This window comes from Shinella sp. 20P9.1.1 (assembly GCF_057798995.1).
On record NZ_JBYOLC010000005.1, the window covers coordinates 1 to 226,201 of the forward strand.

The window sequence follows — 226,201 nt, forward strand, 5'->3', positions numbered from 1 at the left end:
GACCACTAACGCAGGAGGCCTCTGCCAATAGGCTCCGAGAATTGCAGTCGCAAGTCCGACAACCACGAGAAGCAGTCCGAACCATAAGGGGGCATCGCTTGGAGGTATGCTCCAGCCTAGATAATTATGGGCAGCGGAGTAGATCAGCCATGGCACCAGACCGGACGCTGACGATGCCCCGAGGAGTGCAACTGCTCCACCCGCTTTACCGAGGCCCGTTCCAAAAATAATCCGGGCTAACTTGAGCAGGAAATCTTTGTCGATAGAGAATCGCATCATCGCCCCCGGGAGAACACACCGATCGTCTGCATCTTGCAGCCATGTTTGTCCAGCAAGCCATCCACCTGGAACACGCGTCGAGCGGGAGAACATACTCTGGCACGCTAATCATGGAGTTGAGTGTCAGCCATCTCAAACCAGATACGCAGCCTGAGGTTTCTCGGTGATCGATCTGATTGCCCCCGCAACCAATCGCATCACTGTGGGAAGGGACCGGTCTCGGGGAAGATCGGGATCTCCAGAAACCTTCGGCCTCACCACTTCGTCGGCGATTTCGGAATTCGGTCGGGCCACCTATGTCTATGACTGCCCCGATGGCATAGTATTTGTCGGAATGGCGTACCTAGTGTCGCGCACACGTTTTCCAACCATTCGATTCGTTCTCTTATTAGGGTCATTCAATGTAAAACCCAATGTCTTGCTACACCCTTTTGATTTCGAGATACCCCGGCCATAAGCCGGGGTATTTTTTTGCCTTTAACCAAAGATTTTCTCAAAGAGAGCACAATGGATCACAACCATAAGGGTTATATTCAATAAGAAAACACAGGGAAAACACTGAAAACAAAAAGAAAACCATATCTCATGCCCTTTGCGATCCGCCCAAAAAAACACCCTTTAATTGAATTCATGTATAGGCAGCAACAAAACCTAGTGCTACCATCGCGCGAATGATCAAGGGGACGGATCATGGGCGACAGGTACGGAAAGTCCAACAGAGACGAATGGAAAATCCAGGAAACGGCGTCAGGGTGGCTATGGTGGCTTCTGGATTCCGATGGAAACGTAATTGGCAGGTCGATCGACTTTTTTGCCACCCGGCAGTTATGTGTTGAAAATGCAAGGCGTCATCGGATGTCACGATATCCGGATCGGGATGAGAACCCGGACGCATTGGGAATGCCACCATTAGACGAGGAGGCACTACGGTCAGACATCAACTTGATCAAGTTTTCACGCGCCGGGAACGAACACGCTTTTTCCGCAGGGTTTCAAGAAGGCTACAATTCGGCTTATCGCCCGGAAATGGGAAACACTGATTCACACCGAAGAGGCTTCGTCTACATTGTCACATCAGCGCGCAACGGCATCCTGTTCGTCAAGGTAACAAGCGACCTTCCCCGGCGACTTTTCGAACACCGAATGACCCGAATGCCCGGCGTAACGGTCTATAAAGGGGTGGAAATACTCGTTTGGTATGAAGTGTACGAGCAATTGATCGAAGCTGTTGAACGGCACAAAGCCATTCAAAAAATGCCACGGCAAAAAAAGATCGATCTCGTGGAGGCGTTGAACCCCGGTTGGGACGATCTTTCACACCACCTCCTGTCTTCGTAGACCCACTCCAAAAGACAGGCCCGGAACATAACTTTTCTCAATTGCGGCGCGGCGGACCAGCACGTCATTGCAGCGCATGGATGCACAGGCTACATGCTAGCCTCCCGTTACGGGAATCGCGCTGAACCGAATTCCGTGATGCAGAGGGAACAGTCGATGCTGACAGCGCCGCGCCGGGGGCCGATTGCCATGGCTTACCGCGTCCTCGTCCTGCCTGGCGTCCTCGCCTATCTCTTCGCCGTCAGCATCGTCGTGCTTGCCGCCGATCGGTTCTGGCTGGTCGATCTGCTCACCTTCGCCTGGCCCTATGCGGTGGCATCTGGTGGGCTGCTGGTCGTTGCGGCGCTCGTCACGCGACGGGTGAAGGCGATCGTGATCGCGCTTGCCGGCCTTGCCGTCGCCCTCATTCCCGCCTTCGACGTGCCCACCGCCCGCCCCTCCGCGGCCGGCAACGGCTTGAAGGTGCTGACCGCCAATCTCTTCGTGCAGAACCCGGAAGATCCCGCCGTCTTCATCGATCTGTTGCGGCTGGAAAAGCCCGACATCGTCGTCCTGCAGGAAACCACGGGGCGCTGGGCGGCCGCCCTTTCCGCGGCCGGGCTCTTTCCCTACGAAAGCGGGGCGGAAGCCCTGGCGCGCGACAGTATCAAGGTTTACTCCACCCTGCCGATCCGCGCGGAAACCGAGCTGAAGCGCGCCTTCACCGAGCCAAAGGCCTACAAGCAGCCGTTGCGGCTCGAGCTCGACATGCGCGGCAAGCCGCTCTTCCTCTATGCCTTCCATCCCGAGACGCCGCGCCGGCTCTGGCAGTGGCGCGATCGCAACGCCTATCTTTCGGCGGCCGCCGATGCGGCGAAAGGCGATCTGCAACGCGCGCCCGTCATCGTTGCGGGTGATTGGCACACACCGACCTGGTCGCCCTTCTATCGCAGCTTCCTGCGCCAGGCCGGCCTCGCCTCCACCGAGGGCGGCTGGCTGCAGCCGGTGACGCGCTTCAGCCTGAAACTCGATTGGCTCGCCTATATCGGCGCCACAATCGACCATGTCGCCGTTTCGCCGGACATTTCCGTGCGTGGCCATCGCATCGGCCCGGCTTTCGGCTCGAACCACCTGCCCGTCATCGCCGAACTTGCCATGCCGGAGACCTGACCCCCTCGCCCTTCCAGAAAAACACCCTATCTTTCAAGTGAAGCAACGAGGGAGAAGACGATGCCCACGGAAAAAGACAGCCCGAAAGCCCCGCTCGAAAAGGAGCGCGCCCAGCAGCAGGACAAGGCCGCAAAGGCGGAACAGGACGATTATCTTGAAGAGGCGCTGGAAGAGACGTTTCCCGCAAGCGATCCGATCGCGCCCGGCGAGGTGAAGGACCATGCCAAGTGAAGCGATCGCCGGCCCGATGGATATGACGACGGAATGAACTCGCCTTTCCTGTTCGATGGCCCTGAGGATGCGCCCGTCACCCTGCTGCTCGCCCATGGTAGCGGCGCGCCGATGGATTCGGCGGCGATGAATGCCGCGGCCACCGCGCTCGCTGCCGAAGGCCTGCGGATCGCCCGCTTCGAGTTCTCCTATATGGCCGCACGCCGGATCGATGGCAGCCGCAAGCCACCGCCAAAGGCGGAGACGCTAAACCCGGAGTTCCATGCCGCCGTCGCAGCGCTCGGCGCCAGGGGACCGCTGGTGATCGGTGGCAAGTCGATGGGCGGGCGTGTCGCCAGCATGGTGGCGGATACGCTTCATGCCGACGGCAAGGTCGCCGGCCTCGTCTGCCTCGGCTATCCTTTCCACCCGCCGGAAAAGCCGGCGCAGCTGCGCACCGCGCATCTCATAGACCTGAAGACGCCAACGCTGATCTGCCAAGGCACACGCGATCCCTTCGGCACGAAAGATGAAGTGCCGGGTTACGGCCTGCCGGAGCGCATCCGCATCCTCTGGCTGGAAGACGGCGATCACGACCTGAAGCCGCGCAAAAGCCTTTCCGGATTCTCCGCCGCCGACCACCTCGCCACCATGGCAAGGACGGTGAAGGAGTGGGCGGAAACGCTACGCTAAAACCGCTGTTCCGTGCGGAACAGCACACGTCGCCCCTTCATGCGAAGGTCCGGTCACTGGATGCAACGAACCATCCGCAACCGAACCCTAGGGGAACAGATCATGCGCAACATCCTCCTCATCGCCGCCGTTGCCCTCGCATCGGTCTCTTCCTTCTCGTCTCCCTCGCAGGCCGGCTCCTACAGCTACGGCTACCGCCGCATTGCTTCGTCAAGAAGGTGAAGTCCTACGATTATTACGGCAACCTGATCATCAAACACGTCCGCGTCTGCCGCTGAGCGGAGCCCCTCGACAGGGGTTGTTCGACGCGCGGCTCCCGCCGGCACGACGGCCTCACGGACGGGCCGAAGCCCGGATGCGTTTCCCGCATCCGGGCTTCGGTGTTTTCAGTTGCCATCGACCTGGCCGGCCCAGCTCTGCGCGCCGATCTGGCCATCGAGGAACGGCAGGGCGGCGCTGACGAGCGCGGGGGCGGCGAAGGCTTCATAATGTGTCAGGCCGGGCAGGATGGCGAGGCGGTTCTTCGACATGTTTTCCCGCATCCAGCCGGCATCCCGCAAGCCGCCGCCGAGCTTCTGGTAGAACTCGACCATATGCTCGGGCCGGATCATATCGCTGTCGCCGTAGATCAGCATGACGGGCATGGAGAGCTTTGCGACGGCGTCGGATGCGTCATAGTCCTCCCGCATGGCGGCCCCCATAGCATCGAGCAGCTTGGGGAATTGCGAGACATCGGGCGCGACGGCCGCGTAGGATTTATACATCGGCGTCTCCTTCATCATGTCAGCCATGGCGCCGGACACGGACGCCTGCTGCGGCAGCATTTCCGGGAAGAAGCCGTTCCTGGCGAACGGTGCGGACGCGATGACGAGGCGGCGCACCTTGTCCGGTGCTTGCGCGGCCATCTGCAGCGCAACACCGCCGCCGAAGGAGTAACCGAGCACATCGACCTGATCATAGCCGAGCTGGCTGACGAGCTCGGCCATATCAGCGCCGATCGCGGGAATATCGATCGGCCGGTTGCCGAGCGGCGTGCGGCCATGGCCCTGGAGATCGACACCGATGACCTGGCGCTTTTCCTGCAAGGTCTTGAGGTTTTCGCCGTACATCTCGATCAGGCCGAGACCGCCATGCAGCAGGAGCAGCGGCTCGCCCTTGCCGCGGATTTCATAGTAATAGTCGATGCCGTTGACCGACAGGTGCCCGGCCTTGTCCGGTTTACCGACGATGCTCTGCAACGGATTTTCCTTGATCTCCTCAGCCTGCGCCGAAGCCGGTGCGAAGGCGGCGAGGGCTGCTGTCAAAAGGGTGATGACGGTCATTTTCGGCATGTCTGTCTCCTCGATTTTCACCGGCACCCGCCGGCTTCATGCACCAAGGACGCCCATGATTGCCGCAAGCCGACAGGGGGAGGAAATTTTTCGGGCGCGCACCTGGCAAACTGAATCAAGACGCTGCGGAATCGATTCCGATTTTCCATCTATACCTTTGAAATATAAGAGATACAGCTTTGGGAATCGGGAGATGGAGGGGAAGAAAACTTTAACGGATACGGATGCATATTAGCGCTACACCAGATGCATCCGGGTCGGCCATGACACACAGTTTCTCCTACACCCATTACGATCTCGACCTGCAACGCAGCGGGACCGTGGTCGAAATCACGCTGTCGGCCGTCGCCAATGTCCGCCTGATGAGCCATGCGAATTTCGACCTGTTCAAGAATGCGCGCCAGCACAAATTTCTCGGCGGTGTCGCCAAGCAGTCGCCGATCCGGCTGAAAATCCCGGAGAACGGTCACTGGCATGTGGTGGTCGATATGGAAGGGCATCCGGGCAAGGCGCAGTCGTCGATCAAGATCGTGCCGCTTGCCCCGCAAAAGTCGGCGCAGCGCTTCAGCGCCGCTTAATTCTCGCCGCGCTCCTTGCGCAGCTTCGCCCACCAGTCGAGCCGCTTGCGCAGTTCGCGCTCGAAGCCGCGCTCCGGTGGATCGTAGAAGGTCCGGCGCCCCATCTTTTCCGGGAAATAATCCTGGCCTGAAAAAGCGTCCGGCTGGTCGTGGTCGTAGCGATAGCCGTCGCCATAGCCCTCGCCCTTCATCAGCTTGGTGGGCGCGTTGAGAATGTGTTTCGGCGGCAGCAGTGAGCCGTTTTCCTTCGCCGCGCGCATGGCCGATTTGTAGGCGGTGTAGATGGCGTTCGATTTCGGCGCGGTGGCGAGATAGACGCAGGCCTGCGCCAAGGCCAGATCGCCCTCCGGCGAGCCGAGGAAATCATAGGCATCCTTCACAGCATTGCAGACGACGAGCGCCTGCGGATCGGCAAGGCCGATGTCCTCGACAGCCATGCGCACCATGCGGCGGCAGAGGAACAGCGGGTCCTCGCCGGCATCGAGCATGCGTGTGAGATAATAGAGCGAGGCATCGGGATCCGACCCGCGCACGGCCTTGTGCAGGGCGGAGATGAGATTGTAGTGGCCGTCCTGCGACTTGTCATAGACGGGCGCACGGCGCTGCACGATGCGGAAGAGATCGTCCTGCCCGAAGGTCTCGCCGGCCCGCGCAGCGCGCCACACTTCTTCCGCCAGCGTCAGCACGGCACGGCCGTCGCCATCGGCCATGCGCAGCAGCGAGGCGCGCGCCTCCTCATCGAGCGGCAGCGCTTTGTTCTCAACGGCCTCGGCGCGCTTCAAAAGCTCTTCCAGGCTCGTCTCGTCATGCGGTTTGAAGGTGAGCACGCGAGCGCGCGACAAAAGAGCGGCGTTGAGCTCGAAGGACGGATTTTCCGTCGTCGCGCCGACAAGCACGATCGTACCGTCTTCCATGACGGGCAGGAAGCTATCCTGCTGCGCGCGGTTGAAACGATGGATCTCATCGACGAAAAGCAGCGTCTGGCGACCACCCATTCGGCGCGCGCGGGCAGCCTCGAAAACCTTCTTGAGATCGGCGACGCCGGAGAAGATCGCCGAAATCTGCTCGAAGGCAAGGCCTGTTTCGCCTGAAAGCAGCCGCGCCACCGTCGTCTTGCCCGTGCCCGGCGGCCCCCAGAAGATCATAGACCCGAGCGATCCGGCCTCGATCATGCGCGAGAGCACACCATCCGGGCCGGTCAGGTGTTCCTGGCCGGAGACTTCGCCCAGCGTCCGGGGACGCAGGCGATCGGCCAGCGGCCGCTTCGCCTTCATGTCCTCCGGCTCATGCGGGGCGAAGAGATCGCTCATCGGAAGAACTGGCGGATGCGCTGGCCGTCGCGCTCGATCTCGACCCGCCAGATCGACGGGTCTTCGCCGGTGAGCTTGGCGAGCGTTTCGGTGGTCGTGACGGCGGTGCCGTTTAGCTCGATGATGATGTCGCGCGGCTGAAGGCCAATGCGAGCGGCCGGCGAGCCACGGTTGACCTCGGTGACGACGACGCCGTTCATCGTGCCCTGCCCGGCCGGCATGCGCAGTTCTTCGGAAACGCGCGGCGAGAGATTGGCAACGACCGCGCCGGAGAAGGGATTGCGGCCTTCGATCAGGCGTTCGTCGCGCGGCGTCGTTTCCGGCGCACGATCAAGCGAGAGCGTCAGATCCTGCGGCTTGCCATTGCTGACGACCGTGATGCGCGCCGTGCCGCCGATGCCGACGGTGGTGAGGCGATAGCCGAGCGCATCGGGATGTTCGACGGGAATGCCGTTGACCGCCGTCACGATCTGGCCCGGCTTCATGCCGGCCTTTTCCGCCGGGCTTTCAGGTTGAACCTTTGAAATCAGGGCACCACGGGCACGGTCGAGGCCGAGCGCTTCGGCGACTTCTGACGTCACCGCCTCGAAGGTGGCGCCGACGAAGGGACGATCGAAGCTGGCACTACCGTTTTCGGCGCTGGCGATGAAGGTCTTCACGAGGTTGGCCGGGATGGCGAAGCCGACGCCGTTCGATCCGCCGCCGCGCGAAAAGATCGCGGTGTTGATGCCGATCAGCTCGCCGTTCATGTTGATGAGCGCACCGCCGGAATTGCCGGGATTGATGGCGGCATCCGTCTGGATGAAGAAGCCGAAATCGCCTGAGCGGACCTGATTGCGGGCCAGCGCCGAAACGATGCCGCTCGTGACCGTCTGGCCGACACCGAACGGGTTGCCGATGGCGAGCACGAGATCGCCGACTTCGACCGCATCGCTGTCGCCGAGCGGCAGCGTGGTGAAATCCCCCTCCGTCTTGATCTTCAGCACGGCGAGATCGACGCGCTCGTCCTTCAGGACGACGGTGCTTTCATATTCGCGGCCATCCGCCAGCGCCACCTTGATGTCGCTTGCGCCCTCGATGACGTGGTTGTTCGTCACCACGATGCCCTTAGAGCCGACGATGACGCCCGAGCCGAGCGAGGATTGCTTCTGGCTGCGGTTCGGCATCTGCTGGCCGAAGAACTCCTCGAAGAAAGGATCGCCGTCGAAGAGCGAGCGGCGCTCGACGACGCGCTCGGCATAGACGTTGACGACGGCGTTCTCGACCTGCTTGACCAGCGGTGCGAAGGAGAGCTGCATCTCCGTGCGCGATTGCGGCACGGTGCGCTCCTCGGCCATGGCGGGCGTCATCAGCGCCAGTGCCACGGCAAGCGGCGCGGCAAGCAGAATGCGGATATGCGTCATCAAGTGAGTCTCCTTCGTTTCCGCCACACGATCAGATAGGATTTCGCAGGAAAAAAGGCAAACCGCGCGATCTTCACCGCTCGCGCGGCCTCACGCCGCACGCACGAAAAAGTGGTCGCAAGAAATCTTCACGGCCGTTGAAACAACATGCTCCGCCGTTACGTAGAAGCCAGGGAAACAACCAAACCAATCGAGCCCCGCCATGTCTCTCTACCGCCCCCCGCGCATCATCCCATCCGAAATCACCCCCGAGCGCTGGTTCTTCAACCGGCGCGGCTTTCTGGCGGCTGCCGCCGGCGGCGCGCTTGCCGCAGCAGGAACACCAGCCTTTGCAGAGGCCCTGAAGGCCTCCAAGAGCCAATACGCCGTCGATGAGAAGCTGACGCCCGAGAAGGACGTGACGGGCTACAACAATTTCTACGAATTCGGCCTCGGCAAGGAAGACCCGGCGGCGAACTCGGAAAAGTTCAAGCCGACGCCCTGGACCGTGAAGGTGGACGGGCTGGTCGGCAAACCCAGGGAATTCGGCCTCGAAGAGCTGCTGGCCATGCCGCTGGAGGACCGGGTTTATCGTATGCGCTGCGTCGAGGCGTGGTCGATGGTCATTCCTTGGGTGGGCTTTCCACTCTCAGCCCTGCTCGACAAGGTGGAGCCACTTGGGGATGCCAAATACGTCGCCTTCGAGACGGTGGTGCGGCCGGAGGAAATGCCGGGGCAATCGGGCTACTTCCAGTCCCTGCCCTGGCCCTATGTCGAAGGCCTGCGGCTCGACGAGGCCCGCCATCCGCTCGCCATCCTCGCCGTCGGCGTCTATGGCAGGACGCTGCCCAACCAAAATGGCGCGCCGATCCGCCTCGTCGTTCCCTGGAAATACGGTTTCAAGGGCATCAAGTCGATCGTCAAGATCACGCTGACCGACAAGCAGCCGCCCTCAACCTGGAACATCTCCGCGCCGAACGAATACGGCTTCTATGCCAACGTCAATCCGGAGGTGGATCACCCGCGCTGGAGTCAGGCCAGCGAGAACCGTATCGGCGAAGGCGGCTTCTTCGGTGCGAACCGCCGGCCGACCCTGCCGTTCAACGGCTATGCCGACGAGGTCGCCAGCCTCTATAGCGGCATGGATCTGAGGGCGAACTACTGATGCTGCCCGCCCTGCCCCGTAAATACCATGCCGCCTCGATCTGGCTGCTCTATGCCGCCGGCTTGGTACCCGCGGCCTATGGCTTCTGGCTCGGCGCAACGGGCCGCCTGCCCGGCAATCCGGTGAAGGAATTCGAACACCTGCTGGGGCTCTGGGCACTGCGCTTCCTTGTCGCGACGCTGGCAATCACGCCGCTGCGTGATCTCTTCGGCATCAACTGGATCCGCTATCGCCGCGCACTGGGGCTTCTCGCCTTCTGGTACGTGCTGATGCACTTCCTGACCTACATGGTGCTGGACCAGTACCTGAATTTTTCGGCAATCCTCGTCGATATCGCCAAAAGGCCTTTCATCACCATCGGCATGGCGGCCTTCGTGATGCTTATTCCGCTGGCGATGACCTCCAACAATTGGTCGATCCGCCGGCTCGGGCCGCGTTGGGTGAAACTGCACAAGCTGGTCTACATCATCGCCGCGGCCGGGGCGCTGCACTTCGCCATGTCGGTGAAGGTCGTCGGCCTGGAGCCGTGGACCTATATCGTGCTGGTGGCAGTCCTTCTCGCCTATAGGCCGATGCGGCCGATGCTGCGCGGAAAAAAGCGCGGACGGCCGGATTCGGCCTTTCGAGGCAGCGAGCGCTCAGCCTAACGTCGGTTCTGCACCTCTGCGTCGTCTTTGACGACGAAGAATTTCGGGGCGGATGCCGCAGAAGCATCCGCTGCATTGCTGACAACGCGGTTCCGGCCACTACTCTTGGCAAGATAGAGCAGGCGGTCGGCGCGGCTGATGGCGTCGTGGATCGTATGATCCCCCGCGGCCGTGACCGCGACACCGAAACTCGCCGTGATCGCGCGGTCGACACCGATGCTTTCGAGATTACGCTCGGATAGGGCGAGACGAACCGTGTTTGCCAGCGTATGCGCATCCTGCAGGCGGCAGTTCGGCAGGTAGGCGATGAATTCTTCCCCGCCGAAACGCGCGACCGCGACCTCGGGCCAGGATAGCGTGCGCAGCAGATTTGCTACTTCGCGAATAACGTCATCACCCGCGGCATGGCCATAGCGATCGTTTACCGATTTGAACCAGTCGATATCCGCAACGATGATCGCTGCCTCTTTCTTCGCGGCACGGCCATGTTCGCCGATGAACTGCTCGAAGCCACGACGGTTGAGCAGACCAGTTAATGGGTCCTCCTCCGCCGCCTTGCGGTGCCGCTCGACGATGCGCAGCGCGACGGAAGACAGCGCCGTCAGAGCCAGGACAAGCGCGCCGATGGTCGAGGTTACCTGCATGATATAGGCGTAGGTCGAGCCGATGAATTCGCCCATCGCCAGTGTGCCGGCCATGACGAAGAAGGCGATCGTCCTCAAGGTCGTCTCGAGCATCACAAAGATCACCGCACCCAACAGCGCGCGATCGACCCAGTTCTGCGGCCGGCGCCAGGAGGAGGCCATCGCAACCAGCATCAGCAGGCCGCATGCGATGTCGTTGATGAAGAGTTCATAGCGCAGGCTCCCGGCAATCAGAACCGCATACGCCGTGCCGGCATAGGCGACAGCGGCGATCGCCAGCCGCAGGCCAATAAGCCGCGGCGCCTCGAAATGCGTGACGAGCCCCTGGCTATAGAGCAGGAAGGCCGAGAGGAAAGCCGCATCCGCCACCATCGCGACGACGGGGACCGGTACGATAACCTCCAGAAGCGGCGCGAGAAAGCCGAGCGCCGCGCAGAGATAACCGGCGCCCCAGAAAAGAGCGGCGCGATTGCCGAAGCGGCCGACGACGAGAAACGCAACGCCGAACAGGGTGAGGACCACCGGCAGCAGGAATGCGAAGTTCTCGCTCATGACTCAGACTCGATTAAACGCCCGTGAATTTTAGGGGCAAGGCCTGAAAACTATGCCTAGGGACATGGTTTCCAAAGTCTTTCGCGCCCCCGGCTTACGCGCAAAGAAAAAGCCGGACGCTGAGAGCGTCCGGCTTCAAACCGTTCGGATCGAACGATCGTTCTTTATGCGGCTTCGGCAGCAGCTGCTTCAGCGGCGACGCGGACCTTGTCGGCTGCGCCCTTGGCGTCAACATCGCGTTCAACGAACTCGATGACGGCGAGCGGGGCGTTGTCGCCGTAGCGGTAGCCGGCCTTCATGATACGCAGGTAGCCACCGTTGCGGCTGGCGTAGCGGGTTGCGATCGCATCGAACAGCTTCGAAACGACGGCAACGTCGCGGATCTGCGAGATCGCCTGACGGCGAGCGTGCAGGTCGCCGCGCTTGCCGAGCGTGACGAGCTTTTCGACGATCGGGCGAATTTCCTTCGCCTTCGGCAGCGTCGTTACGATCTGCTCATGCAGGATGAGCGAGGCAGCCATGTTGGCGAACATCGCCTTGCGGTGGCTGGCAGTACGGTTGAGTTTGCGACCGGAATTCTGGTGGCGCATCTCGGGTCTCCTTCACATGCAGGCAGGTGGCCTGCCGTTTGATGGTTAGTATTGGTCTTCGTAGCGCTTGGCGAGATCTTCGATGTTCTCGGGCGGCCATGCCGGCACTTCCATGCCGAGGTGCAGGCCCATGGAAGCGAGAACTTCCTTGATTTCGTTGAGCGACTTGCGACCAAAATTCGGAGTGCGAAGCATTTCGGCTTCGGTCTTCTGAATGAGATCGCCGATGTAGACGATGTTGTCGTTCTTCAGGCAGTTCGCCGAACGCACGGAAAGTTCCAGTTCGTCGACCTTCTTGAGGAGCGCCGGGTTGAACGCCAGTTCGGTGACCGATTCTTCCTCGGCTTCCTTCTGCGGTTCGTCGAAGTTGACGAAGACCGAGAGCTGGTCCTGAAGAATGCGGGCTGCAAACGCGATCGCGTCTTCGCCGGTGACAGAGCCGTCAGTCTCGATGGACATGGTCAGCTTGTCATAGTCGAGAACCTGGCCTTCACGGGTGTTTTCCACCTTGTAGGACACTTTCTTGACCGGCGAGTAGAGGCTGTCGACCGGGATGAGGCCGATCGGAGCATCTTCGGAACGGTTACGATCGGCCGGGACGTAGCCCTTGCCGTTGTTGACCGTGAACTCCATGCGGATTTCCGCGCCTTCGTCGAGGGTGCAGATGACATGGTTCGGGTTCAGGATCTCGATGTCGCCGACCGTCTGGATGTCACCAGCCGTTACGACGCCCGGGCCCTGCTTGCGGACAACCATGCGCTTGGAATCGTCGCCATCCATCTTGATGGCGATTTCCTTGATGTTGAGCACGATATCGGTCACGTCTTCACGGACACCCGGGATCGACGAGAACTCGTGCAGGACGCCGTCGATCTGCACGGCGGTAACAGCCGCACCGCGCAACGACGACAGGAGAACGCGACGCAGCGCGTTGCCGAGCGTCAGGCCGAAGCCACGCTCCAGCGGCTCTGCAACAAGGCTTGCCTTGGTGCGGCCGGAGGAGGTGAATTCCACCTTGTTCGGCTTGATCAGTTCCTGCCAGTTTTTCTGGATCATATGTTTTGCCTTCCGTTCGCCGCCACCATCCAATCGTGGCGGCCGAGCCCTGAAGATCCAGGAAAGCCGACCGGCTTTCCTGGTTGATTGAATGCGATGATCAGACGCGGCGCTTCTTGCGCGGACGGCAACCGTTGTGCGGGATCGGGGTCACGTCGCGGATGGACGTGATCATGAAGCCGGCAGCCTGGAGGGCGCGCAGAGCCGATTCACGACCCGAACCCGGACCGCATACTTCGACTTCCAGCGACTTCATGCCGTGTTCCTGGGCCTTCTTGGCGCAGTCTTCAGCAGCGATCTGGGCAGCGAACGGGGTCGACTTGCGCGAACCCTTGAAGCCCTTTGCGCCGGCCGACGACCAGGCAATGGCGTTGCCCTGTGCGTCGGTGATGGTGATCATCGTGTTGTTGAACGAAGAATTGACGTGAGCAACACCCGAGGTGATGTTCTTGCGTTCGCGACGGCGGACGCGTGCGGCTTCCTTGGCCATGGATAGTCCTTTCGTTGATCTCTACACCGCCGTAATGCCAGCGGCTCCACCGGGCCGGGACGAAACCCCTGCCCTGAATAAAATTTGCACACGTCCCGAAGGGAGCGTCTGCGGCGATATCGTCACTGCCGTAATGCCAGCAGCTCCACCGACCGGGACCTCTTGATGAAAGCAAGGCCCCGCTCGAAACTCAAAAGAGGCCGGCGCGAAGCGCCAGCCTCCCATTCCCCGTTTCCGGGAAATTACTTCTTCTTGCCTGCGATGGCCTTCGCCGGGCCCTTGCGGGTACGGGCGTTGGTGTGCGTGCGCTGACCGCGGACCGGAAGGCCGCGACGGTGACGCAGGCCACGGTAGCAACCGAGGTCCATGAGACGCTTGATGTTCATCGAGGTCTCGCGACGCAGGTCGCCTTCGACCTGGTAGTCGCGGTCGATGGCTTCACGGATCTGCAGAACTTCTGCGTCCGTGAGCTGGTGCACGCGGCGATCAGCCGGGATACCGACCTTCTCGATGATTTCCTGTGCGAATTTCGGGCCGATCCCGTGAATATAGGTCAGCGCGATGACTACGCGCTTCGCGGTCGGGATGTTGACGCCAGCGATACGTGCCACGCCTGTTCTCCTTGCTTCCAGTTGCCATCCGGCAAGTGGTTTTCTTCATTCGATACGGCCACGAGAGACCGCTGCTCAATTGATGTTCGGGGCATGTCGAAAACGACCGAACCCGGACTTCGTTGTTGGAAATCCGCGCCGATCGCAATGGCATGTCGCGAGTTGGCGCTGTCTTAAGGGGGAATCGGCCAAAAAGTCAACTCCCCGGCCGGGCCTTTTTGCCCGATATCAGGCGTTCTCCAGGATTCCACCGATCTCGGCGGTCACCTTGTCGACATTGGCCATGCCATCGACCGTCTGAAGCTTGCCCGTCGACGCATAGTAGTTCGACAGCGGCGCGGTCTTCTCGCGGTATTCCGTGAGGCGACGCTTGAAGGCTTCCGGATTGTCGTCGGAGCGAACCGTACCGCCGGCGGCGATCGTTTCGGCAACGCGATTCTCCATGCGCTTGACCAGTGCATCCTCATCGACCTTCAGCTCGATGACGGCGTCGAGCGCGATGCCCTTGCCGGCGAGGATCTGGTCGAGGGCTTCCGCCTGCGGAACCGTGCGCGGATAGCCATCCAGGATGAAGCCCTTGGCACAGTCCGGCGAATCAACACGATCGGAAACGATTTCGTTGACGATCGCGTCGGAGACGAGCTGGCCGGCATCCATGACGGCCTTGGCGCGCTTGCCGACATCCGTGCCGGCGGCAACGGCCGCCCGCAGCATATCACCCGTGGAAAGCTGCGGAATACCGTACTTTTCCGTCAGGAGCTTGGCTTGGGTTCCCTTGCCGGCCCCCGGCGGTCCCAGAAAAATCAGTCTCATCGTCCCCTCTTTCCTCCACGCAGCTTCGACTTCTTGATCAGCCCCTCATACTGCTGAGCAATCAGGTGACCCTGTATCTGTGCTACAGTATCGAGGGTCACGCTGACAACAATCAAAAGCGACGTACCACCAAGGTAGAACGGCACCCCGGTCTGCGAGATCAGGATTTCGGGAAGAATGCAGACGAACATCAGGTAGGCGGCGCCGATGACCGTGATACGGGTCAGCACGTAGTCGATATATTCGGCGGTGCGCTCGCCCGGGCGGATGCCGGGGATGAAGCCGCCATGCTTCTTCAGGTTATCGGCCGTATCCTTCGGATTGAAGACGATGGCCGTGTAGAAGAAGGCGAAGAAGGCGATCATGGCGGCATAGAGCACCATGTAGAGCGGCTTGCCGTGGCCGAGCGACGCGATGACCGCGGTTGCCCAGGAGGGCAGCTCGGACGTGTTGGAGAAGCCCGCCAGCGTTGCCGGCAAGAGCAGCAGCGACGACGCGAAAATCGCCGGGATGACGCCCGAAGTGTTGAGCTTCAGCGGCAGGTGCGAGGTATCGCCCTGGAACATACGGTTGCCGACCTGGCGCTTCGGATACTGGATCAGAAGGCGGCGCTGGGCGCGCTCCACGAAGACGATGAGCGCGATGACGACGACGGCCATGAGGACGACGGCGAGAATCACGCCGAAGGACAGGGCGCCCGTGCGGCCGAGTTCCAGCGTGCCCGCCAGGGCGTGCGGCAGGGCAGCAACGATACCGGCGAAGATGATCAGCGAAATGCCGTTGCCGATGCCGCGCGAGGTGATCTGCTCACCGAGCCACATCAGGAACATCGTGCCGCCGAGCAGCGAAATGACGGTGGAGATACGGAAGAACCAGCCCGGATCGTTGACGAGCCCTGCCCCGCTCTCCAGACCGACGGAAATGCCATAGGCCTGCAGCGTGCCGAGCAGCACCGTGCCGTAGCGGGTGTACTGGTTGATGATCTTGCGGCCCTGTTCGCCTTCCTTCTTCAGCTGTTCCAGCGAAGGCACGACGGAGGTCATCAGCTGCACGATGATCGACGCGGAGATATACGGCATGATGCCGAGCGCGAAGATCGCCATGCGCTCGACGGCGCCGCCGGAGAACATGTTGAACAGGCCGAGAATGCCGCCCGACTGGCCGCGGAAGGCCTGGGCAAAGGCTTCGGGATTGAGGCCCGGCAACGGGATGTAGGTGCCGAGACGATAGACGAGCAGCGCGCCCAGCGTGAACCAGAGGCGCTTCTTCAGGTCTTCCGCCTTGGCGAAAGTCGAGAAGTTCAGATTAGAGGCAAGTTGTTCCGCTGCCGAAGCCATGCATTTCTCCGCGTAGCCGATCCGGCGGCGGTGAAGCCCGGCCAGGTCCGGAATGGCTGATCCGTTTGGCACCCGCGCCCTGCCCTTCCCGGGCCGGTCACGCCGATGCTGAAATTGGTCGTGCCCGCCTGCCGTTGCAGCAAATCGGGCGGATGGAGCCTAAACCGGTTGAAACGCGGATTGTCAAGCAATCCCGGCCTCACCCTGGTTTTAATTCCGGATAACGATGCGGATTTGAGAATCCATCTGTCGTCGTGAGGCTCACATATGGGAGCAAAATCGCCCGGTGTGAAGCACACCGGGCGATTAAATGTCGAATTATTCGGCGGCTTCTGCGACTGCCAGCAGCAGCTTGATCGTGCCGCCAGCCTTTTCGATCTTTTCGATCGCGGGCTTGGAGGCGCCGGCGACTTCGAAGGCAACCTTGGCCTTCAGTTCGCCGTCGGCCAGAACGCGTACGCCGTCCTTCTCGCGACGGATAACGCCGGCTGCCTTGAGAGCAGCGGCATCAACGGTCGCCTTGGCGTCGAGCTTGCCGGCGTCGATGGCCTGCTGAACGCGGCCGAGCGAGACGATGGCGAAGTCGGACGAGAAGATGTTGTTGAAGCCACGCTTCGGCAGACGACGGTAGATGGGCATCTGACCGCCTTCGAAGCCGTTGATCGCAACGCCCGAACGAGCCTTCTGACCCTTGACACCGCGACCACCGGTCTTGCCCGAGCCCGAACCGATACCGCGGCCGAGGCGCTTGCGGTTCTTCGAGGAGCCTTCGTTGTCCTTGATTTCATTCAGTTTCATAATCTATCCCCTCACTTCTCTTCGACGACGCGAACGAGGTGCTGGACGGCACGGATCATGCCGCGGACAGACGGGGTGTCTTCCAGCGTGCGAACCCGGTGCATCTTGTTGAGGCCCAGGCCGACGAGCGTTGCGCGCTGGATGGCCGGACGGCGGATGGGGCTGCCGATCTGCTCGACAGTCACCGTCTTCGAGGCGGTTTCTTTCTTAGCCATGATCAGTGCTCCTTATTCTTCGGCAGAGACGCCGGCAGACGTGCGGCGAGCCTGCAGCGTGGCGTACTTCATGCCGCGCTGAGCTGCGATGTCCTTCGGGTGCATCTGGCTCTTGAGGGCGTCGAACGTCGCACGGATCATGTTGTACGGGTTCGAGGAACCGGTCGACTTGGCGACGACGTCATGAACACCGAGCGTTTCGAAGACGGCGCGCATCGGGCCACCTGCGATGATACCGGTACCGGCCTTGGCCGAACGCAGCAGCACCTTGCCGGCGCCGTGACGGCCGTGCACATCGTGGTGCAGCGTGCGGCCGGAGCGCAGCGGTACGAAGATCAGGTCGCGCTTGGCGGCTTCGGTGGCCTTCCGGATAGCTTCCGGAACTTCACGAGCCTTGCCGTGGCCGAAGCCGACGCGGCCCTTCTGGTCGCCGACGACGACGAGAGCTGCAAAACCGAAACGACGGCCGCCCTTGACGACCTTCGCGACGCGGTTGATCGCGACGAGCTTGTCGACAAACTCGCTGTCGCGCTCTTCGCGGTTCTGGCGGTCGTCACGACCGCGCTTTTCCTGTGCCATTGTCCTTTTCCTTTTTCTTTTCCGGGTGCAATCGGCAGATTGTCGAAAGCCGCCCCCATTCAGGAAATGGAAGCGACCAGTACCCTACTGAGTGATCGGCGGGGCACCGAAGTGCCCGGCCGAGTGATCAGAAGTTCAGACCACCTTCACGGGCGGCTTCGGCGAGAGCCTTGACGCGACCGTGATAGAGGAAGGCGCCACGGTCGAAGACGACGTCCTTGACGCCGGCCTTGACTGCGCGCTCGGCAATGAGCTTGCCGACGGCAGCAGCAGCTGCCGTGTCAGCGCCCGTCTTCAAAGACGAGCGCAGATCGGTGTCGAGCGTGGAGGCAGCCGCAAGGGTCTTGCCGTCAACGTCGTCGATGACCTGTACGTAGATGTTCTTCGACGAGCGATGAACCGACAGGCGCGGACGGCCGTTGGCCACCGCCTTGAGAGTACGGCGCACGCGGTTGGCGCGGCGCACGAGAGCTTCTTTGGTGCTAGCCATTTCGCGTGATCCTTACTTCTTCTTGCCTTCCTTGCGGACGATGCGTTCTTCCGCGTACTTGACGCCCTTGCCCTTGTAGGGCTCGGGGCCACGGTACTCGCGGATTTCCGCAGCGACCTGGCCGACCTGCTGCTTGTTGATGCCGGAGATGATGATCTCAGTCGGCTTCGGAACAGCGATCGTGATGCCTTCCGGCGTCTGGTAGACGACGTCATGGCTGAAGCCGAGGGCCAGCTGCAGGTTCTTGCCCTGCAGCGACGCGCGGTAACCGACGCCGTTGATTTCGAGCTTGCGCTCGTAGCCGTCCTTAACACCCTTGAAGATGTTCTCGACCATCGTGCGGGACATGCCCCACTTGGAACGAGCGTCCTTCGACTGGCTGGTCGGCTGGACGACGACGGCGTTGTCTTCGAGCTTTACCGAAACTTCGTCGTTTGCGACGAAGAACAGTTCGCCCTTCGGGCCCTTCGCGGTGACCTTCTGACCATCAACGGTCGCGGTGACACCAGCGGGAACCTGAACGGGCTTCTTACCGATACGAGACATTGTTTTATCCTGTCTGTTCGTTATGGAGATCCATGCTCGATCTTAGAAGATCGAGCAAAGAACCTCGCCACCAACGTTCTGTTCGCGTGCCTGGTGATCGGCCATCACGCCCTTCGGGGTCGAAAGGATGGTGATGCCGAGGCCGTTCGCGACCTGCGGGATGGACTTGACCGAGACATAGACCCGGCGGCCCGGCTTGGAGACGCGGTCGATCTTGCGGATCACGGACGCGCCTTCGTAGTACTTGAGTTCGATGTTCAGCTCGGACTTGCCGTTGCCGAATTCGACTTCCGAATATCCGCGGATGTAGCCTTCAGCCTGAAGGACATCCAGAACGCGGGCACGCAGGTTGGAAGCCGGCGTGGAAACGCTCGACTTGCGGCGTGCGGCGCCGTTGCGGATACGGGTGAGCATATCGCCCAGGGGATCAGTCATTGCCATGTACCCGTCTCCTTACCAGCTCGACTTGACAATGCCCGGCACCTTGCCGGAATTGCCCAGTTCACGAAGCGCAATACGCGACATACCGAGTTTGCGGTAATAGGCGCGCGGACGGCCCGTTACCTGGCAACGGTTGCGGATGCGGGTCTTCGAACCATTGCGCGGCAGCTCAGCAAGCTTGAGGGTTGCCTTGAAGCGCTCTTCGATCGGAAGAGACTGGTTCTGGATGATCGCCTTGAGGGCTGCACGCTTTGCAGCCTGGCTGGCGACCAGTTTGCGACGGCGGTTATTCTTCTCGACTGCGCTGGTTTTAGCCATAACAGTAATCCTTCTTTACGCTTGTCGTTACGGTCAGGCGCGGAACGGGAAGCTGAACTCTTTCAGAAGAGCGCGTGCTTCGTCGTCCGTCGGTGCCGTCGTGCAAACGATGATGTCCATGCCCCACATCTGATCAACCTTGTCGTAGTTGATCTCAGGGAACACAATGTGCTCCTTGATACCCATGGCGAAGTTGCCACGGCCATCGAAGGACTTCGGGTTCAGACCACGGAAGTCGCGTACGCGGGGCAGCGCGATGTTCACGAGGCGATCCAGAAATTCATACATGCGGGCGCCGCGCAGGGTGACCTTTGCGCCGATCGGCATGCCTTCACGGACCTTGAAGCCCGCGATGGAGTTGCGAGCGCGCGTGATGACCGGCTTCTGGCCGGCGATCGCTGCGAGGTCGGCTGCCGCTACGGTGGGCTTCTTGGAGTCCGCCGTGGCTTCGCCCACGCCCATGTTGATCACGATCTTGTCGAGCTTCGGGATTTGCATCTCGTTGGCGTAGGAGAACTGCTCCCGCAGCGCCGCACGAATACGCTCGACATATTCCTTCTTGAGCCGGGGCTCATACTTGGTGTCAGCCATCGATCGACACTCCCGAACGCTTTGCTACACGAACCTTCTTGTCGCCTTCGACCTTGAAACCGACGCGGGTCGGCTTGCCGTCCTTGGGGTCGGCGATCGCGATGTTCGACAGGTGGATCGAAGCTTCCTTGGTGATGATGCCGGCTTCCTGGGTCTGGGTCTGGCGCTGGTGACGCTTCACCAGGTTGATACCCTTGACGACCGCACGGTCTTCCTTCGGCATTACCTGTACGACCTCACCGGTGCGGCCCTTGTCCTTGCCGGTGAGTACGACGACCTTGTCGCCTTTACGGATCTTCTGCATAGCCATCGCTCCTTAGAGTACTTCGGGAGCCAGCGAGATGATCTTCATGTGGTTCTTGGCGCGGAGTTCGCGCGGAACCGGTCCGAAGATACGGGTGCCGATGGGCTCTTTCTTGTTGTCGATCAGGACAGCGGCGTTGCTGTCAAAACGGATGACGCTGCCATCGGGACGACGGATGTCCTTGGCGGTGCGAACAACAACCGCCTTCATCACGTCACCCTTCTTAACGCGGCCGCGCGGAATAGCTTCCTTGATCGAGACGACGATAACGTCGCCGACCGAAGCGTATTTGCGCTTGGAGCCGCCCAGCACCTTGATGCACATGACACGACGTGCGCCGGAATTATCCGCCACGTCGAGGTTAGTCTGCATCTGAATCATGTCAGGTCGCCTTCTTGTTTCACCAGACCGGTTGGGCCAATCCCGATCAAGGAAAGGCCCCCTGTTCCAGCATATGGAAATTCATGTCTTCGCGCGGGAAGGTGTGTTGCCAGGGTGGTTTCCCTTCGGCGAACCGACGGACCTTCCGTGCGCTCAAAGCAAAAGAACGCTCGTGATTCCGAGCGTCCTTGCGCTGCTTCATACAGTGTTTCGCGCCAGACGCAAGGGCCGGACGCGAAAACTGCTGAATTTAAGCCTGGGCCGTCAGAACGGTCCAGCGCTTGTCCTTGGAAATCGGGGCGCATTCCTGAATGGAAACGACGTCGCCGACCTTGAACTGGTTGGTTTCGTCATGCGCCTTGTACTTCTTGGACCGGCGAACGGTCTTCTGAAGCAGGGGATGGGCAAAACGGCGTTCGACGCGCACGACGATGGTCTTGTCGTTCTTGTCGCTGACAACAGTGCCCTGCAGAATGCGTTTCGGCATATTTTTTGGTCCTTAGGCCTTGGCTTCTGCCGCCTTCTGGCGGGCAATGGTCTTGACGCGCGCGATGTCCTTGCGGACTTCGTTGATGCGCGAGGTCTTTTCGAGCTGGCCGGTCGCCTTCTGGAAGCGCAGGTTGAACTGCTCTTTCTTCAGCTTGGCCAGTTCGTCGTTCAGCTGGTCGGCGCTCAGCGCCTTGACGTCTGCGGCTTTCATGACGCTCGCTCCTTACTCTGCAATGCGCTGTACGAAGCGCGTCTTGACCGAGAGCTTGGCCGAGCCGAGACGAAGCGCCTCACGGGCGATCTCCTCGGAGACACCGTCGATCTCGAACATCATACGACCAGGCTTGACCTTGGCTGCCCAGTATTCGACCGAACCCTTACCCTTACCCATGCGGACTTCCGTGGGCTTCGCGGTGACCGGGACGTCGGGGAACACGCGGATCCACACACGGCCGGCACGCTTCATGTAACGGGTGATCGCGCGGCGGGCCGCTTCGATCTCGCGAGCGTTCACGCGATTCGGTTCCTGAGCCTTCAAGCCGAACTCGCCGAAAGCGAGGTCGGAGCCGCCCTTGGCGACACCCTTGATGCGGCCCTTGAACTGCTTGCGGTACTTGGTACGCTTTGGCTGCAACATTTTTTTACTTCTCCGATATTGGCTGCCAAACGCGACTGTTACGCGTTTTCACGACGACGGTCGCCGCGATCACCGCGTTCACGGCTTGCGGGACCCTGGCTGTCACTTTCGCTTGCGCGACGCTCAGAGGCCATCGGGTCATGCTCAAGGATTTCGCCCTTGAAGATCCAGACCTTGATGCCGCAGATGCCGAATGCGGTTTCGGCTTCAGCCGTACCGTAGTCGATGTCTGCACGCAGCGTGTGAAGCGGAACGCGACCTTCGCGGTACCATTCCGTACGCGCGATTTCCGCGCCGCCGAGACGGCCGGCGCAGGTGATCTTGATGCCTTCGGCGCCAAGACGCATGGCCGACTGAACAGCGCGCTTCATCGCACGGCGGAAAGCCACGCGGCGTTCGAGCTGCTGGGCGATCGACTGAGCGACGAGCGTCGCGTCGACTTCCGGCTTGCGCACTTCAACGATGTTGAGGTGCGTTTCGGAGTTCGTCATCTCGGCAAGCTTCTTGCGAAGCTTTTCGATGTCTGCACCCTTCTTGCCGATGATCAGACCCGGACGAGCCGAGTGGATCGTGACGCGGCACTTCTTGTGCGGACGCTCGATGACGACCTTGGCGATACCGGCCTGCTTCAGCTCTTCCATGACGAAAGCGCGGATCTTCAGGTCTTCGTGGAGCAGCTGGCCGTATTCGGCATTGTCGGCGAACCAACGGCTGTCCCAGGTACGGTTGATGCCGAGGCGGAAACCGATTGGATTAATCTTCTGACCCATTATGCGGCCTCCCCTTTGGCTTCGACTTCACGGACGACGATCGTGAGATGCGAGAAAGGCTTCTCGATCCGCGATGCGCGGCCGCGGCCACGAGCGTGGAAACGCTTCATGACGATCGACTTGCCGACATAGGCTTCGGCGACGATAAGGCTATCGACGTCGAGGTCGTGGTTGTTTTCCGCATTTGCAATCGCGGACTCGAGCGTCTTCTTGACGGTCTCGGCGCTACGCTTGCGCGAGAACTCGAGCTCGGCGAGAGCTTTGTCCACCTTCTTGCCGCGGATGAGCGCAGCAAGCAGGTTGAGCTTCTGGGGGCTGACGCGGATCGTGCGCGCGATGGCCTGCGCCTCGTTATCCTTCAGCCGACGTTCGGCTTTAGCCTTACCCATCGTTACTTCCTCTTCGCCTTCTTGTCCGCACCGTGACCGTAGTAGGTCCGGGTCGGAGCGAATTCACCAAACTTGTGGCCGACCATGTCTTCGTTGACAGCAACCGGGATGTGCTTGCTGCCATTGTAGACGCCGAAGGTCAGTCCAACGAACTGCGGCAGGATCGTGGAGCGACGGCTCCAGATCTTGATTACTTCGCTGCGACCGCCTTCACGAACCTTCTCAGCCTTCTTGAGAAGATAGCCGTCAACAAACGGGCCTTTCCATACTGAACGAGCCATTTCTGACTAACCTCTCTTACTTCTTCTTCAAGTGGCGCGAGCGCATGATGAACTTGTCGGTCGACTTGTTCGAGCGGGTACGCTTGCCCTTGGTGGGCTTGCCCCACGGGGATACCGGGTGACGACCACCGGAGGTGCGGCCTTCACCACCGCCGTGCGGGTGGTCGACCGGGTTCATGACAACACCGCGGTTATGCGGGGTCTTGCCGCGCCAACGCGTACGACCAGCCTTGCCGTCGTTGATGTTGCCGTGGTCCGGGTTGGAGACGGCGCCGACGGTTGCGAGGCAGGACGCATGAACCAGGCGCTGTTCGCCCGAGTTCAGGCGAAGGATCGCCATGCCCTGGTCGCGACCGACCAGCTGTACGAAGGTGCCGGCCGAACGAGCGATCTGACCGCCCTTGCCCGGCTTCATTTCGACGTTGTGAACGATCGAACCAACCGGGATGTACTGCAGCGGCATGGTGTTGCCGGGCTTGACGTCAACAGCCTTGGTGGAGGCGATGACCTTGTCGCCGGCCGTCAGGCGCTGCGGAGCCAGGATGTAGGCCTGCTCGCCGTCGGCATAGTTCACCAAAGCGATGAATGCCGTACGGTTCGGGTCGTATTCCAGACGCTCGACCGTGCCTTCGACGTCGAACTTGCGACGCTTGAAGTCGACGAGACGGTAGGTGCGCTTGTGACCGCCGCCGATGAAGCGGGCCGTGATGCGACCGAGGTTGTTACGACCACCGCTCTTGGAAAGACCTTCGGTCAGAGCCTTGACGGGCTTGCCCTTGTAAAGGCCGGACCGGTCGACGATGACCAGCTGGCGCTGGCTCGGAGTGGTCGGGTTGTAGCTTTTCAATGCCATTTTCTTGTTTCCTCTTTAGCCGACTGCTCGATTAGAGCCCGGTGGAGACGTCGATGGACTGACCGTCAGCAAGCGTGACGATAGCCTTCTTGACATCTCCCTGCCGGCCGGCGAAGCCGCGGAAACGCTTAACCTTGCCCTTGCGGACGAGCGTGTTCACAGCCGTGACCTTGACGCCGAAGAGAGCTTCCACGGCAGCCTTGATTTCAGGCTTGGAAGCGCGCTTGGCGACGTTGAAGACGATCTGGTTGTTTTCGGATACCAGCGTCGACTTTTCGGTGATCGAAGGAGATACGATCACATCGTAGTGGCGAAGATCCGTCATTTGAACCGCTCCTCGAGGGCTTCTACAGCAGCCTTGGAGAGCACGAGCTTGCCGCGGCGCAGGATGTCGTAAACATTGATGCCCTGGATCGGCAAAACATCCACGTTCGGGATGTTGCGTGCTGCGAGCTTGAAGTTGCCGTCAAGTTCAGCGCCGCCGATGAAGAGGGCATTGGTGAGGCCGAGCGAAGCGAACACGCCGGCCAGAGCCTTCGTCTTGGCTTCCGAGGCGACGAGGTCGTCGATGATGATGACGTCGTCGGACTTCAGCTTGGCCGAGAGGGCGTGACGCAGGCCGAGCGCGCGAACCTGCTTGGGCAGGTCGTGAGCATGGCTGCGGGAGACCGGGCCGTGAGCCTTGCCACCGCCGCGGAACTGCGGAGCGCGAGCCGAATGGTGACGAGCGCGGCCCGTACCCTTCTGCTTGAACATCTTGGCGCCGGTGCGGGAGACTTCAGCGCGCGTCAGCGACTGGTGCGTGCCCTGCTGCTTCTTGGCAAGCTGCCAACGGACGACGCGAGCGATGATGTCTTCGCGCGGCTCGAGGCCGAAGATCGCGTCGGAAACGGAAACCTTGCCGGCGTCCTTCCCTGCGAGGGTCGTGACTTTGAGATCCATGATCAGGCTCCCTTACTTAGCTGCGGCGCGCACGGCGGCCGGACGCGGAGCGTCGGACGGGGTGCCGGACTTGACGGCGTCGCGAACCACAATCCAGGCGCCCTTGGAGCCCGGGACTGCGCCCTTGACGAGAATGAGACCGCGCTCTTCGTCCGTGGAGACGACTTCGAGGTTCTGGGTGGTGACGCGCGTCTGGCCCATGTGACCAGCCATGCGCTTGCCCTTCCAGACCTTGCCCGGGTCCTGGTTGTTACCCGTCGAACCGTGCGAACGGTGCGAAACGGAAACGCCGTGCGTTGCACGAAGACCGCCGAAGTTGTGGCGCTTCATGGCACCGGCAAAACCCTTACCGATCGTGGTGCCGGTCACGTCGACCAGCTGGCCGGCGACGAAATGGCTGGCGGTCAGTTCCGCGCCGATTTCGATGAGGTTGTCTTCCGAAACGCGGAATTCAACGAGCTTGGCCTTGGGCTCGACGCTTGCGGCAGCAAACTGGCCGCGCAGAGCCTTTGCCGTGTTCTTCACCTTGGAAGAGCCGGCGCCGAGCTGAACAGCCGTGTAGCCGTTCTTGTCCTGCGTACGCTGAGCGACGACCTGGACGTTGTCCAGTCGCAGTACTGTTACAGGGATGTGCTCACCTGCGTCATTATAGACGCGAGTCATCCCTACTTTCTGTGCAATCACACCTGAACGCATGGTTCAATCCTCTTAGAAGTCCTGGCGAGATCGTGACGTCCCGTCATGCCTCTTGGTTTAAGGATTCCACTCGGGCTCTGAGCCGTCGGGTTTCCCGTTTTTAGAAGACGTCGGCTTTCGCCACGTACCTTCCTTGTTATTCGGCTTTACGCCGGACTTAGAGTTTGATCTCTACGTCTACACCGGCCGCAAGGTCGAGCTTCATAAGAGCATCGACCGTCTGCGGCGTCGGATCTACGATGTCGAGCAGGCGCTTGTGGGTGCGCATCTCGAACTGTTCACGGCTCTTCTTGTCCACGTGGGGCGAACGGTTGACAGTGAACTTTTCAATACGGGTCGGGAGAGGAACGGGACCGCGGACGCTAGCGCCGGTGCGCTTTGCCGTCGACACGATTTCACGCGTGGAGGCATCAAGGATCCGGTGGTCAAACGCCTTGAGGCGGATGCGGATGTTCTGGCCGTTCATACGACTTTTCCTTAGTTCGTTATTCGCGATTCGCTTGGGGAATACGCGTTTTTTTGATTCTGCGGTTCCCATAAAGGAACGCACACGAAAACACAATGCCGAAAGGCCAGTCCGCTAAATTATCAAAGACCGGAGGGGCAGGATGCGATCCTGCCCTTCCTATTTCAGCGGCCTAGGGCCTTAAGACTTACTCGACGATCGAGGCAACGATGCCGGCGCCGACGGTACGGCCGCCTTCGCGGATAGCGAAGCGCAGCTTTTCTTCCATCGCGATCGGAACGATCAGTTCGACGGCAACCGTGACGTTGTCGCCCGGCATGACCATTTCCGTGCCTTCCGGCAGCGAAACAATACCGGTAACGTCCGTCGTGCGGAAGTAGAACTGCGGACGGTAGTTCGTGAAGAACGGCGTATGACGGCCGCCTTCTTCCTTCGTCAGGATGTAGGCTTCAGCCATGAACTTCTTGTGCGGCTTGACCGAACCCGGCTTGCACAGGATCTGACCACGCTCGACGCCATCACGGTTCACACCGCGGACGAGTGCACCGATGTTGTCGCCGGCCTGGCCCTGGTCGAGCAGCTTGCGGAACATTTCAACGCCGGTAACCGTCGTCTTCGACGTCGGGCGGATGCCGACGATTTCGACTTCTTCACCAACCTTGACGATACCGCGCTCGACGCGGCCCGTCACAACCGTACCACGGCCCGAGATCGAGAACACGTCTTCGATCGGCATCAGGAACGGCTGGTCGATCGGACGCTCAGGCGTCGGGATGTAGGCGTCGACAGCGGCCATCAGCTCGCGGATCGCGTCTTCACCGATCTTCTTGTCGGAGTCTTCGAGAGCGGCCAGAGCCGAACCCTTGACGATCGGAATGTCGTCGCCCGGGAAGTCGTAGGACGACAGAAGTTCGCGAACTTCCAGTTCGACGAGCTCGAGAAGCTCGGCGTCGTCGACCTGGTCGACCTTGTTGAGGAACACGACGATCGCGGGAACGCCGACCTGGCGGGCGAGCAGGATGTGCTCGCGCGTCTGCGGCATCGGGCCGTCAGCAGCCGAGCAAACCAGGATCGCGCCGTCCATCTGGGCAGCACCGGTGATCATGTTCTTGACGTAGTCGGCGTGGCCGGGGCAGTCGACGTGCGCGTAGTGACGGTTCGGCGTCTCGTATTCGACGTGTGCCGTCGAGATGGTGATGCCGCGCGCCTTTTCTTCCGGAGCGGCGTCGATCTGGTCGTACGCCTTGAACTCGCCGAAGTACTTCGTGATCGCTGCCGTCAGCGACGTCTTGCCGTGGTCGACGTGGCCGATCGTGCCAATGTTTACGTGAGGCTTGTTGCGCTCAAACTTGCTCTTTGCCATTTCCGGCTCTCCATTCGTGATCCCGCGAGGGGAAATTCATACAAATTTTTAGGGGGTTACCCCGGTCACTTCTGACCGGAGTACTTTGCCTGGATTTCCTGCGCGACGTTCGACGGAACCGGCGCATAGTGGTCGAAGACCATCGAGTACTGGGCGCGACCCTGCGACATGGAGCGCAGGTTGTCCACGTACTTGAACATGTTGGCCAGCGGCACGTTGGCGGAGATCACGACGGCGACGCCGCGCGATTCCTGGCCCTGGATCTGGCCACGACGGGAGTTCAGGTCGCCGATAACGTCGCCGACATAGTCTTCCGGCGTTACGACTTCGACCTTCATCATCGGCTCGAGCAGCTGGGCGCCGGCTTCACGCGAAGCTTCACGGAAGCAGGCACGCGATGCGATTTCGAAGGCGAGAACCGAGGAGTCGACGTCGTGGAAGGCGCCGTCGATGAGCGTCGCCTTGACGCCGAGCATCGGGAAGCCTGCGAGCGGACCCGAGGACAGAACGCTTTCGATACCCTTCTGAACGCCCGGGATGTATTCCTTGGGAACAGCACCGCCGACGATCTTGGATTCGAAGAGGAAATCTTCGCCATCCGGGTTCGGTTCGAACACGAGCTTCACGCGGGCGAACTGGCCGGTACCACCGGTCTGCTTCTTGTGCGTGTAGTCCTTTTCGGTCTTACGCGTGATCGTCTCACGGTAAGCAACCTGCGGAGCGCCGACGTTGGCTTCGACCTTGAACTCGCGACGCATGCGGTCGACGATGATGTCGAGGTGAAGTTCGCCCATGCCTGCAATGATCGTCTGGCCGGACTCTTCGTCGGTCTTGACGCGGAAGGACGGATCTTCGGCGGCCAGGCGGTTGAGCGCGAGGCCCATCTTTTCCTGGTCGTTCTTCGTCTTCGGCTCGATCGCGATCTGGATAACCGGTTCCGGGAACTCCATGCGCTCGAGAACGACTGGCTTCAGGGGATCGCAGAGCGTGTCGCCCGTCGTCGTGTCCTTAAGGCCGGCGAGAGCAACGATGTCGCCTGCATAGGCTTCTTCGATGTCTTCACGCGAGTTGGAGTGCATCTGCAGCATGCGGCCGACGCGCTCGCGCTTTTCCTTGACCGTGTTCATGACCGACGTGCCCTTTTCGAGCTTGCCGGAATAGATACGGGCGAAGGTGAGCGAACCGACGAAGGGGTCGTTCATGATCTTGAACGCAAGCATGGAGAGCGGCTCAGCATCATCGGCGTGACGCTCGATTTCAGCTTCCGTCTTCACGTCGATACCCTTGATCGCCGGGATATCTGCCGGGGACGGCAGGTAATCGACGACGGCGTCGAGCAGCGGCTGAACGCCCTTGTTCTTGAACGCGGTACCGCAGAACATCGGGTGGAACTTCACGTCGATGGTGCCGCGGCGAACGAGTTCACGGATCTTGTCGTTGTCCGGGTAGTTACCTTCGAGATAGGCTTCCATCGCGGCTTCGTCGATTTCGACGACGGTCTCGATAAGCTTCTCGCGGTATTCTTCGGCCTGGGCCTTCATGTCTTCCGGGATTTCGACGACGTCCCACTGGGCGCCGAGCGATTCGTCGCGCCACACGAGAGCATTCATCTCGATCAGGTCGATGACGCCCTTGAAGTCGCTTTCAGCGCCGATCGGCAGCTGCATGACGACCGGGATCGCACCGAGACGCGACTTGATCATGGACACCGAGCGGTAGAAGTCCGCGCCGGTCTTGTCCATCTTGTTGCAGAAGATCATGCGCGGAACGTTGTACTTCTCAGCCTGGCGCCAGACGGTTTCCGTCTGCGGCTCAACACCGGCATTGGCGTCGAGAAGAGCGATGGCACCGTCGAGAACGCGCAGCGAGCGTTCGACTTCGATGGTGAAGTCGACGTGGCCGGGGGTGTCGATGATGTTGAAGCGGCGGGTCTTGCCGTCACGGCCCTTCCAGAAGGTCGTGGTGGCAGCCGACGTGATCGTGATGCCGCGTTCCTGCTCCTGCTCCATCCAGTCCATCGTGGCGGCGCCGTCATGGACTTCGCCGATCTTGTGGGACTTGCCGGTGTAGTAGAGGATACGTTCGGTCGTCGTCGTCTTGCCGGCGTCGATATGCGCCATGATACCGAAATTACGGTAGTCTTCGATTTTGTATTCGCGAGCCATTTCGGACTCCTTTCGAGACGTTAGTTTCGGTTACCAGCGGTAGTGCGAGAATGCACGGTTGGCGTCAGCCATCTTGTGCGTGTCTTCGCGCTTCTTCACTGCGCTGCCGCGATTGTTCGCTGCGTCCATGAGTTCGCCGGAAAGGCGCTCGACCATGGTCGTTTCGTTACGCTTGCGGGCAGCTGCGATCAGCCAACGGATTGCGAGAGCCTGACGGCGCTCCGGACGAACGTCGACCGGAACCTGGTAGGTCGCACCACCGACGCGACGCGAACGCACTTCGACGTGCGGCGCGACGTTGTCGAGAGCCGAATGGAAAACCGTCACCGGATCCTGCTTGGCCTTGCCCTGCACGACATCGAAGGCGCCGTAAACGATCGTTTCGGCGACGGACTTCTTGCCGTCCAGCATGATGGCGTTCATGAACTTGGTGACTACGAGATCGCCGAACTTCGGGTCCGGGTTGATCTCGCGCTTTTCTGCTCTATGGCGACGGGACATACTTTTTGTCTCTCAATCTTGAATGATCTGGCCAGCGAAATGGCGCTGGTTACTGTATTACTTCGGACGCTTCGCGCCGTACTTCGAACGACGCTGCTTGCGGTTCTTGACGCCCTGGGTGTCGAGAACGCCGCGGATGATGTGGTAACGAACGCCCGGCAAGTCCTTTACGCGACCGCCACGGATCATGACGACGGAGTGTTCCTGCAGGTTGTGACCTTCGCCCGGGATGTAACCGATGACTTCGAAGCCATTGGTCAGGCGGATCTTGGCAACCTTACGCAGAGCCGAGTTCGGCTTCTTCGGGGTCGTCGTGTAGACGCGGGTGCAAACGCCGCGCTTCTGGGGGTTTTCCTGCAGGGCAGGAACCTTGTTGCGCTTAACCGACGCCTGGCGCGGCTTGCGGATCAACTGGTTTACGGTAGGCATAGACCCATCCCTTATCGTGTCTCATTACCCTTGCGGGCGGATTTGGGGCGGCGGGCCGCCCCTGCATAGTCGGTTACGCATTTATGCGACGCCAAGCGTACCGCTTGCCTGCAAAATGCTCATGGCCACACGCGTGTTCATGCGCAATAAAAGGCCGATCCGCTTGAGCGGATGACCTTTGATAGGCAGAGGACGCGATATAACCGCGTCATGCGTGCAGCATTCATGTTCTCAACGTGCGTCGAGCCCTGTTTGAGGCGAACTTCAGAACGAGTCATTCCGAACCAGCCAGCCTCACATAGGCTCTGATGGCGTGCGGTCTACTGAGTTAAGGGCAAAAGGTCAAGGGGCGAGGCGAAAGAATCCGGCCCTGGAATGGCTGGCCTGCCTGAGAAGCAGGGCTTCCGGCGGCAGGCCCTGTCCTGCCGGCGGCACTTTCGGCGCCTCCAGCCGTCGCGGGAGACTATTAAGAAAGCCTGAAGATGGAATCAACCGGGGAGAGTCGCACGACGGCGAATGCATCCACCGATTCTCGCGCCATGAGTCGCCCGGGCGTGCATTTTGTCATTGGGTCTTGCCGCCCTACCCTTTATACAACCTGAAACATTGACCCGAAAGGAGCCCGCCATGGCGTCCAGCGCCGACAACGACAACAACACGCTCGGCGACGAGCCGATGGTCTTCATTATTATCGGAAAGGCCTATGAGCGCGAGGGCGACGAGGGCATCGACATCCACGTCATGCTGCGCGCTCCCGACGACGACAGCGCCGTGCGCGAAGCGTTGAACGCGCTTTCGGAAGAAGGTTTCCTGGAAGCCGACCTCGACCAGATCGGCACGCTGAACGGCCAGCCCGAAGACGAGCCGCACGCCTCGGCCTACAAGGGCGCGCTGGAAGGCGAAGTGGCGATCATCCGCTTCGCATAAGTGAAATGGCGCAGGCATTGAGAGAGCAATGCCTGCGCCGACGCATTGGTGAACGAAATACCGCCCAGCCGGATCAGCCCCGTGACCGGCCGCAAGGGCGGTTCGCTTCCCTTGCGCATTCTCATGCGACGAAATGCGTGACCATATCGACACTCAATGTCGGCATGTGGTCAGCAATACCGCAATCTCATCGAAGCACTCCCGGAATCGATTATCATCGCGGCGAGCGAGAATTGCCCCCCAATTGGGTGAGCATTCGTCAAAAAACGCCGGCCACACCCTTTGCGAGAATGAGTTCCGAACCGAAGTCACCCTAGGGACGGTTTTACAGCCGATATTCGTTTGTTTTTCCCGCAAATTGCCCCCACCATGTCGAACCGCGGATGGAGCCCCCACACCCGACGTCGGAATATTCATGGAAACGATCGAATCCGAACTCATCAGCAGAATCTACGAGGCGGCGGTTTTCAAGGAGCGGTGGCCGGACGTCGTTTCCAAGATCGCGCGGGACTGCGGATTCTGGGGCGGCGCCCTTACCTGGAAGGCAACTGACGAGCGCCGGTGGATCGGAACCGCCGGTTTCATGGAAACCATCGAGGAATTCGCGGCCGAGGGCTGGGCCACGAAGAACATCAGGCTTGAAAAGGCCAACCGGGAGGGGCAGTTTTCCTTCGTCCGCGATGCCGATCTCTTTACCGCCGAGGAGAGGCGCGAGCTGCCGATCTATCGCGATTTTCTGGTTCCGCGCGGCCTTGGATGCGCCACGGCGACGCTGATCAGCGGCCCTGAGGATATCGAGATCAGCGTGTGCTTCGAGCAGCACCTCACAAGCGGCCCGATCAGCGACGAGACGGTCCGCCTTCTGAACACGCTGCGGCCGCATATCGCGCGCAGCCTTCTGCTCGCCACCGAGCTGGATCAACAGAAGGCCGACCTTCTGGCGACCGGGCTGAATGCGATCGGCGCACCCGCAGCCATCGTGCAGGGCAATGGGCGTGTGCTGTCGACGAACCCATTGTTCATGGCCGCGCGCGGCCGCGTCTCCGTCCGCGCCCAGAACCGCATCCACCTCAGGGACGAAGGCGCCAATCGGCTGCTTTATCAAGCGCTCTCGGAGATCACGGGGCACGACCGGATCAAATCGGTTCCTCTGCCGGCGACGGAGGAAGAGCAGGCCTGCATCGTGCATGTCATTCCGCTTTGCGGACACGCACTCGATTTTTCACCGCAAGGCACCGCCATCGTTCTGATCGCCCAGCCCTCGGCATCCGCCGTGGACGATCTGCGCATTCTGAAGGGGCTCTACGACCTGACCCGCGGCGAAGCGCGCATCGCCATCGAAATCCAGAAGGGACTGCCCCTCCCCGAAATCGCCAAACGGCTGCAGATTTCCTACGAAACGGTGCGCAGCACCGCCAAGGTCGTTTATGCCAAAACCGGCAGCTCCGGGCAAAGCGACCTTGTCCGGCGCCTTTCGGTCGTCGATCGATACGCCCTGCCCCCTTCGGACTCTCCCCGGAACGGGTGAGCAAATCTGCCGATAGAGCACTCTTAACGGGAGGCTCCAAAACAAAACGCCGGACACAAGGCCCGGCGTTTTCATTTTCATAAGATCCAGCCTTATTCGGCTGCGGCACCCTCGCCGCCGGCGAGATCCGCCAGCATCGGGGTTGCAACGCTGGCGCCCGTCGACTTGCGGCGCTCGTCGAGGATCATCTCGTCGCGGGCCGTCGCGATGCGGCGGATCTGGGTCATCGTGCCACCGGTACCGGCCGGGATGAGGCGGCCGACGATGACGTTTTCCTTGAGGCCCTGCAGGCCGTCGGTCTTGCCGGCGATCGCAGCTTCCGTGAGAACCTTGGTGGTTTCCTGGAACGATGCGGCCGAGATGAACGACGGGGTCTGCAGCGAAGCCTTGGTGATGCCGAGGAGGACCGGATCGCCATATGCCGGCTTCTTGCCCTCTTCGATCAGCTGATCGTTGACGTCTTCCAGCTCGATACGGTCGATGTTGTCACCGACAATGTACGTCGAGTCACCGGCATCCGTGATCTCGACCTTCTGCAGCATCTGGCGAACGATCACCTCGATGTGCTTGTCGTTGATCACAACGCCCTGCAGACGGTAGACTTCCTGGATTTCGTTCACGAGGTAGGAAGCGAGTGCTTCCACGCCCTTGATCGCCAGGATGTCGTGCGGTGCCGGGTTACCGTCGAGGATGTAGTCACCCTTTTCGATATAGTCGCCGTCCTGAAGGTGGAAGGGCTTGCCCTTCGGGATCAGGTACTCGACCGGCTCAACACCGTCTTCCGACGGCTCGATCAGCACGCGACGCTTGTTCTTGTAGTCGCGGCCGAAGCGGACGGTACCATCGATCTCAGCGATGACGGCGTGGTCCTTCGGACGACGGGCTTCGAACAGTTCGGCAACGCGCGGCAGACCACCAGTGATGTCCTTGGTCTTGGCGCTTTCCAGCGGCGAGCGGGCAAGAACGTCACCCTGGGAGACCTTCTGACCCGGCTCGACCGACAGGATCGCATCGACCGAGAGCAGGAAGCGGGCTTCGCCACCGCGGGACAGCTTGGCGACAGCGCCGTTCTTGTCCTTGATGACGATGGCCGGCTTCAGGTCTGTACCGCGCGGCGTCGAGCGCCAGTCGATGACCGAACGCTTGGTGATGCCGGTGGACTCGTCGGTCATTTCCAGAACCGAGATGCCGTCGACGACGTCTTCGAAGTGAACGGTACCTTCCACTTCCGTCATCATCGGACGGGTGTAGGGGTCCCATTCGGCGAGACGCTGGCCGCGCTTCACCTTGTCACCGTCATCGACGAAGATCTTCGAGCCGTAGGCGACGCGCTGCGAGGACCGTTCCACGCCGCGCTCATCGAGGATCGTGACCGCCATGTTACGACCCATCGCGACGAGAACGCCTTCCGAGTTGCGCAGCATGTTGCGGTTCTTCATCTGCACCGTGCCTTCATACGATGCTTCCAGGAACGACTGGTCGACCACGGTCGCCGTGCCGCCAAGGTGGAAGGTACGCATGGTGAGCTGGGTGCCCGGTTCACCGATCGACTGTGCCGCGATGACGCCGACGGCTTCGCCCATGTTGACGGGCGTGCCGCGTGCAAGGTCGCGACCGTAGCAGACGCCGCAAACGCCGGTCTGGATTTCGCAAGTCAGCGCCGAGCGGATACGGATCGACTGGATACCAGCCTTTTCGATCGCCAGGACATCCGGCTCGAGGATCATCTTGCCGGCATCGACGATGCGCTCACCCGTGACCGGATGATCGATATCATCAAGTGCGGTACGGCCCAGAACGCGGGTGCCGATGGAGGCCACGACCTGGCCGGCATCGACGATCGCCGTCATGGTCAGGCCGCTTTCGGTGCCGCAATCGACATGCGTGACGATGCAATCCTGCGCGACGTCGACGAGACGGCGGGTCAGGTAACCGGAGTTCGCGGTCTTCAAGGCGGTGTCTGCCAGACCCTTACGGGCGCCGTGCGTCGAGTTGAAGTACTCGTTCACGGTCAGGCCTTCCTTGAAGTTCGAGATGATCGGCGTTTCGATGATCTCGCCCGACGGCTTTGCCATGAGGCCGCGCATGCCGCCCAGCTGACGCATCTGGTTCGGAGAACCGCGGGCGCCCGAGTGGGACATCATGTAGATGGCGTTCATCGGCTTCTGACGACCGGTTTCCGGGTCGAACTCGACGGCCTTAATGCGGGCCATCATGTCCTCGGCAACCTTTTCGGTCGCCTTGCCCCAGGCGTCGACGACCTTGTTGTACTTCTCGCCCTGGGTGATCAGGCCGTCGTTGTACTGCTGCTCGTATTCCTTGACCAGGCTTTCGGTATCGCCGACGATCTTCGCCTTGGTTTCCGGAATGATCATGTCGTCCTTGCCGAACGAAATGCCGGCGCGGCAGGCATGGGCAAAGCCGAGCTGCATGATGCGGTCGCAGAAGATGACCGTGTCTTTCTGACCGCAGTGACGGTAGACCGTGTCGATCATCTTGGAGATGTTCTTCTTGGTCATTTCCTGGTTGCAGGTCTCGAACGGCACGTTGACGTTCTTCGGCAGAAGTTCGCCGATGATCATGCGGCCAGGCGTCGTTTCATAGATCTTCGACACCAGATTGCCGTCGGCATCCATGGTCTTGAAGCGACCGCGGATCTTGGCGTGCAGGGTCACGACCTTGTTTTCGAGCGCATGGTGCAGTTCGCCCATATCGGAGAAGGCCATGCCTTCGCCCGGCTCGTTCTGGTTCATGATCGCCAGATAGTAGAGACCGAGAACCATGTCCTGCGACGGAACGATGATCGGCGCGCCGTTTGCCGGGTGCAGAATGTTGTTCGTCGACATCATGAGCACGCGCGCTTCCAGCTGGGCTTCCAGCGAGAGCGGAACGTGAACAGCCATCTGGTCACCGTCGAAGTCGGCGTTAAAGGCCGTGCAGACGAGCGGGTGCAGCTGGATGGCCTTACCTTCGACCAGAATCGGTTCGAAGGCCTGGATGCCCAGACGGTGCAGCGTCGGTGCGCGGTTCAGCAGAACCGGATGTTCGCGGATGACCTCGTCGAGGATATCCCAGACTTCAGGCTTCTCTTTTTCAACTAGCTTCTTGGCCTGCTTGACGGTCGAGGAGAAACCCTTGGCGTCGAGGCGGGCGTAGATGAACGGCTTGAACAGTTCGAGCGCCATCTTCTTCGGCAGGCCGCACTGGTGCAGCTTGAGTTCCGGACCGGTCACGATGACCGAACGGCCGGAATAGTCGACGCGCTTGCCGAGCAGGTTCTGGCGGAAGCGGCCCTGCTTGCCCTTGAGCATGTCGGACAGCGACTTCAGCGGACGCTTGTTGGCGCCGGTGATGACGCGACCGCGGCGGCCGTTGTCGAACAGGGCGTCAACCGATTCCTGAAGCATGCGCTTCTCGTTACGGATGATGATGCCCGGTGCGCGCAGCTCGATGAGGCGCTTCAGACGGTTGTTACGGTTGATGACGCGACGATAGAGGTCGTTCAGGTCCGACGTCGCGAAACGGCCGCCGTCCAGCGGAACGAGCGGACGCAGGTCCGGCGGGATCACCGGAACGACCTTCATGATCATCCATTCCGGACGGTTGCCGGATTCCATGAAGTTCTCGACGATCTTCAGGCGCTTCATCAGCTTCTTCTGCTTCAGATCCGACGTGGTGTCGGCCAGATCCTGACGCAGGTCGCCGGCGATGCGCTCGAGGTTCATCGAGGCGAGCATCTCGTAGATGGCTTCGGCGCCGATCATCGCCGTGAACTGGTCTTCACCATATTCATCGACGGCGATCATGTATTCTTCTTCGGAAAGAAGCTGGTTTTCCTTGAGCGCGGTCAGGCCCGGCTCGGTCACGATGTAGTTCTCGAAATAGAGAACGCGCTCGACATCCTTCAGCGTCATGTCGAGCAGCGTCGAGATGCGCGAGGGAAGCGACTTCAGGAACCAGATATGGGCAACGGGAGCAGCGAGCTCGATATGGCCCATGCGCTCACGGCGAACGCGCGACAGCGTGACTTCGACGCCGCACTTTTCGCAGATGATGCCCTTGTACTTCATACGCTTGTACTTGCCGCACAGGCACTCGTAGTCCTTGATCGGCCCGAAGATGCGCGCGCAGAAGAGACCGTCGCGTTCCGGCTTGAACGTACGGTAGTTGATGGTTTCCGGCTTCTTGATCTCGCCATACGACCAGGACAGGATCTTTTCCGGCGACGCGATCGAGATGCGGATGGAGTCGAACGTCTGCGCAGGCACCTGCGGGTTGAAAAGGTTCATGACCTCTTGGTTCATGCCTATCTCCTTCGTGGGCCAATGGCCCTCTGCTTAGCAACCAATTGCGGCGATACCCGGGTGCCGCAAGGCTGCTTGAAACGGATGAGCCGCCCCCTGCCGTACAGGCGGGAGGCGGAAACGGTGCGCGCCTCTGCGGCGCGCACCCGATCAGATCACTCTGCCGCGTCGGGAAGCTGGCCGGCTTCCGCGTTCGGATCGATCTTGGAGTTCTCGAGTTCGACCGACAGACCGAGCGAGCGCATTTCCTTGACAAGAACGTTGAAGCTCTCCGGAATGCCCGCTTCGAAAGTGTCGTCGCCACGAACGATCGCCTCGTACACCTTGGTGCGGCCCGCGACGTCGTCCGACTTCACGGTCAGCATTTCCTGCAGCGTGTAGGCGGCGCCGTAGGCTTCGAGCGCCCAGACCTCCATTTCCCCGAAGCGCTGGCCGCCGAACTGCGCCTTGCCGCCCAGCGGCTGCTGGGTAACGAGCGAGTAAGGACCAATCGAACGGGCGTGGATCTTGTCGTCCACGAGGTGGTTCAGCTTGATCATGTACATGTAGCCGACGGTGACCTTGCGGTCGAACGCTTCACCCGTACGGCCGTCGTAAAGAACCGACTGCCCGGAAGAGTTGAGGCCCGCACGCTCGAGCATGCTGGCAACGTCGGGTTCATGCGCACCGTCGAAGACCGGCGTTGCGATCGAAACACCCTTGCGGGACTGCTCGGCAAGCTTGACCAGGGCGTCGTCGTCGAAGTGGGCGACTTCGTCCTTGGCTTCACTCTCGTAGACTTCCGTCAGCTCGCGCTTCAGGTCGGTGATGTCCATGGTCTTGCGATACGCGTCGAGCAGGTCGCCGATCTTCTTGCCCATGCCGGCGCAAGCCCAGGCAAGGTGGGTTTCGAGGATCTGGCCGACGTTCATGCGCGAAGGCACGCCCAGCGGGTTCAAGCAGATGTCGACATGCGTGCCGTCTTCGAGGAACGGCATGTCCTCGATCGGCAGGATGCGCGAGACGACACCCTTGTTGCCGTGACGGCCCGCCATCTTGTCGCCCGGCTGGATCTTGCGCTTCACAGCGACGAAGACCTTGACCATCTTCATGACGCCCGGGGGCATTTCGTCGCCGCGCTGGACCTTTTCGACCTTGTCCATGAAGCGCTGTTCAAGGCGCGACTTGGATTCGTCGTACTGGCCGCGGAGCGCTTCGATTTCGCCCTGAACCTTCTCGTCCTCGACAGCGAACATCCACCACTGCGAGCGGGGATATTCGGAGATGACGGCGTTCGACAGCTCGGAGCCCTTCTTGAAAGCTTTCGGGCCGGCGACGGCGACGTGGCCGCGCAGCATGTCGATCAGACGGCCGTAAACGTTACGGTCGAGGATCGCCTGCTCGTCGTCACGGTCCTTTGCCAGACGCTCGATCTCTTCACGCTCGATCGCCATCGCACGTTCGTCCTTCTCCACGCCATGGCGGTTGAAGACGCGAACTTCGACGACGGTGCCGAAGGTGCCCGGAGGCATGCGCATGGAGGTGTCGCGAACGTCGGAGGCCTTTTCACCGAAGATGGCGCGCAGGAGCTTTTCTTCCGGCGTCATCGGGCTTTCGCCCTTCGGGGTGATCTTGCCGACCAGGATATCGCCCGGCTGAACCTCTGCACCGATGTAAACGATACCGGCTTCGTCGAGGTTCTTCAGCGCTTCTTCCGAAACGTTCGGAATATCGCGCGTGATTTCTTCCGGGCCGAGCTTGGTGTCGCGGGCCATGACTTCGAATTCTTCGATATGGATGGACGTGAACACGTCGTCGGAGACGATGCGTTCAGACATCAGGATCGAGTCTTCGTAGTTGTAGCCGTTCCACGGCATGAACGCGACGAGCGCGTTGCGGCCGAGTGCCAGGTCGCCGAGGTCGGTCGACGGACCGTCCGCGATGATGTCGCCCTTGTTCAGAACGTCGCCGACGGTGACCAGCGGGCGCTGGTTGACGCAGGTGTTCTGGTTGGAGCGCTGGAACTTCTGCAGGCGGTAGATATCGACGCCCGACTTCGACGGATCGAGGTCTTCGGTGGCGCGGATAACGATACGGGTCGCGTCGACCTGGTCGACGACGCCGCCGCGGCGAGCCGCGATGGCTGCACCCGAGTCACGCGCAACGACCGGTTCCATGCCGGTGCCGACGAACGGTGCTTCCGCACGCAGCAACGGCACAGCCTGACGCTGCATGTTCGAACCCATGAGCGCGCGGTTGGCGTCGTCGTTCTCGAGGAACGGGATGAGCGCCGCTGCGACCGAAACAAGCTGCTTCGGCGAAACGTCCATCAGGTTGATCTGGTCGCGGGGCGCGAGCATGACTTCGCCGGCGTGACGGCAGACGACGAACTCTTCAGCGAACGAGTTGTCGCTTTCGAGCACCGAGTTTGCCTGCGCCACGTGGTACTTGGCCTCTTCCATGGCGGAGAGGTAGACCACATCCGTCGTCACCTTGCCGTCGACGATCTTACGGTACGGGCTTTCGATGAAGCCGTACTTGTTGACGCGGGCAAAGGTTGCGAGCGAGTTGATCAGACCGATGTTCGGTCCCTCGGGCGTCTCGATCGGGCAGATACGGCCGTAGTGGGTCGGGTGAACGTCGCGCACTTCGAAGCCGGCGCGCTCGCGCGTCAGACCACCCGGGCCAAGAGCCGAAAGACGGCGCTTGTGGGTGATTTCCGACAGCGGGTTCACCTGGTCCATGAACTGCGACAGCTGCGAGGAACCGAAGAATTCACGAACCGCGGCGGCAGCCGGCTTCGCGTTGATCAGGTCCTGCGGCATGACCGTGTCGATCTCGATCGAGGACATGCGTTCCTTGATCGCGCGCTCCATGCGGAGCAGGCCGAGACGGTACTGGTTCTCCATCAGCTCGCCGACCGAACGAACACGGCGGTTGCCGAGGTTGTCGATGTCGTCGATCTCGCCCTTGCCGTCGCGCAGCTCGACCAGCATCTTCACGACGGCAAGGATATCGTCCTTGCGCAGCGTGCGGACCGTGTCGGCGACGTCGAGGTCGAGGCGCATGTTCATCTTCACGCGGCCGACGGCGGAGAGGTCGTAACGCTCCGCATCGAAGAACAGCGTGTTGAACATGGCTTCGGCCGAATCCATGGTCGGCGGTTCACCCGGACGCATGACGCGGTAGATGTCGAACAGAGCGTCCTGACGGTTCTCGTTCTTGTCTGCCGACAGCGTGTTGCGGATGTAGGCGCCGACATTGATATGGTCGATGTCGAGAACCGGGATTTCGTCGAAACCGGCCGACAGGATGACCGGAAGGGTCTTCTCGTCGATTTCGTCGCCGGCTTCCAGGTAGATTTCACCCGTCGTGTAGTTGACGACGTCTTCGGCGAGGTAATTGCCGTAGAGGTCCTCGTCGGTCGCCTTGAGAGCCTTGAGGCCCTTTTCGGAGAGCGAGCGCAGCAGGCGCGGGGTGAGCTTCTTGCCGATTTCGACAACAACTTCACCGCTGTCGGCGTCGATCATATCCGCGACGGCCTTCTGGCCCTTCAGCGCGTCGGGATTGAACGGAACGCGCCAGCCCTTGCCGTCACGCTGGTAGAGCGACTTCGTGTAGAAGGTCGACAGGATCTCTTCGCCGTCCATGCCCAGCGCCATGAGGAGCGAGGTGACGGGGATCTTGCGGCGGCGGTCGATACGCGCATGCACGATGTCCTTGGCGTCGAACTCGATGTCGAGCCAGGAACCGCGGTACGGGATGACGCGGGCAGCAAAAAGCAGCTTGCCGGAAGAGTGGCTCTTGCCCTTGTCGTGGTCGAAGAACACGCCCGGCGAACGGTGCATCTGGGAAACGATGACGCGCTCGGTGCCGTTGACGATGAACGTACCGTTGTCGGTCATGAGCGGCATATCGCCCATGTAAACGTTCTGTTCCTTGATGTCCTTGATCGACTTCGCGCCGGTATCCTCGTCGATATCGAACACGATGAGGCGCAGCGTCACCTTGAGGGGCGCCGCATAGGTCAGGTCGCGCTGACGGCATTCCTCAACGTCGAACTTCGGCTGTTCGAATTCGTAAGAAACGAATTCGAGCATGGAAGCGCCGGAGAAGTCCGTGATCGGGAAGACCGACTTGAAAACCGACTGAAGACCCTCATCCGGACGACCGCCGGCGGGCTCTTCAACCATCAGGAACTGGTCGTAGGATGCCTTCTGAACCTCGATGAGATTAGGCATTTCTGCGACTTCGGGAATTTTACCAAAAAACTTGCGTACGCGCCTACGACCGTTAAACGAAAGGGTCTGAGCCATCGTCGCTCCTTCAAAATTTGCATCCGGGCCTGCAACAGACGGGGTTCGCTGGCCAGTCGATCCCGTCGACCAATGGGTTCAATCAATCTCGTCTCGCTGTCAGGCCACGGGCCGGATTGCCCTGTCGCCTGGAGAAAGACCATCCTCTTGAAGAACCCATTACCCAAAAGCCGGTTTTCGCGGCTTTTGGGTAATCAGTTCGGAGGAATCATCAATGGGAGAGGGTCGAAACCCTCTCCCACCGCATTCCAGTATTACTTGACGTCGACCTTGGCGCCGGCTTCCTCAAGCTTCTTCTTGAGGTCGGCAGCTTCGCCCTTGGAGACGGCTTCCTTGACAGCCTTCGGAGCGCCTTCGACGAGGTCCTTGGCTTCCTTGAGGCCCAGGCCGGTGATGGCGCGGACTTCCTTGATGACGTTGATCTTGTTGGCGCCAGCGTCAACGAGGATAACGTCGAATTCGGTCTTTTCTTCTTCGACCGGACCAGCAGCAGCAGCGCCGCCAGCAGCAGCAACGGCTACGGGAGCAGCAGCCGAAACGCCCCACTTCTCTTCGAGAAGCTTCGAAAGCTCAGCGGCTTCGAGAACGGTGAGGGCGGACAGGTCTTCTACAATCTTTGCGAGATCAGCCATTTTCGTATTTCCTTTTGTTCGGTTCGAACTGGTAAGTTTGATTTACAGCGAAAAACCGCCTCAAGCGGCTTCGTCCTTCTTGGCATAGGCTGCGAACACGCGGGCAAGCTGGCTTGCCGGTGCTGCAACGACCGTGGCGACGCGCGTAGCCGGGGCTGCAAGCAGGCCCAGGAGCTTTGCACGAAGCTCGTCGAGCGAAGGCAGGGTCGCGAGCGACTTGACTGCTTCTGCGTCGAGTGTGGTCGCACCCATGGCGCCACCGAGAACAACGAGCTTGTCGTTGGTCTTGGCGAAATCCATGGCTACCTTGGGAGCAATCATCGGATCATTTGCGTAAGCAATGAGCGTCTGACCCTGGAAGAGATCCGTGATCCCTTCCGACTCCGTACCCTGAAGGGCAATTTTGGCCAGGCGGTTCTTCGCGACCTTGACGGTACCACCAGCTGCACGCATCTTCGTACGAAGATCGTTCATCTGTGCAACGGTGATGCCGGCGTAGCGGGCCACGACAACCGAACCGGAAGCCTTGAAGACTTCGTTCAGCTCCGTGACGAATTCGCGTTTTTCCGCTCTTTCCACTGTGCCTATCTCCAGTTGACAGGACCGTGACTTCTCACGGGACCTGCCGGGTTTACCTTTGCCGCCAGGGATCCGCTTTAAAAAGAGATCCCGAGCGACGCTCGAGGATCCTGTCCCCCCCGCGCTCGACCAGATGGCCGCGACACAAGGTAAGGTAGGTTCGAACCGAATTCCGCGTCATCCGACGCTGAAGAAATCCAGGTCTCACCCCGTCTCATGCAGGCTAAAGTGATTAAGGAATAACCACCTGCAATCTCGGACAGGAGTTCCGGGTTTGAGCCCGGAAATTCCCGGCCAGACAAGGCCGGGAATTCTGTTGCGGACCGGCCGAAGCCGAGCCGGAATTAGGAAACGGTCGCGGGGTCGATCTTGACGCCCGGGCCCATCGTCGACGAAATGGCAACGCGCTTGACGTAGTTGCCCTTTGCGCCCGTCGGCTTCGCCTTGACGACGGCGTCAGCGAAAGCCTTGATGTTTTCTTCCAGAGCCTTGGCGTCGAAGGAAGCCTTGCCGATGCCGGCGTGGATGATACCAGCCTTCTCGACGCGGAACTCGACAGCACCGCCCTTGGATGCCTTGACGGCGCCGGTGACGTCCATGGTCACGGTGCCGACCTTCGGGTTTGGCATCATGCCGCGCGGGCCGAGAACCTTGCCGAGACGGCCGACGAGCGGCATCATGTCCGGGGTCGCGATGCAGCGATCGAAGTCGATCTTGCCGCCCTGGACGATTTCGAGCAAGTCTTCCGCGCCGACGATGTCTGCGCCGGCAGCCTTGGCTTCGTCAGCCTTGGCGCCACGTGCGAAGACGGCAACGCGAACGTCACGGCCCGTGCCGTTCGGCAGGTTGACGACGCCGCGGACCATCTGGTCAGCGTGACGCGGGTCAACGCCGAGGTTCATCGCGATTTCGACGGTTTCGTCGAACTTGGCGACAGCGCGCTCCTTGACGAGAGCGATTGCGTCCGAAAGGGCGACCAGCTTGGTCGGGTCGATGCCTTCACGGATCTTCTGAATGCGCTTTGCGATCTTGGCCATGGAATTAACCTACCACTTCCAGGCCCATGGCGCGGGCGGAGCCCTCGACCATTGCCATTGCGCCTTCGATATCGGCGGCGTTGAGATCCTTCATCTTGGCTTCGGCGATCGACTTGATCTGAGCCTTGGTGAGCTTGCCGACCGTCGCGCCCTTACCCGGGGTCTTCGAGCCGGACGTGATCTTGGCTTCCTTCTTGAGGAAGTAGGTCACCGGCGGCTGCTTCATCACAAACGTGAAGGACTTGTCCTGGTAATAGGTGATGACGACCGGGATCGGCATACCCTTTTCCATTTCCTGCGTCGCTGCGTTGAACGACTTGCAGAATTCCATGATGTTAATACCACGCTGACCAAGCGCCGGGCCGATCGGCGGGGACGGGTTTGCCGATCCTGCCTTGACCTGAAGCTTGAGCTGGCCTGCAACTTTCTTAGCCATTTTCTCTGCCTTTCAGAATGCGACCGGTTTCCCGATCCATGATGCCGATCCAAAGACCGGCGGCTGCGGTTGCGTGGTGCGGTCTTTTGACGCCCGGCTTAGGCGCCCTTCCCTTCCACGCGATTGGCGGAAACTTCCGCCACCAACCCTCGGAGAGGATTGGATTTCAGATGAGCGAGACCCGAAGGTCGCCGCCAAAATCAGATTTTCTCGACCTGGGCGTATTCCAGCTCGACAGGGGTAGCGCGACCGAAGATCGACACTTCCACCTTGAGGCGCGAACGCTCCTCGTCGACGTCCTGAACCGTGCCGTTGAACGACGCGAACGGACCATCGGAAACACGAACCTGCTCGCCGATCTCGAAAGAGACCGAGGGCTTCGGACGATCGACACCGTCCTGAACCTGCGACAGGATGCGCTCGGCCTCACTGTCCGGGATCGGTACCGGCTTGTTGTCGGAACCGAGGAAGCCCGTGACCTTCGGCGTGTTCTTGATGAGGTGATACGCTTCGTCCGTCAGGTTCGCCCGCACCAGCACGTAGCCGGGGAAGAACTTGCGCTCGGAATCGACCTTGCGGCCACGACGCACCTCGACAACCTTTTCAGTCGGCACGAGGATCTTTTCGAACAGATGATCAAGACCCTTCTGACGAGCCTTGTTCTCGATGTCCTCGGCGACTTTCTTTTCGAAATTCGAATAGGCGTGGACGATGTACCAACGGGAAGCCATGTTCATCTCCAACCGATCAAGCGGCAGCGCCGAGGACGAGGCCAACCAGCCAGCCCATCAGCTGATCCGCAGCAAAGAAGAACACCGCAGCCAGGAAGACCATGACGAAGACCATGATCGTCGAGATCATCGTCTCGCGTCGCGAGGGCCAAGTCACTTTTGCCGTTTCGGAGCGTACCTGCTGCAGAAACGCAATCGGATTCGTTTTCGATGCCATTGAATGTCCACGCCATTACGGCGCGTAAAGCTGAACTATCAGCCCCACGCACCGCGTGTCTGTTTTGCCCTACATAAAGCCCGATTCCCTTTTTCACAAGGGGCAACCGAACTTTTAACGAATTATGACGGCCGATACCGTCACGCCATTCCAACCGTCGCTGCAAGTGGTCCGCGCTGTCCGGTGAAGAATGGCAGGGGCAGAGGGGCTCGAACCCCCGACCTGCGGTTTTGGAGACCGCCGCTCTACCAACTGAGCTATACCCCTACATGCCTGCCGCGCTCGAAGCGAACCGCCCGTCACCGGCAAGGCATGGCGTCTTTACGGCGCGGGGACGGACTTGGCAAGCCCGAAAAACGCATTTCTTAAAACAAATCAGTGCTTATTCCGATAGGTGCCCTGCCCGCTCGCAAAAGCGTTCGAAACGCAAAAGCCCCGCGGTTTCCCGCGGGGCTTTCTTCAGATCAAAGACCTGAAATTACTCGACGATCACCGATCGTTATTCAACGATCGAAGCGACGATGCCGGCGCCGACGGTACGGCCGCCTTCGCGGATCGCGAAGCGCAGCTTTTCTTCCATCGCGATCGGAACGATCAGCTCGACGGCAACCGTCACGTTGTCGCCCGGCATGACCATTTCCGTGCCTTCCGGAAGCGAAACGATACCCGTCACGTCCGTCGTGCGGAAGTAGAACTGCGGACGGTAGTTCGTGAAGAACGGCGTATGACGGCCGCCTTCTTCCTTCGTCAGGATGTAGGCTTCAGCCATGAACTTCTTGTGCGGCTTGACCGAACCCGGCTTGCACAGGATCTGACCACGCTCGACGCCGTCACGGTTCACACCGCGAACCAGTGCACCGATGTTGTCGCCGGCCTGGCCCTGGTCGAGCAGCTTGCGGAACATTTCAACGCCGGTAACCGTCGTCTTCGACGTCGGGCGGATGCCGACGATTTCGACTTCTTCACCAACCTTGACGATACCACGCTCGACGCGGCCCGTCACAACCGTACCACGGCCCGAGATCGAGAACACGTCTTCGATCGGCATCAGGAACGGCTGGTCGATCGGACGCTCAGGCGTCGGGATGTAGGCGTCGACAGCGGCCATCAGCTCGCGGATCGCGTCTTCACCGATCTTCTTGTCCGAATCTTCCAGAGCGGCCAGAGCCGAACCCTTGACGATCGGAATGTCGTCGCCCGGGAAGTCGTAGGACGACAGAAGTTCGCGCACTTCCAGCTCGACGAGCTCGAGAAGCTCGGCGTCGTCGACCTGGTCGACCTTGTTGAGGAACACGACGATCGCGGGAACGCCGACCTGGCGGGCGAGCAGGATGTGCTCGCGCGTCTGCGGCATCGGGCCGTCAGCAGCCGAGCAAACCAGGATCGCGCCGTCCATCTGGGCAGCACCGGTGATCATGTTCTTGACGTAGTCGGCGTGGCCGGGGCAGTCGACGTGCGCGTAGTGACGGTTCGGCGTCTCGTATTCGACGTGTGCCGTCGAGATGGTGATGCCGCGCGCCTTTTCTTCCGGAGCGGCGTCGATCTGGTCGTACGCCTTGAACTCGCCGAAGTACTTCGTGATCGCTGCCGTCAGCGACGTCTTGCCGTGGTCGACGTGGCCGATCGTGCCGATGTTTACGTGAGGCTTGTTGCGCTCAAACTTGCTCTTTGCCATCTCTTTATTTCCTACTGAACGAAAGTTGGGCTAACCGGCCCGTCCGGTTTGGCAGGCGTTTAAGGCTTTCGCAACGAATGCGCAAGCTTTAAATGCACGATGAAAACCGCCGGAAACGAGCTGAGGCAAGCCAGATAGACCATAGATCGGCATGCAGAATCGCTTTTTCAAGGCAAAGCCTTAGTGCCAAGCGCTGATTCTTTTTATGAAGAAATCGGATGGAGCGGGTAGCGGGAATCGAACCCGCGTATTCAGCTTGGAAGGCTGCTGCTCTACCATTGAGCTATACCCGCGGGGAGGTCTTGATCCGTGCAACAGAATGGTGGAGGGAGTTGGATTTGAACCAACGTAGGCTGAGCCAACGGATTTACAGTCCGTCCCCTTTAACCACTCGGGCATCCCTCCATTATTCTGTCGGGATCAAGCGACCAGTTCGACCTGCAGGCGGTGCCTTGTCGGCGGCGCCTTCGATCTGGCGGCGTATATGACGGGCACAATTCGTCCTGTCAACACGACGTCACGGAAAAAATTGAGAAAAATGTCGTCGCCGGCGCCCGCCTGTGGATGGCGTCCTTTGCGCGTCCCGCGCTCCGCTTGAATTTTTCGTATGGCGCCGATGCAAAACCGCTGCACACTTTTGCGCGACATGTTCTATAAGGCGCCATGAGCAAAGACGATACCGGCGGCAAGTCCGCAAAAGACACCCATTACGCAAAACTGCGCCGGGCGCATCGCGACCAGAAACGCGAACGCGGCGATATCCCGACACCACGGGACGACCGCCGCCGCAAGCCGGCCGAAGGCTGGAAAGCGCCCGCCCTTACGCCCGACCAGGTCTATCTCTATGGCCTGCATACGGTGCGCGCTGCCCTCGACAATCCCGAGCGCAAGATCATCAAGCTTTCGGTCAGCCTGAACGCCGCCCAGCGGCTGGAACTACCCGATCTTGCGACCCTGCCCTACCCGGTCGAAACCGTGCTGCCGTCGGACCTCGACAAGGTGCTCGGCCCGGAGGCGATCCACCAGGGCGTGATGCTGGAGACGCGGCCCCTGCCCGTCCGCCGGCTGGAGGCGCTGAAGGACAGCCCGCTGCTGCTCGTGCTCGACCAGGTGACGGATCCACACAATGTCGGCGCCATCATGCGCTCGGCCGTCGCCTTCAATGCCGGTGCCGTCATCACCACGCAGCGCCATTCGCCGACGGAATCGGGCGTGCTCGCCAAGACTGCTTCCGGGGCGCTGGAGCTGATCCCCTATATCCAGATCACCAATCTTTCGGATGCGCTGGAGGAGTTGCACAAGCTGGGCTTCCTGACCATCGGCCTCGATTCGGAAGGTCCCGCGCCGCTCGAAGGCACGCTATCGGGTCAGCGCATCGCGCTCGTTATGGGCTCCGAGGGCAAGGGCCTGCGCCAGAAGACGCGCGCCACCTGCAAGGCGCTCGCCCGTCTCGACATGCCCGGCGCCATCAAGTCGCTGAACGTATCGAACGCTGCGGCAATCGCGCTCTACGCCACGCAGCGTCATCTCCTCGGCTGAACAAGCTTCAAACGAAAACACGAAGGCCCGCCGGTGAATGCCGGCGGGCCTTCGTGTTTGAACAGTCTGATCCCGCTTAGGAGGCGAGCTTCAGAACATTACGATCGCCGATCGTGCGCTCGGCTTCGGAAATCGCCTGGACCTTCGAATCGGCCGAGAGATTGAGTCCTTCGGCGCGGACGATCTCGATATCGGTGACGCCGAGGAAGCCCAGCACGGCGCGCAGGTAGCTTTCCTGATGATCCATCACGGCTGCCGGGCCGGCGCTGTAGTGACCGCCGCGGGTGGAAACGATGATGATTTTCTTGCCCTTGGCGAGGCCCTCCGGGCCTTCGGCCGTGTAGCGGAACGTCTTGCCGGCGACGGCGACGCGATCGATCCAGGCCTTGAGTTGGCTCGGCAGCGAGAAATTGTACATGGGCACGCCGAGGATGATCGTATCGGCGGCGAGGAATTCTTCCAGCACGACCTTGCTTTCGGCAACCTCGGCGGCGATCTGCGTGTCGATCTGGTCCGGCGCGGCATTGGCGGCACTCAGATGCGCGCCGGAGAGATGCGGCAGCGGGTTGGAGACGAGGTCGCGATAGGTGACGGTCGCGCCGGATTGTTCGGCCTTGATCTGGGCGGCGACGGCAGCGGTCAGGCGACGGGATACGGAATGATCTCCGAGAATGCCGGAGTCGATGTGAAGAACGTTCATGGGTCAGCACCTCTGTTCGGTTTGGGTGCAAAACATATGATCTGAAAACAATCCCGCGATTAGACTGCAAAAATCCAATTGACTGTTTCATCAGGGAAACAATAATCCGGTCATGATCGGAGACATCGGATGCAGGACCTGAACGACCTCGCCCTCTATGCCGCTGTCGTGCGGCACAAAGGCTTTACTGCGGCAGCAAATGCGCTGTCGGTGCCCAAATCGAAGATCAGCAAGCGGGTCGCGGCCCTCGAGGAGCAGCTCGGCGTGCGCCTCATCGAGCGCTCCACCCGAAAACTCGCCATCACCGACATCGGCCAGTCCTTCTATGAGCGCTGTGAGGCGGTGCTGTCTGGCGTCGAGGCGGCGGAGGCGGTCGTCGCCGTCGCCAAGGCTGAGCCGGCGGGAACCGTGCGGCTCTCCATGCCGCCGGGTTTTGCCCCGATGATGGCCGATGTGCTGCCGGGTTTCCTGAAACGTTGTCCGCTGGTGCGCCTGTCAATCCTCACCACCGGGCGCCCCGTCGATCTCATCGAGGAGCGAATCGATGTCGCGCTGCGCGTGCGCGACAGCTACGACACGGACCAGTCGCTGATCGTGCGCCGTTTCGGCGCCACGCGCCGCTACCTCGCAGCAAGTCCGCGTTTTCTGGAGCGCTACGGCCCCGTCGATCTCGACACGATCGGCCGCATTCCCACGCTTTCCATGCAGGAAAACAATCCACGCGCCATCTGGACGCTGCTGCATTCAAGCGGCGAAATCCATGACGTCTCGCACTCACCGGTCCTTACCTGCTCGGATTTCAGCGTGCTGGAACGCGCGACGATCGAAGGCATCGGCCTCGGCCTGCTGCCCGACATCATCGTCGAGCGCGGCTTCCGCAACGGCGTGCTGACGCCGGTGCTGCCGGACTGGTCGTCGACAGAGGCAACGGTCCACGCCGTCTTCACCTCCCGTCACGGCATGCTGCCGGCGGTGCGCGCGCTGATCGACCACCTTGCCGAAAACCTGCCGCGCTCCATGCACCGCTGCCAGGAAATCGTGCCCAAACCGGCCGACGACAGCAACTGGTCGATCTGATCTGCCCTTTTCGCTTTACTCCGCCGGAAAATATGCTAACTCCCTCGCATTGCGTGCCCTTATAGCTCAGTTGGTAGAGCACCTGATTTGTAATCAGGGGGTCCCGGGTTCGAGTCCTGGTGGGGGCACCATCATTTCCGCTTCGCGACAGAATGGACGATCGGCCCGGCCGGTTTTAGCGCGGGCGTTTCCGGAGGATTTTACCGTGGCTGCAGAAAACGAACCGGTCTCCAAGGTCAAGATCGAGAAGCGCTCGGACGGGAAATTCTTCGTCGCCTTGACGTTTCGTGGCGTGACCAATCCTTTGATCGGACCGTTTCGCAGCCCCTTCGAGGCTGCGGCAGCGGGTGAAGCGGCCTTGAAAGCGCTCGAAGCGCGCGCCGGTGCGCGCAAGGCCTGATCGGCGCCGGCTGCATTCTCACAGCCGTAATCACACGTCATTGTCATATTTTTCAGATGCGCATGCCGTAAAGGCATGCGACAAAGACCGGCCCTGCGCACCGCGCGGGGTTTGGAGCTTTGCATTGAGGATGCGGATCGGCGGCATGGCGCGTGAGTTGAACACCCTTTCCTTCGTCGCCTCGCAGGCGCCCGAAGCGCAGGAAGCGCGCAACGAACTGATCGCCATTTACGGCAATGCCGATCCGGAACAGGCTGACGTGATCGTCGCGCTCGGCGGCGACGGTTTCATGTTGCAGACACTGCACACCACCATGAACACCGGCAAGCGGGTCTACGGCATGAACCGCGGCTCCATCGGCTTCCTGATGAACCGCTACGATTCGAGCAATCTGCTGGAGCGTATCGACGGCGCCGTCGAAAATGCCTTCCGCCCGCTGGAAATGGTGACGAGCGATGCGAGCGGCCAGGAACGCCGGGCGCTTGCCATCAACGAGGTCTATCTCTTCCGGCAGTCCTATCAGGCGGCGAAGCTGCGCGTCAGTGTCGATGGCCGTGTGCGGCTGGAAGAATTGATCTGCGACGGCCTGCTGCTGGCGACGCCTGCCGGCTCCACCGCCTACAATCTTTCCGCCCATGGCCCCATCCTGCCGCTGGAGGCACCACTGCTGGCCTTGACGCCGGTCAGCCCCTTCCGCCCCCGGCGCTGGCGCGGGGCATTGCTGCCGAACAAGGTGACCGTCAAGATCGACGTGCTGGAAGCGGAGAAGCGCCCGGTCAATGCGGTGGCCGACAATACCGAGGTCAAGTCGGTGACCTCGGTACAGATCGCCGAATCGGCGGGCGTGTCGGCGCATATTCTCTCGGATCCGGATCATTCCTGGTCCGACCGGATTCTTGCCGAACAGTTCGATTACTGACACCCTCTCCTTTTCAGGGACAGGAGCAAACCATGAAACGCGCCCTCACCGCCGCTCTCGCCATTCTCCTGCTTGCCGGCACACCGGCCTTCGCCGAGGGAGAATCGCCGCTCTCCGAAGCGATCACCTTCGTCGTGAGCACGGGATTCTGGGAAGAGCCTGCGGAGGGTGATGGCGATGCGGCTGCCGCGACGTCTGAAACTGCTGTCGCCGAAAAGCCTGCGCCTCGTCGCGGCTATTACAAGCTGATCGCCGTACGTCAGAAGGACGGCACGGCGCAGATCCATCTCCAGCAGATCGAGGCGACCGCCGACGGCCCCAAAATCGTGTCCTCGACGGTGCTGGAAGAGTTTTCGGCGCTAAAACCCTATGTCACGGATATCCGGCCGGAAAACTCATCCGGCGTCACCACCCAGCCCGGCCTTTTCGCCACGGTCCATCTGAAGACGGACCCGAAGGCGACCGAGCCGGAAAGCTGGACGGTGCTGATCGACGACATCGGCGAGATCAAGATCGAACGCGCGACGAATTAAGGTTCGCAGCAACGAAAACGGGCGCCGAAGCGCCCGTTCCCAAATGCGTTTTCGTCAACGTCAGTTGAGGTCGTCCACGACCGCATCCGCGCCGCCGTTCACACGGTGGGCAAGGGCTGCTTCCATGAACTCGTTGAGTTCGCCGTCGAGAACATCCGAGGGCGCCGTGCTTTCGACGCCGGTGCGCAGGTCCTTGACCAGCTGATAGGGCTGAAGGACGTAGGAGCGGATCTGGTGGCCCCAGCCGATATCGGACTTGGAGGCCGCTTCGGCATTGGCCGCTTCTTCGCGCTTCTTCAGCTCCGCTTCGTAGAGACGGGCACGCAGCATGTCCCACGCCTTGGCGCGGTTCTTGTGCTGCGAACGCTCCTGCTGGCAGGCAACGACGATGCCCGACGGCATGTGCGTGATGCGCACGGCCGAGTCGGTCGTGTTGACGTGCTGCCCGCCGGCGCCCGACGAACGGTAGGTGTCGATGCGGCAGTCGCTCTCGTTGATATCGATGGTGATCGAATCATCGATGACCGGATAGACCCAGATCGACGAGAACGAGGTGTGACGGCGCGCATTGCTGTCATAGGGCGAGATGCGCACGAGACGGTGCACGCCCGATTCGGTCTTCAGCCAGCCATAGGCATTGTGGCCCTTGACGAGCAGCGTCGCGGACTTGATGCCGGCTTCTTCGCCGTCATGGATTTCCAGGAGCTCCACCTTGTAGCCCGAGCGCTCCGCCCAACGGGTGTACATACGCAGAAGCATGTTCGCCCAGTCCTGGCTTTCCGTGCCGCCGGCGCCGGAATGCACTTCGAGATAGGTGTCGTTGGTATCCGCCTCGCCTGAAAGCATGGCCTCGACCTGCTTGCGCGACGCCTCGGTGCGAACCGCCTTCAGGGCGTCTTCGGCATCCTTGACGATGTCGGCATCGCCCTCTTCCTCACCGAGTTCGATGAGTTCGATATTGTCCTTGAGCTGCTGCTCGATGGCGCGCACGCCATGGATGCTCTCGTCCAGCTGCTGGCGCTCGCGCATCAGCTTCTGGGCTTCCTGGGCATCGTTCCAGAGGTTGGGGTCCTCTGCCTTGTTGTTCAACCAGTCCAGTCGTCTTACCGCCTGATCCCAGTCAAAGATGCCTCCTCAGCAGGCTTATGGCCTGCTTGATTTCGTCGACGACGTTCTCGATTTCCGCGCGCATATCCGTTTTCTTCGATGCTCTGTTTCGGTGGCCTCGAAATAGAGAGGGCCGGCGCGGATGTAAAGCCCCGCGCCCGCCCTCTTCTCCGAGATGATGATGGATCAGAACAGGCCGCCGCTGCCGCCCGTGACCGCCTGGTTGGCCTGCGGCGAGCTCTTCAGGATTTCCTCGGGGCTGGCATATTCCTCGCCGCCGATGACCGAGAAGACGTCGGCCGGGCCGGTGCCGGGCTTGAAGGCTTCCATGATCGTATCCGGATCGCCCTCGTTCGCCTGCATGCCGGTCTTGCGGTTGACGGGAATGAACTGCATGCCCTCGGGCACGATGAATTTCGTCGGCTTAGTGCCCTCGACAGCCGCCGTCATGAACTCGTTGAAAATCGGCGCCGACAGCGAACCGCCGGTCGCACCGCGGCCGAGCGGCGCCGGGTTGTCGAAACCGATATAGAGGCCGGCGACGAGATCGGGCGTATAGCCGACGAACCAGGCATCCTTTTCATCGTTGGTCGTTCCGGTCTTGCCCGCCGTCGGGCGGTCGAGCTTGATCTTGCCGGCCGCCGTGCCGCGCGTCACGACGCCTTCCATCATCGAGGTGATCTGGTAGGCGGTCATCGGGTCGAGGACCTGCTCGCGGTTGTCGGTGAGGACAGGCTCGTCCTGGTTTTCCCAATCGTTGGCGTTGCAGTTCTCGCAGGTGCGTTCTTCATGGCGGAAGATCGTCTTGCCGTAACGGTCCTGGATGCGGTCGATCAGCGACGGCTTGATCTGCTTGCCGCTATTCGCCAGCACCGCATAGGCCGAGACCATGCGCAGAACCGTGGTTTCGCCCGAGCCGAGCGACATGGCGAGAACCGGCAGCATCTTGTCATAGATGCCAAAACGTTCGGCATATTCGGCGACGAGGTTCATGCCCATGTCGTTGGCGAGGCGAACCGTCATGAGGTTACGCGATTTCTCGATACCGAGACGCAGCGTCGAGGGACCGGACGAGCCGCCGCCGTAGTTCTGCGGGCGCCAGACCTGGCCGCCGGCGACGATCTCGATCGGCGCATCCATGATGACAGAAGCGGGCGTATAACCGTTGTCGAGTGCCGCGGCGTAAACGAAGGGCTTGAAGGACGAGCCCGGCTGGCGCATCGCCTGCGTGGCACGGTTGAATTCCGACTGGCCATAGGAGAAGCCGCCGACCATGGCAAGCACGCGGCCGGTATGCGGATCCATGGCGACGAGGCCACCCTGCACCTTCGGCGGCTGGCGCAGGCGATAGACATTGCTGTCTTCCGTCGGCTCGACATAAACGACGTCGCCGACATTGAAGACGCCGGCCGGCGATTTCGCCGTGCTGCGGTCCCCCTTGGCCGAACGGTAGGCCCAGGTCATGGCTTTCGCTTCGATACGGCCCGTCACGCGTTGCGCAACGACCTTGCCGGAGGCTTCCTTGCTCGGCTGGAGGCCGATATCGGCACCACCGTCATCGACCGAAAGAACCACGGCGAGTTTCCATTCCGGCACGTCGGCGAGCGATTCGACCTTGGCAAGCTCCACGCCCCAGTCGCCGCCGATCTCGATCGTCTTGACGACGCCGTGGAAACCGCGGCGCTCATCATAGGTCAGGAGGCCGTGCTGAAGGGCCTTGCGCGCCGCGATCTGGATGCGCGGATCAAGCGAGGTGCGCACCGAAAGGCCGCCTTCATAAAGCGCGTTGTCGCCGTAGCGCTCGATGATCTGGCGGCGCACTTCCTCGGAGAAATAGTCCGAGGCGAAAAGATAGGTGCCGCGGTGGCGCGGCGTCACGCCGAGCGGCTGGGTCTTCGCCTCGTCGCCGTCGGCCTTGGTGACGTAGCCGTTCTCGACCATGCGGTCGATCACCCAGTTGCGGCGCTCGATCGCGGCTTCGGTGCGGCGGAAAGGATGGTAGTTCGACGGCCCCTTCGGCAGCGCGGCGAGGTAGGCCGTCTCGGCGACCGTCAGCTCGGTAACCGACTTGTCGAAATAGGTGAGTGCGGCGCCGGCAATGCCGTAGGAATTCAGACCGAAGAAAATCTCGTTCAAATAGAGTTCGAGAATACGGTCCTTGGAATAGGCCTGCTCGATGCGGAAGGAGAGGATCGCTTCCTTGACCTTGCGGTCGATGGTCTGGTCCGACGAGAGCAGGAAGTTCTTGGCGACCTGCTGCGTGATCGTCGATGCACCGACCGGACGGCGGCCCGAGCCGAAATTCTGCAGATTGACCACGATGGCGCGGAACAGGCCTGTCACATCGACGCCGGGATGCTGGTAGAAGTTCTTGTCTTCGGCGGAAAGGAAGGCGGCCTTCACGCGGTCCGGGATCGCCTGGATCGGCAGATAGAGGCGGCGTTCACGGGCATATTCGGCCATCAGCGCGCCGTCGCCGGCATGCACGCGCGTCGTTACCGGCGGCGCATAGCTGTTGAGGACTTCATAATCGGGAAGATCCTTGGTGACACTTCCGAGATAGAGCGCAACCGCTGCCGCCACGCCGAGGAACGCCACGGCGCCGATCCCGAAGAAATATCCAATCAGTCTGATCATGAGCCAGTTACCGATGCCTTATGTCTTTAATTTCATCGGGCAGACCTGCTGCCCGGACTTGCGCCGCAACAGCCCAATACAGCCATTGCACCACCCCTGCCGAAGACGAGTCGTCCCCACATTTCCCGCAACCGTCTAGCGATCGGAATGTGAGGAAAATAGGGCTTACAGCATGCATCCCGGCTTCACCACCGCACAATGGCAGCCGCTGTCACTTTTCCGGCACAGGCGGGATACTAGCATGGTCTGCCGGTGCCCGCCCGGCGAAATGCAGGAAAGGCTTAACCGCCGTTCGCGACGACCGTCGCGCGATACTCGCCGACCGCCTTCGCGACGAGGCCGGCGACCTTCTTCTGCCAGGCAGGATCGATCAAAAGCTGCTCGTCGTCCTTGTTCGACATGAAGCCGAGTTCGAGCAGGATCGACGGCACGTCCGGCGCCGTCAGCACGCGGAAGCCGGCATGGCGGTGCGGATTGTTGATCAGCAGCACCTCGTTCTTGAAGGTGCTGACAACGCTCTGCGCAAGATTGATCGAGAAGGCCTGCGTCTCGCGCCGTGTCAAATCTAGAAGGATGTCGGCGACCTCGGCCGGTTCGTCGACGAAGGCGATGCCGGCGATCTGGTCGGAGAGGTTTTCGCGCTCGGCAAGGCTAGCGGCGAGGCTGTCGGAGGCCTTGTCGGAGATCGTATAGACAGTCGCGCCGCGTGTATCCTTCTGCTTCAGCGTGTCGGCATGAATGGAGATGAGGAGGTTGGCGCCCTCGTTGCGGGCAAGCTGCACGCGCTGGGAAAGCGACAGAAACTCGTCCTTGTCGCGGGTGAGGATGGCCTTGGTATCGGGCAGCGTGTTGAGGGCATCGGCCAGCGCCTTGGCGAAAGCCAGCGTGACGTTTTTCTCCTCGGTCTGGGTGATGCCGCCGCGCGCACCGTTGTCGATGCCGCCGTGACCGGCGTCGACGGCGATGACGAAAGGCCCCCCGGCATTGCCGCCCGGCAGCATGACCGGCATCTGCTCCGTGGCGGGCGCGGTGGCCTCCTGCCAGCTCTGCTTTTCCATCTGCGCCTGGAACGCCTCCTTCGTGGCGATCGCAGCGTCGATGACGAGACGGTAGCTTGCAGCCCCCTGTTCTTCCTGCACCTCGGCAAGCGCCACGGTGATCGGCTTCTTCGCCGTCAGCACGATGCGCGAACGTCCCTCTGCCATGGTGCCGTAGCGGATCTCCGAAAAGATGCCACGCGCTTCGAGCTGTTCGGCCTTGATGCCGAAATCGGTCTCCGGCAGGTCGATCAGCACACGGTAGGGATTGGCGACGTAATGCACTTTAAAGTCGGGCTTGCGGTCGAAATCGATGATCAGTCGCGTGCGGGCGTCGTCACCGGCAATACGCGCGGAAAAGGCAAGCAGCGGCGCGGCCGTGGCTGAGGCGGCGAAGGCCGGCGCGGCAAGGCCCAGCAGAATAGCCAGCGCACCCGCCACGAAGCGGAGCGATTTTTCCGGGATAAGGCGTAGCATCACCACTGACAGTCCGTTCAAACGCGTGAAAACCGCGCGGTGCGGCTGAAGACAAGCCTCATTGATGCCCCTATAGGGTTAACCAAAGCTTGCCGAAGGGCCTGCGGCCGCAACGGCTGACACATCATCGCAAATCCATCAAGATTATGACGCTTTTGGCTTTTCCCTTGCCATTGTGACATATCCGCCATAAAAGCAAAATCAGGGAAAAAGACCAGACGGGATAGAATCGCCCTGGGCAGGCAGCCACTCCTTCGGGGCTTGGCGCCGAACAGGAGCCTCATCCGCCGTCACACACGCTTTTTCCCAGCCGAACAGATCGCGTAAACCGGCGGTGGCCGGAACAGACAAGGTGGGTTTCCACCAAACGCCCTTACCAAAGGGCAATTTCATCGGACCTTCAGGGTCTATGGCACGGGCATTCTCGTTGGACGTTGATGTTGACGCAGCGGACGCTTTCAGAGGGTAACAGGCACCGGGACGCTCGCGCTCCGGCCTTCCTCCGTCCGCTTACCCCTCACCGGGGCCTAACGGGAACTTACTTATCCGGCGCATCCCCCTCCTCCCCCGGCTCACCCTTTTCAGGGTACAGCTTGCCGCCAGGATTGCGGCTGCGCCGAGGAGTTCAATCTACATGGCAGAGAAAATGCTTATCGACGCGTCTCACTCCGAGGAGACGCGCGTCGTTGTCGTACGCGGAAACCGCATAGAAGAATTCGACTTCGAATCCGAACACAAGAAGCAGATCCGCGGCAATATCTACCTTGCCAAGGTCACACGCGTCGAACCGTCGCTCCAGGCGGCTTTCGTCGACTACGGCGGCAATCGCCACGGTTTCCTGGCGTTTGCCGAAATCCACCCCGATTATTACCAGATCCCGCTTGCAGACCGTCAGGCGCTCTTGAGGGCGGAAGCCGAAGAGCATCGCCGCGACGACGATATCGAGCATGTCGAAACCGCAAACGACCGTTCCGACAGCAGCGAATCATCTGCTGAAACGGACGTCGAAGCGGTTGTCGTCGCCGCCGTCGAGGAAGTAACGGTCGAAACCGCCGCCGAGCCGGAGGTCGTCGAGGCCTCGGCCGATCTTGCCGCGGAAGAAGTACCGGCTGAAAAGCCGAAGAAGCCGCGCCGCACGCGCAAGGCCAAGGCGAAGACCGAGGACGCCCCGGCCGCCGAGACCGAAGATGCAGCCGCCGCCTCTGAGAGCAACAACGACGAGACCCCCGGTGGTGCGATGGCGATGGCCGTCGACACCGACGAAATTTCCGAGCCCTCCGACCGCAAGCGCCGCCGTCGTCGCGATGACGACGACGATGACGACGATCATAACGGCGAAGAGAAGGAAGTCATCGAATCCGTCGGCGCCGAAGACGCGATGGAAGAGGTTCCGGATCGCGTGCAGCGCAAGCCGCGCAAGCAGTACCGCATCCAGGAAGTCATCAAGCGTCGCCAGATCCTGCTCGTGCAGGTCGCCAAGGAAGAGCGCGGCAACAAGGGTGCTGCTCTCACCACCTATCTGTCGCTGGCCGGCCGCTACTCCGTTCTGATGCCGAACACGGCGCGCGGCGGCGGCATTTCCCGCAAGATCACCAACCTGCAGGATCGCAAGCGCCTGAAGGAAATCGCCCGAGACCTCGAAGTGCCGCAGGGCATGGGCGTCATCCTGCGCACAGCCGGTGCCAACCGCACCCGCGTCGAGGTCAAGCGCGACTTCGAATACCTGATGCGCCTATGGGAAAACGTCCGCACGCTGACGCTGCAATCGACGGCGCCGACCCTCGTCTATGAGGAAGGATCGCTCATCAAGCGCTCGATCCGCGACCTCTACAACAAGGACATCAGCGAGATCGTCGTTGCCGGCGAGGAAGGCTACCGTGAAGCGAAAGCCTTCATGAAGATGCTGATGCCTAGCCATGCGAAGGTCGTCCAGCCCTATCGCGACGTGCATCCGATCTTCTCGCGCTCGGGCATCGAAGCCCAGCTCGACCGCATGCTGCAGCCGCAGGTGACGCTGAAGTCCGGCGGCTACATCATCATCAACCAGACCGAGGCGCTCGTCTCGATCGACGTCAATTCCGGCCGTTCGACGCGCGAGCATTCCATCGAGGATACCGCGCTCCAGACGAACCTGGAGGCTGCGGAAGAAGTGGCGCGCCAGCTTCGCCTGCGCGACCTTGCCGGACTCGTCGTCATCGACTTCATCGATATGGAGGAGAAGCGTAACAACCGCTCCGTCGAGAAGCGCCTGAAGGACCATCTTAAGAACGACCGCGCACGCATCCAGGTCGGCCGCATCTCGCATTTCGGCCTGCTCGAAATGTCGCGCCAGCGCATCCGTGCATCCGTTCTCGAATCGACCATGCAGGTTTGCCCGCACTGCAACGGTACGGGCCACATCCGCTCGCAGTCTTCGGTCGCACTGCACGTTCTGCGCGGCATCGAGGAATATCTCCTCAAGAACACCACGCACAATATCAGCGTCCGCACGACGCCTGACATCGCGCTCTACCTGCTCAACCATAAGCGCGGCACCATCATCGATTATGAAGGCCGCTTCGGCGTCCAGATCATCATCGAGGCCGATGCCCATGTCGGCGCGCAGCATTTTGCGATCGATCGCGGCGAAGCCGTCGAAAATCCGGTCAAGATCGAACAGATCCTGCATTTCGAGCCGGAACCGGAAGACGACGATGTCGTAATCGAGGACGAGATCGACGAAGAAGAGGAAGAAGCAGCAGCGGCACGTCCGGCCGCTGCCGCACCGGCTGCCCAGACCGCCGCCTCTTCGGATGAGAACGGTCGCAACAACAAGCGCAAGCGTCGCCGCCGCCGCCGTGGCCGTGGCCGCGATGGCGAGGGTGCAGACACCGCCTCCTTCGGCGGCGAACAGGCCGGCGACGAGGAAGAAATCGACGACGACGAGGCCGAGGGCGACGAGGCTTCGGAGGTCACGAAAGCCTCCGAGACCGCGGAAGAAGCCGATCAGCGCCGCAAGCGCCGTCGTCGCGGCAAGCGTGGTGGCCGCCGCAATCGTCCTGAAGACGGTGCAGTCGATGCCGCATCCGGTGAAGGCGACGAAGACGGCGACGAGGGCGAAACCGAAGAGGCCGCCACCATCGAGGTCGAGGCTGCCGAAGTTGCTGTCGTAACCGAGGAAGCGCCGGTCGAAGCCGTTGCCGAAGAGGCACCGGCCAAGCCGAAGCGTGCCCGCAAGAGCCGCGCCAAGGCCGCTGCCGAAGAGGTGACGACCGACGAAGCTGCCCGCGTGGAAATCGAAGCGCAGCCGGCTCCGGCCGTTGAAGAGGCTACTCCGGTGGAACCGGCAGTCGAGGAAGCCGCTGCCGATCTCGAAGATGCTGCCAAGCCCGTCCGTGGCAACCGCGACATCAACAAGATCGCGTCGGAACCGGTGGTGAAATCGTCCACGACGAAGGAAGCCGCTGCGGAAGAAGAGGCCGACAAGCCCAAGAAGGGCGGCTGGTGGCAGCGCCGCGGCTTCTTCTAAGCGACCGCCTATACTCCAGAATTCGAAAGGCCCGGTTTTCACCGGGCCTTTTTCGTTTGCGCGGGAATCGGGTGGTTGCCCGGTCGGCCTTCTGCGACATCGGCGGTCGTCAGAAACCAGCAAGGAGACACGCATGACCCGCCTCGATAACAAGGTCGCCATCATCACCGGCGCCAGCTCCGGCATCGGCCGCGCCGCCGCCCTGCTCTTTGCCCGCCAGGGTGCGAAGCTTGTCCTGTCCGCCCGCGGTCAAGAACGGCTTGACGACGTGGCAAATGAAATCTGTGCGGAAGGCGGTGCCGTGATCGCCCTGCCCGGCGATGTCGGCGAGGAGGCACATCACCAGGCATTGGTCGAAGCTGCGCAAGCGGAATTCGGCGGCGTCGATATCGCCTTCAACAATGCCGGCACGACCGGCCCGGTCGGCCCGCTGCCGGCGCTTTCCGGGCAAGAGTGGCAGGACGTGCTCACCGTCAATCTGACGAGCGGGTTCCTCGCCGCAAAGTACCAGCTGCCGGCGATGGAAGCGCGCGGCGGCGGCAGCCTCGTCTTCACCTCCACCTTCGTCGGCTATACCGCAGGCTTTCCGGGGCTTGCCGCCTATGCGGCCTCGAAATCGGGGCTCATCGGCCTCGTGCAGGTGCTTGCGTCGGAATACGGCCCGAAGGGCATTCGCGTGAATGCGCTGCTGCCGGGCGCGACGGACACGCCTATGGGTCGTGAGGTCGCCAACACGCCGGAAGCGCGGCAATTCGTGGCCGGGCTCAACGCCTTCAAGCGCATCGCAGCGCCCGAGGAAATCGCGCAAGCCGCGCTCTTCCTCTGCTCGGACGCATCGAGCTTCACCACCGGCACGGCCATGCTGGTCGATGGCGGCGTGTCGATCAACCGGGTCTGAGAAAGTGATTCAGCTGCCTGCCGGATCGATTCCGTTTCCCGGCGCAAGGCGCTGAAACGGAATCGCTTTCCGGATTCAGGCCAGCCATCGCGCGAGGCGGTCGACCGCCTCGTTCATCTCCGCGAAGGAGCCGGCATAGGAGAAGCGCATCGTGTGGTGGCCGTCCTTGGGATCGAAGTCGATCCCGGGTGTGGCCGCCACATCCGTCTCCGCCAGCATGCGGCGGGCGAAGGCCATGCTGTCATTGGTGAACCGGCTGACATCGACATAGGCGTAGAAGGCGCCATCCATCGGCGAGGCGATGGAGAAGCCGATTTCCGGCAGACGCTTCACCAGGACGTCGCGGTTCAGGCGGTAGGCGTCGCGATAGACGTTCAACTCCGCCTCGGCGCCGAGAGCCGCCTCTGCGGCGATCTGCGAGAGTTCCGGCGCGGAGATATAGAGGCTCTGGGCGATGCGCTCGACGGGACGCACCAGCTTTTCCGGCAGCACCATCCAGCCGATACGCCAGCCGGTCATGCAATAATATTTCGAGAACGAATTGATGATGACCGCCTCGTCGCCGAATTCCAGCGCCGTCGCCTCTTCGCCGACAAAGGTCAGGCCGTGGTAGATCTCGTCCGAGATAAATGCGATGCCATTGTCGCGGCAATAGGCCGAGAGGGCTGCAAGGTTCACGCGGCCGGTGACGGTCCCGGTCGGATTGGCGGGGCTGGCGAGCAGCACGCCATCGATCTTCCCGGCGGCCTCCAGCGCCTGCGGCGTCAGGGTAAAGCCGTTATCGGCATTCACCTCGATCTCCACCGTCTCGATGCCGAGCGCCGCGAGGATGTTGCGATAGGCGGGATAGCCGGGACGCGCGATGGCAACGCGGTCGCCGGCATCGAACAGCGCGAGGAAGGCCAGGTTGAAGCCCGCCGACGAGCCCGTGGTGATGGCGATGCGGCCGGGATTGACGTAAACGCCGTGATGGCCCTGGTAGAAATTCGAAATGGCTTGGCGGAGCGACAGCAGGCCGAGCGCATCCGTATAGCCGATGCGGCCGATCTCCAGCGCCTTGCGGGCGGCTTCTCGAGCGGCTTCGGGTGCGGGATGCACCGGCTGGCCGACGGCCATGGAAATCACCGGGCGGCCGGCGGCGCGCTGCTTGGTCGCCTCGGCGAGCACGTCCATGGCGTGAAAGGGTTCGACGGCGCCGCGGCGGGAGAGTTTCATGGGCTTGCCTTCCGGTTCATGGGTCGCCGTCTTCCTGCCGCAAGACACCCGCATTCACAATCCCGCGAGGGCCGAAAATCCGCCGCTTTTTCCCTATCGTTTGCGCGTTACCACTCATAAGGTCGTTGAAAGCGCCCCGCCCGCATTGACGGGGTGGCGCCGGCAATGGCACTTCTGCGGGCCGCATCACGACGAGGACCAGACTGACATGACATTCAAGACCAAGCTTGCGGCCACCGTGGCTCTTCTTTTTGCGGTCGCAGCGCCCCTTCCGGCCCTCGCCCTCGACGATGCGCAGAAGAAGGAGATCGGCGAGTTCATCAAGGAATACCTCGTCGAAAACCCGGAAGTCCTGCTCGACGTGCAGGAAGCCCTGCAAAAAAAGCAGGAAGCGCAGCAGCAGGCCAAGGCCAAGTCTGCGATCACCGATAATGAAAAGGCGATCTACAACTCGCCCTACGATATCGCGCTCGGCAATCCGAAGGGTGACGTCACCATCGTCGAGTTCTTCGATTATAACTGCGGCTACTGCAAGCGCGCCCTCTCCGACATGGACGACATCCTGAAGGAGGACAAGAACGTCCGCTTCGTCCTGAAGGAACTGCCAATCCTCGGCCCCGATTCGCTCGCCGCACACAAGGTGAGCGCCGCCTTCCGCGATCTCTCGCCGGAAAAATACGGCGAATTCCACCGTGCCCTGCTCGGCGGCGAAGGCCGTGCGACAGAAGAAAGCGCGATTGCGCTTGCGGCGGGCATGGGTATTTCCGAAGCCGATATCCGCAAGACCATGACCGAAAAGCCGCATGACGACGCCGTGCGCGAAGCCTATTCGCTGGCAAACGACCTCGGCATCACCGGCACCCCCTCCTACGTTCTCGGCAACGAGATGGTGTTCGGCGCCGTCGGCGCGGATGACCTTCGCGCGAAGATCGCCAATGTCCGCGCCTGCGGCAAGGCAAGCTGCTCGTAACCGCCATCTTCTTGCCATGCTGGCCTGTTCAGGCCTTGCTGCTTGTGGACACGTCCCCATGACCGGAAAACCCCAGTACCTTGGGGCTTTCCTCACGGAAACCACCGGTCTATAGGTAGTCCTTAATCCAGCATGCGGAATTGCGAATGGCTTTACCCCTTTTCGTGCTCAACGGCCCCAACCTGAACGCCCTCGGCAAGCGCGAGCCCGGTATCTATGGCGGTCAGACGCTCGCCGATATCGAAGTGCTGTGCAAGGCTGAAGGCGAGAAGCTGGGTTTTGCCGTCGATTTCCGTCAATCCAACCATGAAGGCGATCTAGTCGACTGGATCCACGAGGCCGGCGACGTCGCTGCCGGCATCGCCATCAACGCCGGTGCCTATACCCACACCTCGATCGCCCTGCATGACGCCATCCGCGCCATCAAAATCCCGGTGGTCGAACTGCACCTTTCCAACGTGCATGCCCGCGAGGAATTCCGCCACAAATCGATGATCGCGCCCGCCGTGAAGGGCGTCATCTGCGGTTTTGGCGCGCAGAGCTACGTCCTTGCGCTGCATGCGCTTTCATCCATCACGACATAAAAAGAACCAGAGGCTCAATCCCATGGCTGACAAGAAACACGGCATCGATCAGGTTCTGATCCGCGATCTCGCCAATATCCTCAACGAGACGGACCTGACCGAGATCGAAGTGGAACAGGACGACCTGCGCATCCGCGTCTCGCGCGCTGGCACCCCGCAATATGTCCAGGCCCCGATCGCTGCCCCGGCCTTCGCTGCACCGGCCGCTGTCGCCGCCACCGCTGCCGTCGCCGCAGCACCGGCCGACGCCCGCAACAACAAGAACGCCGTGACGGCGCCGATGGTGGGCACCGCCTATCTGTCGCCCGCTCCGGGTTCGCGCGCCTTCATCGAAGTCGGCGCGACCGTCAAGGAAGGCCAGACCATCCTCATCATCGAGGCCATGAAGACGATGAACCAGATCCCGGCGCCGCGCTCGGGCAAGGTCACCGAAATCCTCGTGCAGGACGCCAGCCCGGTCGAATACGGCGAACCGCTTGTCATCATCGAATAAGGCGGGTCCCATGATCTCCAAAGTCCTCATTGCCAACCGCGGCGAAATTGCCCTTCGCGTCCTTCGGGCGTGCAAGGAGCTCGGCATCGCCACGGTCGCCGTGCATTCGACGGCCGATGCCGACGCCATGCATGTGCGCCTTGCCGACGAGAGCGTCTGCATCGGCCCGCCGCCGTCGCGCGACAGCTACCTGAACATCCACCAGATCGTCGCCGCCTGTGAGATCACCGGCGCCGATGCCGTGCATCCGGGCTACGGCTTCCTGTCGGAGAATGCCAAGTTCGCGGAAATCCTCGACGCGCACGGCATCACCTTCATCGGCCCGACGGCGGAACATATCCGCATCATGGGCGACAAGATCACCGCCAAGAAGACGGCGCAGGAACTCGGCATCCCGGTCGTTCCGGGTTCGGACGGCGAAGTGAAGCCGGAGAACGCGCTCGAAATCGCCCGCCAGATCGGTTTCCCCGTGCTTATCAAGGCCACTGCCGGCGGCGGCGGCCGCGGCATGAAGGTCGCCAAGAGCGAGGATGATCTGGAAGAAGCCGTGTCCACGGCCCGTTCCGAGGCGCTTGCCGCCTTCGGCAACGACGCCGTCTATATGGAAAAATATCTCGGCAAGCCCCGCCACATCGAAATCCAGGTCGTCGGCGACGGCATGGGCAATGCAGTGCATCTGGGCGAACGCGACTGCTCGCTGCAGCGCCGCCACCAGAAGGTCTGGGAAGAAGCCAACTCGCCGGCGCTCAATGTCGACCAGCGCATGAAGATCGGCCAGATCTGCGCCGACGCCATGAAGAAGCTGAAATATCGCGGCGCCGGCACGGTCGAGTTCCTCTACGAGAACGGTGAGTTCTACTTCATCGAAATGAACACCCGCCTTCAGGTGGAGCACCCGATCACCGAAGCGATCACCGGCATCGATCTCGTACACGAGCAGATCCGCGTCGCCTCCGGTGCCGGTCTTTCGGTCGAGCAAGAAGACATCGTCTTCTCGGGACACGCCATCGAGTGCCGCATCAATGCCGAGGATCCGCGCACCTTCGTCCCCTCGCCGGGCACGATCACGCATTTCCACGCGCCGGGCGGTCTCGGCGTGCGCGTCGATTCTGGCGCCTATCAGGGCTACAAGATCCCGCCCTACTACGACAGCCTGATCGGCAAGCTCATCGTGCATGGCCGCACCCGCGTCGAGTGCATGATGCGCCTGCGCCGCGTGCTCGACGAGTTCGTCATCGACGGCATCAAGACGACGCTACCGCTGTTCCAGGACCTCATCGGCAACCAGGATATCGCCAACGGCGACTACGACATCCATTGGCTGGAGAATTATCTGGCCAATAAGACCGACGCCTGAGGCGGCGTCGGTCATGGCAGGGCGGCGCAGCGGGCACCCGGAGATCACACCGGAACTCTTGCTGCGCGCCTATTCCATCGGGCTCTTCCCGATGGCCGATTCGGCTGACGACCCGGAGCTCTTCTGGGTCGAGCCGGACATGCGGGGCGTTATTCCGCTCGACAAGTTCCACGTCTCGCGCAGCCTCGCCAAGACGATCCGTCAAAACCCCTTCGACATCCGTTTCGATACCGCCTTCGACGCGGTGCTGGCCGCCTGCGCGCAAACCGCACCCGACCGTCCCTCAACCTGGATCAACGCCAAGATCAAGTCGCTCTACGGCACGCTGCACCGCATGGGCCACGCCCATTCCGTCGAAGCCTGGGATGGCGAAACGCTCGTCGGCGGCCTCTACGGCGTCTCGCTGGGGGCCGCCTTCTTCGGCGAAAGCATGTTCTCGCGACGCACGGATGCATCGAAGATCTGCCTCGTGCATCTCGTAGAACGGCTGAAGGCGCACGGCTTCCGCCTGCTCGACACGCAGTTCACAACGGAGCACCTGAAGACCTTTGGCGCGATAGACGTGCCGAAGATCGAATACGAGGACATGCTGGCCAACGCGCTGGCCTCACCGCATCTGCCGTTCTGAGACGATGAGTTGTGCCGTGGGGCATGGATCCTCGGGTCAAGCCCGAGGATGACTGAAGAAGAGAAGCAGGACAAACATAGAAACGGTGCCGCATGCCGCACCGTTTGACGGAGGCCGGCAACACTCCCTCCCCTCCGTCATCCTCGGGCTTGACCAGAGGATCCACCGCCGCAAACGCAGCCTTTACTCAGATTTCGCTTCGGAATCTTCCGGCGGCGGTACGTCCGACTTCGCCTTGCACTCGACGAGCCACACGTCATAGACGGGGTGCTCGACGGCGTTGAGGCCGGGACTGTCGGCGAACATCCAGCCGGTGAAGATGCGGCGGATTTTGCGGTCGAGCGTGATTTCATCGACCTCGACGAAGGAGGTCACCTTCTGGGCCTCGGTATCGTCACGGCTGTAGCAGACCTTCGGCGTCACCTGCAGCGCACCGAACTGGACGGTCTCACCGATATAGACGTCGAAATTGGTGATGCGGCCGGTGATCTTGTCGATGCCGGAGAAGGCAGCGACCGGGTTTTCGATGCGGGCGGCTTCGGAGGCAACAGGCGCCATGGCGAGGCCGACAGCCGCAGCTGCAAGCGCACCCGTCAGGAACCGCCGTCCGGCGTTCACCTTTGAAAACCCTGATGTCATGAAGCCGTCTCCTGCGATCTCAACCGGCGTCGCCGATTGCTTGGAGCTACCGGCGAAATGTGGCCAAATCTGTATCAGTTGCCCGGCGTCCAGGCGTCATAGTCACCCGTCACGCGCGGACGCTCGCCGGCGACCGCGATAGAACCCGGCGGACGGTAGGCCTGCGCCGTGCCGGTGCCGTTCGGGCGGTGCGGCTTCTGCCACTCATGTGCCACATACTTCTCGTCGGCCGGGGAAACGTCGGTGCGGTGATGCATCCAGCCGTGCCAGCCGGGCGGGATGGCGGAGGCATCGGCATAGCCGTTGTAGATCACCCAGCGGCGCGTGCGGCCTTCGGAATCCTTGGCCCCGCCCTGATAATAGACATTGCCGAATTCGTCCTGGCCGACCTTGGTGCCGAAGCGCCAAGTATGAAAGCGGGTGCCGATCGTCTGACCGTTCCACCAGGTGAAAATCTGCTTGAGAAGGCTCATGGGCTGGCGTCCTTGGCAGGGCCACGCTTGGGGTGCGGCCCGAGACTGATATTTCTTCCGCTTATGGCGCGACAGCCCCCGAATGTCCAGCGATTCCCGCGCCTTCGCCCACGGCTTTTCGCCGCGGCTCAGCCGCCGAGCGGCTTCTCATAGACATCGAGCGGCACGCCGGAAACGTTGTCGGCCGTATGCCTGGCCTCGCCGACCTTGGCAAATCCGTGCGCATGGTAGAAGGCGACAGCGCCGTCATTGCGCGGATCGACCTCCAGAAGCATGGCGTTCGCATCGGGAAAGCAGGTTTCGAGCTCGGCAAACATGTCGCGGCCGATGCCCTGCCGCTGATGGCGCGGCAGCACATAGAGATTGTGCAGGAAGGCGGTCTTCGACCGGTCCTTCGCCATGGCGACATAGCCCATGCCGGCCAGTTCCCGCCCGTTGTCGGCCACGACGAATTCGCTGTCCTTGCGCTCCAGCTTGGCCTTCAGCGCCGGCACGGAATGCCAGCGCGCGGTGAGCTCGCTCACCTTGTCCACACCATAGAGCGTGTCGTAAGTGGCGTGCCACGTCTCGGAGAGCAGCGCGCTGACTTTCGCCAGATCGCGCTCGGAGGCCGTGCGAACGAAGAACACGGGATTATTCCTCGATGCCGAGCTTGGCCTTGACCAGCGCCTGAACGGCCTGCGGATTGGCCTTGCCGCCCGTCGCCTTCATGACCTGGCCGACGAACCAGCCGGCCAGCGTCGGCTTGGCGAGAACCTTGGCGACCTGATCGGGGTTGGCGGCGATGATCTCGTCGACGGCCTTCTCGATGGCGCCGGTATCCGTCACCTGCTTCATGCCGCGCGTCTCGACGATCTCGGCCGGGTTGCCGCCCTCGTTCCAGACGATTTCGAACAGATCCTTGGCGATCTTGCCGGAGATGGTGCCGTCCTTGATGAGATCGATGATGCCGCCGAGCTGGTCGGGCGAAACCGGAGTCTCTTCAATGGCTTTGCCGTCTTTGTTCAACGCGCCAAGCAAGTCGTTGATGACCCAGTTGGCGGCAATCTTGCCGTCGCGGCCGGCGGCCACGGCTTCGTAATAGTCGGCGATCGCCTTTTCCGATACGAGCACCGAGGCGTCATAGACCGACAGGCCGAGATCCCTAACGAAGCGGATCTTCTTATCATCAGGCAGTTCCGGCAGATCGGCGAGCAGCGATGCGACGAACGCGTTGTCGAATTCCAGCGGCAGCAGGTCCGGATCGGGGAAATAGCGATAGTCGTGTGCGTCTTCCTTGGAGCGCATAGAGCGCGTCTCGCCCTTGCCGGGATCGAAGAGACGGGTTTCCTGGTCGATGGACCCGCCATCCTCCAGAATGCCGATCTGGCGGCGGGCTTCGTATTCGATCGCCTGGCCGATGAAGCGGATGGAATTGACGTTCTTGATCTCGCAGCGCGTGCCGAAGCCTTCGCCCGGACGGCGCACGGAGACGTTGACGTCGGCGCGCATGGAGCCCTCGTCCATGTTGCCGTCGCAGGTACCGAGATAGCGCACGATGGAGCGCAGCTTCGTCATATAGGCCTTGGCCTCGTCCGACGAGCGCATGTCCGGCTTGGAGACGATCTCCATAAGCGCGACGCCCGAACGGTTGAGATCGACATAGGACATGATCGGATGCTGGTCGTGCATCGACTTGCCGGCGTCCTGCTCGAGATGCAGGCGCTCGATGCCAATCTCGATATCCTCGAAATTGCCCTGGCGGTCCGGACCGAGCGAGATGACGATCTGCCCCTCGCCGACGATCGGGTCCTTGAACTGCGAGATCTGATAGCCCTGCGGCAGGTCCGGATAGAAGTAGTTCTTGCGGTCGAAGATCGAGCGATGGTTGATCTGCGCCTTCAGGCCGAGGCCGGTGCGCACGGCCTGCTTGACGCATTCCTCGTTGATGACGGGCAGCATGCCCGGCATGGCGGCATCGACGAGCGAGACGTTGGCATTCGGCGCCTTGCCGAATTCCGTCGAGGCGCCGGAGAACAGCTTCGAATTCGAAAGGACCTGCGCGTGCACCTCCATGCCGATGATGACTTCCCAGTCGCCGGTGGCGCCGGGGATGAAGCGTTTCGGATCGGGGGTACGGACGTCGACGAGGGTCATTTTCGGCTCTTGCTGTGGTGTCTTCGGTGCTGTCTCGGTAGAACATATGGGCAGGCGGCGCAAGGTTTTCAGCGGTGCGTCGCGCCGTCGTTAGCCAAGTCGCAAGGATGGCCGACTAAAACCGTGCCATGGACACGGCGACAAAGCTTCTGATCATTTTCCTTCTCGTCAACGTCGTGACGTTCTGCCTCTTCTGGTGGGACAAGGAAGCGGCGCGGGATGGCACTTGGCGGGTTTCCGAAGCGCGCCTGCTGCAATTCGCCTTCCTCGGCGGCAGTCTCGGCGCCTTTGCCGCGCAACGCCTGCTGCGGCACAAGACGCGCAAGGAGCCGTTTCGCACGCAGCTGATGGTGATCCTGATTCTGCATGCGGTTCTGGCCCCTGCGGCGTTGATCTTCGGCCCGACGCTCTACCGTATGCTGCAAGCCGGCTGATACCACTATAGCCGCCCGGTCGCGCATGTTGCACCGACCTTCTTCCAAATAGGGCCGGGTTGCGACACGTCGCCCTGAGTCCGGCCTTGCGCATTGACCTCTGCGGGTACCCCGATTATTTCGGGACATCCGCAAATGGAGTTTTGATGTCCAACTCGTCTGAGACCTGCTGAGGGCCCTGCCCGCATCACGCTTGCGCGCAGGGTCGAAAAAACGCTGAGCCCTGCCACCCCTTGGGTGGCGGAACGTTTTTTCGCGTTCATTCGAACGCCCGACGGACACTCAAGACAATGGACATTTCGCGCGCCGAACAGCGCATTCTTCATCTGCTCGCCCAGGGCGGCAGGATCGACATCGAAAAAGACGACAACCGCAAGATCATCACCGTCGCCTGCATCACGCGGGACGGCTGGCGGGCCGGCGGCCTCGACCTCGACCTCTTTCGCAAGCTGAAACGCCGGCGCTGCATCGCCTCCTCCGGCGGCAGGCCCTACCGCATCACGCAGCGCGGTCTGGTTCTGGTGCGGTCGCAGCTCGACAATCAGTGAAAACGGGCAATGAAAGACGGGAGGCGTAGCGAAAGCCGCGCCTCCTCTAAAACCCGCCCGGCCCGTAGCCGATCGGCTCGTCGGCAACGAGCTGCCGGCGCAGGCCGACCGATTCCACGTCGCGGTCGAGGCGTTCTGAATAATCGACCGAAAGCCAGTTCACCGAATAGCCGTGCTTCTGGAAGAAGCCGACGGCGGCCGTGTTGCGCGCATGGGTCTGGAGCCGCGCCGCCTCGAAACCGGCGGCCAGGATTTCCGCTTCCATGGCGGCAAGGAGAGCGGCGCCAAGGCCCTTCTTCTGCTGGGGCGGATCGACCCAGAGATCGCTGATCTCGTCGTCCAATGCCTCGCGCGAGGCCCAGCCGGCCAGCACGCCCTCACTCTCGACGATGCTGACGCGCAGCCATTTTTCGGCAAGGAACTGCTGGAAGGCATTGCGGGCGTGCTCGCTGCGGACCTGGAGATCGACGACGCCGACGACGGCCTGAGCCCAGGCTCTCACGCCGATTTCAACGAGCTCCGGAACGTCGTCCCCACGGGCATTGCGAACGGTGATCATGCATCGGCCCCTTTCGACACCATGAAAGCACTGCACACACGGCTTGGCGAGGGAGACGAAAGGCTATCCACGGAGATGATGAGGCGGAAAACGAAACCGCCCGGCACATGGCCGGGCGGTCCCTTACTTGTCGCGCAGCTGCACGAGGTCGTTCATCAGACCTGCCGTCCCGTTGTGGATGGTCAGGCGCTCGACCTTGCCGGCAATGGCTTCCAGAGCTTCCAGCTCCTTCAGCCGCAGCATGACCGGGTTTTCAGCCATCACCTTGGCCGTGTTGAGGAGCGAACGGGTGGCGTTCGTTTCCTCGCGGCGGCGGATGACATTGGCCTCGGCCTGCTTTTCGGCGGCAACCACCTGGTTCAGGATATCGCGCATCTCGCCCGGCAGGATCACGTCCTTGAGCTCGATAGCCGACACCTCGACCCCGATGGCAGCCATGTCGGCCCGCACCTTCTCGGCAGCTTCCGCATTGACCGTCACCTTGCGCTCAAGGATCTGGTCGAGCGTCAGCGTGCCGAGCGTCTGGCGGAAGGCGAACTGCAATGCCCGGTACAGGGCATCGGCAAAGTCCTTGACCTCCGACACCGCCTTGAGCGGATCGACGACGCGGTATTCGGCGGAAATGTTCACCCGGATCGTGACCTTGTCACGGGTGAGCAGTTCCTGACCGGTCACGTCGAGCGACTGGCGCTTCAGGTCCACGACACGCACCTGGACCGTCTTGCCGACATTCCAGAAGGCATGAAGGCCCGGCTCCAGCATGCGCTGGTGCGTGCCGTCGACGAAGAGCAGACCGACCTGACCGTCATTGACGAGGAAGGCGGTGGTCAGCTCCGTGCGGCGGGCGCGCGTCAGCCGGCGCATCAGCTCCGGTTCGATGTCGAGCCGTTCCGTCAGGTCGACACGCGTCTCGGTCCACGGACCGGCGGCGTTCCAGACCACGAGCTTCTGGTTCGGCGCCAGCACGGTGTAGAGCTCGCCGTCGCGCTCGACGACCGAGATTTCCCGGGCGCTGGTGCGGATGACCGTCAGTTCACGCTTTGCGACCTCCGGCAGACCATCGAACAACGGCTTCTCGTAGGCCGACGCGAAAACCGGCCGGTTCATGTCGTGACGCTCAAGCTCGAGCAGCCCGCGGCGATTCGGCAGGCTGTGCTCACCCGCGCCGAAAATGCCGAGAACCGCGCCCTTGTAGAGGGCGAGCACCCGCTCGTTGGCCTTCACGAGGACGCGCTTGCGCCCAAAAATCAAATCGAGAAACATCGTCATTGGTCTTGCTCCTTCGGTCATACGCTACGTCATGAACCGATTGTCCTTTCGTTTACGGTTTCGTTGCATCAGCAGAGCACTTGCCTGCCGGTTTCCTTGGAACCCTCGATCGCCCGGGAAACCTGCGGGCGGGGTATGCGAATGCAATGATCCGGAGACCGGTTGACGGCCATCGGCAGCGGGTTTCCGGGAGCGGACCGTGCAGCCTTGCGGCGGGCTCAAGAGCGTTGCTCCGTCGCTGGCCATAAGGCGGCTTGATCGTCACCGGCAACCGGACCGCAAATGTCCGGCGTCGGGCTTTCCGAAGAGCGACCTTGCGGCCCCACCCCGGTCTGCCGTCCGCAATCCGGTCCCCGGACCGGATATGAGACAGCTTGGAAGGCTGTTGGAGAAGGATTTGAACCTTCGACTTCAGAACCAAAATCTGATGCTCTACCACTGAGCTATCCAATGGAGCAGACAACGGGAATCGAACCCGCGACCTCCGGACGTCTCGTCCGGCGCTCTACCACTGAGCTAGGTCCGCAAACGGTCTTTCTGGTGCGGGCATCCGTACACGACGACGGCAGGGCCGCCTTGCGCGGGAGGAGCGGAAAACTCCATCCGTTGACATCCGCACCGGCTGAACGACCGGGAGGGCGCGTTTATTCGCGTCGTGGAGAAGGTTCAAGCCGAAAACGGCGCGCATACGTTTCCGTAACGGCATGTGTTGCCGTTACGACACAATTTTGCGGTTAGGTGGTTTATGGGGCGAAGACGCCCCTTACCACCACTTGGCCGGCGTGAAACGACCGGCGGCCTGCTCGATGACATGGGCCGTCTTGAAGAGGCTTTCCTCGTCGAAGGGCTTGCCAATGAGCTGGAGGCTGAGCGGCAGGCCCTTGTGGTCGAGACCCGCTGGAACGGACAGGCCCGGCAGGCCGGCCATGTTCACGGTGACCGTGAAGATGTCCTGCAGGTACATCTTGACCGGGTCCGACGCCAGATCCTCGTCGGCGATGCCGAAGGCCGAGGACGGGGTGGCCGGGGTCAGGATGGCATCGACGCCGGCATTGAAGGCGAGTTCGAAGTCGCGCTTGATCAGCGTGCGGACCTTCTGGGCCTGCAGGTAATAGGCGTCGTAGTAGCCGGCCGACAGCACATAGGTGCCGATCATGATACGGCGCTTGACCTCGGTGCCGAAACCGGCGGCACGGGTCTTTTCGTACATGTCGACGATGTCCTTGCCGTCGACGCGCAGGCCGTAGCGCACGCCGTCGTAACGGGCGAGGTTCGACGATGCCTCAGCCGGGGCCACGATGTAGTAGGCCGGCAAGGCGTATTTCGTGTGCGGCAGCGAGATATCGACGATCTCGGCACCGGCGTCCTTCAGCCAGGCGATGCCCTGCTGCCAGAGCGCTTCAATCTCTTCCGGCATGCCATCGACGCGGTATTCGCGCGGAATGCCGATGCGCATGCCCTTCAGCGACTGGCCAAGGGAGGCTTCGTAATCCGGAACGGCCAAATCGACGGAGGTCGTGTCCTTGGCGTCGACGCTCGCCATCGACTTCAAGAGGATCGCGGCATCGCGCACATCGCGGGCGATCGGGCCGGCCTGGTCGAGCGAGGAGGCGAAGGCGACGATGCCCCAGCGCGAGCAGCGGCCATAGGTCGGCTTGATGCCGACGGTGCCGGTGAAGGCGGCGGGCTGACGGATCGAGCCGCCGGTATCGGTTGCGGTCGCACCCGCGCAGAGGAAGGCGGCGACGGCTGCGGCCGAACCACCCGAGGAGCCGCCGGGCACGAGATCGGCGTTGGAACCCTGCGCGCGCCACGGGTTCTTGACGGCGCCGTAATAGGAACTCTCGTTGGAGGAGCCCATGGCGAATTCGTCCATGTTCAGCTTGCCGAGCATGACCGCGCCGTCGTTCCAGAGGTTCTGGGTGACGGTCGATTCGTATTTCGGCTTGAAGCCGTCGAGGATGTGGCTGCAAGCCTGCGTGTGCACGCCTTCGGTGGCAAACAGGTCCTTGATGCCGAGCGGGATGCCCTCCAGCGCGCCGGCCTTGCCATCGGCGATGCGGGCGTCGGAGGCCTTGGCCATCTCGCGCGCCTTTTCCGGCGTCACGGTAACATAGGCATTGATTGCCGGATTGGCCGCTTCGATCGCAGAAAGATACGCGTCCGTCAGTTCGACGGCTTTGATCTCCTTGGCGGAGAGCTTTTCGCGGGCTTCGGCAATGGTGAGGCGAGTAAGGTCGGTCATGGAACTACTTTCGGAAGCGGACGGCGCGGGCGGCAAAGGCGGAGTTATTCGACGACCTTCGGCACCTGGAAGAAGTTGCGATCGGTGGCCGGCGCATTGGCGACGATGGCGTCGGCCTTGTTGCCGTCGTTGACGACGTCTTCGCGCTTGCGCATCGCCATGGGCGTGACCGAGGTCATCGGCTCGACGCCCTCGACGTTCACTTCGGAAAGCTGCTCGACGAAGCCGAGGATACCGTTCAGTTCGCCGGTCATGCGGTTTGCCTCTTCCTCGCTGACAGCGATGCGGGCAAGGCGCGCGACGCGCTTCACGGTGGCAAGATCTACGGACATGGATGGTCTCCGATAGGAAATTTCTTACCCGCTATACTGACCAAGCCAAAAGGGCGCAACGGGGGAATGGCCCGTTCCACGCCCCCTCGCCCGTTTTCCTGCCGCTTAACGCGTCACGAGATCGCCGACCTTCGGCACCTCGATCCTGGCTGCGGCACCCTCCATGGCCTGCACGAAGAGGTCAGCCGTCTGGTCGATAATGCCGAAGGAGCCGTAGTGGCAGGGAATGACCGTGTCGAACTTGAAGAAGCGCTGGCAAGCGAGCGCCGCGACGGCACCGCCCATGGTGAAACGGTCGCCGATCGGCACGAGGCCGATTTCCGGCTGGTGCAGTTCTTGGATCAGCGCCATGTCGGAGAAGATATCGGTGTCGCCCATATGGTAGAGCGCCGGTTCGTCCTCGAAATGCAGCACGAGGCCGTTGGCACTGCCGAGCGAATGGGAGGTGCCGTCCTCGGTGATCTGCGCGGAGGAATGCAGCGCATTGACGAAGGTCGTCGAAAAACCATCGAAATGCACGGTGCCGCCGGTATTGCCCATATCGACCTTCTCGACGCCCTTGGCGCCAAGCCAGGCAGCGAGGTCGGCATTGGCCAGCACCGTCGCGCCGGTCTCTTTCGCGATCTGGATCGTATCGCCGACATGGTCGCCATGGCCGTGGGTCAGCAGGATATGGGTGAGGCCGGCGACGGCGTCCTTGCGGGTCGCATCGTCAAAGGCCGGATTGCCGGTGAAGAACGGGTCGATGAGGATCTTCGCCTTCGCCGTTTCGATGCGGAAGGCGGAATGGCCGAGCCAGGTGATTTTCATGCTTGTTCTCCATTTGGGATTCGCCAGGCAATATAGTCCCGGTGAAGGCCGTTTCCATCCGTCGCGGGATCGTTATAAGCGTGGGCTTACGAAACTGAGGGGATTCCGCCATGAGCGACGACGACTATATCTATGACGAAGCGACAGGCGAGTGGCGCCCTGCCTCCGAGATCGCAGCGGAAAAGGCAGCGAAGGCCGTGGTGCTCGATGCCGGCGGCAATGTGCTCGTCGATGGCGATTCGGTCGTGCTCATCAAGGACCTGAAGGTGAAGGGTGCCGGACAGACTCTGAAGCAGGGCACGGTCATCAAGACGATCCGCCTCACCGACAATCCGGAAGAAATCGACTGCCGGCACGAGACGATCCGCGGGCTGGTCCTGCGCACCGAGTTCGTCCGCAAGCGCTGAGAGAGGTTCGCCATGGCGACGCTGACACTGGAAGACCTGGCGCAAAGCCTCCTGCCCGGACAGCCGATCGCCGGCCTCGACTTGGGCACCAAGACGATCGGCCTTTCGGTCTCCGATCTCGGCCGGCGGCTGGCAACGCCTAGGCCGGTGCTAAAGCGGGTAAAATTCACGCAGGATGCGGATTTGCTGCTGGCCTTCGCCGCAAAGGAGAAGGTCGTCGCCTTCGTCATCGGCTTGCCCGTCAACATGGATGGCAGTGCCGGCCCGCGCGTTCAGGCGACGCGCGCCTTCGTGCGCTCCATGGCGGATAAAACCGACATCCCCTTCGTCTTCTGGGACGAAAGGCTGTCGACGGTCGCGGCGGAGCGCACGCTGATCGAGATGGATGTATCGCGTAAGAAGCGCGCCGAGCGCATCGACTCGGCCGCCGCCTCGTTCATTCTTCAGGGCGCGCTGGACAGGCTTTCGTCTCTTGCAAGAGCCGCCGGCGCCGACTGATGGCGGGCCTGCCACCAGGCAGAGATTTGCTTGCGGCGGCGGAAGGCAAGGATGGCGAAGACAACAAGGCTATCGACAATAATGGCGCGCAGCACTAGGAGCGGCAGGTCTTCCGGCGGAATGCCGAGGATTTGGCCGTAGATCTGGAACACCAGATCATGCGTCTGGCGCGTCAGCATGAAGAAGCCGAAATTCATGTCGTAGTAGGAAAGCCCGTACCAGCTTCCCAGAAGCGCGATGGGGCCGGCCCACAGGATCAGGAACCACTTCATGCCGCCCTCCTCTTTTCTGCGAAGAGATCGGCGACGGCGAAGAGGACTTCACTCGCCGCGACACCCGCGACAAACACGAGCAGCGGGACGACGATATCCACCGTCACAAAGGAAAACAGGGTCGTCATGACCGAAATCCGGGCCGTACTGGCCATGGCTTGTACTCACTCGCATGGTTAACACCAGGTAAACGGCACCTTCGCCCGTTAACCCTGCTTTCGCAACGTAAACCATTCGGTAAGGTTAATTTCCACATGGGTGCCTTTCGGGGCGCCCGGCGGCCGGCCTCTTGCCACGGCGCACGGGGCATGGAATGAGCAGATATCTCCCCTCGCCCGATCCGGTTCCATGCTCCCTATCTTCGAAAGCATTCTGCCCGTCTTCCTGCTCGTCGTGTTGGGAGCCTTTCTCAAGCGCTGGCGGCTGATCGACCGGGACATGTGGAACGGGCTCGAACAGCTCGGCTTCTTCGTGCTGTTCCCCTCGCTGCTTTTCACCACGCTTGCCAATGCAGAATTTTCCGGCATGGCAGCCGGCAGGATAGCCGTCGGCTCCATCGGTTCAGTGACTTTGATCGCAGCGGTGCTCGCGCTGTGCTGGCCGCTCTTCCGCACCGCCGGCGTGTCGGCACCCACCTTCACCTCGGTCTTCCAGACCTCCACGCGCTGGAACGCCTTCATCGCCCTCGCCATCGCGGAAAAGCTTTACGGCGCGCAGAGCCTCACCCTCGTCGCGCTGGTGGCGACGCTGATCATCATCCCGATCAATCTCTACAATATCGGCATGCTCGTCTGGTTCGGCGGCGGAACGCGCAGTCTGAAAACCTTCGCGCAGAAGATCGTGACCAACCCGATGATTATCGGCTCGGTATTCGGCGTCGCCGTCAACCTGCTCGGCATCGAGATCTACAAGCCGTTGATGCAGACCGCCGAGCTGGTGGCGGATACCTCGCTCAGCCTCGGCCTCATCATGGTGGGCGCCGGGCTGAGGCTTGCCGATGCGCTGAAACCGCGCCCACTGGCGCTTCTGCCGGTCGTGCTGAAACTCGTCTTCATGCCGCTGGTCATGACGGGCGCCGCCTATGCGCTCGGCATGCGCGGCGAGCCGCTTTTGACGATCGCGATGGGCGCGAGCGTGCCGACAGCGATGAATGGTTATGTGCTGGCCAAGCAGATGGGCGGCGATGCCCCCTTCTACGCCGCCGTCGCGACGCTGCAGACCATCGCCTCGTTCTTCACCATTCCGATGGTGCTGGCGACGACGGCCTATCTGGCCGGCGGGTAGAGCAGATCGACGATATAGGCAGAGTCGAAACGCGAATCGAGCATGCCATAGGTCGAGCGCCAGCCGGAGGCGAGACGTGTTTCCAGGAAGGCATCGGCAACGCGGCCGGCACCGGCGCGGTAGAGCTCGGCGGCGGCAGCGGCGAGCGCCAGCTGCTCGACCAGCATGCGGGCAGCGCCCTCGTCACGCTCGCAGAGCGACAGGCAGGCGCGCAGCACATCCACCGTCTTCTTGCCGGCAGCGCCGAGATCGCGCGCAAGCCCGGCGAACAGCATTTCGAACAGGTCCCTGCCGCGGCCGATGACGCGCATCAGGTCGAGCGCCATGACATTGCCGGAACCCTCCCAGATCGCATTGACCGGCGCCTCGCGGTAATGCCGGGCGATCGGCCGCTCCTCGACATAGCCGCTGCCGCCGATGCACTCCATCGCTTCATAGATGAGTGCCGGCGCGATCTTGCAGCACCAGTATTTCACGACCGGCGTCATGATGCGGGCATAGGCGGCATCCTCCGCGCTGTCGCGCGCCTTGTCGAAGGCTTCGGCCAGCCGCAGCGAAAGCGCCGTGGCACCGGCGACGTCGAGCGCCATGTCGGCGAGCACGCGCGTCATGATCGGCTGGGCGACCAGCGGTTTGCCGAAGACATTGCGGCCCCGTGTGTGATGCACGGCTTCCGCAAGCGAGGCGCGCATGATGCCAGAGGAGGCGAGCGCGCAGTCGAGCCGCGTCAGCGTCACCATGTCGAGGATCGTGCGGATTCCGGCATCGGGGCTCCCCAGCAGGAAGCCGAACGTCTCGGAGAATTCCACCTCGGACGAGGCATTGGAGCGGTTGCCGATCTTGTCCTTGAGACGCTGGAAGCGCAGGCCGTTGCTGGCGCCGTCCTCCAGAAGACGCGGCACGAGGAAGCAGCCGGTGCCCTCGCGAGTCTGCGCCAGCATGACGAAACCATCGCTCATCGGCGCCGACAGGAACCATTTGTGGCCCGTCAGCCGGTAGATGCCCTCGCCGACGCGCTCGGCCTTGGACGTGTTGGCGCGCACATCCGTGCCGCCCTGCTTTTCCGTCATGCCCATGCCGATGGTGATGGCGCTCTTCTGCATGGCGGGCTTGTTGGCGCTGTCATATTTGCGCGACAGGATTTTCCGGCCCCATTCGCGCTGGACCTGCGGCGAAGCGGAGAGCGCGGCGACCGAAGCGCTGGTCATCGTCAGCGGGCAGAGATGGCCGCATTCGAGCTGCGCCGTCAGATAAAACCGGACGGCGCGCGCCTTGTGCGCCCGGCCCTGCTCGTCGGCGACGTTTTCCCAGAGCGAGGAATGCAGGCCGCTCGCCATGGAGCGGCGCATCAGCGCATGCCAGGCCGGGTGATAGTCCACGATGTCGAGGCGCTCGCCGCGCGGGCCGTGGGTGCGCAGCTGCGGCACGCCCACATTGGCCATGCGCGCCAGTTCCTGCGCTTCCGGCGAGGTCACGTAGCGGCCGATCGCATCGAACTCGTCGCGCAGGCCCTTCGGCATCGCATCGGTGGCATCCACCAGGAGCGGATCGGAGCGATAGGCATTGATGCCCGACCAGAGCGGCGGCTGGTTGAGATCGGCGAGTTTCTGTTCGGTGTCACGAGTCATGAGCGGGTTCTAGCCCAAGTCGCGGGCGGGCGAAACGGGGCGTTCGACCCCGTGACACTGTTGCGAACACAAAAGCGTGGGAATGCGCTCATGTCCGGTGTCTTCGCCTTGCCGCGGCCGAATCGACGCTCTATAGACCCCGCGTATCCAACGACAGTTGAGGCGGAGTTTCATGGACTTCTTTCCGCATCGCCACCTTCTCGGCATCAAGGGTTTGACCGAGCAGGAAATCACCCATCTGCTCGACCGCGCCGACGAGGCGGTGAAAATCTCCCGGCAGCGGGAGAAAAAGACGTCGACGCTGCGCGGCCTGACGCAGATCAATCTCTTCTTCGAAGCCTCTACCCGCACGCAGTCCTCCTTCGAGCTCGCCGGCAAACGCCTCGGCGCCGATGTGATGAACATGTCGGTCGGCAATTCCTCGGTGAAGAAGGGCGAAACGCTGATCGACACGGCGATGACGCTGAACGCCATGCATCCGGACGTACTGGTGGTGCGCCACTCTTCCGCCGGCGCGGCCGCGCTTCTGGCGCAGAAGGTCTCCTGCTCGGTGGTGAACGCAGGTGACGGCCAGCACGAGCATCCGACCCAGGCCCTGCTAGACGCGCTGACCATCCGCCGCGCCAAGGGCAAGCTCTCGCGCATCATCGTCGCCATCTGCGGCGACGTGCTGCATTCGCGCGTCGCCCGCTCGAACATCCTGCTGCTCAACGCCATGGGCGCCCGCGTGCGCGTCGTCGCTCCTGCGACGCTGTTGCCATCGGGCATCGCCGAGATGGGCGCCGAGGTCTATCACTCCATGGAGGAAGGCCTGAAGGACGCCGACGTCGTGATGATGCTGCGCCTCCAGCGCGAGCGCATGTCCGGCGCCTTCGTGCCTTCGGTGCGCGAATACTTCCACTATTACGGCCTCGACGCGGAAAAGCTGAAGGCGGCGAAGGAGGATGCGCTCGTCATGCATCCCGGCCCGATGAACCGCGGCGTGGAAATCGCCTCCGAGATCGCTGACGGCCCGCAGAGCGTCATCGAGCAGCAGGTCGAGATGGGCGTCGCCGTCCGCATGGCCGTGATGGAAACGCTTCTTGTTTCGCAGAACCAGGGTGTTCGCGCATGACCCGCACCACTATCCTGAAAAACCTCCGCATCCTCGACCCCTCGCGCAACCTCGATGAGAAGGGTTCCATCGTCATCGAGAACGGCAGGATCGCCGCCATCGGCGCCGGCGCGCAGAACCAGGGCGCGCCCGAGGGCGCGGAGGTCGTCGACGGTCGCGGCATGATCGCCACTCCCGGCCTCGTCGATGCCCGCGTCTTCGTCGGCGAGCCCGGCGCGGAACATCGCGAGACCATCGAATCCGCCTCGCGCGCGGCGGCGGCCGGCGGCGTCACCACCTTCATCATGATGCCGGATACCGATCCCGTCATCGACGATATCGCGCTGGTCGAGTTCGTGCTGAAGACGGCGCGCGACAAGGCCGTCGTCAACATCCACCCCGCCGCGGCGCTGACCAAGCACCTTGCCGGCGAGGAGATGACCGAGTTCGGCCTGCTCAAGGCCGCCGGCGCCGTCGCCTTCACCAACGGCCGCAACCCGATGCACAATGCGCAGGTCCTGCGCCGTGCCATGACCTACGCCCGCGAATTCGGCAGCGTCATCGCGCTGGAAACCCGCGACAAGCATCTTGGCGCAGGCGGCGTGATGAACGAGGGGCTGCTGGCAAGCTGGCTCGGCCTTTCGGGCAGCCCGCGCGAAGCCGAACTGATCCCGCTCGAACGGGACCTGCGCATCGCCGGCCTGACGCGCGGCAAATATCACGCCGCACAGATCTCGGTACCGGAATCGGCGGAAGCGGTGAAGATCGCCCGTGAGCGCGGTGCGAACGTAACCTGCGGCGCGTCGATCAACCATCTGACGCTGAACGAAAACGACATCGGCGAATACCGCACCTTCTTCAAGCTCTCTCCTCCGCTGCGCGGCGAGGACGACCGCAAGGCCATGGTCGATGCGCTGGCCCGCGGCGAGATCGACATCATCGTCTCCTCGCATGACCCGCAGGACGTCGACACCAAGCGCCTACCCTTCGCCGATGCCGCCGATGGTGCCATCGGCCTGGAGACCATGCTGGCGGCGGCGCTGCGGCTCTACCATAGCGGAGAAGTTCCGCTGATGCGGCTCATCGATGCGCTCTCCACGCGGCCCGCAAAAATCTTCGGCCTCGATGCAGGCACGCTGGCGCCGGGTGTGAAGGCCGATATCGTGCTGATCGATCCCGACGAGCCGTGGCTTGCCACGAAGGATACCTTCGTCTCGCGCTCGAAGAACACGCCGTTCGAAGATGCCCGCTTTACGGGACGCGCGGTTAGCACCTATGTTGCCGGCGAACGGGTGCATTCGCTGGGCTGATGCATCTGGGGCGGAAGGGACGCCGCCCCGCAGCGGCCTTGCCGGCATTCGCCGCAATGAAATCTCGGGGGAGAACCACGTGTCCGACATTTTCACCTGGCAGCTCGGCACGCTGCCGACACTCGCCGCCCTCGCCTTCGGCTATCTTCTCGGGTCCATTCCCTTCGGCCTGATCCTCACCCGCATGGCCGGGCTCGGCGACGTGCGTCAGATCGGCTCGGGCAATATCGGCGCGACGAACGTGCTGCGCACCGGCAACAAGAAGCTCGCCGCCGCAACGCTTCTCCTCGATGCCCTCAAGGGCACCGCCGCGGCTGCCATCGCCTTGCGCTGGGGGCTCGACGCGGGCATTGCCGCGGGCTTTGCAGCCTTCCTCGGCCATCTCTTTCCCGTCTGGCTCGGCTTCAAGGGCGGCAAGGGCGTTGCGACCTATGTCGGCCTGCTGCTGGGCCTCGTGCCCGTCATGCTCGCGGTCTTCGCGGCCATCTGGATCGGCCTGGCGTATCTGACGCGTTACTCTTCTCTTTCAGCGCTAGTTGCAACGGCCGCATCTCCGGTTGTATTGTGGTTTCTCGGTCACGAGAAGGTGGCACTGCTCTTTCTCGTGCTCACCGTCATCACCTGGTGGAAACACAGCGCCAATATCGGCCGCCTCCTGAGCGGAACGGAAAGCAAGATCGGCAGCAAGGGGTAGCCATGGACGACCGCAGCGCAAGGACAAGGGGAATTGCGCTGACGGAAAAACAGAGGATCGCCTGGCTGCGGCTCATCCGCAGCGATAATGTCGGTCCGGTCACCTTTCGAGAGTTGATCAACCATTTCGGCAGCGCCGAGACTGCACTTGAGATGCTGCCGGAACTATCCCGCCGCGGTGGCGCGTCCCGCAGCATCCGCGTCGCCTCCAGGGCGGAGGCGGAACGCGAACTGGAGATTGCCGAACGGCACGGCGCCACCCTCATCGGCATCGGCGAGCCCGACTATCCGCCGCTGCTGCGCCAGATCGACGGCGCCCCGCCCCTTCTTGCCGCCAAGGGCAACCGCAGGGTGACGTCGGCACCGGCCGTCGGCATCGTCGGCGCACGCAATGCCTCGATCTCGGGTATGAAATTCGCGGGGCTTTTGGCACGGGACATCGGTCGCGCGGGTTATTCCATCGTTTCGGGCCTGGCACGCGGCATCGATACCGCCGCCCATCGTGCCAGCCTCGAGACCGGCACGATCGCCGCCATGGCCGGCGGTCTCGACAAGCCCTACCCACCGGAAAACATCGGCCTGCTGAATGAACTCACCGACGGCGAAGGCCTCGCCGTCAGCGAAATGCCCTTCGGCTGGGAACCGCGCGCCCGCGATTTTCCCCGCCGCAACCGATTGATCGCCGGCATGGCGCTCGGCCTCGTCGTGGTGGAGGCGGCCGTGCGCTCCGGCTCGCTGATCACGGCGCGGAATGCCGCGGATTTCGGCCGGCTGGTCTTTGCCGTGCCCGGCTCGCCGCTCGACCAGCGTTGCGAAGGCACCAATGGCCTGCTGAAGGACGGTGCGACGATCACCACGACACCGGAGGATGTGCTGGAGGGGCTGCGGCCGCTTGCCGAACCCGACCTCTTCTCCCCCCGCCCCGATGCGCGGGAACCGGGAGAGGATACGCCGCCCGCCCTGCGGCTGCCGCCGAGCGACGGCGACCGGGAGAGGATCGCCGAGGCGATGAGCCAAGTGCCGGCCGAGATCGACGAGATCATTCGCTATACCGGCATCGATGCGGGAAACGTCTATCTCGTCCTGCTAGAACTTGACCTTGCCGGCCGCCTTCAGCGGCATGCCGGCGGCGGCGTCTCGATCATGCCGGATTGAGAACGGGCGCAGGCCGGACTGGATGTCGCCGGCCTCGACATAGGCCATCTCGATCAGATAGCGCAGCATATCGGCCCCCTCGTTGGCGGCGACGGTACGCAGCTCGCCGAGCATCTGCCTGATATAGGCGACGTTCTCTTCAGCGGTATGCGGCGGGAGCATGGGCTTGGCTGGTTTCGAATTCATGACTTATCCGTTGTGCCAGTAATCTGGAATCACTGATAGGTTGTAATTCCTACACCTAGGAAACGATACAACGATTATTTATAATTGCAACCACGGATTAAGCTCGTTTTGGTTGCATGGCGTTGTATCTCACTAAATTCACCCCTACCTCTTGACCCGAACGCTTTCCCTGTTCATGTCGAAACACGACTTTCCGGCGCGAGATGCGCCCTTCACCGCGTGAGATAAGCCGCGGCGCGTGGTATCAGAGAAAATGACGATGAATGTTGTAGTTGTGGAATCGCCCGCCAAGGCCAAGACGATCAACAAATATCTTGGCCCGGGCTACAAGGTGCTTGCCTCCTTCGGCCACGTGCGCGATCTGCCGGCCAAGGACGGTTCGGTGCTTCCGGACGAAGACTTCGAAATGCTGTGGGAAGTCGATAGCGCATCGGCCAAGCGCATGAAGGACATCGCCGATGCGGTGAAGGATTCCGACGGCCTCATTCTCGCGACCGACCCGGATCGCGAGGGTGAAGCGATCTCCTGGCACGTGCTCGACGTGCTGAAGAAAAAGCGGGTTCTGGGTGACAAGCCCGTCCAGCGCGTCGTCTTCAACGCCATCACCAAGGCGGCCGTACTGGAGGCGATGAAAAACCCGCGCGATATCGATACGCCGCTGGTCGATGCCTATCTCGCCCGCCGCGCGCTCGATTATCTCGTCGGCTTCAACCTGTCGCCGGTCCTATGGCGCAAGCTGCCGGGCGCCCGCTCGGCCGGCCGCGTGCAGTCGGTGGCGCTGCGCCTCGTCTGCGACCGCGAATCCGAGATCGAGCGTTTCGTCTCGGAAGAGTACTGGAACATTTCCGCCCTTCTGAAGACGCCGCGCGGCGACGAGTTCGAGGCCCGCCTCGTTTCGGCCGAGGGCAAACGCCTCGCACCTCGCGCCGTCGGAAATGGCGAAGAAGCAAACAATCTGCGCACGCTGCTCGACGGCGCGTCTTATCGCGTCGAGAGCGTCGAAGCCAAGCCTACCAAGCGCAACCCGTCACCGCCCTTCACCACCTCCACGCTGCAGCAGGCCGCATCGTCCAAACTCGGCTTCTCAGCCTCGCGCACCATGCAGGTCGCGCAGAGGCTCTATGAAGGCATCGATATCGGCGGCGAGACGGTCGGTCTCATCACCTATATGCGTACCGATGGCGTGCAGATGGCACCCGAGGCGATCGATGCCGCCCGCAAGGCCGTCGGCGAGCAGTTCGGTGCACGCTATGTGCCGGAGAAGGCCCGGATCTACTCCACCAAGGCCAAGAACGCCCAGGAAGCCCACGAGGCGATCCGCCCGACCTCCTTCGACCGCACACCCGACCAGGTGAAACGTTACCTCGATGCGGACCAGCTCAAGCTCTACGACCTCGTCTGGAAGCGCGGCATCGCGAGCCAGATGGCATCGGCCGAAATCGAGCGCACGACTGTCGAGATCGAGGCGAACAATGGCGGCCGCAAAGCCGGCTTGCGCGCCACCGGTTCCGTTATCCGCTTCGACGGCTTCATTGCCGCCTATACCGACCAGAAGGAAGACGGCGAACAGTCCGACGATGGTGACGACGACGGCCGCCTGCCCGAAATCAACGCCCAGGAAAAGCTCGCCAAGCAGAAGGTGAATGCGACCCAGCACTTCACAGAGCCGCCGCCGCGCTATTCCGAAGCCTCGCTCATCAAGAAGATGGAAGAACTCGGCATCGGCCGCCCGTCGACCTATGCCGCGACGCTCGCCACGCTGCGCGACCGCGAATATATCGTCATCGACAAGCGCAAGCTGATCCCGGAAGCCAAGGGCCGTCTAGTGACGGCCTTCCTCGAAAGCTTCTTCACGCGCTATGTCGAATACGACTTCACGGCGGACCTTGAAGAGAAGCTCGACAAGATTTCCGCCGGCGAGCTCGACTGGAAGCAGGTTCTCCGCGACTTCTGGAAGGATTTCTTCGCGCAGATCGAGGACACCAAAGAACTGCGCGTCACCAACGTGCTCGATGCGCTGAACGAAGAACTGGCGCCGCTCGTCTTCCCGAAGCGCGACGACGGCAGCGATCCGCGCATCTGCCAGGTGTGTGGTACCGGCAAACTGTCGCTGAAGCTGGGAAAATTCGGCGCCTTCGTCGGCTGCTCGAACTATCCGGAATGCAATTTCACCCGCCAGCTCTCTGCCGATAACGGCTCGGATGCGGAGGCTGCGGCCTCCAACGAGCCGCAGAACCTCGGCAAGGATCCGCATACCGGTGAAGAGATCACGCTGCGCTCGGGCCGTTTCGGACCTTATGTCCAGCGTGGAGACGGCAAGGAGGCGAAGCGCTCGAGCCTGCCGAAGAGCTGGACGCCGGCCAGTATCGACCATGAGAAGGCGCTCGCACTGCTCTCGCTGCCGCGCGATATCGGCCAGCATCCGGAATCCGGCAAGATGATCTCGGCGGGCCTCGGCCGCTATGGACCGTTCCTCCTGCACGACGGCGGCTATGCCAATCTTGAAACCGTCGAGGACGTGTTCTCCATCGGCCTCAACCGCGCCGTGACCGTGATTGCCGACAAGGCGTCGAAGGGTCCGGGCGGCCGTTCGCGCGGTACGCCGGCGGCGCTGAAGACGCTGGGCGACCATCCCGACGGTGGCCCGATCACCGTGCGCGACGGCAAGTACGGCCTCTATGTCAACTGGGGCAAGGTCAACGCCACCCTGCCGAAGGGCAAGGCCGCCGACAGCGTGACGATGGAAGAAGCACTCGTGCTCATCGCCGAAAAGGCCGGCAAGATGCCTGCCAAGGGCGGCAAGGCCAAGGCCCCCGCCAAGGCGAAGACCACGAAGGCGGCCAAGTCCAGCGAGACCAAGTCCGACGAGACGAAGGCCGCAAAGCCCAAGGCAAAGGCTGCGGCCAAGCCCAAGGCTGCAGCAAAGGCAAAGAAGGCCTAAGGACATGACGAAAGCACCACGCAGCCGGGCAGGACAAACGAAACGGCCCGGCCGCGCGGGCCGTGACGTAGCACCCGCGGACGAAACGCCGATCATCCACGGCGCCATCCCGCCGCGCGACGTGCTGTTGCGCTTCATCGCGGATCACCCGGAACAGGCGTCCAAGCGCGAGATATCCAAGGCTTTCGGCCTGAAGGGCGAGACACGCGTGGAGCTGAAGGCGCTGCTCAAATCCTTCGAGGAGGACGGCCTTCTCGAAAAGCGCCGCAAGTCGCTGGTGCGTCCCGGCGCCCTTCCCCCCGTCACCGTTCTCGACATCACCACTCGCGATGTCGACGGCGAGCTGATCGGCCGTCCGGCGGAATGGCTCGACGATGCCGGTGTGGCGCCGGCCGTGCTCATCCGCCAGTCGGGCGGTGCACACAAGGACAAGGCGCCCGTCGCCGGCCTCGGCGACCGGGTGCTCGCCAAGATCTTCCCGGCCAAGGAGCGAGGTGGCCCGGCCTATACGGCGCGGATCATCAAGGTTCTCGATAAGAAGAAGAACTCCGGCATGGGCGTGTTCCGCACCATGGCGGGCGGCGGCGGGCGCATCATGCCGATCGACCGCCGTGGCGACGAGATGGACGTCGATGCCGAATTCACGGCGGGCGCCAAGGACGGCGACCTTGTAGAGATCGATGTCGTGCGCATGGGCCGCTACGGCCTGCCGCGCGCGCAGGTCAAGAGCGTGGTCGGTTCCGTCGCGTCGGAAAAGGCGATCTCGATGATCGCCATCTACGCCCACGGCATTCCCCATATCTTCCCCGATGCGGTCATCCGCGAGGCGGAGGCCGCGGGTGCGGCCACCATGGCGCATCGCGAGGACTGGCGCAGCCTCCCCCTCATCACCATCGACCCGGCCGACGCCAAGGACCATGACGACGCCGTTTATGCCGAGCCGGACATGTCGCCGGACAATCCGGGCGGCGTGATCGTCACCGTCGCGATCGCCGATGTCAGCTACTATGTCCGCCCCAAGTCGGCGCTCGACCGCGAGGCGCAGAAGCGCGGCAACTCGGTCTATTTCCCCGACCGCGTCGTGCCCATGCTGCCGGAGCGCATTTCCAACGACCTCTGCTCACTGAAGGAAGGCGTCGACCGGCCGGCGCTCGCCGTGCGCATGGTCTTTTCGCATGAGGGCCGCAAGGCCAGCCACACCTTCCACCGCATCATGATGAAGAGTGCGGCCAAGCTCTCCTACCAGCAGGCGCAGGCGGCCATCGACGGCGCGCCCGACGACAAGACCGGCCCGATCCTCGAAACGATCCTGAAGCCGCTCTGGCAGGCTTACAAGATCATGACGGTCGGCCGTAACCGTCGCCAGCCGCTCGAACTCGATATGCCCGAGCGCAAGATCTTGCTGAAGCCCGATGGCACCGTCGACCGGGTCTTCGTGCCGCCGCGGCTCGATGCGCACAAGCTCATCGAGGAGATGATGATCCAGGCCAACGTCTCGGCCGCCGAGACGCTGGAGAAGAAGAAGCAGGCCCTGATCTACCGCGTGCACGACGCCCCCTCGCTTGCCAAGCAGGAGGTGCTGCGCGAATTCCTGCAGACGCTCGACATCTCCCTCGTCAAGGGCGGCAACATGCGATCGAACCATTTCAACGGCATTCTCGCCAAGGTGGTGGATCAGCCGTTCCAGGAGATGGTCAACCAGATGGTGCTGCGCTCGCAGAGCCAGGCGATCTACAGCCCTGAAAATATCGGCCATTTCGGCCTGAACCTCATGAAATACGCCCACTTCACCTCGCCGATCCGCCGCTATGCGGACCTGATCGTGCATCGGGCGCTGGTGGGTTCGCTCGGGCTTGGCGAAGGCGGCATCACGCCGGACGAGGAAGCCGCGCTCGACGATATCGCGGCCGAAATCTCGACCTTCGAGCGCCGCGCCATGGCGGCCGAGCGCGATACGGTCGATCGGCTGATCGCCCATCATCTCGCCGAGCGTGTCGGCGAGGAATTCGACGGGCGCGTCTCGGGTGTCACCAAGGCGGGACTTTTTGTCACTCTGCCCGAATATGGTGCCGACGGGTTCGTGCCTATATCTATGCTCGGACGCGACTATTATATCTACGACGAGGCGCATCAGGCTCTATCCGGTGAAAAGACCGGGCTCGGCTACCGCCTTGGCGATACGGTGCGCGTCAAACTCGCGGAAGCGGTGCCGCTTGCCGGTTCGCTCCGGTTCGACATGTTGAGCGAAGGACGCAAGATGCCGACGGCGGTGCGCTCCTTCCACAAGTCGGGCCGGCGCAAGGGCGGCGAGACACGCCGTCAGCCGGGCACGCGCCCGCCGCGCGGAAGACGCTGAACAGTTCCGGCAGGGAAGGACAAGACATGCAGGCGAACGAGACCGACGGCGGAACGTTGCATTTCGGCGATACCGCAAGCAACGGTACGACGGAGCGGCCGGTGGCCCGCGCCATCAAGCGCGGCATGCTGAACCGCTGCCCGGCCTGCGGCACCGGCCGTCTGTTCAAGTCCTTCCTCAAGCCGGTCGAAAACTGCGCGGCCTGCGGCGAAGACTATACGCATCAGCGTGCCGACGACCTGCCGCCCTATCTCGTCATCACCATCGTCGGCCATATCGTTCTCGGCGGCTACATGGCGACGGATCTCGTCTGGCCGCTCACCACCTGGCAGCATCTTGCCATCTGGGCGCCGATCACCATCATCCTTTCCCTCATCATGCTTCAGCCCGTAAAGGGCGGGACGATCGGCCTGCAATGGGCTGTGAGGATGCATGGCTTCGGCGAAAAGCCAGATGCCGACGAGGATGCAGCCGCCGCTTACCAAGACAAAACAGCATGACACCTGTCCGTCCCGTCGATGCAGCCTCCATTCTGCTTCTCGACCGGTCGGGCGGGACGATACGGGTGCTGGTCGGCAAGCGCAGTAGCAGGCATGTCTTCATGCCCGATGTCTATGTCTTTCCCGGCGGCCGGCGCGATGCGGGCGATCGTCTCGTTTCCATTGCAGGCCCCCTCAACCCCTTGGCGCTGGAGCGTATGGCCGTGCGCGTGCCGCGATGTTCCGGCTCGCGGCTGCGCGCCCTTGCCGTCGCAGCGCTGCGGGAGCTTTACGAGGAAGCGGGGCTGAGCGTCGGCGTGCCCTATGCCGAGGCGCAAGAAGGCGAACTGCCGTTCCGCCCCGACCTCTCGCATCTGCGCTTCCTGGCCCGCGCCATCACGCCCACGGGCATGGTGCGGCGGTTCGATACACGCTTCTTCACGCTCTTTGCCGACGAGGCCGGCATTGACCCCTCGGGTGCCTCGGCCAGCCATGAGCTCGAGGATGTGCGTTGGGTGGATATTTTTGACCACAAGGGCATCGAGATGCCCGACATAACCGTCTTGATCCTTGAAGAGCTTCAAAAAAGCATTCAGGAAGACAAATCTCTCCCCTTCGGAAGGCCGGCACCACTCTATCGCAACAAGGGTGGGCACTTCCTCCGGGATCTGCTTTAGGGGTCGACCGCATATGACGCAGCCGCAATCCGGCACCTCCGGCCCGCTGGAGCATATCCACTGGCGATCGCTCATCGCAGCCGTTGCCGCCATTTCCGCTGTCGGCATCGCCATCGGCCTCGGCCTGCCGTTGCTCTCCATCATCATGGAAAAGCGCGGGATTTCTCCCACGATGATCGGCATCAACTCGGCCATGGCTGGTGTTGCCGCCATGGCCGCGGCCCCCTTCACCACCCGTATGGCGCATGCCTGGGGCACGTCGACCACGATGCTTTTCGCAATCCTGCTCTCGGCGATCAGCGGGCTCGGCTTCTACTATATCGAGAATTTCTGGCTGTGGTTTCCCCTGCGCCTCGTCTTCCACGGCGCGATCACCACACTGTTCATCCTGTCCGAATTCTGGATCAATGCGGCAGCCCCACCGCGGCGCCGCGGCCTGGTGCTCGGCATCTATGCGACGGTGCTGTCGCTGGGTTTCGCCACCGGGCCCCTGCTCTTCTCCATCCTCGGCAGTGACGGCGTGCGGCCGTTCGCGGTCGGCGCCCTGATCATTCTCGTCGCCGCCATTCCGATCTTCATCGCCCGCAGCGAAAGCCCCGTCATCGACGAGAAGCCGGAGCTGCATTTCATGCGCTACATCCTTCTCGTGCCGACGGCGACGGCAGCCGTGTTCATCTTCGGCGCGGTGGAGGTGGGTGGTCTGTCGCTCTTTCCGATTTATGCCACGCGGGCAGGCTTCAGCGAGCCGCAGGCGGCGCTCTTGCTCACCGTCATGGGCATCGGCAACATGGCCTTCCAGATCCCGCTGGGCATGATTTCCGACCGCATGAAGGACCGCAGGCGCCTTCTCACCATCATGGCCGTGATCGGCCTCGTGGGTGCGCTGTCGCTGCCCTGGGTGTCGCAGAACTGGCTTCTGATGGCGGTCGTGCTGCTGCTCTGGGGCGGCTGCGTGGCGGGCCTCTACACGGTCGGCCTCAGCCATCTCGGCTCGCGACTCGTCGGTGCGGACCTTGCAGCGGCCAATGCGGCCTTCATCTTCTGTTATGCCGTCGGCACGGTTGTCGGTCCCCAGGCGATCGGTGCGGCGATAGATGTCTCCGGCAATGACGGTTTTGCCTGGGCAATTGCGGCCTTCTTCGGCTTTTACCTTATACTTTCTCTGGGCCGGATGGTTTTCCGGCCGAAACGGGGTTGACTTTTCGGGCGCGATTTGTAGTTTCCGCCCAGATTTAAGCCGTAGAGCAGACTGGCTGTCCGCGGCTTCGTTTTTGATAAAGGCAGGACGACCATGGCCAAGGCTACCACCATCAAGATCAAGCTGCTGTCGACGGCCGACACCGGTTTCTTCTACGTAACGACGAAGAACAGCCGCACGATGACCGACAAGATGACCAAGACCAAGTATGATCCGGTCGCGAAGAAGCACGTCGAATTCAAGGAAACCAAGATCAAGTAATCTTGGGAGCCTTTTCAGGTTCGCAAAGGCGCTGGACGGAAACGTCCGGCGCCTTTGCTTTTTTAGACTTGCGAAATGCAACCTGACCGAGGTCATGGAATCAAAAACGCCGCTCCCTTGACGGGAGCGGCGTTGAATGGGGGTCGGTCAGTACGACGACGGCACGAGGATTCCGTATTTGTCGTAACCGACCGACCGACCCCACGACCCAGGAGATGCGGCGGACCTAGCATCATGGGGTAACCGGTTGTGCGGGCTTGTTTGCCGCCCATGAGTTGAGCATCGCGCCAAAACGAAAATAAATCAACGAATTCTTAACGTTTCCGCCAAGACTCCTTGTCTCATAGTTAACCGCCGAGCGCCTGATTGTCTCAGCAAGCGGCATTTACGTTATAGAAGACAACAGTAAGCCACCCCCTGTAAAGCAACCGCTGGATGTGGAACGCACAACCCTGACAAATGGGCGCAACTTCGCACGGCATGATTGCATCCGATACAACGCGTTGAAATCTATCATCAAAAATGAATGGTACGATTTATAGCCAAATTTCGCTACGCAGGCCGCGAAACGTGACCTCGAACAGGGACTGCACGGGAAAAACCTTCCGTAGGGGCAAGTGCCCTAAAAATCAGGCACTTGCTCAAAAAGCGGTGAAGCCTGTGGAAAAAGCGTAGGCAGGGGACCGATTCGACGCGACTCAGGCGGCAGCGGCCACGACACGGTTGCGGCCCGAGCGTTTGGCTTCGTAAAGCGCGGTATCGGCGCGTTTCAGCAAGCCATCCGGGCTGTCGCCGGCAAGCAAGACGGAAGCGGTGCCCATCGAGGCGGTGATCGGCAGCAGGACATCGGTGCCCGGAATGCGGAACGGCTCCCGCTCGACGATCGTCCGCAGGCGCTCCGCAACGCCAGCCGCCATTTCCGGCGTCGTATCGGGCATGACGAGCACGAACTCCTCCCCGCCATAACGGCAGGCGAGATCGGCGCCGCGCACGGCAGACCGCACACGGTTGGCGAATTCGCGCAGCACCGCGTCGCCGGCATCGTGGCCATAGGTATCGTTGACCAGCTTGAAACGGTCGATGTCCGTGATGCAGACCGAGAGCGGCCGGCCACGCGCCGTCGCACGGTCGATCAGCAGCTTCATGTGGTTGTCGAGATAGCGGCGGTTGTGCAGCCCCGTCAGACCATCCGTCACGGCAAGCTCGATCGTCTGGCGCACGCTGGCGCGCAGGCGGTCGTTGCAGCGCTTGCGGCGAATCTGGGTAAGGCTGCGGGCGATCAGTTCGTTCGGATCGATCGGCCGGATCAGGTAGTCCGTCACACCGAGTTCGAGCGCGCGCACCACCATGTCGTCGTCACCCTGCTCGGTGATCAGCAGGATCGGCAGGAAACGCGTCCGTTCCAGCGAGCGCAGCTGCGAGCACAGGCGCAGCGGATCGTAATCCGTGAAATTGGCATTGACGATGACAAGCTCGTAATTGCTCTCCGCGGCCTGGAACAGCGCCGCCTGCGGATCGGACATGCAGGTGACTTCGGCAATCGGCTTGAGGGCGCGTGCAACACGCTCCTGCGAGCTCGCACGACCGTCAACCAGCAGAATTTCGCCCGGCTCGTCGCCGAGATTGCTGTCGAGCCCGTCTTCCATCGAGATGGCGCGAGCGGTCGCCGCGCGCATGCGCAACTCGTCCGTCAGCGTCTTCAGGCGCACGAGGCTTTTCACCCGCGACATCAGCTGCAGGTCGTTGACCGGCTTGGTGAGAAAATCGTCGGCGCCCGCCTTCAGGCCGCGCACGCGGTCGGACGGCTGGTCGAGTGCGGTGACCATGACGACGGGGATATGGGCGGTGCGCGGATTGGCCTTCAGCCGCTCGCAGACTTCGAACCCGTCAATGCCGGGCATCATGATGTCGAGCAGGATGAGATCGACCTGGGTGCGTTCGCAGATCGACAGCGCCTCATAGCCATTATCGGCCGTCAGGACGTCGAAATATTCCGCCAAAAGCCGCGCTTCGAGCAGCTTCACATTGGCGGGGATATCATCGACGACGAGGATGCGTGCTGTCATGATCGCGCCCCAGCCTCACGCGTCGCCGAGATAGGTTTTGATCGTTTCGATGAATTTCGGCACGGAAATCGGCTTGGAGACATAGGCCTCGCAACCGCCCTGCCGGATACGCTCTTCGTCGCCCTTCATCGCAAAGGCCGTGACCGCAATGACCGGGATGACGTGAAGCTCATCATCCTCTTTCAGCCACTTGGTGACTTCAAGGCCCGAAACTTCCGGAAGCTGGATATCCATCAGGATCAGATCGGGGCGATATTTGCGCGCGAGATCAAGGGCTTCCATACCGTTCCGGGTCTGGATGGTCGTGTAGCCGGATGCCTCGATAAGGTCCCGGAAGAGCTTCATGTTGAGCTCGTTGTCCTCGACAATCATGACCTGCTTGGGCATCGTAAGTCCCTGTTCCTCTGACCGGCCTTGCAACCCACCGGGAGATGGATAAGTTGCGGCAAAGCCGAAATCACCCAGCCTGACCGCAGCCACGTTAGCGTCACTTGGTTGATTAAAAGGTAAATTTCCCGAGGGAAAAGAATGAAAAGCCAAAAAGATACACCTGCGGCCGAAACCGCGGAGGCAACCGCCGTCGCCATCCTCGGCTGGCTTGCCGGCGAGCCGGAATTGCTGTCGCGTTTCCTCGCGCTGACGGGCGTTGCGCCCTCCGAAGTCCGCAACGCCGTCAACGATCCCGGTTTTCTTGCCGGCATCGTCGATTTCCTCATGAGCCACGAGCCGGACCTGCTGGCCTTCTGCGAAGCGACCGACACCAAGCCGGAAGCGGTCGTGCATGCCCATGCCGTGCTCTCAGGCCCGTCTGATTGGTAAGGCGGCAGCCTCGAAAGGCCGTCCTGCGCGCGCCTGTGTACGGTCATGCATTCGGCCCTGACGGCTATTGAGACTTGTATATGTAGGTACTAATGTCGCGATGTTCAATATTTGTTCTTGATGATGAGCACCGCCGCCATACGCTTTCCGGGCTTCTGTCGCGACTGCCTCACCGGGCAGCCTGCGAACCTGCGCCGCTGCCGGGCCTGCGGCAGCCCGCGCCTGCTCTATCATGACGAACTCTACGACCTGACGCTGGCGCATATCGATTGCGATGCCTTCTATGCCGCCGTGGAAAAGCGCGACAATCCCGAGCTTGCCGACAAGCCCGTCATCATCGGCGGCGGAAAACGCGGCGTCGTCTCCACCGCCTGCTATGTCGCGCGCATCCACGGCGTGCGCTCGGCCATGCCGATGTTCAAGGCGCTGGAGGCCTGCCCCAACGCCATCGTCATTCCGCCGGACATGGAAAAATACGTCAAGGTCGGCCGGGAGGTGCGCACCATGATGCAGGAGCTGACGCCACTGGTGCAGCCGCTTTCCATCGACGAGGCCTTCCTGGAGCTGAAAGGCACGGAGCGCCTGCACCACGATCCCCCTGCCCGCGTGCTCGCCCGATTCGTCCAGCGCGTGGAGAAGGAGATCGGCATCACCATCTCCGTCGGCCTCTCCTACTGCAAATTCCTCGCCAAGGTCGCCTCCGATCTCAACAAGCCGCGCGGCTTTTCCGTCATCGGCGAGAAGGAAGCGCTGGATTTCCTGAGGGATAAGCCGGTGCGCCTCATCTGGGGCGTCGGAAAGGCCTTTGCGGAGACGCTCGAGCGCGACGGCATCCGCAGCGTCGGCCAGCTCCAGACCATGGAGGAGACCGATCTGATGCGCCGCTACGGCATAATGGGCAAGCGGCTCTTTCATCTTTCGCGCGGCCAGGACGACCGCGAGGTCCATTTGAACGATGCGGCAAAGAGCGTGTCGTCCGAAACCACGTTCTTCGATGATCTCTCCAGCTACGACGAACTCGTAGCGCATCTGCGCCGCCTCAGCGAGAAGGTTGCCGCGCGTCTGCGCAAATCCGGCATAGCCGGCCATACCGTCGTGCTTAAGCTGAAGACCGCCGACTTCAAGAGCCGCACGCGCAACCGCAAGCTCGAAGACCCGACCATGCTCGCCGACCGCATCTTCCGCACCGGCATCGAACTGCTGCGCAAGGAGACGGATGGCACGAAATACCGCCTGATCGGCATCGGTGTCAGCGACCTCACCGATCCCGGCCGCGCCGACCCGCCCGATCTCGTCGATCCGGCCGCCACCCGCCGCGCCGCCGCCGAAGCCGCGATGAACACGCTGCGCGACAAATTCGGCAAGGCCAGCGTCGAGACCGGCTATACGTTCGGCAAATCCGGCCCCGACCGCTTTCACGGAAAGTTGACTTTCAAGACGGCCGGAAAAATCGACGACCCCACCGAATAAATCCCGGCAAACCGGCGTTCTTCCCTGCATCGGGTTGGCACAGATCGGGGGATCGGCCGGGTGCATCAAGCCTTCCTTAAATCGGATGCACTACGCTTGCCGTCGGTTTGTATTGCGTACGGATGGGTAACATGAAGTTTCGCCTGGCGACTGGCATGAGCATACTTGGCCTGCTGTTGAGCTGCGGTACCGCGCTTGCGGGCACGCTCGAGGGGCCGTTGCAGATCATCGTGTCGAAGGATCTGCAGGAGCTGAAGATCTACGATGGCGGCGTGGTCGTCGCCACCTCGCATGTCTCCACCGGCAAGGCCGGCCACTCGACGCCGACAGGCATCTTCTCGATCCTGGAGAAGAAGCGCACGCATTTCTCCAACATCTATGACAGCGCGCCGATGCCCTTCATGCAGCGGCTCACCTGGTCGGGTATCGCGCTGCACGCCTCCAACAGCGTGCCGTCCTATCCCGCCTCGCACGGCTGCGTGCGCCTGCCGAACGCCTTTGCCAAGACGCTGTTCAGTGTGACGCGGCGCGGCGGCCATGTGCTGATCACCGACCGCGAGATCGTGCCGCAGGAGGTCGTTCATGCGGCGCTGTTCAAGCCCGTCGTCGTGATTCCGGATACGCCGCTTCTCTCCCAGGCGGGCCTGCGGCCCGGCTTGATGGAGGCCGGCGACAAGGCCGTCGAGGTCGCGATGACCGATCCCAAACCGGAAATCCTCACGCCCGCCGTGCAGAAGACCGAGCAGGACCCGATCCGCATCCTCGTCACCCGCCGCGGCGACCGCGAGATGATGATCGATTTGCAGACGCTGCTGACCTCGCTCGGCTATGACGCCGGGATACCGGACGGCCTGCATGGCAAGCAGACCGTCGTCGCCATCCGCGCCTTCCAGCTTGCCGAAGGCTTGAAGGAAGACGGAATGGTGACGCCCGAACTCGTCGCCGCCGTCTATGCCAAAGCCGGCAAGGGCGCGCCGCCGAACGGCCAGATCCTCGTGCGCCAGAAATTCAGGCCGCTGGTCGAGGCCGCCATCACCATCCGCAACCCGGAAATCGCGCTCGGCACCCATTTCCTGCTCGCCCGCGACGTCGATAGCGACAAGGGCAAGGCGGACTGGTTCGGCGTCAGCGTCGACAACCAGCTCTCGCCCGCCACGCTGAAGCGTCTCGGCATCACCACGGAGGCCGATGCCACGCAGCCGGACGCGCTGACGAAGACGCTCGACCGGCTGGACATCCCCGCCGACACGCGCCTGCGCATCTCCGAACTGATGGGCGAAGGCGCCTCGCTGTCGATCTCCGACACCGGCCTTGGCCCGGAAACCGGCGACGGCACGGACTTCATCACCGTGACGCGCAAGGTGCAGCAGAAGGCGGATGCCTCGGCGGTTCAGGGCGTGAAGAAGAAAAAGAAGAAGGCGTCGTCGATCACGGTCGTCAATTGACGGGGCAGGCTGTCGCCTGTTTCCAGGTCGAGGAGATCTTCACCGAACAGGATAATCTTCTCGTGCTCTCGCTCGGCTTCGTCTCTCCGGATGATCCGCTCGACACGATCCACTTTGCCTGCGGCCGCCGGCGGAGCGGCGCAAACCCACCTTCCATCGAGGACCTGCTCTATGTGGAGCGCACAGATCAGAGCCTTGCCTGCGATGGCAGCGAGGTCGTGAGCCTTGCCTCTTATCGGGATCGTCTGGAACTCATCCTGACCGAGAGCGGCGCAGATGCGCTTGGTCTTCCCACGCACACCCTGTTTCGCTTTGACGAGCATACAGACTTGCTGGCCGACGCAACCACCATTTTGCTCGCCATGCGACAGGCCGGACAGGAGCAAATACTCATCGACGAAACGCTCCGATAGCGCCTCGCCCAATCTATGGCGCTACACCAGTTCCACATCCAGCACGCCCGGTGCCGAGCGTAGGGCGGCGGCGATTTCGGGGGAGATGCGGAAGCGTTCGTTCAGCTCCACCTCGATCTCGCGCTGGCCATTGTCCTTGATGACGATGAAGGAGACGAGGCCGTCGCCCTTCGTGTTGAGATGGGCGGCAATGGACCGCAGCGGGCCGGAATCGCGGACATAGACGCGCAGCGCCTTCTGGGTCTGGAGCGATTCTTCCTCCAGCGAGCGCAGCGTCTGGATGCGCAGGCCGATGCCCTCCAGGCGCTCTTCCGCCTGCACGGTCAGGACCAGCGATTTTCCGGGCTCCAGCAGATCGCGGTACTGGTTGAGCATTTCGGAAAACAGCACGGCCTCGAACTGGCCGGACGAGTCCGAGAAGGCGACGATGCCCATCTTGTTGCCGGTGCGGGTCTTGCGCTCCTGCTTGGAGGTGACCGTGCCGGCAAGGCGGCCGGCCGTCGCACCGCGCTTCACGGCAGCGGAAAAATCGCCAAAGGTCTGCACGCGCATCTTCGCGAGAAGCGGTGCGTAGGTATCGAGCGGATGGGCGGAGAGGAAGAAGCCGAGCACCTGGAATTCGCGGTGAAGCTTTTCCGACGCCAGCCAGGGCGTGTAGGAGGGCAGCGTGATGACCTCCGGCCCCGTCGCCGCCCCCATGCCGAAAATATCGCCCTGCCCGCTCGTCTTGTTCTCCTGCGCGCGCTGGGCCGCGCCCAGCAGGCGGTCGAGGCCGGCGATCATGGCGGCGCGATCATGGCCGAAGCAATCGAAGGCGCCGGCGACGATCAGGCTTTCGAAGACGCGGCGGTTGACGAATTTCGGATCGATGCGCGTGCAGAAGTCCTCGAGGTTCTTGAACGGCGTCGTGCCGCGCACCTCGACGATATGCTGGACCGCCGCCTCGCCCACGCCCTTGATGGCGGCGAGCGCGTAATAGATGCGGTTCTCACCCGTCTCGAAATGCGCGAAGGACGTCTGCACCGATGGCGGGATGACGGCGATGCCAAGACGGCCGGCATCCTGCCGAAAATCGTTCAGCTTGTCCGTGTTGGACATATCGTAAGTCATCGACGCGGCCAGGAACTCGACCGGATAATGCGCCTTCAGATAGGCAGTCTGGTAGGAGACGATGGCGTAAGCGGCGGCGTGCGACTTGTTGAAGCCGTAGTTGGCGAATTTGGCGAGCAGGTCGAAGATCAGGTCGGACTGCGGCTTGGAAACGCCGTTCTTGACCGCGCCGTCGACGAAACGGGCGCGCTGCTTGTCCATCTCCTCCTTGATCTTCTTGCCCATGGCGCGGCGCAAGAGATCGGCCTCGCCGAGCGAATAACCCGAGAGAACCTGGGCGATCTGCATCACCTGTTCCTGGTAAACGATAACGCCCTGCGTTTCCTTGAGCAGATGGTCGATCGTCGGATGGATCGATTCGATCTCCTCCTCGCCGTGCTTGCGGGCGTTATAGACCGGGATGTTCTCCATCGGGCCGGGGCGGTAGAGCGCCACGAGCGCGATGATATCCTCGATGCAGTCCGGCCGCATGCCGATCAGTGCCTTGCGCATGCCGGCACTTTCCACCTGGAACACGCCGACCGTCTCGCCGCGCGACAGCATCTCGTAGGTCAACTGATCATCCAGCGGCAGGCTTTCGAGCTTGACCTCGATATCGCGCTTGCGAATGAAATCGACGGCGGTCTTCAGGACAGTCAGCGTCTTCAGGCCGAGAAAGTCGAATTTCACGAGGCCGGCCTGTTCCACCCACTTCATGTTGAACTGGGTGACGGGCATGTCGGAGCGCGGATCGCGGTACATCGGCACAAGCTGCGACAGCGGCCGATCGCCGATCACGATGCCGGCGGCATGCGTGGAGGCGTGACGGTAGAGACCTTCGATCTTCTGGGCGATATCGAGCAGACGGGCGACGACCGGCTCCTTCTCCGCCTCTTCCTGCAGCTTCGGCTCCTCTTCGATCGCCTTGTAGAGCGGCGTCGGATTGGCCGGATTGTTCGGCACGAGCTTGCAGATCTTGTCGACCTGGCCATAGGGCATTTCGAGCACGCGGCCGACGTCACGCAGGGCCGCGCGCGCCTGCAGCGAACCGAAGGTGATGATCTGTGCCACCTGCTCGCGACCGTATTTCTGCTGCACGTAGCGGATCACCTCTTCGCGGCGGTCCTGGCAGAAGTCGATATCGAAGTCGGGCATCGAAACGCGTTCCGGATTGAGGAAGCGTTCGAAAAGCAACGAGAAGCGCAACGGATCGACGTCGGTAATGGTGAGTGCATAGGCGACGAGCGAACCCGCGCCCGAACCGCGGCCCGGCCCGACGGGAATATTATGCTGCTTGGCCCACTTGATGAAGTCGGCAACGATGAGGAAGTAGCCGGGAAACTTCATGCGCTCGATGACGCTGAGCTCGAAATCCAGCCGCTCGCGGTAATCCTGTTCCGTATAGCCCGGCGACAGGCCGAGCAGCGCCATGCGGCTTTCCAGCCCCTCCACCGACTGGCGGCGCAGCTCTGCCGATTCCGCCCGCTCCGCCTCTTCCGGATCATCCGTCGCCCCCGTGAAGCGCGGCAGGATAGGCGCGCGCGTCTTCAGCACGAAGGAGCAGCGCTTTGCGATCTCGACCGTGTTCTCCAGCGCCTCCGGAAGGTCGGCAAAGAGCTTTGCCATGTCCTTGCGGCTCTTGAGATAGTGATCCGGCGACAGGCGGAACCGGTTGTCATCCGACACCATGGCATTGTGCGCCACCGCCATCAGCGCATCGTGGGCATCGTAGTCGTCCGGTGACGGGAAGAACGGCTCGTTGGTGGCGACCAGCGGCACATCCTCCGCATAGGCAAGCTCCACCATGCGCCGCTCATGCGACTTGTCGTAACGACCGTGGCGCTGCAACTCGATATAGAGCCGATCGCCAAACACAGCCTTCAGCGCATCGAGCCGCGCTTTTGCTACGGCCGGCTGTCCGGCAAGATAGGCCATGTCGACGGGACCGCCGCGCGCACCCGTCAAGGCGATCAGCCCGTCCGTGCCCGCTTCCAGCCAGCTATAGGCAATGCGAACCGCCTGCCCGCTTTCACCGCCGAGATAGGCGCGGCTGACGAGCTCGACGAGACGCGCATAGCCGGCATCGCTCGCGGCAAGGACAACGATCGACGGCAGCTTCTGAAGCTGCGCCTGCCCCCCGCGCCTTTCGCCCTCGCCCTCGTCTTCCATATCGATCGACAGCTGGCAGCCGATCAAGGGCTGAATGCCGTCGCCGACGGCCTTCTGCGAGAATTCGAGCGCCGCGAACAGATTGTTCGTGTCGGTGATGGCGATTGCCGGCTGCTGGTCGGACGTTGCCTTGCCGATGATCTTCTTGATCGGCAGAGCGCCTTCGAGCAGCGAGAAAGCCGAATGCACGCGCAGATGCACGAATTCGGGCGTCTCGGCGATCTTCTCGCCAACCGTCACTGGAGCCGCTTCCGCCATGTCAAACTTCCTTCCGATCAGAAGAAAGAGCTTAAACGGATTCGGACCCGTCTCGTCCAGACGGTTCTTGGCTTTGCACCCGCTTTCCACGCGCCAAGGACGCGCGGCAGGCAGGAATGATCAGTGGAGAGATCTGAACCGTCAGATTCCGAAGAGGAGGACGGAGAAGCTGGCGACGAACAGGGCGATGGAGGTGAATGCTGCAAAGTCACGAAGAAAATCGGTCATTATGGCTCCCTTTCCTTTTATGTTTTCACTTTGTTCTATTCTTGTTCTCATGTCAACAGCTTTCCACATCCCCTCTGGACCGACGCGTTCACGCGCAATAAGGTCGGCCCAACCCCATGGAGGAAATGAAATGAAGTCGCTTGCCGCTGCCCTCGTGTTTTCGATTGTTCTGCCTGCCGCAACGATGGCCGCCGACTTTCCGGCAGACCGCATCGTCGCCATGGCGAGCGGCGACTGGAACAAGGACGGCACGGCGGATCTGGCCGTGATCGCCACACCGGGCGACGACAGCGGCGACGACAACGGCCTCTATGTCTATCTTGCCAAGCCCGAAGAGAACCGCCTGACGCTTGCTTTGCCGCTGCCGAACAGCATCTGGGGCAACCTCACCATGTACGGCCAGGAGCCGGAACTTGCGGCGCTCGCCAATGGCTCCTTCACCATCACGACCAAGAACGATTCGGTCGGGCGCGACCGCTGGCGTCAGTCGCTCACCATCGCCTATCGAAATTTCGATTTCATCGTCGCCGGCTACACCTACTCGGCCTATGATACGCTCGACCCCAATGCCAGCACGGAATGCGACCTCAACGTGCTGACCGGAAAGGGCAAGACCAGCGGCGGCGCGGTTTCCGGGCAGGCGCAGTTCGCCTTGCTCAAGGACTGGAAGGACGAGACCGCCCGCTCCATCTGCGGGCTGGACAACTGATCGCAGGCACCGCCCGCAGGGCGGCGATACGGAAGGACAATCGCGATGACCGACGAGATCAGCATCGAAATTTCCCTCTTCGTCGAGCACGGGCGCGAACAGGAGGCGGCGGACTTCTACGTCGTCGCCTTTGGCGCCGTAGTGGTCGAACCCTATCATATCGAAGGCGTACTAGCGGGCTTTGCCATGCGCTTCGGAACGATGCCTGTGGCCGTCGCGGGATCAAACCCGCGACGCGAGGAAAACCCGTCCTATGGCGGGCCGTTCTTCCCCAAGGCGGCCGGGTCCGTCAGCGCGATTTTCACACTGACGGTCGGCGACATCGAGCGCACGATGCAACGGACGATCGAAGCCGGTGCCGTGACGCGAGATGTAGTGCAGGTGGATATGTTGGGCCGCCGCGTGGCGTCGATCTTCGACCCGTTCGGACACATCTGGGCGCTTGTCGAACGAAAGGCCGGAACCGCTAAGCTCGCGGCGTGATATCGAACGACGGGCCTTTCAGGCCAGTTCCTTGACGAGCCCGTCCTCGATCGTCACGCGGCGATCCATCAGGCTGGCAAGCTCATGGTTGTGCGTGGCGATCATCGCGGCAAGGCCGGACTGGCGGGCGAGCGCTTCCAGCGCCTCGAAAACGTAGCCGGCGGTTTCCGGGTCGAGATTGCCGGTCGGTTCGTCGGCCAGAAGCAGGAGCGGCGCATTGGCAACCGCGCGTGCGATGGCGACGCGCTGCTGCTCACCGCCGGAGAGTTCGGACGGGCGATGGTCGGCGCGGTGGCCGATGCGCATATAATCGAGCAGCTGCGCGGCGCGTTCGCGTGCCTCGGCCTTGGAGAGACCGCCGATCAGCTGCGGCATCATGATGTTTTCGAGCGCGGTGAATTCCGGCAGCAGATGGTGGAACTGATAAACGAAGCCGATCTCGCCGCGGCGGATCGCCGTGCGCTGGTCGTCTGGCAGGCCAGCGCAGGAATGGCCGTTGACGAACACATCGCCGGCATCGGGTTTTTCGAGCAGCCCCGCGACATGCAGCAGCGTCGATTTGCCGGTGCCAGAGGGCGCGACGAGCGCCACCGTCTCGCCGCTTCTGAGCGTGAAATCGGCCCCCTTGAGGATCGACAGCACCGTCTCGCCCTGGCCGTAGTGCCGTTCGATGCCTTTGAGTTCCAAAGCGACGCGCGCTGCCATGCTGAATTCCTATTCGTACCTGAGGGCCTGAACCGGATCGAGCTTGGAGGCACGCCAGGCGGGGAAGATCGTCGCGAGGAAGGAGAGCGCCAGCGCCATGACGATGACGGTGACCGTCTCGCCGGCATTCATGTCGGCCGGAAGCTGGCTGAGGAAATAGAGTTCCGGATTGAACAGTGTCGTGCCCGAGATCCAGGAGAAGAACTGGCGGATCGACTCGACGTTGAGGCAGACGATGACGCCGAGCAGCACGCCGGCGAAGGTGCCGACCGTGCCGATGGCCGCCCCCGTCATGAAGAAGATGCGCATGATGGAGCCCGATGTGGCGCCCATGGTGCGCAGGATCGCGATGTCGCTGCCCTTGTCCTTCACCAGCATGATCAGGCCGGAAATGATGTTGAGTGCGGCGACGAGCACGATCAGCGTCAGGATCATGAACATGACATTGCGCTCGACCTGCAGGGCCGAGAAGAAGGTCTGGTTGCGCTGGCGCCAGTCGGTGATGAAGATTTGCCGCTCCGCCGCCGCCTCGATGGGCTGGCGCAGGCTGTCGATCTGATCCGGGTTGGAAACGAAAAGCTCGATCGACTGCACGACGCCTTCGGAGTTGAAGTAGAGTTGTGCCTCGTCCAGCGGCATGTAGATGATCGAGGCGTCATATTCCGACATGCCGATCTCGAAGATCGCCGAGACCGTATAGGTCTTCACGCGCGGATTAACGCCCAGCGGCGTGACGTCCCCTTCCGGTGCCACGAGCGTGATTTGGCCGCCGGCGCTGAGTCCGAGTTGCTCGGCCATACGCGCGCCGATGGCAACACCGCCGCCGGAGGCAAAACCGACAAGGTCGCCTTCCTTGATATGGTCGGAGACGGATTTCATTTTGGCGAGGTCATCCGCACGGATGCCGCGCACCAGAGCGCCCGTGCCGCCGCCGGCCGTGCCCTGCGCCAGCGTCTGGCCTTCCACGAGTGGGATAGCCATGGTGACGCCGGGAACGGCAGCGAGGCGCTCGGCGAGCTTGGCATAATCGTTCAGCGGGCTGTCGATCGGCTGGATGATCATATGCCCGTTGATGCCGAGGATGCGCGAGATCAGCTCGGTGCGGAACCCGTTCATCACCGCCATGACGATGATGAGCGTCGCCACGCCGAGCATGATGCCAATGAAGGAGAAGCCGGCAATAACGGAGATGAAGGCTTCCTTGCGCCGGGAGCGCAGGTAGCGCCAGGCGACCATCCGCTCGAAAGCGGAGAACGGGCGGCTCTTCTTGAAGGCCTGGGCCTCTATCGCCCCGCTCGCTGCGTCAGCCATGCTGTCTCCCTGTTTTCCCGGCTCAAACCGACATCAATTGCCGGATGTCAGGCGGTTGATCGCCGCCTCGATAGTAAGCGTCTCGCGTTCGCCGGTCTTGCGATCCTTGATCTCGACTTCGCCATTGGCGACGCCGCGCGGACCCGCGATGACCTGCACCGGCGCACCGATGAGGTCGGCGGTCGCGAATTTCGCACCCGCGCGCTCGTCCTTGTCGTCATAGAGCACGTCGATGCCGGCATTCAGGAGCGCGCCATAGATCGTTTCGCAGGCTGCGTCGCAGGCGGCATCGCCCGACTTCATGTTGATGACGATGGCTTCGAAAGGTGCCACGGCCTTCGGCCAGATGATGCCGTTCTCGTCATGCGAGGCTTCGATGATCGCCGGCACGAGGCGCGTCGGGCCGATACCGTAGGAGCCCATATGCACGGTGTGCTCCTTGCCGTCAGGGCCCTGGACTTTGGCGCCCATGGCTTCGGAATATTTCGTGCCGAAATAGAAGATGTGGCCGACCTCGATGCCGCGCGCCGACAGGCGTTCGCCTTCCGGGATCGCTTCGAAGGCCGGGGCGTCGTGCATTTCGGAGGTGGCCGCATAACGCGAGGTCCACTTGTCGAAGATGGCCTTGAGGCCCGCCACGTCCTCGAAGTCGGTGTCGAGGCCGGGAATGTCGAAGTTCAAAAAGTCCTTGTGGCAGAAGACTTCCGATTCACCGGTATCGGCCAGGATGATGAATTCGTGGCTGAGATCGCCGCCGATCGGGCCGGTATCGGCACGCATCGGAATGGCGCGCAGGCCCATGCGCGAGAAGGTGCGCAGGTAAGCCGCGAACATGCGGTTATAGGCATGCACGGCGCCTTCGCGGTTCAAGTCGAAGGAATAGGCGTCCTTCATCAGGAACTCGCGCGAGCGCATGGTGCCGAAGCGCGGACGGATCTCGTCGCGGAACTTCAGCTGGATGTGATAGAGATTGAGCGGCAGATCCTTGTAGGACTTCACGAACGAGCGGAAGACGTCCGTGATCATTTCCTCGTTGGTCGGGCCGTAGAGCATCGGCCGCTCCTGGCGGTCCTTGATGCGCAGCATTTCCTTGCCATAGGCGTCATAGCGGCCGCTTTCCTGCCAGAGCTCCGCGGATTGCAGCGTCGGCATCAAGAGCTCGACGGCGCCGGAGCGGTTCTGCTCCTCGCGGATAATGGCATTCACCTTGTCCAGAACGCGCTTGCCGAGCGGCAGCCAGGTATAGATGCCCTGGGACTGCTGCTTGACCATGCCCGCACGCAGCATGAGGCGGTGCGAGACGATCTCGGCTTCCTTGGGGTTTTCCTTGAGGATGGGCAGGAAGAAGCGGGAAAGGCGCATATCGGTTTCCGGTGTGACTGATCCGCCCTATTCCGGGAATCGGGCAAAACGACGTTGATTTTCACGCGTTCATAAACGCTTCGCCGGCGGAAAGAAACCCGGCAGGCCACACGGCCGCGCAGCGCGAAGCACTGTCCACCGCTCTTGGCGGACCTGGCGAATGTGGCAGAAAAATGAGGGCGCCAATAACAGAAATTGCGCTTATGTTGTCAATCGAAAAATTTTATTCCAGTGTAGCAAAAATGCAAAAAAAGCGGATGACAACGCCTAACGTTTGGGCTAGTTTCAGGCCACAAAACAGGCAGGAAGTGCAAATTCCAGCCATTTTCGCGGTCAAGTCTTGGGAGGATCAGATCTTAGGCGCGCGTAGACGCTGCCACCGCACAACGGATAAAGATCACGCGATACCTGCAAAACAAGGCTTTCAGCCTTGTTTTTTTTTGCCTTTTGCCGAGCTCCCCTGCTCCGCGCCGCGCTTGCCGATGAATTCCGATCGACGGAAATCCGTGCGCAAGCCCCCTGCGACACTGCGCCTCACGTTAGGCAAGCCTCACTCAGCGAAAACATGCCGATTTAAGGTTGCCGGACAGGCCTGAGTGGATTGTTGAACAAGCTTTTTGATGAAGCGCAAACGGAAGACTTTTCCGTAAAAAGCCGGAAGGGCGAAATCCCTTACCTAAGTGCCGTTCGAGGTCGTTAACCTTTGCGGCGGCGGCTATTCGTAGTTGGGGTAGAACTGCGGTAACGAATCCAGCCCGTAGCCAAGGCGCACGGACAGCACATACCAGGCGCCGTAGATCACCGCGGAGACGAGCGTGGTGATCAGCACGATACGGCCGCCGCGGAACCGGGCGGGTGCGCTTTCCACCGAACCGGGCACCACATCATTCGCCTCGGCCTGTGTCTTCAAGCCGAACGGCAGGACAGCGAAAAGCGTCAGCCACCAGACGATGAAGTAGACGGCGAAGATGGAAAACAGCTGCATGGATGGGCCCTCGTGCGACAGCGGCTCTTTTACGCCGCTTGGTCGCGAAGTTCAAACGGCCAGATGGCGGCGTGCTGTCACACCTCTTCATCTTCGTCGCGTGTGGGAGATGAAGGAAGGGTGCCGGCTTGCGCTGCGCGCCGGCACGAAAATTGCCGTCATCACGTCCGCGCGCCCCGCTTTTTACCAGCCGGGCGCGCGAGGCGAGGATCAGACCTTCGTCAAGAACACCGTGACGACAGGCTTCTTGCCCCAGATCTCGTTGGCCGTGGAGCGCACGGCGCGACGCACGGCCTCGCGCACCATTTCGAGATCCTTGCGGCGGGCACGCGGGATGCTTTCGACCGCACCAAGCACGGCGTCGTAAAGCGTGTCGCCCATGTCCTCGCCCTCGTCGTCGAATTGCGGCAGACCGAAAGGTTCCACTTCAGGGTCACCCTGAAAGTCGAAGCGGCTGTCGAGCAGGATGCTGACGGCGACATGGCCGACGAAGGCGAGCTTGCGGCGGTCGCCGATGCCCATTTCCTCGTAGTCGCCGATAAGATTGCCATCCTTGAAGATGCGGCCGAAGGGCGCGTGATCGACGACCTCGGGCTCACCCGGGGCGAGCTTCAGCACATCGCCGTTGCGCACGCGCGGCACTTCGGCAACGCCGGACTGTTCGGCAAGCTCGGCATGGGCCACCAGATGGACGGCTTCGCCATGAACCGGCACGACCATCTTCGGGCGCGTCCAGGCGTACATCTGCTGCAGTTCATTGCGGCGCGGATGGCCCGAGACATGCACCAGCGCTTCCGCGTCGGTGACGACATTGATGCCCTGCTCGACCAGGCCATTCTTGATATCGTTGATCGCCTTCTCGTTGCCGGGAATGGCGCGGGAGGAGAAGATGATCGTGTCGCCATCCGTGAAGGCGACGTTGCGCATTTCGTCACGGGCGATCTTGGCAAGGGCGGCACGCGGCTCGCCCTGGCTGCCCGTCAGGATGACGACGACCTTGTCGCGCGGGATGTAGCCGAATTCGTCTTCCTCGATGAACGGCTTCAGGCCTTCCATCAGGCCGATGTCGCGCGCGACATTCGTCACGCGCTTCATGGAACTGCCGAGCAGCAGCACCTCGCGCCCGGCCGCTTCGGCGGCCTGCGCGATGGAGCGGATCCGGCCGACATTCGAGGAGAAAGTGGTGATGCCCACCCGGCCCTCGGCGGCCTCGATGATCTTCGTCAGGCTTTCCGAAACCTCGTGCTCGGAGGGCGAAACGCCGTCGCGCACCGCGTTCGTGCTGTCGCAGATCAGCGCCAGCACGCCCTCGTCGCCGAGCTTGCGGAAGCGGGCTTCGTCGGTCAGCGGGCCGAGCGAGGGATCGAGGTCGATCTTCCAGTCGCCGGTATGGATGACCGTGCCGAGCGGCGTCTTGATCGCCAGCGACATCGGTTCGGGGATGGAGTGGTTGACGCCGATCGCCTCGATCTCGAAGGGACCGACATTGATGCGGTCGCCCTGCTTGAAAATCGTCACCGGGATTTCGACGCGGCTGCGCTCGTAATCGCGCTTGGCTTCCAGCATGCCGGCGGTGAAGGGCGAGGCATAGACCGGCACGTTGAGGCCCGGCCAGAGATCGTTCAGCGCACCGTAATGGTCTTCGTGCGCATGGGTGATGATGATGCCCTTCAGCTTCTCGCGCTCCTTGGCGAGGAAACGGATATCGGGCAGAACGAGGTCGACGCCCGGCAGGTCCGGTCCCGGGAAGGTAACGCCGCAATCGACCATGATCCACTGACGGTTGGTCTTCGGGCCGTAGCCGTAAAGCGCCAGGTTCATGCCGATTTCGCCGACGCCGCCAAGCGGCAGGAACACCAGTTCGTCTTCTTTTGCCATCGGTTTCAAAAATTCCTATCCAAAAAACACATCGCCGGCCGCGATCAACCGCGTGCCGCCATCATCCGTCTCCAACTTGAGGAGACCTGTATCATCAATTCCGGAAAAGCGCCCGGAAATAGAACGGTCGGGAAGGTTGACCGTTATGTTTTCCCCGACGCCGCCCGCCACCTGTTTCCAGCGTTCCATGATGGCGGCAATGCCGCGCCCGCGGTTCCACAAGGACAGCGTCGCGGCCATCGACTGGAAGAGATAGGCGAAGAGTTCTTCAGGGGAAGAGGATGCGCCGAAATCGCGCAGCGTCGCCACGGGATAGAGGCCGGCATCCGGCGCCACGGCAACATTGATGCCGATGCCGATGACGAGGCCGTGCCGGCCATCCGGTAGTGTCTCGCCCTCGATCAGGATGCCGCAGATCTTGCGGCGCTCCACGAGGATATCGTTCGGCCACTTGATCAGCACCTCAGGCGCGTTGAGCGGCATGACCCGGCTGACGGCATCCTGCACGGCGACCGCCACCGCGAGCGGCAGGGAACCGAGCCGTTCCATCGGCGCGGCATCGATCAGCAGCAGCGAGGCATAGAGATTGCCGGGTTCGGAGAACCACGCGCGCCCGCGCCGGCCGCGCCCACCCGTCTGGCGATCGGCGGTGATCCAAAGACCGGAAAGCGCGCCCTTTCGGGCGCGCTCCAGGCATTCCGTATTGGTCGAGCCGACCTCGGCCAGCGCCTCATGCCGGAAGTCGTCGAGCGACATCAGGCCGGCACTATCGGACCTGCTCAAAAGAAGGTCCGCGCCGCAGCTTCGGCCGCATTGCCGATCGGGCCGCCGATCAGCACGTAACCGAGAACGAACAGGCCGGAGAGGCCGAAGACCAGCTTCAGCTCACCTGCCGTGCGGGCGAATTCGCCGGCCGCCTCATCGAACCACATCACCTTGATGACACGCAGGTAGTAGTAGGCGCCAACGACCGAGGAGAGCACACCGATGATGGCGAGTGCATAAAGCTGCGCCTCGATGGCCGCCATGAAGACGAAGTACTTGGCGAAGAAGCCTGCCATCGGCGGGATGCCGGCGAGCGAGAACATCAGGATCGTCAGGACGGTCGCCATGAAGGGGTTGGTCGAGGAGAGACCGGCGAGATCGCTGATCTCCTCGACATTCTCCCCGTCCTTGCGGCGCATCGCGAGGATGATCGCGAAGGTGCCGAGCGTCATGACCATGTAGATGAGCATGTAGAGCGCCACGCCGCGCACGCCGGCCATGGAGCCGGAGGCGAGGCCGACAAGCGCATAGCCCATATGACCGATCGACGAATATGCCATCAGGCGCTTGATGTTCTTCTGGCCGATGGCCGCGAAGGAACCGAGCAGCATGGAGGCAATCGAGATGAAGACGATGACCTGCTGCCAGTCGGCGACGACCGGCTGGAAGGCCTCGATGACGATACGCACCAGCATGGCCATGGCGGCGACCTTCGGCGCCGCGGCGAAGAACGCCGTGACCGGGGTCGGCGCGCCTTCATAGACGTCCGGCGTCCACATGTGGAACGGCACGGCCGAGATCTTGAAGGCGAGGCCGGCAAGGATGAACACCAGGCCGAAGACGAGGCCGAGCGAACGGCCCTCGGCGGTTAGTGCGGCCGCGATGTCCTGGAAGCCGATATGGCCGGTGAAGCCATAGACCAGCGACATGCCGTAGAGCAGCATGCCCGAGGAAAGCGCACCGAGCACGAAGTACTTCAGGCCGGCTTCCGTCGAACGCAGGCTGTCGCGGTTGATCGCGGCGACCACGTAGAGGGCGAGCGACTGGAGTTCCAGCGCGAGGTAGAGCGACAGCAGGCTGTTGGCCGAGATCATCAGCAGCATGCCGAGCGTCGAGAGCACGATCAGCACCGGGAACTCGAAGCGGTCGAGCTGCTGCGAGCGGGCGTGGCCGACGGTCATCACCATGGCGGTAATGGAGCCGATGAGCGCCAGCACCTTCATGAACTTGGCGAAGGCATCCGACACGAAGGCGCCGCCATAGGCCTGGCCTTCGCCGGTCGCAAGCACCAGCCAGAGGCCGGCGATGATGAGGACGGCGACGGCAAGGCCGATCACGGTGGTGCCCGAGCGCTCGCCCGAGAACACACCGATCATCAGCAGGACCAGGGCGCCGACGGCGAGAATGATCTCGGGCGTCGAGAGCTGAAGGCTGGCAAGGAGAGTATCAGCGGTCATGTCTTGGTCCCGTCCTCAGTTCGCCGTGAGCGCAACGGATTGCGCCGCTTGCAGAGCCGCGGAGTATTGATTGAGAAGCGCGTCGACCGAGGCCGCCGTCACATCGAAGACCGGTGCCGGATAGACACCGAAGAAGATCGTCAGGATCACCAGCGGATAGAGCAGCGCCTTTTCACGGCCCGACAGGTCGAGCAGCGACTTCAGGCTTTCCTTCTCCAGCGCACCGAAGATCACGCGGCGGTAAAGCCACAGCGCATAGGAGGCCGAGAGGATGACGCCCGTCGTGGCGAAGAAGGCGACCCAGGTGTTGGCGCGGAAGGCGCCGACCAGCGTCATGATTTCGCCGACGAAGCCGGAGGTGCCGGGAAGACCGACATTCGCCATGGTGAAGATCATGAAGGCGACGGCGTATTTCGGCATATTGTTGACGAGACCGCCATAAGCCGCGATTTCGCGGGTGTGCAGACGGTCATAGACCACGCCCACGCAGAGGAAGAGCGCGCCGGAGACGATGCCGTGCGACAGCATCTGGAAGATGGCGCCCTGCAGGCCCTGCATGTTCGCCGCGAAGATGCCCATGGTGACGTAGCCCATATGGGCAACCGACGAATAGGCGATCAGCTTCTTGATGTCGTCCTGCATCAGCGCCACCAGCGAGGTGTAGATGATGGCGATGACCGACAGCGTGAAGACGAAGGGCGCGAAATAGTCGGATGCCAGCGGGAACATGGCGAGCGAGAAACGGATGAAACCGTAGCCGCCAAGCTTCAGCAGCACGCCGGCCAGGATGACCGAGCCGGCCGTCGGCGCCTGGACGTGCGCGTCGGGAAGCCAGGTGTGGACCGGCCACATCGGCATCTTCACCGCGAAGGACGCGAAGAAGGCGAGCCACAGCCAGGTCTGCATATGGGCCGGGAAGTTGTAAGCGAGCAGTTCCGTGATGTCGGTCGTGCCGGCCTGCCAGTACATCGCCATGATGGCGAGCAGCATCAGAACCGAACCGAGCAGCGTGTAGAGGAAGAATTTATAGGACGCGTAGACGCGATCCTTGCCGCCCCATACGCCGATGATGATGAACATCGGAATGAGGCCCGCTTCGAAGAAGACGTAGAAGAGAACGATATCGAGCGACACGAAGACGCCAACCATGAACACTTCCAGAAGCAGGAAGGCGATCATGTATTCCTTCAGGCGCTTCTCGACCGAATGCCAGCTTGCGAGCACGCAGAACGGCATCAGGAAGGTCGAGAGGATGACGAACAGCATGGAGATGCCGTCGACGCCGAGATGGTAGGCGATGCCGGTGCCGAGCCATTCATGCTTCTCGGTCATCTGGAAGCCCGGGTTCGAATAATCGAAGCCGATCCAGATGAAGAGGGAGAGCAGGAAGGTCACGATCGTCGTCAGCATCGCGACATTCAGGATGTTGCGGCGGCCGTACGGACTGTCCTCACGGGTCAGCAGCAGAAGCGCCACGCCGACGAGCGGGAGAAAGGTGACCGCTGAAAGAATGGGCCAATCGGTCATCAGAGGGAGCTCCCGAGCATCATCCAGGTAACGAGTGCTGCAATACCCAGCAGCATCGCGAATGCGTAGTGATAGAGGTAACCGGTCTGCAGGCGCACGACGCGGTCGGTGACGTCGACGACGCGGGCGGCGATGCCGTTCGGGCCGAGACCGTCGATGACGGCGCCGTCACCCTTCTTCCACAGCGTCTTGCCGAGCCACATGGCGGGACGGACGAAGAGGAAATCGTAGAGTTCGTCGAAGTACCACTTGTTGAGCAGGAACTGGTAGAGGCCGCGGTGCTGCTCGGCGAGGTACTTCGGCGTTTCCGGCGAACGGATGTACATGTACCAGGCGGTGACGAAGCCGATGGCCATGGCTGCAAACGGGCTCCACTTCACCCAGAGCGGGACGTGGTGATACTCGTTGACCAGCTCGTTTTCCGGCAGCGTGAACAGCGCACCCTGCCAGAATTCGGCATAGTGGTGACCGTAGAAATACTCCACGAAGAAGTAACCGGCCAGAACGGCGCCCGCACCGAGAAGGTAGAGCGGGACGAGCATGACGGCGGGCGATTCATGCACGTGGTGCATGACGTCGGCCGAAGCGCGCGGCTTGCCGAAGAAGGTCATGAAGGCCAGGCGCCACGAGTAGAAGCTCGTGAACAGCGCGGCGATGACCAGCAGCGTGAAGGCGAAGCCGGCAAGCGGGCTGTGCGACGCGAAGGTCGATTCGATGATTGCATCCTTCGAGAAGAAGCCGGCAAAGCCGATGACGGTGCCCGGAATGCCGACGCCGGTGAGCGCCAGCGTGCCGATCGTCATCATCCAGAAGGTCACGGGGATGTGCTTGCGCAGGCCACCCATGTAACGCATGTCCTGCTCGCCATCGACGGCGTGGATGACGGAACCGGCACCCAGGAACAGCAGCGCCTTGAAGAAGGCGTGCGTGAAGAGGTGGAAGATCGCCGCGCCATAGGCACCGATGCCGAGCGCCACGAACATGTAGCCGAGCTGCGAGCAGGTCGAATAGGCGATGACGCGCTTGATGTCGTTCTGCACGAGGCCGACCGTCGCCGCGAAGAAGGCGGTGATGGCGCCGACCAGCGTCACGACCATCAGAGCGGTGTGCGACAGTTCGAACAGCGGCGACATGCGAGCGACGAGGAAGACGCCGGCGGTGACCATGGTTGCGGCATGGATGAGCGCCGAAACTGGGGTCGGGCCTTCCATGGCGTCCGGCAGCCAGGTGTGCAGCAGGAACTGCGCCGACTTGCCCATCGCGCCCATGAAGAGCAGCAGGCAGGTGGCGGTGAGCGCCTGCGACTTGTCGAGCGTCATGCCGAAGAGGTTGATGACGGGTGCGGTCGCATCCGCAGCGCCTTCAGCCGGCAGGTAGGTCGCGGCGGTCGCGAAGATCGTTTCGAAATTGATCGAGCCGAACAGCACGAAAACCGAGAAGATGCCGAGCGCGAAGCCGAAGTCGCCGACGCGGTTGACGATGAAGGCCTTCATGGCGGCAGCGCAGGCCGACGGCTTCTTGTACCAGAAGCCGATCAGCAGATAGGATGCGAGACCCACGCCTTCCCAGCCGAAGAACATCTGAAGCAGATTGTCCGACGTCACCAGCATCAGCATGGCGAAGGTGAAGAGCGACAGGTACGCGAAGAAGCGCGGCCGATGCGGGTCGTGGTGCATGTAGCCGATCGAATAGACATGCACGAGCGTCGAGACCGAATTGACGACGACGAGCATGACGGCCGTCAGCGTATCAACGCGGAAGGCCCATTCGACGTCGAAGCCGCCGGACTGGATCCAGCGCAGCACGCTGACCTTGAGCATCTCCGTTTCGCCCATGGCCACGTCGAAGAAGACGATCCAGGACAGAACGGCCGCGATGATCATGAAGCCGGACGTGATATATTCCGACGCCTTGGCGCCGATCGTGTTGCCGCCGATGCCGGCGATCAGGAAGCCGGTGAGCGGGAGGAAGACGATTGCCTTTATGATGGTATCCATGACCCGATCAGCCCTTCATCATATTGACGTCTTCGACGGCGATCGAACCGCGGTTGCGGTAGAAGACGACGAGAATTGCAAGACCGATGGCCGCTTCCGCAGCCGCGACGGTCAGAATGAACAGCGCGAAAACCTGGCCGACGATGTCGTTCAGGAAGTGCGAGAACGCCACCATGTTGATGTTGACCGACAGCAGGATCAGTTCGATCGACATCAGGATGACGATGACATTCTTCCGGTTCAGGAAGATGCCGAAAATGCCAAGCGTGAAGAGGATGGCGCTGACGGTGAGATAGTGGGAAATACCGATTTCCATTTTTCTTTATCCTTGGTCCCGCGCTGCCTCAGATGCCCTGACCGGGCTTCACCTTGACCACCTCGACGGCGGTTTCCGGCGTGCGGGCAACCTGCTGCGAGATGTTCTGGCGCTTGATATTCGGCTTGTGGCGCAGCGTCAGCACGATCGCGCCGATCATGGCGACGAGCAGCACGAGGCCGGCAATCTGGAAGAAGTAGACGTAGTTCGTATAGAGCACGTCGCCGAGGGCGGCGGTGTTCTGGCGTTCCGCGATCGGCGGGATCGGCATCGAGGCATTGGCGGCTATCTCAGGCGAGAGCGTCGAGCCGCCAACGACGACGACCAGTTCGATCGCCAGGATAATACCGATCAGCGCGCCGACCGGCGCATATTCAAGGGCGCCAGCCCTCAATTCGGCAAAATCGATGTCGAGCATCATGACGACGAAGAGGAAGAGAACCGCGACGGCGCCGACATAGACGACCAGCAGGATCATCGCCAGGAACTCGGCGCCCGTCAGAAGGAACAGGCCCGCCGAATTGAAGAAGGTGAGGATCAGGAACAGCACGGAATAGACCGGGTTCCTGGACGCGATCACCATGAAGGCGGACGCCACCGCCACGAAGGCGAAGATATAGAAGAATAGAGCCTGCAGACCCATTTTGGTGCCTTTTCGTCTTCCCCGGAGAAGGTCCCCCTCCCCCGTCGAAGCCTGACGAACGCACTCGTCAGGCACTTGAAGTTCAGTATGCCCTCCGCCGATCAGCGGTAAGGCGAATCCATAGCGATGTTGCGGGCGATTTCCCGCTCCCAGCGATCGCCGTTCTCGAGGAGCTTCTGCTTGTCGTAGTAGAGCTCTTCGCGCGTCTCAGTCGAGAACTCGAAGTTCGGACCTTCGACGATGGCGTCGACCGGGCAGGCTTCCTGGCAGAAGCCGCAATAGATGCATTTCACCATGTCGATGTCGTAACGCACCGTGCGGCGCGTACCGTCGTTGCGGCGGGGACCCGCCTCGATGGTGATGGCCTGGGCAGGACAGATCGCCTCGCACAACTTGCAGGCGATGCAGCGCTCTTCACCGTTGGGGTAACGGCGCAGCGCATGCTCGCCGCGGAAGCGCGGAGAGACCGGGCCCTTTTCGAAGGGATAGTTCACCGTTGCCTTCGGGCGGAAGAAGTAGCGCATCGACAGGAAGAACGCGCCGACGAATTCCTTGAGGAACAGCGAGTTTACGGCTTGCGAGAGACTAGCCATTTCAAGCTCCAATGCTGCTGAGGCGGGGCGCGATCGTCATGCAGTCCCCATGAGCTTCAGCACGAATGCGGTAATGACGACCATGGCGAGCGAGATCGGAAGGAAAACCTTCCAGCCGAGACGCATGAGCTGGTCGTAGCGGTAGCGCGGCACGAAGGCCTTCACCATCGCGAACATGAAGAAGACGAAGAGGCCCTTGATGACGAACCACACGATGCCCGGAACCCAGTTGAGGAACCAGACGTCGACCGGAGGCAGCCAGCCGCCGAGGAAGAGGATCGTGGTCAGCGCGCACATCAGGCAGATGGCGGCATATTCGCCGAGCATGAACATCATGTACGGGGTCGAGCCGTATTCGACCATGAAGCCGGCGACGAGTTCGGATTCGGCTTCCGGAAGATCGAAGGGCGGGCGGTTCGTTTCGGCAAGCGCCGAAATGAAGAACACGATGAACATCGGGAACAGCGACAGCCAGTGCCAGTCGAGGAAGGAGGCCGGCAGACCGAGGCGCGTGCCGAGGCCGTCATGCTGCGCATAGACGATGTCGGAGAGGTTCAGCGAACCGACGCAGAGCAGGACGGTGACGATGACGAAACCGATCGACACTTCGTAGGAGACCATCTGTGCCGCGGAGCGCAGCGCGCCGAGGAACGGGTATTTCGAGTTCGAAGCCCAGCCGCCCATGATGATGCCGTACACTTCAAGCGAGGAGATCGCGAAGATGTAGAGGATGCCGACATTGATATTGGCGATCATCCAGCCGTCGTTGACCGGCACGACCGCCCATGTGGCGAGCGCCAGCGTCACCGAGACGAGCGGTGCGAGCAGGAAGATCACCTTGTTGGCCGTCGCCGGGATGACCGGCTCCTTGAAGACGAACTTCAAGAGGTCGGCGAAGGACTGGAAGAGACCCCAGGGACCGACGACGTTCGGGCCGCGGCGCAGCTGCACGGCCGCCCAGATCTTGCGGTCGGCCAGAAGAATGAAGGCGATGGACACCAGGAGCAGAACCAGCAGCAGAAGCGACTGGCCGATCATGATGGCCGCAGGCCAAACGTAGGTCGAAATGAAAGCGTCCATACCGTCTTATTCCTTCGCGCTCATTCCGCCGCGGCTTTGAAATTGTTGCGGGCAAGCGCCGAGCACTCGGCCATGACCGCGGAGGCGCGCGCTATCGGGTTCGTCAAATAGAAGTCTTTGATCGGAGACGCAAACCCGGAATTCGCCATCGTCCCGCCTTTTTTCGCAAGCGCGGAGAGATCGGCGATTTCGCCGGCTGCGATCTCGTCGATCGCGGCGAAATGCGGGTGTGCGGCATAGAGTTTCGCGCGCAGCTGGAGGAGCGAATCAAACGGCAGCTTCTTGCCGAGCACGTCGGACAGCGCGCGCAGGATCGCCCAGTCCTCGCGGGCATCGCCCGGTGCGAAGCCGGCGCGGTTGCCCATCTGGACGCGGCCTTCGGTGTTGACCCAGGTGCCAGACTTCTCGGTATAGGTCGCGCCGGGCAGGATGACGTCGGCGACATGCGCCGCGTTGTCGCCATGCGAGCCGATATAGACCGTGAAGGCAGATTTCTTGGCGAAGTCCATTTCGTCGGCGCCGAGCAGGAACAGCACGTCGGTGCCCGAAAGCATGTCGGCCGCCGTCTTGCCGACCTCGCCCGGCACGAAGCCGAGGTCGAGACCGCCGACGCGCGAGGCTGCCGTGTGCAGAACAGCAAGACCGTTCCAGTCCACCTTGACCGCACCGACCTTCTCCGCCAGCGCGGAAACGGCCGAGAGAACGGCGAGGCCGTCGGCGCGCGACAGCGCGCCCTGGCCGACGATGATCATCGGACGCTCGGCCTTCTTCAGCTTGTCGATGAAGGACAGCGAACCATCGGCGAGAGCGGCAAGCGTGTCCGTGCCCGCGCCGAGATACTCGTAACCGTAGCGCAGCTCCGCCTGTTCGCCGATCACGCCGATCGGGAAGTTGTCCATGCGCCAGCGCTTGCGGATGCGGGCGTTGAGCACGGCGGCCTCGAGGCGCGGATTGGCGCCGACGATAAGCAGGGCGTCGGCCTGCTCGATGCCTTCGATGGTCGGGTTGAACAGGTAGCTGGCGCGACCGAGTGACGGATCGAGCTGCGAGCCGTCCTGACGGCAGTCGATGTTCTTGGAGCCGAGCGAGGCCATCAGTTCGCGCAGCGCGAACATTTCCTCGACGGAGGCGAGATCACCGGCAATCGCGCCGATGCGATCGCCCGAGGTGCCAGCAACGGCGGCCTTGATGGCGCCGAAGGCATCGGCCCACGAGGCCGGCTGCAGGCGGCCGTCCTTGCGGACATACGGACGGTCGAGACGCTGGGTCTTCAGGCCGTCCCAGATGAAGCGGGTCTTGTCGGAGATCCACTCTTCGTTGATCTCTTCGTTGATGCGCGGCAGGATGCGCATGACTTCGCGGCCGCGCGTATCGACGCGGATGGCCGAGCCGACGGCATCCATGACGTCTATCGATTCGGTCTTGTTCAATTCCCACGGACGGGCTGTGAAGGCGAAGGGCTTGGAGGTGAGCGCGCCGACCGGGCAGAGGTCGACCACATTGCCCTGCAGCTCCGAGGTCATCGCCTGTTCGAGATAGGTGGTGATCTCGGCGTCTTCACCGCGGCCGATCAGGCCAAGCTCGGTAATGCCGGCGACTTCCGTCGTGAAGCGAACGCAACGCGTGCAGTGAATGCAGCGGTTCATGATCGTCTTGACGAGCGGGCCGATATATTTGTCCTCGACCGCGCGCTTGTTTTCCGAATAACGCGACGAGTCGATGCCGAAGGCCATCGCCTGGTCCTGCAGGTCGCATTCGCCGCCCTGGTCGCAGATCGGGCAATCCAAGGGGTGGTTGATGAGCAGGAACTCCATCACGCCTTCGCGCGCCTTCTTGACCATCGGCGTGGTCGTGAAGACCTCAGGCGCTTCGCCGTTCGGGCCGGGACGCAGGTCGCGCACGCCCATGGCGCAGGAGGCCGCCGGCTTCGGCGGGCCGCCCTTCACCTCGACGAGGCACATGCGGCAGTTGCCGGCAACCGACAGCCGCTCGTGGAAACAGAAGCGCGGAACCTCGGCGCCCGCCTCCTCACACGCCTGAAGCAGCGTGAAGTGATCCGGGACTTCGATTTCTTTTCCGTCGACTTTCAGCTTTGCCATATCTCAATTCCCGCTTTGACACGAAGCCCGTGTCTCGCCAGCGCCTTTTCTCCGGCATCCGCTCCGGGCTGTCGCCCTTCCCGTTCGCCTTTGTTCCGTCTGCCGGGTCCGGTTGGGCTCAGCCCCTGCCCTTCGCCAGCGTCTTTGCCTGCTCTACCCAGCCGTCGCGGGCGATGCGCCCGCTGAACCCGAGTTCGGCTTCGATCCTTGCCACATCATCGGCCGTGAGGGCCGCGATGTCGGCGTAACGCTTGAAGCCCATGCCGTTCAGCACCTGCTCCAGCTTCGGCCCGATGCCCGAAATCACCTTCAGGTCATCGGCCTTTGCGGCCTTCGCTGCCGGCGTCTTGCGCACCGGCTTGGCTTCAACCGCCTTCGGCGTCGCGTTCTTCTCCCGCGCCACCTTCACCTTCGGCTCGACAACCGGCGTTTCCACCCTTGCTACCGGCTCCTTCGGAACCACCCGCAACTCCGGCTTCGCCTTGATCGGCGCTGCCTTTGTCTCTTCGGCTTCAGCCTTCGCAGCCCGTTCGGCCACTTCGTCCATCGCCGCCTTCGCCTGCTCCGCCGCCGTCTGCATCACGCCCAGCATCATGCCGGCCATCTGGCCTGCGATGCTGAAACCGAGCGCGGTGGTCGCCGCAATCGCCATCACCGGATTTGCCATCAGCGGATGCTGCGACACATCTGGCATTTGCTTCAGCCATGGCGAAAACCCGAAGATATCGGCGCCGGAGGCTTCAGCCGGCGGGACGTTGGTCGCATTCGCATCCTGTCCTACCGGCTTCGTCATCGTCTTACTCCGCTGCTTCCAGCACCGCGCCATGATCCATGGCATTGGCGGTGTACTGGTCGATACGCGCCTCGATTTCGGGGCGGAAGTTGCGGATGAGGCCCTGGATCGGCCAGGCTGCGGCGTCGCCAAGCGCGCAGATCGTGTGTCCCTCGATCTGCTTGGTGACATCGAACAGCATGTCGATTTCGCGCTTCTGGGCGTTGCCGGTGACCATGCGCTGCATGACGCGCATCATCCAGCCGGTGCCTTCGCGGCACGGCGTGCACTGGCCGCAGCTCTCATGCTTGAAGAAGGCCGAGATGCGCCAGATCGCCTTGATGATGTCGGTGGAGCGATCCATGATGATCATGCCGCCGGTGCCGAACGACGACTTCACGTCGCGCAGGCCATCGAAGTCGAGCGTGACGTTCATCATGTCCTCGGCCTTGACGACCGGGCAGGATGCGCCGCCGGGAATGACGGCGAGCAGGTTGTCCCAGCCGCCGCGGATGCCGCCGCCGTGCTTTTCGACCATCTCCTTGAAGGAGATGCCCATGCTCTCTTCGACCGTGCAGGGCGTGTTGACGTGGCCCGACATCATGAACAGCTTGGTGCCGACATTGTTCGGACGGCCGAACGAGGAGAACCAGCCGGCGCCGCGACGCAGGATCGTCGGGGTGACGGCGATCGACTCGACGTTGTTGACGGTCGTCGGGCAGCCGTAGAGGCCCATATTGGCCGGGAACGGCGGCTTCAGGCGCGGCTGGCCCTTCTTGCCCTCGAGGCTTTCGAGCAGCGCGGTTTCTTCGCCGCAGATGTAAGCGCCGGCGCCGTGGTGGACATAGATGTCGATGTCGTAGCCAAGCTTGTTGTTCTTGCCGAGAAGACCGGCGTCATAGCACTCGTCGATCGCCGCCTGCAGCGCCTCGCGCTCGCGGATGAACTCGCCGCGCACGTAGATATAGGCCGCATTGGCGCCCATGGCGAAGGAGGCGATCACGCAGCCTTCGATCAGCGTGTGCGGATCGTGGCGCAGGATATCGCGGTCCTTGCAGGTGCCAGGTTCGGATTCGTCTGCATTGACGACGAGGTAATGCGGACGGCCGTCCGATTCCTTCGGCATGAAGGACCACTTCAGGCCGGTCGGGAAGCCCGCGCCGCCGCGGCCGCGCAGGCCGGAAGCCTTGACCTCGTTGATGATCCAGTCGCGGCCCTTTTCGAGCAGCTGCTTGGTGCCGTCCCAATGGCCGCGGGCCATGGCGCCCTTCAGCGACTTGTCCTTGGTGCCGTAGATATTGGTGAAGATGCGATCCTGGTCTTTAAGCATGGTTCACCTCTTTACCGCGGCTTCTTGCCGAAAACGCGGATGTATTCCGCTTCACCGCCCTTGGCGAGCGCCTCGGCCTGCCTGACCCAGTCGTCGCGCTCGATGCGGCCCTTGAAATTCAGATAGCCGTCAGCCCATTCGCGCTGTTCCGGCGTCCACGATGCGACCTGCGCGAAGGTGAAGATGCCGAGTTCGTGCAGAATGCCCTCGATCTTCTGGCCGACGCCGGAGATGAGCTTGAGGTCGTCGGGCGTTGCCGGGCGTTCAATGCCGGCCGGCCGGTTCTTGTCGTCCAGCGACGGCTTGCCGACGGTGGCGGCGACCGGCTGCTTGGCGGCGGCATCGCCACCTTCCGCGCGCGTGTCGCCCTTCGCCTTGGTGTTGGCGGCAGCTTCAGCCTTGGCGTTTGCCGGGGTCTTCAGCTTGGGATCGGTTTCGACGGCGTCCGTCTTCGGCTTGGCGGCATTCGACGGGGGAAAGCTGACGCTATCCTCATCGGCCTTCTTGGCGCGGGCAGACGGCTTCTTGGCAGCGGTTTCCGGCTCGTTGAGGCTGGTGAGACCGCCGGCCGGCGCGGAGAAGACGCGATCGACCTGCGGGCCGGTCTCGACGGTCGCGCCCTTGCCGGCGTCGAAGCGGTCGATGATGTGCTCGAGCTGCGTCGGCGTCAGGTCTTCAAAACTGTCCTTGAAGATCATGACCATAGGCGCGTTGACGCAGGCGCCCTGACACTCGACCTCTTCCCAGGAGAGCGTGCCGCTCTCGTTGCGGTGGAAGGGCTCGGGATGGATGCGCTTCTTGCAGACGTTGATCAGGTCTTCCGAGCCGCGCAGCATGCAGGGCGTGGTGCCGCAGACCTGGATATGGGCGCGCGTGCCGATCGGCAGAAGCTGGAACTGGGTGTAGAAAGTCGCGACTTCGAGCACGCGGATATAGGCCATATCCAGCATGTCGGCGACGGATTCGATGGCCGCCTTGGTGACCCAGCCGTCCTGCTCCTGCGCCCGCATGAGAAGCGGGATCACGGCCGACTGCTGACGACCCTTCGGATACTTGTTGATGGTTGCCTCTGCCCAGGCTGCATTCTCCTTGGTGAAGGCGAAGCTGGCGGGCTGGACATTGTCATCGGCTAGTCGACGAACGGACATTCTGTAACGCCTTGTCTCAGTTGATCGGCCTGCACTGCGTATTCGCCGTATTGACGAATTCGCAGGCATAGGCCGACTGGTCATTCTGCATGAAGATGACGTAGCGGCTGCCATTCGGCGCCGCCGCCTTGATTTCGTAGCCTTCGCTCACCAGCTGGCCCATCGTCTTGGAAGCGCTGCCCGTATCCGCGTCCTGCGCATGGGCAGCGGTGGCAGCGAGAAGAGCAATGGCGGCGAAGACGACTTTCGGCATCAGCGGTCAACCTCGCCGAACACGATGTCGAGGGAGCCCAGGATCGCCGAGACGTCGGCGAGCTGGTGGCCGCGACAGATGAAATCCATGGCCTGCAGGTGGGCATAACCCGGCGCGCGGATCTTGCAGCGGTAGGGCTTGTTGGTGCCGTCGGCGACGACATAGACGCCGAACTCGCCCTTCGGCGCTTCCACGGCGGCATACACTTCGCCGGCCGGCACGTGGTAGCCTTCCGTATAGAGCTTGAAGTGGTGGATGAGCGCTTCCATCGAACGCTTCATTTGGCCACGCTTCGGCGGAACCATCTTGCCGTCGATCGAGGAGACCGGGCCGACCTTGGCGTCGCCGAGCAGGCGGTTGACGCACTGGCGCATGATCTTGGCCGCTTCGCGCATCTCGATCATGCGGATGACGTAACGGTCGTAGCAGTCGCCGTTCTTGCCGATCGGGATGTCGAAGTCGAGGTCGGAATAGCACTCATAGGGCTGCGAACGGCGCAGGTCCCAGGCAGCGCCCGAGCCGCGCACCATCACGCCGGAAAAACCCCAGGCCCAGCAATCTTCCAGCTTCACAACGCCGATATCGACGTTGCGCTGCTTGAAGATGCGGTTGCCGGTCAGGAGCTCGTCGATATCGTCAACGGTCTTCAGGAACGGATCGATCCACTTGCCGATATCTTCCACCAGTTCATGCGGCAGGTCCTGGTGGACACCGCCCGGACGGATATAGGCCGAGTGCATGCGCGCGCCGCAGGCGCGCTCATAAAACACCATCAGCTTTTCACGTTCTTCGAAGCCCCAGAGCGGCGGCGTCAGCGCGCCGACGTCCATGGCCTGGGTCGTGACGTTGAGAAGGTGCGAAAGGATACGGCCGATTTCCGAATAGAGCACGCGGATCAGCTGCCCGCGGATCGGCACTTCCGTGCCGGTCAGCTTCTCGACGGCGAGCGCGAAGGCATGCTCCTGGTTCATCGGCGCCACGTAGTCGAGGCGGTCGAAATAGGGCACGGCCTGAAGATAGGTCTTCGTCTCGATCAGCTTCTCGGTGCCGCGATGCAGCAGGCCGATATGCGGATCGACGCGCTCGACGATTTCGCCGTCCAGCTCCAGAACCAGGCGGAGAACCCCGTGCGCCGCAGGGTGCTGCGGGCCGAAGTTGATATTGAAATTGCGAACGTTGTGCTCGTTCATGCCGCTTGCTCCAGAGGCCGGCGCCCTAGCGGGTCGCCCGGCCCAAAATCAGTTCGTCTTCGCCTTCTCGTCGCCCGGCAGCACGTAATCCGTGCCTTCCCAGGGAGAGAGGAAGTCGAAGTTGCGGAATTCCTGCTTCAGTTCGACGGGCTCATACACGACGCGCTTGACCTCGTCGTCGTAACGCACTTCCACGAAGCCGGTCGTCGGAAAATCCTTGCGCAGCGGATGCCCCTCGAAACCGTAGTCGGTGAGGATGCGGCGCAGGTCCGGATGGCCGGTGAAGAGAATGCCGTACATGTCGTAGGCTTCGCGCTCGAACCAGTCGGCACCCGGATAGACCGAGAAAGCCGAGGGAACGGGAACGTCCTCGCCGGTCGCGACCTTGACGCGGATGCGCTGGTTCTGGCGCGGCGACAGCAGGTGATAGACCACGTCGAAACGCTCGGCGCGCGCCGGCCAGTCCACACCGCAGACATCGATGAGATTGACGAAGCCGCACTGCACGTCGTCGCGCAGGAACGTCAGAAGATCGAGGATGCGCGCAGCGTCCGTCTTCAGGGTAAGTTCGCCATAGGCGATGTCGGAAGCGGTGACGAGACCGCCGGCCGCTTCGCCGATATAGGAGGAGAGCTCCTGGAGGGCTTCGCTCATGTCTAAAGTCCCCTGCCCTTAACGCTCGATCGTACCGGTCCGGCGGATCTTCTTCTGCAGCAGGAGCACACCGTAAAGGAGCGCTTCCGCCGTGGGAGGACAGCCTGGCACGTAGATGTCGACCGGCACCACGCGGTCACAGCCGCGCACCACCGAATAGGAATAGTGATAGTAGCCGCCGCCATTGGCGCAGGAGCCCATCGAGATGACGTAGCGCGGTTCCGGCATCTGGTCATAGACCTTGCGGAGCGCGGGCGCCATCTTGTTGGTCAGCGTGCCGGCGACGATCATGACGTCGGACTGGCGCGGGCTGGCGCGCGGCGCAAAGCCGAAACGCTCGACGTCGTAACGCGGCATCGACAGCTGCATCATTTCCACGGCGCAGCAGGCGAGACCGAAGGTCATCCACATAAGCGAGCCGGTACGGGCCCAGGTGATGAGCTCGTCCGTCGACGTGACCAGAAAACCCTTGTCGGCGAGTTCGTTGTTGATCTCGCCGAAATAAGCATCGTTGCTGCCGATGGGCTTGCCGGTCGAGGGATCGATGATCCCCTTGGGCTGCTGGGCAACAAGCGTGTTGCTCGTATGAGCTACTCCCATTCGAGTGCTCCCTTCTTCCATTCGTAGATAAAGCCGATGGTCAGGACACCGAGGAAGACCATCATGGACCAGAAGCCGAACCAGCCGAGTTCACCAAAGGACACGGCCCACGGGAACAGGAAGGCGACTTCCAGGTCGAAGATGATGAAGAGGATCGACACCAGATAGAAGCGGATGTCGAATTTCATGCGCGCATCGTCGAATGCGTTGAAGCCGCACTCGTAAGCGGAAAGCTTTTCCGAATCGGGGGCTTTGTGCGCGACGGCAAACGGCGCGACCAGCAAGGCAATGCCGATCACAAGTGCGATACCGATGAAGATGGCGATCGGGATATAGGAACCGAGAAGTTCAGTCATTGGCGTCCATCCTGCCTGCTGTCGGCGCCAGAGAGACGCCTGTTGGTCCAAGACCTGCAAGCCGATAAAGTATGTTGCAACGCCATGTCGTTAGCGCAGCGAGCGTGTCTGCGCAAGGCTTTGTCCGGCTTTCGCCGCAATCATTACATTCTTTTCCCGGCTGCCTGGAAAGGCCGGCGGCGAGGCCATTTAAATCGTTACGATTTCATGACCGTCAGGGCACGGGACGTTTCGCCGCAGGTGCGAAGAAAAAGTGCCGCCCACGCCGCCTCCCCGGCTAGTTCGCATTCAGATTGAGCATCGGGACGGAGCCGCCCGGCAGCATGGTGCGCGGAAGCTGCCCGTCCCATTTCTCCGCCTGCGTCAGCGAGACGAGACCGGGATTGTCCTTCAGCGCATCGCCGCGCGCCTTGATCGCTTCGGCTTCCGCCTCGCCCCGAAGCTTGATCGCCTCCGACTCGGCCTGTGCGGCCAGACGCACCGCATCGGCCTGCGCCTGCGCCTCCGCGCGGCGGGCATCGGCCTGGGCGCGCGCCTGCGTCACCGTGATTTCCGCCTGCACCTTTTCGCGTTCGGCATTCTGGCGCAGCCGCTGCACCTCCACCTCGGCCAGCATACGCTGCTCGATGCTCGCCTCATAGGCTTCCGAAAAATCGATATTCTCGATCTGCACGCTTTCGATCAGCACCGGCCCGGCAATTCCCTCCTGGATCGCCGCCGCAACTTCGGAATTCAGCCGCCCGCGCTCCTGAATGGCCGTCACCGCATTGAATCGGCCGAAAACCGTCTTCGTCTCCTCGAAGACCTTGCGCTCGATCAGGCGGGAAAGCAGCCCGTCCTCGCCGCCGTAATTGGCATAGACGGTCTCGACTCGATCGGCGGGAATTCGATAGTTGACGGAAAGGCGGATATCGGCCGGCTGCTGGTCGCGGCTATAGGCCTCCATCTTCTCATAGACGATGGCCTTGGATTGCACCGAAATCCGCACGACCGAATCAATCAGCGGCAACTTGAAGCCGAGACCGGGATCCGCCGTACCGGCAACGGCGCCATAGCGCAGAATCACGCCGCGCTCGCCTTGGTCGATGGTGAACCACGAGCCAAAGAGAATGCTGAGCGCAACAAGTGCGGCAAAACCGGACAGAGCCATGGTGACGTAACGCATGCGAATCCCCCTCTTCGATCGGGCAAGCTATACGAAGACGGAGGAAGGGCGGCAAACATTCACCGCGAAAGACGAAAATCCGCGCTCAAGGCGTTACGTGAGGAAAAACCGGCAACTGCTTGGAGGAGAAGAAAGAATGGCGCGAGTGACGGGGCTCGAACCCGCGACCTCCGGCGTGACAGGCCGGCACTCTAACCGACTGAGCTACACCCGCGCATCTTATGGACCCTGAGGTCCCGACTGTTTCATCGGCCTTTCGAGTGGCGCGAGTGACGGGGCTCGAACCCGCGACCTCCGGCGTGACAGGCCGGCACTCTAACCGACTGAGCTACACCCGCATCCTCGAAAGCGTCCGGGTGAAACACCCGTCCCGAGCGGCCTGCGCCGTTCGATGAGCGGCTAACTACGGGGTTCGTGTTTGGGTGTCAAGCAGGTTTCAAGACAAAAGAATGACGCGGTGCGAAATGTTTCCACACCCTTTCGCATCTTCGCGGGCCGTTCAAAAAATGTAGAATAATTTGACATTTCCCTCTTGCGGTTCGATCCGGTTCCGCATAGATCACAGCCACCAACGCGGCGGGCGATTAGCTCAGTTGGTAGAGCGCCTCGTTTACACCGAGGATGTCGGCGGTTCGAGTCCGTCATCGCCCACCATTTTTCCCCGCTTTTTCTACCCGATATTGGAAACGACCGGTCCGCTCAGGCTGCGACAGGGTTAGCCTATAGCATTTCATGCCGGGCGGCGTGGGCCGAAATTGATCCTGACGACATTGCAGAATTCCGGCTGCGACTTCACATTTTTCGTTGCCGGACCGGTAACGGCGTCCTGGTTTTGGCCCGCCTCTTCCCTCATTTCCTGGAGTTTCCGGTACAGGTGCACCACGACCTTTTTATAAAAGGACACGACTTCGCGGTGCTCATCGCGCGGAATGTAGAGTTCGTCGAACCGCTTGGTCATCGTCTTCACCTCCTGCTGAAGCAACAAATTCCCCGCGAATGCCGATGTTCCGGCCTGCCGAGCCTCATGGTTAACAGCGAGTAACAACCACGCATGACGAGCTTCACGGAACCTTCGCCACCCCGCGACATTCCCCTATCGAGCGCGGACCGTGTCAACCGTACGCGACGGGGATGGCGAACATGGTGGTTTTTCCGGTTTCTCATCACGGGCAACGAAACGGCAGTCGAGCGCCCCACCTGTCCGGCTCGTCTCACCCTGCAACCCTTTGAAGAGGTCACGCCCCATGTCTTCGATGATGCTTCCCGAAATCGCTCGAAAGCTGGGAAAAATTGACTTTTGCATGATGTCGACGCATGGCGGATCGGCCGCCATCACCAACCGGCCGATGAGCAACAATGGCGACGTCGATTATGATGGCGACTCGTGGTTCTTCTCCTTTGAAGACACCAACAAGGTCGCAGAAATCCGCCGCGATCCGCAGGTCTCGCTGGCTTTCACAGAGCCCCCTAGCCTGCTCGGCAAACCCGGTATCTTCATTTCCATCGAGGGCGAGGCGCGCATCAGCAAAGACAAAGCCGAGTTCGCGGACCATTGGGTTCCCGACCTGGAGCGCTGGTTCACGCAGGGCGTGGACACGCCTGGCCTCGTGCTCATCCAGGTGCGCGGCAAGCGCGTGCAGTACTGGGATGGCGAAGAAAACGGCACTATCCCGCTTTGATCACCGGGTCGCCAGCAGCGCCACATAGGCCAGCACCGTCAGCAGCAGGCCGCGGAACGCGAAGCCGACGAAGCGGTATTTGTCCCGGGCGATAGAGGCCATGGCGTCGGCGTTCTGCATATATTGTTCGAAGAGGTAGTCGATGTCGCGAGCGACTGCCGCCTTGCGAAAATCCTCGCGATGGTGCGGCCAGGCGCCCCAGAACAGCGAAGTGGAATTGTCGACGCGGCGCGGCAGGACGACGAGAATCGCTGATACGATGGAAAAGACGAGAGCCAGAGCGAGCAGGCCGGAGAAGATGTCCGAGGTCCAGTCGCCCTCGGCATAGCGCGACCATGTGAAGACCGCACGGCTTTCCGTTGACGTCACCAGCAGCGCCAGCATGAAGGTGAAGATATAGGCGGCCTTCTGGTCGGACAGCTTCACCTGGTCGTAGAAGACGTCGTTGACGCGGCGGATATGATCGAAATGTTCGAGCGCGATACCCTCGGTGCCGTCGAGCACCGGTTTAAGGATAGCCGCGCGTTCATCGTGTTTTACCATGTCTTGGTCCTTCGCCGTGTTCCAACGTGATAGCGAAGCGCCCCCGGAATGCAACGCCGGCCATGCCGGCCGGCTTGACTTTTTCAGGGGGATGACGAGTGCTGGCGGCCATGCACAATCGCCTGTTTCACTCCAGCTCATACTCCACCGCCCTCCTGCGCTGCCCGGCCGGGGGCGCCGGATGAGCATCCCCTTCCGTCATCCCGGCCTCTGGTCGCGGCGCTCGAAGCGGTTGGCGCTGCTCACCTTTGCGGTCGTGGCCCTTGTTTCCGCGCTGGCGCAGCTGCCCGGCTGGTCGCTCGCCGATCTGCGTGCTTTCGACTATCTCTCGACGATCGACACGCCGAGCCCGCCCAAGGACAGCCCGATCATCGTTGCGATCGACGAACCGTCGCTGGCCGAGATCAATGCGCAGTGGCCCTGGCCGCGCGAGCTGCATGCGCGCCTCATCGAAAGCCTGCGCAAGGCAGGCGCAACTGCCATCGGACTCGACATCATCTTCGCCGAGCCCTCCAACCCGGCCTCCGACGCAGCGCTGGCCGGGGCCATCGGCCCGGATGTCGTTCTGGCGGGGGATGAGAGCACGATCGTCACGCCGCAGGCCGACCAGCTTCTGCGCACCACGCCGCTACCAGCCTTCACCGAAGCGGGGGCCGTGACCGGCATCGCATCCATCGCGCTCGGCGGCGACGGGGTTTTCCGTGACCTGCCGCGCTATGAAGACGGATTTGCCATGTCGCTTGCCCGCGTCGCCGGCCGCAAGAGCGTGTCGCCAGAGGGCCGGCTGCTGCAATCCTTCGGCCCGTCGCGCAGCTATCCGACCGTCTCATATTACCAGGCGCTCGATCCGGAGAGCATGCTGCCGAAGGATACGTTCAAGGGCCGGGTGGTGATCGTCGGGCTCAGCCTGCAGAATGCGCCAGTCATCAATTCGGGCGGTGCGGACGCCTTCGCCACCTCCTATACCGTACATACCGGCCGGCTCGTGCCGGGCGCGGAAATCCAGGCGACGATCTTCGACAACCTGACGGCAGGCGCGGCCATCCGGCAGGCCGGCACACCTTTCGCAATCGCGGCAATCACCCTTGCCGCTTTGCTGTCGGCGCTCTTCGTGCGCCGCGCGACGCGCTGGGAAACGGCGGCGCTCAGCCTCTTTGCCACGCTGCTCATTGGCTTTCTGAGCTTTGCGCTCATCCGCGAGGCGAACCTCTTCATTTCGCCCGTCGGCCCCACGCTTGCGCTGCTTTTTGTCGCCATCGGCCAGACGGCCTTCGACTATGCGGAGGAACGCCGGCAGCGTCGCGAGATCGTGCGCGCCTTCTCGCAATATCTGTCCCCTGCCCTGGTCGAGCGGCTGGCGCGCGATCCCTCCCAGCTGAAACTCGGCGGCGAGCGGCGCACGCTGTCGATCCTGTTTTGCGACGTGCGCGGTTTCACCACCATCGCGGAAGCGCTGAAGGACGATCCGGAGCAGCTGACGACGCTGATCAACCGGCTGCTCACCCCCCTTTCCGATATCGTGCTGAAACATGGCGGCACGATCGACAAATATATCGGCGATTGCCTGATGGCCTTCTGGAACGCGCCGCTCGACGATGGCGAACATGCCCGCCATGCGGTTGCGGCGGCGCTCGACATGCTGGAGGCCATGACAGCGCTCAATGCCGAGCTGCGCGCGGAAGCGACCGCCACCGGAATGCCCTATCACATGCTGCGCATCGGCATCGGCATAAATACGGGCGACTGCGTGGTCGGCAATATGGGTTCCTCGCAGCGCTTCGATTATTCCGTGCTCGGTGACGCGGTCAACCTCGCCTCCCGTCTTGAGGGCGCTTCGAAAACCTATGGCGTGCCGCTGCTCATCGGCGAACGCACGGCTGAGCTCGTCGATGAGCACTTTGCCGTGCTCGAACTCGACCGCATCACGGTGAAAGGCCGGACCGCCGCCGCGCCCGTTTTCACCGCCGTGCGCAACCTGCCGGAGGCGGCGAAGGCCACACATGTGCGCTTCATCGCGGATAAATATGCCGGCCGCCTGACGGCCGACGACACGGCCTTCGACGCCCTTGCGGAGGCAAGCCCGGTGCTGGCGCCCTATTACGAGACGATTCGCGCCGCGCAATTTGCCGGCGGCGCGTGAGGTTCAGACGGTCTGCTTGGGATGGCTCGGGGCGAATTCGGCGACGAGTTCGTGTTTCTCGCCGGGATAGGTCAGCCGCACATGCGTGATGTAGACGCCACCGCTCCAGGTGCGGCGCTCGACGACGAGGCAGGGCGTGCCGGGCGCGATTGCCAGAAGCTCGGCGGTGCGGACATCGGCGCCGACCGCGCGGATACGGTGTTCGGCGGCGCTCCACGGCACCTGGCTGATCAGCCAGGCCCCCGGCGCCGTGCCCTCGAAGCTCTCGTTTGCGGCATCCGGCACCGCGGCGAGGTTGATGAGGCGCTCCTCCAGGCAGAAGGGCTGGGCGCCGGCATAGTGCAGGGCGGAAATCTCGACGAGGCGGGCCTGTTCGGCGAGCTCCATCAGACGGCGGTCGGCCGCCTTGGCGGCACGGCTTAGCCGCGCGCGCCGCTCGTAACGATAGGGCAAGCCAAGCGATTCGACCTCGAGGCGGATGTCGTGGATTTCCAGCACGGCGGACTGGGCGTGCGGGTGCGTGACATAGCTGCCGGATTTGCGGCGTCGCTCGATGAGACCGCGCTTGACGAGTTCGGTGATCGCCTTGTTCACCGTCATGCGCGAGCACTGGTATTGCTCAGTCAGCTCGTGCTCGAAGGGAATGCGGTGGCCCGGCGGCCACTCGCCCGACAGGATCTTGCCCTCCACATCCTCCAGGATGCGGCGGTGCAGAGAGGGCTCCTTGGCCTCGACCCCGTTTTTGTCCTCGTCGGTGGAAATGGTCGCCTCCGGCTTGCCGGGCGCGGAATCGCCCGGTGGCAAAGTCATAACGCCTTTCAAGACAGGCTCAAGCCTCGGCCAGCGCCCGCATGGTCGCGGTGAAGCGCCGGCCGATTGCCTCGCGCGCCACGTGGCGCCCGCCTTCGACCTGCTTGCGGCCATGGACCCAGACGCAATCGACCTCGGCGCCATTGGCGAATATCCAGCCGTCGAGCAGCGCGTCGCCATCGAGATCGATGCCGTGACGGGTCTTCACGCTGACGAAATCGGCGGCCTTGCCTGCTGCGATGCCCGACTCGGCGCCGAGGGCGGCGGCACCGCCGACAAGCGCGCCATCAAAGAGCGCGCGGCCCGTCGAGCCGCCCGGTGCGGCCAGCACGTTGCGGGCGCGGTGGAAGAGGCGCTGCGAATATTCGAGTTGGCGCAACTCATCCGGCAGGCCGATCAGCACATTCGAATCCGAGCCGACACCATAGCGGCCACCGGCGGCGAAGAAGTCCGGCGCCGGGAAGGTGCCGTCGCCAAGATTGGCCTCGGTGATCGGGCAAAGGCCGGCAATGGCGCCGGCTTGCGCCATGCCGCGCGTCTCGGCTTCCGTCATATGCGTGGCGTGGATGAAGCACCAGCGGCCGTCGACCGCCTGGTTGTCCAGCAGCCATTCGACCGGGCGACGGCCGGACCAGGCGATGCTGTCCTCCACTTCCTTCACCTGTTCGGAAATGTGGATATGAACAGGCGTGTCGCCGGCCATGGCGACGACGTCGGTCAGTTCATCCGGCGTGACGGCGCGCAGGCTGTGTGGCGCGACGCCCGTGATGCCGTCGGGCAGCGCATTCGTCAGGGACCGGCAACGCTCCAGCAGGCGGCCGTAGGATTGGCGGTCGTTGATGAAGCGGCGCTGCCCCTCGCCCGGCGCCGTGCCGCCGAAGCCGGCATGGGCGTAGAACACCGGCAGCAGCGTCAGCGCGATACCCGTCTCCGACGCGGCCGATGCGATGCGCGCGGCCATCTCGGCGATATCGCCATAGCGCCCGCCATCCTTGTCATGATGCAGATAGTGGAACTCGCCGACGCGGGTGAAACCGGCTTCGAGCATTTCCACATAGAGCTGGCCGGCGACGGCCTCGACATCGTCGGGCGTCATGGACAGCGCGAAACGGTACATGACATTGCGCCAGCTCCAGAACGAATCGCTGCCGGGGCCGCGCATTTCCGCAAGGCCCGCCATGCCGCGCTGGAAGGCGTGGCTGTGCAGGTTCGGCATGCCCGCGACGATCGTATCGTGGCGCTCGTCGCCAGCTGCTGCGGCCTTGCCCGTTTCCAATGCCGCGATGCGGCCGCCGTCGAGGCTGATCCGCACGTCCTTCGCCCAGCCGCCCGTGAGCAGCGCCTGTTTCGCGTGAATAACGGCCATGGCCCGTCTCCCTCTCCCGATTGCATACAGTCGACGCCGCCGTTCAAAAATGGCTCTTGCGTCCCTTTCGATTATGTATATACATTATCTCCATCACAGGGAAGAGGCAATCACCATGACGGCAACGGAAAAGGACACGGCCCGCGTCTGGCGCAATGCACGGCTCGCGACGCTCAAGGAAAGCCTGCCGGGTCTTGGTATTGTCGAAAACGGCGCCATTGCTGTGGTGGATGGCCGCATCGCGTATGCAGGCCCGGAAGCCGACCTTCCCGCCGAATTTTCGGCTGCCGAAAGTGTCGATTGCGAAGGCCGCTGGATCACCCCCGGTCTCGTCGATTGCCACACCCACCTCGTCCATGCCGGCGACCGTGCCCATGAATTCGAGCTTCGCCTTGCCGGTGCCTCCTATGAGGAGATCGCGCGGGCCGGCGGCGGCATCGTTTCCTCCGTCAAGGCCCTGCGGGAAGCGAGCCAAGAGGACCTGGTGCGCCAGACGCTGCCGCGCCTCGACGCGCTGATCGCTGAAGGCGTGACGACGGTCGAGCTGAAATCCGGCTACGGCCTCGACACGGAAAACGAAGTGAAGTCGCTGCGCGCCGCCCGTCGCGTGGCCGACGAGCGCGACATCACCGTGCGCACCACCTTCCTCGGGGCGCATGCGCTGCCGCCCGAAATGAAGGGCGACAAGACAGCCTATATCGACAAGGTCGTGAACGAGATGCTGCCGGCCGTCGCCGCCGAGGGCCTTGCCGACGCCGTCGACGGCTTCTGCGAGGGCATCGCCTTCTCGACCGACGAGATGAAGCGAGTTTTCGATGCCGCCAAGGCGCATGGCCTGCCGGTGAAACTGCATGCCGACCAGCTTTCCAACCTGCATGGTGCAGCCCTCGCGGCCGACTATGGCGCGCTTTCGGCCGATCACCTCGAATATACCGACGACGCGGGTGCGGCCGCCATGGCGAAAGCCGGCACCGTCGCCGTCATCCTGCCCGGCGCCTTCTACTTCATCCGCGAAACCAAGAAGCCGCCGATCGATCTTTTCCGCAAGCACGGCGTGAAAATGGCCGTCGCCACCGACAGCAATCCCGGCACCTCGCCGCTGACCTCCCTCCTCCTCACCATGAACATGGCCGCAACCCTCTTCGGCATGACCGTCGAGGAATGCATCGCCGGCACGACGCGCGAAGCCGCGCGCGCGCTCGGCCTGGTCGATGAGGTGGGGACGCTGGAGGCTGGAAAGTGGGCCGATTTCGTCCTCTGGGACATCGGCCGGCCGGCGGAACTGGTCTATCGCATGGGCTTCAACCCCATGTTTGCCCGGATCCGCAGCGGACATTGATCACATCGATACGCAGCCGCGCGCTGCATGGGGAATGAACCATGACCATCACGCTTCATCCGGGCTCCGTGCCCCTGAAAACCCTTGAAATCATCTACTGGACCGGCGAGGCCACCAGGCTCGACGCGTCCTTCGATGCCGGCATCGAGAAGGCCGCCGCCCGCATCGCGGAAATCGCCGCCGGCGACGCGCCGGTCTACGGCATCAACACCGGCTTCGGCAAACTCGCCTCCATCAAGATCGCGCCGGCCGATGTCGCCACGCTCCAGCGCAACCTGATCCTGTCGCATTGCTGCGGCGTTGGCAAACCGCTGTCGGAAAACATCGTGCGCCTCATCATGGCGCTGAAGCTGATCTCGCTCGGCCGCGGCGCTTCCGGCGTGCGCATCGAGATCGTGCGCCTTATCGAGGCCATGCAGGCCAAGGGCGTCATTCCCGTCATTCCCGAGCAGGGCTCCGTCGGCGCTTCCGGTGACCTCGCACCGCTCGCCCATATGGCCGCGGCAATGCTCGGCGAAGGTGAAGCTTTCTATGCCGGCGAACGCCTGCGCGGCGGCGATGCCCTTGCCAAGGCCGGCCTGAAGCCCGTCGTTCTCGCCGCCAAGGAAGGCCTTGCCCTTATCAACGGTACGCAGGTTTCCACCGCGCTGGCGCTTGCCGGTCTGTTCCGTGCGCACCGCGCCGCCCAGGCCGCCCTCGTCACCGGCGCCCTCTCCACCGACGCCGCGATGGGCTCCTCCGCACCGTTCCATCCCGATATCCACACGCTGCGCGGCCATCAGGGCCAGATCGACGCCGCCGCCGCGCTGCGCGCGCTGCTTTCCGGCTCCGTCATCCGCGATAGCCACATCACCGGCGACGAGCGCGTGCAGGATCCCTATTGCATCCGCTGCCAGCCGCAGGTCGACGGCGCCTGCCTCGATCTCCTGCGCTCGGCTGCCCGCACGCTCGAAATCGAAGCCAATGCCGTCACCGACAATCCGCTGGTCCTCTCAGACAACAGCGTCGTCTCGGGCGGCAATTTCCACGCCGAACCCGTCGCCTTCGCCGCCGACCAGATCGCCATCGCGGTGTGCGAAGTCGGTGCGATCTCGCAGCGCCGCATCGCGCTGCTCGTCGATCCGGCGCTGTCCTTCGGCCTGCCGGCCTTCCTCGCCAAGAAGCCGGGCCTCAATTCCGGCCTGATGATCGCGGAAGTCACCTCGGCCGCGCTGATGAGCGAAAACAAGCAGATGGCGCATCCGGCCTCGGTCGACTCGACGCCGACCTCCGCCAACCAGGAAGACCACGTCTCGATGGCCTGCCACGGCGCGCGCCGCCTGCTGCGCATGACGGAAAATCTCTCCGCCATCGTCGGCATCGAGGCGCTGGCCGCCGCCCAGGGCATCGAGTTCCGCGCGCCGCTCGTCACCAGCCCGGAACTGCAGAAGGTCATCGCGGCGCTGCGCACCGTCGTCGCCACGCTGGAAGAAGACCGTTACATGGCGCCGGATCTCGCGAGCGCCGGCACGTTCGTCACCTCGGGTGCGCTGGCCGCCTCCGTCTCCAAGGGCATCCTGCCGGTGCTGGGGGCATAAGGTGGCGGTCTTCGAAACCCATCAGGGCACCTCGCCCGTCATTCTCGCCTTCCCGCATACCGGCACGGATGTCCCGGCCGATATCTGGGCGCGCCTGAACGACAATGGCCGCGTCCTTGCCGATACGGACTGGCATATCGAGCGCCTGTACGACGGCCTGCTTCCCAACGCGACGACCGTGCGCGCCACGTTCCACCGCTATGTCATCGACGCCAACCGGGATCCCGAAGGCGTCAGCCTCTATCCCGGCCAGAACACGACGGGCCTCGTTCCGGAAACGGATTTCGACGGCACGCCGATCTGGAAAGATGGCGAGGCACCGACCGAAGCCGATATCGCCTATCGGCTCGCCAATTTCCACGCGCCCTACCACGCGGCCCTCGCCGCCGAAATCGAGCGCGTCAAGGCGATCCACGGCGTGGCGATCCTCTACGATTGCCACTCTATCCGCTCGCTGATCCCCTTCCTGTTCGAAGGCCGGCTGCCGGATTTCAACGTCGGCACCGGCATGGGCCGCACCTGCGACAAGGCAATCGAAACGGCGACCTATGAGGTCTGCGCTTCGGCCGAAGGTTACATCAGCATCCTCAACGGCCGCTTCAAGGGCGGCTGGACGACACGCCACTACGGCAAGCCGGAAACCGGCGTGCACGCCATCCAGATGGAACTGGCGCAAGTCAGCCATCTTGCCACGGAGGTTCCGCCCTTCGCCCTCGACGAGGCGAAGGCCGCAAAGCTCCGCGTTCCTCTCAAAGACATCCTGCAACGCATCGAGGCGCTTGCCTCCACCCTGACACGCTGAACCGGGAGAACAGCCAATGACCGCCAATCCTCGCCACAACATCCGCGACGTGCGCGCCGCCACCGGCACCGAACTGACCGCCAAGAGCTGGATGACCGAAGCGCCGCTGCGCATGCTGATGAACAACCTCGACCCAGACGTCGCGGAAAACCCGCATGAGCTGGTCGTCTATGGCGGCATCGGCCGCGCCGCCCGCACCTGGGCGGATTTCGACAAGATCGTCGCGTCGCTGCGCGATCTCGAAGAGAACGAGACGCTGATCGTGCAGTCCGGCAAGCCGGTCGGCATCTTCCGCACGCACAAGGACGCCCCGCGCGTCCTGATCGCCAACTCCAACCTCGTGCCGCACTGGGCGACCTGGGATCATTTCAACGAGCTGGATAAGAAGGGTCTTGCCATGTACGGCCAGATGACGGCCGGCTCGTGGATCTATATCGGCAGCCAAGGCATCGTTCAGGGCACATACGAGACCTTCGTGGAGGCCGGCCGCCAGCACTATAACGGCGACCTCAAGGGCAAGTGGGTGCTGACCGGCGGCCTCGGCGGCATGGGCGGCGCCCAGCCGCTCGCCGCCGTCATGGCCGGCGCGTCCTGCCTTGCCGTCGAATGCAACCCGGACTCGATCGATTTCCGCCTGCGCACCCGCTACATCGACGAAAAGGCCGAAACGCTCGACGAGGCGCTGGCAATGATCGACCGCTGGACGAAGGCCGGTGAGGCCAAGTCCGTCGGCCTGCTCGGCAACGCCGCCGAAATCTTGCCGGAAATGGTCCGTCGCGGCATCCGCCCCGACATGGTGACCGACCAGACCTCCGCCCACGACCCGATCAACGGCTACCTGCCGAAGGGCTGGACGATGGCCGAGTGGAAGGCAAAGCGCGAAAGCGACCCGAAGGCCGTCGAAAAGGCCGCCCGCGCCTCCATGCGCGAGCATGTCGAGGCGATGATCGCCTTCCAGGACATGGGCATCCCGACCTTCGACTACGGCAACAACATCCGCCAGGTCGCCAAGGAAGAAGGCCTGGAAAACGCCTTCGCCTTCCCCGGCTTCGTGCCGGCCTACATCCGTCCGCTGTTCTGCCGCGGCATCGGTCCGTTCCGCTGGGCTGCGCTTTCGGGCGATCCGGAAGATATCCGCAAGACCGACGCCAAGGTCAAGGAACTGCTGCCCGACAACAAGCACCTGCACAACTGGCTCGACATGGCCGCCGAACGCATCGCCTTCCAGGGCCTGCCGGCGCGCATCTGCTGGGTCGGCCTGGGTGATCGTCATCGCCTCGGCCTCGCCTTCAACGAGATGGTCAGGAACGGCGAACTCAAGGCGCCGATCGTGATCGGCCGCGACCACCTTGATTCGGGCTCCGTCGCCTCGCCGAACCGCGAGACGGAATCGATGAAGGACGGTTCGGACGCCGTGTCGGACTGGCCGCTGCTCAACGCGCTGCTCAACACCGCCTCGGGCGCGACCTGGGTGTCACTCCACCACGGCGGCGGCGTCGGCATGGGCTTCTCGCAGCATTCGGGCGTCGTCATCTGCGCCGACGGCACGGATGCGGCCGCCGAGCGCCTCAGCCGCGTGCTGTGGAACGACCCCGCAACAGGCGTCATGCGCCACGCCGATGCGGGCTATGACATCGCGCTCGATTGCGCGAAGGAAAAGGGCCTGCGCCTGCCGGGTATCCTGGGCAACTGATGGCGAAGCTCCTTCGCAACGCCGACCATCGCCGCATGCCGTGGAAGAACGGCGGCGGCGAGACGGTCGAAGTGATCGTCCATCCGGAAGGCGCAAGCCTTTCGGATTTCGGCTGGCGCGTCAGCATGGCGACGGTGGCGAGCGACGGGCCGTTCTCGGTCTTTCCCAGCATCGACCGCACGCTGGCGGTGCTTTCCGGCGAGGGCATGGATCTCTCCATCAAGGGTCTGGGCGACCGGCTGATGACGCCGGCCTCCGCCCCACTGCCCTTCCCGGCCGACGCACCCACCACGGCGCGCCTGATTGGTGGCCCGATCACCGATCTCAACGTGATGACGCGGCGTGGCGTCTTCGGCCACACGCTCACGCATCATGTCGTCACGGGCTCAACGGCGCTTCCGGCATCGTCAGGCGAACGCCTGCTGCTGGCGCTGGAACCGCTCGGCGTATCCACCACGGAAGGCCTCATCGGCCTCCGGCCGCTCGATGCCTTGGTGCTCGGCGGCTCGGAGAAAGCCGACGTGCTGGCCGCAGGAGAACGCAGCGCCTTCTATCTGGTAGAAATCACTCCCGCCTGAGCGATCGGCGCAAGCGATTTCCTTGTCCGCCCCCATGCGGAGTGCTACCTCCCGGCACATCAATTTTTGCCGGGAGATATTTTCATGAGACATCGCAAATTCGGCCGCACGGGTTTTACCACCACGGATATCGGTTTCGGCGCCTGGCAGATCGGCGGCGCCTGGGGTGACGTCAGCGAGGCGGACGGCCGCGCTGCCCTCAATGCCGCGCTGGATGCCGGCATGAGCTTCATCGACACCGCCGACGTCTATGGTGACGGCCGCTCGGAAAAGATCATCGCGGACGTGCTGAAGGATCGCGGCGGCCAGCGCCCGATGGTCGCCACCAAGGCCGGCCGCCGGCTCTCGCCGCATGTCGCCGATGGCTACACCAAGGCCAATCTCGAAGGCTTCATCGACCGCAGCCTGAAAAACCTCGGCGTCGAGCGCCTCGACCTCGTGCAGCTGCATTGCCCGCCGACCGACGTCTATTACCGCCCGGAGGTTTTCCACGCGCTGGACGAGATCAAGGCCGCCGGCAAGATCGCCAATTACGGCGTCAGCGTCGAGAAGGTCGAGGAAGCGCTGAAGGCGATCGAATATCCCGGCGTGGTCAGCGTGCAGATCATCTACAACATCTTCCGCCAGCGCCCGGCGGCACTGTTCTTCAAGGAAGCCGCCCGCCGCCAGGTCGCCGTCATCGCCCGCGTGCCGCTGGCCAGCGGCCTGCTCTCCGGCAAGATCACCCGCGAAACGGCCTTTGCCGCCGATGACCACCGCAACTTCAACCGCAACGGCGATGCCTTCGATGTCGGCGAGACCTTTGCCGGCGTGCCCTTCGAGACCGGCTTGCAGGCTGTCGAGGAAATCCGCGCGCTGGTGCCGGCGAGCCAGACCATGGCGGCCTTCGCGCTGCGCTGGATCCTGATGGCGGATGCCGTCAGCGTCGTCATTCCCGGTGCCCGCAATGCCGAGCAGGCCGAGGCCAATGCCAAGGCCGCCGGCCTGCCCGCGATCCCGGAAGACGTCATGGAAGCGACGCGCGAGATCTACTACCGGCTCGTCGCGCCGCACGTCCAGCATCGCTGGTAAAGTCAAGCAAGCGCATAAACGGAAATGATAGCCAACATCAGGTCTATCTATTTCGTTTATGCGCAGGCTCGCGCTACCGTTCCCCATCGGTCACGACAACAACAGGGGAACGACCATGAAAAAAATGCTGCTCGCACTGGCGCTGGCAGGCTCCACCCTCCTTTCCGCAGCCGCTTCCGCCGAGACGCTGAAGATCGGCACGGAGGGCGCCTACCCGCCCTTCAACTTCCAGAATTCCAACGGCAAGCTCGGTGGCTTCGACGTGGAGATCGGTCTCGCACTCTGCGAGAAGATGAAGGTGGAATGCGAGGTCGTCGGCCAGGATTGGGACGGCATCATTCCGGGCCTTCTCGCCAAGAAATACGACATGATCATCGCCTCGATGTTCATCACCGAAGAGCGCAAGAAGCAGGTCAACTTCACCGACCCCTACTATCTCGCTGCCATGACCCATGCCGCGCCGAAGAATTCCGGCATCACGGATTTCACCAATGAGGGCATGAAGGGCAAGACGATCGGCGCCCAGGGCGGCACGACGCAGGCTGACTACGCCGCCGCCGTTTATCCCGATGCCGATCTCAAGCTCTATCCGACGCAGGACGAAGTGAACCTCGACATGGCGAACGGCCGCCTAGACGTGCAGGTCGGCGACATGATCCCGCTGCTCGACTGGGTCACCAAGAACGATGACGGCAAGGCCTGCTGCGAGCTGATCGGCGAGCCGATCACCGACAAGAAGTTCGTCGGCGAAGGTGTGGGCATCGCGGTCCGCCAGGAAGACAACGACCTGCGCGAAAAGCTGAACGCCGCCCTGAAGGAAATCCGTGAGGACGGCACCTACAAGAAGATCAACGATAAATACTTCTCCATCGATATCTACACGATGAAATAAGAATTTTGGGGCGGCTTCGGCCGCCCCTTTTCGTTTCCGGCATCACGAACCGGGCTGGGCGTTCCCGACACTCTTCGTCATGCGGTAGGCGGTCGAGATAAATGGCTCGGCCTCCTCATCCTCAATCGGACTGACGAGAAAGGGAAACGGGTCGAGTGCCCGTCGCGGCCGAAAATCCATGCGCGCTTCTACGCCCGACGCCAGCAAGTCATCCACATAGGACCCCGCGAGCCCGCTGGTGCTAAACCGTTCCCACATATGGCATTTCCCCTTCTTTCAGCGTGCCCAATGCGCCGGAAACGGAATTGGTTCCGGGAAAAAACACGGCCGGCGATCACATTCTTGACCGCGGGAAGCAGGCTTCGCTTGCCTCTCCTTGCGCTGTCATCCTAACTACACGCATGCCGATAAATCGCCTCGAACGCTTTGCCCACAACCTCGACTGGAACCTGCTGCGCACCTTCGTCGTCGTGGTGGAGGAAGGCTCGATCACCCGTGCGGCAAACCGCCTGCTTCTTCAGCAGCCCGCCGTCAGCATGGCGCTGAAGCGGCTCGAGCAATCCGTCGGCCATCGATTGATCGATCGCAGCCCCGGCCGCTTCGAACTCACCGAGGCCGGCGAGCGGCTGCATGCGCTCTGCCACGATATCTTTTCCGCCATCGTGCGCTTGCCGGAGGCCATGGAACCTTCCGGCGAGGACATTTCCGGCCATATCACCATCCACGCCGTCAGCCACGCCATGAACCCGGCCTGGGACCGGGCGATCGCCGATTTCTTCCGGCTGCATCCGCGCGTCACCGTGGGCGTGACCGTCGAGACGACGACGGACGTCATCCGCTCGGTGGAGCGCGGCGTCGCGACACTCGGCCTCTCCGACGGGATCATCCCGGAGGGTTTGGAGAAAGCGCCCTTCTGTTACGAACGCTATGCGCTCTATTGCGGCCGCGCACACCGTCTGTTCGGTACGCGCGACGCCCGACCGGAGGATCTGCGCGGCGAACCCTATGTCAGTTTCCTCGCCGATGTGCTGGGCGGGCCGCATATGGGGCCGGTGACGGCCGTGCGGGCCGTCGGCTCATTCGGCCAGCAGGTCCGTGCACTGGCCTTCAACGTGGAGGAGGTGCTACGGCTCGTCGTCGCCAATGCCGGCATCGGCATGCTGCCGGCGCATCTTACGGGTGCAGCGCTGGCCGCCGGCGAACTCTGGCAATTGCCGCCCTATGACGACCTGCCGGTGGCGGAGACCTTTCGCATCACCAATCCCGGCTCCGCGCTCAACCCGGCCGAACGCGCCTTTCTGAACCATGTCGCCGATGTGCCACCGTGGCGCTGGGGCGAGCCGCATCAATCGAACTGATATCGGTCGTCATTGCTATAAATTTGAAAAATGCCACCGGCTTGCTTAGGCCTATTTCCTCAGCACACCGGAGGGGACCATGCAGACTTTCGACATCGCGATCATCGGCGGCGGCATTGCCGGCATCTCGCTTGCCTATTTCCTGAGCCCCCACCGCTCCGTCGTCGTGCTGGAGCGAGAAGACGCGCTCGGCTATCACAGCACCGGCCGTTCGGCGGCGGAATTCACGTTGCGGGACAATGCACCGCTGGTGAATGCGCTCGCCCGCGCCAGCCATGCTTTCCTGATGGAACCGCCCGCCGGTTTTGCCGATGTGCCGCTGCTCATCGAGCGCGGCAGCATCATCCTCGGCACCGAGGACAAGGCGACGCTGGTGCGCGAGCGCTTCGAGCAGGCAAAGGCGCTGGGCATCGCCGTCGAATGGCTGGACGAAGCCGCGATGCTTTCCCGCGCGCCCATGCTGAAGCCCTCCTATGCCGCAGCCGCCTATTTCGACCCGGACTATTGGGACATCGAGGTGGACGCCCTGCTGCAAGCCTATGCCCGCTACGCCCGCCGCCACGGGGCGCAGATCCTTGAAAAGCGCCAGCTGACCGGCGCCCGCCGGGTCGGCAATCAATGGCTTATTGAAACGAACGAAGAAACGATCGCAGCCGGAACGGTGGTGAATGCGGCCGGCGGCTGGGCGGATACGGTCGCGTCGCTCTGCGGTGTCACCCCCATGGGCATCGTGCCGCATCGCCGCACCGCGATCACGGTCGACCTGCCCGAGGGCATCGACGCCAGTCGCCTGCCCGAGATCAACGAGGTGGAGGAAATCTTCTACTTCAAGCCGGAAGGCGGCCGCCTGCTCGCCTCGCCTGCCGATGCCACGCCCTGCGAAGCGGCCGACGTGCAACCGGAGGAGCTCGACGTGGCGTATGCCGCCCATTATGTCGAGGAGGCGACGACGCTCAATGTGCGCCGCATCTTCAAGAGCTGGGCCGGCCTGCGCAGCTTTTCCGCAGACCGCCTGCCCGTCATCGGCTTGGCCAGGGATGCCGAGAACTTCTTCTGGCTCGCCGGCCAGGGCGGCTACGGCATCCTCACCTCGCCCGCCCTCGGCAGTCTCGCCGCCGCCCTTCTGACGGAAAGCCCGGTGCCGGAGCCGCTGGCCCGCGAGAGCATCGGGGCCGAGACCTTCAGCCCCGCACGCTTCCCCTGAAACGAAACGGGCGCCTCAAGGGCGCCCGTTCTGGTTTCAAGCTTCCGCTGCCGGCGTGCCGGCCGTGCGCGTTGCGCTGCGATCCTTCCAGTACCGGTTGAGGAAGAGCAGGATCGGGCCGCCGATATAGATCGACGACGTCGTCGCGACGATGACGCCGAACAGCATCGGCCAGGCGAACGGCTTGACCGTATCGCCGCCCCAGATAGCCATCGGCAAAAGCGAGACCGCAACGGCGAGCGAGGTGAAGATGCATCGCATGACCACCTGGTTGATCGACAGGTCGATGAGATCGGAGAATGGCATCGACTTGTACTTGCGCATGTTCTCTCGCATGCGGTCGTACACCACCACCTTGTCGTTGACCGAGTAACCGATCAGCGTCAGCACTGCGGCGATGGCCGTCAGGTTGAAGTCGATCTGCATCAGCGAGAAGAAGCCGATCATCTTGGTGATGTCCAGGATCAGCGTCGCGATGGCGCCGACGGCGAAGTGCCATTCGAAGCGCCACCAGATGTAGATCAGGATCGCCAGCATGCCGAGGCCGACAGCGAGGAAGCCGGAACGGGCAAGCTCGGTGGAAACCGTCGGGCCGACCACTTCCGTGCGCTCGAAGCTCGCATCCGGGATCACTTCGGCAACGCCGTCGCGAATCTTCTGGAGGGCCGCTGTCTGCACTTCTTCACCGCCCGGCTGACGCTGGACGCGGACGAGCACCGACGTGCCCTGGCCGAATTCCTGCAGCGCCACTTCGCCGAGGTTGAGGCCTTCCATCTTCTCGCGCAGCGGCGCGAGGTTGATCGGCGTCTTGGAGGTCGCCTCTACCTGGATGCCGCCGACGAAGTCGATGCCGTAATTGAGGCCCGGCGTGAAGAACAGGATGATCGAGCTCGTCGAGATGAACGCCGACATGGCAATCGCGATATAGCGGCCGCGCATGAAGGAGAAGGTCGGGATTTCCCAGACCTGGCCGAAGAGCGAGTGGATTTCGATCTTCTTCATCTTCCGCACGATGACGGCTTCGCGCATCAGGAAACGCACGAAGGTGATGGAGGTGAACATCGAGATCGCAAGGCCGATGATCATGGTGATCGCGAAGCCGCGCACCGGACCCGAGCCGAACATGAAGAGCAGGATCATGCCGACCATGGTCGTCATGTTGCCGTCGACGATGGTCGCATAGGCCTTGTTGAAGCCGACATCGAGCGCCTTCATGGCCCCTGCTCCGCCCGCCGTTTCTTCACGGATACGGGCGTTGATGAGGATGTTGGCGTCCACGGCCATGCCGATACCGAGGATGATACCGGCAATACCCGGCAGCGTCAGCGTGGAACCCAGAATGCCGAGCAGGCCGATCGTCAGGATCGTGTGCAGCACGAGGCCGAGATTGGCGATAAGGCCCCAGGAGCCGTAGAGCACCTGCATCATCACCACGACGGCCGCAAGGCCGGCGAGACCCGTATAAAGGCCCATGCGGATCGAGTCCGACCCGAGGTTCGGGCCGACCGTGCGCTCTTCGATGATGGTGAGCGGTGCCGGAAGGGCACCGGAGCGCAGGAGCGCCGAAAGGACGGTCGCTTCCTGCGGGTTGAAATTGCCGGAGATCTGGCCCTGGCCGCCGATGATCGGCTCGCGGATAACGGGTGCGGTCAGCACCTTGCCGTCGAGGACGATGGCGAAAGGCTTGCCGACATTGGCCTGCGTGATCTCTGCGAACTGGCGTGCGCCGGTCGAATCGAAGCTGAACGAGACGATCGGTTCGCTCGTGCGCTGGTCGAAGCCGGCCTTGGCGTCGGCCAGGCGGTCGCCCGAGATCGCGACGCGCTCTTCCACGGCATATTTGTTGTTGTCGTTGGCGCCGGGCAGGATGAGCACGCCGCGCGGGGCGACGCCGTTCGGATCCACAGTCTGGTCGACCATGTGGAAGCTCATCTGCGCGGTCGAGCCGAGCAGCTGGCGCAGGCGCGTCGGATCCTGGAGACCCGGCAGCTGCACGAGAATGCGGTCGCCGCCGACGCGCTGGATGAGCGGTTCGGCAACGCCGACCTGGTCGACGCGGCGGCGGATGATCTCAAGGCTCTGCTCGACGGCGGCCGACATGCGCTCGTTGACGCCGGCTTCCGTCAGCGTGACGTTGATCACGAGGCCGGTATTGGCGACATCGATATCCGACGAACCGCCGCCGAAACCGAGCGTCGAGGTCGGTGCGGCGAGCTTGCGCACTTCCGGCAGGACCTTGTCGAGGGCGGCCTGGTCGGGCAGCGTGATCGTCAGGGTCGTGCCGTTGAGACGGGCGGCCGAGGCGCGCTCGCCGGCGGTGCGCAGGATGGCGCGCGTGTCGTTCAGCAGCGAATCCATGCGCGCCTTGCGCAGGGCCGCCGAATCCACTTCGAGCACGAGATGCGAGCCGCCCTTCAGGTCGAGGCCGAGGGTGACCGGGTTGGCGGGCAGATAGCGCCCGTATTTCGCCTGCTGCTCAGGCGTCAGCACGTTCGGCACGGCCGCGAGCATCCCGAACAGGATGATGGCGGCGGAGACAAACAATGCCCATTTGGAGGTTTTCATGGGGTTGTTCCATTTCAACTGCGGGAAAGGCGCGACAAAAGCCGGCGCCCTCCATGGGATCGGAATTTCAAGCAAATGGCGCGGCGCATCGGCGCCACAAGGCCTCAGGCAGCGAAAGCCGGGGGCGCGCGGCTGCGGAAGGACGCAGGATGATCCGTTGCGGGCGCGCTGTCATCGACAATGACGGCGGCGGCAATCGACACGACTTCGAACGGGTAGAGAAGAAGGCCGGCACCGGGAACGATCGCCTTGCCGGCACCGTCGCCCTCGGGAAGACCGGTTTTCGCCTTGGCGATCCGCCGTTCGGCATGACCGTTGGCCGGGAACCACAGTTCATCACCCGCCGCAGACAGCGGCGATGGCGCGACACCACCTTCGGCGGCCGTGCGCTGGGGGTGGCGCGGGGCATCTCCCGGCAGCGAGAACTGCGAGAGGAACACGGTGAAGAGCAGCACGAGGAAGCTGACGGGTGCAAAACCCCGCTCCCACATCCTTGCCTCTTTGCCGGTTCTACCAGTCATTCCCGTCCGTTTCTTCGAAGGCGGAGCACCGCGCGAAGCAGGGCTCGCAGCAATGCCGATGGTGCGCCAAGAACCATTTACGCCCTGTCAAGTCAAGTTCAGGGGTTAATGGTTCCTTGCCGTGTTTAACGTTTCAGCCCTCAGAGATGATGGATCGTCACGTCGGGGCAGGCCTCGCGGGCGAGATCGCAGAGATGCTGGTGGTGCGTGAGATAGATCACCTGCCCGCCCGTCGCCATGTCACCCATCACCCGCAACGCATTGAGGGCGCGGCCGTCGTCGAAGGTCTCCATGATATCATCGGCGATGAAGGGCACGATCTCGCGGCTGGCGGCGATCTCGTGATAGCCGGCGACGCGCAGGGCGAGATAAAGTTGGAAGCGCGTGCCCTTGGAGAGGTCCTTCGCCAGTTTCGAGGCGCCGGAGGCCGCATTGGCGACAAGGAATTCGCCCTCCTTCTCCAGCATCGTCGAGAGACCGGCATATTCGCCGCCGGTGATATCGCGAAAGGTTTTCGACGCGCGCTCCATCATCGCGCTGCGATGGCGCTCGCGATAGAGCCGCAGCGCCTGCTCGGCCGCGAGAATGCCGGCGCGTGTCGCCATGTAGCGCCGCGATTTCTCCGCCAGATCCACCAGGGCGGTGCGCCGCCGCTCCTCCAGCACCGCCGCCGCATCGCTGCCGGCGACCTTTGCCAGCGCCTCCTCGGCCCGTGCCCGCGCAACGTGCTGCTCTTCAACCTCCTTGTCGAGACCATCGAGTCGCGCGGCGAGATCGACCTTTTCCGCCACCAGCTGAGCCTCGTCGACAACAGCCAACAGCGCTTCCGCTTCGTCTGCAGTGCCGGTGCGCATCTGCTGAACGAGATCACGCCCGATTTCCGAGATGCGGCTTCGAAGATCGTCGCGCTGCCGGTGTGCTTCGAGCAGGACTTCGGCTTCGGCGAGGCTGTCGCAGCCGAGAAAGGCGAAGATTTCACCAAGCCGCGCGGTCAACACGGCGCGACGCTCGTCGAGTGCCCTCTCCTCCTCATCCAGCCTGACGATCGCGTCGTCGAGGGCCTTCGCCCTATCACGCACCGTCTTCGCTTCGGCGAGCCGACGACCGATGGTAGCGACGGTCGCGAGCGGGTCGTCCGCATTGAAAGGTTGCGAAAGCGCGTCAGCAAGCCGGCGTGCGTGATTGCCGTAATCCTGCTGATCCCGTTGCATGGCCGCGATGCGGTGATCGAATTCGGCGCGACGCTCGACATTCTGCGCCAGAGCCTGCAAGCCGGGCAGCAGAGCGCCGATGCGCTCCGGCTCCTTGGGAGCGGCGCGCGTCGCGAGCCACGTGCCGGCGATCGTCTGATGCCAGGCCTCCAGCCAGGCGGCATCGGCGGCGTCCGTTTCCGCAGCCGCCCTGCTTCGCACCGCCACGTCCTCCGTCGCGCGGGCAAGCCGCTCGATCGCCGCCAGCCGCTGCGCCTGCGCCGCCTTCAGGGCGTCCTGCCTGTCTTCGGCGCGGAACAGCACTTCCTCGAAGGTCGCGCCCTCCGCCAGGACATCCACCAGGAAGTGCGCGAGCCTGGCCGCGACATCGCGCGCCTCGGTCTCGACAAGCCCGGCTTCGACCATCAGACGGTCCAGCGCGGCGGCCTTCTCAAGTGCGAGAGCACGCCGCTCCAGCCAATCGGAAAGGTCCTGAAGCGTGAAGCCAGCCGGAAGACCTGCGCTTGTAACGCGCGCGTCAACCTCCGCCTCGGTATCCGCCACGGCCTGCTCCAGCCGCGCCGTTTCGCGGGTCAAGATATCGAGCCGCGCGGCTCCTTCGGCAACGGAGCGCTCCAAGAGGCGGATTTCGGACAGGCGGTCGGCATTGCGCAGCCGTGCCTCTCGAGCGCGGTCATCATCATGCATGCGCGCCTCGAAGGCGGCCGCCGTCTCGCGGTCGAGACGGGCGAGATGGGCCTGCCAAGCCGCATCGCGCAGGCCGCGGAGCTGCCCGGCATGCTCTTCGCCTGCCGCACCCGTCGCCGTTACCAGCGCGGCCAGCATGGCCTTGGCGGACGCGGCGTCGCGTTCGCCTGTCGCAACCTGTTCTTTATGGCGGCGAAGCGTCTCCGCCGCAGCCTCCTGCCGCCGGTGCAGGTCCTCCAATACCGATGCGATCGGCGCGGCCATGCCTTCCAGTGCGCCCTCTGTGCCCGACCACGGCGCGAGACGTGTCCTCGCTGCATCTGCCTCCTGCCGTGCGAGGGCAACAAGGCGGCGGCTTTCACGCAGGCGTGGCGGAAGGTCGCCCGCACGGGCAGCACGCAAGGCGGCGGAGAGTGCGGATTGCGTTTCGTCGTCGCTCTCCGCCTTGGCAAAGGCTTCCGCCTTTTCGCGCGCAGCCTCCCGCGCCTCCTGCGCGTCCTTCAACTCGCGCCGGGCAATCTCGCGACGCTCGGCAAGTGCTGCACGGCGGGAAAGCAGGCCGGTCAGCCGCTCGGCAAGACCAGCGGGCAGCAGAATATCGGCGGGATCCGTCTGCACCGGAAGATCCAGCGCACGGATGTTGGCCTCGATCGTCATGGCGAGCCTGTCGCGGTCGGCGATGCGAGAGACGAGGTCCAGCGTGGCGGTGCGGAAGCGCGCCTCCAGCGCGGAACCGGAGAGTGCCGCAAGGTCCGCCTCCACGGTGAAAACCGCGTCGTCTTCCGCAAGCCCGGCCCGTTCCGCCATGCAGCGCTCGCGCTCGCCAAACACCCGTGCCGCACGGGCCGCGATTTCCGCTTCCTCGCGGGCGAGTTCACCGGTCAATCCGCGCCAGGTTGCGGGCGGCGTTTCGCCGAGATCGAAAACGCCGAGCTCCATGCGTAGCGCCCGAAGACGGGCAAGCGTAGGCAGCGCGGTCAGGCAGCGTTCGGCTTGCTGAAGGGCGGCGCGCGCGGCGAGACGTGCCGCAGTCACCGTCTCGTGGCGTTCGGCGGCGGCTTCGCGTTCACGCACCAGAATGCCGTAGTCGCGCGCCGCGATATCCAGCGACTTGCGCTCGGCGGCGAGCGCCTCGATTTCGGCTTTCAATGTGGAGAGCCCATGCCGCCGGCCGGCGGGGCGGTAGAATTCGTCGGCCTGGGCTTTCAGGGCGGTAAGACTGGACGCCATGTCGGAGAGGCCGGAGCTGGCAGAGAAGAGCATGGCGCCGAGTTCGCCCTCGCTCTTCAGGATATCCTCGCCGCCCTTTTCGATGCTTTCGTCATCGAGCGAGAACATCGTGCGGTAGGCATTGCGGTCCATGCCGCCGAGCACGGAGGCAAAGAGCGTATCCGGCAAGGGCCGGTCGTCGGCGGTGACGAGCGAGCCCTGGTTGCGCTTCACGCGATACGCCTCGTGATGCTCCGTGCCGACAGAGAAGCGGCCGCCGACACGCATCAATGGATAAGGGTGCAGGAAGCCGTAAGCGCTGGTGCGCTCGATACCGAAGAGCACGTCGAGATAGGCGGAAAACAGCGTCGATTTGCCGGCCTCGTTGGGACCATAGACGAGGTGCAAATCCGGCTTGCCGGGTTGTTTCGCGCCAAAATCGAGGCTGCGCTCGGTGAACTTGCCGTAGCGGATGAGATCGAGACGGTCGAGACGCATCAGGCCCTCTCGCCTTCGCCGCCGAGGCGCGCCAAAACAGCATCCGATCCCTCGAGCGCGAGATCGGAAAGCAGGGCCTCTTCCGCCGCCTCGTCGCCCGCCAGCAGGCTGCGCGCCTCCTTGGGCAATTGACGCAGCACATCCGCCAGCGCCTCGCGCAGTTCCGCGCGATAGGCATGGGTCGTCACGACATCCTCACGCATCAGCCGGGCGAGTTCGTTGACCGGCCCCGCATCGGCACCCGCGTCGGCGAGCGGCGCGGACACGACGAGTTCCACGGCCTCGATCCAGCATTCGCCGAGCGAGGCGGCGAGGTTCTGTACCTCGCCAAGCAGCAGGTCCTCATCGCGGCGCAAACGCCAGGCGAGCGGGGTGGCACCCGTCATGGCGAGGCGCGCGACGAGATGGGCGCCGTTTGCTGCCTCATGGGCTTTGGAAAGCACGGCTTCCGTGCGATCGAGCATACCGTGCCAGTCGTCTATGCCGGAGAGATCGACGGAAAGACGCTCGAAGACCGCGACGGCGACGGGACGCTCCTCGCAGGTGATCACGCCATCCTCGCCGACTGTGGCGAGCGTGACGCCCTTGGCGCCGCCTTCATTGATGTCGCGGCCCTGCGGATTGCCGGGCATGACGATCCACGGCCGCTCCTGATGCACACGCCGCTGGTGGATATGGCCGAGCGCCCAATAGTCGAAGCCGTGGGAGACGAGGTCCGGAACGCTTGTCGGCGCGTAGGGATCGTGCCGGCTGCCGCCGGCAAGGCTCGTATGCAGCATGCCGATATTGACGGCATCGGCCACCGGCGCGCGGAACGTCGGCAGCAGCGAGGCCGGTGCGTGCGGCTGGGCGAAGCTGACGCCGTGCACATGGATATCCCGGCCGTTTTCCAGCGCACCGGCTTTGACGGGTTTGCCGCGCCCGTCGAAGAGATGCACGTTAGGCGGAAAGGTCAGTTCGCGGGTGATTTGCGATTGGGCATCGTGATTGCCGCGGATGATGAAGACGCGGATGCCGGCCGCGTCCAGCCGCCGCATTTCGCCCATCAGGAAGAGCGCGGTGGCCATCGAGGTCTGTGCGCCGTCATAGAGATCGCCGGCGATCAGCACCGCATCCACCGCCTCGCCGATGGCGAGATCAACGATGCGCGAGAGGGCCTTGCGTGTCGCGCCGCGTACGAGATCGCCGAGCTCGGCATTGCGCAGCGCCAGCGACGAAAGCGGCGAATCGAGATGCAGGTCTGCGGTGTGGATGAAGCGGAAAGGCATGGCCGGACAATCGCCTCCCCCCTCCTCCGGGTCAATGCTTGCGGGCCAAAGGGGGCCGTTATGCAGGGAAAATCGCCCCACCCCGAAAAGGGCAGCGAAAAGCCGAGAATAATGCCGGGAGCATGACCGTTCGCATTTACAGTGATCGTTCAATATATATGATCAAATTATCCGAAAAACTTCGTGATCATTTGACATGGTACCTCATAATACCTATATTCCACCTCATGAGTAGCACGATAGAAATCTCCCAAGGCATGTTCAAACTCTACCATCAGGTGAGCCGCCTGGTGAATGAGTGCATGATGGACGAAGGTGTGTCGCTCGCCCGCAGCAAGTTCCTGCTTCTTCTCGAATGCCAGGGCCCTCAGCGGTCGACGGATATTGCCTGCGCCCTCGGTTTCGCACCCCGTACGGTTACGGAAGCGATCGATGGTCTTGAGCGCGACAAGCTGGTCAAGCGCGATCCCGATCCGAAGGACCGCCGTGCCAAGATCGTCTCGATTACGGATATGGGCCGGACCGTCATTTCGGCCGCCCAGCAGCCGCAACACAAGACGATCGAGGCGATATTCGCCGTTCTGACCGAAGATCAGAAGCAGCACATGAAGGAAATCATCCGCTGTCTCAGCGAGAAGACCGACGAGCTGCAACGGGAACGCGACAAGAGCGCGGACGATGCCGGCGTGGCACCTGCCCGTCCCCTGCAGGCCGTCAGCTAGTTTGAACAGTACGACAATCGAAAAGGCCGGGATCGCAATATCCCGGCCTTTTCATTTGCGCGTCTTTCAATACGCCGCCCGGCGCCTCCCCTCAAGGAAAGGCACCGGATCGCGGATCCTTACATCGCGTTGATCGGACCGATGCCGAAGAACAGCGTTTCGCCGGAGGAATCGTCCACGCCGTCATTGTCGGTGATAACGAACCCGTTGCCGGCGGCGTCGATGGCAAAACCCTCGACCTTGTCGACGACATAACCGTTGGTGGCCTTGAGGTCGGGAATGAGATCACGGACCTCTTCCTTCTTGACGACCGGCAGCGCGCCGCCGAGCTTGGCCGGCTTCAGATCGGCAAGGGCCACGCGGTAAAGCTTCTTCAGCTTGGCCGCCTGGCCAATCAGGTTGTCACGCTCGATGATATAGGCGTAGTCACCGTTCGCGGTGATTTCCGACAGACCGACCCAGCCGCTTTCCGTCTTTTCGAGCGGGTAGCGCACGGCGCCCCATTCCTTGGACGTCGGCTTGTAGGAAACGAGCTTTACAAAGCCCTTCTCGTCGTCAGCCCATTCGCGCTGCACGGCCATCCAGAGCGTCAGGTCGTCGCCTTCACCGACGCTGGTGATGCCTTCGAAGCCGAAGCGTTTTTCGTGGGCACGCAGTTCTGCGGGAATGGCGATTTCCTTGTCGATCTCACCCTTCTCGGTCACGTGGATGATGGCATGGCTGACGAGCTTGTCGGCATCGCCTTCATTGGCAAGCCAGTAGCCGCCTTCGCCATCCGGCGTCAGGCCTTCGCTGTCGAGCTTCTGGGCGGCAGCACCGTTGCGGGTGATGCGCAGCGCATCGACGATCTTCGCCGGCTTGGCGGTGGCGTCGATCGTGAAGATCGTCGGCTGCGAGGCGTAGAAGCTGTCGTTGACAGCGACGAGCATGCCCGGCTTGTCCTTGATCGGAGCGAGGCCCGACAGGGCGCCGAAGCCGATCAGCTCGCCGTCCTTCTCGGCGGAGACGATCTGCGGATAGGTCGCCTCGCCTTCGGCACGCTCGTAGAGCATGACATGCGAACGCGCACCGCCGTCCTCGACGAGATCGGCCTCGTTGGCGGTCACGAAAAGGTTGCGGCCCGGAATGGCGACGGCGCCTTCCGGCGCGATGCCCGACGGCAGGAGCTGGAGAAGCTGCGGCTCTGCACCCGTGTCCTTGTAGACGCCGACGATCGACGCGCGCTCGGCGAGCACGAAAAATAGATTGTCGTCGCCGAACTTGGCGGCCTCAAGGCCTTCCGGCTCGACGCCCTTCTTGTTGCGCTTGTCCGGATAGTGGCCGATTTTGGCGATCTCGCGCTCGAAGGCAGTGCCGTTCTCATAGAGGACCTTGCCGTCCTTGCCGAAGATGGTGAAGCCGCGCGCGCCGCCCTTCCAGTCGCCTTCATTGGCAACGACGAGACGGTCATCGTCCAGCCACTTCACGGCGTCGGGTTCGCGGGCAACGTCCTTCACGTCACCGGTGAATTTCAGCGCGCCGTCCTTCTTGGTATCGACGCCTTCCAAGCTGACAGCGCCGGCCGAGAAATGGGTCTTCACGGTGCCGGTCTTGCCGTCGATGATGACGATATGGTTGTTTTCCTGCAGCGTCAGCGCGATTTCATCGAGGCTGTTGAAGGAAACGAATTCAGGCTCCGGGTCTTCACCGGCAACATCGGCAAGGCCGGTCAGCGTAACATGCTTGATCGAGCCGCAATCGACGACACCATCCTTCAGCGACAGGAGGACGAGGTCGCCGGCCAGCATTTGCGGGATGTCGCCGTCATTGACCTCTTCGTCGCGCTCGTTCTCGATGGCGATGGCGGCGAGCGTCTTGTCCTTGTTCAGCGCAATCGAGTCCGGCTGACCACCAAGGTCGCAGGTCGCGTCGATCTTTTTCGAGACGAGATCGACCTGAGCCAGCACGCCCGACGGCTTGACGAAGCTTTCACGCGTGTTGACGGCAACCAGCGCCTTGCCAGCGGCAACGGCAACGGATGTCGGCTCGCCTTCGAACGTGACGGAACCGCCGGCCTTCGGGGCCTTGGCGTCGGTGATGTCGATGATGCCGATCGCCTTGTTCGGGCTGTCGGAATAGACGAGCGTGTTGCCGTCTTCGGAGGCGGCGATGATTTCCGCCGACGTCGGCGTCGCCTTGTCCTTGCCCTCGGGCAGGTTATCGGCAACGGCGAAGGACGCAATGCGATTGAATACGGGCTCGGCGCTGGCGGCAGAGGCTACCGATGCGGCGAGAACCGCGGCCAGTGCCGCGGTGAGAGAACGGGTTTTCATGAAATCCTCCGGAATCCGGTTTCTTGGAACCGGGCGGTTCTGAGGCTTTCTTGTTACAGGCGCATGACACTTGGGCGACGGTTCCACACGCACAGCCGCCAAACAAAAGGGGGCCCGGATGAACCGGACCCCGAGCCTGAAATTCAGGATTTGCGGCGGAGTGGATGACCGCTCTGCCCTGCAGCGCCACGCGTCGCGAGAACGCGTCCGGGACGCTGCGGAACTTCAGATCTGCGACACAATGCAAACCCCGGGCTTAAAAGCCTGGGGTGCACGCATTGGCTTGGGATCAGCCGTTGACGGCGTCCTTGAGGCCCTTGCCGGCCGAGAACTTCGGCACGTTGCGAGCCGGGATCTCGATCTCGGCACCGGTCGAAAGGTTGCGGCCCTTCGAAGCTTCACGACGCGACACGGAGAAATTGCCGAAACCGACGAGACGAACGTCGCCACCGTTCTTGAGTTCGCCCTGGATCGTTTCGAAAACGGCGTCGACAGCAGATGCTGCGTCCGTCTTGGAGAGGCCAGACTTCTCGGCGACCGCGGATACGAGTTCATTCTTGTTCATGTTTCCACCCCTTTCATACGGTTTGAAACGACTCATACAAGTCGGGGGCAGAATACGCATCGCCCCTCGCCTCGCAAGAATATTTCGTCGCAATCCCCTGAGAATCCGGGGTTTACACACGTTTTTCAACGAAAAAGACCGGCCGCAAGGCCGGTCTTTTCCTGTTTTGCCCCAAAATGCCGGGCGTTTCACCCGGCATTAAGGCTCAATGCGCGATTGCGCCGGTGCCGTCTTCGGTCGATTCGACCGCCGGAACACGGGCAGCTTCTGCCGCAGCACTGTCCCATTCGATCGGCTCGGGCTTGCGCAGCAGGGCGTGCTGGATGACCTCGCCCATGCGCGAGACCGGGACGATCTCCATGTTGTTCTTCACGTTGTCCGGAATGTCGGCCAGGTCCTTGGCGTTCTCTTCCGGGATCAGCACCTTCTTGATGCCGCCGCGAAGGGCTGCGAGCAGCTTTTCCTTCAGGCCGCCGATCGGCAGGACCCGGCCGCGCAGCGTCACTTCGCCCGTCATCGCGATATCCTTCGAGACCGGGATACCGGTCATGATGGAAACGATGGCAGTCGCCATGGCGATACCGGCCGACGGGCCGTCCTTCGGCGTCGCACCTTCCGGCACGTGCACGTGGATATCCGTCTTGTCGAAGCGCGGCGGCTCGATGCCGAAATCGACGGCGCGCGAGCGGACATAGGACGCTGCTGCCGAAATCGATTCCTTCATCACGTCCTTCAGGTTGCCCGTGACCGTCATGCGGCCCTTGCCACCCGGCAGGCTGACGCCTTCGATGGTGAGCAGCTCGCCGCCGACTTCCGTCCAGGCAAGTCCCGTGACCACACCGACCTGATCCTCGCGCTCGGCTTCGCCGTGGCGGAAGCGCGGGACGCCGAGGAAGTCATGGATGTTGTCAGCCGTGACCTCGACCTTCTTCGCCTTGCCCTTGATGATCTCGGTGACAGCCTTGCGGCCGAGCTTCATCAGTTCACGCTCGAAGTTACGCACGCCCGCTTCGCGGGTGTACTGCTGGATGACCGCCATCAGCGCGCCGTCGGTGACCGAAAACTCCTTCGGCTGCAGCGCGTGGTCGCGGATCGCCTTGGGCAGCAGGTGCCGCTTGGCGATTTCCAGCTTTTCCTCTTCGGTGTAGCCTGCGATGCGGATGACTTCCATGCGGTCCATAAGCGGAGCCGGAATGTTCAGAGTATTCGCCGTCGTCACGAACATGACGTTGGACAGGTCGTATTCGACTTCCAGGTAGTGATCCATGAAGGTCGAGTTCTGTTCCGGATCCAGCACCTCGAGCAGGGCCGAAGACGGGTCGCCGCGGAAATCCATGCCCATCTTGTCGATCTCGTCGAGCAGGAAGAGCGGGTTGGATTTCTTGGCCTTCTTCATCGACTGGATGACCTTGCCGGGCATCGAGCCGATATAGGTGCGGCGGTGACCGCGGATTTCGGCTTCGTCGCGAACGCCGCCGAGCGCCATGCGGATATATTCGCGGCCGGTCGCCTTGGCGATCGACTTGGCGAGCGAGGTCTTGCCGACGCCCGGAGGGCCGACGAGGCACAGGATCGGGCCCTTGATCTTGGTCGAGCGGGCCTGCACGGCGAGATATTCGACGATACGCTCCTTGACCTTGTCGAGGCCGAAGTGATCCTCGTCGAGGACCTTTTCCGCAGCGTTGAGGTCGGTCTTGATCTTCGACTTCTTGCCCCACGGAATACCCGTCAGCCAGTCGAGATAGTTGCGCACGACGGTGGCTTCCGCCGACATCGGGCTCATCTGGCGCAGCTTCTTCAGTTCCGCGTCGGCCTTTTCACGGGCTTCCTTGGAAAGCTTGACCTTGGAGATCTTGCCTTCCAGTTCGGCCATCTCGTCGCGGCCGTCCTCGCCGTCGCCGAGCTCCTTCTGGATCGCCTTCATCTGTTCGTTGAGATAGTATTCGCGCTGGGTCTTCTCCATCTGGCGTTTGACACGCGAGCGGATGCGCTTTTCGACCTGCAGAACCGAAATCTCGCCTTCCATGAAGCCGAGCGCCTTCTCCAGGCGCAGCTTGACGCTCGTCGTCTCAAGCATTTCCTGCTTCTCGACGATCTTGATGGAGAGGTGCGAGGCGACCGTGTCGGCGAGCTTCGAATAATCCTCGATCTGGCTCGCGGCACCGACGACTTCGGGCGAAATCTTCTTGTTGAGCTTTACGTAGTTTTCGAACTCGGAGACGACCGAGCGCGACAGCGCTTCGATCTCGACCGGGTCTTCGTCCGGCTCGGCCAGGACATGGGCCATCGCCTCGTAGAATTCTTCACGGTCCGTATAGCCGTCGATTTCGGCGCGGGCGCGGCCTTCGACCAGAACCTTGACGGTGCCGTCGGGCAGCTTCAGGAGCTGGAGAACGTTGGCGACGGTGCCGATGCGGTAGATGGCGTCGGTCTCCGGATCGTCGTCGGAAGCGTTGATCTGGGTGGCAAGCATGATCTGCTTGTCGGTGCCCATCACCTCTTCCAGCGCGCGGATCGACTTTTCGCGACCGACGAACAGCGGCACGATCATGTGCGGGAACACCACGATGTCGCGCAGGGGCAGGACCGGGAAGGCCGTGGAATCGTGCGGCGCAGACGTCTTCTTCGTCATGTCATTTCCTTTCAAACGTCCCGTTTCCGGGAACCGGTCCTGTCGGTCTCTGGGGACACCGGGCCGGCGATCTTTTCCATCCACAAGTGGCGTGCGGTTGACGTATTTTCAAGCCCGGTTGCGGAGTGCCCCACTCCACTGCGGACAAGACGAACCAACGACAGGAAGTCTAGTCTTCCGCGCTGTCGCGGAACTTGCGGCCTTCCTCCGGCAAAGCTGCCGGAGCCTACGCGAGACACAGAATCGAAGTCTTCCATCTTCGCTCGACTGATAACGTTTCGCAACGCCTTGTCGAAGCAGCGGAAGGTTCATCATCATGACCTTTTAAGGCCAAGGCGACCAGTCACGAAATGTCGCTAGACGTCCCCGAAACGAAAAGACCCGCCGGCGGCGGGTCTTTCCTGAACGGTTTGGCATCGATCAGGCCGATACGTTGGCCTTCTCCTCGGAGCGCTCCGAGTAGATGTAGAGCGGGCGGGCCGAACCGCGGACGACCTCGTCGGAGATGACGACCTCGCGAACGCCTTCCAGCGTCGGCAGTTCGAACATCGTATCGAGCAGGATCTTTTCCATGATCGAGCGCAGGCCGCGGGCGCCGGTCTTGCGGATGATCGCACGCTTGGCGATTTCGCGCAGAGCATCCTCGTGGAAGGTCAGTTCGACGTCTTCCATCTCGAACAGGCGCTGATACTGCTTGATCAGCGCGTTCTTCGGCTCGGACAGGATCTGGATCAGCGCGTCCTCGTCGAGGTCTTCCAGCGTCGCCAGAACCGGCAGACGGCCGATGAATTCCGGGATGAGGCCGAACTTGACCAGGTCTTCCGGCTCCAGTTCGCGCAGGACTTCGCCGACGCGGCGATCTTCCGGCGAACGAACCTGCGCGCCGAAACCGATCGAGGTCTTTTCGCCGCGCGCCGAAATGATCTTGTCGAGACCGGCAAAGGCGCCGCCGCAGATGAACAGGATGTTCGTCGTGTCGACCTGCAGGAATTCCTGCTGCGGATGCTTGCGGCCGCCCTGCGGGGGAACCGAGGCAACCGTGCCTTCCATGATCTTCAGAAGCGCCTGCTGCACACCTTCACCCGAGACGTCACGGGTGATGGACGGGTTGTCGGACTTGCGCGAGATCTTGTCGACTTCGTCGATATAGACGATGCCGCGCTGCGCACGTTCGACATTGTAGTCGGCCGCCTGGAGAAGCTTCAGGATGATGTTTTCGACGTCCTCGCCGACATAACCGGCTTCGGTGAGCGTCGTGGCATCCGCCATGGTGAAGGGCACGTCGATGATGCGGGCGAGCGTCTGGGCGAGATAGGTCTTGCCGCAGCCCGTCGGGCCGACCAGCATGATGTTCGACTTCGCCAGTTCCACGTCCGAGCCCTTGGCGGCATGCGCCAGGCGCTTGTAGTGGTTGTGCACCGCGACCGACAGGATGCGCTTGGCCTGCTGCTGGCCGATGACATATTCGTCGAGGACCTTGATGATATCCTGCGGCGTCGGAACGCCGTCACGGGATTTCACCATGGAGGTCTTGTTCTCCTCGCGGATGATGTCCATGCACAATTCGACGCATTCATCGCAGATGAACACGGTCGGTCCGGCAATCAGCTTGCGGACCTCGTGCTGGCTCTTGCCGCAGAAGGAGCAGTAAAGGGTATTCTTGGAGTCGCCGCCGTTGCTGCCGCTGACCTTGCTCATATCACTTTCCTTCCAGCACGCCGTTCATCTCTCGGAGAAGATGGCCGGACCACTCAAACCGCCCTTTCGGAAGCGTAGCATCCTTCAAAGGCTTCCAGGGGTACTGACCGGCCCGGGCCACGCCCTTGAACCGGTTGCAACGCATTCCCCGTTAAACACCGAATGCTAAGCCGTCACAAATCAACATAGCATTAACGGCCAATATTACCGGCTTTATGGCGAGGATAAAGCCCCGCGATCATTACAAATCGCGCGATTGCCTTCATTCGCACCTTAAGCCAAGATCGGCACGGGCCTTGCGCGTCAACTTCGCCGCCACCAGACCGTGGCTTTCCCTTAGATAGTCACACAGGGCCGCATCATCAACTGATTCGCCCGTCTGCCGCTGAATCCACTTCATTCCGCGCGAGGCGAGATAGGGTGCCGGGCGGCATCCGGGCTGCTCACGCAGAATGTCGTAGGCGAGCTCCGTCACCTTGAACGTCACCCCGAGCCCAACCCCCTCGCTCCAGCCGGCGATGGCGAAAACCTTGTCGCCGACCTTCCAGACATGCGCCCCGCCCCATTGCACGACATGCGTCGTGGCGGGGAGCGAAGCGCAGAAGGCGTTGTAGTCGTCGAGCGTCATCCGGCCTCGCAGCCCCGAACGCGGATTACGCCGCGTCCGGTCCTTCGAGCGCCTCGCGGCTGGTGATGACGCGGTCGATCAAACCCCAGTCCTTCGCCTCGTCGGCATTCATGAAATGGTCGCGGTCGAGCGTCTGTTCGACTTCCTCATAGGTGCGGCCGCAATGCTTGACATAGACCTCGTTCAGCTTGCGCTTCATCTTGATAATGTCCTTGGCATGGCGCTCGATATCAGACGCCTGGCCCTGGAAACCGCCCGAGGGCTGATGAACCATGATGCGAGCGTTCGGCGTGGCGAAGCGCATGTCCTTGTGGCCGGCCGCCAGCAGCAGCGAACCCATCGAAGCGGCCTGACCGATGCAGAGCGTCGATACGGCAGGCTTGATGAACTGCATCGTGTCATAGATCGCCATGCCGGAGGTGACGACGCCACCTGGCGAATTGATGTAGAGCGCGATTTCCTTCTTCGGGTTTTCGGCCTCGAGGAAGAGAAGCTGCGCGCAGACGAGCGTTGCGATGTGATCTTCCACCGGACCGGTGAGGAAGATGATGCGCTCCTTGAGGAGACGCGAATAGATGTCGTAGGAACGCTCGCCGCGGTTGGTCTGCTCGACGACCATCGGCACCAGAGCCATGGCGGTATCTACGGGATTTCTCATATCGATCCTTCATCTCAAGTGCCCTGAAACCCTCGCCAAGCGTTGGGAATCAGCAAGTTTCGTCTCCCCTACATAGAGTGTCAGGGTATCGGACTTCAAGACGGCGCCATGTTTTGCGGCGCTCAATGCGAGAATGCGGTTAACTCACGCAACGTCGGGCGATGATTTCCACAAGGCAAGCGCTGTCAGCGTGAAGAAAGCGTGAATTCCGTACGCCATCTTGCCTCCCCTTTGCGATTGCCCGCACTATATCCCTCCCAGCGGAGGCAATCACCATGAAACGATCCCTCGTCGCCCTCGGGCTTCTCTTTCTGACATCGACGGCGGCGCCGGCCCAGCAGGCCTCCGACACCGTGTCACCGGAACGCGCGACCGGCCTTGCGGCGGCGAAGATCACGACCGCCAAGGCGCATATGGTCGCCGCCGCTCACCCGCTGGCGGCCGAGGCCGGCGAAAAGGTCCTGGCGGACGGCGGCAGCGCCATCGATGCGATGATAACGGTGCAGACCGTGCTCGGCCTCGTCGAGCCGCAATCCTCCGGCCTCGGCGGCGGCGCCTTCCTCGTCTATTACGACGCCGAGGCGAAGCGCCTCTTCACGCTCGACGGCCGCGAGACGGCGCCTGCCGACGCGACGCCGAAACTCTTCCTCGACGACAAGGGCGAACCGATGCAGTTCTTCGACGCCGTCGTCGGGGGCCGTTCGGTCGGCACGCCCGGCACCGTCATGCTGCTGCAGGAGGCGCACAAGCGCTGGGGCCGCAAGGACTGGAAAGAGCTCTTCTCACCGGCTGAAAAACTGGCACGGGACGGGTTCGCCGTTTCCCCGCGGCTTGCCAAGCTGATTGCGACGGAGGGCGACAAGCTCAAGACCTTCGAGGCGACGGCATCCTATTTCTTCGGCGCCGACGGCGCACCGCTAACCGTCGGCACGATCCTGAAGAACCCAGCCTATGCTGAAACGCTCTCCGCCATAGCCAGGGACGGTGCCTCCGCCTTCTATAGCGGCCCCATCGCCGAAGCGATTGTCGATACCGTGCGCATGTCCGGGAAAAATTCCGGCGTCCTGTCCCTTGCCGACCTTGCGAACTACCACGTGAAGGAGCGGCGGCCGGTCTGCGTCAGCTACCGCGCGCTCGATATCTGCGGCATGGGACCGCCCTCCTCCGGTGCCGTCGCTATCGGCCAGATGCTCGGCCTCTTGGAAAACTTCGACCTGAAAGCCCTCGGCAAGAACAACCCCGAAAGCTGGCGACTGATCGGCGACGCCCAGCGTCTCGCCTTCGCCGACCGCGAACGCTACCTCGCCGACACGGACTTCGTGCCCTCCCCGATCAAGGGCCTCATCGACAAGGCCTATCTCGGCGAACGCGCAAAACTGCTCGACGGCGACAAGGCGCTGGGCAAAGACGCCGTCGGCGCGGGCAAGCCGGAATGGGACCACGCCTTCAACTTCGGCCGCGACGCGGCCATCGAACTTCCCTCGACCAGCCATTTCGTCATCGTCGACAAGGACGGCAACGTCGTCTCGATGACGACGACCATCGAGAACGGCTTCGGCTCGCGGCTGATGACCAACGGCTTCCTGCTCAACAACGAGCTGACCGACTTCTCCTTCAAGACGCACGACGAGGGCATGCCCGTCGCCAATCGCGTCGAGCCCGGCAAACGCCCCCGCTCCTCCATGTCGCCGACCATCGTGATGAAGGACGGCAAGCCGCTTCTCGCCATCGGCTCGCCCGGTGGCAGCCAGATCATCGGCTATGTCGCGCAGGCCCTCATCGCCTATATCGACTGGGGCATGGATGTCGGCGGCATCGTTGCCATGCCGCACCTCATCAACCGCTTCGGCCCCTACGATCTCGAAGCCGGCACCGATGCGGAAAAGTTTTCAGAACCGCTGAAGGCGCTCGGCTATGAGGTCAAGGCAAGCGACATGAACTCCGGCCTGCACGCCATCGAACTCATCGCCGATGGCCTCAAGGGCGCGGCCGATCCGCGACGGGAGGGTGTTGCGCTCGGGCAATGACACGGCTGTTGACCACGGGATCGTCGCGCTTTCACGGCGCGGCGAAATCCGCTAGGTCTTGGATATCATGACGACGACACATCTCCCCTTCCTCTCCATCGATCCCGCCAGCCGCCGCGTCTCGCTCGACGGCCGCAACCCCGATTTCTACCGCGATCCGAACCCGGTTTACGCGGCGCTGCATGCGCACTGTCCCACCTTCTGGTGGGAAGAGCAGAAGATGTGGTATTTCACCGGTTACGACCATGTGAACGGCCTCCTGCGTGACCGTCGCTTCGGCCGGCAGATCCTGCATGTGGCGACGCGCGAGGAGCTCGGCATGCCCGAGCCGCAGGCGCATCTCAAGCATTTCGACGCCGCCGAGGCTTGGTCTCTGCTCGAGCTGGAGCCGCCGGAGCACACGCGCCTGCGCACCCTCGTCAACCGCGCCTTCGTCTCGCGCATGATCGAGAAGCTGACGCCTGAGATCGCTGCCCTCTGCCATGAGGCGATCGATCGTTTCGAGAAGGACGGTAAGGTCGAACTTCTCGCCGCCTTTGCCGACATCCTGCCGGTGACGATGATCGCCCGCATGATCGGCATTCCCGACGAGATGGGGCCGCAGCTGCTGAAATGGTCGCACTCCTATGTGCGCATGTACATGTTCGGTCGCACCGAGCAGGACGAACTGAACGCCGACAAGGCAGCACAGGAATTTTCCGATTACGTGCGCAGCGTGATTGCCGAGCGCCGTGCTGAGCCGCGTGACGACCTGCTCTCGCACATGGTGCACACGGAACATCGCGGCCAGCTCCTGACCGAGGACGAGCTGATCTCCACGACCATCGTACTGCTCAATGCCGGTCACGAGGCGACGGTGCACCAGATCGGCAATGCCGTGCGCACCATCCTGGAAAACGACGCCGACCCGGCCGTGCTCTTCGCCGACGACAAGGCGACGGAGCGCACGGTGGAGGAATGCCTGCGCATCTCCGCCCCCGTCCACATCTTCGACCGCTTCGCGCTTGAAGATGTCGAACTCGACGGCATCCAGTTCCGCCGCGGCGACAAGGTCGCGATGATTCTGGCCGCCGCCAATCTCGACCCGAAGAAATTCTCCGATCCGCTGATCTTCAAGCCCGACCGCAACGAAGGCGCCAACCTCTCCTTCGGCGCCGGCATCCATTTCTGCATCGGTGCGCCGCTCGCAAGGCTGGAGCTCAATATCGCGCTGCCGATCCTCTTCCAGCGCCTGCCGGGCCTGAAGATCGCGAAACAGCCCGTGGTGAAGGATGTCTATCACTTCCACGGGCTGGAGGCGCTGGAGCTGGAATGGTGAGACGCTGAGTGGCACACGGCGACAACATTGTTATCATCGGTGCGGTCTTCGGCGCGGTCTATCTGTTCGTTCCCATCGCCATGCTCGCCTCCGGCTTTCTGCGGGCGCACGGTGATGAATGGACGTTCCCGGCACTCGTAGCCGCCAATGTCGCGCTGTGGGTCCTATTCACGACGTCCACAAGTGAAGGCAGTTTGGCTTGGGGTCTTTCTTTTCCACACCTCTGCCTCGTTGTCCTGACGTCGGCCATCGGGGGCGTGGCACGCTTCTTTCGCTCTTCGTCCTGTACGGAGACATCAGGAATCGGCAGCTTGCTTCTGGGCTTTGCCATCGGCGTTCCGGTGCCCCTCACCCTGCTCGGTCTCGTGGGTCTCTTCGACCATCAGCCACATATCGGCGTGACTGTCGCCCTCGTCTTTATAACCGGTTTCCTGCTCCATCAGGCCAGTTCAGGCCGCAGCAAATTGCGGATGAAGCGGCCTTGCGACACCTACGGCTTCATATGCTTCTCGCTCGCCGGGACGCTGGGCATCGCAACGTTCTTGGCCAATTTTTTCCCGCTACAGGCAGCATCCTAGCCCCTGAGCAGAACCGGAGCCATACACGCTGCTCGATCTGGCAAAAGCCTTGTTGGCGAAACCCTAGACGCGGATGACGTAGTCCTTGCGAGTCGTTTCAACGACTTCCCAGGTTCCCTTGAAGCCGGGTCTGAGGATCAGGCGGTCGCCGGCTTTCAGATGGGTGGTCTCGCCGTTTTCCGAGACGACGATCGAGTGCCCCTCGAGGATGTGGAAATATTCCCACTCGTCGTACTGGATGCGCCACTTACCCGGCGTCGACTGCCAGATGCCGGCATAAATGCCGCCATCGGCTTCCTCGATGTTCCAGGTGGTGAAGACCGGATCGCCCGCGATCAGCCGGTCTTCGGCCGGGCGGCCCTCTTCCGGCGTGACGGCGGAAATGTCGAAGGGTTGGACCTTGCTCATGTGTCTATCCACTTGCTGACATGAAACGGGCGGCCCGAGGGCCGCCCGTATGGGATTCTGGGGATCAGGCCTTGGCCAGCGCCTGCTCGATATCCGCGATGATATCGGCGGCATCCTCGATGCCGATCGACAGGCGCACGACGTCGGGGCCGGCGCCGGCGGCGACCTGCTGCTCTTCGGAGAGCTGGCGGTGCGTGGTGGAGGCCGGGTGGATGACCAGCGAGCGCGTGTCGCCGATATTGGCGAGGTGCGAGAGCATTTCCAGCCCTTCGACGAAGCGCTTGCCCGACTCGTAGCCGCCCTTCAGACCGAAGGTGAAGACGGCGCCGGCGCCCTTCGGCGAATAACGCTGCTGCAAGGCGTGGTTGGCATGGTCGTCAAGGCCGGAATAGTTGACCCAGGCGATCTTGTCGTGGGACTTCAGCCACTTGGCGACGGCGAGTGCGTTGTCGGAATGGCGCTGCATCCTGAGCGGCAGCGTCTCGATGCCGGTAAGGATTTGGAAGGCGTTGAACGGCGAGATGGCCGGGCCGAAGTCGCGCAGGCCGAGCACGCGGCAGGCGATCGCGAAGGCGAAATTGCCGAAGGTCGCGTGCAATACCATGCCGGCATATTCCGGCCGCGGCTCGGAAAGCATCGGGTACTTGCCCGACGCCGTCCAGTCGAAGGTGCCGCCGTCGACGATGACGCCGCCCATGGAATTGCCGTGGCCGCCCATGAACTTGGTCAGCGAATGCACGACGATGTCGGCGCCATGCTCCAGCGGACGCACGAGGTAGGGCGTGGCCATCGTGTTATCGACGATCAGCGGCAGGCCGTGGCGGTGTGCCACGTCGGCAATGGCGGCGATATCGACGAAAGTGCCGCCGGGATTGGCCAGGCTCTCGATGAAGATCGCCTTGGTCTTGTCGTCGATCTGGCTTTCGAAGCTTGCGAGATCGGCGGTATCGGCCCAGCGCACGTGCCAGTCGAAGCTCTTGAAGGCATTGCCGAACTGGTTGACCGAACCGCCGTAAAGCTGCCGCGCCGCAATGAAATTATCGCCCGGACGCATGATCGTGTGGAAAACCAGGAGCTGTGCGGCGTGGCCCGAGGCGACGGCGAGTGCGGCCGTACCGCCTTCAAGGGCTGCGACGCGCTCTTCGAGCACGGCCTGGGTCGGGTTCATGATGCGGGTGTAGATATTGCCGAAGGCCTGCAAGCCGAAGAGCGAGGCGGCGTGATCGGTGTCGTTGAAGACGAAGCTGGTCGTCTGGTAGATCGGCGTCGTGCGCGCACCGGTCGTCGGGTCCGGCTGGGCGCCGGCGTGAATGGCGAGCGTGGAAAATCCTGGCTTGTTCTTCGTCATGAAATGCCCTCCCTGGCTAAAGTCGGGGCACTATTTCAGAGAGCTAAGGGCCCGTCAAAGAAAGATTTTCCGGAAAAGCGCCGGTGCGACAAAGCGCTTTTCGCGCCCGGAGCGTTCAGGCGACGAGGCGCGGATATTCGATGGCCGGGCAGCGATCCATCACGACTTTGATGCCGGCCGCTTCCGCCTTTGCCGCCGCCGCGTCGTGGCGCACGGAAAGCTGGCCCCAGATCGCCTTCGGGAGAGGAGAGAGCGCCAGAACCTCATCGACGAGATCCGGCAGCGCATCCGCGGCGCGAAACACATCGACCATGTCGATCGGCTCGACGATATCGGCAAGGCGCGCGACGACCGGCTGACCGAGGATTTCCTTGCCGGCCTGGCCGGGATTGACCGGGATGACCCGGTAGCCCTTGCGCAGCAGGAAAGCCATGACCCGATGGCTCGGGCGCTCCGGGTTTGGCGACGCGCCGACGAGCGCGATGATCTTCGTCGAGCGCAGGATGTCGGCGATATAGTAGTCCGGATAGGAATCGTGATTCATGGCGCTGTCCCGTTTCTCCATGGAGAATTGGGGTAACGTTGCGTGAAGTCAATATTTGACGGTTGTCAGGACGCTTTGAGCATCAGCACCGGATATTCCGTCACCGGGCAACGATCCATGACGACCTGGATGCCAGCCGCCTCGGCCCGCGCCGCCGCCGCGTCGTCGCGCACGGAGAACTGGCCCCAGAGCACTCTCGGCATCGGCTTCATCGCCAGAACCTCGTCCACGACGGCGCCGAACTGGCTCGCCGCGCGGAAAACGTCGACCATGTCGATGGCGTCTGGGATATCGGCGAGATGCGCATAGACGGTCTGGCCGAGAATGGTCTTGCCGGCATGACCGGGATTGACCGGGATGACGCGAAACCCCTTGCCGAGCAAGAAACCCATCACACCGTGGCTCGGCCTGCCATCGTTCGGGGAGGCGCCGAGCACGGCGATCGTGTGCACGGATGACAGGATATTGCGGATGTAGCTGTCGGGATAGCGATCGTGGTTCATCGCAGCCTCCTCCGGCGTTTGCGACCGTCTCTCACTCATCTTACAAGACACAGTCTAGCGCAGAACCTTAAACAAGACGATCGCGCTTTTGCCCGCTTCCGGCCGCCTATTGTGCCAAATCGGATCATTTCCCTCGCTTTCGCGGCTGATCAGGGCAATATTCGCAAAAAATCCCGATTGCAAATCAGCGTGTTTGGGCAGATGAAGACATCACTCCCCGTCCCGCCCGCCTGCCCCTCCGAGGTCCCAGATTGCCGTTAGACGTTCTCTTTCTCGTGCTTTTCGGCGCGGCCCTGCACGCGACCTGGAATGCCATCGTCAAGGCCGGGACGGACAAGTCGCTGGATGCGGCGATGGTGGCACTCGGCGCCGGCGCCGTCGGCCTGTTCTTCCTGCCCTTCGTGCCTCTGCCGAAACCGGAGGCCTGGCCGTTCATCTTCGTCTCGGCCTTCCTGCAATTCGCCTATTTCCAGCTGGTGGCCGGCGCGTATCGGGCGGGCGATATCGGGCTCGTCTATCCGCTGATGCGCGGCACCGCCCCCCTCCTCGTCGCCATGACGAGCGGTGTGGTGCTCGGCGAGCACCTGACCACGACGGCGATGATCGGCGTGCTCGTCATCTCGGCCGGCGTGCTGACGCTCGCCTTCGAATCGCGCCATGGCGGTCGCCATGCCATCCTGCTCGCGCTGGCGAATGCCATCGTCATCGCCACCTATACCTTCGTGGACGGCGCTGGTGCCCGCGCTTCCGGCAACGCGATCTCCTACACGCTCTGGATGGCGCTGTTGCCGCCCGTGCTGCTGTTTGCCTGGGCGATCTACCGCCGCGGCACCACCACCGTCTGGACCCACGTTCGCCGCAACTGGGCGCGCGGCCTCTTCGGCGGCGCCGGCTCCATCGCCTCCTACGGCCTCGCGCTCTGGGCCATGACCAAGGCCCCCGTTGCCACTGTCGCCGCACTGCGCGAAACCGCCATCCTCTTCGCGCTGCTGATCTCCGTATTCATCCTCAAGGAGACGGCGAGCATCTGGCGCTATGTGGCGGGGGCGGTGATTGCCTGCGGCGTGCTGGTGCTGAAGCTAGCGTAGGTTACTTGAACCCGAACTCTGTCTTCATAATATCAAATAGCTGGCGAGCAGCCCCCTCATCCAACTGGATGGTTTGGCTGAGCTTACCGACCTCTTGGCGGCCAGGCCGGCCATAGGTTGATATCTGCATCAACTTTCGCCCGTCATAGTCTTGGACGAACAACTTCGCTTCAACTTCGTCATGGAGTTGAAGCCGATCCATATGATCCCTCTGAAACCGTTCAATTCTGGCCATTATTTCCACTCCGGCATGCGCTTGTTCAAAAACGCGCCGATGCCTTCCTTCGCGTCATCCGCTATCATGTTCTCCACCATCGTCGCGACCGCCACGTCATAGGCCTCCGCCACCGGCAGGCCCGCCTGGGCACGGATCGCGGCCTTGCCGATCCGCAGGGCCTGCGGGGATTTGGCGGCGATGACGGCGGCGTATTTGTCGACGACCTGGCGCAGATATTGCTGCGGCACGATGCGGTTGATAAGGCCAAAATCCTTGGCGGTGGAGGCGTCGATGGTCTCGCCGGTCAACAGCATTTCCATCGCCTGCTTGGGATGCGCTGCCCTGACGACGGCGACCATCGGGGTCGAGCAGAACAGGCCGATATTGACGCCCGGCGTGCAGAAGGTCGAGGTGTCGGTGCAGATGGCAAGGTCGCAACTGGCGACGAGCTGGCAGCCGGCGGCAGTGGCGAGGCCGTCGATCTCGGCCACCACGGGCTGCGGCAAAGCGGCGATCTTCAGCATGATGTCCGCGGCCATGCGCATGGTCTTTTCGAAGAAGGCGCGGCCGCCATCGGCATCCTCGCGATGCGCGGTCATTTCCTTGAGGTCATGACCGGCGGAAAAGACCTTTCCGGTGGAGGAAAGCACGACGATTCGGATCGCGTCATCCTTTGCGGCGGCATCCAGTGCATCGCCGAGAGCCTCCATGGTGGCGATGGAAAGCGCGTTGGCCGGCGGATTGCTCAGCGTGATCCGCAGGATCGGTTCGGCTCTTTCCACCCGCACCAGAGCGCCCGATCCGTCTTTCCGGAATTCCACCACATCAGCCATGTCCGCCTCCATCTTTGCGTCGCCTGCGGTCCTACGCCGCGCGCGGGATCGTTTCAAGCGCACTTCAAACGCACCGGCATAGACTTTCAGAGGGCTTGCGGCAGCGGGGAAATCGGTCTGTAAACGGCCTCATGGAGAGACATGCAATGGAACTGACGCCGATCATGAGCCCGGAAGCGCTGAACCGCTTCCTCGAAGCGGACTTTCCGCAGCTTCATACGGATGGCAAGGTGTTCGAGGTGATGACGGTCGGTCCCGGCACAATCACCATGCGGCTCATGCCCAACGAGCGGCACCTGCGTCCCGGCGGCACGATTTCCGGCCCCACCCTCTTCGCGCTGGCCGATGTCGGCGCATGGTGCGCGGTGCTCGCCCATATCGGCCCGGTGGCGCTTGCCGTCACCACCAATCTCAACATCAACTTCCTGCGCAAGCCCGAGCCCGGCCCGCTCTCCTGCACCTGCCGCATCCTCAAGCTCGGCAAGCGGCTGGCCGTCGTGGAAGCCTCCATTTTCGGTGCAGACGAGACAGATCTGCTGGCGCATGCGACCGCGACCTATTCGATTCCGCCGCAATAATTTGTGGTATTAAAATACCACTTAAGCAAACCATTGTTTTTGCTGGATTATTCTTGACGTCGTCCGGATCACGCCCCTTGACGCTCCACCATGTCTCGCTTATAAGCCGCCCAGATCGCGGTCCCCACGGGCCGCGTTCGATTTTTGGCATCCACAGGATGCCAAACCAAGCAACAAGAAGCGCCCAAAGCTGCAAGGCTTCGGGACCCCTTTAAGAAAGAGCTACTCCCATGGGTACTTTCGTACAGAAGCCCGCCGAGGTAGAGAAGCAGTGGATCCTCATCGACGCCGAAGGCCTCGTTGTTGGTCGTCTCGCTACCCTCATTGCAAACCGCCTGCGCGGCAAGCACAAGGCCACCTTCACGCCGCACGTCGACGACGGTGACAACATCATCGTGATCAACGCCGACAAGGTCGTGTTCACCGGCAAGAAGTACTCCGACAAGACGTACTACTGGCACACCGGTTATCCGGGCGGCATCAAGGAGCGTACGGCTCGCCAGATCATCGAAGGCCGCTTCCCGGAGCGCGTTCTCGAGAAGGCAGTCGAGCGCATGGTTCCGCGCGGCCCGCTCGGCCGTCGCCAGATGAAGAACCTGCGCGTCTATGCCGGCTCCAACCATCCGCATGAAGCCCAGCAGCCCGTCACCCTCGACGTCGCCAAGCTGAACAGCAAGAACACAAGGAGCGCCTGATCATGGCCGACCTCTCCTCGCTCAAGGACCTCGGCGTCGCTGCCGCAGCTCCCGCTGCCTCCGCCCCGGTTCACGTCAAGAAGGTTGACGCCCAGGGCCGTTCCTACGCCACCGGCAAGCGCAAGGACGCTGTCGCCCGCGTGTGGGTCAAGCCGGGCTCCGGCAAGATCACCATCAACGGCAAGTCGTACGAAGCCTACTTCGCACGTCCGGTCCTGCAGATGATCCTGCAGCAGCCGATCGTCGCAGCTGCCCGTGACGGCCAGTTCGACATCGATGCGACCGTTGCCGGCGGCGGCCTTTCCGGCCAGGCCGGTGCTGTTCGTCACGGCATCTCCAAGGCACTGACCTACTTCGAGCCGGGCCTGCGCTCGGTCCTGAAGAAGGGCGGCTTCCTGACCCGCGACTCGCGCGTCGTCGAACGCAAGAAGTACGGCAAGGCCAAGGCCCGTCGTTCGTTCCAGTTCTCCAAGCGTTAATCGCTCGGAAATTCGGGTTCGGAAAGGCCGGGGTTCGCCCCGGCCTTTTTCGTTTTGGGCACGCAAAAATCCCTTGCCTTGCGCGCGGCGATTGGCGAACGTCCCGCCACATTTGTTTGCGCATTTTTTTGCTGGAAATGCTCTGGAGGGACTTTCATGGCCAACAAGACGATCGACCACGCCATCACCGGCAAGACGCTGAAAAGCGCGGCCTCGGACCCGACCCATGCGGGCATCCTGTCCTTCATGCGCCGGCGCTACACCAAGGTTCTGAAGGATGTCGATGCGGTCGTCTGGGGCATTCCCTTCGATGCCGCGACCTCAAACCGCCCCGGCACACGCTTCGGACCGCAGGCGATCCGCCGCGCCTCCGCGATCATGGACAACGATCCGCAATATCCCTTCGAGCGCGATCTGTTCGAGGACATGGCCGTCATCGACTACGGCGACTGCCTGCTGGACTACGGCAATCATTCCAAGACGCCGGCGACCATCGAGCGCGAAGCGAAGAAGATCCTGAAATCCGGCGCCTATATGCTGACGCTCGGCGGGGACCACTTCATCACGCTGCCGCTTTTGCGCGCCCATGCCGAGAAATACGGCCCCCTCTCCCTCGTGCAGTTCGATGCCCACCAGGATACCTGGGCGGACGAGAAGGGCCGCATCGACCATGGTTCCTTCGTCGGCACGGCCGTGCGCGAAGGCCTGATCGATGCCGAGACGTCGATCCAGATCGGCATCCGCACCCACGCGCCCGAAGATTGCGGCATCCGCATTCTCTATGGCTACGACGTGGAGGAGATGAATGCTGCACAACTCGCCGATGCGATCATCCACCATGTCGGCGACAAGCCGACCTATCTCACCTTCGATATCGACTGCCTCGATCCGGCCTTCGCACCCGGCACCGGTACGCCAGTCTCCGGCGGCCCGACCAGCGCGCGCATCCTCTCGGTGCTGCGCAAGCTCGGGGCGCTCAACACCGTCGGTTCGGATGTCGTCGAGGTCGCGCCGGCCTATGACCATGCGGACATCACCGCCATCGCCGCGTCCAACATCGCCATGTACATGCTCGGCCTTCACGCCGAAGCGCTGGCGGAGCGACGCTGACCACGCGGCATTGAATGCGACAGATCGAGGGGCTATATCGGCCGCAACGCAGAAACAGGATTGGACGAGAGATGAAACCGAAGATCTTCATCGATGGCGAACACGGCACGACGGGTCTGCAGATCCGCACCCGCATGGCCGGCCGCAACGATGTCGAACTCTTGTCCATTCCGGAAGCCGAGCGCCGCAACGCGCAGCTGCGCGAAGACCTCTTGAACAGCGCCGACGTCGCCATCCTCTGCCTGCCGGATGATGCGGCGAAGGAAGCCGTCGGCATGGTCTCGGGCAACAATTCCGTGCGCATCATCGACACCTCGACGGCGCACCGCGTCCACCCCGACTGGGCCTATGGCTTTGCCGAAATGGACAAGGCGCAGCCGAAGAAGATCGCGGATGCGCGCTACGTCGCCAATCCCGGCTGCTATCCCACAGGCGCCATCGGCCTTATCCGTCCGCTGCGCCTCGCCGGCCTCCTGCCGCAGGATTATCCCGTCACGGTCAACGCGGTCTCCGGCTATACCGGCGGCGGCAAGCAGATGATCGCGCAGATGGAGGATGCGAGCCATCCCGAGCACATCGATGCGCCACACTTCCTCTACGGCTTGACGCTCAAGCACAAGCACGTGCCGGAAATGCAGGTGCACGGCCTTCTCGACCGCGCGCCGATCTTCTCGCCCTCCGTCGGAAAATTCCCGCAGGGCATGATCGTGCAGGTGCCGCTCTACCTCGCCGACCTCAAGGATCACGCCTCGCTCGGCTCGATCCATGCGGCACTGGCCGATCACTATGCCGGGCAGGATATCGTCGAGGTCGTCGATCTCAAGGAAAGCGCCAACCTCGCCCGCGTCAACGCTGTGGAGCTCGCCGATACGGACCGCATGAAGCTCTATGTCTTCGGCACCGCAGGCAGCCCCCATGTCAACCTCGTCGCCCTGCTCGACAATCTCGGCAAGGGCGCTTCGGGCGCGGCCGTGCAGAACATGGACCTGATGCTGAAGGCATGAGCTTTAACGCTCTCTCCTTTCCGCCCGAATGGCGCATCGAAAGCGGCAGCCAGATCGCCGATACGGTGGTGGGAACCGTCTATGACGTGACGCTTGCCGATGGCACTGACGCCATCGTCAAACAGCTCAAGCCGAAGGCTCTTGAAGACAGCCTGCGCGGTGCGGATTTTATGACCTGGCGCAACGGTATCGGCTGCGTGCGGCTGCTGGCCCGCTCCGGCGACATGCTGCTGATGGAGCACGCCGGCAAGACGACCTTGCGCGACCATGTGGAAGCCCATGGCGACGAGGATGCGACACGCATCGCCGCCGCGGTGCTGCGGGAGTATCACCGCCCTTCCGACACGCCACCGCCCGCAAGCCTGCAACCGCTACAGCGCTATTTCGCGAGCCTGTTCAGCAAAGCCGAACGCGACCGCAAAGAGGGCATTCCAGGCCCATATGCAGAGGCGGCTGAATTCGCCAAGGCGCTGCTTGCGGATCAGCGGGACATCAAGCCGCTGCACGGCGACCTGCACCACGAAAACATCGTCCACGGCCCACGCGGCTGGCTCATCATCGATCCCGCCGGATTGATCGGCGATGCCGCGCTCGATGTCGCCAACATGTTCTCAAACCCGCTCGACCGCTTCGACCTCACCCGCAGCCAGGAGCGTATCGCCGCGATGGCGGAGATTTTCGCCGAAACGCTCGGACGCGATGTCCGCACCCTCCTGCGCTACGGCTTCGCCTATGGCTGCCTGTCGGCCGCCTGGCATGACGAGGACGACAATGCGGAGGAGCGCGACAACGAACTCGCCGTTGCCGCCGCCATCCGGTCTGTCCTCAAACAGGCCTGACCTTCAGTCCCGCGGATATTCGCCGGCAAAACCGCGCCAATGGGCGACGGCAAAGCCGAGCACGACAAGTGCCCCGCCCTGATGCGCCAGTGCCCAGCCGAGCGGCACCTGCCAGACCAGCGTCAGGATGCCGATCGTTGCCTGGAGACAGACGAGGCCGAAGAGCACGAGCGCGCGGCGGGTGTGCGTCGTTTCAGGTGCGGCGCGCAGCGACGAGATCAGGTGGATCACGACGAGCGTGAAGAGCACATAGGCGCCGAGGCGGTGCACGAACTGCACGGTCTTCGGGTTTTCGAAAAGGTTGATCCACCAAGGCTGCTGCAGGAAGAGCCCGCCGGGCACGACGCTGCCGTCCATCAATGGCCAAGTGTTGTAGGAAAGACCGGCATCGAGGCCGGCGACCAGCGCGCCGAGATAGATTTGGACAATCGCCATGCAGGCGATGATGCCGGCCATGCGGCGGGAATTGCGCGTGGGGGCCGCGTCGTCGCTGTGCGGCGAGAGTGCCCGCATCAGCCACATCGTCCAAGCGAAGATCAGACAGGCGATGGTGAGATGCGTGGCCAGCCGATACTGGCTGACGGAGACGCGATCCGCGAGACCTGACGACACCATCCACCAGCCGATGAAGCCCTGGAAACCGCCGAGCGCCAGAAGCCCGACGAGCGGCCAGCGCAGTTTCTTCTCGATGCGGCCGGTCAGCCAGAAGAAGGCGAGCGGCACAGCGAAGACGAAGCCGATGGAGCGGGCAATCAGCCGGTGCGCCCATTCCCACCAGAAGATCGTCTTGAATTCCTCGACCGTCATGTCCTTGTTGATCTGCTCATATTGCGGAATGCGCTTGTAGAGGTCGAATTCCTCCTGCCATTCCTGAGCGGTGATCGGCGGGATGACGCCGTGGATCGGCTTCCATTCGGTAATGGAGAGGCCCGATTCCGTTAGACGGGTCGCGCCGCCGACGAGCACCAGCACGAAGAGCGTGAACAGCACGAAGCCCAGCCATCGGCGCACCTGGCGGCGGTTGCGGTCCGTCCTATCCGTGTCGTCGTTGCTGCGGTATGCGGTCGCGGTGGTCGCGCTCATCGTCTCTGCTCCTTTCCTGAAACGGCGATATGAGGCTGTTTCAGGCCAATGGTCCCGGCAGTCACGCCTGCAAAACTGCGTTTTGCGCTTTTACAGGTCTTGCTCCGGCGTTGATTTGCCTGACCGGGCCGTGCAAAACAAGGCCCGAAGCTTTGCGGCATGCCGTCGCGCCCCTGCGGGGCCGGGCAATGCCATCCTTGAGATCGAAAGACCAACTATGCCCCCTCGCCTGCGAAAACTGATCGGAACGGTGCTGATCATCATCCTCGTGCTTTTCTATGCACTGGTTGCCACCACCGTTGCCTCCGCCACGCTCGGCGCGTCGCCCTGGTATATCCACCTCCTCTATTTCGCGGTGACCGGCCTGCTCTGGATCCTGCCGGCCATGTTCATCATCAAGTGGATGGAAAAGCCGGTTAAGCCACGCGGCGAATAGACGCTGGGTTTTTATCGGTTTCCATTATGGAATTGCTAACCGCTTCGGCCAATTTCGCCGGGGCTCTCCCGCAAGGCCACTGGATTTAAACCCTTTTCCCAAGCCTAGTGCCTATTGTGCCAGTGCGGCGATGCTGCCGCTGGCCAGATGACAAGGGTCGTGCCATGGGAGCGATGCAACTCAATTTCCAGATCATGCCGTCCGAGCGCGAGCTCGCAACCCGGTATTTGGGAAGCGTTGCCGATGAGGGGCGCGCGCCCTCCGTCGTTCCCCTGTCGCTGCGCCTTCACGACCGCATGGAGCCGCTGGAAGCCAAGTGGCGCGCGCTGGAGGCCGACAACACCCTTTCTCTCCACCAGAGCTATGACTGGTGCCGTGCCTGGGCTGAGACGCATGCCTGCAAGCTTCTGATCGTCGAAGGTTTTGTCGGTGGCAAGACGCATCTGATCCTGCCGCTCGAAATTAAGCGTCACGGCCCGGTGCGCACCGCGCGCTTCCTCGGCACGGCTTTCAGCAACATCAATACCGGGCTCTATACCGAAGAATTCCGCTTCCTCGCCGCGCCGCCGCGCCTGCGCCAGGCGCTGGAGCAGGCACGCGGCCAGTTTTCGCGCTATTTCGATCTCTTCATGCTGGAAAAGGTGCCGCTCGATTGGCGCGGCGAGACGAATTCTTTCGCCGACCTTCCCGCAACGCTGAACCAGAACGCCGCCTTCCAGCTCGAACTCTTCGAGGATTTCGAGCGCACGCTGGCGCAGGTCAATGCCAAGCGCCGCCGCAAGAAGTTCCGCACCTCCGAACGTCGGCTGGACCTGCTCGGCGGCTACGAGCATGTCGTGGCGGAAGATGCGGGGGATTGCCGCGCGCTGCTCGAAGTGTTCTTCCGCCAGAAGGCCGCCCGTTTCGACACGATGGGCCTGCCGGATGTCTTCCGCAACGAGGAGACGCGCAACTTCTTCCGCGCGCTGGTCGCGGTGCCCACCGTTGACGGCAACTATCCGCTTCAGCTCCATGCCGTGCGCCTCAAGGGCGAAAACGACGGCCGGATCGTCGCGATCGCCGGCCTGTCGCGCAAGGGCGACCATGTGATCTGCCAGTTCGGCTCGATCGACGATACGATCGCCGCCGATGCCAGCCCCGGTGAATTCCTGTTCTATCTGGCGATCCGCAAACTCTGCGGCGAAGGCGTGCGCCTGTTCGATTTCGGCATCGGCGACCAGCCCTACAAGCGTTCCTGGTGCACGATCGAGACGGCGCAGCACGATCTGCTCTGGCCGACGACCTTCGCCGGCACCGCCATCGCCGCCATGCACCGCGCCAAGGCCGGCGCCAAGCGCATCATCAAGCAGAATCCGCAGGTCTATGCGTTCCTGCAGCGCATCCGCTCCGGCAAGACGGAATTCATCCGCACCGAAGAAGCGGATTAAGCCGCGCGCTTGCCCGGATAGTGCGGCGGCTCGCCTTCCTCGCCGGTCATCAGCACGATCTCGGTATAACCGGCCTCGCCGAAGGCGCCGATCAGGTCGACGATCGCGTCCTCGTCCGCATCCGGAATGGAGAGGATGATATCCGTCTCCTGGCCGCGCGTCAGGCGGCGCACGCCTTCCACTTCCGCCGGGCCGCATTCTACGATGACCGTGTCATAGGCGTCCGACAGCGAATCGATCACCATCGACAGGCGGTCGATGCCGCGCATGGCGCGCTTGATGTTGGCATTGCCGCGCGGAATGATATGGGCGTCCGACAGGCGGTCGCCGTGAATGATCTCGCTGAAGGCCGCGTCGCCGACCAACAGGTCGGTAATGCCGGGCACAAGGGTGGACTGCGCCATCAGGCGCGTCGGGCAGGCCGAGCCGGTGAGGTCGATGATCAGCGTCTTGCGGTGCTCTTCGGCAATGCGGCGGGCCAGCATGACGGTTGCCGTCGAGCCGCTGTCGCCGGAGGGCGAAACGGAGATCGCGACGGAAATATTGTTGTCGATCATGTGGCGCGCGACGGCAGCCACGGAGAAATCGCTTTCCTCTTCGAAGGCATCGACCAGCGATGAATGCGGGCTCTCGCCCTCCTCTTCGTCCTCGTCCGTCTCGATACCGGACAGGAGGGACTTTGCCGGCGCATGGATGTCCTTGACCGCGCCGGGATCGATGCGGCTGACCGGCACCTTGCGGACGGCAGGCTCCACCACGGCCACTGCCACGACAGGCTCGGCCTCGATCGCCTCTTCCTCCTCGCGCCGACGCGTCGACGGGGCGGCGACGCCGCCGACCGGTTTCAGGGCGCGGCCACTGAACAATTCGGCAAGCAGGATGACGATGGCGCTCAGCGCAAAGCCGGCCACACCACCGACGATGGTGATCGGAATGATCTTCGGGAAATCGACCTCCGTCGGCTCGACGGCTGCGGAGATGACGCGGGCATCGGCCGGGGTCGAGTTGCTGTCGGTGCGCGAGGTCGCTTCGCGGTAGCGCGCCAGATAGGTTTCGAGAAGCTGGCGCTGCGCCGTCGCTTCGCGTTCCAGCGCCTTCAGGCCCACCTCATCCTCGCCGGCACGCGCCGTATCGGCCTTCACCGTATTGAGCTGCTGCGCCAGCTGCGTCTCGCGCAGCCGCGCCGTCTTCGCCTCGTTTTCCAGGCTCGACAGGATCTTTTGCGTTTCAGACTTGATCTGCGCGCGGATGCCGACGAGCTGCGAACGCAGGCCCTTGAGGCGCGGATGGCCTTCGAGCAGCGACGTGGAAAGGTCGGAAATCTGGCCCTGGATCTGCGCCTCGCTTTCCTTCAGCCGCTGGATCATCTGCGAGCCGACCACTTCGCTCAGCGTATCGGGCGCACCGCCGTTCTTCAGCACGGCACGCACGCCTTCCGCACGCGCTTCGGCCGTCGCGCGCTCACCGCGCACCCGCGTCAGCTCCGTCGAGATATCGTTGAGCTGGCGCACGGCGAAGGTGGAGTTTTCGCCGGTCGGCAGGAGATCGGACTGCGAGCGGTATTCGGCGACCTTCTGCTCGGCCTCGCGCACCTTTTCCCGCAGATTGGCGATCTCGGGCTCCAGCCAGCGCGTCGCCTCCGAATTGGTGTCGAGCTTGGCGCCGCTCTGCAACGAAAGATAGACCTTGGCCATCTCGTTGGGAATGGCGGCGGCAAGCGTCGGGTCCTTCGACGTGAACTCGATGGCGATGACGCGCGACTTCTCCACCTGATAGACGGTGAGCTTCTCGTTGAATTCCTTCAACACGCGCTCTTCCGGGGGCAGCTCGAGCGGGTTCTTCTTCACGCCCAGCAGCACGAGCACATCGGAAATCGCCGACGGCTTGGCGGCCGCATCGAATTCCTCCAGTTCATGCAGCTTCATATTGCGCGCGACCTGCTTGATGAGATCGGCGGACTTGAGCAACTGCACCTGGCTGGCGATGCCGAGTTCATCGAAGGCCGGCTGTTCGCGGCCCTGTGCCCGGTCCGAGCCCGTCGTGAAAGCCGGTTCGCGCGTTTCGATGAGAAGGCGGGATTCGCTCTTGTATTTGGGGGTGATGAGGTTTGCGCCGACAAAGGCCACGCCCGCGCAGGCCACCGTTGCCAGCAGCACGCGCATGCGGTTGCGCCAGATCGCGCCGAACAGACCGCCAAGGTCGATATCGACATCCTGCTGGCTTTCGTGAACGCCCGACATATCTCAACTCCAAACACGACGACTTGCCCGCACGGTAAACAAACATGGTAACGCAAGAGTTAATTACCGTTGGTTGCCGACCGCCCTCGTCGCGTCTCTTTCGCGAAAAATCGCATTGCCCGGCGATGTTCCTGCCCGCGCCTTTACCAGCCATTAACCCTAACGGAACGATAACGGACGCCAGAGTTCTGATTTCCGGATTGGGAAAGCGAATGACGTTCGCAACGATCAACAAGGGTATGCTGCTTGCGCTGGCGCTGATTGCGCCGGCCGTCTCCGGCTGCAGCGGCTATCGCCCTGCCCCCAAGGCCTTTCACGAGGCGACCATCCAGCCCTACCGCCTCGACAGCGGCGACCGGCTGCGCATCACCGTCTTCGAGCAGGCCGGCCTCAGCAACACCTATTCGATCGATCAGGCGGGTTACGTCGCCTTCCCGCTCGTCGGCGCGGTGCCGGCACGCGGCAAGACGATCCAGGAACTGGAAGGCGCCATCGCGGCGAAGCTGCGCCAGGGCTATCTGCGCGACCCCGACGTTTCCATCGAGGTCGACCGCTACCGCTCCATCTATATCATGGGCGAAGTGGGTCAGGCCGGGCAGTACAGCTATGTCGCCGGCATGACGATCCAGAACGCCATCGCGGTTGCCGGCGGTTTCTCGCCGCGCGCCAACCAGGGCGATGTGGACGTGACCCGCAAGATCAACGGCAAGATCATCACGGGCCGCGTCTCCATCTCCGACCCGATCCTGGCCGGCGACACCATCTACGTTCGCGAACGGCTGTTCTGAGCCTATGGCTGACGATGGGCCTTTGCGCATCATTCATTGTTTCCGGTCGCCCATCGGCGGGATCTTTCGGCATGTGCGCGATCTCGCGGAGTTCCATGCCAAGGCCGGTCACGAGGTTGGCATCGTCTGCGACAGTCTCACGGGCGGCTCGTTCGAGGATGCGCTGTTCGACGAGATCCGCCCCTATCTTTCGCTGGGCCTCGTCCGCCTGCCGATCAGCCGCGCCGTCAGCCTGCGCGACGTCGGGGCCTTCAGGCACAGTTATCGTGAAATCAAGAGTTTGCGGCCGGATGTGTTGCACGGGCACGGCGCCAAAGGCGGCGCGATTGCCCGGCTCATCGGCTCAGCCCTGCGGGTCAACAGGTATTGCGTAGCCCGCCTCTATTCGCCGCATGGCGGCAGCCTCCACTATGATCGCCGGACCGTCTCAGGCCTTTCGATCCTGACGGCAGAACGATTGCTCGAAAAGATGGGCGATTCGCTGGTCTTCGTCTGCGATTTCGAACGCGACGCCTACACTGCCAAGGTCGGCAAGCCGCGTGTGCGCGCTGAGCGCATCTATAACGGCATTCACGACCGCGACTTCGAGATCGTGCATCCGCGCGAGGATTCCGTCGATTTCCTCTATATCGGCATGCTGCGCGACCTGAAGGGACCCGACGTCTTCGTCGATGCCTTCGCCCGCACCGAGCGCCTCGTCGGCCGCCCGCTTTCCGCCCTGATGATCGGCGACGGGCCGGATAAGGAAAAGTATCAAAACATGATGCTGCGCTGGGGGCTTGGCCGCCGAATCGCCATGATGCCGGCCATGCGCGCCCGCGATGCCTTCGCGCTCACCCGCAACGTCGTGGTGCCCTCGCGTGCCGAGGCCATGCCCTATATCGTGCTCGAAGCGCTCGCCGCCCAGAAACCCGTCATCGCAAGCCGCGTCGGCGGCATTCCCGAAGTGCTCGGCCCTGACAGCATCGCGCTCTGCGAGCCCGGCGACGCCGAGGAGCTTGCTAAGGTGATGACGCAAGCGATCAACGATCCGGATTGGCGTGGCAAGGTCATGCCGGAGCCGGAAGCCTTCAGGAAGACGTTCTCGGCCTCCGTGATGTCCGCCTCGCTTCTCGACCTCTACCGCGACATCCTCGCGGGTCAGGCTGGCGGAAAACGGTACGCTTCCTGAACGGCCGGGCTGACGCCACGTAAACGTTTCTTAGGGGCTTCGTGCTATCTCCGGTACAGAGCTCCCACAGGTGCGTGCCATGAACCATGTCGACAAACCCGACTCCTTCGATCCCGAAGAACTGAGGCGGAAGGCTTCCGAAATCCGGACGATCGCAGCCAGCGGCGCCTCTCCGGACTATGATGGCGGCAAGACGGTCGAGCTGAATCCGCTCGCCCAGAAGATCGCGCTGCAATTCCGCGCCGACACCTATTCGCCGAGCATGATCATCGGCCTGCTGCGCCTGCTCGAATTCGGCGCGCTCCTCGCGGTCGGCTATGCCATCCATCTTCTTTATGTCAGCGCCGGGAGCCATGGCGTCACGATCTTCTACCTGTCGGTGATGTTCGGCGGCTCGGCCGTCGGCGTGTTCCTGCTGCAACTGGCCGACGCCTACCAGGTGCCGGCGCTGCGCTCGCCCTGGCGCATGACGCCGCGCATCCTCGCCGCCTGGGCCGCCGCCTTCGGCGCGATGGCGCTGGTCGTCTTCTTCTTCAAGTCGGGCGAGGAATATTCCCGCGTCTGGTTCGCCTCGTGGTTTGCCGCCGGCGCCGTCTATCTGCTCGTCGAGCGCCAGATCATCGCCTATTCGATCCGCCGCTGGGCCAGAAACGGCACCATGGAACGCCGCGCCGTGATCGTCGGCGGCGGCGAGCCCGCCAAGGAACTCATCCGCACGCTGGAACACCAGCCGGAGAACGACATCCGCATCTGCGGCATCTTCGACGACCGCGACGAACGCCGTTCGCCCTCCATCATCGCCGGCTATCCCAAGCTCGGCAATGTCGCCGAACTCGTCGAATTCGCCCGCCTCGCCCGCATCGACATGCTGATCATCTCGCTGCCGCTGTCGGCCGAGGCGCGCATCCTGCAACTCCTCAAGAAGCTCTGGGTGCTGCCCGTAGACATCCGCCTTGCCGCCCACGCCAAGGGCCTGCGTTTCCGTCCGCGCAGCTATTCGCAGGTCGGCAGCCTGCCGATGCTCGATATTTTCGACAAGCCGATCGCCGACTGGGACAATGTCGCCAAGCGCATCTTCGACATCTTCTTCTCTGTCGTGGTATTGCTGCTGCTCTGGCCGGTCTTCCTGGGCGCGGCGCTTGCCGTAAAACTCTCCTCGCCCGGCCCTGTTCTCTTCAAGCAGAAGCGTCACGGCTTCAACAACGAGATCATCGAGGTCTATAAGTTCCGCTCGATGTACACCCACCTTTCCGACCCGACGGCACGCGCCGCCGTGACTAAGGGTGATCCGCGCGTGACCCCGGTCGGCCGCTTCATCCGCAAGTCCTCGATCGACGAACTGCCGCAGATCTTCAACGTGCTGAAGGGCGAGCTTTCCCTCGTCGGCCCGCGCCCGCACGCCATCCAGGCCCAGTCGCACGACCGCAAATATGTCGATGTCGTGGAGGGCTACTTCGCCCGCCACCGCGTCAAGCCCGGCGTGACCGGCTGGGCGCAGATCAACGGCTGGCGCGGCGAGATCGACCATGACGACAAGATCCGATTCCGCACGGAGTTCGACCTCTACTACATCGAGAACTGGTCGCTCTGGCTGGATCTGAAGATCCTCGTCCTCACGCCCTTCCGCCTGCTCAACACGGAAAACGCCTATTGAGCGACGCGGCCCTCCCCTATGCCCCACCCTTTCGGCCGCAGACTGCGGCCGTCGGCATTGTGGGCTCGATGTTGGTCACGGTGGGCGTGTTTCTGTCGGGCTTTGTCATCAGCGAACCGGCGCCCTATGAAGTCTTCATGGCCGGCCTCATCGGCCTCTGGGCGATCGTCGGCCTGCGCATCTCGCGCTACATCGCGCCGCTCGTCGTGCTCATCCTGCTCTTCAATGTCGGCGGCATGCTGTCGCTGACGGTGCTGGACGATCTCTCGATCGGCCCGATGTATATCGCCGTCTCGCTGTTTTTGGCGCTGTCCAGCATCTTCTTCGCCTCCATCGTCGAGGCCAGGCACGAGCGGCTGGAGCTGATCTTCCGCGCCTGGGTGGCGAGCGCCATCATCACGTCGCTGCTCGGCATCCTCGGCTATTTCCACGCCTTTCCCGGAGCCGAGGCGTTTACGCTCTACGACCGCGCCAAGGGCGCCTTCCAGGATCCGAACGTCTTCGGCCCCTTCCTCGTCGCCCCCTCGCTCTATCTCGTGCACGGCCTGCTGGCCGGCCGCATCCTCGGCGCGCCGCTGAAGATCATCGGCCTGCTAATTCTGGCACTTGGCCTGTTCCTCTCCTTCTCCCGCGCGGCCTGGGCGCTCTATCTGTTCTCGGTGGTCGCCCTTGTCTTCATCATGCTCCTGAAGGAGCGCACGGGCGCCTTCCGCCTGAAAATCCTGGTCCTCAGCCTTTCGGCTGCCGGAATGATGATCCTCGCGCTGATCGTCGCCCTGCAATTCGACAAGGTCTCCAGCCTGTTCTCCAGCCGCACCCAGCTCGTGCAGGAATATGACGGCGGCCATCTCGGCCGTTTCGACCGCCACCGCATCGGCTTCCTGATGGCCATGGAAAAGCCGCTCGGCATCGGCCCCATGACCTTCAGCAAGATCTTCCCCGAAGACGAGCACAATATCTGGCTGAAGTCGCTGACCACCTATGGCTGGCTCGGTTTCGCCTGTTATTTAACCCTCATCATCTGGAGCCTGTGGGCGGGGTTCAAACTGCTGCTGCGCAACCGGCCCTGGCAACCCTACCTGATGATTGCCTTCATCACCGTGGTCGGACACACGGCGATCGGCTTCGTCATCGACACGGACCACTGGCGCCACGCCTATTTGCAGATCGGCGTGCTCTGGGGATGCATCGCGCTCGAAAAACGTCACAACAGAAAGACCGGATCGGGCTGATCGCATCATGACGACCTCTGAGGACAGGACCCCGCGGCACATGCGTCTCATGCAGGTGCTGGAGCCAAGCGGTGGCGGCTCCGGCCGGCATTTCATCGACCTGTGCCGCGGCATGCAGGCGCGCGGCCACGTCGTGCATGCCGTCTATTCGCCGCTGCGTGCCGAGGAGCGCTTCGTGGAGGAACTGCTGGCGCTCGATCTCGCCGGCGTGCATTCCGTCGCCATGGCGCGGTCGCCCGGCCCCTCGGACCTTGCCGCCTGGCGGTCGCTGCGCGCCGTCATGCGCCGGGCTGGGCCGTTCGATATCATCCACGGCCATTCGTCGAAGGCCGGCGCGCTTTCGCGCCTGCGCCTGCCCGGCCGCCATGTCGCAAGGGTCTATACGCCGCATGCCTTCCGCACCATGGACCCCGGCTTGGGCAATCTCGGCCGAAAGGTCTATGGCTCGATCGAGAAACTGCTCGCCCGCGCCCTCACCGACCGCCTCATCTGCGTCTCCGCCGATGAATACGCCCATGCCCGCGCGCTCGGCATGCCACGCGAAAAGCTGTCGATCGTCGTCAACGGCGTGAAGACACCGCCGGCGGACCTGCGGGAGGCCGTACGCGCCGCACTCGCCATTCCGGCCGACGCCCTCCTCTTCGGCTTCGTCGGTCGCCTCTGCCACCAGAAGGCCCCCGAGCGCCTGATCGCCGCCTTCCAGCGTCTCGCCGGTCAGGTGCCGAACGCATATCTCCTGATGGTCGGCACCGGTGAAACGGAAGACGCCGTCCGCCGACAGATAGCAGCAAGCGGCTATGCCGACCGCATCTGCCTCACCGCGCGCTTCACGGGGCCGCAGGCAATGGCCGCCATCGACGTGCTCGCCATGCCGAGCCGCTACGAGGCGATGTCCTACGTCATGCTGGAGGCCGCCGCCGCCGGCAAGCCGATGGTCCTCACCGATGTCGGCGGCGCCTCCATGGTGCTGAAGGACGGCGAGAACGGCGTTCTGGTGGAAAACGAGGACGACCCCGAACGCTTCGCCGCCGCGATGCTGCGCCTTGCCGACCCCGACCGTCTCACCCGCCATACCCAAGCCGCCCTCGCCCGGAGCCACGACTACGGCCTGGACCGTATGATCAGCGAGACGGAAGCGCTGTACCGCGGGCTGATCGCCTGAGGCCGAAGACAATTATCCACATTTGCGATCAAGCTGTTTTTTTGGCTTGCATCCAGGGGATCGAGACTATAGGGGTTTCGTCGGTCCGGAATGTAGCGCAGCCCGGTAGCGCACTTGACTGGGGGTCAAGGGGTCGTGGGTTCGAATCCCGCCATTCCGACCATTTCTCTCCTAAATATTTCCCCACGCCCGCAGTTCCAAAATGGAACTTTGCGGCGCTTTACGCGTTCTCTCCCCGGCTATTATTACCGGTAGCTTTTGAAGCTTGAGGAGACGGGAATGGAAGACGCAGGGATCGGCTGGATCGCGGCCATAATCATCGGCGGTATCGCCGGCTGGCTCGCCGAAATGTTCATGAAAAGCAACATGGGTGTTCTAATGAACATCGTGCTCGGCATCGTCGGCGCGGCCGTGGCAAACCTCGTGCTCAGCCTGATCGGCGTCTCGCTCGGCGGGTGGATCGGCTATCTCATCGCCGGCTTCGCCGGCGCTTGCATCCTCATTGCCATCGCGCGCGCTATACGGCGCTAAAGCCATTCACGTCACGGACTGTTTCAAAAAACGAGCCCGGCCCTGCATTTGCGGGACCGGGCCGTCAGCCGACTGGAGGATCAGGCCAACTTAGAACGAGCGCTGGAAGCGGACGATACCGCCCCATGCGCTGCCGTCGGCGTCGCGGTCACGATAGACCACTTCCGGCGTGACGACGAAGCCAGGAACGACCGTGAAGGCGACGTTGGCGTTGGCAACGAAGGTTTCGCTGTCGTCATAGGCGAGCTGTGCGTTGAGCTTGACGCGCTCGGTCAGGCCGACCGACGCACCACCCCAGACAGCCCAGTCGCCATCCCAAGTCGCGTAGTCGTTGCGGAAATCGCCATTGGTGTTCCAGCCGGCCATAACGAAGGCCGAGAAGCTGCCGAAGTCACCGTCGAGGCGCGCCTTGATCGCGCCTTCTTCGAGGCTCGAATCGTAACCGCCAAGAACGCGAGCCTCGAAAGATTCACCAGCGTAACCAACGCCACCAACAATGTTCGGGACGTAGTCGTTACCGGCATCAGCAAAATCTTCAAGCGAGAGAACGGCGGTGATACCGTTGTCGGCCTTGTAATTATACTGGATGACATTGGCTTCATCGGGACCGAAGTCGATGAGGTCATCGACAAGGACCGCACCCGCATTGTCAGTGAACGTGATGAAGGCCGACTCCGTCTTACCAACGCGGAAGCCGGCGAGGTCGATATAAGCATGGCGCAGTTCAGTCGTGTTATTGCCTTGGCGCCAGTTGAAGCGAAGCTCCGCATAGGTTTTCAGAGCGCCGTATTCGGTGTCCGAAGCCGTAGAGATGCGCAGGTCGAAGCGCGAGCGCGTGTCCCATTCGTCGCCGAGCGAACCGTTTGCCTCATTGGCATTAAGGCCAAGCAATTCGCCGCCGCGGACGTCCATGCGAACGTAGCCGCCAATCTTGAGGCAGGTTTCCGTGCCCGGAATATAGAAGTAACCGGTGCCGAACGCGTCGCAGACGCGGACATATTCCATCGGCTCAGGCTCGGCAGCGACGATAGCGTCTGCGGCGTGAGCGCCCGAAACCGTAACGAGGGCAGCGGCGGAGCCGATGAGAAAGCCCTTGATGTTCATTTTTAATCTCCGTTTGATTCATGGGGCCGGACCCCTCTCCACAAGACGATCTGCCTCGCGGATGCCCCGGCCACCGGGCAAGCGGAAGTGCAATCCCGCAGCCGGCTGGCGGGAAATTACCCAGACCGAGAATGGCCTCAATCGCCAAAGCGAATTGTGACTGAAGTGTGACGATGGTGGACGGTCCGAGCGTTGCCGGAAAGACACGCATTTCGCGCATGCGACAGTTTTGCGACAAACTTTTGTGAATTTTATGAAGTTATTTCAACAGGATAATAAATAAAATAACACTCATTGATTGAATTATATGTGACATGATCAGGCAAACGGGAACGTGCGGCGGGGGCCATTCAGGCTCGATTCCTGTGCGGACAAGACGGTTCGGCCGACGACGTGACGGCTGCCTCATCCGGCATTTCCAGCAAGGTCATCCCTGAAGGGAATCGATGCCGGAGCTGTCATTTTCCTGTGGGCTCATCGCTACATCGCGACACCCATTCGGCGCGCAAATCCCTGATCGCCAGTGAATCCAGCGCGAGGTCGGCGTACTTGAAGAACCACGCCGCCCTCATAGGATCGACTGTAATCAAACTGTCAAAAACAGCAGCTAAGCGATGCTTCAATCGATGATTGGCGGCATGTCGTGCCGCCGTAACGCAGGCCTTCAGGGGAAGCGACGCTCATGCAAAAAGACACTGCCGGGCTGGTTATCAACTCGACCATCACGCAACCCGTTCTGACAGTCATCATCACGATCCGGGCCGCCGCCCACTATGATATGGTGGGCCGCCTGCGCAATCGTCTGCTGGACACCCGCATTCCCTCCGCCGTCTCGTTCCTTGTCGTCGATGAGGGCTCGCAGCGCGAGGACGCGCTGCGGATGATGGCGATCTGCGAGGAGCTCGGCTTCGACTATCTGCGGGTCGACAGCGACAAGGCGAATTTCTGCGCCGCGACAGCTCGCAATATCGGCGTTTCCTGCGCACGCTCGACCTTCGTCATGCATGAGGACGTGGATCTCTTCCCCTATCCGGGCTTTTATCAGGACCTGCTCGACGAGATCACGCTGCAGAACCTGCACGATCATTCCGACCGCTTCATCACCGTGCCGGCGCTCTATCTTTCCGAACAGGCGACCGAGAATGCTCTCACGGGAAACCTGTCCAAGAATGCAATCGTGCATGACTTCCTGACCGGCGGCAATCTCGTCACGACGTTCCTGCCGGCAAGCTCCGTCATCATCGTCAACCGCATGTATTATCTCGCCATCGGCGGGTACAACGATCAGTTCAACGGCTGGGGCCTGGAAGACCTCGAATATGCCTATCGGCTCGTGCGCGCCAATCAGCAGTTCGTCTCGCCCACAGATCATACTTGGCTGATCGAGAGCGGCTACAGCAGCCATTCGGCCTATCGCGGCTGGCGGGCGCAGTTCCGCTTGCATGCCGAACTGCTGTCACGCAAAGGCATCTTCATCTTCCATGCCCATCACCTGAAAGATCCGGCCTGGCGTAACAAGGAGCAGCATCAGGAAAACAAGGCCCTGTTTCGCGCCTGCATAGAACGCTTCGATGCGGAGGGACATTTCCTTCCGGCGCTCGCCGCGCAGGACAAGGGCAAGTCGCTTATCTTCGGCAAGGGCACCTTTGCCTACAATCCCTCCCTCATGCCACTCTGGGGCGAGCTGGAGGTGAAGGGGTACGAGGCTTTCGACGATATCGATATCGTCGACTATATCCGCACGAACAACATCAATCGCGTGATCTTCACCAATCCCTATGCCAGCGAGCGCCGGCGGGAGACCTACGCCAGGATACGCGACGCCGGCATCCCTTATCTCGTGGTGGAACGCGGAGCGCTGACCGACTCGATGTTCATCGACGACACCGGCTTCTGCTGCGAGAGCACGCGCTATCAGCGCGAGCACTGGCCGGCGGTGCTCGATGAAAACCGCCTCCAGCGCGTCAAGGACTATATCGCCTCGGAAACCTCATCGTCGGCGACGCTTGAAAAGCAGGGAACACGCCTCGGCGTGCGCGCCGCCCTTCAGAAGCTCGGCCTGCCGCGCGACAAGAAAGTGCTTTTCGTCCCCTTCCAGTCGCGCGCCGACACGACAGTCAACTTCTTTGCCGGCGGGATAGGCTCCTTCGATAATTTCGTGTCGCTCGTGCGCGACGTCACCCGGGCGCTTCCCGCCGACTGGGTCGTCCTGTTCAAGAACCACCCGCTTTCCTCCGTGCAGGAAGAAATTCCCGGCGCGATCGATGTCGGCGACATGCATATCAAGGACCTGCTCGACATCACGGACTACATTCTCCTGATGAATTCGGGCGTTGGCGTCCTGTCGATACTCTTCGGAAAGCCGGCGATCCACACCGCCCAGGCCTTCTATTCGGATCCGGGGCTCAATCGGGAGGCCTATACGGTCGAAACGGTGCTCTCTCTTCTGCGCGAGGGCTTCACCGTCGATCAGGACAGCCGGCAGCGCTTCCTTTCCTACCTGATAGAGGACTTCTACTCCTTTGGCACCTTCACCGTTTCCGAGCGGATGAACACCGACAAGGCACGCCTCACCATCACCGACCGGATCGACTATTATCGCGTCAATTTTCTTGGCGAACGCATCCTCGATGTCGGCGACGCGATCATGCTGACCAACGTCAAGGCGCCGGTCTACGATCTCTATCGAGAGTCGCTCGTTTCCCAGAAACTGGCCACCCCCAAGAAACCGACAGCCCCCGCCAAAGCCTGGAACCCACCGAAGCCGCCGGCAATCGTTGCGGCTGGGCGTGCGGCTTTCGAACAGCAGCGTTATGCCGAAGCCGCTGCGCTGTTCGATCAAGTGTCCGGCCTTCTTCCCAAGAAACCGAACCACTATCGCCAGGCCGCAGAGGCTTTCTACAAACACGGAGAAACCCAGAAAGCCATCGCGCGCCTTGAAAAGGCACGCGAACTCGCGCCGGAAAACAAGGCGATCCGCCGGCGGATAAAGGAAATGGGGCGCTCGCCGCTGCTTCAGCGACTTTTGCCCGGCACCCCCTTCCCCGTCGTGGCGAAATAACCGAAGGCGGACACCAAGGGTGACGCAAGTTGGCCCGGCCATTGTGCTGGGCTTTACCTTTTCGACGACCGACCACCGGGTTTGAATTCAGCCGACCCGGTCGCGTCACGCGAAGGAGCCTCAGCGCACCTGGTCGAGCAGGCGCTTGCACTCCAGAAGATCGTACAGCGCCTCCTGCAGGAGGGCGCGGTCTTCCTTGCCGACGCTGGTCTTGCCGAGCGAGATTTCCGGCGCGTCGTCACCGCCGCCGACGAAGGAGAAGAAGCGGCGGCTGGTCGGGGCCTTGGCGCGGCCGACAATCTGGTCCTCGTCACTGCCAGCCTTCGGCGGCGTCGGTTCCTCGTGGCTTGCTGCGGCCAGCGCCTCGACGGTCGCCAGATCGCCGCTGGCAATCGCAGCTACGAATTTGTTGCCGTTGAGCTTCAGGAGCTTCTGCACGCCCTTGATCGTATAGCCGTGATCATAGAGCAGATGGCGGATGCCCTTCAGGAGATCCACATCCTCGGGACGGTAGTAACGACGCCCGCCGCCGCGCTTCATCGGCTTGATCTGCGTGAAGCGCGTTTCCCAGAAGCGCAGCACGTGCTGCGGCAGGTCGAGATCGTCGGCGACCTCGCTGATGGTGCGGAAAGCGTCCGGACTCTTGTCCATTCTGTCCTCGATGAATGTTCACGGCGGCCGCGCGAGAAGCGCGCTGCCGAATCGTATTCATTTCAGCGGCTTGCGGGGCGATATTCAAGTTTCAAATTGCCGAGGGAGCGCCAACAGGCATAAAAAGTACCGAAACCTGCGACAAACGGGCAGCACAGCGCCCACTTCGGCCGTGAAACTACCTATCGAGGAACGACGGCAACGCGGTCGTAGTTCAGGATGCGGGGGAAGCCGGCTTCTGCTTGGCCTTGCGCGAGAGGTGCTGCTTGAGCACACGCTGCTTCAGCACGTTCGAGGCCTTGAAGGTCATGACGCGGCGCGGCGAGATCGGCACTTCCTCGCCGGTCTTCGGATTGCGGCCGATGCGCTCGTTCTTGTCGCGCACCTGGAAGGTCGCGAAGGAGGAGAGTTTCACGCTCTCACCCCGGACGATGGCGTTGCAGATCTCGTCGATCACGGTTTCGACAAGCTCCGCCGATTCGGTTCTGGAAAGGCCGACCTTTCGGAAAACCGATTCGGCCAAATCTGCGCGTGTCACCGTCTTGCCGCTCATCGTCCCTCACCGATTTCCTATTGAAAGCGTATGGTTAGTGGCAGGAGAGTATTGTCCTTGCCCCCTCCGGTCAAGCGGTGCGACGGCGACGCCGCTCCCCTACCAGCGAAGCAGCACCGCGCCCCAGGTAAAGCCGCCGCCCATGGCCTCCAGAAGCACGATATCGCCTTCCTTGATTCGGCCGTCATTCACCGCCGCGGCCAGCGCCAGCGGGATCGACGCGGCCGACGTATTGCCGTGCTGATCGACGGTGACGACGACCTTTTCCAAGGGAATGCCGAGCTTCTTGGCCGAACCGTCGATGATGCGCTTGTTGGCCTGATGCGGCACCAGCCAGTCGATATCGTCGGCCGTAAGGCCGGTCGCATCGAAGGAGGAGTAGACCACGTCGGTGATCATGCCCACGGCGTGCTTGAAAACCTCGCGGCCCTCCATGCGCAGATGGCCGACCGTGCCCGTGGTGGAGGGGCCGCCGTCGACGAAGAGCTTGTCGCGGTGCGCGCCGTCGGAACGGAGCTGCGTCGTCAGTACGCCGCGGTCCGCATTGGTCCCCGCGCCCTCCTGCGCTTCCAGCACGATGGCGCCGGCGCCATCGCCGAACAGCACGCAGGTCGTGCGGTCGGTCCAGTCGAGAATGCGCGAGAAGGTTTCCGCACCGATAACCAGCACGCGCTTGGCAAGGCCGCCGCGGATATAGGCATCCGCCGTGGTCACCGCATAGACGAAGCCGGAACAGACGGCCTGGACGTCGAAGGCGAAGCCGTGATGCATGCCGAGGCGGTTCTGAATGTTGACGGCGGTCGCCGGGAAAGTGTTGTCGGGCGTCGAGGTCGCGACGATGATGAGGTCGATATCGGCGGCCGTCAGGCCGGCCTTGTCGAGTGCGGCGCGCGCGGCGCCCTCGCCGAGCGAGGCGGTCGTCTCGCCTTCGCCTGCGATATAACGCTGCTGGATGCCGGTGCGCTGCACGATCCATTCATCGGACGTGTCGACCATGCTTTCCAGTTCGGCATTGGTGAGTACCCGCTTCGGAAGCGCTGTTCCGAAACCGCGGACCACTGAACGGATCATTCTATACCTCGTCGCTCATGCTCTGGGCAGCGCCTTCAACGGGGCGGCCGGCATGATACTTCTGCAAATCGTTTTCGATCTTCTGCTTCAGGCCGTTGCGGGCCATGTCGTAGCCAACGTCGACAGCCGCCGCGAAACCCTCGGCATCCGTGCCGCCATGGCTCTTGATGACGATGCCGTTGAGGCCGAGGAACACGCCGCCATTAACCTTGCGCGGATCCATCTTCTCTCGCACGCGGTCGAAGGCGCTCTTGGCCAGAATATAGCCGAGCTTGGCAAGCCAGGTGCGCGACATGGCCGCCCGCAGGTATTCCGCGATCTGCCGCGCCGTGCCTTCCGCCGCCTTTAAGGCGATGTTGCCGGCAAAACCTTCCGTGACCACCACGTCCACCGTGCCGCGACCGATATCGTCGCCTTCCACGAAACCGTAGTAGTCGATCGTGTCGAAATTGGCCTCGCGGATCAGCTGGCCGGCAGCCTTCACTTCTTCCTGGCCCTTGATCTCTTCCACGCCGACATTGAGCAGGCCGAGTGTCGGCCTGTCGATCTCGAACAGCGCGCGCGCCATGGCGCCGCCCATCAAAGCGAAGTCGAACAGCTGGTTGGCGTCCGCACCGATCGTCGCGCCGATGTCGAGCACGATGCTTTCGCCCTTCAGCGTCGGCCAGATGCCGGCGATCGCCGGGCGTTCGATATTGGCCATCATGCGCAGGCAGAATTTCGACATGGCCATGAGCGCACCGGTGTTGCCGGCGGAAACCGCGACATCGGCCTGGTCCTTGGCGACCGCATCGACCGCCTGCCACATCGAGGATTTGCCGCGGCCGCGGCGCAAGGCCTGGCTCGGCTTCTCGTCCATCGCGACGGCGACGTCGCAATGGTGGAAGGTGCTCGCGGCCTTCAGCTTCGGGTGCTGCGCCAGGATCGGTTCGCATTCAGCGGCATTGCCGAAAAGGACGAAGCGGATTTCAGGATGGCGCTCAAGGGCCTTGGCTGCGCCAGGAATAGCGACCTTCGGACCGAAATCGCCTCCCATGACGTCAATGGAAATTCTGACCACGCGTGTCTTGCCTTAGTTCTCGTTTTCCAGCGGCGGAGAAGCCACCGCGGCGGAATTCGGCCAAAATACCGCTTTTCGCGGGGTGCACAACTGAATTATCCGACGCTTGCGAGCCGGTTCAGTCTTTTTTCCAGTCCTTCAGAACGGCAAAAGGCGACGGTTTTTTGTCCTCTTTGTCGCTGCTTTCGATATGGCCGGAAAAGGCGATATCGGGCTTTCGCGGATAGGGCTCGATGGCAAGGGCCGCATATTCGGCCGCCACCGCGCCGGCATCGATCGTATCGCCGGTGAAGATTTCCGGCGCATCCGGCCCGTTGGGATCGAGCAGCATCTCGCCGGTCTCGATGGAAACCGGAATGCGCGCAAGCTTGGAGCCCTCCGGCACGAAGACGGCTTCGACCGGCTCATCGATATTGGCCTCGACGGGATCGAGCGTCACCACGCAGGCCTGCACGATATCCGCCGTGACGCGGCCCTTCAGGCGCACGCCGTCCCGCTTCCAGCGCTGCACGGTGAAGGTCGCTGCCAGCGCCTTCACCTCGAGCACGGACCAGAGCTCGGCCAGGCCCGCTCGTTCCCTGTCATTGGCGCTCAGCGTCACCTCGACCGGGTTTGCCGAGATATGACCGACCTTGACCAGGTAGGAGAACGGCGGTTCGTCGTCTTTTTTCATCCTATCGCCTTCCGGCCGCCCTCAGGCGGCGTGTTCGTCGCGGCCGGGCTCGAGAACCGTGAGCACGCCCGTCTTGATGTCATCGTCGCTGACCGCGGCCATCGCCGCCTCGGCTGCGAAGAGATAGTCCGCAAGCCCCCCCATAGCGGGCGCGCCTTCACCCGCTTCGGGGTAGATGTTGCGCCGCAGCGCTGCCGCCAGCCCTGCGCGGTTGCCGCTATCGAGTGCCGCCGCATAGGATTCCAGCCTGCCGTAGAACATGCCGGCAAATTTCTTCATGCGCTTGGGCACGCCGACATCGCCGACGCCGAGCTCGCGAATCGAGTGGTCGACGTCCTCGAAGAACGCATCGACGATCTCCTGGGCGATTTCCTGGCCCGACGTGCCGCCCGTCCGCGTGCGGCGGAAGTAGAGGATCAGCATCGCCGACAGCATTTCGAAACGGCCCATGACGGTGTCGGGAACGTCAAGCGCTTCATAGAGATAGGGATGGCGCGCGGCCGTCGTCAGCGTCGCATATTGCTTTTCGACGATGCGCCGGTTGCCGTTTTTTTTGCCGAACAGGCCGAAAATCATCATAAAGCCTAGTTTTGCCCGATTCAAACCATGGAGCCGTTGCAAGTCATGTTGCATGAGGCTTGAAGCTGGTTTACCGAAGCAGGCATGAATTGCAATGGCTGCGCGGCCATCATAGTCCCTGGGATGTTGTGAAGAGAGATTCTGTGAAGATGAAGCTGTTGCGTAACGCCGCCATTGCCGCCACCCTCTCCGCGTCCATCCTCGCAGGCTGCCAGGGCACCGGCGAAGTCCTTAACCAGGGCTATATCGTGGACGAGCAGACGCTGGCGCTGGCTCCGGTCGGCTCTTCGCGCGAGCAGGTTCTCCTGTCCCTCGGCTCGCCGTCCTCGACCGCGACCTTCGACAACGAAGTCTTCTACTACGTCTCGCAGAAGCGCACCCGCCCGGTCGCCTTCATGAAGCCGAAGCTCGTTGAGCAGAGCATTCTCGCCGTCTATTTCAACAAGGACGGCAATGTCGAGCGTCTGGCGCATTACACGCTGCAGGATGGCAAGGTCTTCGACATGATCTCGCGCGTCACGCCGACGGGCGGCGCGGAACTCACCTTCCTCGGCCAGCTCTTGAAGGGCGGCGCAAACCCGGCCAGCATGGTGCAGAACGCGCTCGGCGCGCAGAAGTAAGCATCGGCTTCTTCCATACGGAATCAAAAAACCGCGGGGATCGCTCCCCGCGGTTTTCTTTTGAGCGCCGTACCGGTCAGGCGAGAACGGCGAGCAGCAGCAAGGCCACGATATTGGTGATCTTGATGGCCGGGTTCACGGCGGGGCCGGCCGTGTCCTTGTAGGGGTCGCCGACGGTATCGCCGGTGACGGAGGCCTTGTGGGCTTCCGAACCCTTCATGTGACGCGTGCCGTCCTTATCGACGAAACCGTCTTCAAAGCTCTTCTTGGCATTGTCCCAGGCGCCGCCGCCCGAGGTCATGGAGATCGCCACGAACAGGCCGTTGACAATGACGCCGAGAAGCGAGGCGCCGAGTGCCGCGAAGGCAGAGGCCTTCGAGCCTGATATCAGCAGCACGCCGAAATAGACGACGAGCGGCGCCAGAACCGGCAGTAGCGACGGCACGACCATTTCCCGGATCGCCGCCTTGGTGAGAAGATCGACCGCGCGGCCGTAGTCCGGACGCTCCGTGCCGGCCATGATGCCGGGCTTTTCGCGGAACTGCCGGCGCACTTCCTCGACGATCGAACCCGCCGCCCGGCCGACGGCCGTCATGGCGATGCCGCCGAAGAGATACGGGATGAGGCCGCCGAAGATCAGGCCGGCAACGACATAGGGGTTTGAGAGGTCGAAGGAGATCGGCCCCATATCCGCGAAGTATGGATACTTGTCGCTATTCGCTGCGAAGTATTTCAGATCGTTCGAATAAGCGGCGAAAAGCACGAGCGCGCCGAGGCCCGCCGAACCGATCGCATAGCCCTTGGTCACGGCCTTGGTCGTGTTGCCGACGGCATCGAGCGCGTCGGTCGACTTGCGCACTTCCGGCGGCAGGTGGGACATTTCGGCGATGCCGCCGGCATTGTCCGTGACCGGGCCGAAGGCGTCTAGCGCCACGATCATGCCGGCAATGCCGAGCATGCCCGTCACCGCGATGCCGGTGCCGAACAGGCCGGCGAGCTGGTAGGTCGAGATGATGCCGCCGACGATGACGATTGCCGGCAGTGCCGTCGATTCCAGCGAAACGGCAAGGCCCTGGATGACGTTGGTGCCGTGGCCGGTCACCGAAGCCTGGGCGATGGAATTCACCGGGCGCTTGTTGGTGCCGGTGTAGTACTCGGTGATCACCACGATGAGCGCCGTCACCACGAGGCCGAGCAGACCGCAGATGAAGAGGTTCGTGCCCGTGATCTCCTTGCCGGCAACGGTGCCGATGGTGCCCCAGCCGACCGTCAGCGAGGTCGCGGCGCCAAGGCCGAGAACCGACAGCAAGCCGGTGACGATGAGGCCCTTGTAGAGGGCACCCATGATCGAGCCGTTCGCGCCGAGCTTGACGAAGAACGAGCCAATGATCGAGGTGATGATGCAGGCACCGCAGATGGCCAGCGGATAAATCATGGCGGATGCCAGGACCGGCGTGCCCGCAAAGAAGATGGCTGCCAGAACCATGGTGGCGACGACCGTCACCGCATAGGTCTCGAAAAGGTCGGCCGCCATGCCGGCGCAGTCGCCGACATTGTCGCCGACATTGTCGGCGATGGTCGCCGGGTTGCGCGGGTCGTCTTCGGGAATACCGGCTTCCACCTTGCCGACGAGGTCGCCGCCGACGTCGGCACCCTTGGTGAAGATACCGCCGCCGAGACGGGCGAAGATGGAGATGAGCGAGGCGCCGAAGCCGAGCGCGACGAGCGCGTCGATGACCTCGCGGGAGGCCGGCTCCTGGCCTAGAACGCCGGTGAGCACCCAATAGTAGATGGATACGCCGAGAAGGGCGAGGCCGGCCACCAGCATGCCGGTGATCGCACCCGACTTGAAGGCGATGTCGAGGCCGGAGGACAGGCTGACGGACGCGGCCTGCGCCGTGCGCACATTGGCGCGGACGGACACATGCATGCCGATAAACCCGGCAACGCCAGACAGGACGGCGCCGATCAGAAACCCGATGGCGGCCGTAGCGGAAAGAAGCAGCCAGGTGCCGACGAAGACGACAACACCGACGACGGCAATGGTCTTGTACTGCCGGGTGAGGTAGGCCTGCGCCCCTTCCCGGATATAACCTGCAATTTCCTGCATGCGGGCATTCCCCTGGTCGGCGGCAAGCACCGACCGTGTCGCCCAGATGGCATAGACCACCGAAAGCAACCCGCATGCGATAACGCCAAACAATATGGTCATTTCGCTCTGTCCTCCTAGGAAACCACGGGGTCCTCTCCCCGCAGCCGATATGCGCCCGCTCCTGCTTGCCTCCTCACAAGACAGGGGCCGGCGCGCGGCCAGAGTGCGTTTGCGAATCGGTTGCGTCAAGTCGCCGCACTGCGGCAACCACTTCTAGAAAACGGATTTTTTGGCGGCGACCGATCTGAACCGATTAGACGGTGGCGCGGCGATTGCGGAAAAGCAAAAGCAGGACGAGAGCGAGGCTGATGCCCGTGATCGGCCAGAACAAAAGGTTGATCGTCTGCCAGCCATAGGCGTTGAACACCTTGCCCGAGGAGAACGAGGCGAGCGCCACCGCACCGAACAGGATGATGTCGTGGAAGCCCTGTACCTTGTCGGCCTCGTGCGGCCGGTAGCTGGAAGCGACGATGGCGGTGGCGCCGATGAAACCGAAGTTCCAGCCCACGCCGAGCAGGATCAGCGCCCCCCAGAAGTTCCAGAGTTCGATGCCCGCATGCGCCACAGTCGCGCAGCCCATGAGGATCACGAGACCGGCGGCCACGACCTTTTCCGCGCCGAAACGCTGGATCAGCATGCCGGTGAAGAAGCTCGGCGCGAACATGGCGAGCACGTGCCACTGGATGCCGAGTGTGGCCATTTCCGGCGAGAAGCCGCAGCCGATGACCATGGCAAGCGGCGCGCCGGTCATCATGAAGGTCATCAAGGCATAGGTGGAGATGCCGCAGATCATGCCTGTGAGGAAGCGCTGCGTCAGCACGATCTCGCTGAGCGGCCGGACCGCCTGCCCGCTCGCCACACCCGCCGCCTTATGGTCGGGCAGACGCAGGAACAGGAAAAGCACGATGGCGGAAAGGCAGAGCGGCGCGAGCGCCACGAAGGCGCCGGCAAACAGCACCGGCTCGAACAGATCCTTGGTGAGGATCACCACCTGCGGGCCGAGAATGGCGGAAATGACGCCGCCGGCCAGTATCCACGAGATGGCACGCGGCTTGTAAAAGGAAGGCGAGGCATCGGCGGCCGCAAAGCGGATTTTTTGCGTGAAGCCGCCGGAAATGCCGATCAGCACGAAGCCGGCGGCAAACAACCAGAAATCGCTGCGGAAGAGCGCAATGGCGGCAAGGATACCGCCGGCAGCGCCGATCAGGGCGCCGACGATGAAACCATAGGCACGGCCGAGCATGCGGGCGGCGATCGCCACGAAGACGGCGCCAAGCGCCACGCCGATATTGAAGCCGGTCAGCGGGGCCGTCGCCAGCGACTTGTCCTCGCCGAGCAGGTTGTAGCCGGCGAGCCCGCCGATGGAGAAGGCAATCGGCCCGGCAGACGCCAGCAGCGCCTGCGCAAACATCAAAAGGAAGACATTGCGGCGTGCGGCCGAAAGCTCCCGTTCAAGACCTTCGACCGACCCCGTGCTCATGCGACCTACCGTTACTTGCGTGTGCTTATTTTCGCGCGTCGGGCCGAAGTTGCTTGGCGATCCGGTCCAGCACCGCGTTTACCAGCTTGGGCTCTTCATCCTCGAAGAACGCCTTGGCGATCTCGACATATTCCGTGACGATCACCGCGATCGGCACGTCCTTGCGTTCCTTCAGCTCGAAGGTGCCCGCACGCAGAATGGCGCGCACGGTGGAATCAAGACGCGACAGCGCCCAATCGTCCTGAAGGGCGGTGCCGATCAGCGGATCGAGCAGGCGCTGGTCGCGCACGACGCCCGAGACGATCGAGCGGAACCACGAGGCGTCGGCCTTCAGATAGGTATCGCCGTCGACTTCCTGGCCGAGCCGGTGCGTCTCGTATTCGGCGACGACTTCGAGCACGCCCGAACCGCCGATATCCATCTGGTAGAGCGCCTGCACGGCGGCAAGGCGGGCTGCGCCGCGCTGGTTGGCCGGCTTTACCGGCTGCTGGTCCTTGTCCGTGCTCACTGTTCGCCGCCCAGTTTCTTCTTCAGGTCGATCATCGTCAGCGCCGCGCGGGCGGCAAAGCCACCCTTGTCGCCTTCCGAGCGGCGGGCGCGCGCCCAGGCCTGCTCGTCGTTCTCGACGGTCAGGATGCCGTTGCCGATCGGCAGGCTTTCGCTGACGGCGAGATCCATGAGCGCACGGCTCGATTCATTGGCGACGATATCGAAATGGTAGGTCTCGCCACGGATGACCATGCCGAGCGCGACGAAACCGTCATACCAGGTGCCGCCGTTTTCCATACCGTCCAGCGCCATGGCGACGGCCGCGGGGATTTCGAGCGCGCCCATGACGGTCACGATATCATAGGTGGCACCGGCGGCATCGAGCGCGCCCTTGGCGCCGTCGAGCATCGCATCGGCCATGTCGTCGTAGAAGCGTGCCTCGACGATGAGGAGATGGGGATTATCGGTGTTGGCCATGAGTCACCTGAAATTTGGAGGCAGGCCACGCAAATGCGGGCGGAAGCGGGGTCAAACCACGACGGGCCGGGCTTGGCAAGAGTTTTCCACCGGATGCGGCCATTTGAGCCCTCCCCGCCGCGCGCCACGTGACCGCCCGGCATTGACACCGCAGAACAAAATGGGAACAATGCGCCATTGTCAAGAGGAAGACAGGAATGAGCACAGAAACACCGCCCATCGTCACGCTTGCCAAACTGAAGTTGGAGCACTGGACGCAGGGCAGTCTCTATGAAAGCACCGACACGGCCTTCGGCAAGGCGCTCGGTCTGAAGAACCTCGGCATCGGCTACAGCGAGGTGCCGCCGGGCAAGTCCAGCTGTCCGTTCCACAACCACCATGTCGAGGACGAGCTTTTCGTCATCCTGGAAGGTCACGGCACCTATCGTTTCGGCGAGGAGCGGCACCTGATCGGCCCCGGCGATGTGCTGGGCGCGCCGGCCGGCGGACCGGAGACGGCGCACCAGATCATCAATACCGGTACGGTTCCGCTGAAATATCTCGCCATCTCCTCGATGGCCGCGACCGAGATCTGCGAATATCCGGATTCGGGGAAGTTCCTGGCAAAGACCCGCCCGGCCACCGGCGGCCCGACGAATTTCACCAGCATCCGCCGCTATGGCGAGGAGGTCGACTACTGGGAGGGCGAACCCGGCGCGTGAGACCTCAGGCGGCGAGCGAGACGCGATTGCGGCCAGCACGCTTTGCCGCATAGAGCGCCTTGTCGGCGTTGCTGAGCAGGCTGTCGAAGCTGACGCCGTCATCGCGGCCGAAGGCGATGCCGGCGCTCACCGTGCAGGTGATGCTGCGCCGGCCGATCGGGATGAGCTTTGCCACAAAGTCCATGCGGATGCGCTCGGCGGCGCGCTGGGCGCGATCCGGCAGGGTGCGATCCAGCACGACGATGAACTCCTCGCCGCCGAGGCGGGCCATGCAGGCCGCATCGCCGCAGGCGTCACGCAGGACGTCGGCAAAGATCTTCAGCACCACGTCGCCCGCGGCGTGGCCGTAGCGGTCGTTGACGGATTTGAAATTGTCGAGGTCGAAGGCGATGGCCGCCATATGCGGGGTCACGGCTTGTGCGTCGTAGCGATCGAACAGCGCGCGGCGGTTCAACAGCCCGGTCAGCGCATCCGTCATGGCGGCGCGATGATGATTGCCGGCAACGCGCCACTGGTTGAGCGCCAGCGACATGGCACCGATGCCGGTAATGCCCATGATCGCCACGATCAGATTGAGGTTTTCGGCCCAATTGTCGGGCGCATGGCCCATCACCCATTTGCCGTCATGGATGAGCACGCCCGCACACAGCAGGAAGGACAGCGCCGTCAACAGGTAGAGGATCACGATGCCGGTCAGCGGTAAGGGCGCTTCCGCCCTGCCCCACCAATATTCACGGGCGGTCGCCACGAGGCAGGCCGTGATCAGCAGGTTGAGCGCGATGAAGGCAAGGCCGTCATAACCGCCGACAAGCCATGGCAGGGACATCGCCGCGCAGGCGGCACACACGCCGATGATGCGCCGGCGCCCGCTCTGACCCGTGCGGAAGCGATAAGCCGCGCCGTAAATGAAGGAAAAGCCGAGGAACTGCAGCAGGAAGGCCAGGCAGCCGACAGTAACGCTCGGGCGCTCGATGTAGAGGCTGTAGATCACCACCGCCGGCACGATGCAGCCGATACCGATGGACCACGAGAGCAGGAAACGCTCGACCTTCGCCGAAAGCCAGGAGGCAAAAAGCGTTGCCGACAGGCAAAAGCCTGCAAGGCCGATGGCGAGTAACAATGTATTGTAGTCAGGCGCCATCCTCGAGGCCTCCAGCAGTCCAATGAGCGGACACTAGAAGCCGAGAGGTATCGATATCGTTACCGTGACAGTCGCAAACGCCGCCCCCTGCCGTTCCGATTTGGAACGGTCCGGGCGGGAGTCACGCGCCGGTCACGCCTTGGCGGGAAATTCCGCAAGCCGCGCCGCATAACGCGCCATCGTGTCCACTTCGAAATTGACGAAATCGCCGGCCTTGCGCTCGCCCCAGGTCGTAACTTCAAGCGTATGGCGGATAAGAAGCACGTCGAAAACCGCACCGTCGACGGCATTCACGGTCAATGACGTGCCATCGAGCGCGACGGAGCCCTTCGGCGCGACGAATCGCTCCAGCCCTTCGGGTGCGCGAATGCGGAAGCGCGTCGCGTCGCCCTCGGCCTCGACGGAGAGGATTTCGGCCTTGCCATCAACATGACCGGAGACGATGTGGCCGCCAAGCTCGTCGCCGATCTTCAGCGAGCGCTCGAGATTGATCTTCGTGCCGGCCTTCCAGCCGGCAATCGTCGTCAGGCGCAGCGCTTCTTCCCAGGCCTCGACCTCGAACCAGCGGGCATTGGCGCCCTCTTCCGGCAGGGCCGTGACGGTGAGGCAGGTGCCGGAATGGGCGATGGACGCGCCCATGTCGATCGTCGCCGGATCATAGTTCGTGCGCACGCGCAGCCGAACCCCCTCATTCATGGGCTCGACCTTCTCGACCGTTCCAATATCCGTGACAATGCCTGTGAACATCACTCGTCTCTTTCGTATTCTTCAAAAATATCCGCGCCGTAGCGCGCCGTGCCGCGCAGCGAAAAGCCCGCCGGCATCTGCCCGGACACACATGGGGATGCGACCCCGCCCGTGCCAAGGGTGACTGCGCCGTTGAATAGCAGGATGCGATCGACAAGTCCCGCATCGAGGAAAGATTGCGCCGTGCGCGCGCCACCCTCGACAAGCAGGGAGGAAATTCCGCGCGTGGCAAGTGCGGTCAGCAGCGCCTCGAGCCGGCGCGGATCGCAGATCAGAACCTCGACGCCGAGCGCCTCCAGTGCATCCTGTCGGGCGGCAAAAGCGGGATCGTCCTTGCCATCCTTCGCCGCCACCACGATGACCGGCACCATCCGCGCCGTCTGCGCGAGTTTCGATATGGGTGGCAGTTCCAGCCGCGGATCGAGCACGATGCGCACGGGGGACCGCTTTTCAAGCCCCGGCAGCCGGCAGGTCAATTCAGGATCGTCAGCGAGCGCGGTACCGATGCCGACGAGGATCGCATCCGTTTCGGCGCGCAGCACATGCACCTGGCCGCGCGACACCGGGCCTGTAATCGCCACCTGCCCCGTGCCCAGCCGGCCGAGCATGCCATCGGCGGAAACGGCAAGTTTCAGAGTCACATAAGGCCGCTTCTTCGTCTGTCGGGTCAGATAAGCGGCGAGCGCCGCCGTGCCTTCCCTCTCCAAGAGGCCGGTCTCCACGACGATGTCGGCATCGCGCAGCATGGACAGCCCCCTGCCAGCGACGCGCTCGTCCGGATCGGTCATGGCGACGACGACGCGGGCAACGCCGGAGGCGATAAGCGCATCGGCGCAGGGCGGCGTCTTGCCATGGTGCGAGCAGGGTTCAAGCGTGACATAGGCCGTGGCGCCGCGCGCAGCATCGCCGGCCATGGCCAGCGCCTGCGTTTCCGCATGCGGCCGGCCACCCGGCGCCGTTACGGCAGAACCGACGATCACGCCGTCCTTGACGATAAGGCAAGCGACGGAAGGATTGGTGGATGTCAGGCCGAGATTGCGGCGGCAGAGGCGGATCGCCGTTGCCATGAAGCGTTCGTCGCTGGACACGACGCCCGACATCTAGCCGTCAGCGCCCGGATCACGGGCGATCTTGGCGGCGACTTCGGAGAGAATCTTTTCGAAGTCGTCGACATGGGAAAAGTCGCGATAGACAGACGCGTAGCGCACGAAGGCCACATCATCGAGCGCCTTCAAGGCTTCCAGCACCTGAAGGCCGATCTCTTCGGAAGAGATTTCCGTCTCGCCGGAGCTTTCCAACCGGCGGACGATGCCCGAGACCGCGCGTTCGATACGGTCCCGGTCGACGGGCCGCTTGCGAAGCGCGATCTCGAAGGATTTCAGGAGCTTGTCGCGATCGAAGGGGGCCTTGCGGCCCGTCTTCTTGGCAACCATAAGCTCCCGCAGCTGCACCCGCTCGAAGGTCGTGAACCGCCCCCCGCAATCCGGGCAGATGCGTCGGCGGCGAATGGCGGCCCCGTCCTCTGCGGGACGGGAATCCTTCACCTGCGTATCTTCCGAACCGCAATAGGGGCAGCGCATGAACTATCCTTGTTTTACGCGGTTCCAGACGGAAAACCGCGCGACACTTTTCCTGGAACCGCTATCCTTACAGATAGGGGTACATCGGGAAGCGGTCCGTCAGCTTGACGACCTTTTCCCGGACGGCGGCTTCAACGGCCGCATTGCCCTCGTCGGAATTGGCGACCTTCAGGCCATCGAGAACCTCGACGATCAGGTTGCCGATTTCCTTGAATTCGGCTTCCTTGAAGCCGCGGGTCGTGCCGGCAGGCGTGCCGAGACGGACACCGGAGGTGACGAAGGGCTTTTCGGGGTCGAACGGGATGCCGTTCTTGTTGCAGGTGACATAGGCGCGGCCAAGGGCTGCTTCCGCACGCTTGCCGGTCGCGTTCTTCTTGCGAAGGTCGACGAGCATCAGGTGGTTGTCGGTACCGCCCGAAACGATGTCGAGGCCGCCGGCCTTCAACGTTTCGGCGAGCGTCTTGGCGTTCTTGACGACCTGCGCAGCATAGTCCTGGAATTCGGGCTGCAACGCCTCACCGAAGGCAACGGCCTTGGCGGCGATGATGTGCATCAGCGGGCCACCCTGAAGACCCGGGAAGACGGCCGAGTTGATCTTCTTGGCGATATCCTCGTCGTTCGTCAGAACGACGCCGCCGCGCGGGCCGCGGAGCGACTTGTGCGTGGTGGTCGTGGCAACGTGGCAATGCGGGAACGGCGACGGATGCTGGCCACCGGCGACGAGGCCGGCAATGTGGGCCATGTCGACCATGAGGTACGCGCCGACTTCATCGGCGATCTCGCGGAAGCGCTTCCAGTCCCAGATGCGGGAATAGGCGGTGCCGCCGGCGATGATGAGCTTCGGCTTGTTCTTGCGGGCCTTCTCGGCGACATCGTCCATGTCGAGCAGATGGTCGCCTTCACGCACGCCGTAGGACACGACGTTGAACCACTTGCCGGACATATTGACCGGCGAACCGTGCGTCAGGTGGCCGCCCGAGTTCAGGTCGAGGCCCATGAAGGTATCGCCCGGCTGCAGCAGCGCGAGGAAGACGGCCTGGTTCATCTGCGAACCGGAGTTCGGCTGAACGTTGGCGAAGTTGACGCCGAACAGCTTCTTGGCGCGCTCGATGGCGAGTTCTTCGGCGATATCGACGAACTGGCAGCCGCCATAGTAGCGCTTGCCCGGATAGCCCTCGGCATACTTGTTCGTCATGATCGAGCCCTGGGCCTCGAGCACGGCGCGCGAAACGATATTTTCGGACGCGATCAGCTCGATTTCATGGCGCTGGCGACCGAGTTCCTTCTGGATCGAGCCGAAAATGTCCGGGTCGGTATCGGCAAGGGAACGCGTGAAGAAAACTTCGGTGGCGGAAGACTGGCTCATCCTCGAGGCTCCTTAAGGGTGGGTGGCACGGTGTTTATCGTCCTCGCATGGCAAGGGCAATATCCGCTCCACGGTTTGCGCCATTTCCGCGCGTGTTATGCGATAAAAACGACAAGGTGCCCGGGGCCGGAAAAACAAAGGCCCCGCATTCCCTGGGGAATGCGGGGCCTTTGAAAAAGTCAGACAAATCGCCTTATTGCGGCAGAAGGTCCTCGTCCGGCGAGCCGGCCGGCTTTTCCGTGCCGATGCCGCTCTGGAGCGCCAGTTCGGTCGCGCCGTCCATCTGGTAGATATCGTCGCGGAACTGGACGACGCGGTCGCGGGCCGACCAGGCCGAGATATAGACGAAATAGACCGGAACCTCGACGGCCAGTTTGATCGGCGTGTTGACGCGCGTGTTGATGACCTGCTCGATCTGCCCGCGCGACCAGCCGGGCGTATCGCGCAGCAGCCAGGTCGTGAGGTCGCGCACGTTCTGCACGCGCACGCAGCCGGACGATTCGAAGCGCATCAGCTTGTTGAACAGGCCCTGCTGAGGCGTGTCGTGCATGTATTCGTTGTTCGGGTTGTGGAAGTTGATCTTCGTCGAGGACATGGCGTTGATCTTGCCCGGGTCCTGGCGGAACATCAGATTCGGCGCCTTTTCGGCGTTCCAGTCAACCGTTTCCGGCGCTACTTCCTGGCCCTTGCCGTCGATCAGGCGGATGTTGTTGCGCGCCAGATAGGTTGGGTCCTTGCGCATCAGCGGCACGATGTCCTTTTCGACGATCGAGCGCGGTGCGGTCCAGTAGGGGTTGAGGGTGACGTCGTAGATCTTGGAATTCAGGATATGCGTCGGACGGCTGAGGCGGCCGACCACGGCGACGTGACGCGACACGACGCGGCCGTTCTCCACCGCCTCGATATAGGCGGCCGGAATGTTCACCATGACATAGCGCTGGCCGAGATCGCCCGACATGGTCTGCAGACGCACCTGATTGGTGTTCAGTTGGGCAAGGCGGGTCGTGGCAGGCACGTTCATCGCCTTCAGCGTATATTCGCCGAGCACACCGTCCTGCGGCAGGCCGTGGCGGGCCTGGAAGCGCTTGACCGCGCCATCGACGTAGGAATCGAAGGAATTGGACACGCCCGCGGAACGCGAAAGGTCACCGGAAATGATCAGGCGCTGACGCAGCGCCTGCACGGCGGGATCGACCACGCCGAGTTCCAGCTTCACGCTGGAGCTGACCTGCGGCCAGCCACCGCTGGACACGATCTGCTGGTAATCGGAAATCGCCTGTTGGATATTCGGGATCGCGCCGGAGCCGAGGATCGGATTGTTGGACTGAACGCCGGCGGAGGAACGCGACGCCTGGGCATCGAACTGATCGTCCCAGTTGCCGCGGCGGGGAGCATTGAGGACATCGTCAAGGGCCGTCTGGGCCAGCACGGGGCCAGCAACGGCGGCAGCGCCGAAAGTTGCAGCGGAGCGCAGGAATGCGCGGCGCGAGAACACATCAATTCCGGTTTTGCGAGACATCTATCCTACCATCTCCTGAAACGCCGTTCAAAGCGGCGGGTGCGCCTGGGCACATGACCCAAGGTCCATACCCGATGCAGCTATCATGAACAGGGTTAACAAACGCAAACCGGCCCTGCCGCCCGCGCATACCTTAAGCCCAGCGTCCGGGTGTCACAGCAATATGGCCAATTCGTGTCTCAGCGCCTTTCGCAGGACGGGAAGCCCATGGAAACACACGAAGATGTGAGGTCCAGCCCGCTGATCGTGAACGGCAAAAGCCGGACGCGCAGGGAACGCGGCCGGCTTTTATGGAGGAGGTCGAAAGGATGTCCGGGATTACAGGCGATAGAGGATCGAGTCGTTCCAGAAGCGGTCGAGACGCTGGAGCAGCTTGTTCATCTGGTTGAACTCGCCTTCGCCGATGCCGCCGACCTTCTGGATCGAGCCGATATGGCGCTCATAGAGCTTGGCGACGGTCTCGGCGATGTCCTGGCCGCTTTCCGTCAGGCTGATGCGGACCGAACGACGGTCGATGCGCGAACGCTGGTGGTTGATGAAGCCGAGGTCGACCAGCTTCTTGACGTTATAGGAGACGTTCGAGCCGAGGTAATACCCGCGCGAGCGCAGCTCGCCGGCGGTCAGTTCGGAATTGCCGATGTTGAAGAGGAGCAGCGCCTGAACGGCGTTGACATCGGAGCGACCGGCGCGGTCGAACTCGTCCTTGATGACGTCGAGCAGACGGCGGTGCAGACGCTCGACGAGGTGGAGGGATTCCAGATAGAGGTTGCGGATCGCATCTTCCTGCGGATCGACGACCGGGGCCTGCTGCGGCTTCATCTTGGTGTTCATCGTTACTGCCTCACTGTTTTGTTTGGCGGTGTGGTTTGTTTTCCCGCCTTGAGTGAGAACCTAACGAATGCATCTAAAATTCTACTTAAACCGCAGGCTTAACAGCGCCTTACCGAAAGGCGACCCTGTCTCAGGGTGAATCAGTTCTTACCGAACGGGCCTGTCTGCGGCGCTCGATGAAGAGCGCGATGCGGAAAAGAACGAACAAAACGGCGATCGCGATATGCAGAAGAACCAGCGTCCGGTCGATACCGAAAATCGAGGGATAGACCTCGTGCATGGCCACTTCCGTCGCCGCTGCGACCAGCCAGATGACCGGCCCCCAGGAGACGAGAAGCCAGAGGCCCACGGCCGCCACGGGGAAGAGCACGGCCAGTGCCGTATAGGCCGCCTTCCAGGCCGGCGGCAGCAGATCGAAACGGCCCTGGCCATTAAACGAGAAGCCGGTGAGCATCGCCCAGTACTGCAGGGCAAACCACAGCGAGCCGATCGCCGCGAGCCGCAGGAACAGCACGAACAGCATTTCGATGAGGCTTGGCCTCGGGCCTTTGGCAGAATCAGCAACCATACGGCTGACAGTAAGGGCAAGACGGGCCGGCATAAAGGCCGCAGGCGCCCTCCTGCACGGCCATATGCCGCAGTCCCCCTCACCGCTCGCGATTTGATTGCCGGAATGAGCGTGATATGAGGCGCAGATTAGATCGCGTAAGGGAAATGGCATCATGACCGGCAGCAGGCACATTGTCGACGATATCACCGGCGGCCGCCGCATGCGGCGCAACCGGAAAGCCGACTGGACACGCCGCCTCGTGCAGGAAAACCGCCTGACGGTAGACGACCTCATCTGGCCGGTCTTCGTCGTGCCCGGCGAGAATGTTGTCGATCCCGTCGCTGCCATGCCCGGCGTCAACCGCATGAGCATCGACAAGCTGGTGGAAACCGCAAAGGAAGCCGCCGATCTCGGCATTCCCGCCATCGCCACCTTCCCGAATATCGAGATGAGCCTGCGTGACGAAACGGGTTCGCACTGTCTCGTGTCCAACAATCTCATCAACGAAGCGACGCGCGCCATCAAGAAGGCCGTGCCCAATATCGGCGTCATCACCGATGTCGCGCTCGATCCCTTCACCAGCCACGGCCATGACGGCGTGCTGCGCGGCGATGTCATCGTCAACGACGAGACGGTGGATCTGGTGGCCAAGGCCGCCGTGCTCCAGGCCGATGCCGGCTCCGACATCATCGCGCCGTCGGAAATGATGGACGGCCGCATCGGCGCCATCCGTCATGCGCTGGACGCCGCGGGGCACCAGAATGTCGGCATCATGTCCTATGCCACGAAATTTGCCTCCGCCTTCTACGGCCCCTATCGCGACGCGATCGGCACCGGCGGCCTGCTGAAGGGCGACAAGAAGACCTATTACATCGACCCTGCCAACGGCACCGAGGCGATCCGCGACGCGGCCCTCGACGTCGAGGAAGGCGCCGACATGCTGATGGTCAAGCCCGGCCTGCCCTATCTCGATATCTGCTGGCGCATGAAGGAAGCCTTCGGCCTGCCCGTCTTCGCCTACCAGGTCTCCGGCGAATACAGCCAGATCAAAGCCGCCGCGCTGAACGGTTGGATTGATGGCGAACGTGTGATGCTGGAAACGTTGCTCGCCTTCAAGCGCGCCGGCTGCGACGGCATTCTCACGTATTTCGCGATGGACGTGGCACGGTATCTGGCGAAGAAGGGCTGACCGGGAGACGTTGCCGTCCCATCCCCGCTCTCCGGCGCCCGTTGTTTTCCCTAAAAACATCCCCATATGTCTCGCATGTTCCACCACGGAGACAGGCAGATGAGCGCTGATTTCAACGAAACGCGGGTTCCGACGACGGACTGGCAGGCCTATCGCGGCGTGCTGTCGCGGCGGATTTTTGCGTTTCTGATCGATTACGCGATCGTCGCGCTTCTCTGGATTCCAGCCGCCGTCATCGTCTTCTTCCTGGGCATCCTGACCCTCGGCCTCGGCTTCTTCCTTTACCCCGCTCTCTTCGCCATCGTCGCCATGCTCTATTTCGGCCTGACGATGGGCGGGCCTTCACAGGCGAGTGCGGGCATGAACGTGATGGGCCTTGCGCTCGCTCGCGTCGATGGCCGCCCGGTGGATTTCCTGACCGCGATCGTGCATCTCGTGCTGTTCTGGATCGGCAATGCCGTGCTCACGCCGTTCATCGTGCTCGTCGGCCTGTTCACCGACCGTGGCCGCCTGCTGCATGACCTGCTGCTGGGCACCGTCGTGGTTCGCCGCGACCGCTACTGATGAGCGGGCGCGGGCGAATTCCTCTAGTTGACCTTTTTTTGAACTAGGCCATGCTATTGGCATTACGTGTCACAAAGCGATGGAGTCGCCTCACGGCCGATGAATACGCAGGCAACACCCTCTCCGCAGTTCTATCTGACCGCGCCTGCGGCCTGTCCCTACCTGCCGCAGGAGATGGAAAGGAAGGTGTTTACCCATCTGGTGGGTGAACGGGCGCCGGAACTCAACGATCTCCTGACCCAGGGCGGCTTCCGCCGCTCGCAGAACATCGCCTACCGCCCCGCCTGCGAAAGCTGCCGCGCCTGCATTTCCGTCCGCATCCTCGTCAACGAGTTTCAGCCGCGCCGCTCGATGCGCCGGGTGCTGGCGACGAATGCCGATCTCATCGCGCACGAATACCCTGCCGAGCCTTCGAGCGAGCAATACAGCCTCTTCCGTCACTATCTCGACGCCCGCCACCAGAAGGGCGGCATGTCTGATATGTCCGTGCTCGACTATGCGATGATGGTGGAGGACACGCACGTCAACACCAAGATCGTCGAATACCGCAAGCGCGAGGAAGGCTCCGGCCTGCAGGAGCGTCCGCAGGGCGAACTGCTCGCCGTGGCGCTGACCGATCGCATGGGCGACGGCCTGTCGATGGTCTATTCCTTCTACAATCCGGAGCTTGCCGACCGTTCCTTCGGTACCTTCATGATCCTCGACCACATCAGGCGCGCCAAGGCGCTCGGCCTGCCGCATGTCTATCTCGGCTATTGGGTCAAGGGATCGCGCAAAATGGACTATAAAACAAAGTTTTTGCCGCAGGAGCATCTGATGCCGCGCGGCTGGGAACGCTATGATGAGCAAGATACTGCCTCTTAGCATCGATTCGGTCCCATCGTGTCCCAGACAAGCGATCCCGCCCTTCACCGCAAGGGTCTTCTCATTACCGCCATCGGCGGCCTTGCCCTCTCCTTCGACATCCCGCTGATCCGCTCCGCCCAAGGCGAAGTCTGGTCAGTGCTGGCGACGCGCAGCATCGCGACCTTCGTGATGGCGATTCTCGCCTGGTCCGTGCTGCGTTTCGCACTCGGCAAGCGCGTCGCGCTGGTGCCCGGGCCGATGGGCCTGTTCATCGGCCTGCTCTATGGCATCAACTCGCTGACCTTCATGCTGGCGGTGTTCAACACCTCCACGGCCAATGTCGTGTTCATCCTCGCCTTCACGTCGATGTTCGCGGCAATCCTCTCCTGGATCTTCCTCGGCGAGCGCCCCTCGAACGCGACGCTGGTCACCATGGCGGCCATGGTCGCGGGCGTTGCGCTGATCGTGCATGACGGCTTGGAAAGCGGAAACTTCTTCGGCGACGCCATGGCGGCCTCATCGGCCTTCCTGCTCGCTTCCGCCATTACGCTCAGCCGCCGCAGCGGTCTCGACATGGGCTTCGTGCCGCTCATCACCGCGATCTTTCCCGGCATCGCCGCGTTGATCCTGCTGCCCGACACCGGCTTCCAGATCGCAGCCCCCGGCTTCATCCTGTTCAACGGGCTCATCATGATCCCGCTCGCCTTCTTCTGCCTGGCCACCGGTCCGCGTTATCTCTCGGCGCCGGAAGTCGGCATGTTCTACCTGCTGGAAACCGTTCTCGCGCCCATCTGGGTCTGGATCGTCTTTGCCGAAACGCCCACCACCCAGACCCTCATCGGCGGCTCCATCCTCATCCTTGCTTTGCTTGCCCATTCCCTCTGGCAAATGCGCTCAAAGGCCCGCGCCGTCCGGGAAGGCGACACAGCTACGGAGTTCCCGTTTACGGGGTGAGGCTTGAGATCGGCCCCACGCGATGTTATAACTCAGTTATAACGGAGCAAGGCCATGAATATCACCATTCGCAAGATCGGCAATTCTGAAGGCATCATCATCCCGAAGGACGTCCTCGACCGCATGGGCGTCAAGGCGGGGGATGAACTGACGTTGAAGGAAGAAAGCGGTCAAATTCAGCTTATTCCCCAGAACGCCGATCTGGCGGAACAACTCAGGGCCGCCCGCATGGGTATGGAAAAGTATCGCGTCGCCCTCCGCGAACTCGCCAAATGAGTGACATCAAGTGGCTGACCCGCCAAGCTGTTGAGGTCATGCACGAAGAACAGATTCTTGAGCACGGCGGGCTTGGCGGGCTCAAAGACGAGAACGCTCTGGAGGCAGCTCTCGCCCGCCCGCTCAACAAGGCAGCATATAGCATGCCGGACCTTTTCGAATTGGCGGCCGCTTATCTTTACGGCATCGTGCGCAATCATCCCTTCTCTGACGGGAACAAGCGCACCGGCTTTCTTGCCGCGTTTACATTCCTGATCCTCAACGGCTTCCTGATCGAAGCGTCGCAAGCCGATGTCATCGCTTTCGTCCTCGCCGTCGCCGCAGGCGAGATCGATGAGGAGGGCGCGACGCGCTTCCTGCGCGACGTCAGCGTCCCCTATTCCGGCTGATCAGCCGCTGAATTTGCCGCTTCTCGGAAACCCCTTCGGCACCGTGCGGCCTGCCGTCGCGCGGTCGGCGAGCCATTCGGCGAGTTCTTCCTTCGTGCGCACGAAGTTGCGGCCGGCGCTGTCGTCCCAGGTGAGGCCGTCGGCGATGGCGAAGCAGCGCAGGTCGGAGATGCCGCCGTCCTTGTAGCGCTGGAGGCGAACGCCCTTGCCGCGTGACATTTCCGGCAGCTGCGCCAGCGGGAAGACCAGCATCTTGCGGTTTTCGCCGACGACCGCGACGTGGTCGCCACGCACCGGCACCACGAGTTTGGCTTCGTCGGGCATGCCGACATTCATCACCTGCTTGCCCTTGCGGGTATTGGCGACCATCTCGGTTTCCGCAACGACGAAGCCGTTGCCGGCCTGCGAGGCGATGACGACCTTGCGATGCGGATCGTGCACGAAAGCGGTCAGCACGTCCTGATCGTTTTCCATGTCGACCATGATGCGCAGCGGCTCGCCGTGGCCACGGCCGCCCGGCAGCTTGTCCGCGCCAAGTGTGTAGACTTTGCCGCCCGTCGTCACGATCAGCACCTTGTCCGTCGTCTGCGCCGGGAAAGCGACGTTCAGCGCATCGCCTTCCTTGAACTGGAGGCCGGATGTATCGGCGATATGGCCCTTCAGCGCGCGGATCCAGCCCTTTTCCGAGATGACGACCGTCACCGGCTCCTTCTCGATCATCGCCTGCTGGATCGCCTCGATATCGGCTTCCGGGGCGCTGGCGAACTGGGTGCGGCGGCGGCCGAGTTCGGTCGCCTTGGCAAACTTCTTGCGAACCTCGCCGATCTCCCAGGCGACGGTCTGCCACTGCTTCTCGTCCGAGGCCAGCAGCGACTCGATCTCGGCCTTCTCCTTCGACAGGCTGTCGAATTCCGTGCGGATTTCGAATTCCTCAAGCTTGCGCAGCGAGCGCAGGCGCATGTTGAGGATCGCTTCGGCCTGCACATCCGTCAGCGAGAAGGTTTCCATGAGGGAGACCTTCGGCTCGTCCTCCTCGCGGATGATGCGGATCACCTCGTCGAGGTTGAGATAGGCGATGAGGTAACCGCCGAGGATTTCGAGGCGGCGGTCTATGGCGGCAAGGCGGTGGCGCGAGCGGCGCTGCAGGACCTCGCGGCGGTGCGCGAGCCATTCGACCAGCACCTCCTTGAGGCTCATGACCTTCGGCACGCGCCCCATCGAGAGCACGTTCATGTTGAGCGGAATGCGGCTTTCCAGCTCGGAGAGCTTGAAAAGCGATTCCATCAGGATCGTCGGATCGACCGTGCGGCTCTTCGGCACCAGCACGATGCGCACGTCCTCGGCCGACTCGTCTCTGATGTCTTCGAGCAGCGGCAGCTTGCGGGCGATGAGCAGCTCGGCGATCTTCTCGATCAGGCGCGATTTCTGCACCTGATAGGGAATTTCGGTGATGACGATCTGGTAGCCGCCACGGCCGAGATCCTCTGTCTGCCATTTCGAGCGCACGCGGAAACCGCCGCGCCCCGTCCGGTAGGCTTCGATGATGCTTTCGCGGCTGTCGATGATGATGCCGCCGGTCGGCAGGTCCGGGCCCTGCACGAACTCGACCAGCTTTTCCACCTCGGCATCCGGATTGCGGATGAGGTGAAGTGCTGCATCGCACAGTTCATGCACATTGTGCGAGGGAATGGACGTCGCCATGCCCACGGCGATGCCCGAAGAACCGTTCGCAAGCAGGTTCGGGAAGGCGCCGGGCAGGACGACCGGCTCCTCGTCTTCCTCGTTGTAGGTCAGGCGGAAATCCACCGCGTCCTGATCGATGCCGTCGAGCAGCAGCGTCGCGACGTCGGTCATGCGCGCTTCGGTGTATCGGTAGGCGGCGGCGTTGTCGCCGTCGATATTGCCGAAATTCCCCTGCCCGTCGACGATCGGATAACGCTGCGAGAAATCCTGCGCGAGGCGCACCAGCGCGTCATAGACCGACTGGTCACCGTGCGGGTGGAACTTACCGATGACGTCGCCGACGATACGCGCGCATTTCTTGAAGGACGAATTGGCGCGAATGCCCATTTCGCTCATCGCGTGGATGATGCGGCGGTGAACCGGCTTCAGGCCGTCGCGCACATCCGGCAGCGCGCGCTGCGTGATGGTCGAGAGCGCATAGGCAAGGTAGCGCTCTTCCAGCGCCGCCTTGAGGTCGACCGGCAGGATATTGTCGTCTCCGCCATCCGGCGGCAAAGTGTTTTGTCCCATGCGACTTGACTAGCCTCTAGACCGATTCGCGGCAAGGAATCCGGGCGATTGCGCTGTGGATAGCAGTTTGTAAAGCCTGTCGCGAATATGCCGCCGAAGCGCCAGAATTCTATAGAAAGTTGCGCGCGCCCGAATATAGTCGCCGCGCCGCCCGTCTATGAGCGGTAACGGCAAGGCAGCCGTCCAAAAATCCAGAAAGAGAGCCAATTCATGATGCGCACCTCCCATTTCCGCACCCTTCTCGCCGGCGCCGCGCTCGCCTCCCTGGCAAGCCCCGCTTTCGCGCTCGATGGCGCGGACCTGCTGGCGAAGCTGAATGCCACCTACGCCACGTCGGGCGTGACGGTCACCTCCTCGAACGTCGCCGTTGATGGCTCTACCGTCACCCTCGAAGGCGCCGAGCTGAAGCCCACAGGTGCAGCAGAACCGATCAAGCTCGGTACGGTCACCATGGAAGGCGTCGAGGAAGACGGCGACGGCGGCTACAAGATCGAGACCGTCGGCTTCGCCGACGTCAACGCGACCGAAGCGGACTCGACCGTTTCGGTCAAGGACATCGCGATCAGCGGCGTCACCATTCCCGGCACCGTGAAGCCCGGTACGCTCGAATCGCTTTTGATGTACGAATCGGCTTCCACCGGCCCGATCAACGTTTCCAACAAGGGCAAGGAAGTCTTCTCCATGTCCGGCATGGAAGCCAATGTCACGCGCATGGACGGCGATGCCGGCCTCGAATTCGACGCCACCCTGTCGGACCTGAAGGCCGACCTGACGACCGTCGAAGACCCCAAGGCCAAGGACACGCTCGCCAAGCTCGGCATGACCTCGCTCGACGGCAAGGTCTCCATGTCCGGCAGCTGGGAACTGGCCAGCGGCAAGCTCGCCGTCGACGAATACACCTTCGACTTCAAGGATGTCGGCAGCCTCAGCCTGTCGCTGGAATTCTCCGGCTACACGCTCGATTTCCTGAAGGGCATTCAGGAGGCCATCAAGGCATCCGAATCCAACCCGAACAAGGAAGAAGCCAACGCGGCACTTGGCATGTCCATGATGGGCCTCGTGCAGCAGCTGACCTTCAACAGCGCCTCGATCTCCTTCGAAGACGCCTCGATCACCAAGAAGCTGCTCGACTATGCCGGCAGCGAACAGGGTGTTACGGGCGAGCAGATGGCGCAGTCGCTAAAGGGCCTGATCCCGGTCATGATCGCGCAGCTCAACATGCCTGACCTGCAGAACCAGATCTCGGCCGCCGCCAACACCTTCCTCGACGATCCGAAGAACCTGACGATCAGCGCCGAGCCGAAGGAGCCGGTGCCGTTCCCGATGATCATGGGTGCCGCCATGGGCGCACCGCAGACCATCCCGCAGGTTCTCGGCGTTACCGTCACGGCCAACGAAGAGATGTAATCCATCCTTTCGGCCACGCGCTGAAAAGAGAAAGCCCGGAGCGATGCTCCGGGCTTTTTGCGTTCGGGGTCGCCGCCTCAGCGGATGGGTATGGCCTGTGGCGCCGACCACTCCACGCGGCGCGTCGCATACATGGTGGCGGCAATGGTGACGAAGGAGATCAGCGCGCCGGCGAGCAGCGCATATTCATCCTCGCGCAGCACCAGATACATGACGCCATAGGCCGAGATGAGCACGGCGCCGAGCGACAGGCCGTTTTTTCGGCTGCCGGTGGCACTGCCGAGATAGGCAGCGATCAGCAGGGTCGTCGCAAGTGCTGCCACGATGTAGGCGATGGTGAAGCCGGTATGTTCGGCAAGCGCCAGGAGCAGTACGTAGAAGACGATCAGCGCAAGCCCCGTCAGCACATACTGAATCCAGTGCACCATGCGCGCGCCTTTCAACTCCACGACGAAGACGGCGAGGAAGACGAGCGAAATGAAGCCGATCGAGTATTTCAGCGTACGGGAGATCACCTGATAGAATTGCACGGGCTCCACGAGGTTAATGCTCATCATGCTGCCCGACAGCGGCAGCGTCGGGCCGGAGGCGACGCGGTCGATGCCGCGGGCGAGATAGGGGATCGTCCACTTGGCGGAGAAATCCTTGGCCGTGATGGTCTTCTCTTCCGGCAGGAAGAGCCCTTCGAAGCCGGGATGCGGCCAGTTGGCCCTGGCGGCGAAACTCGTCGTCTGGCCGGCCGGCGCCACGGCGAAGCTGCGCGAGCCGTTGAGCGACAACGCGATCTCGAAGGCAAAGCCACTGTCGATCAGCGCACGCTCGATTGGCCGGTGGACGCCAGCGCTCGATTGCGGTGTGGCATAGCCATCGGCCCCGGCCACGCTCATCGCGGAAATCTGTCGCATGCCGGGATCGAAGGGCCTGACGGCACCGTTGTCGATCTTCACGCCCGCATCGGAGCGAATGCCGGTGATGTCGTTGATGTTGAGCACGAGGATGGCGCGGTCGAGCTGCGGCGTGCCGGAAAATTGCGCGAGGTCCTGCAGGATGTTGCTTCCGAAGCGGCCCTTCAGCATCAGCGCGCCGTTATAGACCGGCAGCGTGTAGATCGAGAGTTTTCGCTCCTCCGCCTTGAGATCGGCCGTCACGTCCAGCACTTCCGGCATGACGAGCGCCCATTCGGTCGTCTGCTCGACCACGGTTCGGCCATCCACCTCGCGGCTGCGCTGCACCTCGAAGGGCACGGCGATATAGGGGCCGTTGATCGCCTGATCACCGCCCCAGCCGTTGGCGATGCGGCGCGAGACATCCGCCGCCCGTTGAGCACGCTCTTCCGTGAGCCCCCAGACGAGCAGCAGCGGCACCAGCAGCGCCACGGAGATGACGCCGATCATGATGAACTTGACGCCGGGCGAGCGCAAAAAAGTCGTCAGGTTGCCGCGCGGTTCGGGATAGGGAGAAGGCCGGGAGGATACCGCAGGCGCAGGATCGTCGGCTTGCATATCGGTCATGGAAAGTCCCTCCAGTCGTGAATCGCCTCTTGCGGGCGTCTGTTCACGCTAGGGGTGCATTTGGACCGATTATGCGCGGAATTGGGCTCGACTGGCGGCGAATTCGCGGCATTGTGGCGTCCAAACGGAAAGGGCCGGCGTTACCGCCGGCCCTTTCTGCAAGTCCTTTCGAAGGTCTTAGTCCTTCTTGGACGGAACGACGCGCAGCGCCAGTTCGCGAAGCTGCGTCGGCGTTGCCGGCGACGGGGCGTTCATCAGCAGATCCTGCGCCTGCTGGTTCATCGGGAACAGCGAAATTTCGCGCAGGTTCTTCGCACCGACGAGCAGCATGACGACACGGTCGATACCGAAGGCGCAGCCGCCGTGCGGCGGAGCGCCGTACTGAAACGCGCGGTAGAGGCCGCCGAAGCGCTCTTCCACATCCTGCTGGCTGAGGCCGACCTTTTCGAAGGCCTTGACCATCAGCTCCGGCGACTGGTTACGGATCGAGCCCGAGGCGATTTCGAAGCCGTTGCACACCGCGTCGTACTGGTAGGCCTTCAGCTCCAGCGGATCCTTGCTGTCGAAGGCTTCGAGGCCGCCCTGCGGCATGGAGAACGGGTTATGCGCGAAGTCGATCTTCTTTTCTTCCTCGTTGTATTCGTAGAACGGGAAGTCGACGATCCAGCACATTTCGAAGCGGTCGCGATCGACGAGGTTCAGTTCCTCGCCGGCGCGGGTGCGGGCTTCACCGGCAAACTTGTAGAACTTGGCCGGGTCGCCGGCGACGAAGAAGCAGGCGTCGCCGTCTTCAAGGCCGAGCTGCTGGCGAACGGCTTCCGTGCGCTCTTCGCCGATGTTCTTGGCAAGCGGGCCTGCGCCCTCGAGCTTGTCGCCTTCCTTGCGCCAGAAGATGTAGCCGAGGCCGGGCTGGCCGGTCGATTGCGCCCAGGCATTCATGCGGTCGCAGAACGCGCGGCTGCCGCCGGTCTTGGCCGGGATCGCCCAGACCTGAACCTTCGGGTTCGACGCGATCATGTTCGCGAAGACCTTGAAGCCCGAACCGGCGAAATGGTCGGTCACGGCCTGCATGACTATCGGGTTGCGCAGGTCCGGCTTGTCGGAGCCATACTTGCGGATCGCCTCGTCATAGGGAATGCGCGGCCACTGCTTGGTGACGGGCTTGCCTTCGGCGAATTCCTCGAAAACAGCCGTCATCATCGGCTCCATCGTTTCCCACACGTCTTCCTGGGTGACGAAGCTCATCTCGACGTCGAGCTGGTAGAACTCCCCCGGCAGGCGGTCGGCGCGCGGGTCTTCGTCGCGGAAGCACGGCGCGATCTGGAAGTAGCGGTCGAAACCGGCGACCATCAGCAGCTGCTTGTACTGCTGCGGGGCCTGCGGCAGCGCGAAGAACTTGCCTTCATGAATGCGCGACGGCACGAGGAAGTCGCGGGCGCCTTCCGGCGAGGAGGCCGTCAGGATCGGCGTGGTGTATTCGGCAAAGCCCGCCTCGCCCATGCCCTTGCGCATGGAGGAGATGATCTGCGTGCGGCGCACGATGTTCTTGTGCAGCGTCTCGCGGCGCAGGTCGATGAAGCGGTACTTCAGGCGTACGTCTTCCGGATATTCCGGCTCGCCGAACACCGGCAGCGGCAGCTCCTTGGCGGCGGAGAGCACTTCGATCTCCTGGGCGTAGAGCTCGATCTCGCCGGTCGGCATGCCCTTGTTGACGGTGTCTTCCGTGCGCGCCTTGACGAGACCGTCGATGCGGATGACCCATTCGCCACGCACCGTCTCGGCCTTCTTGAAGGCCGGGCTGTCCGGATCGGCGACGACCTGGGTGATGCCGTAATGGTCGCGCAGGTCGATGAAGAGCACGCCGCCATGGTCGCGGACGCGGTGAACCCAGCCCGAAAGACGAACGGTCTGGCCGACATCGGCCTTGCGGAGGGCGGCGCAGGTGTGGCTGCGATAACGGTGCATCGTTGTATCCTGAAATGCGTGAGGGACACGCGGGAAGAATCCGGCGCGTTTACCCAGGAAAAATCGGGCGGAAAAGCGCATGATGACGCCCGTTTGTCAAGGCTTGGCGGGTTTTGAAGACAGCGAGCCGCCGATCTTGCCCCCCTCGCCTCCTGCTATTGTCCGCCGGGTGTTCACCGCAGACGCGCCGGATGCAGTTTGTAATCGGGGTTTCTGCCGAGAAGCGCCAGCAGGATACGGGATTGTTCCTCGAAAACGGCGACGAGTTCGGCATCCGTGCCGATGATGCATGGCGGGACATGCGAAAATCCGCCTTGAGCGCGCGAAGGCTTACCCGTGTTTTCGGCCAAGGGGCCGCAACATCCATTGCGCCGGCAGGCCCGCCGGCGGCAGGTCGTCAGGTCGCGAAGTATCGTCGCCGTCTGCCGCATCGCGCGTTCGGCAAGCATATCGGCCTGAACAGGACCGGAGGGGATGGCGTCCATGTGCATTCTCCTTTCGCCTGCACGGAGAACCACGCAATGCCCGTGGCATCCGTGGAGTGGCGCAGTTTCGTCCCGGCGAACCGGGTTCGGACGGGGCGCCGCAAGGTGCCTCGTTGAAAAGTGTATGTGACGCCTTCCGGCGCCCCGTTCGGTGTCTTTTCGCGGCAACTGCGGTTTCTCTACGCGAACCGGCGCCTTTTCCAGGGCCATTGCGCGCCGGCCGGAGCCGGGCAATGCGAAAGGCCTGACGCACGCGGCATTCGCGCCGCCGCATCCGGCCATCGCCGGTCATATCCTCTGTGCCGCACAGGCACGCCACGGGGTATCACGACAGGTGAGCCCGTGAGGGAAACCATTTTCTGCCGCGCCTCGAAACCCGGCGTGCGTAACCGCCGAAACCCCAAGGCACCGACCCCGCCTCGCCGGCAACGCGCTCCGGTGTATCCGCGACGGGACGGGAGGATTATGGGCACGGGTTTTGGGGATGGGGAAAACGGGGAAGAGATTTTTCTGGAGAATGCGGATGGTGGCGCACTGCCAGCAATGTCCGGGAGCATGATCGTCCACTGGAAGCGCTCGCATGAAATTTCGACGTTTACCCTGCATAGACGAAATATGCGCGTCTCTTGCTCGGTACAAGTATGGCAAAGCCAATCTGGCCATACGCGAAAAAGGCATCGCTGCCTGAAATCGCCGCATTGATCTCGGCTTCGATCGTCGGGCTGATATTGATGTCGAAACCATATTGTCCGAGATAGGTCCGAATCTCGGGATTTCCAGCCTTGGCCCATTTGCGACCGTCTTGAATTGGAGTCCGCTTCCACCTGTAAAAGCGCCCACGCCAGTCCCCGCCGTCCCGTCGCGCGCAATCCAACCCCTCCAGGTATCCAAGGCCACGCAACTCCAGCGCTTTCGATACATCTTCTGGCAATTCATAAGCAATTACACCGGTTTCGTTGTCACCCGGCAAACCGACGCCCCAAGCTTTCTCTTCTGCATACAAAACCTTCTCTATGTTCATTCCGCATGGCGCGCGAACGAGTCGGTGATCAGGCGTGAACAATTTGCATCCAGCATAGGGGAGGGCAATCGCGAGAACGAGAAACAGTGACCATCTGCGCATGCCGCCCCCATCTAATCAGTCTTATCAGGGCATAGATCGAAAGGGGCATATTGTCGATTGCTCGCAACAGCGTAACCGACGCGAGCTACAGCCTCTGCAAAATCAGACAGGCATGCTGCCCTGCATTATTCTCGTAGCCCTCTCCCATTCGCCAAAACCTCCGCCATAGTGGCCGCATGTCCACGATTCGCCCTCTGATTCCCCTCCTCCTCACCGCAGGCATTCTCATCGGCGGCAACGGCCTTCAGGGCACGTTCATTGCGCTGCGCGCCTCCCAGGAGGGGTTTTCGACCGCGACGATCGGTTTTGTCGGGGCGGGCTACAGCATCGGTTTTGCCATCGGCTGCATCTATGTGACGCGTGTGCTGCGCGCGATCGGGCATATCAGGACATTCTCGGCCATGGCCGCCATCGCCTCGGCGTCCGCCATTGCCATGGTACTTTTGATCGATCCGCTCATGTGGTTCATCATGCGCATCGTCGCCGGCATCTGTTTTGCCAGCCTCTTCGCGACCGTCGAAAGCTGGCTCAACGCCTCCGTCACCAATGCCAACCGCGCGCGCACGCTGTCGATCTACCGCCTCGTCGATCTCGGCTCGGTGACGGCAGCGCAATATCTCATTCCCGGCATCGGCATCGGCGGCTTCGAGCTTTTCGCCATCGTCGCCATGGCCTTGTCGCTGTCGCTGGTGCCGATCTCGCTTGCCGACCGTTCCAGCCCGACCGTGCCGGAAGCGATCCGCTTCGACGTCAAAAAGCTCTGGAACATCTCGCCGCTCGCCACCGTCGGCTGCATCGTCGTGGGGCTGACCAATGCAGCCTTCCGCAATCTCGGGCCGATCTACGCGCATGATATCGGGCTGTCGGTGACGGCGATCGCCAGCTTCATGAGTGCGGGCATCGTCGGCGGCGTGGTGCTGCAATATCCGCTCGGCATCTATTCCGACCGGCTCGACCGGCGCCTGATCATCCTCGTCGCCACGCTCGGCTCGGCGCTTGCCGCGCTCTATCTGGCCTTCTTCGCCGGCGGCGACGAGTGGCGCAATTTCGTCGGCATCTTCATCTTCGGCGCCTTCGCCATGCCGCTCTATTCGCTCTGCTCGGCCCATGCCAACGACCATGCGGGCGAAGGCGAGCATGCGCTGGTTTCGGCCGGCATGCTGTTCTTCTGGTCCTGCGGCGCGATCATCGGCCCGCTCTTCGCCTCGGTACTGCTGCAGGTCTTCGGCCCGCAGGCGCTGTTCCTCTATACGGCCGTCATCCTCCTCGCCTTCATGGGCTACACGGCGCTGCGCATAAGCGCGCGCCCGGCTGTACCCGCCGGCGCGCGGCGCAGCCGTTTCCGCAACCTGCTGCGCACCTCGTTCTTCTTCAACAAGCTCGCCGCCTCGGAAAAGGACCGCAACGGCCGCCCGTGAACCTGCGGCAATCTGGTTGCATCAGGCGCATTGCTGAGCCCTGCCCTCAGGTTTAGAAGCGGGTGACGCACCGGAGGGATTGCCATGCTGACACGTCGCACGCTGATGAAGGGCGCTCTTGTTGCCGGAGCCTATGCCGGTGGCGTCAGCCTCGCAGGCCGTTTCGGCGGTTTTTCGGCCCAGGCGCAGCCGAAGACGACGCTGGTGGCGCGCAACTCCGAAGCCCTGCTCACGGACAAAGGCCCGACCAGGGGCATCATGACCTATGGTGACGGCGAAATACCGCCGGTGCTGCGCATGCAGCGCGGCAAACCCTTTGCGCTCAAGCTCGACAACAGGCTCACCGAGCCGACCACGATCCATTGGCACGGCTTGCGCATCGACAACAGGATGGACGGCGTGCCCTTCCTGACGCAGCCCTATATCTACGGCGGCGACGGCTTCGACTATGCCTTCACCCCGCCCGACGCCGGCACCTTCTGGTATCACCCGCACTGCAACACGCTGGAACAGATGGGCCGCGGTCTCAACGGGCTCATCGTGGTGGAGGATCCCGCCGATCCCGTGTTCGATGCCGAGATCGTGCTGAACCTGCGCGACTGGCGGCTTGGCGGCGACGGGCAGTTCATCGCCCAGTTCAAGCCGCGCGACGCCGCGCGTGCCGGCACCTTCGGCACGGTGCGCACCGCCAACTGGCGGCAATCGCCGCGATATGACGCGCCGGCGGGCGGCCTCGTACGCCTGCGGATCGCCTCGACGGACGTCACCCGCATCCTGGCGCTCAACATGGAAGGAGCACAGGCAGAGGTCATCGCCGTCGACGGCAACCCGGCTGCCGAACGCTTCGCGCTCGATCACCTGATGATCGGCCCCGGCCAGCGGCTCGACCTCGTGCTGCGCATGCCCGACAAGGAAGGCACTGTGGCCGCCCTCATGGACCTGCGCGGCACCAAGCCGGCGAAGCTTGCCAGCTTCCGCGCCGTCGGCACCTCGCTGAAGCGCGATATCCGCGATCTGCCGGCACTGGCCGCCAATCGGCTTTCAGAGCCCGACTTATCTGCGGCCACCGAACTCCCCTTCATCCTCAGCGCCTCCGCCGAGGAGCGGCCGAAGGACGGGATCTGCGGTTCGCTCGGCTATAATTTCTGGGCGATCAACCGCGTGCCGTGGGCCGACGATACGGGTGACCCGACCGCGCCGCTTGCCGAGATGAAGGCAGGCAAGACCTATATCTTCAATGTCGAGAACCCGACGCCGCAGGTTCACCCACTCCACCTGCACGGCCTCGCCTTTCGGCCGATGAATTCGAACAAGCAGTCGATCCGCCCGCATTTTTCCGACACCTACCTCATCCTGCCGGACGAGAAGGTGCAGCTGGCGCTGGTGGCCGACAATCCGGGCGACTGGGTGTTCCATTGCC

The 226,201-nt window shown here is 62.5% G+C and carries 219 protein-coding genes and 10 tRNA genes (1 of these 229 cut by a window edge); 87 read left to right on the forward strand and 142 right to left on the reverse strand.

The window, feature by feature from the left end; translation table 11 throughout:
* The first annotated feature begins 969 nt into the window (after positions 1–969).
* The 4 genes from AC27VQ_RS09985 to AC27VQ_RS10000 all read left to right on the forward strand — a co-directional run bounded on the left by AC27VQ_RS09985 (position 970) and on the right by AC27VQ_RS10000 (position 3,669).
* A complete protein-coding gene (locus tag AC27VQ_RS09985) occupies positions 970–1,617 on the forward strand; it encodes a GIY-YIG nuclease family protein (protein WP_488716170.1) in 648 nt (215 codons plus the stop codon).
* A gap of 156 nt (positions 1,618–1,773) precedes the next feature.
* Positions 1,774–2,766: an endonuclease/exonuclease/phosphatase family protein gene (locus AC27VQ_RS09990; protein ID WP_488716171.1), complete on the forward strand. Its 993-nt coding sequence runs from the start codon at positions 1,774–1,776 to the stop codon at positions 2,764–2,766.
* Between the two features lie 60 nt (positions 2,767–2,826).
* Entirely contained in the window at positions 2,827–2,997 is a 171-nt protein-coding gene (locus AC27VQ_RS09995) for a hypothetical protein (protein WP_488716172.1), read from the forward strand.
* 33 nt (positions 2,998–3,030) lie between these two features.
* On the forward strand, positions 3,031–3,669 hold the full coding sequence (locus tag AC27VQ_RS10000) for an alpha/beta hydrolase family protein (RefSeq protein ID WP_488716173.1): 639 nt from the start codon (positions 3,031–3,033) through the stop codon (positions 3,667–3,669).
* Positions 3,670–4,055: 386 nt separating this feature from the next.
* Here AC27VQ_RS10000 and AC27VQ_RS10005 read toward each other — a convergent pair whose 3' ends face one another.
* Positions 4,056–5,000 carry an alpha/beta fold hydrolase gene (locus AC27VQ_RS10005; protein ID WP_488716174.1) on the reverse strand — a complete coding sequence of 315 codons (945 nt, stop codon included), beginning with the start codon at positions 4,998–5,000 and terminating at the stop codon, positions 4,056–4,058.
* A 263-nt stretch (positions 5,001–5,263) separates the two neighbouring features.
* Between AC27VQ_RS10005 and AC27VQ_RS10010 the strand changes: the two genes are divergently transcribed.
* Complete coding sequence (locus AC27VQ_RS10010; protein WP_488716175.1) at positions 5,264–5,578, forward strand: DUF1883 domain-containing protein; 315 nt, start codon at positions 5,264–5,266, stop codon at positions 5,576–5,578.
* Here the strand turns inward: AC27VQ_RS10010 and AC27VQ_RS10015 are convergent.
* Positions 5,575–6,888: a replication-associated recombination protein A gene (locus tag AC27VQ_RS10015; RefSeq protein ID WP_488716176.1), complete on the reverse strand. Its 1,314-nt coding sequence runs from the start codon at positions 6,886–6,888 to the stop codon at positions 5,575–5,577. The genes AC27VQ_RS10010 and AC27VQ_RS10015 overlap by 4 nt on opposite strands.
* Positions 6,885–8,291 (reverse strand): DegQ family serine endoprotease, encoded by a 1,407-nt coding sequence (locus AC27VQ_RS10020; RefSeq protein WP_488716412.1) that lies wholly within the window; start codon positions 8,289–8,291, stop codon positions 6,885–6,887. Before AC27VQ_RS10020 ends, AC27VQ_RS10015 begins: the two co-directional genes overlap by 4 nt.
* Positions 8,292–8,493: 202 nt before the next feature.
* Between AC27VQ_RS10020 and msrP the strand changes: the two genes are divergently transcribed.
* Both msrP and msrQ read left to right on the forward strand, forming a co-directional pair.
* A complete protein-coding gene (msrP, locus tag AC27VQ_RS10025; protein WP_488716177.1) occupies positions 8,494–9,435 on the forward strand; it encodes a protein-methionine-sulfoxide reductase catalytic subunit MsrP in 942 nt (313 codons plus the stop codon).
* Entirely contained in the window at positions 9,435–10,082 is a 648-nt protein-coding gene (gene msrQ, locus AC27VQ_RS10030; protein WP_488716178.1) for a protein-methionine-sulfoxide reductase heme-binding subunit MsrQ, read from the forward strand. The genes msrP and msrQ overlap by 1 nt, the downstream gene beginning before the upstream one ends.
* On the opposite strand, the gene AC27VQ_RS10035 is transcribed toward msrQ, so the two are convergent.
* From AC27VQ_RS10035 to rpsL, 32 genes are all read right to left on the reverse strand, one after another.
* Positions 10,079–11,278 carry a GGDEF domain-containing protein gene (locus AC27VQ_RS10035; RefSeq protein ID WP_488716179.1) on the reverse strand — a complete coding sequence of 400 codons (1,200 nt, stop codon included), beginning with the start codon at positions 11,276–11,278 and terminating at the stop codon, positions 10,079–10,081. The genes msrQ and AC27VQ_RS10035 overlap by 4 nt on opposite strands.
* A gap of 164 nt (positions 11,279–11,442) precedes the next feature.
* Positions 11,443–11,868, reverse strand: coding sequence for a 50S ribosomal protein L17 (gene rplQ / locus AC27VQ_RS10040; protein ID WP_313528569.1), 426 nt, complete (start codon positions 11,866–11,868; stop codon positions 11,443–11,445).
* Positions 11,869–11,913: 45 nt separating this feature from the next.
* Positions 11,914–12,924 carry a DNA-directed RNA polymerase subunit alpha gene (locus AC27VQ_RS10045; RefSeq protein ID WP_117372305.1) on the reverse strand — a complete coding sequence of 337 codons (1,011 nt, stop codon included), beginning with the start codon at positions 12,922–12,924 and terminating at the stop codon, positions 11,914–11,916.
* A gap of 100 nt (positions 12,925–13,024) precedes the next feature.
* The gene (rpsK, locus tag AC27VQ_RS10050) at positions 13,025–13,414 is read right to left on the reverse strand and encodes a 30S ribosomal protein S11 (protein WP_023513823.1); all 390 of its coding nucleotides are present in this window, start codon (positions 13,412–13,414) and stop codon (positions 13,025–13,027) included.
* Between the two features lie 242 nt (positions 13,415–13,656).
* Positions 13,657–14,025: a 30S ribosomal protein S13 gene (gene rpsM / locus AC27VQ_RS10055; RefSeq protein WP_058329561.1), complete on the reverse strand. Its 369-nt coding sequence runs from the start codon at positions 14,023–14,025 to the stop codon at positions 13,657–13,659.
* Between the two features lie 228 nt (positions 14,026–14,253).
* On the reverse strand, positions 14,254–14,838 hold the full coding sequence (locus AC27VQ_RS10060; protein WP_313528563.1) for an adenylate kinase: 585 nt from the start codon (positions 14,836–14,838) through the stop codon (positions 14,254–14,256).
* Entirely contained in the window at positions 14,835–16,175 is a 1,341-nt protein-coding gene (gene secY / locus AC27VQ_RS10065) for a preprotein translocase subunit SecY (protein WP_117372302.1), read from the reverse strand. Before secY ends, AC27VQ_RS10060 begins: the two co-directional genes overlap by 4 nt.
* 318 nt (positions 16,176–16,493) lie before the next feature.
* On the reverse strand, positions 16,494–16,973 hold the full coding sequence (gene rplO / locus AC27VQ_RS10070; protein WP_421591260.1) for a 50S ribosomal protein L15: 480 nt from the start codon (positions 16,971–16,973) through the stop codon (positions 16,494–16,496).
* 11 nt (positions 16,974–16,984) lie between these two features.
* A complete protein-coding gene (gene rpmD, locus AC27VQ_RS10075) occupies positions 16,985–17,188 on the reverse strand; it encodes a 50S ribosomal protein L30 (RefSeq protein ID WP_257947258.1) in 204 nt (67 codons plus the stop codon).
* 12 nt (positions 17,189–17,200) lie between these two features.
* Positions 17,201–17,767 carry a 30S ribosomal protein S5 gene (gene rpsE / locus AC27VQ_RS10080; RefSeq protein WP_244760740.1) on the reverse strand — a complete coding sequence of 189 codons (567 nt, stop codon included), beginning with the start codon at positions 17,765–17,767 and terminating at the stop codon, positions 17,201–17,203.
* A gap of 127 nt (positions 17,768–17,894) precedes the next feature.
* On the reverse strand, positions 17,895–18,257 hold the full coding sequence (gene rplR / locus AC27VQ_RS10085) for a 50S ribosomal protein L18 (RefSeq protein ID WP_244760739.1): 363 nt from the start codon (positions 18,255–18,257) through the stop codon (positions 17,895–17,897).
* Between the two features lie 12 nt (positions 18,258–18,269).
* Positions 18,270–18,803: a 50S ribosomal protein L6 gene (rplF, locus tag AC27VQ_RS10090; RefSeq protein WP_244760738.1), complete on the reverse strand. Its 534-nt coding sequence runs from the start codon at positions 18,801–18,803 to the stop codon at positions 18,270–18,272.
* Between the two features lie 42 nt (positions 18,804–18,845).
* On the reverse strand, positions 18,846–19,244 hold the full coding sequence (rpsH, locus tag AC27VQ_RS10095; RefSeq protein WP_117372297.1) for a 30S ribosomal protein S8: 399 nt from the start codon (positions 19,242–19,244) through the stop codon (positions 18,846–18,848).
* Positions 19,245–19,256: 12 nt separating this feature from the next.
* A complete protein-coding gene (gene rpsN / locus AC27VQ_RS10100; protein ID WP_117372296.1) occupies positions 19,257–19,562 on the reverse strand; it encodes a 30S ribosomal protein S14 in 306 nt (101 codons plus the stop codon).
* Positions 19,563–19,595: 33 nt separating this feature from the next.
* Complete coding sequence (rplE, locus tag AC27VQ_RS10105; protein WP_313528557.1) at positions 19,596–20,153, reverse strand: 50S ribosomal protein L5; 558 nt, start codon at positions 20,151–20,153, stop codon at positions 19,596–19,598.
* Positions 20,146–20,457, reverse strand: coding sequence for a 50S ribosomal protein L24 (rplX, locus tag AC27VQ_RS10110; protein ID WP_024270443.1), 312 nt, complete (start codon positions 20,455–20,457; stop codon positions 20,146–20,148). The genes rplE and rplX overlap by 8 nt, the downstream gene beginning before the upstream one ends.
* Positions 20,458–20,469: 12 nt before the next feature.
* The gene (gene rplN, locus AC27VQ_RS10115) at positions 20,470–20,838 is read right to left on the reverse strand and encodes a 50S ribosomal protein L14 (RefSeq protein WP_117372293.1); all 369 of its coding nucleotides are present in this window, start codon (positions 20,836–20,838) and stop codon (positions 20,470–20,472) included.
* Positions 20,839–21,088: 250 nt separating this feature from the next.
* Complete coding sequence (gene rpsQ, locus AC27VQ_RS10120; RefSeq protein ID WP_313528553.1) at positions 21,089–21,325, reverse strand: 30S ribosomal protein S17; 237 nt, start codon at positions 21,323–21,325, stop codon at positions 21,089–21,091.
* A 12-nt stretch (positions 21,326–21,337) separates the two neighbouring features.
* Positions 21,338–21,538 carry a 50S ribosomal protein L29 gene (gene rpmC, locus AC27VQ_RS10125; RefSeq protein ID WP_117372291.1) on the reverse strand — a complete coding sequence of 67 codons (201 nt, stop codon included), beginning with the start codon at positions 21,536–21,538 and terminating at the stop codon, positions 21,338–21,340.
* Between the two features lie 12 nt (positions 21,539–21,550).
* On the reverse strand, positions 21,551–21,964 hold the full coding sequence (gene rplP / locus AC27VQ_RS10130) for a 50S ribosomal protein L16 (protein ID WP_117372290.1): 414 nt from the start codon (positions 21,962–21,964) through the stop codon (positions 21,551–21,553).
* 38 nt (positions 21,965–22,002) lie between these two features.
* Entirely contained in the window at positions 22,003–22,734 is a 732-nt protein-coding gene (gene rpsC / locus AC27VQ_RS10135; RefSeq protein WP_313528550.1) for a 30S ribosomal protein S3, read from the reverse strand.
* Complete coding sequence (gene rplV / locus AC27VQ_RS10140; protein ID WP_069059031.1) at positions 22,734–23,123, reverse strand: 50S ribosomal protein L22; 390 nt, start codon at positions 23,121–23,123, stop codon at positions 22,734–22,736. Before rplV ends, rpsC begins: the two co-directional genes overlap by 1 nt.
* Positions 23,124–23,125: 2 nt before the next feature.
* Positions 23,126–23,404 carry a 30S ribosomal protein S19 gene (gene rpsS, locus AC27VQ_RS10145; RefSeq protein WP_023517272.1) on the reverse strand — a complete coding sequence of 93 codons (279 nt, stop codon included), beginning with the start codon at positions 23,402–23,404 and terminating at the stop codon, positions 23,126–23,128.
* Between the two features lie 16 nt (positions 23,405–23,420).
* Entirely contained in the window at positions 23,421–24,257 is an 837-nt protein-coding gene (gene rplB / locus AC27VQ_RS10150; RefSeq protein WP_117372287.1) for a 50S ribosomal protein L2, read from the reverse strand.
* A gap of 31 nt (positions 24,258–24,288) precedes the next feature.
* On the reverse strand, positions 24,289–24,582 hold the full coding sequence (locus AC27VQ_RS10155) for a 50S ribosomal protein L23 (RefSeq protein WP_117372286.1): 294 nt from the start codon (positions 24,580–24,582) through the stop codon (positions 24,289–24,291).
* The gene (rplD, locus tag AC27VQ_RS10160) at positions 24,579–25,199 is read right to left on the reverse strand and encodes a 50S ribosomal protein L4 (protein ID WP_313528546.1); all 621 of its coding nucleotides are present in this window, start codon (positions 25,197–25,199) and stop codon (positions 24,579–24,581) included. The genes AC27VQ_RS10155 and rplD overlap by 4 nt, the downstream gene beginning before the upstream one ends.
* 12 nt (positions 25,200–25,211) lie before the next feature.
* Complete coding sequence (gene rplC / locus AC27VQ_RS10165) at positions 25,212–25,895, reverse strand: 50S ribosomal protein L3 (protein WP_024270438.1); 684 nt, start codon at positions 25,893–25,895, stop codon at positions 25,212–25,214.
* 157 nt (positions 25,896–26,052) lie between these two features.
* A complete protein-coding gene (gene rpsJ, locus AC27VQ_RS10170) occupies positions 26,053–26,361 on the reverse strand; it encodes a 30S ribosomal protein S10 (protein ID WP_003507767.1) in 309 nt (102 codons plus the stop codon).
* 187 nt (positions 26,362–26,548) lie between these two features.
* Positions 26,549–27,724, reverse strand: coding sequence for an elongation factor Tu (tuf, locus tag AC27VQ_RS10175; protein WP_244760725.1), 1,176 nt, complete (start codon positions 27,722–27,724; stop codon positions 26,549–26,551).
* Between the two features lie 65 nt (positions 27,725–27,789).
* Entirely contained in the window at positions 27,790–29,889 is a 2,100-nt protein-coding gene (gene fusA, locus AC27VQ_RS10180; protein WP_313528543.1) for an elongation factor G, read from the reverse strand.
* A 30-nt stretch (positions 29,890–29,919) separates the two neighbouring features.
* Positions 29,920–30,390, reverse strand: a complete 471-nt coding sequence (gene rpsG, locus AC27VQ_RS10185) for a 30S ribosomal protein S7 (RefSeq protein WP_069059038.1) — start codon at positions 30,388–30,390, stop codon at positions 29,920–29,922.
* Positions 30,391–30,447: 57 nt separating this feature from the next.
* On the reverse strand, positions 30,448–30,819 hold the full coding sequence (rpsL, locus tag AC27VQ_RS10190) for a 30S ribosomal protein S12 (RefSeq protein ID WP_022719193.1): 372 nt from the start codon (positions 30,817–30,819) through the stop codon (positions 30,448–30,450).
* 627 nt (positions 30,820–31,446) lie between these two features.
* On the opposite strand from rpsL, the gene AC27VQ_RS10195 reads away from it, so the two are divergent.
* Together AC27VQ_RS10195 and AC27VQ_RS10200 are read left to right on the forward strand one after the other, a co-directional pair.
* Positions 31,447–31,746 (forward strand): transcriptional regulator, encoded by a 300-nt coding sequence (locus AC27VQ_RS10195; RefSeq protein ID WP_117372571.1) that lies wholly within the window; start codon positions 31,447–31,449, stop codon positions 31,744–31,746.
* A 244-nt stretch (positions 31,747–31,990) separates the two neighbouring features.
* Positions 31,991–33,274, forward strand: a complete 1,284-nt coding sequence (locus AC27VQ_RS10200) for a helix-turn-helix transcriptional regulator (RefSeq protein ID WP_488716180.1) — start codon at positions 31,991–31,993, stop codon at positions 33,272–33,274.
* Positions 33,275–33,366: 92 nt separating this feature from the next.
* On the opposite strand, the gene rpoC is transcribed toward AC27VQ_RS10200, so the two are convergent.
* The 12 genes from rpoC to AC27VQ_RS10260 all read right to left on the reverse strand — a co-directional run bounded on the left by rpoC (position 33,367) and on the right by AC27VQ_RS10260 (position 47,585).
* The gene (rpoC, locus tag AC27VQ_RS10205) at positions 33,367–37,578 is read right to left on the reverse strand and encodes a DNA-directed RNA polymerase subunit beta' (RefSeq protein WP_488716181.1); all 4,212 of its coding nucleotides are present in this window, start codon (positions 37,576–37,578) and stop codon (positions 33,367–33,369) included.
* Positions 37,579–37,733: 155 nt separating this feature from the next.
* Positions 37,734–41,873, reverse strand: coding sequence for a DNA-directed RNA polymerase subunit beta (rpoB, locus tag AC27VQ_RS10210; protein WP_421591404.1), 4,140 nt, complete (start codon positions 41,871–41,873; stop codon positions 37,734–37,736).
* Between the two features lie 254 nt (positions 41,874–42,127).
* The gene (gene rplL / locus AC27VQ_RS10215; RefSeq protein WP_244760730.1) at positions 42,128–42,505 is read right to left on the reverse strand and encodes a 50S ribosomal protein L7/L12; all 378 of its coding nucleotides are present in this window, start codon (positions 42,503–42,505) and stop codon (positions 42,128–42,130) included.
* Positions 42,506–42,565: 60 nt separating this feature from the next.
* Positions 42,566–43,084, reverse strand: coding sequence for a 50S ribosomal protein L10 (rplJ, locus tag AC27VQ_RS10220; protein WP_313528532.1), 519 nt, complete (start codon positions 43,082–43,084; stop codon positions 42,566–42,568).
* Positions 43,085–43,428: 344 nt separating this feature from the next.
* The gene (gene rplA, locus AC27VQ_RS10225) at positions 43,429–44,121 is read right to left on the reverse strand and encodes a 50S ribosomal protein L1 (protein WP_244760728.1); all 693 of its coding nucleotides are present in this window, start codon (positions 44,119–44,121) and stop codon (positions 43,429–43,431) included.
* A 4-nt stretch (positions 44,122–44,125) separates the two neighbouring features.
* Positions 44,126–44,557 (reverse strand): 50S ribosomal protein L11, encoded by a 432-nt coding sequence (gene rplK, locus AC27VQ_RS10230; RefSeq protein WP_023517311.1) that lies wholly within the window; start codon positions 44,555–44,557, stop codon positions 44,126–44,128.
* A gap of 200 nt (positions 44,558–44,757) precedes the next feature.
* Complete coding sequence (nusG, locus tag AC27VQ_RS10235; protein WP_064329841.1) at positions 44,758–45,288, reverse strand: transcription termination/antitermination protein NusG; 531 nt, start codon at positions 45,286–45,288, stop codon at positions 44,758–44,760.
* 16 nt (positions 45,289–45,304) lie between these two features.
* Positions 45,305–45,505 carry a preprotein translocase subunit SecE gene (gene secE / locus AC27VQ_RS10240; RefSeq protein WP_298105947.1) on the reverse strand — a complete coding sequence of 67 codons (201 nt, stop codon included), beginning with the start codon at positions 45,503–45,505 and terminating at the stop codon, positions 45,305–45,307.
* A gap of 191 nt (positions 45,506–45,696) precedes the next feature.
* A tRNA-Trp gene (locus AC27VQ_RS10245) sits at positions 45,697–45,772 on the reverse strand.
* A gap of 232 nt (positions 45,773–46,004) precedes the next feature.
* Positions 46,005–47,180 (reverse strand): elongation factor Tu, encoded by a 1,176-nt coding sequence (gene tuf / locus AC27VQ_RS10250; RefSeq protein ID WP_244760725.1) that lies wholly within the window; start codon positions 47,178–47,180, stop codon positions 46,005–46,007.
* A gap of 219 nt (positions 47,181–47,399) precedes the next feature.
* Positions 47,400–47,473, reverse strand: a tRNA-Gly gene (locus AC27VQ_RS10255).
* A 27-nt stretch (positions 47,474–47,500) separates the two neighbouring features.
* Positions 47,501–47,585 (reverse strand) — tRNA-Tyr (locus AC27VQ_RS10260).
* A 258-nt stretch (positions 47,586–47,843) separates the two neighbouring features.
* Between AC27VQ_RS10260 and rlmB the strand changes: the two genes are divergently transcribed.
* Complete coding sequence (gene rlmB / locus AC27VQ_RS10265; RefSeq protein WP_488716182.1) at positions 47,844–48,719, forward strand: 23S rRNA (guanosine(2251)-2'-O)-methyltransferase RlmB; 876 nt, start codon at positions 47,844–47,846, stop codon at positions 48,717–48,719.
* A 76-nt stretch (positions 48,720–48,795) separates the two neighbouring features.
* Here rlmB and AC27VQ_RS10270 read toward each other — a convergent pair whose 3' ends face one another.
* Positions 48,796–49,419, reverse strand: coding sequence for an FMN-dependent NADH-azoreductase (locus tag AC27VQ_RS10270; RefSeq protein ID WP_488716183.1), 624 nt, complete (start codon positions 49,417–49,419; stop codon positions 48,796–48,798).
* 129 nt (positions 49,420–49,548) lie between these two features.
* On the opposite strand from AC27VQ_RS10270, the gene AC27VQ_RS10275 reads away from it, so the two are divergent.
* The 5 genes from AC27VQ_RS10275 to AC27VQ_RS10295 all read left to right on the forward strand — a co-directional run bounded on the left by AC27VQ_RS10275 (position 49,549) and on the right by AC27VQ_RS10295 (position 52,348).
* Positions 49,549–50,496, forward strand: coding sequence for a LysR family transcriptional regulator (locus AC27VQ_RS10275; RefSeq protein ID WP_488716184.1), 948 nt, complete (start codon positions 49,549–49,551; stop codon positions 50,494–50,496).
* A 55-nt stretch (positions 50,497–50,551) separates the two neighbouring features.
* Positions 50,552–50,627: transfer RNA gene (locus AC27VQ_RS10280), tRNA-Thr, on the forward strand.
* Positions 50,628–50,701: 74 nt separating this feature from the next.
* Positions 50,702–50,896 (forward strand): hypothetical protein, encoded by a 195-nt coding sequence (locus tag AC27VQ_RS10285; RefSeq protein WP_421590843.1) that lies wholly within the window; start codon positions 50,702–50,704, stop codon positions 50,894–50,896.
* A gap of 145 nt (positions 50,897–51,041) precedes the next feature.
* A complete protein-coding gene (locus AC27VQ_RS10290; RefSeq protein ID WP_488716185.1) occupies positions 51,042–51,815 on the forward strand; it encodes an NAD kinase in 774 nt (257 codons plus the stop codon).
* A 32-nt stretch (positions 51,816–51,847) separates the two neighbouring features.
* The gene (locus AC27VQ_RS10295) at positions 51,848–52,348 is read left to right on the forward strand and encodes a hypothetical protein (RefSeq protein ID WP_488716186.1); all 501 of its coding nucleotides are present in this window, start codon (positions 51,848–51,850) and stop codon (positions 52,346–52,348) included.
* 60 nt (positions 52,349–52,408) lie between these two features.
* Here AC27VQ_RS10295 and prfB read toward each other — a convergent pair.
* The 3 genes from prfB to AC27VQ_RS10310 all read right to left on the reverse strand — a co-directional run bounded on the left by prfB (position 52,409) and on the right by AC27VQ_RS10310 (position 57,606).
* Positions 52,409–53,540 (reverse strand): peptide chain release factor 2 gene (prfB, locus tag AC27VQ_RS10300; RefSeq protein WP_488716187.1). Its coding sequence is split into 2 segments (ribosomal slippage): positions 52,409–53,470 and positions 53,472–53,540, totalling 1,131 coding nucleotides; the frame shifts between segments, so codons are not numbered across the junction.
* A gap of 101 nt (positions 53,541–53,641) precedes the next feature.
* Positions 53,642–56,092 carry a penicillin-binding protein 1A gene (locus AC27VQ_RS10305; protein ID WP_488716188.1) on the reverse strand — a complete coding sequence of 817 codons (2,451 nt, stop codon included), beginning with the start codon at positions 56,090–56,092 and terminating at the stop codon, positions 53,642–53,644.
* Positions 56,093–56,373: 281 nt separating this feature from the next.
* Complete coding sequence (locus tag AC27VQ_RS10310; RefSeq protein WP_488716413.1) at positions 56,374–57,606, reverse strand: N-acetylmuramoyl-L-alanine amidase; 1,233 nt, start codon at positions 57,604–57,606, stop codon at positions 56,374–56,376.
* Positions 57,607–58,240: 634 nt separating this feature from the next.
* Here AC27VQ_RS10310 and AC27VQ_RS10315 point away from each other — a divergent pair.
* Both AC27VQ_RS10315 and AC27VQ_RS10320 read left to right on the forward strand, forming a co-directional pair.
* Positions 58,241–61,114: an Rne/Rng family ribonuclease gene (locus tag AC27VQ_RS10315; RefSeq protein WP_488716189.1), complete on the forward strand. Its 2,874-nt coding sequence runs from the start codon at positions 58,241–58,243 to the stop codon at positions 61,112–61,114.
* A gap of 133 nt (positions 61,115–61,247) precedes the next feature.
* Entirely contained in the window at positions 61,248–62,012 is a 765-nt protein-coding gene (locus AC27VQ_RS10320) for an SDR family oxidoreductase (protein WP_488716190.1), read from the forward strand.
* A 75-nt stretch (positions 62,013–62,087) separates the two neighbouring features.
* Here AC27VQ_RS10320 and AC27VQ_RS10325 read toward each other — a convergent pair whose 3' ends face one another.
* The gene (locus tag AC27VQ_RS10325; RefSeq protein ID WP_488716191.1) at positions 62,088–63,227 is read right to left on the reverse strand and encodes a pyridoxal phosphate-dependent aminotransferase; all 1,140 of its coding nucleotides are present in this window, start codon (positions 63,225–63,227) and stop codon (positions 62,088–62,090) included.
* 208 nt (positions 63,228–63,435) lie between these two features.
* Between AC27VQ_RS10325 and AC27VQ_RS10330 the strand changes: the two genes are divergently transcribed.
* From AC27VQ_RS10330 to aat, 5 genes are all read left to right on the forward strand, one after another.
* The gene (locus AC27VQ_RS10330; RefSeq protein ID WP_421590851.1) at positions 63,436–64,197 is read left to right on the forward strand and encodes a DsbA family protein; all 762 of its coding nucleotides are present in this window, start codon (positions 63,436–63,438) and stop codon (positions 64,195–64,197) included.
* A 146-nt stretch (positions 64,198–64,343) separates the two neighbouring features.
* Positions 64,344–64,781, forward strand: a complete 438-nt coding sequence (gene aroQ / locus AC27VQ_RS10335; RefSeq protein WP_298103091.1) for a type II 3-dehydroquinate dehydratase — start codon at positions 64,344–64,346, stop codon at positions 64,779–64,781.
* A gap of 22 nt (positions 64,782–64,803) precedes the next feature.
* Positions 64,804–65,274, forward strand: coding sequence for an acetyl-CoA carboxylase biotin carboxyl carrier protein (gene accB, locus AC27VQ_RS10340; protein WP_488716192.1), 471 nt, complete (start codon positions 64,804–64,806; stop codon positions 65,272–65,274).
* Positions 65,275–65,284: 10 nt separating this feature from the next.
* The gene (gene accC / locus AC27VQ_RS10345) at positions 65,285–66,631 is read left to right on the forward strand and encodes an acetyl-CoA carboxylase biotin carboxylase subunit (protein ID WP_488716193.1); all 1,347 of its coding nucleotides are present in this window, start codon (positions 65,285–65,287) and stop codon (positions 66,629–66,631) included.
* 13 nt (positions 66,632–66,644) lie between these two features.
* Positions 66,645–67,259: a leucyl/phenylalanyl-tRNA--protein transferase gene (aat, locus tag AC27VQ_RS10350; protein WP_488716194.1), complete on the forward strand. Its 615-nt coding sequence runs from the start codon at positions 66,645–66,647 to the stop codon at positions 67,257–67,259.
* Positions 67,260–67,442: 183 nt separating this feature from the next.
* Here aat and AC27VQ_RS10355 read toward each other — a convergent pair whose 3' ends face one another.
* From AC27VQ_RS10355 to gatB, 4 genes are all read right to left on the reverse strand, one after another.
* On the reverse strand, positions 67,443–67,898 hold the full coding sequence (locus AC27VQ_RS10355; RefSeq protein ID WP_488716195.1) for a DUF2155 domain-containing protein: 456 nt from the start codon (positions 67,896–67,898) through the stop codon (positions 67,443–67,445).
* 74 nt (positions 67,899–67,972) lie between these two features.
* Positions 67,973–68,371 carry an NADH:ubiquinone oxidoreductase subunit NDUFA12 gene (locus AC27VQ_RS10360; protein ID WP_313524167.1) on the reverse strand — a complete coding sequence of 133 codons (399 nt, stop codon included), beginning with the start codon at positions 68,369–68,371 and terminating at the stop codon, positions 67,973–67,975.
* 128 nt (positions 68,372–68,499) lie between these two features.
* Positions 68,500–69,000 carry a GNAT family N-acetyltransferase gene (locus AC27VQ_RS10365; RefSeq protein ID WP_488716196.1) on the reverse strand — a complete coding sequence of 167 codons (501 nt, stop codon included), beginning with the start codon at positions 68,998–69,000 and terminating at the stop codon, positions 68,500–68,502.
* A 4-nt stretch (positions 69,001–69,004) separates the two neighbouring features.
* Entirely contained in the window at positions 69,005–70,507 is a 1,503-nt protein-coding gene (gene gatB, locus AC27VQ_RS10370) for an Asp-tRNA(Asn)/Glu-tRNA(Gln) amidotransferase subunit GatB (RefSeq protein WP_488716197.1), read from the reverse strand.
* A 128-nt stretch (positions 70,508–70,635) separates the two neighbouring features.
* Here gatB and AC27VQ_RS10375 point away from each other — a divergent pair, with 128 nt between their 5' ends.
* Together AC27VQ_RS10375 and AC27VQ_RS10380 are read left to right on the forward strand one after the other, a co-directional pair.
* On the forward strand, positions 70,636–70,941 hold the full coding sequence (locus AC27VQ_RS10375; protein ID WP_488716198.1) for a DUF1294 domain-containing protein: 306 nt from the start codon (positions 70,636–70,638) through the stop codon (positions 70,939–70,941).
* Positions 70,942–71,231: 290 nt separating this feature from the next.
* Complete coding sequence (locus AC27VQ_RS10380) at positions 71,232–71,489, forward strand: YjhX family toxin (protein WP_117371813.1); 258 nt, start codon at positions 71,232–71,234, stop codon at positions 71,487–71,489.
* Between the two features lie 46 nt (positions 71,490–71,535).
* Here the strand turns inward: AC27VQ_RS10380 and AC27VQ_RS10385 are convergent, their stop codons facing one another.
* The 7 genes from AC27VQ_RS10385 to AC27VQ_RS10415 all read right to left on the reverse strand — a co-directional run bounded on the left by AC27VQ_RS10385 (position 71,536) and on the right by AC27VQ_RS10415 (position 76,704).
* Positions 71,536–72,048, reverse strand: a complete 513-nt coding sequence (locus AC27VQ_RS10385) for a GNAT family N-acetyltransferase (protein WP_488716199.1) — start codon at positions 72,046–72,048, stop codon at positions 71,536–71,538.
* 123 nt (positions 72,049–72,171) lie between these two features.
* Positions 72,172–73,317, reverse strand: coding sequence for a slipin family protein (locus AC27VQ_RS10390; protein WP_421590865.1), 1,146 nt, complete (start codon positions 73,315–73,317; stop codon positions 72,172–72,174).
* Between the two features lie 382 nt (positions 73,318–73,699).
* Positions 73,700–73,770 (reverse strand) — tRNA-Gln (locus tag AC27VQ_RS10395).
* Positions 73,769–73,843 (reverse strand) — tRNA-Ser (locus tag AC27VQ_RS10400). The genes AC27VQ_RS10395 and AC27VQ_RS10400 overlap by 2 nt, the downstream gene beginning before the upstream one ends.
* 237 nt (positions 73,844–74,080) lie before the next feature.
* Positions 74,081–75,562 (reverse strand): Asp-tRNA(Asn)/Glu-tRNA(Gln) amidotransferase subunit GatA, encoded by a 1,482-nt coding sequence (gene gatA, locus AC27VQ_RS10405; RefSeq protein ID WP_421590866.1) that lies wholly within the window; start codon positions 75,560–75,562, stop codon positions 74,081–74,083.
* A 44-nt stretch (positions 75,563–75,606) separates the two neighbouring features.
* Positions 75,607–75,894, reverse strand: coding sequence for an Asp-tRNA(Asn)/Glu-tRNA(Gln) amidotransferase subunit GatC (gatC, locus tag AC27VQ_RS10410; RefSeq protein ID WP_313524188.1), 288 nt, complete (start codon positions 75,892–75,894; stop codon positions 75,607–75,609).
* A 105-nt stretch (positions 75,895–75,999) separates the two neighbouring features.
* Positions 76,000–76,704 (reverse strand): metal-dependent hydrolase, encoded by a 705-nt coding sequence (locus AC27VQ_RS10415; protein ID WP_313524191.1) that lies wholly within the window; start codon positions 76,702–76,704, stop codon positions 76,000–76,002.
* A gap of 110 nt (positions 76,705–76,814) precedes the next feature.
* On the opposite strand from AC27VQ_RS10415, the gene AC27VQ_RS10420 reads away from it, so the two are divergent.
* The gene (locus AC27VQ_RS10420; RefSeq protein ID WP_488716200.1) at positions 76,815–77,111 is read left to right on the forward strand and encodes an alkylphosphonate utilization protein; all 297 of its coding nucleotides are present in this window, start codon (positions 76,815–76,817) and stop codon (positions 77,109–77,111) included.
* Between the two features lie 12 nt (positions 77,112–77,123).
* The gene (gene ruvX / locus AC27VQ_RS10425) at positions 77,124–77,609 is read left to right on the forward strand and encodes a Holliday junction resolvase RuvX (RefSeq protein ID WP_488716201.1); all 486 of its coding nucleotides are present in this window, start codon (positions 77,124–77,126) and stop codon (positions 77,607–77,609) included.
* Here the strand turns inward: ruvX and AC27VQ_RS10430 are convergent.
* Both AC27VQ_RS10430 and AC27VQ_RS10435 read right to left on the reverse strand, forming a co-directional pair.
* The gene (locus tag AC27VQ_RS10430) at positions 77,555–77,881 is read right to left on the reverse strand and encodes a DUF6105 family protein (protein WP_488716202.1); all 327 of its coding nucleotides are present in this window, start codon (positions 77,879–77,881) and stop codon (positions 77,555–77,557) included. The genes ruvX and AC27VQ_RS10430 overlap by 55 nt on opposite strands.
* Complete coding sequence (locus tag AC27VQ_RS10435) at positions 77,878–78,036, reverse strand: hypothetical protein (RefSeq protein ID WP_488716203.1); 159 nt, start codon at positions 78,034–78,036, stop codon at positions 77,878–77,880. Before AC27VQ_RS10435 ends, AC27VQ_RS10430 begins: the two co-directional genes overlap by 4 nt.
* A gap of 193 nt (positions 78,037–78,229) precedes the next feature.
* Here AC27VQ_RS10435 and AC27VQ_RS10440 point away from each other — a divergent pair, with 193 nt between their 5' ends.
* A complete protein-coding gene (locus AC27VQ_RS10440; RefSeq protein ID WP_488716204.1) occupies positions 78,230–79,165 on the forward strand; it encodes an AEC family transporter in 936 nt (311 codons plus the stop codon).
* Here AC27VQ_RS10440 and AC27VQ_RS10445 read toward each other — a convergent pair.
* Complete coding sequence (locus AC27VQ_RS10445) at positions 79,147–80,793, reverse strand: acyl-CoA dehydrogenase family protein (RefSeq protein WP_488716205.1); 1,647 nt, start codon at positions 80,791–80,793, stop codon at positions 79,147–79,149. The two genes, AC27VQ_RS10440 and AC27VQ_RS10445, sit on opposite strands and share 19 nt — an antisense overlap.
* Before the next feature lie 172 nt (positions 80,794–80,965).
* Here AC27VQ_RS10445 and AC27VQ_RS10450 point away from each other — a divergent pair, with 172 nt between their 5' ends.
* The 4 genes from AC27VQ_RS10450 to dprA all read left to right on the forward strand — a co-directional run bounded on the left by AC27VQ_RS10450 (position 80,966) and on the right by dprA (position 85,044).
* A complete protein-coding gene (locus tag AC27VQ_RS10450) occupies positions 80,966–81,907 on the forward strand; it encodes an aspartate carbamoyltransferase catalytic subunit (protein ID WP_488716206.1) in 942 nt (313 codons plus the stop codon).
* Positions 81,904–83,196 (forward strand): dihydroorotase, encoded by a 1,293-nt coding sequence (locus AC27VQ_RS10455; RefSeq protein WP_488716207.1) that lies wholly within the window; start codon positions 81,904–81,906, stop codon positions 83,194–83,196. Before AC27VQ_RS10450 ends, AC27VQ_RS10455 begins: the two co-directional genes overlap by 4 nt.
* Positions 83,197–83,284: 88 nt before the next feature.
* Positions 83,285–83,890, forward strand: coding sequence for a glycerol-3-phosphate 1-O-acyltransferase PlsY (gene plsY / locus AC27VQ_RS10460; protein ID WP_488716414.1), 606 nt, complete (start codon positions 83,285–83,287; stop codon positions 83,888–83,890).
* Between the two features lie 2 nt (positions 83,891–83,892).
* Positions 83,893–85,044, forward strand: a complete 1,152-nt coding sequence (gene dprA / locus AC27VQ_RS10465) for a DNA-processing protein DprA (protein ID WP_488716208.1) — start codon at positions 83,893–83,895, stop codon at positions 85,042–85,044.
* Here the strand turns inward: dprA and AC27VQ_RS10470 are convergent.
* Positions 84,976–85,230 carry a hypothetical protein gene (locus tag AC27VQ_RS10470; protein WP_488716209.1) on the reverse strand — a complete coding sequence of 85 codons (255 nt, stop codon included), beginning with the start codon at positions 85,228–85,230 and terminating at the stop codon, positions 84,976–84,978. The genes dprA and AC27VQ_RS10470 overlap by 69 nt on opposite strands.
* A 259-nt stretch (positions 85,231–85,489) precedes the next feature.
* Between AC27VQ_RS10470 and topA the strand changes: the two genes are divergently transcribed.
* The 6 genes from topA (at position 85,490) to rpmG (ending at position 93,142) form a co-directional block, all read left to right on the forward strand.
* A complete protein-coding gene (topA, locus tag AC27VQ_RS10475) occupies positions 85,490–88,171 on the forward strand; it encodes a type I DNA topoisomerase (protein WP_488716210.1) in 2,682 nt (893 codons plus the stop codon).
* A 4-nt stretch (positions 88,172–88,175) separates the two neighbouring features.
* Positions 88,176–90,527 (forward strand): ribonuclease R, encoded by a 2,352-nt coding sequence (gene rnr / locus AC27VQ_RS10480; protein ID WP_488716211.1) that lies wholly within the window; start codon positions 88,176–88,178, stop codon positions 90,525–90,527.
* Between the two features lie 26 nt (positions 90,528–90,553).
* Entirely contained in the window at positions 90,554–91,027 is a 474-nt protein-coding gene (locus tag AC27VQ_RS10485; protein ID WP_488716212.1) for a DUF983 domain-containing protein, read from the forward strand.
* Positions 91,024–91,683: an NUDIX hydrolase gene (locus tag AC27VQ_RS10490; RefSeq protein WP_488716213.1), complete on the forward strand. Its 660-nt coding sequence runs from the start codon at positions 91,024–91,026 to the stop codon at positions 91,681–91,683. Before AC27VQ_RS10485 ends, AC27VQ_RS10490 begins: the two co-directional genes overlap by 4 nt.
* Positions 91,684–91,696: 13 nt before the next feature.
* Entirely contained in the window at positions 91,697–92,881 is a 1,185-nt protein-coding gene (locus tag AC27VQ_RS10495; RefSeq protein WP_488716214.1) for an MFS transporter, read from the forward strand.
* A gap of 93 nt (positions 92,882–92,974) precedes the next feature.
* A complete protein-coding gene (rpmG, locus tag AC27VQ_RS10500) occupies positions 92,975–93,142 on the forward strand; it encodes a 50S ribosomal protein L33 (RefSeq protein ID WP_003547442.1) in 168 nt (55 codons plus the stop codon).
* 698 nt (positions 93,143–93,840) lie between these two features.
* Here rpmG and AC27VQ_RS10505 read toward each other — a convergent pair.
* The gene (locus AC27VQ_RS10505) at positions 93,841–95,208 is read right to left on the reverse strand and encodes a PleD family two-component system response regulator (protein WP_488716215.1); all 1,368 of its coding nucleotides are present in this window, start codon (positions 95,206–95,208) and stop codon (positions 93,841–93,843) included.
* A gap of 15 nt (positions 95,209–95,223) precedes the next feature.
* The gene (locus AC27VQ_RS10510; RefSeq protein WP_010065708.1) at positions 95,224–95,595 is read right to left on the reverse strand and encodes a response regulator; all 372 of its coding nucleotides are present in this window, start codon (positions 95,593–95,595) and stop codon (positions 95,224–95,226) included.
* A 141-nt stretch (positions 95,596–95,736) separates the two neighbouring features.
* Here AC27VQ_RS10510 and AC27VQ_RS10515 point away from each other — a divergent pair, with 141 nt between their 5' ends.
* The 4 genes from AC27VQ_RS10515 to AC27VQ_RS10530 all read left to right on the forward strand — a co-directional run bounded on the left by AC27VQ_RS10515 (position 95,737) and on the right by AC27VQ_RS10530 (position 99,355).
* Complete coding sequence (locus AC27VQ_RS10515) at positions 95,737–96,027, forward strand: DUF3572 domain-containing protein (RefSeq protein WP_488716216.1); 291 nt, start codon at positions 95,737–95,739, stop codon at positions 96,025–96,027.
* Between the two features lie 123 nt (positions 96,028–96,150).
* A complete protein-coding gene (locus tag AC27VQ_RS10520) occupies positions 96,151–97,497 on the forward strand; it encodes a DNA polymerase IV (protein ID WP_488716415.1) in 1,347 nt (448 codons plus the stop codon).
* A 131-nt stretch (positions 97,498–97,628) separates the two neighbouring features.
* Positions 97,629–98,942 carry a L,D-transpeptidase family protein gene (locus AC27VQ_RS10525; protein WP_488716217.1) on the forward strand — a complete coding sequence of 438 codons (1,314 nt, stop codon included), beginning with the start codon at positions 97,629–97,631 and terminating at the stop codon, positions 98,940–98,942.
* Positions 98,939–99,355 carry a hypothetical protein gene (locus AC27VQ_RS10530; RefSeq protein WP_421590891.1) on the forward strand — a complete coding sequence of 139 codons (417 nt, stop codon included), beginning with the start codon at positions 98,939–98,941 and terminating at the stop codon, positions 99,353–99,355. Before AC27VQ_RS10525 ends, AC27VQ_RS10530 begins: the two co-directional genes overlap by 4 nt.
* A gap of 21 nt (positions 99,356–99,376) precedes the next feature.
* On the opposite strand, the gene dnaE is transcribed toward AC27VQ_RS10530, so the two are convergent.
* Complete coding sequence (gene dnaE, locus AC27VQ_RS10535) at positions 99,377–102,871, reverse strand: DNA polymerase III subunit alpha (RefSeq protein WP_488716218.1); 3,495 nt, start codon at positions 102,869–102,871, stop codon at positions 99,377–99,379.
* Between the two features lie 358 nt (positions 102,872–103,229).
* On the opposite strand from dnaE, the gene AC27VQ_RS10540 reads away from it, so the two are divergent.
* Together AC27VQ_RS10540 and AC27VQ_RS10545 are read left to right on the forward strand one after the other, a co-directional pair.
* On the forward strand, positions 103,230–103,808 hold the full coding sequence (locus tag AC27VQ_RS10540) for a hypothetical protein (RefSeq protein WP_488716219.1): 579 nt from the start codon (positions 103,230–103,232) through the stop codon (positions 103,806–103,808).
* A 45-nt stretch (positions 103,809–103,853) separates the two neighbouring features.
* Positions 103,854–104,291, forward strand: coding sequence for a VOC family protein (locus AC27VQ_RS10545; protein WP_488716220.1), 438 nt, complete (start codon positions 103,854–103,856; stop codon positions 104,289–104,291).
* Positions 104,292–104,309: 18 nt separating this feature from the next.
* Here the strand turns inward: AC27VQ_RS10545 and AC27VQ_RS10550 are convergent, their stop codons facing one another.
* The 25 genes from AC27VQ_RS10550 to AC27VQ_RS10670 all read right to left on the reverse strand — a co-directional run bounded on the left by AC27VQ_RS10550 (position 104,310) and on the right by AC27VQ_RS10670 (position 128,815).
* Positions 104,310–104,996: an ABC transporter ATP-binding protein gene (locus tag AC27VQ_RS10550; protein ID WP_488716221.1), complete on the reverse strand. Its 687-nt coding sequence runs from the start codon at positions 104,994–104,996 to the stop codon at positions 104,310–104,312.
* A 9-nt stretch (positions 104,997–105,005) separates the two neighbouring features.
* On the reverse strand, positions 105,006–106,307 hold the full coding sequence (locus AC27VQ_RS10555; protein WP_488716222.1) for a lipoprotein-releasing ABC transporter permease subunit: 1,302 nt from the start codon (positions 106,305–106,307) through the stop codon (positions 105,006–105,008).
* A 33-nt stretch (positions 106,308–106,340) separates the two neighbouring features.
* Entirely contained in the window at positions 106,341–107,669 is a 1,329-nt protein-coding gene (gene proS, locus AC27VQ_RS10560; RefSeq protein WP_488716223.1) for a proline--tRNA ligase, read from the reverse strand.
* Positions 107,670–108,384: 715 nt separating this feature from the next.
* Complete coding sequence (locus tag AC27VQ_RS10565) at positions 108,385–108,654, reverse strand: DUF1467 family protein (RefSeq protein ID WP_313524267.1); 270 nt, start codon at positions 108,652–108,654, stop codon at positions 108,385–108,387.
* Between the two features lie 210 nt (positions 108,655–108,864).
* Entirely contained in the window at positions 108,865–110,532 is a 1,668-nt protein-coding gene (locus tag AC27VQ_RS10570; RefSeq protein ID WP_488716224.1) for a ribonuclease J, read from the reverse strand.
* A 15-nt stretch (positions 110,533–110,547) separates the two neighbouring features.
* On the reverse strand, positions 110,548–111,288 hold the full coding sequence (locus AC27VQ_RS10575; RefSeq protein WP_488716416.1) for a biotin--[acetyl-CoA-carboxylase] ligase: 741 nt from the start codon (positions 111,286–111,288) through the stop codon (positions 110,548–110,550).
* A gap of 23 nt (positions 111,289–111,311) precedes the next feature.
* Positions 111,312–112,754 carry an NADH-quinone oxidoreductase subunit NuoN gene (gene nuoN, locus AC27VQ_RS10580; protein ID WP_488716225.1) on the reverse strand — a complete coding sequence of 481 codons (1,443 nt, stop codon included), beginning with the start codon at positions 112,752–112,754 and terminating at the stop codon, positions 111,312–111,314.
* Between the two features lie 15 nt (positions 112,755–112,769).
* Positions 112,770–114,281: an NADH-quinone oxidoreductase subunit M gene (locus AC27VQ_RS10585; RefSeq protein ID WP_488716226.1), complete on the reverse strand. Its 1,512-nt coding sequence runs from the start codon at positions 114,279–114,281 to the stop codon at positions 112,770–112,772.
* The gene (nuoL, locus tag AC27VQ_RS10590; RefSeq protein WP_488716227.1) at positions 114,281–116,278 is read right to left on the reverse strand and encodes an NADH-quinone oxidoreductase subunit L; all 1,998 of its coding nucleotides are present in this window, start codon (positions 116,276–116,278) and stop codon (positions 114,281–114,283) included. Before nuoL ends, AC27VQ_RS10585 begins: the two co-directional genes overlap by 1 nt.
* Before the next feature lie 7 nt (positions 116,279–116,285).
* A complete protein-coding gene (gene nuoK, locus AC27VQ_RS10595) occupies positions 116,286–116,594 on the reverse strand; it encodes an NADH-quinone oxidoreductase subunit NuoK (RefSeq protein ID WP_313524284.1) in 309 nt (102 codons plus the stop codon).
* 28 nt (positions 116,595–116,622) lie between these two features.
* Entirely contained in the window at positions 116,623–117,237 is a 615-nt protein-coding gene (locus AC27VQ_RS10600) for an NADH-quinone oxidoreductase subunit J (protein WP_313524287.1), read from the reverse strand.
* Positions 117,238–117,338: 101 nt separating this feature from the next.
* The gene (gene nuoI, locus AC27VQ_RS10605) at positions 117,339–117,830 is read right to left on the reverse strand and encodes an NADH-quinone oxidoreductase subunit NuoI (protein WP_023513863.1); all 492 of its coding nucleotides are present in this window, start codon (positions 117,828–117,830) and stop codon (positions 117,339–117,341) included.
* A 36-nt stretch (positions 117,831–117,866) separates the two neighbouring features.
* A complete protein-coding gene (gene nuoH / locus AC27VQ_RS10610) occupies positions 117,867–118,910 on the reverse strand; it encodes an NADH-quinone oxidoreductase subunit NuoH (protein ID WP_313524290.1) in 1,044 nt (347 codons plus the stop codon).
* Between the two features lie 20 nt (positions 118,911–118,930).
* A complete protein-coding gene (gene nuoG / locus AC27VQ_RS10615) occupies positions 118,931–121,009 on the reverse strand; it encodes an NADH-quinone oxidoreductase subunit NuoG (RefSeq protein ID WP_488716228.1) in 2,079 nt (692 codons plus the stop codon).
* A 118-nt stretch (positions 121,010–121,127) separates the two neighbouring features.
* Positions 121,128–121,802, reverse strand: a complete 675-nt coding sequence (locus AC27VQ_RS10620) for an NADH:ubiquinone oxidoreductase (protein WP_488716229.1) — start codon at positions 121,800–121,802, stop codon at positions 121,128–121,130.
* Positions 121,803–121,806: 4 nt separating this feature from the next.
* Entirely contained in the window at positions 121,807–123,111 is a 1,305-nt protein-coding gene (gene nuoF, locus AC27VQ_RS10625; RefSeq protein ID WP_488716230.1) for an NADH-quinone oxidoreductase subunit NuoF, read from the reverse strand.
* Between the two features lie 11 nt (positions 123,112–123,122).
* On the reverse strand, positions 123,123–124,259 hold the full coding sequence (locus AC27VQ_RS10630) for an NADH-quinone oxidoreductase subunit E (protein ID WP_488716231.1): 1,137 nt from the start codon (positions 124,257–124,259) through the stop codon (positions 123,123–123,125).
* 16 nt (positions 124,260–124,275) lie between these two features.
* Positions 124,276–124,512, reverse strand: coding sequence for a hypothetical protein (locus AC27VQ_RS10635; RefSeq protein WP_488716232.1), 237 nt, complete (start codon positions 124,510–124,512; stop codon positions 124,276–124,278).
* Entirely contained in the window at positions 124,512–125,702 is a 1,191-nt protein-coding gene (locus AC27VQ_RS10640) for an NADH-quinone oxidoreductase subunit D (RefSeq protein ID WP_023513871.1), read from the reverse strand. The genes AC27VQ_RS10635 and AC27VQ_RS10640 overlap by 1 nt, the downstream gene beginning before the upstream one ends.
* 48 nt (positions 125,703–125,750) lie before the next feature.
* A complete protein-coding gene (locus AC27VQ_RS10645) occupies positions 125,751–126,356 on the reverse strand; it encodes an NADH-quinone oxidoreductase subunit C (protein WP_488716233.1) in 606 nt (201 codons plus the stop codon).
* An 18-nt stretch (positions 126,357–126,374) separates the two neighbouring features.
* Complete coding sequence (locus AC27VQ_RS10650; RefSeq protein WP_160860354.1) at positions 126,375–126,956, reverse strand: NuoB/complex I 20 kDa subunit family protein; 582 nt, start codon at positions 126,954–126,956, stop codon at positions 126,375–126,377.
* Positions 126,947–127,312, reverse strand: a complete 366-nt coding sequence (locus tag AC27VQ_RS10655; protein ID WP_257947355.1) for an NADH-quinone oxidoreductase subunit A — start codon at positions 127,310–127,312, stop codon at positions 126,947–126,949. Before AC27VQ_RS10655 ends, AC27VQ_RS10650 begins: the two co-directional genes overlap by 10 nt.
* Before the next feature lie 277 nt (positions 127,313–127,589).
* Complete coding sequence (locus AC27VQ_RS10660) at positions 127,590–128,477, reverse strand: prohibitin family protein (RefSeq protein WP_421590912.1); 888 nt, start codon at positions 128,475–128,477, stop codon at positions 127,590–127,592.
* Between the two features lie 137 nt (positions 128,478–128,614).
* Positions 128,615–128,691: transfer RNA gene (locus tag AC27VQ_RS10665), tRNA-Asp, on the reverse strand.
* A gap of 47 nt (positions 128,692–128,738) precedes the next feature.
* Positions 128,739–128,815, reverse strand: a tRNA-Asp gene (locus AC27VQ_RS10670).
* A 240-nt stretch (positions 128,816–129,055) separates the two neighbouring features.
* On the opposite strand from AC27VQ_RS10670, the gene AC27VQ_RS10675 reads away from it, so the two are divergent.
* Positions 129,056–129,131 (forward strand) — tRNA-Val (locus AC27VQ_RS10675).
* A gap of 76 nt (positions 129,132–129,207) precedes the next feature.
* Here AC27VQ_RS10675 and AC27VQ_RS10680 read toward each other — a convergent pair.
* The gene (locus tag AC27VQ_RS10680) at positions 129,208–129,435 is read right to left on the reverse strand and encodes a hypothetical protein (RefSeq protein ID WP_488716234.1); all 228 of its coding nucleotides are present in this window, start codon (positions 129,433–129,435) and stop codon (positions 129,208–129,210) included.
* 286 nt (positions 129,436–129,721) lie between these two features.
* Between AC27VQ_RS10680 and AC27VQ_RS10685 the strand changes: the two genes are divergently transcribed.
* Entirely contained in the window at positions 129,722–130,156 is a 435-nt protein-coding gene (locus tag AC27VQ_RS10685; RefSeq protein ID WP_488716417.1) for a pyridoxamine 5'-phosphate oxidase family protein, read from the forward strand.
* Here AC27VQ_RS10685 and AC27VQ_RS10690 read toward each other — a convergent pair whose 3' ends face one another.
* Complete coding sequence (locus tag AC27VQ_RS10690; protein ID WP_488716235.1) at positions 130,157–130,699, reverse strand: Pycsar system effector family protein; 543 nt, start codon at positions 130,697–130,699, stop codon at positions 130,157–130,159.
* A 181-nt stretch (positions 130,700–130,880) separates the two neighbouring features.
* Between AC27VQ_RS10690 and AC27VQ_RS10695 the strand changes: the two genes are divergently transcribed.
* Positions 130,881–132,839: a CHASE2 domain-containing protein gene (locus AC27VQ_RS10695; protein ID WP_488716236.1), complete on the forward strand. Its 1,959-nt coding sequence runs from the start codon at positions 130,881–130,883 to the stop codon at positions 132,837–132,839.
* A gap of 3 nt (positions 132,840–132,842) precedes the next feature.
* Here AC27VQ_RS10695 and hutC read toward each other — a convergent pair whose 3' ends face one another.
* On the reverse strand, positions 132,843–133,649 hold the full coding sequence (hutC, locus tag AC27VQ_RS10700) for a histidine utilization transcriptional repressor HutC (RefSeq protein ID WP_488716237.1): 807 nt from the start codon (positions 133,647–133,649) through the stop codon (positions 132,843–132,845).
* A gap of 19 nt (positions 133,650–133,668) precedes the next feature.
* Positions 133,669–135,015 (reverse strand): formimidoylglutamate deiminase, encoded by a 1,347-nt coding sequence (locus AC27VQ_RS10705; protein WP_488716238.1) that lies wholly within the window; start codon positions 135,013–135,015, stop codon positions 133,669–133,671.
* A gap of 115 nt (positions 135,016–135,130) precedes the next feature.
* Here AC27VQ_RS10705 and hutI point away from each other — a divergent pair, with 115 nt between their 5' ends.
* From hutI to AC27VQ_RS10740, 7 genes are all read left to right on the forward strand, one after another.
* Positions 135,131–136,354 carry an imidazolonepropionase gene (gene hutI, locus AC27VQ_RS10710; RefSeq protein ID WP_488716239.1) on the forward strand — a complete coding sequence of 408 codons (1,224 nt, stop codon included), beginning with the start codon at positions 135,131–135,133 and terminating at the stop codon, positions 136,352–136,354.
* A 41-nt stretch (positions 136,355–136,395) separates the two neighbouring features.
* Positions 136,396–137,931 carry a histidine ammonia-lyase gene (gene hutH / locus AC27VQ_RS10715; RefSeq protein ID WP_488716240.1) on the forward strand — a complete coding sequence of 512 codons (1,536 nt, stop codon included), beginning with the start codon at positions 136,396–136,398 and terminating at the stop codon, positions 137,929–137,931.
* A 1-nt stretch (position 137,932) separates the two neighbouring features.
* Positions 137,933–138,733 (forward strand): N-formylglutamate deformylase, encoded by an 801-nt coding sequence (gene hutG / locus AC27VQ_RS10720; RefSeq protein ID WP_488716241.1) that lies wholly within the window; start codon positions 137,933–137,935, stop codon positions 138,731–138,733.
* A gap of 16 nt (positions 138,734–138,749) precedes the next feature.
* Complete coding sequence (gene hutU, locus AC27VQ_RS10725; protein ID WP_488716242.1) at positions 138,750–140,426, forward strand: urocanate hydratase; 1,677 nt, start codon at positions 138,750–138,752, stop codon at positions 140,424–140,426.
* Positions 140,426–141,004 (forward strand): HutD/Ves family protein, encoded by a 579-nt coding sequence (locus AC27VQ_RS10730; RefSeq protein WP_488716243.1) that lies wholly within the window; start codon positions 140,426–140,428, stop codon positions 141,002–141,004. The genes hutU and AC27VQ_RS10730 overlap by 1 nt, the downstream gene beginning before the upstream one ends.
* Positions 141,005–141,088: 84 nt before the next feature.
* Positions 141,089–142,075, forward strand: coding sequence for an aldo/keto reductase (locus tag AC27VQ_RS10735; protein ID WP_488716244.1), 987 nt, complete (start codon positions 141,089–141,091; stop codon positions 142,073–142,075).
* Between the two features lie 115 nt (positions 142,076–142,190).
* Complete coding sequence (locus AC27VQ_RS10740; RefSeq protein WP_488716245.1) at positions 142,191–142,967, forward strand: ABC transporter substrate-binding protein; 777 nt, start codon at positions 142,191–142,193, stop codon at positions 142,965–142,967.
* Between the two features lie 42 nt (positions 142,968–143,009).
* Here the strand turns inward: AC27VQ_RS10740 and AC27VQ_RS10745 are convergent, their stop codons facing one another.
* A complete protein-coding gene (locus AC27VQ_RS10745; RefSeq protein ID WP_488716246.1) occupies positions 143,010–143,225 on the reverse strand; it encodes a hypothetical protein in 216 nt (71 codons plus the stop codon).
* Positions 143,226–143,368: 143 nt separating this feature from the next.
* Here AC27VQ_RS10745 and AC27VQ_RS10750 point away from each other — a divergent pair, with 143 nt between their 5' ends.
* On the forward strand, positions 143,369–144,325 hold the full coding sequence (locus AC27VQ_RS10750) for a LysR family transcriptional regulator (protein ID WP_488716247.1): 957 nt from the start codon (positions 143,369–143,371) through the stop codon (positions 144,323–144,325).
* A gap of 79 nt (positions 144,326–144,404) precedes the next feature.
* The gene (locus AC27VQ_RS10755) at positions 144,405–145,529 is read left to right on the forward strand and encodes an NAD(P)/FAD-dependent oxidoreductase (RefSeq protein WP_488716248.1); all 1,125 of its coding nucleotides are present in this window, start codon (positions 144,405–144,407) and stop codon (positions 145,527–145,529) included.
* 36 nt (positions 145,530–145,565) lie between these two features.
* On the opposite strand, the gene secD is transcribed toward AC27VQ_RS10755, so the two are convergent.
* From secD to AC27VQ_RS10775, 4 genes are all read right to left on the reverse strand, one after another.
* Positions 145,566–148,094, reverse strand: coding sequence for a protein translocase subunit SecD (secD, locus tag AC27VQ_RS10760; RefSeq protein ID WP_488716249.1), 2,529 nt, complete (start codon positions 148,092–148,094; stop codon positions 145,566–145,568).
* A gap of 104 nt (positions 148,095–148,198) precedes the next feature.
* A complete protein-coding gene (locus AC27VQ_RS10765) occupies positions 148,199–148,615 on the reverse strand; it encodes a hypothetical protein (RefSeq protein WP_313531790.1) in 417 nt (138 codons plus the stop codon).
* Positions 148,616–148,755: 140 nt separating this feature from the next.
* Positions 148,756–152,220: an AAA family ATPase gene (locus AC27VQ_RS10770; RefSeq protein WP_488716250.1), complete on the reverse strand. Its 3,465-nt coding sequence runs from the start codon at positions 152,218–152,220 to the stop codon at positions 148,756–148,758.
* A complete protein-coding gene (locus AC27VQ_RS10775; protein WP_488716251.1) occupies positions 152,220–153,488 on the reverse strand; it encodes a metallophosphoesterase family protein in 1,269 nt (422 codons plus the stop codon). The genes AC27VQ_RS10770 and AC27VQ_RS10775 overlap by 1 nt, the downstream gene beginning before the upstream one ends.
* A 257-nt stretch (positions 153,489–153,745) precedes the next feature.
* Here AC27VQ_RS10775 and AC27VQ_RS10780 point away from each other — a divergent pair, with 257 nt between their 5' ends.
* Positions 153,746–154,210: a MarR family winged helix-turn-helix transcriptional regulator gene (locus tag AC27VQ_RS10780; protein WP_421591018.1), complete on the forward strand. Its 465-nt coding sequence runs from the start codon at positions 153,746–153,748 to the stop codon at positions 154,208–154,210.
* 119 nt (positions 154,211–154,329) lie between these two features.
* Here the strand turns inward: AC27VQ_RS10780 and AC27VQ_RS10785 are convergent, their stop codons facing one another.
* The 6 genes from AC27VQ_RS10785 to AC27VQ_RS10810 form a co-directional block, all read right to left on the reverse strand.
* A complete protein-coding gene (locus AC27VQ_RS10785) occupies positions 154,330–156,522 on the reverse strand; it encodes an esterase-like activity of phytase family protein (protein WP_488716252.1) in 2,193 nt (730 codons plus the stop codon).
* A 289-nt stretch (positions 156,523–156,811) separates the two neighbouring features.
* Entirely contained in the window at positions 156,812–157,087 is a 276-nt protein-coding gene (gene hupB, locus AC27VQ_RS10790) for a DNA-binding protein HupB (RefSeq protein ID WP_023516583.1), read from the reverse strand.
* A 205-nt stretch (positions 157,088–157,292) separates the two neighbouring features.
* The gene (gene lon / locus AC27VQ_RS10795) at positions 157,293–159,719 is read right to left on the reverse strand and encodes an endopeptidase La (RefSeq protein ID WP_488716253.1); all 2,427 of its coding nucleotides are present in this window, start codon (positions 159,717–159,719) and stop codon (positions 157,293–157,295) included.
* 420 nt (positions 159,720–160,139) lie between these two features.
* On the reverse strand, positions 160,140–161,417 hold the full coding sequence (gene clpX / locus AC27VQ_RS10800; RefSeq protein WP_257947384.1) for an ATP-dependent Clp protease ATP-binding subunit ClpX: 1,278 nt from the start codon (positions 161,415–161,417) through the stop codon (positions 160,140–160,142).
* 262 nt (positions 161,418–161,679) lie between these two features.
* Complete coding sequence (locus AC27VQ_RS10805) at positions 161,680–162,045, reverse strand: MmcQ/YjbR family DNA-binding protein (protein WP_488716254.1); 366 nt, start codon at positions 162,043–162,045, stop codon at positions 161,680–161,682.
* A 25-nt stretch (positions 162,046–162,070) separates the two neighbouring features.
* Positions 162,071–162,703, reverse strand: coding sequence for an ATP-dependent Clp protease proteolytic subunit (locus tag AC27VQ_RS10810; protein WP_313522456.1), 633 nt, complete (start codon positions 162,701–162,703; stop codon positions 162,071–162,073).
* 275 nt (positions 162,704–162,978) lie between these two features.
* Between AC27VQ_RS10810 and ggt the strand changes: the two genes are divergently transcribed.
* The 3 genes from ggt (at position 162,979) to AC27VQ_RS10825 (ending at position 166,626) form a co-directional block, all read left to right on the forward strand.
* Positions 162,979–164,730: a gamma-glutamyltransferase gene (gene ggt, locus AC27VQ_RS10815; protein ID WP_488716255.1), complete on the forward strand. Its 1,752-nt coding sequence runs from the start codon at positions 162,979–162,981 to the stop codon at positions 164,728–164,730.
* A 67-nt stretch (positions 164,731–164,797) separates the two neighbouring features.
* A complete protein-coding gene (locus AC27VQ_RS10820) occupies positions 164,798–166,048 on the forward strand; it encodes a cytochrome P450 (protein ID WP_488716256.1) in 1,251 nt (416 codons plus the stop codon).
* 8 nt (positions 166,049–166,056) lie between these two features.
* Positions 166,057–166,626, forward strand: a complete 570-nt coding sequence (locus AC27VQ_RS10825; RefSeq protein ID WP_488716257.1) for a hypothetical protein — start codon at positions 166,057–166,059, stop codon at positions 166,624–166,626.
* Between the two features lie 63 nt (positions 166,627–166,689).
* Here the strand turns inward: AC27VQ_RS10825 and AC27VQ_RS10830 are convergent, their stop codons facing one another.
* From AC27VQ_RS10830 to AC27VQ_RS10845, 4 genes are all read right to left on the reverse strand, one after another.
* A complete protein-coding gene (locus tag AC27VQ_RS10830) occupies positions 166,690–167,034 on the reverse strand; it encodes a cupin domain-containing protein (RefSeq protein WP_488716258.1) in 345 nt (114 codons plus the stop codon).
* A 64-nt stretch (positions 167,035–167,098) separates the two neighbouring features.
* Positions 167,099–168,382 carry an O-acetylhomoserine aminocarboxypropyltransferase gene (locus tag AC27VQ_RS10835; RefSeq protein ID WP_313522460.1) on the reverse strand — a complete coding sequence of 428 codons (1,284 nt, stop codon included), beginning with the start codon at positions 168,380–168,382 and terminating at the stop codon, positions 167,099–167,101.
* Positions 168,383–168,497: 115 nt separating this feature from the next.
* Entirely contained in the window at positions 168,498–168,926 is a 429-nt protein-coding gene (locus tag AC27VQ_RS10840) for a CoA-binding protein (RefSeq protein WP_488716259.1), read from the reverse strand.
* 65 nt (positions 168,927–168,991) lie between these two features.
* On the reverse strand, positions 168,992–169,429 hold the full coding sequence (locus AC27VQ_RS10845; RefSeq protein WP_313522462.1) for a CoA-binding protein: 438 nt from the start codon (positions 169,427–169,429) through the stop codon (positions 168,992–168,994).
* A gap of 251 nt (positions 169,430–169,680) precedes the next feature.
* On the opposite strand from AC27VQ_RS10845, the gene AC27VQ_RS10850 reads away from it, so the two are divergent.
* A complete protein-coding gene (locus AC27VQ_RS10850) occupies positions 169,681–170,517 on the forward strand; it encodes an EamA family transporter (protein ID WP_488716260.1) in 837 nt (278 codons plus the stop codon).
* Between the two features lies 1 nt (position 170,518).
* Here AC27VQ_RS10850 and AC27VQ_RS10855 read toward each other — a convergent pair whose 3' ends face one another.
* Entirely contained in the window at positions 170,519–170,752 is a 234-nt protein-coding gene (locus AC27VQ_RS10855; protein WP_488716261.1) for a methionyl-tRNA formyltransferase, read from the reverse strand.
* Positions 170,752–171,567 (reverse strand): enoyl-CoA hydratase, encoded by an 816-nt coding sequence (locus AC27VQ_RS10860; protein WP_488716262.1) that lies wholly within the window; start codon positions 171,565–171,567, stop codon positions 170,752–170,754. The genes AC27VQ_RS10855 and AC27VQ_RS10860 overlap by 1 nt, the downstream gene beginning before the upstream one ends.
* Positions 171,568–171,713: 146 nt before the next feature.
* Here AC27VQ_RS10860 and AC27VQ_RS10865 point away from each other — a divergent pair, with 146 nt between their 5' ends.
* The 6 genes from AC27VQ_RS10865 (at position 171,714) to AC27VQ_RS10890 (ending at position 176,272) form a co-directional block, all read left to right on the forward strand.
* Positions 171,714–172,145: a PaaI family thioesterase gene (locus AC27VQ_RS10865; protein ID WP_488716263.1), complete on the forward strand. Its 432-nt coding sequence runs from the start codon at positions 171,714–171,716 to the stop codon at positions 172,143–172,145.
* A 230-nt stretch (positions 172,146–172,375) separates the two neighbouring features.
* Positions 172,376–172,840: a 50S ribosomal protein L13 gene (gene rplM, locus AC27VQ_RS10870; RefSeq protein ID WP_488716264.1), complete on the forward strand. Its 465-nt coding sequence runs from the start codon at positions 172,376–172,378 to the stop codon at positions 172,838–172,840.
* A 2-nt stretch (positions 172,841–172,842) separates the two neighbouring features.
* Complete coding sequence (rpsI, locus tag AC27VQ_RS10875; RefSeq protein WP_117369601.1) at positions 172,843–173,319, forward strand: 30S ribosomal protein S9; 477 nt, start codon at positions 172,843–172,845, stop codon at positions 173,317–173,319.
* A gap of 156 nt (positions 173,320–173,475) precedes the next feature.
* Positions 173,476–174,429, forward strand: coding sequence for an agmatinase (speB, locus tag AC27VQ_RS10880; RefSeq protein ID WP_488716265.1), 954 nt, complete (start codon positions 173,476–173,478; stop codon positions 174,427–174,429).
* A 71-nt stretch (positions 174,430–174,500) separates the two neighbouring features.
* Positions 174,501–175,433 (forward strand): N-acetyl-gamma-glutamyl-phosphate reductase, encoded by a 933-nt coding sequence (gene argC, locus AC27VQ_RS10885; protein ID WP_488716266.1) that lies wholly within the window; start codon positions 174,501–174,503, stop codon positions 175,431–175,433.
* A complete protein-coding gene (locus tag AC27VQ_RS10890; protein WP_488716267.1) occupies positions 175,430–176,272 on the forward strand; it encodes an aminoglycoside phosphotransferase family protein in 843 nt (280 codons plus the stop codon). The genes argC and AC27VQ_RS10890 overlap by 4 nt, the downstream gene beginning before the upstream one ends.
* A gap of 3 nt (positions 176,273–176,275) precedes the next feature.
* Here AC27VQ_RS10890 and AC27VQ_RS10895 read toward each other — a convergent pair whose 3' ends face one another.
* Positions 176,276–177,355, reverse strand: a complete 1,080-nt coding sequence (locus tag AC27VQ_RS10895) for a COX15/CtaA family protein (protein ID WP_488716268.1) — start codon at positions 177,353–177,355, stop codon at positions 176,276–176,278.
* A gap of 217 nt (positions 177,356–177,572) precedes the next feature.
* On the opposite strand from AC27VQ_RS10895, the gene AC27VQ_RS10900 reads away from it, so the two are divergent.
* Together AC27VQ_RS10900 and AC27VQ_RS10905 are read left to right on the forward strand one after the other, a co-directional pair.
* A complete protein-coding gene (locus AC27VQ_RS10900) occupies positions 177,573–177,791 on the forward strand; it encodes a DUF2842 domain-containing protein (RefSeq protein WP_488716269.1) in 219 nt (72 codons plus the stop codon).
* A gap of 164 nt (positions 177,792–177,955) precedes the next feature.
* Positions 177,956–179,218 carry a GNAT family N-acetyltransferase gene (locus tag AC27VQ_RS10905; protein WP_488716270.1) on the forward strand — a complete coding sequence of 421 codons (1,263 nt, stop codon included), beginning with the start codon at positions 177,956–177,958 and terminating at the stop codon, positions 179,216–179,218.
* Here the strand turns inward: AC27VQ_RS10905 and AC27VQ_RS10910 are convergent.
* Positions 179,215–181,458 carry an exopolysaccharide transport family protein gene (locus AC27VQ_RS10910; RefSeq protein WP_488716271.1) on the reverse strand — a complete coding sequence of 748 codons (2,244 nt, stop codon included), beginning with the start codon at positions 181,456–181,458 and terminating at the stop codon, positions 179,215–179,217. The two genes, AC27VQ_RS10905 and AC27VQ_RS10910, sit on opposite strands and share 4 nt — an antisense overlap.
* Before the next feature lie 212 nt (positions 181,459–181,670).
* Between AC27VQ_RS10910 and AC27VQ_RS10915 the strand changes: the two genes are divergently transcribed.
* From AC27VQ_RS10915 to AC27VQ_RS10945, 7 genes are all read left to right on the forward strand, one after another.
* The gene (locus AC27VQ_RS10915) at positions 181,671–182,246 is read left to right on the forward strand and encodes a polysaccharide biosynthesis/export family protein (RefSeq protein WP_421591047.1); all 576 of its coding nucleotides are present in this window, start codon (positions 181,671–181,673) and stop codon (positions 182,244–182,246) included.
* Positions 182,247–182,250: 4 nt separating this feature from the next.
* Complete coding sequence (locus AC27VQ_RS10920) at positions 182,251–183,417, forward strand: glycosyltransferase family 4 protein (protein ID WP_488716272.1); 1,167 nt, start codon at positions 182,251–182,253, stop codon at positions 183,415–183,417.
* A gap of 79 nt (positions 183,418–183,496) precedes the next feature.
* Positions 183,497–185,071 carry an undecaprenyl-phosphate glucose phosphotransferase gene (locus AC27VQ_RS10925; protein ID WP_488716273.1) on the forward strand — a complete coding sequence of 525 codons (1,575 nt, stop codon included), beginning with the start codon at positions 183,497–183,499 and terminating at the stop codon, positions 185,069–185,071.
* On the forward strand, positions 185,068–186,303 hold the full coding sequence (locus AC27VQ_RS10930) for an O-antigen ligase family protein (RefSeq protein ID WP_488716274.1): 1,236 nt from the start codon (positions 185,068–185,070) through the stop codon (positions 186,301–186,303). The genes AC27VQ_RS10925 and AC27VQ_RS10930 overlap by 4 nt, the downstream gene beginning before the upstream one ends.
* A gap of 40 nt (positions 186,304–186,343) precedes the next feature.
* Positions 186,344–187,465 carry a glycosyltransferase gene (locus AC27VQ_RS10935; RefSeq protein ID WP_488716275.1) on the forward strand — a complete coding sequence of 374 codons (1,122 nt, stop codon included), beginning with the start codon at positions 186,344–186,346 and terminating at the stop codon, positions 187,463–187,465.
* Between the two features lie 86 nt (positions 187,466–187,551).
* A tRNA-Pro gene (locus tag AC27VQ_RS10940) sits at positions 187,552–187,628 on the forward strand.
* Positions 187,629–187,744: 116 nt separating this feature from the next.
* A complete protein-coding gene (locus tag AC27VQ_RS10945; RefSeq protein ID WP_313522432.1) occupies positions 187,745–187,996 on the forward strand; it encodes a GlsB/YeaQ/YmgE family stress response membrane protein in 252 nt (83 codons plus the stop codon).
* 90 nt (positions 187,997–188,086) lie between these two features.
* Here AC27VQ_RS10945 and AC27VQ_RS10950 read toward each other — a convergent pair whose 3' ends face one another.
* The gene (locus AC27VQ_RS10950) at positions 188,087–189,100 is read right to left on the reverse strand and encodes a porin (protein ID WP_488716276.1); all 1,014 of its coding nucleotides are present in this window, start codon (positions 189,098–189,100) and stop codon (positions 188,087–188,089) included.
* A gap of 682 nt (positions 189,101–189,782) precedes the next feature.
* Between AC27VQ_RS10950 and AC27VQ_RS10955 the strand changes: the two genes are divergently transcribed.
* Positions 189,783–192,161, forward strand: coding sequence for a galactosyltransferase-related protein (locus tag AC27VQ_RS10955; RefSeq protein WP_488716277.1), 2,379 nt, complete (start codon positions 189,783–189,785; stop codon positions 192,159–192,161).
* Positions 192,162–192,281: 120 nt separating this feature from the next.
* Here AC27VQ_RS10955 and AC27VQ_RS10960 read toward each other — a convergent pair whose 3' ends face one another.
* The 6 genes from AC27VQ_RS10960 to AC27VQ_RS10985 form a co-directional block, all read right to left on the reverse strand.
* Positions 192,282–192,812, reverse strand: coding sequence for a MerR family transcriptional regulator (locus AC27VQ_RS10960; RefSeq protein WP_313522429.1), 531 nt, complete (start codon positions 192,810–192,812; stop codon positions 192,282–192,284).
* Between the two features lie 214 nt (positions 192,813–193,026).
* Positions 193,027–193,365 carry an integration host factor subunit alpha gene (locus AC27VQ_RS10965; protein WP_244760596.1) on the reverse strand — a complete coding sequence of 113 codons (339 nt, stop codon included), beginning with the start codon at positions 193,363–193,365 and terminating at the stop codon, positions 193,027–193,029.
* A gap of 99 nt (positions 193,366–193,464) precedes the next feature.
* Entirely contained in the window at positions 193,465–194,436 is a 972-nt protein-coding gene (locus tag AC27VQ_RS10970; RefSeq protein ID WP_488716278.1) for a beta-ketoacyl-ACP synthase III, read from the reverse strand.
* A 1-nt stretch (position 194,437) separates the two neighbouring features.
* Positions 194,438–195,496 carry a phosphate acyltransferase PlsX gene (gene plsX / locus AC27VQ_RS10975; protein WP_313522427.1) on the reverse strand — a complete coding sequence of 353 codons (1,059 nt, stop codon included), beginning with the start codon at positions 195,494–195,496 and terminating at the stop codon, positions 194,438–194,440.
* A gap of 118 nt (positions 195,497–195,614) precedes the next feature.
* Positions 195,615–196,169: a YceD family protein gene (locus AC27VQ_RS10980; RefSeq protein WP_488716279.1), complete on the reverse strand. Its 555-nt coding sequence runs from the start codon at positions 196,167–196,169 to the stop codon at positions 195,615–195,617.
* 21 nt (positions 196,170–196,190) lie between these two features.
* The gene (locus AC27VQ_RS10985) at positions 196,191–196,745 is read right to left on the reverse strand and encodes a ubiquinol-cytochrome C chaperone family protein (protein ID WP_488716418.1); all 555 of its coding nucleotides are present in this window, start codon (positions 196,743–196,745) and stop codon (positions 196,191–196,193) included.
* 152 nt (positions 196,746–196,897) lie between these two features.
* On the opposite strand from AC27VQ_RS10985, the gene AC27VQ_RS10990 reads away from it, so the two are divergent.
* Entirely contained in the window at positions 196,898–197,368 is a 471-nt protein-coding gene (locus AC27VQ_RS10990; protein WP_421591216.1) for an outer membrane protein assembly factor BamE, read from the forward strand.
* A gap of 76 nt (positions 197,369–197,444) precedes the next feature.
* On the opposite strand, the gene AC27VQ_RS10995 is transcribed toward AC27VQ_RS10990, so the two are convergent.
* The 4 genes from AC27VQ_RS10995 to ribH form a co-directional block, all read right to left on the reverse strand.
* Entirely contained in the window at positions 197,445–199,580 is a 2,136-nt protein-coding gene (locus AC27VQ_RS10995) for a sodium-translocating pyrophosphatase (protein ID WP_488716280.1), read from the reverse strand.
* Positions 199,581–199,773: 193 nt separating this feature from the next.
* Positions 199,774–201,000 carry an MFS transporter gene (locus tag AC27VQ_RS11000; protein ID WP_488716281.1) on the reverse strand — a complete coding sequence of 409 codons (1,227 nt, stop codon included), beginning with the start codon at positions 200,998–201,000 and terminating at the stop codon, positions 199,774–199,776.
* A gap of 25 nt (positions 201,001–201,025) precedes the next feature.
* The gene (gene nusB, locus AC27VQ_RS11005) at positions 201,026–201,508 is read right to left on the reverse strand and encodes a transcription antitermination factor NusB (protein WP_313522423.1); all 483 of its coding nucleotides are present in this window, start codon (positions 201,506–201,508) and stop codon (positions 201,026–201,028) included.
* Positions 201,505–201,966, reverse strand: coding sequence for a 6,7-dimethyl-8-ribityllumazine synthase (gene ribH, locus AC27VQ_RS11010; RefSeq protein ID WP_313522422.1), 462 nt, complete (start codon positions 201,964–201,966; stop codon positions 201,505–201,507). Before ribH ends, nusB begins: the two co-directional genes overlap by 4 nt.
* 197 nt (positions 201,967–202,163) lie before the next feature.
* Between ribH and AC27VQ_RS11015 the strand changes: the two genes are divergently transcribed.
* Entirely contained in the window at positions 202,164–202,667 is a 504-nt protein-coding gene (locus AC27VQ_RS11015) for a cupin domain-containing protein (protein WP_488716282.1), read from the forward strand.
* A gap of 4 nt (positions 202,668–202,671) precedes the next feature.
* Here the strand turns inward: AC27VQ_RS11015 and AC27VQ_RS11020 are convergent, their stop codons facing one another.
* The 8 genes from AC27VQ_RS11020 to AC27VQ_RS11055 form a co-directional block, all read right to left on the reverse strand.
* On the reverse strand, positions 202,672–203,808 hold the full coding sequence (locus tag AC27VQ_RS11020; RefSeq protein WP_488716283.1) for a GGDEF domain-containing protein: 1,137 nt from the start codon (positions 203,806–203,808) through the stop codon (positions 202,672–202,674).
* Positions 203,809–203,940: 132 nt separating this feature from the next.
* Complete coding sequence (locus tag AC27VQ_RS11025) at positions 203,941–204,555, reverse strand: riboflavin synthase (RefSeq protein ID WP_314088091.1); 615 nt, start codon at positions 204,553–204,555, stop codon at positions 203,941–203,943.
* Entirely contained in the window at positions 204,555–205,655 is a 1,101-nt protein-coding gene (ribD, locus tag AC27VQ_RS11030; protein ID WP_488716284.1) for a bifunctional diaminohydroxyphosphoribosylaminopyrimidine deaminase/5-amino-6-(5-phosphoribosylamino)uracil reductase RibD, read from the reverse strand. Before ribD ends, AC27VQ_RS11025 begins: the two co-directional genes overlap by 1 nt.
* A complete protein-coding gene (nrdR, locus tag AC27VQ_RS11035; RefSeq protein WP_117369545.1) occupies positions 205,656–206,135 on the reverse strand; it encodes a transcriptional regulator NrdR in 480 nt (159 codons plus the stop codon).
* A 67-nt stretch (positions 206,136–206,202) separates the two neighbouring features.
* Positions 206,203–207,501, reverse strand: a complete 1,299-nt coding sequence (gene glyA, locus AC27VQ_RS11040; RefSeq protein WP_488716285.1) for a serine hydroxymethyltransferase — start codon at positions 207,499–207,501, stop codon at positions 206,203–206,205.
* A 193-nt stretch (positions 207,502–207,694) separates the two neighbouring features.
* Positions 207,695–209,020, reverse strand: a complete 1,326-nt coding sequence (locus AC27VQ_RS11045) for a L,D-transpeptidase family protein (protein ID WP_313522416.1) — start codon at positions 209,018–209,020, stop codon at positions 207,695–207,697.
* Between the two features lie 318 nt (positions 209,021–209,338).
* Positions 209,339–209,851, reverse strand: a complete 513-nt coding sequence (gene ldtR / locus AC27VQ_RS11050; RefSeq protein WP_298106054.1) for a transcriptional regulator LdtR — start codon at positions 209,849–209,851, stop codon at positions 209,339–209,341.
* Positions 209,852–209,981: 130 nt separating this feature from the next.
* Positions 209,982–210,419 (reverse strand): DUF6163 family protein, encoded by a 438-nt coding sequence (locus AC27VQ_RS11055; protein WP_313522415.1) that lies wholly within the window; start codon positions 210,417–210,419, stop codon positions 209,982–209,984.
* A gap of 154 nt (positions 210,420–210,573) precedes the next feature.
* Between AC27VQ_RS11055 and hemB the strand changes: the two genes are divergently transcribed.
* From hemB to AC27VQ_RS11085, 6 genes are all read left to right on the forward strand, one after another.
* Complete coding sequence (gene hemB / locus AC27VQ_RS11060) at positions 210,574–211,590, forward strand: porphobilinogen synthase (RefSeq protein WP_488716286.1); 1,017 nt, start codon at positions 210,574–210,576, stop codon at positions 211,588–211,590.
* 99 nt (positions 211,591–211,689) lie between these two features.
* Positions 211,690–212,154 (forward strand): RDD family protein, encoded by a 465-nt coding sequence (locus AC27VQ_RS11065; RefSeq protein WP_313522413.1) that lies wholly within the window; start codon positions 211,690–211,692, stop codon positions 212,152–212,154.
* A gap of 99 nt (positions 212,155–212,253) precedes the next feature.
* Entirely contained in the window at positions 212,254–213,018 is a 765-nt protein-coding gene (locus tag AC27VQ_RS11070) for an arginyltransferase (protein WP_313522412.1), read from the forward strand.
* An 18-nt stretch (positions 213,019–213,036) separates the two neighbouring features.
* A complete protein-coding gene (locus tag AC27VQ_RS11075) occupies positions 213,037–213,954 on the forward strand; it encodes a DMT family transporter (protein WP_488716287.1) in 918 nt (305 codons plus the stop codon).
* 54 nt (positions 213,955–214,008) lie between these two features.
* Entirely contained in the window at positions 214,009–214,230 is a 222-nt protein-coding gene (locus AC27VQ_RS11080; protein ID WP_421591183.1) for an AbrB/MazE/SpoVT family DNA-binding domain-containing protein, read from the forward strand.
* Positions 214,227–214,619: a type II toxin-antitoxin system death-on-curing family toxin gene (locus tag AC27VQ_RS11085; protein ID WP_421591184.1), complete on the forward strand. Its 393-nt coding sequence runs from the start codon at positions 214,227–214,229 to the stop codon at positions 214,617–214,619. The genes AC27VQ_RS11080 and AC27VQ_RS11085 overlap by 4 nt, the downstream gene beginning before the upstream one ends.
* Here AC27VQ_RS11085 and parC read toward each other — a convergent pair whose 3' ends face one another.
* Positions 214,620–216,872 (reverse strand): DNA topoisomerase IV subunit A, encoded by a 2,253-nt coding sequence (gene parC, locus AC27VQ_RS11090; RefSeq protein ID WP_488716288.1) that lies wholly within the window; start codon positions 216,870–216,872, stop codon positions 214,620–214,622. It abuts the gene before it with no gap.
* Between the two features lie 210 nt (positions 216,873–217,082).
* Here parC and AC27VQ_RS11095 point away from each other — a divergent pair, with 210 nt between their 5' ends.
* The gene (locus AC27VQ_RS11095) at positions 217,083–218,279 is read left to right on the forward strand and encodes a hypothetical protein (protein WP_313522409.1); all 1,197 of its coding nucleotides are present in this window, start codon (positions 217,083–217,085) and stop codon (positions 218,277–218,279) included.
* A 77-nt stretch (positions 218,280–218,356) separates the two neighbouring features.
* Here the strand turns inward: AC27VQ_RS11095 and creD are convergent, their stop codons facing one another.
* The 4 genes from creD to AC27VQ_RS11115 form a co-directional block, all read right to left on the reverse strand.
* Positions 218,357–219,790, reverse strand: coding sequence for a cell envelope integrity protein CreD (gene creD, locus AC27VQ_RS11100; RefSeq protein WP_488716289.1), 1,434 nt, complete (start codon positions 219,788–219,790; stop codon positions 218,357–218,359).
* Positions 219,791–219,967: 177 nt separating this feature from the next.
* Positions 219,968–221,755, reverse strand: a complete 1,788-nt coding sequence (aspS, locus tag AC27VQ_RS11105) for an aspartate--tRNA ligase (RefSeq protein ID WP_488716290.1) — start codon at positions 221,753–221,755, stop codon at positions 219,968–219,970.
* A 173-nt stretch (positions 221,756–221,928) separates the two neighbouring features.
* Entirely contained in the window at positions 221,929–222,240 is a 312-nt protein-coding gene (locus AC27VQ_RS11110; RefSeq protein ID WP_488716291.1) for a hypothetical protein, read from the reverse strand.
* Positions 222,241–222,835: 595 nt separating this feature from the next.
* The gene (locus tag AC27VQ_RS11115) at positions 222,836–223,363 is read right to left on the reverse strand and encodes a hypothetical protein (RefSeq protein ID WP_488716292.1); all 528 of its coding nucleotides are present in this window, start codon (positions 223,361–223,363) and stop codon (positions 222,836–222,838) included.
* Positions 223,364–223,539: 176 nt separating this feature from the next.
* On the opposite strand from AC27VQ_RS11115, the gene AC27VQ_RS11120 reads away from it, so the two are divergent.
* Both AC27VQ_RS11120 and AC27VQ_RS11125 read left to right on the forward strand, forming a co-directional pair.
* Positions 223,540–224,781, forward strand: a complete 1,242-nt coding sequence (locus AC27VQ_RS11120; RefSeq protein WP_488716293.1) for an MFS transporter — start codon at positions 223,540–223,542, stop codon at positions 224,779–224,781.
* Between the two features lie 78 nt (positions 224,782–224,859).
* Positions 224,860–226,201, forward strand: partial view of a multicopper oxidase family protein gene (locus tag AC27VQ_RS11125; protein ID WP_488716419.1) — the 5' portion only. It continues 53 nt past the right edge of the window; 1,342 of the gene's 1,395 nt are visible here — the first part of the coding sequence; the start codon lies at positions 224,860–224,862; its stop codon lies off the right edge, out of view.

Coding starts and splice junctions, on each gene's coding strand:
- AC27VQ_RS09985 (WP_488716170.1), top strand. CDS start 970: ATGGGCGACAGGTACGGAAAGTCCAACAGAGACGAATGGAAAATCCAG.
- AC27VQ_RS09990 (WP_488716171.1), top strand. CDS start 1,774: ATGCTGACAGCGCCGCGCCGGGGGCCGATTGCCATGGCTTACCGCGTC.
- AC27VQ_RS09995 (WP_488716172.1), top strand. CDS start 2,827: ATGCCCACGGAAAAAGACAGCCCGAAAGCCCCGCTCGAAAAGGAGCGC.
- AC27VQ_RS10000 (WP_488716173.1), top strand. CDS start 3,031: ATGAACTCGCCTTTCCTGTTCGATGGCCCTGAGGATGCGCCCGTCACC.
- AC27VQ_RS10005 (WP_488716174.1), bottom strand. CDS start 5,000: ATGCCGAAAATGACCGTCATCACCCTTTTGACAGCAGCCCTCGCCGCC.
- AC27VQ_RS10010 (WP_488716175.1), top strand. CDS start 5,264: ATGACACACAGTTTCTCCTACACCCATTACGATCTCGACCTGCAACGC.
- AC27VQ_RS10015 (WP_488716176.1), bottom strand. CDS start 6,888: ATGAGCGATCTCTTCGCCCCGCATGAGCCGGAGGACATGAAGGCGAAG.
- AC27VQ_RS10020 (WP_488716412.1), bottom strand. CDS start 8,291: ATGACGCATATCCGCATTCTGCTTGCCGCGCCGCTTGCCGTGGCACTG.
- msrP (WP_488716177.1), top strand. CDS start 8,494: ATGTCTCTCTACCGCCCCCCGCGCATCATCCCATCCGAAATCACCCCC.
- msrQ (WP_488716178.1), top strand. CDS start 9,435: ATGCTGCCCGCCCTGCCCCGTAAATACCATGCCGCCTCGATCTGGCTG.
- AC27VQ_RS10035 (WP_488716179.1), bottom strand. CDS start 11,278: ATGAGCGAGAACTTCGCATTCCTGCTGCCGGTGGTCCTCACCCTGTTC.
- rplQ (WP_313528569.1), bottom strand. CDS start 11,868: ATGCGCCACCAGAATTCCGGTCGCAAACTCAACCGTACTGCCAGCCAC.
- AC27VQ_RS10045 (WP_117372305.1), bottom strand. CDS start 12,924: ATGATCCAGAAAAACTGGCAGGAACTGATCAAGCCGAACAAGGTGGAA.
- rpsK (WP_023513823.1), bottom strand. CDS start 13,414: ATGGCCAAGGAAGCCGCACGCGTCCGCCGTCGCGAACGCAAGAACATC.
- AC27VQ_RS10060 (WP_313528563.1), bottom strand. CDS start 14,838: ATGAGACTGATTTTTCTGGGACCGCCGGGGGCCGGCAAGGGAACCCAA.
- secY (WP_117372302.1), bottom strand. CDS start 16,175: ATGGCTTCGGCAGCGGAACAACTTGCCTCTAATCTGAACTTCTCGACT.
- rplO (WP_421591260.1), bottom strand. CDS start 16,973: ATGAAACTGAATGAAATCAAGGACAACGAAGGCTCCTCGAAGAACCGC.
- rpmD (WP_257947258.1), bottom strand. CDS start 17,188: ATGGCTAAGAAAGAAACCGCCTCGAAGACGGTGACTGTCGAGCAGATC.
- rpsE (WP_244760740.1), bottom strand. CDS start 17,767: ATGGCACAGGAAAAGCGCGGTCGTGACGACCGCCAGAACCGCGAAGAG.
- rplR (WP_244760739.1), bottom strand. CDS start 18,257: ATGGCTAGCACCAAAGAAGCTCTCGTGCGCCGCGCCAACCGCGTGCGC.
- rplF (WP_244760738.1), bottom strand. CDS start 18,803: ATGTCTCGTATCGGTAAGAAGCCCGTTCAGGTTCCCGCTGGTGTCACC.
- rpsH (WP_117372297.1), bottom strand. CDS start 19,244: ATGGCAATGACTGATCCCCTGGGCGATATGCTCACCCGTATCCGCAAC.
- rpsN (WP_117372296.1), bottom strand. CDS start 19,562: ATGGCTAAAACCAGCGCAGTCGAGAAGAATAACCGCCGTCGCAAACTG.
- rplE (WP_313528557.1), bottom strand. CDS start 20,153: ATGGCTGACACCAAGTATGAGCCCCGGCTCAAGAAGGAATATGTCGAG.
- rplX (WP_024270443.1), bottom strand. CDS start 20,457: ATGCAGAAGATCCGTAAAGGCGACAAGGTCGTCGTACTCACCGGCAAG.
- rplN (WP_117372293.1), bottom strand. CDS start 20,838: ATGATTCAGATGCAGACTAACCTCGACGTGGCGGATAATTCCGGCGCA.
- rpsQ (WP_313528553.1), bottom strand. CDS start 21,325: ATGCCGAAACGCATTCTGCAGGGCACTGTTGTCAGCGACAAGAACGAC.
- rpmC (WP_117372291.1), bottom strand. CDS start 21,538: ATGAAAGCCGCAGACGTCAAGGCGCTGAGCGCCGACCAGCTGAACGAC.
- rplP (WP_117372290.1), bottom strand. CDS start 21,964: ATGTTGCAGCCAAAGCGTACCAAGTACCGCAAGCAGTTCAAGGGCCGC.
- rpsC (WP_313528550.1), bottom strand. CDS start 22,734: ATGGGTCAGAAGATTAATCCAATCGGTTTCCGCCTCGGCATCAACCGT.
- rplV (WP_069059031.1), bottom strand. CDS start 23,123: ATGGGTAAGGCTAAAGCCGAACGTCGGCTGAAGGATAACGAGGCGCAG.
- rpsS (WP_023517272.1), bottom strand. CDS start 23,404: ATGGCTCGTTCAGTATGGAAAGGCCCGTTTGTTGACGGCTATCTTCTC.
- rplB (WP_117372287.1), bottom strand. CDS start 24,257: ATGGCATTGAAAAGCTACAACCCGACCACTCCGAGCCAGCGCCAGCTG.
- AC27VQ_RS10155 (WP_117372286.1), bottom strand. CDS start 24,582: ATGACGGATCTTCGCCACTACGATGTGATCGTATCTCCTTCGATCACC.
- rplD (WP_313528546.1), bottom strand. CDS start 25,199: ATGGATCTCAAAGTCACGACCCTCGCAGGGAAGGACGCCGGCAAGGTT.
- rplC (WP_024270438.1), bottom strand. CDS start 25,895: ATGCGTTCAGGTGTGATTGCACAGAAAGTAGGGATGACTCGCGTCTAT.
- rpsJ (WP_003507767.1), bottom strand. CDS start 26,361: ATGAACGGCCAGAACATCCGCATCCGCCTCAAGGCGTTTGACCACCGG.
- tuf (WP_244760725.1), bottom strand. CDS start 27,724: ATGGCAAAGAGCAAGTTTGAGCGCAACAAGCCTCACGTAAACATTGGC.
- fusA (WP_313528543.1), bottom strand. CDS start 29,889: ATGGCTCGCGAATACAAAATCGAAGACTACCGTAATTTCGGTATCATG.
- rpsG (WP_069059038.1), bottom strand. CDS start 30,390: ATGTCCCGTCGCCATAGAGCAGAAAAGCGCGAGATCAACCCGGACCCG.
- rpsL (WP_022719193.1), bottom strand. CDS start 30,819: ATGCCTACCGTAAACCAGTTGATCCGCAAGCCGCGCCAGGCGTCGGTT.
- AC27VQ_RS10195 (WP_117372571.1), top strand. CDS start 31,447: ATGGCGTCCAGCGCCGACAACGACAACAACACGCTCGGCGACGAGCCG.
- rpoC (WP_488716181.1), bottom strand. CDS start 37,578: ATGAACCAAGAGGTCATGAACCTTTTCAACCCGCAGGTGCCTGCGCAG.
- rpoB (WP_421591404.1), bottom strand. CDS start 41,873: ATGGCTCAGACCCTTTCGTTTAACGGTCGTAGGCGCGTACGCAAGTTT.
- rplL (WP_244760730.1), bottom strand. CDS start 42,505: ATGGCTGATCTCGCAAAGATTGTAGAAGACCTGTCCGCCCTCACCGTT.
- rplA (WP_244760728.1), bottom strand. CDS start 44,121: ATGGCCAAGATCGCAAAGCGCATTCAGAAGATCCGTGAAGGCATCGAC.
- rplK (WP_023517311.1), bottom strand. CDS start 44,557: ATGGCTAAGAAAGTTGCAGGCCAGCTCAAGCTTCAGGTCAAGGCAGGA.
- nusG (WP_064329841.1), bottom strand. CDS start 45,288: ATGGCTTCCCGTTGGTACATCGTCCACGCCTATTCGAATTTCGAAAAG.
- secE (WP_298105947.1), bottom strand. CDS start 45,505: ATGGCATCGAAAACGAATCCGATTGCGTTTCTGCAGCAGGTACGCTCC.
- tuf (WP_244760725.1), bottom strand. CDS start 47,180: ATGGCAAAGAGCAAGTTTGAGCGCAACAAGCCTCACGTAAACATCGGC.
- rlmB (WP_488716182.1), top strand. CDS start 47,844: ATGAGCAAAGACGATACCGGCGGCAAGTCCGCAAAAGACACCCATTAC.
- AC27VQ_RS10270 (WP_488716183.1), bottom strand. CDS start 49,419: ATGAACGTTCTTCACATCGACTCCGGCATTCTCGGAGATCATTCCGTA.
- AC27VQ_RS10275 (WP_488716184.1), top strand. CDS start 49,549: ATGCAGGACCTGAACGACCTCGCCCTCTATGCCGCTGTCGTGCGGCAC.
- AC27VQ_RS10290 (WP_488716185.1), top strand. CDS start 51,042: ATGGCGCGTGAGTTGAACACCCTTTCCTTCGTCGCCTCGCAGGCGCCC.
- AC27VQ_RS10295 (WP_488716186.1), top strand. CDS start 51,848: ATGAAACGCGCCCTCACCGCCGCTCTCGCCATTCTCCTGCTTGCCGGC.
- AC27VQ_RS10305 (WP_488716188.1), bottom strand. CDS start 56,092: ATGATCAGACTGATTGGATATTTCTTCGGGATCGGCGCCGTGGCGTTC.
- AC27VQ_RS10310 (WP_488716413.1), bottom strand. CDS start 57,606: ATGCTACGCCTTATCCCGGAAAAATCGCTCCGCTTCGTGGCGGGTGCG.
- AC27VQ_RS10315 (WP_488716189.1), top strand. CDS start 58,241: ATGGCAGAGAAAATGCTTATCGACGCGTCTCACTCCGAGGAGACGCGC.
- AC27VQ_RS10320 (WP_488716190.1), top strand. CDS start 61,248: ATGACCCGCCTCGATAACAAGGTCGCCATCATCACCGGCGCCAGCTCC.
- AC27VQ_RS10325 (WP_488716191.1), bottom strand. CDS start 63,227: ATGAAACTCTCCCGCCGCGGCGCCGTCGAACCCTTTCACGCCATGGAC.
- AC27VQ_RS10330 (WP_421590851.1), top strand. CDS start 63,436: ATGACATTCAAGACCAAGCTTGCGGCCACCGTGGCTCTTCTTTTTGCG.
- aroQ (WP_298103091.1), top strand. CDS start 64,344: ATGGCTTTACCCCTTTTCGTGCTCAACGGCCCCAACCTGAACGCCCTC.
- accB (WP_488716192.1), top strand. CDS start 64,804: ATGGCTGACAAGAAACACGGCATCGATCAGGTTCTGATCCGCGATCTC.
- accC (WP_488716193.1), top strand. CDS start 65,285: ATGATCTCCAAAGTCCTCATTGCCAACCGCGGCGAAATTGCCCTTCGC.
- aat (WP_488716194.1), top strand. CDS start 66,645: ATGGCAGGGCGGCGCAGCGGGCACCCGGAGATCACACCGGAACTCTTG.
- AC27VQ_RS10355 (WP_488716195.1), bottom strand. CDS start 67,898: ATGACATCAGGGTTTTCAAAGGTGAACGCCGGACGGCGGTTCCTGACG.
- AC27VQ_RS10360 (WP_313524167.1), bottom strand. CDS start 68,371: ATGAGCCTTCTCAAGCAGATTTTCACCTGGTGGAACGGTCAGACGATC.
- gatB (WP_488716197.1), bottom strand. CDS start 70,507: ATGACCCTCGTCGACGTCCGTACCCCCGATCCGAAACGCTTCATCCCC.
- AC27VQ_RS10375 (WP_488716198.1), top strand. CDS start 70,636: ATGGACACGGCGACAAAGCTTCTGATCATTTTCCTTCTCGTCAACGTC.
- AC27VQ_RS10380 (WP_117371813.1), top strand. CDS start 71,232: ATGGACATTTCGCGCGCCGAACAGCGCATTCTTCATCTGCTCGCCCAG.
- AC27VQ_RS10385 (WP_488716199.1), bottom strand. CDS start 72,048: ATGATCACCGTTCGCAATGCCCGTGGGGACGACGTTCCGGAGCTCGTT.
- AC27VQ_RS10390 (WP_421590865.1), bottom strand. CDS start 73,317: ATGACGATGTTTCTCGATTTGATTTTTGGGCGCAAGCGCGTCCTCGTG.
- gatA (WP_421590866.1), bottom strand. CDS start 75,562: ATGACCGACCTTACTCGCCTCACCATTGCCGAAGCCCGCGAAAAGCTC.
- gatC (WP_313524188.1), bottom strand. CDS start 75,894: ATGTCCGTAGATCTTGCCACCGTGAAGCGCGTCGCGCGCCTTGCCCGC.
- AC27VQ_RS10415 (WP_313524191.1), bottom strand. CDS start 76,704: ATGAAAATCACCTGGCTCGGCCATTCCGCCTTCCGCATCGAAACGGCG.
- AC27VQ_RS10420 (WP_488716200.1), top strand. CDS start 76,815: ATGAGCGACGACGACTATATCTATGACGAAGCGACAGGCGAGTGGCGC.
- ruvX (WP_488716201.1), top strand. CDS start 77,124: ATGGCGACGCTGACACTGGAAGACCTGGCGCAAAGCCTCCTGCCCGGA.
- AC27VQ_RS10430 (WP_488716202.1), bottom strand. CDS start 77,881: ATGAAGTGGTTCCTGATCCTGTGGGCCGGCCCCATCGCGCTTCTGGGA.
- AC27VQ_RS10435 (WP_488716203.1), bottom strand. CDS start 78,036: ATGGCCAGTACGGCCCGGATTTCGGTCATGACGACCCTGTTTTCCTTT.
- AC27VQ_RS10440 (WP_488716204.1), top strand. CDS start 78,230: ATGCTCCCTATCTTCGAAAGCATTCTGCCCGTCTTCCTGCTCGTCGTG.
- AC27VQ_RS10445 (WP_488716205.1), bottom strand. CDS start 80,793: ATGACTCGTGACACCGAACAGAAACTCGCCGATCTCAACCAGCCGCCG.
- AC27VQ_RS10450 (WP_488716206.1), top strand. CDS start 80,966: ATGGACTTCTTTCCGCATCGCCACCTTCTCGGCATCAAGGGTTTGACC.
- AC27VQ_RS10455 (WP_488716207.1), top strand. CDS start 81,904: ATGACCCGCACCACTATCCTGAAAAACCTCCGCATCCTCGACCCCTCG.
- dprA (WP_488716208.1), top strand. CDS start 83,893: ATGGACGACCGCAGCGCAAGGACAAGGGGAATTGCGCTGACGGAAAAA.
- AC27VQ_RS10470 (WP_488716209.1), bottom strand. CDS start 85,230: ATGAATTCGAAACCAGCCAAGCCCATGCTCCCGCCGCATACCGCTGAA.
- topA (WP_488716210.1), top strand. CDS start 85,490: ATGAATGTTGTAGTTGTGGAATCGCCCGCCAAGGCCAAGACGATCAAC.
- rnr (WP_488716211.1), top strand. CDS start 88,176: ATGACGAAAGCACCACGCAGCCGGGCAGGACAAACGAAACGGCCCGGC.
- AC27VQ_RS10485 (WP_488716212.1), top strand. CDS start 90,554: ATGCAGGCGAACGAGACCGACGGCGGAACGTTGCATTTCGGCGATACC.
- AC27VQ_RS10490 (WP_488716213.1), top strand. CDS start 91,024: ATGACACCTGTCCGTCCCGTCGATGCAGCCTCCATTCTGCTTCTCGAC.
- AC27VQ_RS10495 (WP_488716214.1), top strand. CDS start 91,697: ATGACGCAGCCGCAATCCGGCACCTCCGGCCCGCTGGAGCATATCCAC.
- rpmG (WP_003547442.1), top strand. CDS start 92,975: ATGGCCAAGGCTACCACCATCAAGATCAAGCTGCTGTCGACGGCCGAC.
- AC27VQ_RS10505 (WP_488716215.1), bottom strand. CDS start 95,208: ATGACAGCACGCATCCTCGTCGTCGATGATATCCCCGCCAATGTGAAG.
- AC27VQ_RS10510 (WP_010065708.1), bottom strand. CDS start 95,595: ATGCCCAAGCAGGTCATGATTGTCGAGGACAACGAGCTCAACATGAAG.
- AC27VQ_RS10515 (WP_488716216.1), top strand. CDS start 95,737: ATGAAAAGCCAAAAAGATACACCTGCGGCCGAAACCGCGGAGGCAACC.
- AC27VQ_RS10520 (WP_488716415.1), top strand. CDS start 96,151: ATGAGCACCGCCGCCATACGCTTTCCGGGCTTCTGTCGCGACTGCCTC.
- AC27VQ_RS10525 (WP_488716217.1), top strand. CDS start 97,629: ATGAAGTTTCGCCTGGCGACTGGCATGAGCATACTTGGCCTGCTGTTG.
- dnaE (WP_488716218.1), bottom strand. CDS start 102,871: ATGGCGGAAGCGGCTCCAGTGACGGTTGGCGAGAAGATCGCCGAGACG.
- AC27VQ_RS10540 (WP_488716219.1), top strand. CDS start 103,230: ATGAAGTCGCTTGCCGCTGCCCTCGTGTTTTCGATTGTTCTGCCTGCC.
- AC27VQ_RS10545 (WP_488716220.1), top strand. CDS start 103,854: ATGACCGACGAGATCAGCATCGAAATTTCCCTCTTCGTCGAGCACGGG.
- AC27VQ_RS10550 (WP_488716221.1), bottom strand. CDS start 104,996: ATGGCAGCGCGCGTCGCTTTGGAACTCAAAGGCATCGAACGGCACTAC.
- AC27VQ_RS10555 (WP_488716222.1), bottom strand. CDS start 106,307: ATGGCTGACGCAGCGAGCGGGGCGATAGAGGCCCAGGCCTTCAAGAAG.
- proS (WP_488716223.1), bottom strand. CDS start 107,669: ATGCGCCTTTCCCGCTTCTTCCTGCCCATCCTCAAGGAAAACCCCAAG.
- AC27VQ_RS10565 (WP_313524267.1), bottom strand. CDS start 108,654: ATGCAGCTGTTTTCCATCTTCGCCGTCTACTTCATCGTCTGGTGGCTG.
- AC27VQ_RS10570 (WP_488716224.1), bottom strand. CDS start 110,532: ATGGCAAAAGAAGACGAACTGGTGTTCCTGCCGCTTGGCGGCGTCGGC.
- AC27VQ_RS10575 (WP_488716416.1), bottom strand. CDS start 111,288: ATGTCGCTCGACGACTTCCGGCATGAGGCGCTGGCCGAGGTCGGCTCG.
- nuoN (WP_488716225.1), bottom strand. CDS start 112,754: ATGACCGCTGATACTCTCCTTGCCAGCCTTCAGCTCTCGACGCCCGAG.
- AC27VQ_RS10585 (WP_488716226.1), bottom strand. CDS start 114,281: ATGACCGATTGGCCCATTCTTTCAGCGGTCACCTTTCTCCCGCTCGTC.
- nuoL (WP_488716227.1), bottom strand. CDS start 116,278: ATGGATACCATCATAAAGGCAATCGTCTTCCTCCCGCTCACCGGCTTC.
- nuoK (WP_313524284.1), bottom strand. CDS start 116,594: ATGGAAATCGGTATTTCCCACTATCTCACCGTCAGCGCCATCCTCTTC.
- AC27VQ_RS10600 (WP_313524287.1), bottom strand. CDS start 117,237: ATGGGTCTGCAGGCTCTATTCTTCTATATCTTCGCCTTCGTGGCGGTG.
- nuoI (WP_023513863.1), bottom strand. CDS start 117,830: ATGGCTAGTCTCTCGCAAGCCGTAAACTCGCTGTTCCTCAAGGAATTC.
- nuoH (WP_313524290.1), bottom strand. CDS start 118,910: ATGGACGCTTTCATTTCGACCTACGTTTGGCCTGCGGCCATCATGATC.
- nuoG (WP_488716228.1), bottom strand. CDS start 121,009: ATGGCAAAGCTGAAAGTCGACGGAAAAGAAATCGAAGTCCCGGATCAC.
- AC27VQ_RS10620 (WP_488716229.1), bottom strand. CDS start 121,802: ATGACGAAGCCGGTAGGACAGGATGCGAATGCGACCAACGTCCCGCCG.
- nuoF (WP_488716230.1), bottom strand. CDS start 123,111: ATGCTTAAAGACCAGGATCGCATCTTCACCAATATCTACGGCACCAAG.
- AC27VQ_RS10630 (WP_488716231.1), bottom strand. CDS start 124,259: ATGTCCGTTCGTCGACTAGCCGATGACAATGTCCAGCCCGCCAGCTTC.
- AC27VQ_RS10635 (WP_488716232.1), bottom strand. CDS start 124,512: ATGCCGAAAGTCGTCTTCGCCGCCATTGCTCTTCTCGCTGCCACCGCT.
- AC27VQ_RS10640 (WP_023513871.1), bottom strand. CDS start 125,702: ATGAACGAGCACAACGTTCGCAATTTCAATATCAACTTCGGCCCGCAG.
- AC27VQ_RS10645 (WP_488716233.1), bottom strand. CDS start 126,356: ATGAGCGAAGCCCTCCAGGAGCTCTCCTCCTATATCGGCGAAGCGGCC.
- AC27VQ_RS10650 (WP_160860354.1), bottom strand. CDS start 126,956: ATGGGAGTAGCTCATACGAGCAACACGCTTGTTGCCCAGCAGCCCAAG.
- AC27VQ_RS10655 (WP_257947355.1), bottom strand. CDS start 127,312: ATGACTGAACTTCTCGGTTCCTATATCCCGATCGCCATCTTCATCGGT.
- AC27VQ_RS10660 (WP_421590912.1), bottom strand. CDS start 128,477: ATGCGTTACGTCACCATGGCTCTGTCCGGTTTTGCCGCACTTGTTGCG.
- AC27VQ_RS10680 (WP_488716234.1), bottom strand. CDS start 129,435: ATGACCAAGCGGTTCGACGAACTCTACATTCCGCGCGATGAGCACCGC.
- AC27VQ_RS10685 (WP_488716417.1), top strand. CDS start 129,722: ATGTCTTCGATGATGCTTCCCGAAATCGCTCGAAAGCTGGGAAAAATT.
- AC27VQ_RS10690 (WP_488716235.1), bottom strand. CDS start 130,699: ATGGTAAAACACGATGAACGCGCGGCTATCCTTAAACCGGTGCTCGAC.
- AC27VQ_RS10695 (WP_488716236.1), top strand. CDS start 130,881: ATGAGCATCCCCTTCCGTCATCCCGGCCTCTGGTCGCGGCGCTCGAAG.
- hutC (WP_488716237.1), bottom strand. CDS start 133,649: ATGACTTTGCCACCGGGCGATTCCGCGCCCGGCAAGCCGGAGGCGACC.
- AC27VQ_RS10705 (WP_488716238.1), bottom strand. CDS start 135,015: ATGGCCGTTATTCACGCGAAACAGGCGCTGCTCACGGGCGGCTGGGCG.
- hutI (WP_488716239.1), top strand. CDS start 135,131: ATGACGGCAACGGAAAAGGACACGGCCCGCGTCTGGCGCAATGCACGG.
- hutH (WP_488716240.1), top strand. CDS start 136,396: ATGACCATCACGCTTCATCCGGGCTCCGTGCCCCTGAAAACCCTTGAA.
- hutU (WP_488716242.1), top strand. CDS start 138,750: ATGACCGCCAATCCTCGCCACAACATCCGCGACGTGCGCGCCGCCACC.
- AC27VQ_RS10730 (WP_488716243.1), top strand. CDS start 140,426: ATGGCGAAGCTCCTTCGCAACGCCGACCATCGCCGCATGCCGTGGAAG.
- AC27VQ_RS10735 (WP_488716244.1), top strand. CDS start 141,089: ATGAGACATCGCAAATTCGGCCGCACGGGTTTTACCACCACGGATATC.
- AC27VQ_RS10740 (WP_488716245.1), top strand. CDS start 142,191: ATGAAAAAAATGCTGCTCGCACTGGCGCTGGCAGGCTCCACCCTCCTT.
- AC27VQ_RS10745 (WP_488716246.1), bottom strand. CDS start 143,225: ATGTGGGAACGGTTTAGCACCAGCGGGCTCGCGGGGTCCTATGTGGAT.
- AC27VQ_RS10750 (WP_488716247.1), top strand. CDS start 143,369: ATGCCGATAAATCGCCTCGAACGCTTTGCCCACAACCTCGACTGGAAC.
- AC27VQ_RS10755 (WP_488716248.1), top strand. CDS start 144,405: ATGCAGACTTTCGACATCGCGATCATCGGCGGCGGCATTGCCGGCATC.
- secD (WP_488716249.1), bottom strand. CDS start 148,094: ATGAAAACCTCCAAATGGGCATTGTTTGTCTCCGCCGCCATCATCCTG.
- AC27VQ_RS10765 (WP_313531790.1), bottom strand. CDS start 148,615: ATGACTGGTAGAACCGGCAAAGAGGCAAGGATGTGGGAGCGGGGTTTT.
- AC27VQ_RS10770 (WP_488716250.1), bottom strand. CDS start 152,220: ATGCGTCTCGACCGTCTCGATCTCATCCGCTACGGCAAGTTCACCGAG.
- AC27VQ_RS10775 (WP_488716251.1), bottom strand. CDS start 153,488: ATGCCTTTCCGCTTCATCCACACCGCAGACCTGCATCTCGATTCGCCG.
- AC27VQ_RS10780 (WP_421591018.1), top strand. CDS start 153,746: ATGTTCAAACTCTACCATCAGGTGAGCCGCCTGGTGAATGAGTGCATG.
- AC27VQ_RS10785 (WP_488716252.1), bottom strand. CDS start 156,522: ATGAAAACCCGTTCTCTCACCGCGGCACTGGCCGCGGTTCTCGCCGCA.
- hupB (WP_023516583.1), bottom strand. CDS start 157,087: ATGAACAAGAATGAACTCGTATCCGCGGTCGCCGAGAAGTCTGGCCTC.
- lon (WP_488716253.1), bottom strand. CDS start 159,719: ATGACGAAGAAGACGTCTGCGCCGCACGATTCCACGGCCTTCCCGGTC.
- clpX (WP_257947384.1), bottom strand. CDS start 161,417: ATGAGCAAGGTCAGCGGCAGCAACGGCGGCGACTCCAAGAATACCCTT.
- AC27VQ_RS10805 (WP_488716254.1), bottom strand. CDS start 162,045: ATGACGCTCGACGACTACAACGCCTTCTGCGCTTCGCTCCCCGCCACG.
- AC27VQ_RS10810 (WP_313522456.1), bottom strand. CDS start 162,703: ATGAGAAATCCCGTAGATACCGCCATGGCTCTGGTGCCGATGGTCGTC.
- ggt (WP_488716255.1), top strand. CDS start 162,979: ATGAAACGATCCCTCGTCGCCCTCGGGCTTCTCTTTCTGACATCGACG.
- AC27VQ_RS10820 (WP_488716256.1), top strand. CDS start 164,798: ATGACGACGACACATCTCCCCTTCCTCTCCATCGATCCCGCCAGCCGC.
- AC27VQ_RS10830 (WP_488716258.1), bottom strand. CDS start 167,034: ATGAGCAAGGTCCAACCCTTCGACATTTCCGCCGTCACGCCGGAAGAG.
- AC27VQ_RS10835 (WP_313522460.1), bottom strand. CDS start 168,382: ATGACGAAGAACAAGCCAGGATTTTCCACGCTCGCCATTCACGCCGGC.
- AC27VQ_RS10840 (WP_488716259.1), bottom strand. CDS start 168,926: ATGAATCACGATTCCTATCCGGACTACTATATCGCCGACATCCTGCGC.
- AC27VQ_RS10845 (WP_313522462.1), bottom strand. CDS start 169,429: ATGAACCACGATCGCTATCCCGACAGCTACATCCGCAATATCCTGTCA.
- AC27VQ_RS10855 (WP_488716261.1), bottom strand. CDS start 170,752: ATGGCCAGAATTGAACGGTTTCAGAGGGATCATATGGATCGGCTTCAA.
- AC27VQ_RS10860 (WP_488716262.1), bottom strand. CDS start 171,567: ATGGCTGATGTGGTGGAATTCCGGAAAGACGGATCGGGCGCTCTGGTG.
- AC27VQ_RS10865 (WP_488716263.1), top strand. CDS start 171,714: ATGGAACTGACGCCGATCATGAGCCCGGAAGCGCTGAACCGCTTCCTC.
- rplM (WP_488716264.1), top strand. CDS start 172,376: ATGGGTACTTTCGTACAGAAGCCCGCCGAGGTAGAGAAGCAGTGGATC.
- rpsI (WP_117369601.1), top strand. CDS start 172,843: ATGGCCGACCTCTCCTCGCTCAAGGACCTCGGCGTCGCTGCCGCAGCT.
- speB (WP_488716265.1), top strand. CDS start 173,476: ATGGCCAACAAGACGATCGACCACGCCATCACCGGCAAGACGCTGAAA.
- argC (WP_488716266.1), top strand. CDS start 174,501: ATGAAACCGAAGATCTTCATCGATGGCGAACACGGCACGACGGGTCTG.
- AC27VQ_RS10890 (WP_488716267.1), top strand. CDS start 175,430: ATGAGCTTTAACGCTCTCTCCTTTCCGCCCGAATGGCGCATCGAAAGC.
- AC27VQ_RS10895 (WP_488716268.1), bottom strand. CDS start 177,355: ATGAGCGCGACCACCGCGACCGCATACCGCAGCAACGACGACACGGAT.
- AC27VQ_RS10900 (WP_488716269.1), top strand. CDS start 177,573: ATGCCCCCTCGCCTGCGAAAACTGATCGGAACGGTGCTGATCATCATC.
- AC27VQ_RS10905 (WP_488716270.1), top strand. CDS start 177,956: ATGGGAGCGATGCAACTCAATTTCCAGATCATGCCGTCCGAGCGCGAG.
- AC27VQ_RS10910 (WP_488716271.1), bottom strand. CDS start 181,458: ATGTCGGGCGTTCACGAAAGCCAGCAGGATGTCGATATCGACCTTGGC.
- AC27VQ_RS10915 (WP_421591047.1), top strand. CDS start 181,671: ATGACGTTCGCAACGATCAACAAGGGTATGCTGCTTGCGCTGGCGCTG.
- AC27VQ_RS10920 (WP_488716272.1), top strand. CDS start 182,251: ATGGCTGACGATGGGCCTTTGCGCATCATTCATTGTTTCCGGTCGCCC.
- AC27VQ_RS10925 (WP_488716273.1), top strand. CDS start 183,497: ATGAACCATGTCGACAAACCCGACTCCTTCGATCCCGAAGAACTGAGG.
- AC27VQ_RS10935 (WP_488716275.1), top strand. CDS start 186,344: ATGCGTCTCATGCAGGTGCTGGAGCCAAGCGGTGGCGGCTCCGGCCGG.
- AC27VQ_RS10945 (WP_313522432.1), top strand. CDS start 187,745: ATGGAAGACGCAGGGATCGGCTGGATCGCGGCCATAATCATCGGCGGT.
- AC27VQ_RS10950 (WP_488716276.1), bottom strand. CDS start 189,100: ATGAACATCAAGGGCTTTCTCATCGGCTCCGCCGCTGCCCTCGTTACG.
- AC27VQ_RS10955 (WP_488716277.1), top strand. CDS start 189,783: ATGCAAAAAGACACTGCCGGGCTGGTTATCAACTCGACCATCACGCAA.
- AC27VQ_RS10960 (WP_313522429.1), bottom strand. CDS start 192,812: ATGGACAAGAGTCCGGACGCTTTCCGCACCATCAGCGAGGTCGCCGAC.
- AC27VQ_RS10965 (WP_244760596.1), bottom strand. CDS start 193,365: ATGAGCGGCAAGACGGTGACACGCGCAGATTTGGCCGAATCGGTTTTC.
- AC27VQ_RS10970 (WP_488716278.1), bottom strand. CDS start 194,436: ATGATCCGTTCAGTGGTCCGCGGTTTCGGAACAGCGCTTCCGAAGCGG.
- AC27VQ_RS10980 (WP_488716279.1), bottom strand. CDS start 196,169: ATGAAAAAAGACGACGAACCGCCGTTCTCCTACCTGGTCAAGGTCGGT.
- AC27VQ_RS10985 (WP_488716418.1), bottom strand. CDS start 196,745: ATGATTTTCGGCCTGTTCGGCAAAAAAAACGGCAACCGGCGCATCGTC.
- AC27VQ_RS10990 (WP_421591216.1), top strand. CDS start 196,898: ATGAAGCTGTTGCGTAACGCCGCCATTGCCGCCACCCTCTCCGCGTCC.
- AC27VQ_RS10995 (WP_488716280.1), bottom strand. CDS start 199,580: ATGACCATATTGTTTGGCGTTATCGCATGCGGGTTGCTTTCGGTGGTC.
- AC27VQ_RS11000 (WP_488716281.1), bottom strand. CDS start 201,000: ATGAGCACGGGGTCGGTCGAAGGTCTTGAACGGGAGCTTTCGGCCGCA.
- ribH (WP_313522422.1), bottom strand. CDS start 201,966: ATGGCCAACACCGATAATCCCCATCTCCTCATCGTCGAGGCACGCTTC.
- AC27VQ_RS11015 (WP_488716282.1), top strand. CDS start 202,164: ATGAGCACAGAAACACCGCCCATCGTCACGCTTGCCAAACTGAAGTTG.
- AC27VQ_RS11020 (WP_488716283.1), bottom strand. CDS start 203,808: ATGGCGCCTGACTACAATACATTGTTACTCGCCATCGGCCTTGCAGGC.
- AC27VQ_RS11025 (WP_314088091.1), bottom strand. CDS start 204,555: ATGTTCACAGGCATTGTCACGGATATTGGAACGGTCGAGAAGGTCGAG.
- ribD (WP_488716284.1), bottom strand. CDS start 205,655: ATGTCGGGCGTCGTGTCCAGCGACGAACGCTTCATGGCAACGGCGATC.
- nrdR (WP_117369545.1), bottom strand. CDS start 206,135: ATGCGCTGCCCCTATTGCGGTTCGGAAGATACGCAGGTGAAGGATTCC.
- glyA (WP_488716285.1), bottom strand. CDS start 207,501: ATGAGCCAGTCTTCCGCCACCGAAGTTTTCTTCACGCGTTCCCTTGCC.
- AC27VQ_RS11045 (WP_313522416.1), bottom strand. CDS start 209,020: ATGTCTCGCAAAACCGGAATTGATGTGTTCTCGCGCCGCGCATTCCTG.
- ldtR (WP_298106054.1), bottom strand. CDS start 209,851: ATGAACACCAAGATGAAGCCGCAGCAGGCCCCGGTCGTCGATCCGCAG.
- AC27VQ_RS11055 (WP_313522415.1), bottom strand. CDS start 210,419: ATGGTTGCTGATTCTGCCAAAGGCCCGAGGCCAAGCCTCATCGAAATG.
- hemB (WP_488716286.1), top strand. CDS start 210,574: ATGACCGGCAGCAGGCACATTGTCGACGATATCACCGGCGGCCGCCGC.
- AC27VQ_RS11065 (WP_313522413.1), top strand. CDS start 211,690: ATGAGCGCTGATTTCAACGAAACGCGGGTTCCGACGACGGACTGGCAG.
- AC27VQ_RS11070 (WP_313522412.1), top strand. CDS start 212,254: ATGAATACGCAGGCAACACCCTCTCCGCAGTTCTATCTGACCGCGCCT.
- AC27VQ_RS11080 (WP_421591183.1), top strand. CDS start 214,009: ATGAATATCACCATTCGCAAGATCGGCAATTCTGAAGGCATCATCATC.
- AC27VQ_RS11085 (WP_421591184.1), top strand. CDS start 214,227: ATGAGTGACATCAAGTGGCTGACCCGCCAAGCTGTTGAGGTCATGCAC.
- parC (WP_488716288.1), bottom strand. CDS start 216,872: ATGGGACAAAACACTTTGCCGCCGGATGGCGGAGACGACAATATCCTG.
- AC27VQ_RS11095 (WP_313522409.1), top strand. CDS start 217,083: ATGATGCGCACCTCCCATTTCCGCACCCTTCTCGCCGGCGCCGCGCTC.
- creD (WP_488716289.1), bottom strand. CDS start 219,790: ATGACCGATATGCAAGCCGACGATCCTGCGCCTGCGGTATCCTCCCGG.
- aspS (WP_488716290.1), bottom strand. CDS start 221,755: ATGCACCGTTATCGCAGCCACACCTGCGCCGCCCTCCGCAAGGCCGAT.
- AC27VQ_RS11110 (WP_488716291.1), bottom strand. CDS start 222,240: ATGGACGCCATCCCCTCCGGTCCTGTTCAGGCCGATATGCTTGCCGAA.
- AC27VQ_RS11115 (WP_488716292.1), bottom strand. CDS start 223,363: ATGCGCAGATGGTCACTGTTTCTCGTTCTCGCGATTGCCCTCCCCTAT.
- AC27VQ_RS11120 (WP_488716293.1), top strand. CDS start 223,540: ATGTCCACGATTCGCCCTCTGATTCCCCTCCTCCTCACCGCAGGCATT.